This window comes from Bacterioplanoides pacificum (assembly GCF_042648445.1).
GTDB classification, from domain to species: domain Bacteria; phylum Pseudomonadota; class Gammaproteobacteria; order Pseudomonadales; family Oceanobacteraceae; genus Bacterioplanoides; species Bacterioplanoides pacificum.
In genome coordinates this window covers 1-230686 of the sequence record NZ_JBHRYB010000005.1, presented here as the reverse complement: position 1 = coordinate 230686, position 230686 = coordinate 1, and the positions used below count along the sequence as shown (strand labels likewise).

Here is a 230686-nt window from a genome sequence, read left to right as displayed (position 1 = left end):
GTCATCCCTGATCGACCTGGGTGAATTACCACAGGCACAGCAGTTTATTCATCCGACCCCACACATCAGTTTTGTCTGGGGTGAAGACAACGTTGCTTTTTTACGCCAGCGTCATCAGAAATTATCAGCTCACCATTTATTTGCCGATATGGAATACAGTGAAGACCCGGCGGTATTAGCTGAATGGATGCCACTGGTGATGGTTGGCCGGGATAAAAACGAAGCCGTGGCCGCAACCCGGGTGCCTTATGGCGCCGATGTTGATTTTGGCTCACTTACCCGACAGCTGGTTGATAACCTGCAACAACAAAGCGGCTTTGAACTGAAAACCGCCCATGAAGTGTATGCACTGCAAAAGCAAAACGATCACTGGCATGTCAGTCTGAAAAACCGCAGCACTGGCCGTCACGAAAGTATCCAGGCCGGATTCGTATTTCTCGGCGCCGGCGGTGGTGCATTACCGCTGCTGCAAAAATCCAATATTCCGGAAAGTAAAGGCTACGGTGGCTTCCCGGTATCAGGTCAATGGCTGGTTTGCCATGACGAAAGCGTGATCCGCAAACACCACGCTAAGGTATATGGCAAAGCGGCTATCGGTGCGCCACCAATGTCTGTACCGCATCTGGACACACGCATTATTAACGGCAAACCCGCATTATTATTCGGGCCGTACGCCGGCTTTACCACGCGCTTCCTGAAAGCAGGTTCATCTCTCGACCTGATCCGATCGGTGCGCGCCAATAACCTCAAGCCAATGTTGGATGTTGGCATCAACAACATGGATCTCACCCGCTATTTAATCAGTGAAGTGATGCAATCCCACAACGACCGTATCGCCACCCTGAAGCACTACCTGCCCGATGCCAGAGCCGAAGACTGGACATTAGCCCAGGCCGGACAGCGGGTGCAGATTATTAAGAAAGATGACAGTGGCCGCGGAAAGCTGGAATTTGGCACCGAGCTGGTCGCCGCCCAGGACGGTTCTCTGGCAGCATTATTGGGTGCCTCTCCCGGTGCCTCGGTAGCAACAAAAGCCATGATAGAAGTACTGGAACGCTGTTTCCCTGAGCGCATGAACAGTGGCTGGCAACAGGCGTTAAAAGAACTGGTGCCCAGCTATGGTGAATCGTTAATCGCCGATGGCCAGTTACTGCAAAAAATCCGGCAACACACATTAACCACACTCGGGCTGACGGCACAAAAAAAGTCGCGCGCCGAGGTGGTTAATTTAAATCATCAGCCAGAGACGAACAGTGACCGCCGTTCAACCGGCTGATCAGCACAACATGATGTAATCGATATTATTCACACCAGCCGCTTTACGCAGTCATTGCCCTGACTGCAAGCGGCTTTTGTTTGCCTGTCGTTTAAAAAAAAGCGACACAGAAGAGATTAAATGGCTCAGTTTTTTATCCCTGAGCAGGAACGATTCAGCGTTTAACAACTCACGAAAACAGGAGTGTTTATTATGTTAATTGGTGTACCTAAGGAAATTTATCCTGGGGAAGCCCGGGTGGCTATTATACCTTCGGGTATACAGGTGCTACTGGACAACGGTTTTGATGTTGTGGTTCAGGAAGGTGCCGGCGATGGCGCCCACTTTGGCGACGAAGAATACCGTGCCTGTGGGGCCAGTATCGCGCCATCTGCGGAGTCCTTATATCAGCAGGCAGATATCATTCTGAAAGTGCGTCAGCCACTGGATCAGGAAGTACCGTTACTGAAACCAGAAAGCACATTAATCTGCTTATTAGATGCCTGGTTTAACCTGCCCCTGATTGGCCAGTTAGCGGATAAAAAAATACGCTCCTTTGCGCTGGAATTTATTCCCCGCACCACCCGCGCACAATCAATGGACGTATTAAGCTCCATGGGAGCCATCAGTGGTTATCGTTCGGTGCTGGCCGGTGCCATGGCCTTACCACAATATTTTCCGATGTTAATGACCGCCGCCGGCACCATTCACCCGGCCAGAGTCTTTATTATTGGTGCTGGCGTGGCCGGCCTGATGGCAATCTCCACCGCCCGCCGCTTAGGTGCCGTCGTCGAAGCCTACGATACCCGCGCGGAAGTGCGCGAGCAGGTCGAATCTCTGGGCGCTAAATTTGTCGAATTCGATCTGGAAACCGAAAGTGGCAACGCCTCAGGTTACGCCAGTGAAAAATCCGAAGAGTTTTACCGCAAACAACGCGAACAGATGACAACCAAAATTTCCCAGGCGGATCTGGTTATCACCACAGCCGCGATTCCCGGTAAACCCAGCCCACGACTGATCACCAAAGACATGCTGCACTATATGAAAAAAGGCTCAGTCATTGTTGATCTGGCCGCCGAGCGTGGCGGCAATGTTGAAGGCACCGTGGCCGGAGAAAAGGTTTACCTTGATGGCGTCACACTGATTGGCTACACCGATCACCCCGGCCGGGTACCCGTGCACGCCTCACAGCTGTTAACTAAAAATATCTCAACCTTCCTGTTGAATATGGCCGCCGATGGCGAGCTGAACATCACACTGGAAGACGATATTGTCGCCGCCACTCTGGTAACGGAAAACGGCGAAATCAAACACGAAGGGTTAAAAGCCCAGGCCGATAATTCAGCAGAGAAGGAATAATCCCGATGGAAATGTTCATCATGAGCCTGACCATTTTTGTACTGGCGGTATTCGTTGGTGTTGAAGTGATCAATAAAGTACCGCCGACCTTACACACGCCATTAATGAGCGGCACCAATGCCATCTCAGGCATTGTGGTGGTGGGCGCTATTATCAGCTCCGGCGGCAGCGAGCATACCACCGTACTGTCGACCGTATTAGGTGTAGCGGCGATCGCGCTGGCAACCATTAATATTGTGGCCGGTTTTATGGTAACCGACCGCATGCTGAATATGTTTAAAAAGAAGTAAGGGGCTGTTAAGTGGATACGTTAATTAATTTAGGTTATCTGGCCGCTGCCGTCCTGTTTATTCTCGGCATCAAAGGCATGACCACGCCAAAAACTGCGGTCCGTGGTAATCAGATGTCGGCCAGCGGCATGCTGATTGCCATTATTGTTGCCCTGCTGGACAACAACGTAGTGACCTACGAATACATCGTTATTGGTGTATTAATTGGTGGCACCATCGGCGCCATTCTGGCGAAAAAAACCGCCATGACCGATATGCCGGAACTGGTTGCCGCACTGAACGGTATTGGTGGTGGCGCCTCGCTGCTGGTTGCCGCATCGAATTACCTTGAAAGCCAGAAACTGGCTGAACTCGGTCAGTTTTCTGCCAGCTATGACTGGTCAATTGCGGTCATTCTTTCCATTTTAATCGGCGCTGTTACGCTCACCGGTTCTTTTATTGCCGTGGGTAAATTAAAAGGCAAAATCGGTGACTCCAGCCAGGTACGGTTATTTAAATGGATTGTTAAATTATGCCTGCTGACACTGTTGGCCGGGGCGGCGTATTTTGCGGCGGTTGATCCGTTAAATTCCGATCTGTTAATTGCCGGACTGATCGTACTCTGCCTGATTCTGGGTATTTGTCTGGTGATGCCAATCGGTGGCGCAGACATGCCGGTTGTGGTTGCCCTGCTGAACTCCTATTCCGGCCTGGCTGGCGCAGCCGCTGGCTTTGTGCTGGAAAACAACGGCCTGATTATCACCGGCTCGTTGGTGGGTGCCTCCGGTATTATTCTCACCAGCATCATGTGTAAAGCCATGAACCGCTCGCTGACCAACGTTCTGTTTGGCGGATCCATGGCCGAAAGTGCCGGTATCAGCCGTGATGAAAACGATGCCTTCTATGAAGGTAAAGTGAAGTTTTCATCAGCCGATGAACTGGCCATGCTGCTGGACGGCGCACAAAACGTTGTATTTGTACCGGGTTATGGTCTGGCCGTTGCTCAGGCTCAACACGCCACCCGTGAACTGGCCAACATGCTGGAAGCTCAGGGTGCGAATGTTAAATACGCCATTCACCCGGTGGCCGGCCGTATGCCGGGACATATGAACGTATTACTGGCCGAGGCCGAGGTGCCTTACGACCAGCTGGTGGAAATGGATGCCATTAACCCGGAGTTTTCGCAAACCGACGTCGCTATTGTTCTGGGGGCAAACGATGTGGTGAACCCGGCAGCGGCTCAGGACCCGGCGTCACCGATTTTTGGTATGCCGATTCTGGACGTTCACAACGCTAAAACCGTGGTTGTGGTTAAACGGGGTTTGTCGCCCGGCTTCGCCGGCATTCCGAATGAATTGTTTATCCGCGACAACTCACTGATGGTCGCCGGGGATGCGAAAAAAGTTCTGCAGGATACAATTTCCGCACTGAAAGATCTGTAATCCGCCCCGCTCATCACAACCGGATTAACGCCGCTGAAATTGCCGCGGTGTTAATCCGGTTTCGCGTTTAAATGCCCGGTTAAAAGCACTTTGTTCTGAATACCCTAATAACAAGGCAATTTCAGCCAGCGTTAACTGCCCGGCCTGCAGATGTTTTTTCGCCAGTTCGGTACGGGTTTGCATCAATATTTGTTTAAACGAAAAACCGTATTGCTGCAGCCGGCGGAATAACGTCCGCTCCGATACATTCAGCTGCCGGGCGACAAAAGCCGAGTTCGCCTGGCCACTTTGCAATGCCTTAAGTAAAGCCTTACGCAAACGCTCTATCAGATCATCCTGCTGCGGCAATACCGCCAGCATCGATAACGCCTGATTTTCGCAGGCTAATACCAGATATCCCAGCACCCCGAGATGAGCAGCCTGGACGCTCAGTCCGAGCTGCACAGCCACCGGCTGCTGCGGATAACGTTGCTGTAACGTCTCAAGAATCTGCCACCAGCGCTGACAGACAGGCGTAAAGACCGGCAATAGCTGCCTTCTCCTGCCGTCACGATCGTTGAGAATTGTCAGCCTGTCTGCCAGCGGACGCGACTTATGTGCTACGCCCTGATAACATGGCCCGCGGTTTATATAGCTCGTCGCCGTTGTTTTATCGTGCCATCAGTACAGGCCACTGCCATCATGACCCGACCCTCCCCCGCTCCACCCTTCGAACAGGCCAGCGCCCTGCTGAAATACGCCGGTCGTTCAGCAAGAACAGAGAATGCCCTGGCAACCCTGCTTGGTCTGATTCAGGCCGTATTAACCATTGCCCTCGCCTGGCAGGTTGCCAGCATGCTGGCGCAGGCTGTTTATCCCGCCAGCCTGAGTACATCACAGTTACCGGATGCCCAGGCCTGGTTAACCCTGGCAGCGATCATGGTGGGCCGGGTACTGAGTGGTTATAGTCAGAAGCGGATCGCCAATCGCGCCAGTATCAAAATCCGTCAGCGCTTACGACAGCTGGCGTTAAACGCCTGTTTTGAGCTGAATATCCGCTTATTCCCTCACTTTCGGGTCGCCGAAATCAGCAATGTACTGGCCACTGAAATTGACAAACAACGCGGCTATTTTGCCGATTTTGTCAGTCAGAAAAACCTCGCCTTGTTTATGCCACTGGCCATTATTATCGCCACCGCTCAGGTCAGCTGGCTGGTGCCGCTGATTTTTTTGTTGACCGCACCACTGGTTCCCGTCTTTATGATGCTGGTTGGTTTTAAAGCCGCCGATGCCAGCCGTGCCAACCTGCAGCAGCTCAACCGCCTGGGGGATTTATTGGCTGACCGGCTGAAAAATTTAACGGCGCTGCAACTGGCACGCCGCTGCGATGCCGAAGCCGGGCAACTGTTTAACCAGTCTGAACAATACCGTCATTCCACCATGAGTGTGTTACGGCTGTCGTTTTTATCCGGTACGGTGCTGGAATTTTTCAGTGCCATCAGTGTTGCCATTGTTGCCGTGTATCTGGGGCTGTTTTTCCTGGGTAAGTACGATATCGGCAGTTATGACGGTTATGGCTTATTTGCCGGTGTGTTTATTCTGATGCTGGCGCCGGAATTTTATTTGCCGTTGCGGCGTATGGGAGCGCTGTACCACGAACGTGCCGATGCCATCAGCCTGGCCGAACAACTCATTCGCCTGCAACAACTGGCGGCACAACAACCGCTCACACAATCCGCCAGCCATTCGTCAATTCCGGCGTTGCAACAGCTGAGCGTCGGGCAACTGGTCAGTGGTGATGGTCACGGCGTTCACCAGCCGGTCAGCTTCAGTCTGCAGGCCGGTGACCGGTTATTGTTAGACGGCCCATCCGGATCAGGAAAAACCACCTTATTAGACACCCTGGCCGGGTTACGTCCGGCGACGGCCGGCAGTATTTTTATTAATCAACAGCCCTGCTCGGTGTTATTACACCCGGACTGGCTGGCACAGCTGGGTTACCTGTCGCAACAACCGGAATTATTGTTTGCCAGCATCCGCGATAATTTATGCCTCGGCCGCAATTTCAGCGACGACCAGCTGTATCAGGCGCTGGCCAGCGCCCGGGCCGAACAGCTGGTACTGCAACTGCCCGGCCAGCTGGATTACCACATCAGTGATCGCGGCGGCTATTTATCCGGTGGCCAGGCCCAGCGGATTGCCCTGGCACGGGTATTTTTGCACCGCCCGGCGCTGTTGCTGCTGGATGAACCCAGTGCCAACCTCGATCAGCAAACCGCCAGCGAGTTTATGCAACAGTTACGTCACTACAGTGATGCCGGTGGCATCATCATTATGGCCAGTCACCGTCCGGCCGAGCGCGACTTTTTTAACCACCACCTGCAACTGCAGCGTGTTACGACTGAACAGCAAGGTGCCGCATGACACAGGATTATTGGCGCCTGTTGTGGCAGCAGAAAAAAATGGCGCTGCTGGGTCTGCTGCTGGCTGTTTTTACCGCCTATTGCGGCATTGCTTTGCTGGCCGTTTCCGGCTGGTTTATCAGTGCCGCGGCACTGGCCGGATTAACCGCGACCAGCGCCATGGCGTTTAACTTTTTTACCCCGGGCGCCATGGTACGGGGGTTATCCATTGGCCGCACATTAGGCCGTTATGGCGAACGGCTGGCCAGCCACGAAGCCACGTTCCGGATTATTTCGCACCTGCGGGCGGCAATATTCCGTCAGCTGTCCGCTCAGCCCTGGCAGGAAACCCAGCTCGACCGCCATCAGTCGGGCAGTCGATTATTACAGGATATTCAACATATTGAAGCGATCTACCTGTCGGCCGTATTACCTGCAACCGTCACCCTGGCGGTCACCCTGGGGTATCTCGCCGCATTGTTGGTGATCTGGCCGCCACTGGTTTTATGGGCATTGCCCTGGGTTGCACTGGCGGTGTTGCTGATGCCCTGGCTGTACAGCCGCCAGGTACTGGAGACACAGGATCAGCTGCACCAGCAACGCGCCGGGCAATGGCGTAACACCAGTGCTTTGTTAACCAACATGCGCACGCTGACGCTGCATGGCCGGTTAGCGCACAGCAGTGAGCAACTGTTTCAGCAGGCCAGTGATGGTGACCGCCAGGAAAATCACAGCGTTAACCAGCAGCAGAGCATTATGCTGCTGGCACAACTGAGCCTGATCACCCTGACTCTGATTATTTTCTGGCAGGCATTTAACGGCTGGCAGCTTGGCCAGTTACAAGCCGCGCAGATTTTTATGGTGTTATTGCTGACACTCGGCAGTGTCGATGTATTCCTCGATGCCAGCCCAACACTGGCTGCCTGGCGTCTCGGTTTACGCGCGCTGCAGCGCCTGCACAGTCAGCCGACGGCCACTGCCGCGACAGCACTGCAGTTTGATGACCAACAAACCGACCTGATCATCCGCTCGCTGGATTACCATTACCCGAATCAGCCGGCGGCGCTGTTCTGCCGCTTCAGCCATTGCTTTACCGGGCCCGGCTGGCACTGGATCTGCGGCCCCAGTGGCAGCGGTAAAAGTACGTTAATTGCGTTATTAGCCGGACAATTACAGCCACAACAAGGATCGCTGACACTGCCCCTGTCCGCTCAGCCCCCCGGCGCTATCCCCGCCGGGGTTGGCCTGATGCCACAACGCATCGATATCCTGCGCGCCAGCCTGCGCGATAATCTGAACCTGCATCATGGTCACACGGATGAACAGCTCTGGCAGGCGCTGGCGTTAGTCGAGTTAAAACACTGGGCCGAACAACTGCCACAGGGGCTGGACACCTGGCTCGGGGACGGAGAATGGCAGGCCTCCGGCGGTGAGATCAAACGTCTGGGACTGGCACGCTTAATTCTTCAGGACCAGCCGCTGATGTTGCTGGATGAACCCGCTGCCGGCTTAGACAGCGCTCTGGCACAACGGATCTTTCAGCGTCTGAGTGAACACTGGCAAGCCAAACTGGTGATTGCGAACACCCACGACCGGCAGTTAATTCAACCCGGTCAGACGCTACTGGAACTCAACTCGGCTGAATCCACCAACACCACCACCTAACCCTTGCCAGGCGGTTACCACTGCCACTGCCACTGCCCAGAGCAATAAAAAAACCACGCCTGCAGCGAAGTGCAGGCGTGGTTTTATTGGCTTTGCAGACGCGGTTATGAGGTTAAATCAAACCGATCAGCGTTCATCACCTTGACCCAGGCTTTAACAAAGTCGCGCACGAATTTCTCTTTGTTGTCATCCTGAGCGTACACTTCGGCGTAAGCACGCAGAATGGAGTTGGAACCAAACACCAGATCCACCCGGGTGGCGGTCCACTTCACCGTACCGCTGTCACGCTCGACGATGTTGTACGAATTGCGCCCGGTAGGCTCCCAGCAGTTCGCCATATCGGTTAGGTTAACGAAGAAGTCGTTGCTTAATACCCCGACCCGATCGGTAAACACGCCGTGTACGCTATTGCTGTGATTAGTACCCAGTACCCGCATACCACCGACTAACACCGTCATTTCCGGCGCGGTTAAACCCAGCAGCTGAGCGCGGTCGAGCAGCATCTCTTCCGGCATCACAGCGTAATGCTCTTTCTGCCAGTTGCGGAAGCCATCGTGCAACGGTTCCAGCACCGCAAACGACTCAACATCGGTTTGCTCATCGCTGGCGTCACCACGCCCCGGAGCAAACGGCACCTCAATCGACACACCGGCATCGGCGGCGGCTTTTTCGATCGCAGCACTGCCAGCCAGAACAATCAGATCGGCCAGACTGACGTCTTTTGCGAAGCCACTGCGGATACCTTCCAGCACCGCCAGTACCTTCTGCAGACGCTCCGGTTCGTTACCCGCCCAGTCTTTTTGTGGCGCCAGGCGAATACGCGCACCATTGGCACCACCACGGAAGTCAGAACCGCGGAAAGTCCGGGCACTGTCCCAGGCGGTCGCCACCAGCTCTGATACCGGCAGTCCGGCATCCAGAATCTGGCGCTTCAGCGCTGCGATATCCTCTGCTGACAAATCGGCATTACCGGCGGGTACAGGGTCCTGCCAGATCAACTCTTCGCTTGGTACGTCGTCGCCTAAGTAACGTGCCACCGGGCCCATATCCCGGTGTGTTAATTTAAACCAGGCACGGGCAAATACATCCTCAAAGTAGGCCTGATCGTCACGGAAACGTTCTGCGATTTTGCGGTATTGCGGATCCACTTTTAACGCCATATCGGCATCTGTCATCATCGGCATACAGCGAATGCTGGCGTCTTCCACGTCGACCGGCTTGTCTTCCTCGGCGATGTTCACCGGCTGCCATTGATGAGCACCGGCCGGGCTTTTGGTTAATTCCCAGTCGTACTTAAACAGCAGATCAAAATAGCCGTTGTCCCATTGAGTCGGGTTGCTGGTCCAGGCGCCTTCAATACCACTGGTGACGGTGTCACGTCCGATGCCGCGGGCTTTGTGATTCATCCAGCCAAAACCCTGATCTTCGATATCTGCCGCTTCCGGTTCAGGCCCCAGGTTGGCGGCGTCACCATTACCGTGCGCTTTGCCCACGGTATGGCCACCGGCGGTTAACGCCACAGTTTCTTCATCGTTCATCGCCATACGGGCAAAGGTGGTGCGCATATCCTGCGCGGTTTTTAACGGATCCGGATTACCGTCAACCCCTTCCGGGTTCACGTAAATCAGCCCCATCATCACCGACGCCAACGGATTCTCCAGGCCGTCTTCGCTGCGGTCTTCACCGGCATAACGGCTGCCTTCACCGCCACTTTCCTGCAGCCACTCTTTTTCTGAGCCCCAGTAGGTGTCTTTTTCCGGGTGCCAGATATCTTCCCGGCCGCCGGCAAAACCAAAGGTTTTAAAGCCCATCGATTCATAGGCCATATTACCGGCGAGAATCATCAGGTCGGCCCAGGAAATGCGGTTGCCGTATTTCTTTTTTAACGGCCACAATAAGCGCCGGGCTTTATCCAGGTTGCCGTTATCCGGCCAGCTGTTAAGTGGCGCAAAACGCTGGTTACCGGTATTGGCACCACCACGACCATCGGCCACCCGGTAGGAACCGGCGGCATGCCAGGCCATGCGGATAAACAAACCACCATAATGACCCCAGTCGGCTGGCCACCAGCTCTGGCTGTCGGTCATCAGCGCTTTTAAATCGTCTTTCAGCGCCTGCAGATCCAGTTTTTTAAAGGCTTCGGCGTAGTTAAAGTCCTCACCGAGGGGATTGGTCTTGCTATCGTGCTGATGCAGGATGTCGAGGTTTAAGGCATTCGGCCACCAGGCTGTGGGGGTATCGGCACTGGACGTGTTGCCGCCATGCATAACCGGACATCCACCGTTTGGGGCTTGTGAGCTGCTGTCTGACATAAGAAATCTCCTTGAACGCCTGTTATGGCGCCGGGTTGCTGACGCACTACTGTGCGGGGTCAGATTTCATACTAGCAGTCATTATAATTAGCGATACTTAATTATAAAAATAACCATGATAGCTTTTACTTATATCAGAGCACTCCTCAATTGTGGGAGCGGACCCTGTCCGCGATACTTACTAACGCCGCACTTCGGGGACAAGGTCCCCTCCTACAGCATCAGAGCACTCCTCAATTGTGGGAGCGGACCCTGTCCGCGATACTTACTAACGCCGCACTTCGGGGACAAGGTCCCCTCCTACAGCATCAGAGTACTCCTCAATGGTCCCCTCCTACAGCATCAGAGCACTCCTCAATTGTGGAAGCGGACCCTGTCCGCGATACTTACTAACGCCGCACTTCGGGGACAAGGTCCCCTCCTACAGCATCAGAGCACTCCTCAATTGTGGGAGCGGACCCTGTCCGCGATATTTGCTAACGCCGCACTTCGGGGACAAGGTCCCCTCCTACAGCATCAGAGCACTCCTCAATGGTCCCCTCCTACAGCATCAGAGCACTCCTCAATTGTGGGAGCAGACCCTGTCCGCGACACTTACTAACGCCGCACTTCGGGGACAAGGTCCCCTCCTACAGCATCAGAGCACTCCTCAATTGTGGGAGCGGACCCTGTCCGCGACACCTGATTCGGGGAGAAAACCAAAGCTACCCATCTGATTCCAAAGCACTTTTTGCAATCAGCCGAACAAATAGGGTTGCACTGCTCTACAACCCCGGGTAATATGCGCGGCAATTCAGGACTATAGCTCAGTTGGTTAGAGCGCTACCTTGACATGGTAGAGGTCCCCAGTTCGAATCTGGGTAGTCCTACCAAATATGAAAAAGGCGTCTTCCTCACGGTTGACGCCTTTTTTGTATCTCGCTATCTGATCACAAGCAGTGATCAGCAGCAGCCCAGCATAACCCGCATTTAGCTCAGTTTCGCCGCCGAATCCGGCTGCGGCACGCGCCGTTCAATATCGTCCAGCCAGCGTTGTAACTGTTGCTCACTGGCCCCCATAACCGGCCCCAGATAACACACGGAAGTAACTTTAACGCCAACAAACTCAAGAATGGTGTGCTTCAGCTGTTTCACCAACGGATTACCCTGAAACCATTTATGCCACCACACCGGGGTGTCCATGGTAATAATCAGTTCTGCGCTGCGCCCTTTCAGCAGTTGTTTCGGCCAGCTTTTGCCCTCGGTATATTTAAACGCATAACCGGGCAGAAACACGCGATCAAACAGTCCTTTCAGTAACGCCGGCATGCCGCCCCACCATAACGGCGTCAGCAGCACCAGATGTTCGGCCCAGTGGATGTGTTGCTGCAGAGTTTCCAGATCCGGCTCCAGTGGCTGAACCTGATCGTAACCGTGCTGCAGATTAGCATCGAAGTTCAGTTCGGCAATATTCACCAGCTGGACATCATGCCCCACAGCCGCGACCTGCTGATAACGCTGTGCCAGTGCCAAACAAAAACTGCGGGGTTTTGGATTGCCATTAATAATTAAGATTCGGCTCATACTTATTCCTCATTGGTGGAATAGCAGATGCTAAACCTTGCCCTCAGGGTGAGAGTCAACAGCCGATTGATTCAGACCGCACAACGATTCAGACCACGTTCAACACAGTCGCTGATGACGTCACGATAATGGTCAATATCCTTTAACTGCTGCTCCAGCCGGCACTTCTCATTAATTACCCGCTGCCGCTTATCGATCAGCAACTGATTCAGCGCACTCCAGTCCAGGTCATTATCAGCGACCTTCAGTTGTTGCAGCTCAGCCAGGGTGACACCCAGCCCCTGCGCCCACTTGATCAGTTGTACAAATTCGATATGAGCGTGTTCATACCAGCGATATTTACCCCGCCTGGCAACCGACAACAATCCCAGAGATTCGTACAGCCGCAACGCCCGTGCAGTCACTCCGCTGCGTTTTTCCAGCTCACTGATATACATAACACGTCCGTTACCATCTCAACTGTTCTCAATCACCTGTTGCTTCATTTCATGCAGCAGATCTCGCAGCCGTGCGGCTTCTTCAAAATCGAGGTCTTTAGCCGCTTTAAACATCTGATCTTCCACTTCGGCCACGCGCTCCACCAGCTTCGCAGCAGGCAATGCTTTCCAGTCGTCGACCGCATAACCGCCAGCGGGCTCGGCCACCTTGCGACTGCGGCCTTTACCCTTGCCTTTCGAGCCCGGTGCCGGCGCCGCCTCAAGAATATCTTCCACCGACTTGGTGACCCCTCTGGGAGTGATGCCATGCTCTGCATTAAAGGCAAGCTGCTTCTCACGGCGACGGTCAGTTTCATCCATGGCGCGCTGCATCGAATCGGTGATTCGATCGGCGTATAAAATAGCCTTACCGTTGAGGTTACGTGCCGCCCGGCCAATGGTCTGAATCAATGAACGTTCCGAACGCAAAAAGCCTTCTTTATCAGCATCAAAAATTGCGACCAGCGACACTTCCGGAATATCCAGGCCTTCCCGCAGTAAGTTAATCCCCACTAACACGTCAAACTCACCCAGGCGCAGGTCGCGGATAATTTCTACCCGCTCAACCGTGTCGATATCCGAATGCAGATACCGCACCCGTACCTGTTGCTCACTCAGGAATTCGGTTAAATCTTCCGCCATACGTTTGGTGAGCACGGTAATTAATACCCGCTCGCCCCTGGCGGTACGCTGCTGCAGTTCGTGCAATACATCATCAACCTGACCGGTGGCCGGACGTACTTCCAGTTCCGGGTCGATCAGACCGGTCGGCCGCACCACCTGCTCGACCACATTATCCTGGTGATCCTGCTCATACGGCCCCGGGGTAGCAGAGACAAACACACATTGCGGCACAATGGCTTCCCATTCTTCAAAACGCATCGGCCGGTTATCCAGCGCTGATGGCAAACGGAAACCAAACTGCACCAGAGTTTCCTTACGCGAACGGTCACCACGATACATGCCGCCGATTTGCGGAATCGTGACATGGGATTCGTCAACAAACACCAGCGCATCTTTCGGGATATAGTCAAACAGTGTGGGGGGCGCATCGCCTTCGCCACGACCGGATAAATAACGCGAGTAGTTTTCGATACCGGAGCAGTACCCCAGTTCGCGCATCATTTCGACGTCGTAACGGGTACGTTGCTCCAGTCGCTGAGCCTCCACCAGCAGGTTTTCTTCGCGGTAATATTCCAGCCGTTGTTTTAATTCCTGTTCGATGCCGTCGATGGCATCAAGGATTTTTTCGCGCGGCGTCACATAGTGTGTTTTCGGATAAATAGTGACCCGCGCCAGCCGCGAGCGTACTTCGCCGGTGAGCGGATCAAATAACGAAATCTGCTCAATTTCGTCATCGAATAATTCGATCCGTACGGCATCGTCATCACTTTCCGCCGGAAAAATATCAATCACATCGCCGCGCACCCGATACGTGCCACGATGAAAATCCATATCGTTGCGGGTGTACTGCAGTTCCGCCAGGCGACGCAATAAAGTGCGCTGATTAATCTCATCACCACGCACCATATGCAACATCATTTTCAGGTAAGAATCCGGATCACCCAGACCATAAATCGCCGACACAGTCGCAACAATCACCGCATCGCGACGCTCCATCAGGGCTTTGGTCGCCGACAGACGCATCTGCTCAATGTGTTCGTTTACCGAGGCATCTTTATCAATAAAGGTATCCGACGCCGGCACATACGCTTCCGGCTGGTAATAATCGTAATAAGAGACAAAATATTCCACCGCATTATTGGGGAAGAACTCTTTAAACTCACCGTACAACTGCGCCGCCAGGGTTTTATTGTGCGCCATAATGATGGTCGGCCGCTGGCACTGGGCAATCACATTCGCCATGGTGTAGGTTTTACCGGAACCGGTTACCCCCAGCAGCGTTTGTTTCAGCAGACCGGCATTAATCCCCTGTACCAGCCCCTGAATCGCATTGGGCTGGTCACCGGCCGGTGAATATTTGGACGTGAGTTCAAATGCTTTGCTCATCAGGATTCCAGAACGTCATGGTTTGCCGTATCATTATACGGATTTTTTACGGCAGTAGAGTTTCACACACTTCAGCTGCCCCATCCATCGCGAAATTGAGGATACACATTTTGGACCTGCAATTGTCTGATCGCGTACAACAGATCAAGCCTTCTCCTACTCTGGCGGTCACCAACCGAGCTGCCGAACTGCGAGCGGCGGGCAAAGACATTATTGGCCTGGGCGCTGGCGAACCGGATTTTGACACGCCACAACATATTAAAGATGCAGCCAGCCAGGCGATTGCCAACGGCTTCACCAAATATACCGCGGTAGACGGCACCCCGGCTCTGAAGCAAGCGATTATTGCCAAGTTCAAACGTGATAATGGCCTGAGCTATGAGCCGAATCAGATTCTGGTGTCATGCGGTGGTAAACAAAGCTTCTTTAATATGGCACTGGCACTGCTGAATCCGGGCGACGAAGTGGTTATCCCGGCACCTTATTGGGTGTCTTACCCGGATATGGTTAAAATTGCCGAAGGTGTGCCGGTAATCGTGGAAACCGATCAGAGCAGCCGCTTTAAAATGACCCCGGCACAGCTGGATGCGGCCATTACCAGCAAAACCCGTCTGGTCGTGATCAACAGCCCGTCCAATCCATCTGGCGTGGCGTACAGCGAAGCCGAGCTGAAAGCCCTGGCTGAAGTGCTGAAACAATACCCTGAGGTATTAATCGCCACCGACGACATGTACGAACATATTTTATGGGCCGAAGGTGGTTTCCATAATATCGTCAGCGTTTGCCCGGAACTGTTCGACCGCACCGTGGTTATGAATGGCGTCTCCAAAGCCTACAGCATGACCGGCTGGCGTATTGGTTATGTCGGCGGACCACAAAAGCTGGTGGCGGCGATGAAAAAAATCCAGTCACAAAGCACCTCCAACCCAACCTCGATTGCTCAGGTGGCTGCCGAAGCCGCACTGAATGGCGACCAGGGCTGTGTTCAGGACATGCTGCAGGCATTTAAACAGCGTCACGACTATGTCGTTGCGGCGCTGAATGAACTGCCTGGCGTTGACTGCGTGGAAAGTGACGGTACCTTCTATGCCTTCCCAAGCTTTAAAGGCGCCATGGAAAAAGCCGGCATTGAATCGGATGTCGAATTTGCTGAAAAGCTGCTGACCGAAGCCGAAGTGGCACTGGTGCCGGGTTCTGCGTTCGGCACTCCGGGGCATATGCGCTTGTCATTTGCCACCAGCATGGAGGTGCTACAGGAAGCCATCAGCCGCCTTAAAAAAGCGCTGGCTTAGAGTAGCCCCTGGGTGGTAATAATCACGGTGGGTGGTAATAATCACGGTGGGTTGCGCTGCGCTTACCCACCCTACAATTTCATCCATATTCATCAACGTAATCGATTATCACAATCCGTGTAGGGTGGGTAAGCGAAGCGCAACCCACCAATTCAAACCACCAATTCAAACCACCAATTCAAACCACCAATTCAAACCGCCCATTCGAATCACCAGTCAAGCTCCGTCTTAATAAACGGAATGGTTAATTTTCGCTGAGCTGACAGTGACGCCTGATCAAGCCGGTCGAGCAGATCAAACAATCCCTGCATCTCCTGCGGCCCGCGCGACAAGATAAAACGTGCAACTTCTTCGCTCATATTCAGGCCGCGACGCTTGGCACGTAATAATAACGCCTGTGCTTTATCGTCATTTTCCAACGGCTCCACCTGATACACCATGCCCCAGGTTAAGCGCGATTCCAGATCAGGTAATTCAATACCCAGGGTTTTCGGGCTGCCATTAGCGGCAATCAATAAGTGTCCCTGACGATCGCGAATGCGGTTAAACAGATGAAATAAACCTTCTTCCCATTCGGCATTACCCGCCACCACCTGAATATTATCCAGCGCCACCAGCGGCAGTTGCTCCATTGAATCCAGTACCGCCGGGCTGTATTCCACCAGCTCATCCAGTGGCAGATACACGCTCTGGTGCCCCAGCCCTTCAGCATAGTGACAAGCCGCCTGCAATAAATGACTGCATCCGACTCCCGGCGCGCCCCACAAATAAAGGAAGGGTTCACCATTCAGCGTCCATTGCTTTTGCAGGTCATGCACCACCTGCTCATTCGGCCCGGCGTAATAATTAGCAAAACGGGCATCATCGCGAATGGCCACCGACAGAGTCAGCTGTTGCTGAGGCTTCAGTGGTTGATGGGTTTTTGTGCTCATGATGGGGTTCCGTACTGCTTATATAAATCGCACTTACACACCAGAGGGCAGCTCAGGGCTGCCACACCAGAATATCTGAATCCGGCTGTGCCACCAGCCGTTTGTCCAGCGCCAATAAGCGCCAGACCTGAGACCAGTCAGCCGCCAGGTCCAGCGCCAGGGTTAACTGCTGCTGATCGGCCTGCAACAACTGGACATCGTTAATCGCAACCCGCGCCCGAAGGTAAGACAATAACTGGTAATAGTCGCGAAAATCCCGCACACCACTGATCGTTAGCTGATGCCCCTCCGGGCGATACACGGAGCTGGTCTTTACCGCATAGCGGGAGGCAAAGTAGCCGGCAACCTGGTCGGCCACCATGGCCAATACAGCCGCAGCGTCATCGCCCTGCGCCTCCAGTGGTATTTCCTGCTGGTCATGCAGTAGCAAACCACGAAACAACCACTGCTGCGAGCCCGACGGCACCAGCCGCCCGGCTAATACCGCATCCGCCTGATAGCGCGCAGATGCGTTGCCAATATCTTCGCTGAACAGCCCCCACAGCTTCTGCACCGGCAACGCCAACTCGTCGTCGAGATCCAGAGCCGGCCACAGCAGAGGCAAGCCACGATCATTCATGGCTGATTCGATCATTTTTAATCGCGCAGGATCAGCATTCTGGTTAACAATCTGGCGACCATTACCCTGCTCCAGCGCCAGCCAGGTGAGAATTAACGGCCGGCTTTTACCCCAGATCGGCTGTCCGGCATCGCGCAACAGCTTATCAATCAGACCCTGAGCAAAAATCACCCGTAAGTTGACCGAGTCGTCAATTTCATCACGCAGGTAACGAAAACTCTTAACATAACTGCTGCTCGAATCACTGATTTTCTGTTGCACCAGCGGGTTCTGTAACACCCCGGTTGAGCCTGATACTTTGACCAGCACCTGCTGTAAAGCGGCCATCAGCCCCTGATCCCGGCTGGCGCTGCTCTGATCTTCCACCGGTACACTGACCTGATACAGACCACTGACCATAACGGCCGAAGAAAAACCGGACCACAAGGTCAACAATAATAAAACGAATGTGCGCACGTTCCGCCCTTAGCTCTGACGCCGTCATTTTTGCGAGGCGTTATTGTGCCACGACGTGTAAATTTAACCAGTATTCAGTTCAAACTTTGCAGTAAAAGCGCCGATTTGCAGGATGCGTTTAGCCGGACAAATCGTTAGAATACGCGCCTTTCATTAGCCAACCCTGTGACAACGGCATGAGCGAACAGCAATCTAGCGAACAACAATCCCAACACTCTACCTCCCTCAGCTACAAAGATGCGGGGGTCGATATCGATGCCGGCAACGCCTTAGTTGACCGAATCAAAGGCGTTGCCAAGCGCACCCGTCGCCCGGAAGTAATGGCCGGCCTGGGTGGCTTTGGTGCCTTGTTTGAACTGCCACAAGGGTATCAGCAACCTGTACTGGTTTCCGGTACCGACGGCGTTGGTACCAAACTGCGGCTGGCCATGGATCTGAACAAACATGACACCATTGGCATCGACCTGGTGGCGATGTGTGTCAACGATCTGGTGGTTGCCGGTGCTGAGCCGCTGTTTTTCCTCGATTATTACGCCACCGGCAAGCTCAACGTCGACGTTGCTGCCGCCGTAGTGGAAGGTATCGGTGAAGGTTGTGCGCAGGCTGGCGCCTCTCTGGTCGGTGGTGAAACTGCCGAAATGCCAGGTATGTACGAAGGCGAAGACTACGATCTGGCGGGCTTTTGTGTTGGCATCGCCGAAAAAGCCGACATCATCGACGGCAGCAAGGTACAGGCTGGCGATAAGCTGATCGCACTGGCCTCCAGTGGCCCACACTCCAATGGTTATTCGTTAATCCGCAAAATCATCGAAGTGTCAGGCGCCGATCTGAGTGGTGAGCTGGACGGTCAGCCGTTGACCGACGCATTAATGGCACCTACCCGTATTTACGTTAAATCCACCCTGAAACTGATTAACGCCTCCGATGTTCATGCGCTGTCACACATCACCGGCGGCGGTTTCCAGGAGAATATTCCCCGCGTACTGCCAGACAACTGCAAAGCTGTGATCGACAGCAACAGCTGGCAATGGCCGGAAGTATTCAACTGGCTGCAACAGCAAGGCAATGTCGAAACCGCGGAAATGTACCGTACCTTTAACTGTGGTGTCGGTATGATCATCGCGTTACCGGAAGACAAAGCCGATGCCGCTGTGGCGTTGCTGAATGCCGAAGGCGAACAAGCCTGGATTATCGGTGAGATTCAGCCACAGGCTGATGGCGAAGCTCAGGTTGAATTCAGCGGTAAACACCAGTTATGAGTGTGACCGATCTGAACGCCACAAAAGAGGAGCAAAAACCCCGCATTGTGGTGTTAATTTCAGGCAGTGGCAGCAACATGGCCGCCATTGCCGATGCCGTTAAACAAGGCGATATCGACGCCGAAATCAGTGCCGTCATCTGCAACCGCCCGGAAGCCCCGGGGCTGCAGAAAGCGAAAGACCGGGATATCGAAACCCAGGTGATCGACCATAAAGAATTCGCCAGCCGCGAAGACTTTGACGTCGCGTTGATGCGTTGTATCGACGATTACCAGCCCGATCTGGTGGTACTGGCCGGCTTTATGCGGATTCTGACGGCGGACTTCGTCATTCGTTACCATGGCAGAATGCTGAATATTCACCCGTCGTTATTGCCGAAATATCAGGGCCTTAACACCCATCAGCGGGCGCTGGATGCCGGTGATGAACAACACGGCGTGACTGTGCACTTCGTTACCGAAGAGCTGGACGGTGGCCCGAATGTGATTCAGGCGGTTATCCCGGTGTACGACGGTGACGACGCCATCAGCCTGCAACAACGGGTACACAGCCAGGAACATGTGATTTACCCGATCGCGGTTAAGTGGTTTGTGAACGGCCGCTTAACCATGAAGGGCAACGATGCCCTGCTGGATGGAAATATCCTTCCCAACAATGGGTTACAACTCGAGGCATAACAACCGTGCGTTGTAACGTCATTCATGGATATACTGTCGGCAAATGGAATTGCCGGTTGTTATCACCATGCTTAAATATTTCTCCCTGACCACCCTGCTACTGACCCTGCTACCAATCATGTCAAGCCAGGCCGAAACAGCGTCGGCCGACAACCTGAGCGTTCTGATGCCGTTTAAGGCTCGTTACACCACGGAGTGGAAAGTAGGCTGGTTCAGTATCGATGTTGATGCGACCCGGGAACTGAAGCAACTGGATCAACAACACTGGCAACTGACCTTTGAGGCCGAAACCAGCGCCGCAAAACTGCGCGAAAGTTCACGTTTCACCCTGACACCCGAGCAGCGCATCCAACCGTTACATTACACCTATCGTGCCAGCGGCCTGTTTAACGAAGATGATCGCACACTGCAGTTTCTGCCCGACACTCACTCAATCCGGGATCAGGAAAACAACAAAACCTACCCACAGGCCTGGCAGGACGAAATTCACGATAACCTGACCTATATGCTGCAGGCCGGACTCGACCTCGCCACTGGCCAGCAACAATTAAGCTATCCGGTGTTCGAAAAAAACCGCAACAAACCCTTCCGCTTTGAAGTGATTGGCGAAGAAACCCTGAATACCCGGGCCGGCAAACTGGAAACCGTTAAGGTACGCCAGATCCGCAAGAAAAAAGATCGTGAAATCATCGCCTGGTTCGCCAAAGACAAGCATTACCTGCTGGTGCGTCTGCGGGATAAAAAAGACGGTAAAAAGCGCTATGAAATCAATATCCGCGATATTCAGATGTAGCTGAAGCGCCAACTGAGGTAAAATCGGCCGCGTTTTAAACTCTTCTCTACGGCGGACACTTACATGCGACTCAGCGACGGCGATATCGAACAACGGCTTCAGGACAACAGCATTGTGATTACGCCGGAGCCGGGAGACGACGCCATTGCCGGCATCTCGGTTGATTTACGCCTCGACCACCGCTTCCGGGTGTTCAGCAACAACTCCGTCACACACCTCGACCTGTCCGGTGACCGCCACCAGCTGGAACGCGACATCGACCGCATCATGAGCAAAGAAATCGAAATTCTGGGTGACGACGCGTTATTTATCCACCCGGGAGAACTGGTACTCGGCGCCACGCTGGAAGCCGTTACGGTTCCCGATGATCTGGTTGGTTGGCTCGATGGCCGCAGCTCGCTGGCGCGATTAGGGTTAATGGTGCACGTCACCGCCGGCCGCATCGACCCCGGCTGGGATGGACAGATCGTGCTGGAGTTTTACAACAACGGCAAACTGCCACTGGCGTTACGCCCGGGCATGGTGATTTGTGCCATGTCGTTCGAAACCTTAACCAGCCCTGCCAAGCGGCCGTACAATAAGCGCGAAAACGCCAAATACCGCGACCAGAAAGGGGCAGTATTCAGCCGTATTGCCAAGGATTGATCAATAAAACGGTGGCGTGCCGGTGGGTTACGCCATGCCGGTGGGTGGCGCCATGCCGGTGGGTCGCGCCATGTCCATGTCGGTGGGTGGCGCCATGCCGGTGGGTCGCGCCATGCCGGTGGGTTGCGCTTCGCTTACCCACCCTACGGGTTGTGATGATTGGTTTTGATTATGGTGGGTTGCGCTTCGCTTACCCACCCTACGGTTGTGAGGGTTGTTTTTGATTATGGTGGGTTACGCTTCGCTTACCCACCCTACGGTTGTGAGGGTTGTTTTTGATTATGGTGGGTGGTGCTTCGCTTACCCACCCTACGGGCTGTGAGGATTGGTTTTGATTATGGTGGGTTGCGCTTCGCTTACCCACCCTACGGTTGTGAGGATTGGTTTTGATTATGGTGGGTTACGCTTCGCTTACCCACCCTACGGTTGTGATGATTGGTTTTGATTATGGTGGGTTACGCTGCGCTTACCCACCCTACGGGTTGTGATGATCGGTTTTGATTATGGTGGGTGGTACGGTGTTGGAATGGCCATGCCGGTGGGTCGCGCTGCGCTTACCCACCCTACGGGTTGTGAGGATTGGTTTATGGTATTGATGAATTTGGATGACATGTAGGGTGGGTAAGCGCAGCGCGACCCACCACGTGGATTGTGATAATTGTTTTATGTGATTGATGAATTTGGATGACATGTAGGGTGGGTAAGCGCAGCGCGACCCACCACATACACCACACCCAAATCAGCTATTTTTGCTGTTCAGCATCGCTGCCCGCACCAGGGCAATTATCACCCCAAGCATCAGGCCTAATACCGCCGCCAACACCGCATATTTCACCAGGCTCGCCACCGACACCAGCAAACCACCACGTACCACAGGTGCCGCCTGAGCAGCATACAGTTGCGCGCCACTTTGCAGGCTGACATCACGATAGGCATCAAAGAAAGTATTCACGTCTTTCTGGATGGCAGTTAACCGCTGTTCAATCATTGGCAAGGCAGATTTCAGAATCTCTGTTGGATTCAGATCACCATACACATTGGTGGTGACCCCCATCAGGATGGCCATTTCTTTTTCCAGCGTCAGCAGCTCTTCAATGGCTTCACTGCGACGTTCAAACACCTTATTGCGGTTTTCTACTGCGCCCAGCCGGGTGCCCATCTGCAGCAGCGAATCAATCACTGACTGATCCAGCTGCAACGTACCCTGCACATTATTGACGGAATTATTCTGTTCCGCGCCCTTAAAACTGGTGAGCTGTTCCAGTGCGGCATCGTAAGAAGCAATTAACTTCACCAACCGTTCCTGTTCCAGTTTTAATAAACGTTGGCGAGCAAACAAACGCACCTGAATGGCCGGATCTACCGACGCCAGGCTGGAGGAGTTGGAATAAGCAAATTCACGCAACGGGCCAACATCCGTGCCTTCCAGCACTTCAATTTCACGGCGAATATCACTCAGGCTTTTGCCGCCAACAATCAGGCTTTCTGCTCCCGGCTGCTCAGATACGCCATCGACCGCACGGGATAACGAACGGATAAAACTGGCCGCCGCATCGTAGGTATCAATCAGGTTGTTGTTTGGCTGTACCACAAACGGCGTGACCGGCCGGGCGATATCAATATTTAACAGGCCCTGCTCAATACTGACCGCGGCCCACTCATCCACCAGGGCGGTAATCAGTTGTGTGCCCTGCTCGGCACTCAGACCACTTTCTTCCAGTGACAAACTGATCGTAATAAAACGCTGGCCTTCGGCGCGCAATTGTTTTAATGCATCCGAGGCCGCTTGTTTAACATCATCCGGCGTTTTATTGCCGGTTAAGGTCGCGCTTAATTTGTCTTCTGCCTGCTGCAACAAACTGTTGGAATAAGCCACCGATAACGCTTCGGCCAGTTTTAACGCGGTGGTATCCAGCTGCTGCGAACGAATCACCCGGTTTAATACCAGTGAGGCGGTTAAATCATTGGGTGAAAAGACACTGCCGTTGGGATAAGTCAGCTCTTTACCTTTGGCGAAGGTCAGAGCAATGGGATAATCCACCCGCTCCGCCGATGCCAGAGTGCCCTTAGCAAACTGCAGCGCCACCACAGCAGCAACCAACAGAAACACCATGCCGACAATCAGACCACGCTGGCGCCATAAATTACGGAATAAGTCCGTTAAGCTGATTTCATCTTCTGCAGAAATCACCGTTTCCTGGTGGTTAACGCTTCCCGCTTGCTGGTTCATAACTTCTCCGCTGCCGGCAAATAAACAGTAAAATAGGCGGCTAGGATAAAACATCCTGCCATCCGGGTGAAGCCTGATATGCCTCCCCGGCCAGTTATCCTGTTTTTTTGTGCTTTTGTCGCAAAACCGTCATCTCTGACGGTTTAAAGGGCCGGTAAATCGCAGCTTACCCTGGTCCTTTTATGCTATTATTTGGTTTCCGTTCCCAGCGCCTTATCACGGACGAAACCCATGTTGTATCATCTGCTTAATGCCAAACGTTCCACTAAACGCCTGATCACCGTCGGTTACGATTTTATTGCCATTCCGCTGGCGATTTATCTGGCCCTGGCGTTACGTCATGGAGAAGTACTGGTCAACATCAACAACCACACTGCAGCCACCATGATAATTACCACCATTATCAGTTTGCTGGTGTTTGTTAAGCTGGGGTTTTATCGCGCCGTCATTCGTTTTATGGCCAGTAAAGCCTTTACTTCGTTAACGCTGGGCATTCTGATTTCTGCTGCAGTATTGGGCAGCAGCAGTTTTTTAACTCAGGCTAACGTACCGCGTTCCAGTCTGATTATTTATGTCTTTACCGCACTGGCCCTGCTCGCTCTGCCACGTTTATTTATCCGCAACCTGGTATCGCAGCTGGGGCAATCCGGCGCCAAGCCGGTGATTATTTACGGTGCCGGGCAACAAGGTGTGCAGTTATGCCAATCGTTATTAAGCAGCCGGGATTATAAGCCGGTGGCCTTTATCGACGACGACCGCAAAAAACAAAACACTCAGATCAACGGTCTGCCGGTGTTGGCCCAGCCCGACCTGGAGCTGTTAAGCCAACAACGAGGCTGTAAAAAAATCCTGCTGGCATTAGGCAATACCGGCTTCAGCCAGCGAAAAAAATTAATTGAACAACTGGCTCGTTACCCGCTGGAAGTATTAACTGCGCCAGCGGTGGCGGATATTGTCAGCGGCAAAGCGCGTATTGAAGAAGTCCGCGAAGTCGAAATTGACGATTTATTAGGGCGCGAAGCCGTTAGCCCGGACGCACAGCTCATCGGTCGCAATATCCGCAATAAAGTGGTACTGGTCACCGGCGCCGGTGGCTCGATCGGTTCAGAATTATGCCGCCAGGCATTACGCCAGAATCCGAAGCAACTGATTCTGCTGGAGCTGAACGAATTCAGCCTGTACGCCATCGAGCAGGAATTACAACAGCTGAAACAACAGGAAAATCTCGCCGCCGATATTATTTCCATCCTCGGCTCAGTGCAGCGCCAGAACCGGCTGGAAACCATTTTTACCACCTTTAAAGTACAAACCATCTACCACGCCGCGGCGTATAAACATGTGCCGCTGGTGGAGCATAACGTGGTGGAAGGGGTACGTAATAACGTGTTTGGTACCTGGTATTGTGCCGAAGCCGCGATTAAAGCCGGGGTTGAACGCTTTGTACTGGTCTCCACCGATAAAGCAGTACGGCCGACCAATGTGATGGGCACCTCCAAACGGCTGGCTGAGCTGGTATTACAGGCGCTGAATCAACGCCAGCAAGACACGTTGTTTTGTATGGTGCGGTTTGGCAATGTATTAGGCTCATCGGGTTCTGTGGTACCGCTGTTCCGGCGACAAATCAAACAAGGCGGCCCAATTACTGTCACCCATCCGGATATTATTCGTTATTTTATGACCATCCCGGAAGCATCACAGCTGGTGTTACAGGCTGGTGCGATGGGCAAAGGCGGCGATGTGTTTGTACTGGATATGGGTGAGCCGGTTAAAATCGTTAACCTGGCGAAAAAGATGATTCAGTTATCCGGCCTGAGCGAAAAAACCGACAACAACCCGGATGGCGATATCGAAATACAATTCACCGGCCTGCGCCCGGGTGAAAAACTGTACGAAGAGTTATTGATTGGCGATAACGTTGAAGGCAGCAGCCACCCACGTATCATGACCGCCAACGAAATTTATCTGGAGTGGCCGGAAACTCATAACCTGCTGCACCGGCTGGATAAAGCCTGCCATGAGTTCCGGGTAGAAGATGTGATTAACTTATTACTGGAAGCACCAGCCGCCTACAACAAACAAGGCGACTGTCCGGACTGGGTGATGAACGCCAGCCGCCGCTGATGCGGCGACGAAACCGCTAACGCCATCAGGCGCCTGCCAGCACCTCGGTTAACAGCGCCTGAGCACCCGCAATTAATTGCTGCAAGTGCGCCTCACTGACCACACTTTCGGCATAAATTTTATAAATCGCCTCGGTACCACTGGGGCGTGCGGCAAACCAGCCCTGCGCGGTACACACTTTAATGCCACCAATGCTGGCGCCATTCCCCGGAGCCTCGGTATAGACCGCAGTAATCGCCGATCCGGCCAGCTCTTTGGCAACAACACTGGCCGCCGATAACCCTTTAAACGCCGCTTTTTGCTCGGCCGTGGCCGGTGCATCAATACGGCGGTAATAATGTTCGCCATAGGCCTGAGTTAACTCGTGGTAATACTGCGACGGGCTTTTACCCGTCACCGCCATGATTTCTGCCGCTAATAAACACAACACAATACCGTCTTTATCGGTACTCCAGGGCTCCCCGGCCTGAGTTAATAAGCTGGCACCGGCGCTTTCTTCACCACCAAACGCCAGCCAACCTTCGCACAGCCCAGGCACAAACCATTTAAATCCCACCGGTACTTCGTACAATTGACGCTGATTACCCGCCACCACAGCATCCATCATTGAACTGGTGACCAGGGTTTTACCGATCTTTAATTGCGCCCGCCACTGCGGCCGGTGTGTTAAACAATAATCGACACACACGCATAAAAAATGATTCGGATTCATTAACCCGGTAGCATCGACAATACCGTGGCGATCGGCGTCCGGGTCGTTCGCCAGTGCCAGATCGTATTGCTCACGCACGGTTAATAAATTCGCCATCGCCTGTGGGCTGGAACAATCCATACGGATACGGCCATCGTGATCCGGCGGCATAAAGGCAAACGCTGGATCGAGTTGGTTATTCACCACCGTTAGCTGCCCTGCAGGCAGCTGTTGTGCCAGCGCTTGCCAGACGGGCAATGCGGTACCGCCCATCGGATCGGCGGCCAGCGTTAAGCCACTCTCGGCGATGGCCTGCATATCCACCACCTCAGCCAGCCCGGCAATGTATTGGCCAATATAATCGTACGCTTCGGCTTTGGCCTCGGCGACGCCCAAGGGCAAACGGGCAATATGCTGCCAGCCCTGTTGCAGATACTGGTTCGCCCGTTGTTCGATCCAGCCGGTTACTTCCGCGGCGGCCGGGCCACCATCCGGGGTGTTGTATTTAATACCGCCGTCTTCCGGTGGATTATGCGATGGCGTAATAATAATACCGTCGGCCTGATGGCTGTTTTGCTCTGTTTTGCCGTTGGTTGCATTGGCCATCAGGATCGCCCGGCTGACCAGCGGCGTGGCCGTCACGTTATTATCGTTGGCGATACGCACATCAACACCAGCCGCCGCTAACACCTGCAGGCACACCTCCCAGGCGGGTTGCGATAACGCATGGGTATCGCGCCCGAGAAACAAAGGCCCATCAATACCCTGCTGCTGGCGATAATCGGCCACGGCTTTAGCAATCACAACAATATGGGCTTCATTAAAGGTCGCGGCTAACGATGAACCGCGATGCCCCGAAGTACCAAACGCCACTCGTTGTGATGCCTGGTTAACATCCGGCTGAATGGAATAAAACGCCGCTAAACACTGATCGAGATCGAACACTACAGACTCCTGAAAACTAACATGAGTGCATAATACCGTAGGGTGGGTAAGCGCAGCGCAACCCACCGTCACCGCAACCCACCATGAATCAACGTGGAATAACCACCTCACAATCGGGCAATAACTGCAAATAACACTGCCGCAACGCCTGCTTGGCCTGTTCATCGCCGTGCACAATGCGGATATGCGACGGCTTGTGGCGCATACGCTGTACAAAATGCACCAAATCCTGCTGGTCGGCATGGGCGCTGTAACCACCGATGGTATAAACACCAGCACGAATCACCACCCGCTGACCATCGAGCATTACGTAGCCCGGCGCCTGACCCTGACTGAAACGTGGACCATAACGCTGGATATCGCGCCCTGGGGTACCCTGCGCCTGATAGCCAACAAACAGCACATCGGTGCGCTCATCGGGTAATAACGCGGTTAAATAATTCTGCATCCGGCCACCGGCACACATGCCACTGGCGGCGATCACAATCGCGGCACGACCGGTTTTTTGCAAATAAGCCACGGTATCGAGATGCTGCTGATGACTGTTAATGGTTAACAGCTGCTCAAACCCTAACGGATGACGCCCGGCGGCTACCTTGCGCCGCGCTTCGCCATCCCATAACGGCTTTAAGCGCCGGTACTGCTCAGTAAACTGTGCCGCCAGAGGTGAATCGACAATGACATCCAGATATTGCCACACACCCGCCTTGGCTGGATGTTTACTGGCCCGGGTATGCTGGCGATGTAAAATCTCCTCCAGCTCGTACAACAACTCCTGAGTACGACCAATGGAAAACGCCGGAATCAACACCGTTCCCTTGTTTGCCAGGCAACGCTCAATCACCTGCTGCAACCGCGCCCGGCGCTGCCTGCGCGACTCATGACAACGGTCTCCGTAGGTACTTTCGATCACCAGAGTATCGGCCCGGTACGGTGCCTTAGGTGCGGGCAATAAGGGCGAATAAGGCGCCCCCAGATCACCGGAAAACACCACCCGCTGGCGCTCAGGCACTGCTGCCTGTTGGATATCCAACTCAATATAGGCGGAACCCAGAATATGCCCCGCCACCTGGAATTTGGCTTTCACACCGCTAAGCCCCTCGGGCTTAAACCACTGCTTATAAGGAACCGCGACCAACTGCTGCTGCAGTTTATGCAACACCTGGCGAATTAACCGCGCATCCCGGCTGACACCTACTTTAATGGCATCCTCAATCACCAGCGGTAATAACTGCGCCGTAGCCTCGGTGGCATAAATCGGCCCGCTAAAGCCCGCCGCCAATAAATACGGAATACGACCGACATGGTCGATATGACAATGAGTGACCAACAACGCCTTAACCTGAGACAGATCAAAACCGATGGCCTTATTCGCTAACGCCGGATCATCACCGCTTTCAGCGCCCTGAAACAAACCACAATCCACCAACAATGAATCGCCGTTATCCAACCGCAACTGATGGCAAGAACCCGTAACCCCATTCACCGCTCCGTGGTGCACAATCTCCATATTCATCCCCTGAACATTAAAATCAACCGCATGCACATATCAACCGCATGCACACATCAACCGTATGCACACATCAACCGTATGCACACATCAACCGTAGGGTGGGTAAGCGAAGCGCGACCCACCGACATTTCGGTCAACCGTCATCGCAACCCACCGTAATTTCGGTCAACCGTCATCGCAACCCACCGTCACCGCAACCCACCGTTAATCACGGCATATAAATTAACCGCACATACACATTAACCGTAGGGTGGGTAAGCGAAGCGCAACCCGCCGTTAACACACACAAATAACACCACAAACGCTTCCCTATTTGGCCGCCTGCGCCATCACCTCACGCAACACATCGCAGGTTTTATCAATTTCTTCTGCGGTTAACGTTGGATGCACTAAAAACATCAAGCTGGTTTCACCTAACTCTTTCGCTACCGGCAAAGGCTGAACCGGGCGATAATCAGTATTATCAAATGCTTTTTCCAAATACACCTCTGAACAGGAACCGGAAAAACACGGCACGCCACGCTCTACAACCGCATTCATGATACGGTCACGATCCCAACCTTCATTCAGCTTCTCTGCTTCAACAAACACGTAACATTTATACGCCGCGTGGCCGATATACTCAGGTATAGCAGGCACCCGCAAACCATAACACCTGGATGCGGCTTGCCAGATTTTTTCAGCATTATGGCGGCGCTTTTCTGTCCACTCGGCCATTCGCCTTAACTGGATACGACCGATCACAGCTTGTATTTCTGTCATCCGCCAATTGGTGCCAAAACTTTCGTGCAACCAGCGAAAACCCGGTGGATGTTCGCGCTCGTACACCGCATCCCAGCTTTTTCCATGATCCTTAAACGACCACATGGCCTTCCATAAGTCACGATTATTCGTCGTGACCATACCGCCTTCACCACCGGTGGTCATAATTTTATCCTGGCAAAACGACCAGGCGGCGACATCACCAAAGCTACCAACTGGCTTACCGTTATAACTCGCGCCATGAGCCTGAGCACAGTCTTCAATGACAGATAAACCATGCTGTTGTGCCAATGCCATGATAGAACTCATATCACAGGGCCAACCGGCCAGATGCACACACACAATCGCTTTGGTTTTATCCGTGATAACTGCCTGAATGGTATCAGCGGTGATATTCTGCGAATCACGATCAATATCCGCAAATACCGGGGTCGCACCGGCCAGCACAATACTGGATACCGACGCTAAAAAGGTGCGTGATGTAACAATCACCTCATCACCTTCCCCCACACCCAACGCTTTAAACGCGACATCCAGCGCCAGAGTGCCATTTGCTAACGCAACCGCGTACTCACAACCGGCAAACGCCGCAAATTCTTTTTCGAACTGACGGCCTTCTTGGCCGGTCCAGTAGTTAACTTTATTGGATAACAGTACACGGGAAACAGCATCTGACTCTTCCTGCGTAAAGGAAGGCCAGGGAGAAAAAGGCGTATTTAACATAGAGATATCAGCTCAAAACAGGGACGATAAAGGTTGATTAGTTTTTTACCAGGAGTTTGGCAGGATTTCCGACAACAACAGCACCTGCTGGAACATCTTTTGTAACTACAGCCCCCATACCAACTATCGCCCCTTTACCAATTTTTAAAGGCCTATCAGGAGTTCCTTGTTTAATAATTGCACCGGTTCCTATATACGCAAAATCCTCGATAATAATATTACCGTTACATTTTACTGCCGGAGCGAATGTCACAAAGTCACCAATAATACAATCGTGTGCAACGTACGAATAAATATTCGCATGAAAGGATTGACCGATTTTGACATTCGAAGTAAGTGTGACAAAAGGACATAAAATACTTCCGCTGCCAATATTCACCTGATCAAGACAAACAGCATTTGGTGCAGCAACATCCAATATCTGAAGAGCATCACTAATACAGCGTGCCGTCAGTTTTTCGCGTATCGCAGAGTCAGCAATCGCGATGGTGATGGATTTTTCAGTTGCAGAGTATGTTAAAAATTCAGAGTAGGTCAGAACCGAATAGCCGTTTAGTTGGTCTGCCGGAGGATTATCATCGACAAAAACAAAGGTAGCTCCATCAGCACAACACTGCTCCTGAACAAGAGGCATAACCTCACGACCAAAACCACTTGCACCAAACACTCCAATCAACTTATTTATCATTTGTAGAGCCTCCGCTTCCCTCAAATCGTGTCATGGTAGCCTCACCCTCTGCGCTAATACCATCACGAACCAGAACTTTTTTAACCGTTAAAAATAATATTTTAATATCCAGCCAAAAGGTTTGGTGATCGACGTACCACACATCGAGTTTAAATTTATCTTCCCAGCTCAGCGCGTTGCGGCCATTGATCTGTGCCCAACCAGTAACCCCGGGCCGCACCTCATGGCGACGGTACTGCTCTTTGGAGTACAGCGGTAAATATTCCATCAGCAGTGGCCTTGGGCCCACCAAGCTCATATCACCTTTCACCACATTCCACAGTTCCGGCAACTCATCCAGGCTGGTTGAGCGCAACCAATTGCCAAATGGCGTCATACGCTGCTCATCAGGTAGCGGCTTTCCCTCTTCGTCGTTAGCATCGCGCATGGTGCGGAATTTGACCATTTCAAAGGGCTTACCCTCCTTGCCCGGACGAACCTGACGAAACAACACTGGAGAGCCGAGGTTTTTACGGATTTTCCAGGCAACGATGGCAATGACGGGGGACAGCAGGAGTAATGCCGACAAAGCAGCAATAAAATCAAAAAGACGTTTCAACATAACAACCAAATATTAATTAGCTATTGAAAATAATATTCTTCAAAGCTTGTGAAAAATACGGAACCTGCAACTTCTGTCTCATAGCATCATCAATCTGAAACGCTGTGTTTTCGCTACTCTCAAGTTCAAAGAAACATTGCACCAAGGCCTTATGATCAGGTGCGCAGACCTTACCTACCTGATGCTGCTCCACCCAACGCGCCACACTGGTATCACCGCCACAAACAGCCAACACACCAACACCCGACAGTGCATAACCCGATGACTTGCTGGGAAAGGCATAGCGGGTGACTTCATCATCAATAGGCAACAATGCCCACCGATGCTGATTCACCAACCCAGCTGCATCCGTTGGCGATAATATTCCCAAATACTTTACCTCATCATAAGCAGAAGCTAACTGTTGAATATCAGGCGCATGTACCCCCCCCCCAGCAAAGGTAAACTGTAACTTACCACCTTGCTGCAGATAGTCTCGAATCGCTGTCATCAATAAGGGGATACGCTGCAGGCGACCGGCGTTACCACAAAATACAACATCTCTCTGACGCTGATTGTAATCGAGAGGCACAACATCAAAAGCTGGATTATCTAATAAATAGATCGGGGTTTGGTTGTCACTACGCTGTTTAATTGTAGCTTTCATATCATCAGACAGAGTAACCAGTGCACTGGCACTGCGCAGACTAAAGTTGTCTAAAACCTGTAATACCCGCAAAATTACTTTATTAAGCGGCACAATAATATTTGCCGCTTCCGGGTGGATGTCCTGTAAGTGATAAACATACGATGCACCTGATAACCGGCAATATAATGCAACGATAAAAGGCACAACGACCGGTGGATTGGTAGAAACATAGACATTCTCAGGGCGGGTACGCAGCAGACGATAAAAAGTCCATAGCATGAAATAAACCGCTTCCACGATACGTTTAATCAAACCACTGGCTGAAGTGGTATAGGCCTTACAGGAATGCACTGTTACACCCTGGCCACGCCCTTCGGCCGTCAGCCGTTGTTTGATATTACTACGGGCTTGTGTCATCACATACACAGGGCCTTCTGCTGTCGCAAGCTCCGCCAATTGCAGCAAACCATCACCGATAGGGCTGTTATAATCGAAACTCCGATCAACAATTGCCAGGGCTGCTTTTTTACGAGCCATCAAACACTCCCGATCAATACTGTTTCCATACAGTACGCATCACATAATCACGATAGCTATGAATAATACGCACCACTTTGTCGGCCACATTCGGCATGCTGTAGTCAGCCACTAACCGTAAATCACGCAGCTCGCCACGGCTTTGTGTTTCCAGAATGGCCAGGCCTTGCATTACACGCTCCACTTCCAGGCCGGCCATCATAGCAGCCGCTTCTTCCATACCTTCCGGGCGCTCATGCGCTTCACGGATATTCAGGGCTGGGAAGTTAAGAATGGACGATTCTTCGTTGATCGTACCGCTATCAGACAATACCGCTTTCGCGCTTAACTGCAGCTTATTGTAGTCTTTAAAGCCCAGCGGTTTCAGCAGTTGTACGTTCGGGTGGAAGGTAACCCCCATCGCATCTACGCGCTTTTGGGTACGTGGGTGGGTAGAAACAATCACCGGCAAATTGTAATGCTCGGCAACGGTGTTCAGCACATCCACCAGTTTCAAAAAGTTTTTGTCGGAATCGACGTTTTCTTCACGGTGCGCACTCACCACAAAGAATTGGCCTTCTTTCAGATTCAGTCGTTCCAATACTTTAGAGGCTTCAATACCTTCACGGTAAAAATTCAGCACCTCAAACATCGGGCTACCGGTTTTAATGGTACGATCCGGTGGCAACCCCTCACTAATCAGGTAATCGCGGGCAATCGTGCTGTAGCTCATGTTGATGTCAGCGGTATGATCAACAATCCGGCGGTTAATTTCTTCTGGCACCCGCATGTCAAAGCAACGGTTACCTGCTTCCATATGGAAGGTCGGAATCTTTCGGCGCTTAGCCGGTAATACCGCCATACAGCTATTAGTATCACCTAACACGAGTACGGCTTCGGGTTCAACATCAGCCAGTACCTGATCAACCTTAATAATCACGTTACCTATGGTTTCAGCACCACTACTACCGGCAGCACTGAGAAAATGATCGGGTTTGCGAATTCCCAAATCGTTAAAGAAAATCTCATTCAGTTCGTAATCATAGTTCTGACCGGTGTGCACCAGAATATGCTCACAATGTTCATCCAACTTCGCCATAACTCGGGACAAGCGAATAATTTCCGGACGGGTGCCCACCACCGTCATCACTTTCAATTTTTTTGTTTCAACAGACATAACAAATCCGGTATTCAAATAACTAATAATAAGTATGAGGTCATGCGATAGGAGTTAATGGACAAGCATAAGTGTCCGGTTTATCACGGTCGAAAATTTCGTTGGCCCATAACATAACAATCATTTCTTCGTCACCGATATTGGTAATATCGTGAGTCCAGCCTGGCATCGTTTCAACAATCTCCGGCGATTCACCATCTGTGATCAACTCGTGGCTTTCACCCGTCTCCATATGGCGGAACTTAAAGCTGGCCTTGCCTTTAATCACCAAAAATTTCTCGGTTTTTGTGTGGTGGTAATGGCCACCACGGGTAATACCAGGGTGCGCTGTGAAGTAAGAAAACTGGCCGGCATCCGGTGTTTTCAGCATTTCTACGAAAACGCCACGTGGATCACCGTATTTGGGCACTTCGTAGGTAAAACGCTCTTTCGGCACATAGCTAAGGTAAGTGGAATACAAGGCACGCACCAACCCAGTACCGACGCGCTCGGTAATTAAACTTTGGCGGCTATCGCGGAAGCGATACAACTGCTCGACCAGTTCACCCACGGTTATTTGGTACACCGGCTGTACGGTTTCAAAGGCTTCGCCCGTGCGTTTAGCATCCAGCAGCGCCAGAAAATGCTCAATAACATCATCGACGTACACCAAATTAACCACCGCTGCCGGGTCGTTTATCTGAATTGGCAAATCATGAACAATATTATGGCAAAAGGTAGCCACTGCAGAGTTATAATTGGGCTTTGCCCATTTGCCAAACACATTGGGTAAACGATAAACGGAAACCGGCACACCTTGCTCACGTAATGCCAATAAGGCATCTTCAGCCTGTCTCTTTGATTGGCCGTAGGGATTATCCAGTTCAGCCTGAATCGACGAACTGTAGACAATTGGCGCTTTACAACCCGTTACCAACATTGCATCAGCCAATGCCTGACTTAATGAAGCATTCCCCTCGGTAAACTCAGCCGGGTCTTGCGGGCGATTAACACCAGCCAAATGAAAAATAAAATCCACGCCTGCCAGCATCGTGGGTAATTCATCGACAGAATTATCCCGTGTAAAGCGAACAACTTCGGTATCTGTACGCTCAGATAAATGCAGTAATAGATTTTTACCAACAAATCCCTGTGCACCGGTAACTAATACACGCATTGATTACGCCTCCGGGTCAGTATAACGGCCTTCGCACAACTCGCGGATAAACTGCAATTTAAGCAACAGTTGTTTCATACCTTCAATATCCAGGCGCTCAGTGTTATGCGAATTATAATCCTCAGCATGGGAAATCCGCTCTTCACCCTGTTCGACAAATTTGCCATAGTTCAGATCACGCAGATCGGGCGGTACACGATAATAACCACCCAAGTCTTCCGCGCACACCATCTCTTCGCGACTCAACAGCGCCTCAAACAGCTTTTCGCCGTGACGGGTTCCAATGACGTTGATGGGATGCTCGGGCTTATTCAGCATTTGTGTCAGAGCCTGAGCCAACACTTCAACCGTCGCCGCTGGTGCTTTTTGCACAAACATATCACCATTATTGCCATGTTCGAATGCGTACAGAACCAAATCAACCGCGTCTTCCAGCGTCATCATGAACCGGGTCATATTTGGGTCAGTAATGGTAAGCGCTTGGTCGGCACGAATTTGATCAACAAATAACGGGATAACCGAGCCTCGAGACGCCATAACATTACCGTAACGAGTGCCACAAATAGTGGTTTTCGCCGGGTCAACGTTACGAGACTTAGCTACCATAACTTTTTCCATCATAGCCTTGGAAATACCCATAGCGTTTATTGGGTAAACGGCTTTATCTGTACTTAAGCAAACCACTCGTTTTACTTCATTCTGAATAGCAGCTTCCAACACGTTTTCAGTACCCAGGACATTGGTTTTCACCGCTTCCATTGGATGAAATTCACAAGATGGCACTTGCTTTAACGCTGCTGCGTGGTAGATGTAATCAACACCGCGTGTAGCATTAAGAACGCTTTGATAGTCTCTGACATCACCGATATAGAACTTGAGCTTAGGATTGGCGTATTTTTTACGCATATCATCCTGTTTTTTCTCATCACGACTAAAAATACGGATTTCTTCAATATCGGTATCTAAGAAGCGGTTTAAAACCGCATTACCGAAGGATCCGGTGCCGCCAGTGATCAGAAGTATTTTTTTTGAAAACATCAAACTCTCCAACTTAAAAAAGTGTATTCTTACCGCGAAGATCATTAAACACCGTAACAGACGATGCTAATTGATTAACAATATAATCTTCGTCGAACAAAAAGTTAAAATCACTAGATTTCGTAACATGCAGCGCTGCACCTAAACTAACTAATTCACCAATCGATGGATTGTCTAAGGGGCCAAATGCAACAATGGGTTTATTGATTTGCATATATTCCATAACCTTAGTAGAAAAAGAAAGCCAGGTTGCAGATAAAAACTCCTCATCAGCACTCTCTAATAACAACAAACAATCTGCAGTATGTAATAACTCAGAGTACTGCTCACCAACCACTGGACTATTAAAAGTTATCGTATGCTCTGGCAATTCAGCTGAAAGCGTATCACCCCAAAACTGATCACAAAACACTTCGATTACCAAACGTTGATCAGCGCGTTCATTATAATCACGAACCATCGCTACAAATCGCAACAACGCTTGATCACGACCGGTATGTAAACTACCGAAATATCGAATCTTTAAAACATCGGAAACAGATTCAGAACAAGCAGAGTTTTCAAGGCGCATACTTATTTTAGAAGTAGCAACAGCGCTTGAGTTGAAACTTAGGCATCCGGTTATACCGAAGCGATCCGAGTAAACGCTTAACATTTTATTACTGATAAAATGATTACAGCTCGACAAAGAAAAAGTCTTTTTGTAAGCCAACCTTAAAAGATGCTGATAAAAACCCTGCCTGCTAGCAATCTTCCCATCTTCAGAGTATTTGAAAATATAGTCATCTGTAACAAAAACGCTCAATGGTGCGTTGAGTGCGACACTAATTTTTCTTGCCAAACGATGGAGAGACAGAAAATCACCAGCAACAAAAACTACTTTATGGGCTTCAAAACCACTTTTTTCTATAAGCTTTAAAATTCTATCCTGCTGAGTATACACCCCCAAATCCCTGACAAGCCTTAATAACAAAAAAATAAATCCATTCCGCTTAATATAACGACCCAAAAACCCTCTAAGCCTAGCAAAAAAAGAACTATCAGCATTATTACTCACCTGGCTATGAAATATGCCTTTCTTATAGATTGATCCAAACCCATTAATTAAAACATTATCTACATCACATTCAAGATCTGAAGGCAAAGGGGTTGTATATATCCAAAAGAGCTCTTCATCTGCGTATTCGGAGAAAAGATACCTGAATGTCTTACCATTATTGGCAGAATCAGACAGAAAATTATTAGCGACGACAATAACACCCAAGATCACACCACCCTTTTAAACTTTTTGCACACCAACAAAAAAAGCAACAGAAATAAAAGAATCTTATTAGCAGACGATACCACTAAAAAATTGCCAACAGGAAATGCAAACAACTGCAAAGTTAACAGATAGAAACCCAAGAATGAAACAAACGCATATCTCTTGGCACTTAAAAATCGGACCTGAAAATATGATATAAGACCTACAAGAATAAAAGCCAAAATAATACCAAAATGGTAAGTAGCAATTTCAAAATCAGGTGCCCATGTTGGCCCACAGTTCAAACCATATTGGCACAAGTGTTTCGGTTCAAAACCACTAAAAAATCCATAAAAAGGAAGCATAAGAGAAAATACTTCACCACTTTCACTAAAATGAATAAGCCATCTAGCCATGTAATCTGGCCCAAAATAAAAATATGCACTCAACTTATACATTACAGGGAAATAATCAAACAAAAAGGAATCTGAGTCATAACAAAATTCATTCAAACAATCAGGTCTATAATCATGCAAATACCTTACGCTAACCTGGTATGAATAGACAAACAATAGAGTACTTATTAATAGCACTACTTTAAAAATCGGAATTTTGAAGTTTAAATAAACACGCGACCTCAGATAAACCAAACACAAAATCATAACCAGGATTTCAAAAAACTCAAAACTTGTCCCCCTATACAAACCAAAAATAACCAGCGGAACAAGTGACAAAACCACTAAAACTATTAACTTAAACTTGTAAACGTGAAACGTAGCAATATAGCAAACATATAAACTGATAAGTTTGAGGTAGAACACTGACAATATTGGAAAAACCTTATAGATACCAAAAGTAGAAATTTCAGCTGACTTAAAATACTCTTGGTATAACGAATAATTTGAGACCCCAGCAAGAACATTACCAATCATATCAAGGGGCTCAATTCCAGTGTAAAAGTAACCCGAATAAAAAACCGCCAGATACTGAAGCGAAACAAGGAATATTAGAAACCTAAAATTTATATCAAAACCTTCAACTTTTAAACTCTCCGATCGAGTAGAAATAAAACTCGACAAAAAAAATACAAAAAAAAGCAACAACAAATAAAATACTGCGATAATCCTTAATTCGAAATCGACATCCACGGGGACCAAAAGGGCATATACAACAAGACCAATGTAGTATAAAAATACTGGATTATAAAAGTATTTACTCACGACTTAAATAACCTTATTATCTTTCGGACTTGCTGCCCCATAAACATTACAAAAATTAAAATCCTAATATTTAAGCTCGCCAGCAAAAGATAACCCTTATACTTCAGCGGAACAACATTAGAAAAGAAAATACTACCAATACTTGACTTCAATCTCGACAAGGCAGTTCGCACATATACTTTATTTTCCAAAAGATCTTTATATTTTATAGGAAGCAAAACAGACACTAAAAAATGTGACTCCGAAAAAATAACAGTTGTTCTTAAAAATGACAAATCGACTCTACAATTTAAAAAATCATAAATTTCGTCAACGATAAACAAACAGGTTAGTCTCTTTGACGAAACCCCGTGTGAATTTGTATTTTCATCATGCGATCTGTATTCATAATATGCGCCCGTAATAACAGATACCTTTTCTACATTAAGTAACGCTTGAAAGTTAAACAGAAAATCCTCAAAAAAATGAACATCTTCATCCAAGGCTAAAGGCTTAATTGTTTCTGCCTTATATAAATACGCCCATAGTGACGTTGGGAAGGTTAGTAAAAGCAATCTATTAAGCGCTTCTTTAGACGTGAGCACACCAGTTTTATCACTTATAGGAGAACCCTGTCGGACAACGTATTCTTTTAGTACGGCCATATCGGTTCTATCTTTAATAATACGTGAAAGCAATTCTTCGTACATTTTTTCATGCACAGCATCATCACTATCAACAAAACCTATATAGTCCCCTTGCGCAATTGAAATTCCTAAATTCCTGGCTGCAGAAACGCCGCTATTACTTTGGCTTAGTATTTTTATGCGCGAATCATTTTCCGAAAATTGTTCTGCAATAGACAAAGAATTATCAGTTGATCCATCATTAACTATGATTAGCTCAATGTTGGCATAGTTTTGGTTTAGAATTGATTCAATACATTCAGACAAGTATCTCTCTGAATTATAAACAGGAACAACAATACTGACCAGCGGGTTATTATCCTTCATGTCAATTAGCATTAAAACATTTAATTAAAAAATCTTTAGAGAAATCTACTATCTCATCAAGCTCGACAAACGATTGATCGCTGAATAAATTCAATTTAGGATCATCAACATTAGAAATGATTTTACGCGAGTTCAAACCAATCAAATTAAGAAGAGAGTCAAATCGACTGACACCTCTTGACTCATTAGGAATAACATAAAATGGTTTATTAAAAACAATTGAAAAAACCATACCATGAAACGAATCCGTCAGCACGTATTTAGCATTTGCAAAGCCAGCTAACCAATCTCTTGGATCAGGCATCACGAGATCAGCCAAGTTCACATCATGATTATCACTCACACTTGATTGAGCTTGGCAGCTGAATAATTTCTCACCTGTTTCTTTGGAAGCCTGCTCAGCTATTGCTAGTTTTTCTGGTGTTTTATCAAGAAAATAGGTAAATATTCCTTCATTCTTTTCCTTTAGGCGTTCTGCACCAATCAATTGCTCATATTCATTACTGTTTAGCAAAAGAGTTGGATCGAGAACATGCTGGGCATCAACTCCAAGATATTGACGACACAGCTCTACACCGCTGTCTTCGCGTACACTGATAGCATCGAATAGTTTCGCTAATTCAGCACATCGTATAGTTTGCTCTCTGTTAAACTCCCAATCGTCAACACCAAATGAACTAGCATAGGCAATGCGTTTGATTTTAATTCCTTCTAAAAAATCCAGAAAGAAGTTTTCTATATTAGGTGAATATTTAGGTCGCCAAGTTTGGTCACTACCAACAACAACCGCATCATAGCGCTCACGCTCAAAGTGTGCTTTTAGTTTTACAGTGCTGTCTATTGGTTCCGACATGACAATATTATTTGCAATAAAGCTTTTGGTGTTACTTAGTATGTATGAATAGTCTTTTTCAAGATTGAGTGGTACTTTTCGTTTACCCAACATTTTCATGGCTAATCGGTAACCGAGTCGTGCTGTACGATATAAAAAACCAAACTGATCTGGCTGACGATCAATGGTAATAACCTCATGGCCTTGTCTTTTAAGCACTTGCTGCAAAGCCCAGGCTTGCATCATTCCACCATAATTTTGACCAAGAGGTTGGGTCATTATTGCAATTTTCATAAGTTATCGCTTTATAATTTTATTAACGGTATCTATGCCTTTTTGACCAAGCAAATTTTTCAAAGCTTGCTTTGCTTTACCTTCAGCACTGACTTCAAGTCTGTGCATTATTTGTAGCGCTTCACTTTCATTTTCACTATCGGTAAAAACCTCAAAAAGCATTGGTCTATCTTTTACTTCCGGCTCTAAGAAGCATTGATAAACCGCTTCAAATTCTTCTTTATTGCTTGCAGATAAATACTCAAAACCTAAGTTTTCTGCATAATTCTTAATAAGAGTTTCGGATTTATTACCGTAATGACCTGCGGCTGCTACAAACTCATCACCATCGTTACCGAAGTGTGAAGCATGATGGTTATAAAGGCGAAATTCTGTGCCTTTGCCATTATTCACTAACAATATTCGAAGATTATTTCCTGCATGTCTGTTGCCAATGGCGTTCAGATCATAAAAGAAAGCAAGGTCACCGATTACTCCATAGTAGAGCTTATTTTCATTGCCTAACGAAGCACCTAGCAAAGATGAAACACCACCGTCAATACCAAACCCGCCTACATTAGAGTAGGCTGTTACATTTTCTGGTAAGTCGTAGAAGTTCCAGGTTCTCAGGCTATTTAAAATACCAAAATGGACTGCAGAGCCAGCTGGAATCTTAGATGCCAGTTTAGAAGCCAACCAAACATTAGAGAATGGCACTTCTGGTATCTTATCCTGGACTTTTTTCAGAAAGTCAGAGCATTTCTGAAAATACTGATGATGTGAAACACTATTTTTTGGCTCTGAGTAGTGCTCAAAAAATGAAGATTCTGACATCTCGAAAACATATTTAAGCTTACGGAAAGTATCCCTAACCTCACCATCTGGACTTATACGCCAAACTTCTTTGCCCGCCATGCTTAAGATCGGATAATCACCGGTCACTTCACCTATATGCAATGTGATATCCGGTTTTAACTCAGCTTTATTATGGAGTTCCTGCGCAGCAGCAAGTGAGAACAACAAACGGTTTTTTCCTTTATACCCGCTTGTATGATCACAAAACACTACTGCATTGAATTTATTGCAGAACCCTTCAAGGGCCAATGTTTCGGCTTCGCTCCAATTCTTATGAGAGCCTATAAATATTGAAATGCGCTTATCCTCATCCAACTTTGGTAAATCATCTACAAGGCTAAAGCGCTTAAAAACTCGACAAGCAAGCTCTTCTTTTTCAGTGAATGGTAAGCTATATGTAGTGGGCAAATTGATATGAACAGGGCCACCTCCATTGCGGCTCAATTCTAAGATAGCTGTATTTACTTTTACTTCACAGTCCCAGAAATCTTCCTCATCCTTCACAACAGGTAAAGTTACACTAAGGTTGGCCACATCATTTGAAATGACACTGCGATCAATCACTTGAGCTACATGATGCCCTATACGCCCTATCTGCTGAGTTGAGGTAATAGCCAGAACGGGCAATTTTCGATAGTAAGCTTCGGTCATGCCTGGCACATAGTTTCTTGAGGCTGTTGCACCTGTACAACTAATCACTACCGGCTCACCGGTTTCAGCGGCCAACCCACAAGCCATATAAGCTGCTGAGCGCTCATCCACTGCTGAGAAAATTTTGAAATGAGGATCTTTCTGAATACTACCTATCAGGGCAGTATTTGTATTACCGGGTGAAGCTATGATGTATCGGATACCATGTGCTTTTAGCAAGGAAATAAGTATTAGAACGTTTTTTTCAGTTGTTGAATAATATTTCATTTTGTCAGAATCCGCCCTACTTCTGGTAGGTTTTTAAAAATTTGATATTTCAATTTCTGTTTGCAATTGGGTATTTCGCACAGGCTTGTCGACTCTTTCAAAGCTCTATCTTTCAGCGCCTCTTCTTGCCAATTTGGCGATTTGAACTGCCATGGTTTCCGGTTGAGAAAACTTGTAAGGCAGTCGCTCAGACCTTCTTGCGGAGCGATGAACTTTGAATTATCAATAAAATTATTTATTTTACTATTGTCAAAAATCCGATCAAATAATCGGTCATAAATGACCTGATACCGCCCTTTTCGCCAGGTTAGAAAATCATTTAAACTTTGCTCGACAAAACCAGTGTTAAAACCTTGCTTCTTAAGCACTTCCAAATATATATTTAAAATTTCTTTCCATGTGACATTTTTGTTTCCAGTTATATGAAATGCCTCACCTAGCGCCTCTTGCTTTCCTAGAACAGAACAAATTGCATAAGCAACATCTATTCCTGCGGTAAGAGTTGTTGATTTATTTTGAATATCTTGTGCTGTGACAATACTACGTCCATTAAGTGCACGATACAGCCAATCTTCCTTTTCAAGAACACCAAGCTGTAAGCGTTCGTCATCATAGGTTATATAGGGTCGAATTATTGTCCAATTCTTGCTTTGACTAGCTAATAACAAATCTTCCTGCCGAGCTTTTGTTAAAGCATATTCATCTGTTTTTAAATAGCCATCGTCTTTTACAACATCAAGCAATCTTGGTGAGCATTCTTTTATAGGTTCTTCGGAGTTAGCATAAACACGAGCAGAGCTGATAAAAACATATTGTTTAGTAGCATTCAGGAGATATGAATATCGTTTTTGAAAAATGGGGGTGGTATAAACCATAAAGTCTACGATTGAATCCCAACTTTCGGTCAAAATCCCCATTAAAAAATTGAGATCCTGTGCGTTGCCTTGAATGTAATGAACTCCAGCCTCCATTCCAGAACGAGTACGTGATGTAACATGCACATCTTTACCTTCTTCTACCAGAAGATGTACCAAATGCTTACCCATCGCGCCAGTACCACCCAGAACTAATACTCTCATACAGCGTTCCCTGAGCCAAAAAACTTCTTAAACATAAACTGTACTATTTTAATACGCCAATACCTGTCCAAACCTAAATAATACATAGCAATTGTGGAAATACTCATTGAAAAAACAATAACATATAGTGACATCAACATACTATCCGGCAAGTTTCTTGCCATCAATACACTAAGCACTGATGAAATAATAACAATAGCCACAACAGGCAACACTACTTTTTTATAGTAAGGTATTATTGGTAGACCTGTTAGGTACTTTACTAACAACAAGCGAACTTTAAACATAATCAAATTTGCTACAATTGCAATATAGAAAACCCACTCAGCAGAGTAACCTAATTTCAAGAACCACCAAGAAATGAAGAAAATAGAGATTTGTATGATTCCTAAAAGAGTTTCGTATAATGCCATTTTCCCTGGCGCTCTTGCTGCGGTTGCAAGTGGCAGACTTAAGGCAAGAATCAATGATTCAACAATAGCTAATTGTGTAAAAAATACGGCTTTAACAGGTGGTGTTTTTAACCAAATAGTTAACACAAGTTCCATTTCGAGCAAAATAGGTAAGGCAAACACCCACATTAAGAAAAAAGTTAGCTTAGAACCATTAAAAACCAGACTCATCATTTCGTCTTTCTGCTTTGATGCATAAGTCTTTATGATGGGAGGATACAGACCTGTATTGAGGTTACTCGAAAACACTGCTACCTGACTTGCCACATTGAGAGCAATTGCCCTTGCAGCGACAGTTGCTGGTGTAAACATCTGGTTTACCAGGACAGTAACCGCCTGATTGCGAAACACTGTACTAACTTGTCCAAAAAGCGTCCACCAAGTAAATCCTAAAATTTCTTTAAGGAGCCTAGCACTCCAATAAATTTTTTTAATCTGGCATTCTGTGTACTTTTTTAAACAAATCAAAATATAAGAGAGAGTTACTAAAGCGCTGACTACTAACAAAGCCATACCGTAATATATTAGCGAATCATAACTGACATATGCCATAGATAGCGCTGCAGCCAACTTCAACACTGCATCTATTACAGATATCATTGCGTAGAGATGCATATCTTCGTGAGCAATCAAAATTGCGATAAAAGGTGCAGTAAAAACGGATAAAATAAAGGCTAACGATGTGTACCGATACAACTCTACAGCTGCATTAAAGCGTTCATCAGGCAGTTTTAAATGCACTTCTACAAACCACAAACCTACAGTAAAGAGAAGTATATAAGCAAAGACAGCAATTGCCGCATACATAATCAAATTCACACTAAAGGTTTGTTTTAACTTGGCTTGGTCATTTTCCCCCATTGCAAAGGAGAAAAATCGTTGCGTCGCACTGGCCATGCTACCTGGCAAAAAAGCCAGCAGTGTAATAAAACCAGTGATAACACTATATACACCAAAATCTTCTACACCTAATTCATTAAGCACTACTCTCATTGAATATAGGGTAATTAGAATTATAATAATTTGGCGGATGTAAAGCGCCAGTGTGTTTTTAAGTATTCGGGCGTTTGACATTTAATTAATGTTCACTGCGTTTACCTGGAAGCTGCTATTTCACAAGCAGGCCTGTTGTTCTTACAATTTATCGCGACAAAAGTGTCGCTCCTACAGTAGAGGGGGCTGTTTAATCACTACCAAACAAATCACGGGTATATACTTTGCCCGCCACATCTTCCAGCTCGGCGTAGGCTTCTTCTTTATTCAGTGTGGCGCGAAAGTTTAATGCCTTGTTTTGCAGAAACTCTTCGATTTCTGCATCGACAATCGGTGATTGCTTATTATTCAGCAAGTCTACTTTTTGCGGCACGATATCCAGCGCAACCACCTCGTTATATTGCGCTAACAACATCGCATTAGATAGCCCAACGTAACCCGTGCCTGCTATAGCAATTTTCATACTCAGGCTTCCACCTCTTTCAGCGATGATTGTTCATTAATACTGACAAGCCAATCAGAAAAGGCTTCACCTTCAGTTTCATGACGCATACTGTATTCAACAAAGGCCTTCATGTAACCTAGCTTACCGCCACAATCGTGGGATTTACCCGCCATCGCATGGGCATGAACTGGTTGTTGTTTCATTAAATCGAAAATGGCATCGGTCAGCTGAATTTCATCACCGGCACCGGGTGGGGTATGGGCCAGAATATTCCAGATGGTCGGTGGGAAAACGTAACGACCCACCACGGAGAGATTCGATGGTGCCTCTTTAATATCCGGTTTTTCCACAATATTGGTCAGAGGAGCACTGCTGCCGGCAGACAACTGGACACCGTCGATGTCAACAATACCGTATTTATTCACGTCTTGTTGCGGCACCGGTTCGACCAGAATCTGGCTTAAGCCAGACTGTTCAAACTCACGAATCATGGCTGCCATATTGTCGGTGTTAAGGTCAGCAGCGGCGTCATCAATTAATACATCCGGCAATACCACCGCAAAAGGCACATCGCCGACCAACGGTTTAGCACACAATACTGCATGACCCAGGCCTTTAGCCTGTCCCTGGCGCACATGCATGATGGTGACACCGGGAGGCGTAATAGAGCGGATTTCATCCAGTAGCTGGCGTTTCACCCGGGCTTCTAATGTGGTTTCTAACTCGAAGGAGGTATCAAAATGGTTTTCGATGGCATTTTTAGAAGAATGCGTCACCAGAATAATTTCTTTAATACCGGCAGCTGCACATTCATTGACCACGTACTGGATCAGCGGTTTATCTGCCAAGGTCAACATTTCTTTGGGGATAGCCTTGCTGGCAGGCAACATACGAGTGCCTAAACCGGCTACCGGGATCACAGCTTTGGTTACTTTTGTCATATTTTTACTATTTGGAATCGTTTCCGGAAAGCCGCCAGGCACGCTACCGCCCGAAGGTTCTTCGCGAGCTTTCCCTGTTGTCGCATCGTGAGCGACCAACCTGCGTCAGTCGCGACTGTTTTTTACGGTTCTTTTTAGTGCTGACGTACAGCGACTATTAACAACAGATGCCGGGTCTTTAAGCCGAGAGATGATTCAGCTCGACCAGCAGTTCCTGTTGTTTATTTAACAAATTAATCAGTACGATGGCGCGCTGTTCACCATCGTATTGTTTGAATAATGCCTGATAATCTTTAAACGGACCGGACGTAATTCTCACACTTTGTTGTTCACTGAACAGGGTCGTTTCATGCTGTTCTAACCGGTCGCGCAGATTGTCCACCAGAGTCGCAAAAACCACAACCGGTTCGTTACCAAAGCGCAGCAACATGCGTGCTCCCGGTGTGGAACGAACTTTATTTAACAGTGGGGATTGTGCGCGACAGCGCAAAAATAAATAACCAGGAAACATCACTTCCTGTTGCGTCAGGCGTTTGCCGTTGCGTAGTTTTTCGACGGTTAGCAGGGGTAAAAATACCTCACCGCCCTGCTCGGCTAAATGGCGCTGAGCACGATTCTCCTGACGCGGCTTGGTCAGTACCACGTACCAGTTAAGGTCGTTGTCGGCTTGTACATCCTCGCCAGCCATCATGGGAATTAACCGCGTAAAGATTCCACAATCCGCTGGCAGGCCAGTGCCGGTTCTGCCGCCTGAGTAATCGGCCGGCCAATCACCATATAACTGACGCCGGCTTGTTGCGCCTGCTCTGGTGTTAAAATGCGGCGCTGATCACCCTGTTCGGCACCCGCCGGGCGAATCCCCGGGGTGACGGTGAGGAATTCCGCTGAGCAGGTTTCACGAATCAAACCGACTTCCTGAGCGGAACAGACCACACCGTCGAGGCCGGACTGTTCGGTCAATTGTGCCAGGCGTTTTACCTGCAGCTGCGGGTCAACATTCAGACCAATGTCGGCCAGATCCTGTTGTTCCATTGAGGTTAAAACGGTCACACCAATCAGCAGAGGCTGATGGTTTTTCTTTGCAATTTCATTACGCGCGGCTTCCATCATACGACGGCCACCGGAAGCGTGAACATTGGTCATCCACACGCCCAGCTCTGCTGCTGCCCCAACGGCTTTGGCACAGGTATTGGGAATGTCATGGAATTTCAGATCGAGAAAAACGTCAAAACCCAGCTGATGTAAGGCATCAACAACCAGCGGGCCGGAGGCGGTGAATAATTCTTTACCCACTTTAACCCGACACTGTGCCGGATCCAGCTGTTGCGCCATCGCCAGCGCCTGTTCTTTATTCGGATAATCCAGCGCAACAATCACAGGGGACGGGCTTTGCAGCGGTGATTGGCCTGACGGCGATTGGGTGTTCATAAATCCAGCTTCACGGTCGGGGTGGTACTTACAAAAGGCGCAACACACGCCCAGTCTTTACAGCTTGGGCAACGCCAGTGCGGTTCTTTTGCTTTAAAGCCACAGGTTTTACAGATGAACTTGGGTTCGTTCTCAACAATGCGGCGGAGGATATCATACAGCATCAGTAACTGCGACTTGTCGAGCTGCTGCCGCTGACACACCACTAATTCAACCAAAGCAAAAAAACCGGTATTTGATGGTTGTTGTTGCAACTCAGACAACAATGCACTGATTGCTGTTTCGGCCCCCTGCTGTTTAACCAGGCAATCAATTTTTGCCACCAACGCCGGGACATAGTGTGTTTCCTGCCAATGGCGGCTCAGATGGGTTAATAAGCCGGAGGTATCCTGCAAGTGCTTAAAGGATTCAACCAGGTGGTCCAGCACACTGATTAACGCCTGAGGGTCCAGGTCGACGGCGCGTAAATAACAACGAACCGCTTCGTGATATTCATGTTGGCCATAGGCCATATCGCCCTGCACCACAAACGAGCGGGCACATAACGAATCAATTTTAATCGCCTGGCGGCACAACTTCTGAGCTTCGAGAAATTCATTACGGCCAACCGCCTGCTCTGCCAGCTCACACACGGCATGGGCAATACGCTTACTCAGGTGCTGGCTCAGCTGAAGTTTCTTTTGTTGATACAACAGCAGAATATCCTGCCACTCACCCTGCTCTTCATATAACTCAACCAGATGGCGCGACGCCAACTCGCGGATATGACCTTTGGTTTCCAGCAGTTCAAGATATAACCGCTCAGCCCGGTCCAATAACCCGGCATGGGAAAAATCGATAGCCAGTTCCAGCTCCAGCGTTTGCAGCACTGCTTTCGATAAGTCCGGCCGGGCAAACAACGACTGATGCAAATGAATGGCGCGATCGACTTCGCCTTTTTCCCGCAGAGTGCGACCCAGCTTGAGAAATAAATCGATGGAATCATCATCCAGCCGGGCAGAATCCAGCAATCGTTCGATCGGCACATCACCCGACTGCGCTAACAGGTATTCAACACTGGGAATCCACTGATCCGGCGTCGCCGGTTTGACCTGCTTGGCAAAGCGGTAACCTAAGGTCCATCCGGCTGCGACCCCCACCAGTAGCAGCACATACATCAGTGCCGAATCCATCATAATCAGGAGACTTTATCTAAACGCTGTCGGGCTTGTTTCAGTTCCTTCTGCAGCTTACGCAGCTTCAGCTGGCGCACAGTGGAAGTTAACCCACCCACCAGCCAGGCTGTTAACGCCCCGACTGAAACAAACAGGCCAATCCAGATCGCCAGCGGCAGAGTCAGGGTGGCTCCGGCGAGAAAATTAACCGTGACATCGGCACTGTTATGCGCCGCAAAAGCCAGGGTATAGGCAAGCACAACCAGTAGCAGCAGCACACTGATTGCGAGTTTAAGTGCTTTCATGAATGATTTCCGCGAACATTAAAGAAGAGGACGAAGCTCACTGGACATGCTCACCTTCCAAACTGTCATTAACCTGATCGCGCAATTCTTTACCGGGTTTAAAGTGCGGTACAAATTTGCCCTTTAAGTCGACGGTTTCACCGGTTTTGGGGTTACGTCCAACCCGAGGCGCACGATAATGCAATGAAAAGCTGCCAAAACCGCGAATTTCTATGCGCTCACCGGATGATAAGGTCTGCGACATGTGATCCAGCAAGGTCTTAACCGCCAGTTCAACATCTTTGGACGATAGCTGTGGCTGCCGGGCAACAATCTTTTCAATCAGTTCAGATTTTGTCATAAGCATTCCCTCCTTGAGAACGAATATCGCCTTGCAAAGCAATAATTCTAGCTAAATCATGCAGTTAGGTAGTTTTTTTTGCAACCCCAAAAGTGGATATTTTTTATACAAAAGCGATGAAGGACGCGGGCAGGCGGTGGGTGGTGCGGATTGGTTTTGATTATGGTGGGTTACGCTTCGCTTACCCACCCTACGGGTTGTGAGGATTGGTTTTGGTTATGGTGGGTGGCGCCATTTCGGTGGGTTGCGCTTCGCTTACCTACCCTACGGTTGTGATGATTGGTTTTGACTATGGTGGGTTACGCTTCGCTTACCCACCCTACGGGCTGTGAGGATTGGTTTTGATTATGGTGGGTTGCGCTTCGCTTACCCACCCTACGGGTTGTGATGATTGGTTTTGGTTATGATGGGTGGCGCCATTTCGGTGGGTTGCGCTGCGCTTACCCACCCTACGGGTTGTAACAATTTGTTTTGATTATGGTGGGTGGTGCCATTTCGGTGGGTTGCGCTGCGCTTACCCACCCTACGGGTTGTAATGATTGGTTTTGATTATGGTGGGTGGTGCCATTTCGGTGGGTTGCGCTTCGCTTACCCACCCTACGGGCTGTGATGATTGGTTTTGATTATGGTGGGTTGCGCTTCGCTTACCCACCCTACGGGTTGTGATGATTGGTTTTGATTATGGTCGGTTGCGCTGCGCTTACCCACCCTACGGTTGTGAGGGTTGTTTTTGATTATGGTGGGTTACGCTGCGCTTACCCACCCTACGGTTGTGAGGATTGGTTTTGATTATGATGGGTGGGGCCATTTCGGTGGGTTGCGCTGCGCTTACCCACCCTACGGGTTGTGACAATTTGTTTATGTTATTGATAAATTTGGATGGAATGTAGGGTGGGTAAGCGCAGCGCAACCCACCACAAATACAACACCACAAATACAACACCACAAATACAACACCACAAATACAACACCACAAATACAACACCACAAATACAACATCACCAATACAACATCACCAATACAACAGGCACAAAAAAACCCGCCGTAGCGGGTTTTTTTACTGATTTGTCAGAACAGCAACAATTATTTGTTCAGCTGTTCTTTAATCAGGTCACCAATGGTGGTCGGGCCAGCAACTTCAGAGTCTGCTTTAGCGCGCTGCTCTTTCAGAGCGGCGCGATCTGCTGCGTCATCTTTTGCTTTAACAGACAGCGCCAGAGTGCGGTTCTTACGATCTACAACGCTGATTACTGCTTCGATGCTGTCGCCTTCGTTCAGTACGTTACGTGCATCTTCAACACGATCACGGCTGATGTCAGACGCTTTCAGTACCGCTTCAACACCTTCAGCCAGCTCAACGGTCGCCGCTTTTGCGTCAACAGCGATCACTTTACCGGTTACCAGAGCACCTTTGTCGTTTTCTGCAACGAACTCGGAGAACGGATCGCTTTCCAGTTGCTTAACGCCCAGGGAGATACGCTCACGCTCTGGGTCGATAGACAGGATAACGGTTTCCAGCTCGTCGCCTTTCTTGTAGTTACGAACCGCGTCTTCGCCGGTGTCGTTCCAGGAAATGTCAGACAGGTGAACCAGGCCGTCGATGCCGCCGTCCAGACCAATGAAGATACCGAAGTCAGTGATTGACTTGATCTTACCGCTGATCTTGTCGCCTTTGTTGAACTTAGTACCAAACTCTTCCCATGGGTTCATGGTGCACTGCTTGATACCCAGAGAGATACGACGACGTTCTTCGTCGATATCCAGAATCATCACTTCAACTTCGTCGCCCAGCTGAACAACTTTGCTTGGGTGGATGTTCTTGTTAGTCCAGTCCATTTCAGAAACGTGAACCAGACCTTCAACACCTTCTTCCAGCTCGGCGAAACAGCCGTAGTCAGTCAGGTTAGTAACGCGCGCTTTAACACGAGCGTTTTCTGGGTAACGTTCGTTGATGTTAACCCATGGATCATCACCCAGTTGCTTCAGACCCAGCGATACGCGGTTGCGCTCACGGTCGAACTTCAGCACTTTAACGTCGATTTCGTCACCAACGGCAACAATTTCGCTTGGGTGCTTGATACGCTTCCACGCCATGTCAGTGATGTGCAGCAGGCCGTCAACACCGCCCAGATCTACGAATGCACCGTAGTCGGTCAGGTTCTTAACGATACCTTTAACAGACTGACCTTCTTGCAGGTTAGCCAGCAGCTCTTCACGCTCTTGAGAGTTAGCAGCTTCCAGAACAGCACGACGGGAAACAACCACGTTGTTACGCTTGGCGTCCAGCTTGATAACTTTGAATTCCAGCTCTTTGCCTTCCAGGTGCAGAGTGTCACGTACCGGACGTACGTCAACCAGAGAACCTGGCAGGAATGCACGGATGTTTTTCAGGTCTACAGTGAAACCACCTTTAACCTTACCATTGATGATACCGGTAACCAGTTCATCCGCTTCGAAGGCTTTTTCCAGCTCTTTCCAGCTTTCAGCACGCTTAGCTTTTTCACGAGACAGTTTGGTCTCACCGAAGCCGTCTTCTACCGCTTCCAGAGAAACCTGAGTTTCGTCGCCAACAGCAACTTCTAACTCACCTTTTTCGTTCAGGAACTGGCTGCGAGGAATAACCGCTTCCGATTTCAGGCCTGAGTTTACTGTTACCCAGTCGCTGTCGATGTCAACAACGGTACCGGTAACAATAGAACCTGGCTGCATGTCCAGTTCTTTTAAGGATTCTTCAAATAATTCAGCAAAGCTTTCGCTCATGGTCATGTATAAATACCTATCTCGTATTTGCGTGCTGGGCTCAGGTTGGCAGATCAGCCACCAGGAAACCGCAACGAACGCTGGCCGGACAGCCAGTTGTCCGGGGTTAGTTTAGTTTCAAAACACAAGGCTGTTGGTTGAAGCGCAAATGAACGCTTTGGGTAACCACTGGCCAGCAATGTGTTTCAATCTCAGATCAGTTGGGCGTTTTTCACCAGCTGCATTACCTGTTGGCAAACTTCCTCAATGGTCATTGAGGTGCTGTCAATCATAGTGGCATCGTCGGCTGGCTTCAGGGGAGCCACAGCGCGATTGCTGTCTCGCTCATCCCGGGCACGGATGTCTTCGATAAGGGCGGGCAAACTAGCATTAAAGCCCTTTTCAGTCAACTGTTTGTAGCGCCGCTGGCCACGCTCTTCGGCGCTGGCGGTAAGGAACACCTTCACCTGGGCCTGCGGAAACACCACCGTTCCCATATCCCGGCCATCGGCAATCACACCGGGCAGGGTCTGAAAGTCACGCTGACGTTGCAGCAAGGCCTCACGCACGGCGGGCAACGCCGCCACCTGAGATGCCAGGCTGCCCACCTCTTCGGTACGAATCTGGTCCGTTACATCATCACCCTCGAGAATGACTTTCACCCCCAGCGGCGTGGGTTCAAAGCGCACATCCAGATTGGCGGCCACGTCAGCAACAGCGGCTTCATCCTGCTCATTCATGCTATCGCCGAGGGCCAGCCCTTTACGCTCAGAAGCGAGGCCCGTGATGCGATACAAAGCGCCGCTATCGAGCAACTGCCAGTTTAATTCCTGAGCCAGGCGGGCACATACAGTGCCTTTACCGGCACCGGAAGGGCCATCAACGGTAATAACCGGAGCGGATTGTTGTATTGCCATTACGCTTCTTCCACCGTCAGATTCATACCAGCACCATTAGCCAGCTCAACAAAGTTCGGAAATGAGGTCGCCACATTGGCACAATCAAGAATCATGACAGGCTCATCACCACCACGCAGAGAGGCCACAGCAAAACTCATGGCAATACGGTGATCGTGATGGGTCACGATTTCACCGCCACCAAAGCTGCCTTCAGAACCAAAACCCTGAATGACCGCACCATCATCCGTACCCTTGGCATCCACGCCCAGCGTGACCAGACCATCCACCATTGCCTGAATACGGTCACTTTCTTTGACCCGCAATTCTTCTGCACCGGTCAGAATGGTTTCCCCTTCGGCACAGGCGGCGGCAATAAACAATGCCGGGAATTCATCAATCGCCAGCGGCACCTGATCTTCCGGAATATGAATGCCTTTTAATTGCGCACTGCGAATACGAATATCCGCCACCGGTTCACCGCCGACTTCGCGCTCATTCAGTACTTCCAGGTTACCACCCATGGCTTTCAGGATATTAATCACACCAATGCGGGTTGGGTTAATGCCGACGTGCTCCAGCGTGATATCGGAACCCGGCATAATACTGGCCGCCACCATAAAGAAAGCCGCCGAAGAAATATCCGCCGGTACGTCGATGCTGGTCGCGGTTAATTCGCCGCCCGACTTCAGGCTGACGGTAGCGCCATTCACCTGCACCGGATAACCAAACCCTTTCAACATACGTTCGGTATGGTCGCGGGTCGGTGCCGGCTCGGTAACTGTGGTTTCGCCGTCGGCATACAACCCGGCCAGCAGCACACAACTTTTTACCTGGGCACTGGCCATTGGCAGGTCGTAATGAATACCTTTCAGAGGCGAACCTCCCTTAATAACCAGCGGCGGGCGGCCGTTTTCAGCGGTTTCCACCACGGCACCCATAGCACGCAACGGATCGGCCACCCGGCCCATCGGGCGCTTAGACAATGACTCATCACCGCTCATTTCAACATCAAACGCCTGGCCGGCCATCAGGCCCGACAATAAACGAATGGTGGTGCCCGAGTTGCCGACGTATAGAGCATTTGGCGGCGCCTGCAAACCATGCAAGCCAACACCATGAATGGTTACCCGGCCGCGGTGCGGCCCTTCGATGACCACCCCCATATCGCGGAAGGCCTGCAGCGTGGCCAGCGCATCTTCCCCTTCCAGGAAACCAGTCACTTCAGTCGTGCCATTGGCCAGCGAGCCAAGCATAATAGAGCGATGGGAAATGGATTTATCACCCGGCACACGGAAACTGCCGGTTAACGCTTTGCCCGCCTGAGCGCGGTAGGTAATAGAAGTCGCTTTCATAGGTTCAACATAAGCCCTGCGGGCAAGTATTTTAGAGAAGTGGTCGCGCGCGGCTTTCGCCCGGGTTAACACGCCCATAACCTGAGTGGTGTCATCCTCTTCAATAGCCTGGCGCAAAAATTTGAGATCGTGCTGGAATAAATCCAGCGTTTTTAAAATCTGATCTTTATTGGCGGAAAAAATATCACGCCACATTACCGGGCTGCTGGCTGCGATACGGGTAAAGTCCCGAAAACCGCCAGCGGCATAATTAAAAATTTCTTTATTTTCGTGGCTATTGGCCAGCGTATCGACCAGTGAATAAGCCAATAAATGTGGCAGATGACTGGTAGCCGCCAATACCTCATCGTGATGTTCGACCGCCATATATTCAACATCGGCCCCCACCGCACACCAGGCGTTACGCACCAGCGCCAATGCCTGATGCGAGGTATGCCGCTGCGGCGTAATAATCACTTTATGATTAACGTACAAATCGGCATCGGCAGCCGTCACACCACTGCGCTCAGAACCGGCTATCGGATGACCTAAAACAAAACGATTAAAATCCGCACCAAAAATTTCGGCCACTGAAGCCGCTACCGACCCTTTCACCGAACCAACATCGGTTAATACCGCATGTGCCGCAATCGCCGGAGCAATGGTACGCAACACTTCGTCCACCGCCAGAATCGGTACCGACACCACCACCAGATCGGCGTCACGCACCACCTGCTGAATATCGTCGCTGTAGCTATCAATAATGCCCTGTTGCTGTGCCAGCTGCATCGAATCCAGATTGCGGTCATAACCGCTGATCTGCTTCACACAACCACGCTGGCGCAAACCTTTCACCCAGGAACAGCCGATCAGTCCCAGGCCAACAACGGCGATGCGGTTAATGCAAAAACTCAAGCGTTCACCTGCGCCGCTGTCTGCTCAGCCAATACGCTTTCCAGTGCGCGGATAAACACCTGATTTTCTTTCTCAGAGCCAATCGAGATGCGCAGATATTCGGCCATATCATAATTCGCCAACGGCCGCACAATTACGCCGGCCTGCAACAAACCACGATTCACCGCCAGCGCATCAATACCGGCCGGCATTTTCACGCTGATAAAATTACCCACCGACGGAATGTATGACAACCCGAGGCGTGTAAACTCGCCAGTCAGGTAAGCCATACCGGCATTATTCAGCGCCACACTGTTTGCCAGATAGTCGTTATCCAGCAAGGTCGCTTGTGCCGCCGCCAGAGCAAAGGCATTAACATTAAATGGCGGACGGACACGATTTAATAAATCCGCCAGTTCCGGACTGGAAATACCAAAACCAACACGTAATGACGCCAGGCCATACGCTTTGGAGAACGTCCGGGTTACCACCAGGTTCGGATATTGATTCACCAGCTCAATACCGTTGGGATAGTCTGCCTCAGCAACGTATTCAAAATACGCCTCATCCAATAACACCAGCACCTGAGTCGGAACCTGATCGAGGAAGCTCAGCAACTCCTGCTTATTCAGCCAGGTACCGGTCGGGTTATTCGGGTTGGTGATAAACACTATGCGGGTTTTATCATTAATCAATGCCAGCATGGCATCCAGGTCATGACCGAAGTCTTTCGCCGGCGCAACCAGCGCTTCGCCGCCGGCCATTTTGGCATCCAGACCATAGATGGAAAACGCATGTTGCGACACCACCACATTATCGCCGTCGTTCACAAACACCCGGGTGATAAAATCGAGAATATCGGATGAACCATTACCCAGGGTGATTTGTTCTGCACGGATATTGCAGCCTTCTTTACCCAGCACTTCACACAAGGTTGCTTTTAAGTCAAAACCAGCGCCATCCGGGTAACGGGTTAATTCAGCAAATTGTTGCTGTACCGCCGCCAGCGCTTTATCGCTGGGGCCTGTCGGGTTTTCATTACTGGCCAGCTTAACAATGTCTTTTTCATCAAGACCTAATTCACGCGCCAGTTCATCGATAGGCTTACCTGGCTGGTACGGGTGTAACCCCTGCACACCACTGACGGCCAGCTGTTTAAAATCAACGTTTTTTACATCAGTTGTCATAATTTTGACCACAACCTTTTATGGTGTTTTCTGGTGGGTCGCGCTGCGCTTACCCACCCTACAGTTTGGTGTTCTCTGGCGGGTCATGCTGCGCTTACCCACCCTACAGTTTGGTGCTCTCTGGCGGGTCGCGCTGCGCTTACCCACCCTACAGCTTGGTGTTCTCTGGTGGGTCGCGCTGCGCTTACCCACCCTACAGTTTGGTGTTCTCTGGTGGGTCGCGCTGTGCTTACCCACCCTACAGTTTGGTGTTCTCTGGTGGGTCGCGCTGCGCTTACCCACCCTACGTTTTTATCCGGGTTACAGAACGGCTTTGGGGTATGAACCCAGGCATTTAAAATCGACAGAAATTTTACGTAAATTATCCAGTACCGGGGCAATATTCGCATCGTCTGCGTGCCCTTCGAAATCGATAAAAAATACGTAATTCCAGGTGCCAGAAGCTGATGGCCGGCTTTCAATCCGGGTCATACTGATGCCCGCCTGATGAAATGGCTCCAGCACCTGGTACAAAGCACCCGGCTGATTACGGCTGGATACCAGAATCGAGGTTTTATCATCACCACTGGACAGGGTTTTTTGCGGACCAATAATTAAAAAGCGAGTGGTATTATCCGGACGATCTTCGATTTTGGCACTTTTCATAACCAGATCGTACAGCTCTGCGGCGGCTTCCGAGGCTATCGCCGCGGCACCACTTTCCAGCGCCGCACGGCGCGCCGCTTCAGCATTCGAACTTACCGCAATGCGTTCAACATTAGGGTAATTCTGATCCAGCCACAAACGGCACTGCCCTAAAGACTGAGCATGGGAGTAAATACGACGGATTTCGCTTTCCGTAGCATCCTGGCGCACCAGTAAATGGTGATGAATCCGCAAGGCCACTTCGCCACAGATATTCAGATTGGAATGCACAAACGTATCGAGCGTATGAGTGACCACCCCCTCAGTGGAGTTTTCTACCGGTACCACGCCATAATTGGCGTTACCACTTTCCACTTCGCGGAAGACATCCGCAATCGACACCTGACCAGCACATTGCACAGCATGGCCAAAATGTTTCACTGCCGCCTGTTGGGTAAAGGTCCCCTCTGGCCCCAGATAAGCCACATTCAGTGGTTCCTCCAGCGCCAGGCACTGAGACATAATTTCGCGGAACAGTCGCGCCATCGACTCATCGGCCAAGGGCCCTTCGTTACGCGCCATCACTTTACGTAACACCTGAGCTTCACGCTCCGGGCGATAAAACACCACATGTTCGCCCGGCGCCGCGTACTTCTGCTTTACCTCAGCCACTTCCTGGGCGCAGCGTGCGCGTTCATTAATCAGCTTATGGATTTCGTTATCCAGGCTGTCGATTTTATTACGTAAAACCTCAAGTTCCTGCGCTTCGCTCATGCCAAACCCATCTTAAATTCTGTAGATAATGGATTCGGATTGTTTTTCAAAGCAGCAACAGGATGTTGCGGTAGCCCGGCAGGCACATGGACGTGCCTTCGGGGCGGCGGCTGAAAAATCAATCAGGCATCCATTATGGGATGTTTTTTAACTACTTAATTACGAACTTTTAGCTGCAAACTCAGCCATAAACTGAATCAGAGCGTCCACACCCGCTTCCGGTACCGCATTATAAATACTGGCGCGCATACCACCGACGCTGCGGTGGCCAGCCAGATTCAATAAACCAGCCGCTTCACTTTCTGCCAGGAAGGTCTTATCCAGTGCAGCGTCTTTCAGCGTAAAAGGCACATTCATGATCGAGCGATTGTGTTTTGCCACCGGGTTGGCGTAGAAGTCACTGCCATCAATAAAATCGTATAACTTCTGTGCTTTACGCCGATTGATGTCAGCGATCGCCGCAACACCACCCTGCTGTTTTAACCATTCAAATACCAGGCCCGACAGATACCAGCTATAAGTAGGTGGCGTGTTGTACATAGAGCCATTGTCAGCCGCAACTTTATAACTGAACATGGTTGGCGTGCCGGCCAGCATAGCGTCAGCGTCGGCTAACAAATCCTCGCGAATAATCACCACACACAAACCGGCCGGACCGATATTTTTTTGTGCACCGGCGTAAATCATGCCGAATCGGGAGACATCAATGTCTTCCGACAGAATGGCCGAAGAATAGTCCGCTACCAGTGGCACATCCCCGGTGTCCGGGATGTAATCAAATTTGACCCCACCAATGGTTTCATTCGGGCAATAATGCACGTACGCGGCATCGGCAGATAATGTCAGCTCGTCCTGCGATGGCGCAGAGGTAAAGTTATTCGCTTCGGTCGTTGCCGCAATATTCACATCACAATAACGTTTTGCCTCAGCAATGGCTTTTTTCGACCACTGGCCGGTACAGATATAATCGGCCTTGCCTTTACCACGCAGCAGGTTCATCGGGATCATCGAAAACTGGCTGCTGGCCCCGCCCTGCATAAACAACACTTTGTAATTATCCGGAATCTGCATCAAATCACGCAGATCCTGTTCGGCTTTTTCCGCCACCGAAACAAACTCTTTGCTGCGGTGACTCATTTCCATGATCGACAGGCCTTTGCCCTGCCAGTCTGCCATTTCCTGCTGCGCACGTTCTAATACGGCCGTTGGCAGTGCCGCCGGACCGGCACAAAAATTAAACGCTCGGGTCATTTCGTTTCTATTCCCGTTAAAATCTGGACAAACAACAACAGCCGCCACGCGGATGTTGTTGCAGAAATCAGGCAATTTAAATAGTCAGCGGTGATTATTCCGCATCACCATCACTGTCTGTATTATCGGTTGCTGTTGCGTCATCCGCGGCCGGCACCTCAGCTGCCGGGGTCTCATCAGCGCCTTCCGCCAGCACGCCGTCTTCCAGCTCGCTGTCGTCTTCACAGATACGCTCAACACCCACCAGTTTTTCTTTTTCCGACACTTTAATCAGCGTCACACCCTGGGTATTACGACCCAGCTGCGACACTTCGTTAACCCGGGTACGCACCAGCGTGCCCTGATCGGATACCAGCATCACTTCGTCGTTTTCGAATACCTGCACCGCGCCGACCAGCGCACCGTTACGCTCACTGGTCACCATCGCGATCACACCCTGAGTACCACGCCCTTTGGTCGGGAATTCCGTCACTGCGGTACGTTTACCATAACCACGTTCAGAAGCGGTCAGAATGGTGCCGCCTTCCTCCGGAATAATCAGTGAAATCACCCGCTGATCGTCAGCCAGTTTGATACCCCGTACACCACGGGCGGTACGTCCCATCGGCCGAACACCACCCCTGCCTTCTTCATCTTGACCTTCACTGAAGCGTACCGCTTTACCCGCATCAGTAATTAATAAGATATCTTTGCTGCCGTCGGTAATGGCCACTCCGACCAGCCAGTCACCTTCATCCAGTTCACAGGCAATCAGGCCGGTCGAACGCGGACGAGAGAACTGATCCAGTGTGGTCTTCTTCACCGTACCCTGGGCGGTTGCCATAAAGACAAACTGCTGATCACTGTACTCATCCACCCGCAGAATGGCGGTGATGCGTTCGCCTTCTTCCGACAGATTGAGCACATTAACAATCGGCCGGCCTTTGGCGTTACGACCGGCTTGTGGAATATCGTAAACGGTTAACCAATACACTTTACCGGCATCGGTAAAACACAACACGGTATCGTGGCTGTTAACCACCAATAGATGTTCGACAAAATCTTCGTCCTTCACCGAGGTCGCCGATTTACCTTTACCGCCACGACGCTGAGCCTGATACACATCCATCGGCTGAGTTTTAGCGTAACCACCGTGCGACAAGGTCAGCACCAGATCCTCTTCCGGAATCAGGTCGGCCATGGTCAGATCGCGTTTTTGAGCAATAATTTCGGTGCGGCGGTCATCGCCATATTCTTCACGAATCGCTTCCAGCTCTTCACGAATCACCTGCATCAAACGATCAGCGCTGCCAAGGATTTCCAGATACTCAGCAATTTCTGCCAGTTTGACCTGATATTCTTCAATCAGTTTTTCGTGCTCAAGGCCGGTCAGCTTCTGCAGGCGTAAGTCCAGAATCGCCTGAGCCTGAACCGGTGATAAATAATAACGGACATCGCGGAAACCGAACTGCTCCGGCAGATCATCCGGACGACAGGCATCTTCACCGGCACGTTCCAGCATATCCAGTACATCACCCGGTTCCCAGGCGGTATTAATTAACGCTTCTTTGGCTTCGGCAGCGGTCGGTGAGCGTTTAATTAATTCAATCACCGGATCGATATTGGCCAGCGCCAGCGCCAGGCCTTCGAGAATATGACCACGCTCACGTGCTTTGCGTAATTCGTAAATGGTACGGCGGGTCACAACTTCGCGACGGTGTTTAACAAACGCATCGAGCAGTTCTTTGAGGTTCAGCGTACGCGGCTGACCATCGACCAGTGCAACGGTGTTAATACCAAAGACAGTTTGCAGCTGAGTCTGAGCAAACAGATTGTTGAGCACCACTTCCGGCATTTCACCACGACGCAGCTCAACCACAATACGCATACCGTCTTTATCCGACTCATCGCGCAGTTCGGTAATGCCTTCGATTTTTTTGTCTTTCACCAGCTCGGCGATTTTTTCAATCAGACGGGCCTTGTTCACCTGGTAAGGAATTTCGGTGAAAATAATCGAAACTTTGTCGTTCTTTTCGTTTTCTTCAAAATGGTGTTTGGCACGCATATAAATACGGCCACGGCCGGTGCGATAGGCATCAACAATACCGTCACGACCGTTAATAAAGGCACCGGTCGGGAAATCCGGACCCGGGATATATTCCATCAGGCCATCAACATCCAGATCCGGATTATCGATCAGCGCCAGCGTGCCGTTCAGCACCTCAGTAATATTGTGCGGCGGAATATTGGTGGCCATACCCACAGCAATACCTGACGAACCATTGACCAGCAGATTCGGGATACGGGTTGGTAATACTTCCGGAATTTGTTCCGTGCCATCGTAGTTCGGCACCCAGTCGACGGTTTCTTTGTCGATATCACCCAGCATACTGTGGCTGATTTTTGCCATCCGCACTTCGGTGTAACGCATCGCCGCCGCAGAGTCGCCGTCGATCGAACCAAAGTTACCCTGGCCATCCACCATCATATAGCGCATGGAGAAATCCTGAGCCATACGGACAATGGTGTCGTATACCGCGGAGTCACCATGCGGGTGGTATTTACCAATGACATCACCCACCACACGGGCGGATTTTTTATAGGGCTTGTTCCAGTCGTTGCCCAGTACATTCATGGCGTGTAACACCCGGCGGTGAACCGGCTTGAGGCCGTCGCGCACATCCGGCAGCGCCCGGCCGACAATCACACTCATGGCATAATCGAGGTACGACTGTTGCAGCTCGTCCTCGATGTTAATTGGCAGTACTTCTTTGGCTAACTCACCCATAGATATCTGACCTGTTCCTTTCTGAGAGGCTGCGACCCAAGCGGCCGCTATATTTTTCAAGGTTCGGGAGCATACCACAGTTAGCGCCTGAAAACCGAAGAAAAACAGGCAAATAGCCCTGAGAGGCCCTGTATCGCGCTGTCAGCGATTTTTGCTTTTAGACAGGTGACTAGCAGTGATTAAAAAACAGGCAGGTTTTGTTGCCCGGAACATTTATAGCCAATCTTCATGGGCATGTCGTACACGTACGATACAAACCGTTTTGTCATTACCAATCATGTAAACAACCAGATGTGACCGAACAGGATGTATCCATATGGGTTCCGCCATCATCCGGACATCCAGTTCGGGGCGCTTGCTTCCTGCATAAGGGTTGAGCGCGAGAAATTCGAATGTCTTCTCTAATACATCGTGATAAATATCAGCCTGCTGTTGGCCGAAAGCCTGATATCCATATAAGTAGATATCAAGCACATCCCGCTCTGCCGCTTCAGTTAGTAGATAGAGCATGATTACAATCGCTATTCCGATGCAGGATATTCAGCCCGACCTTCTGCAATGGCCAATGCCTGTTCACGAATATCAGACATAGAGCGCTTACCGACACCACTGGCAAAGCCTTCGTCGACCAGCTTTTGCATATGAGCAACCTTATCAAGGCGCTGCTGATCTTTGCGTATCAGGTCACGAACATAATCACTGGTATTACGATATTGTCCTTCGCGGCTGTGTTGTTCCGCCCAGGCTTTCAGGCTATCCGGCAGAGAGATGTTCATCGTCGCCATAGGTATTCCTCCAACTATCCGATCACCCATCTTGGCAAACTTTGCCAAAAAAGTGAATCATCAGGCACTCTGAGCTTACCGGGAAATCGGATATACTCTCCCACCACTTTGATTAGCAAATCCGGAACCCTGATACATGCAGGCCGATATTCAGATTAACGCACACTGGGTTGCACCATTAAGCGCCTCTCACAGCCGCACCATACTGCACAACCAGGCGGTATTTGTGAAAGACGGTAAGATTCTGGCCATTCAGGATCAACACGCCACCAGCCATGAAGCTGACCAGGTTGTTGAGTTAAATGATCATATTTTACTGCCAGGCTATGTGAACGCCCACGGCCATGCCGCAATGTCATTATTCCGCGGCCTGGCGGATGACCTGCCGTTGATGACCTGGCTGAACCAGCACATCTGGCCAGCCGAGGGCCGCTGGGTCAGTGAAGAATTTGTTCATCAGGGCACCCGCCTGGCCATCGCCGAGATGTTAAAATGTGGCACCACCAGCTATGCCGATATGTATTTTTATCCGCAGTCCGGGGTTCAGGCCGCGATTGACAGCGGCATCCGCAACGTCAGCTTTACCCCTATTCTGGATTTTCCAACCAATTTCGCGCAAAACGCCGACGACTACATCGACAAAGCCCTGGCCGCTCACAAGCAATTTCATAATCAGCCACGCATCACACTGGGGCTTGGACCACACGCACCCTACACAGTGTCAGACGAGCCACTGAAACACATCACCATGCTGGCCGACCAACTGGATATTCCGGTACAGATTCACCTGCATGAAACCGCGTTTGAAGTCGCTCAAAGCCTGGAACAAAGCGGCAAACGTCCGACTCAGCGCCTGGCCGAACTGGGCTTTTTAACCGAACGGGTCAGCTGCGTGCATATGACGCAGATTTCTGACGACGACATACAGATTCTGCAGCAAAGCGGTGCTTCGGTTGTGCATTGTCCGGAATCCAACTTAAAGCTGGCCAGTGGTTTTTGCCCAACCGCCAGACTGCTAAGCAAGGGTATTAATCTGGGCCTGGGCACCGATGGCGCAGCGAGTAACAATGATCTGAATATTCAGGGCGAAATGAAAACCGCCGCCATGCTGGCTAAAGCAGTCGCTGAGGATGCCGCCGCCTTGCCGGCCTGGCAGGCACTGGAAATGGCGACCATCGGCAGCGCCAAAGCACTGGGCATCGAAGATCAGGTGGGTTCACTGGAAGCGGGTAAACAGGCCGATTTACAAGCCGTGAATTTAGCGCAACTGGGCCAGAGCCCGTTGTACGACCCAATCTCCCAACTGGTGTACACCGACTCCAGCCGCGCCACCGAGTATGTCTGGGTGGCGGGAAAAGCGTTATTAGAGAAAGGCCAGCTCACTGAAAGTACTGGCCTGGATGAGCAACAGTTAATTGCCAATGCTGCGCAATGGCAAAAGAAAATTTCGCAACATTAAAATGAATTGAAGGGTTCAAAACAGACACTTTTTCTACCGTCTCCCAGAAGGCACGTCCATGTACCTACCGGGCGATCGCAACATCCTGTTGCTGCTCTCGAAAAAGTCTCTGCTTTAAACTCTGAAGATATGTTCCCGGCGGCTTAATTACTCCGGCGACTTATTCCTGAGAATTAGGGAAAAGATATGAGCACTGAAAAAGCGCAGAATGTAGACAGCGCAGAAATCGCAAAATTTGAAGCCCTGGCCACACGCTGGTGGGATGAAGAAAGCGAATTTAAACCACTGCACGAAATCAACCCGTTGCGTACTAATTACATCGACGGTCTGGTGCACCTGGCCGGCAAAAAAGTGTTGGACGTCGGCTGTGGCGGCGGCATTCTGGCCGAAGCCATGGCACAACGAGGCGCTGACGTCACCGGCATCGACATGGGTCAGGCTAATTTAAACACCGCCAAACTGCATGCCCTGGAAAGCGGTGTTAACGTCGATTATCAATGCATTGCGGTAGAACAGCTGGCAGAACAACAGCCTGCATCATTTGATGTGGTAACCTGCCTGGAAATGCTGGAACACGTTCCCGATCCGCTTTCTATTATTCAGGCCTGTAGCAAACTGGTTAAACCCGGAGGCCAGGTGGTTTTCTCGACCATCAACCGCAATCCTAAATCCTATGCGTTTGCCATTATTGGTGCGGAATATTTACTGCGCCTGGTTCCGACCGGTACGCACGACTACCACAAGTTTATTAAACCGAGTGAAATGACCCGCTGGTGTCGCCAAGCAGGTTTAGCGGTTACCGATATGACGGGGATGGTTTATAACCCAATCACCAAGATCTACCGCTTAAAAGATAATGATGTGGATGTGAACTATCTGATGGCGGCCCAGAAAACAGAAGGCACAGGCGAATGAAGCCTGAAGCAATTCTGTTTGATTTAGACGGCACCCTGGTCGATACCGCACCGGATTTTTTTGCCGTGGTGAATGGCCTGCGCAAAGAACAGGGCAAAGCCGAACTGGCCGATGAAACCATTCGCCAGCAGGTGTCCAATGGCGGTGCGGCCCTGACCCGCCTGACGTTCGACTACCCAGATCAGGCCGGCCGCGATCTGGCAAACGCCCCACAGGTGTTTATCGACCACCGCCAGCAGATTCTCGATCGGTACCTGGACAATATCGGCAACTTAAGTGGTTACTTCCCGGGCTTTGATGCAGTCCTACCCGAGCTGCAAAAGCACGGCATTCGTTGGGGCATTGTCACCAATAAGCCCCGGCTCTATACCGAAGTGTTACTGAATAAGCTTCACATTCACTGTGATGTCGTGGTTTGCCCGGATGACGTGGCAAAATCCAAACCAGACCCGGAGCCGCTGTTAAAAGCAGCCGACCTGTTAGGGCTTAACGCACAGCAATGCTGGTACGTGGGCGATCATATCCGCGATATACAAGCCGGCCAGGCGGCTCAGATGTTTACCCTGGCGGCCAGCTTCGGTTACATCGAAGCCGGTGACAGTGCCGAGAACTGGCAGGCGGATGCCATTATCGATACGCCTGAGGCGCTATTGCAACAGCTGACAGCAAATAAATAAAAACCGAATTCAGATAAGTAAATTACGAAGCAAACACAATGATCGATATTAGCCAATTAAAGCCTGTTGCACAGGCACAACAAGAACAGGTTTTAAAAGGCCGCGTCATTCTCGTCACGGGTGCCGGTTACGGCATTGGTCGTACAGCAGCGCTGACCTACGCACGAGCAGGTGCAACCGTTCTGCTGTTGGGCCGTACTCAGGAAGCATTAAATGACACTTATGATTTAATCGAAGCTGAAAACCTGCCTCAACCTGCGGTATTACCTTTCGACCTGGAAGAAACCGACGAAGAAAAATTCCGTGAACTGGCCAACTTAATCGAAGAAAACTTCAGCCATTTAGATGGCGTATTATTAAATGCCGGCGTGTTAGGTCAGCGCACCCCACTGGATAACTACGACTGGACCACCTGGCAAAAGGTGATGCAGATTAACGTCAACGGTCAGTTTATTTTAATGAAACATCTGTTGCCGTTATTGCGTCAGGCACCCAAAGACGCCTCGGTAATTTTCACCACCTCCAGCGTCGGTCGTCAGGGCCGTGCTTATTGGGGCGCTTATTCGGTTTCTAAATTTGCCACCGAAGGTCTGATGCAGGTGCTGGCAGAAGAACTGGAAAACACCTCAGAAGTACGTGTTAACTGCATCAACCCAGGCGGCACCCGCACCCAGATGCGCGCTGCCGCTTACCCCAGCGAACACCCGAGCCAGGTGCCCGAAGCGGACGCCATTATGCCGTTGTATATGTATCTGATGTCGCCGCAGTCGGTTGCCGTACACAAACAAAGCATTGATGCCCAACCGAAAAAATAGTCACCCCATATCAGCAGATAACTCCGCTGTGGCTGTTGCCACTGCGGAGACTGTCTTTCCCTGCCGTCACCCTTTACGGCGAGGTGCTTTTCCTATCTAATCCGTCAGGATATTACCGATTAATCAGAGCGCAAACGCGCAGGAGACACTCTGTATGGCCGGCTTACTTCCCGACCTGGACCCGGAAGGCTTACTCGAATATTCCGTGGTATTTACCGACCGCTCACTCAACCATATGTCAAAACAGTTTCAGGGCGTGATGAACGATATCTCAGCCACGCTGAAGTCGGTTTATAACGCCGATGCTGTGGTTGTGGTTCCGGGTGGTGGCACCTATGGCATGGAAGCGGTGGCCCGTCAGTTTGCGCAGGACAAAAAAACGCTGGTTATCCGTAACGGCTGGTTCAGCTACCGCTGGACCCAGATTTTCGATATGGGCAATATCCCGGCATCCAGCACGGTGATGACGGCCAAACGCACAACAGAAGGCGCACAGGCGCCATTTGCTCCGGCTCCGATCGACGACGTCGTCGCCACGATTAAAGCGGAAAAACCCGACCTGGTGTTTGCCCCTCACGTAGAAACTGCATCCGGCATGATTCTGCCGGACGACTACCTGAAAGCTGTGGCCGATGCCGTACATTCAGTCGGTGGGTTATTTGTACTCGATTGTGTTGCATCCGGCACGTTATGGGTAGACATGAAAGCCGTCGGCGTCGACGTATTAATCAGCGCACCACAGAAAGGCTGGAGCTCTTCTCCTTGCGCGGCACTGGTAATGATGAGCCAGGCGGCTGTGGACGTTATGGAAACCACCACCAGCAGCAGCTTCGCCACCAACCTGAAACAGTGGCACCTGATTATGCAGGCGTACGAGAATGGCGGCCATGCTTACCACGCCACCATGCCAACCGATGCCCTGACCAAATTCCGCGACACTATGCTGGAAACCAAACAATATGGTTTCGATAAAGTACGTGACGAACAGATCGAACTGGGTAAACGTGTACGCGCTATGCTGGAAAGCAAAGGCATTAACAGCGTTGCCGCAGAAGGCTTTAAAGCACCCGGTGTTGTCGTGAATTACACCACCGATGCCGAGATGCAAAACGGCAAAAAGTTTGCCGCCTTAGGCATGCAGGCCGCAGCCGGCGTACCGCTGATGTGTGATGAAGGTGACGATTACCAGTCATTCCGCATCGGCTTGTTTGGCCTGGACAAACTGCACGATATCGACGGTGCTGTCGAGCGCTTAGAAAAGGTTATCGATCAGATTCTGTAACCTGCTGTCGTCGGCGAGGTAATAAAAAACCGGAAATGATTCGCTCATTTCCGGTTTTTTATTACCGCCTGAAATAATCAGATCGGCAGTAATCAGAACGGTACATCGTCATCAAATGCCGGGCCTGCGGACGGGGCACTGAAGGCGCCCATATCGTAATTCTGGCCGCCCGGTTGCACACCCGCACGTTCCACTTTCCAGGCCTGTAAGCTGGTAAAACATTTTTCCGGCTTGCCCGGTGCACTCCATAACCGGCCAGACAGGTTAAAGGTCACCTGAACTTCATCACCAATCTGAAAAGCATCCATCAGCGCACACTTGTCTTTAATCAGCTCCAGCGCCACATAATTCGGGTAATCCGGATTTTCCCCATCACCACTGAGCTTGATCACAAACTCACGTTTGGTGAAACCGTTCTGACCGTATTCCCGGGTCTGATCGATCGAGTGGATGATTCCCTGAGCTTCGAAGCTTTTAGACATATTGCTACCTGATAACGATTAAATGAATGGTCGCCATCATACCATCTTCCCCGTGGTTTGTGATGGCATTACAATGGCGCCTCCCTATCAGAATCTGAGTTGTATCTGAGTTATTTATGCCCGCCCTGCTGTCCAGAATACTATTAATATTTTTAACACTGTTGTTCTTTAGCAACAGCAGTGCCGAACCACTGTCCTTCCGCCAGGCGAAAAAACAACTGAAGCAGCTGTACCAGGGCGAACATCAGAGCAGTTTTTATTGCGGCTGTGATTTTCGCTATCAGGGCAAAAAACTGCTGCCGGATTTAAACGGTTGCGGCTATCAGGTGCGTAAACAACAAAAGCGCGCCAACCGCATTGAGTGGGAGCATATTGTACCCGCCTGGGCCTTTGGCCATCAGCGCCAGTGCTGGCAGCAGGGTGGCCGCAAAGCCTGCAAAAAAGACCCGCTGTTCAGGCGCATGGAAGGTGACATGCACAATCTGGTGCCCGCTATCGGTGAGGTTAATGGCGACCGCTCCAACTACCGCTTCAGCGACTGGAACGGGCTGGCCACCCAATATGGCCAATGCAACATGCTGGTCGATTTTAAAGCGAAAAAAGTACAGCCCCCCGGTAACAGCCGTGGCGCGATTGCCCGCGCGTATCTGTACATGGCCAGGCAATACACACTGAAACTGTCGGGCGCTGAGCAGCGGCTGTATCAGGCCTGGCATAAACAACATCCTCCGGGGCGCTGGGAATGTCGTCGCAACCGGTTAATCGAACAGATCCAGGGCAACCGCAACCCTTTCATCAGCGATTGCTAACAGCGGCAAGCGGCGGCAACGGCTAACAAAATATTGCCGCCTTGCCGCTACAGCATGCCATTCCGTTCGCTACAAGCGCGTCAATCAATCAGCCTGTCAGGTTAGACAACTTGGCAGGGTAACTCAGACGCCACCAAACTGCCGTCCCGGACCATTAAAACAGTCATTTTATTGTCAGCTACAAAATAACCAAGACCGTCAAACAGCCAACATTCAGACACTCTTCTTAAATAGAATTCATAACCTATTGTTTTTAAAGGATATTTACACTTAAAAAATACTGGCACAAAAATAGCTTCTGCCGTTGTAAGAATTTTTTGCCAGGTACGAGGTAGCTCATGGTGAGTCCTTTACACAGCAACGGCCGCGCACAATTACGAGAAGATAAGGCTGTTACATCCATCGGGGAACTTGCGCCCAAGCCCGATCTGCGCCCGGAGCTGTTGCTAAAACTGTCGGGCAAATTACAGACCACGCTGGAGCTGTCACAACTGCTGGAGATTTTTTTCCGCGAAATTCAGCAGGCGGTTCTGGTAGACGGTTTAAGCTACAATCACGCAGGCAACAACATTCTGCAAAGCCAGGGAAAAACCAGCCCTCACTCGGTCAGTTACCGGTTACAAACCCAGCAGGACTACATGGGTGATCTGACCTTCCATCGTTCTACCCGATTCCGCGAACACGAGCTGGCAAACCTGGAAGGTCTGTTAACCACACTGGTGTATCCGATGCGTAATGCGCTGCGTTATCACGAAGCGTTGGCCGCAGCATTCCGCGACCCCCTGACCGGTGCCGGCAACCGCGTCGCGCTGGATAAAACCCTGAGCCGGGAGCTGGAACTGGCCAAACGCCATGGCCAGCAGCTGTCAGTATTAATGCTGGATCTGGATTATTTTAAACAAGTGAACGATCAGCACGGCCACAGCACAGGCGATAAAGTACTGAAAGACGCCGCAGACTGCATTTGCAGCTGTATTCGCCAGACAGATATGTGTTTCCGTTATGGCGGGGAAGAGTTTCTGGTGATGCTCAGCAGTGCCGATCAGTCCGGTGCCTTACGCATTGCTGAACGTATCCGCATGAGCATTGCCGCCCTGATCTTTAATGCACCCAAAGGCGAGCTGCAGATTTCTGCCAGTATTGGCTGTGCGACCTTACGCGGGGATGACGATCGCGACAGCCTGGTACAACGCGCCGACAAGGCGCTCTATCAGGCCAAACACGGCGGCCGTAACCGGGTTATCAGTGATGTCGATATGGCCTTTTCTGAGCTCGAGCAGGCGGCTGAATAGCCTCAGCTAAAGCGCATAAAAAACCGCATTTTATGATCATAAAATGCGGTTTTTTTTATCATCAAATTAAGCCTGAAATCTTAATCCAGGAAGGCAAAATGTTCTTCATCCATCTGCATTAACGACTTAGGATCGCGCACCATCATTTTGGCGTGACCTTTAGCACGCGGCAGCATGCGTTTAAAATAAAACTCCGCCATCTGAATTTTGGCTTTATAGAAGTTCGCATCACCATCGCCCTGTTCCAGCTTCTGATAAGCCGTTTCTGCCATTTGCGCCCAATAATATGACATCGCAATATAACCGGCATACATCAGGTAATCGACGGAAGCCGAGCCTACCATATCGCGGTTTTTAGAAGCCTTATAAGCGATGCGCAGATTATTCACTTTCCAGGCAAGCATATTACGCTTCAGCTTGCGCACCATTTTTTTCATTTCCGGGCGTTTTGTATGTTTGGTGAAATCAGCCACCTGATCGGCAAAACGATTAAACGACTTAAATTTACCCAGCAACATTTTACGGCCTAATAAATCCAGCGCCTGAACACCGGTGGTGCCTTCATACAGCTTGGAGATCTGGGCATCACGCACAATCTGCTCCATGCCCCACTCTTTAATAAAGCCATGGCCACCATACACCTGCACACCATGGTTAGCGGCTTCATATCCCAGCTCGGTCAGAAAGGCTTTCAGAATCGGGGTTAAAAACCCCAGTTCATCATCGTATTCTTCATAAGCCTGCTGATCACCACGGTTATGAGCGGCGGTCATCAGGTCTGCCAGCCGTGCCGCGTGATACACCATCGCCCGGCCGCCTTCGGCAATCGCTTTCTGAGTCAGCAGCATACGCCGCACATCCGGATGCACCATCAGTGTATCCGCAACTTTATCCGGGTCTTTCGTACCGCTTAACGAGCGCATAGAACGGCGGTCTTTGGCGTAGGGCAAGGCTCCCTGGAACGACAATTCAGCCGACGCCACCCCCTGAATGGAGGTACCGATACGGGCGGTATTCATAAAGGTGAACATGCACATCAGACCTTTATTTTCCGGCCCGATCAGAAAACCTTTGGCAGCATCAAAGTTCATCACACAGGTAGAAGAACCGTGAATCCCCATTTTTTCCTCAATCGAACCACAGCTGACCGGATTACGTTCGCCCAGGCTACCGTCGTCGTTAACGTTGAATTTCGGCACAATAAACAACGAAATACCTTTGGTGCCGGCCGGAGCACCGGGCAGTCGTGCCAATACGATATGAATAATATTTTCTGCCATATCGTGTTCACCGGAAGAAATAAAAATTTTCTGTCCGGTTAACGAATACGATCCATCGCCATTCGGTTCAGCTTTGGTTTTTACCTGACCCAGGTCGGTGCCGCACTGTGCTTCGGTCAGACACATGGTACCGGTCCAGCGACCTTCCGACAGCGGCACAAAAAAGGTTTGCTTCTGTTGTTCGCTGCCATGCATCCAGATGGTATTCATGGCACCCAGCGATAATCCCGGGTACATACCCCATGGCCAGTTGGCGGTGCCAATCATTTCCGACTTGGCCAGCGACAGTGAAATCGGCAGCCCCTGACCACCGTATTCCACCGGTGTCGACATCGACTGCCAGCCGTTTTCGACATACATCTGATACGCTTCTTTAAAGCCCGCCGGGGTTTGCACCTCACCCCCTTCAAAACGACAGCCTTTATCACCGCTCTGATACAGCGGTGCAATCACATCCTCAGAGAACGACGCCGCAGCCTCTAAAATCATATCGACCATTTCCGGCGTTGCTTCCTCACCACCGGGAATGGTTTTGTAGTGTTCCTGAAACCTGTACACATCGTTCATCAGGAATTTAATATCTTTAACCGGAGCCTTGTACTGAATCATGGTGCATCCTAAAAAATTATTATCATTGGAATAACCACGTTATTTTTACCGTTGTTTGCCAGCAGGCCATTGGCTAAACGGCCGTTGTGTTATGTCAGTTCGGTTAGCTGCAGCAACCTCACCCCCCATCACGGGCCATAAAAAAACGCCCGTTATCTGACAACAACGAGCGTTTCTGTTTCACCGTCAACGACTGAATAACACGGCGTTATTCAGTCTGGGGAATATCAGGCAGGTTCTGCCTGCTTCTGTTTTGCCGCTTCTTCATCTTTTAATTCACGGCGCAGGATTTTACCCACCGGCGTCATCGGCAGTTCGTCACGGAATTCCACATGACGCGGCACCTTATAGGCCGTCAGCTTTTCACGGCAGAAGTTACGAATCTCTTCAACCGTGACATTACTGTCGCTGGCGACGATGAATAACTTAACCGCTTCACCGGTTTTATCATCATCAATACCAATTGCGGCGCAATTTTCAACCGCCGGATGAGCAGCAACCACATCTTCAATTTCGTTCGGGTAAACGTTAAAGCCGGAGACCAGAATCATGTCTTTGATGCGATCAACAATTTTAACAAAACCATCTTCGTCGATCACCGCAACATCACCGGTACGTAACCACTGACCATCAGCAGTAAAGGATTCGGCGGTCGCTTCCGGACGGTTCCAGTAACCTTTCATCACCTGCGGGCCGTTAACACATAACTCGCCACGTTCACCCAGTGGTACTTCGTTACCTTCGTCATCGATACATTTCAGCGCAGTACCCGGAACCGCCTGGCCTACCGTGCCCTGACGCTCCAGGCCACCCGCCGGATTCATACACACCGCTGGCGAACATTCGGTTAACCCGTACGCTTCTGAAATGCCGCAACCGGTCATTTCTTTCCAGCGATTAGCGGTGTCGTCGACCAGTGCAGTACCACCGGATAACGTCAGGCGCAGTTTGCTGAAGTCCATGGCACGGAATTCCGGGTGTGCCATCAGCGACACAAACAAGGTGTTCAGGCCAATAATGCCGGTCAGCTGGTGCGGCTTCATCATACGCACAAACATATCGGTATCACGTGGGTTGGCAATCAGAATGCTGTGGTCGCCCAGTTCGAACAGCGCCATCAGATGCACAGTGAATGAATAAATGTGGTACAGCGGCAGCGGCGCCACAATTTTCACACCACCTTCCGGTTTAATCGGCTGACCTTTGTCATCCACCTGGCTGAGCATGGCACGCGCCTGCATCATATTGGCAATCAGGTTACGGTTGGTCAGCTCAGCACCTTTGGCAACACCCGTGGTGCCGCCGGTGTACTGCAGAATAATGGTGTCGTCAGGGTTTTTAATATAGTTCGGCTGGAAACCATTGTATTTGCCACCCTGAGCCAGCGCCTTACGGAAAGATACGGCTTGTGGCAGGCTGTAAGCCGGTACCATTTTTTTCACGTATTTGGCCGCGGCGTTAATCACGGTACGTTTCAGTAATGGCAACATATCCGCCAGCGATGTCACAATAATATGCTTCAGGCCGGTTTCATCTTTGATGTTCTCGACCGATTTGGCGAATACATCCATACACACCAATGCTTTGGCACCGGAGTCGTTAAACTGGTGTTTCATCTCCCGCTCGGTATACAGCGGGTTGGTGTTAACCACCACCATACCGGCACGCAAAGCACCGTACATCGCAATCGGGAACTGCAGCACGTTTGGCATCTGAATCGCAATACGGTCGCCTGGTTTCAGGCTGGTGTGGTTCTGCAGGTAAGCTGCAAATGCCGCGCTGTATTCGTCAATCTGGCGATACGTCAGGGTATAACCAATGCTGGTAAACGCCGGACGGTCGGCATAACGCTTAAACGAGTTTTCAATCACTTCAACGACGGCGTCGTATTCGTTCAGATTGATGGTGTCCATTACGCCCGGTGCGCGTTTACCATCCCAGAAAGATGCTTCCACTTGTGTTGTCTCCCCAATGCGGATTACAGGAAAACCAGATACCCGGCAGACGCCTGTGGTATGGAGTTGGCCATTGGCCGGGTGAAGGTCTGATTATTTTTTTAATAGGCCGCACTATGAACCAAAGTGCCATTGAGTTAAAGAGGAAATCGTGACATGATTCCGGTCATTCCACGCCACCCAAACATCCGACGCCTTCTCTATGTCCCATAGCAGTGCCGCTTCCCGACCATTTATTGCAACTGAATATTTATCGCAACTGATCGAAATGTTAGCCCTGCAGGGAATCAATGCTGCACAACTGGCTCAGGGCACCGGGCTGACCGCCCGTACCCTGATGTCGGCCAACGAATACATTTCACCGCTGCAATATCATAAGGTGGTGGAAAATGCGCTGGCGCTGAGTGGCGACCCACTACTGGGGCTGGAGCACGGCAAACGGATGAATATTTCCAGCCACGGTTTTCTCGGCTTTGCCATTATGGCATCCGATACTCTGGGCGATGCGCTGTCACTGGCGATTCGTTATGCCCGCACCCGTACGCTGCTGGCCGATATCCGGTTTATGCAGGAAGATGACAGCGCCATTATTCAGATCAATCGCCTGGCGGCGATGCCCACCACATTCTCTTTTGTGGTGCAGAATATTATGTCGACCTTTGTCACCATTGCCCGCTTTCTGACTCAGAACCGTGAAGAACTGGCGGCTATGGTGAAGTTTACCGAAGCACCAGCGCGGCCGGCGTCCTGCTACGAACAACTGTTGGGGGTGCCGGTGATGTTCCACCAGCCACACAATCAGCTGTGTATTCCGTCTTATATGCTGGAGATTCCGGTATCCACCGCCAATACCACCGCCCGCCGCATGGCTGAGGCAGAGTGTCAGAAGCTGCTGGCTGAACTGGACCGCGGTCAGGACCTGGTCACTCAGATCCGCCAGCAGCTGGAACAACTGCAGGCGTTCCCGACCTTAACTCTGATGGCTGGCCGGCTGAAGTCCAGCCCACGCACCATTAACCGTCAGCTGGCCCAGCTGAACACCACTTACCAGAAAATTATTGACGAAGCCCGGCGGGAACAGGCAATGGAGATGTTATTGCAGAGCAACCGCTCGGTAGAAGATATTGCCCAGCAACTGGGGTATAACGATCCGTCCAATTTTGGTCGTGCTTTTCGTCGCTGGCTGGGGATGTCGCCACGCGCTTTCCGCAAAAAGACCCGCGAACAAAACGAGCAGTTTGTTCCTGATAGCTGATTCCGATCCGGCACCGGGAAGCAGCCACTGGAAAAATTGAACATTCCCCCCACGGCTGCTTTCCGTTAGCATGAGCACAATAAAGCGGTAAACCAGCAAATAATAACAATGAATTCGATCCACTTTCCCAGCGGTCAGCGTGAGCTCTATCAGGGCTTATCCCAGCGTATTAACCAGTACTTTAAACAACAGCACAGCCATAAAAGCGGTAATCCGGCACTGTATCGTAAGGCCGCGGTCATCAGCCTGTTATTTATCAGCAGTTTTGCCGCTATCTTTGTCGTACCCGCCGGCTGGAACTGGCTGGCCTGGATCGGCCATGGTATTGCTACCGCGCTGGTCGGATTTAATATCATGCACGACGGTGCCCATGAATCGTTCAGCCGTTCGCGCAGCGTTAACCGCATTGCGGCACTGAGTTTTAACCTGATTGGTTCCAACCGTTTTTATTGGGCACAGAAACACAATCGTAATCACCACACTTTTACCAACGTTGATGAAATCGACGAAGACATCGATGCCTTTGGCTTATTTCGTATGAGTCCGAATCAGCCACGTTACCGCTTTCATCGCTGGCAACATATTTACGCCTGGATGTTGTACCCGCTGACCAGCCTGTTCTGGTTTTTTGTACTCGATTACAAAGCCTACTTCAGCCGCAAAATAGCGACCCGTCCTTTCAGTCAGGCCATGACACTGGCTGATCATCTGGAATTCTGGTTTTCCAAAGCCCTGTATCTTGCCCTTTACCTGCTGCTACCGGCCAGTGTATTAGGCTGGTCTTTGACCCTGAGTGGCTTTCTGCTGATGCATGCGGTGCTGGGCTTTTTATTTGCAGTGGTTTTTCAGCTTGCACATGTGGTCGATAAAGCCGAGTTCCCGCGTCCACAAAGTGATGAGCAGCAAGGAGGCCAGGCCGGCCAGATGGGACATGAGTGGGCCGAACACCAACTCAAAACCACCGTCGACTTCGCCACCCACAGCCGCTGGATAACCTGGGCACTGGGTGGCCTGAATTTCCAGGTCGAACATCACTTATTTCCGCGGGTCAGTCATATTCACTATCCGCAGCTGCACCAACTGCTACGCCAGGAATGTCAGCAACGCAACCTGACCCTGCGCAGTTATCCCAGCTTACCTGCGGCGCTGCGCGGCCACTACAATCATCTGCGGCAGCTTGGCCGCGGCTGATTCCCCGGCAACAAAATCTCCGCTGACTGCTACACTGACATAAGCCTGTTTTCAGGTGGACTTATGGCATCGGGCGGGCCCCGCCCTGACCGGAGAGATGTGATGCAGATCAGCCAACATTGCTGGCAACAGGGCCATATCACCCCCGCCCTGCCCGATAATACGCCACAACTGGTGTTGATATTTGGTAACGAAGCCGCTCAGCAGGCCTGCCGCAATGCCACCAGCCTGCGGCCTGAATTCGCCCTGCTGATCAGCTGCGTTGGCCGCCGCTCCGTGTTACAACAACTGGTTGACGAGGAACTGGAAACCTTGTCGGAAACTCTGCGGCGAGATATCCCTCATGCAGGCTTTTATTCGTACGGAGAAATAGCACCGTATATGGGTTTGGGGCCGTGTAACCTGCATAACCAGACCATGACGATCACGACTTTCGCTGAGCAGGAATAAGCATGCACCGCTTACTGAAGCGCCAACTGAAACGCCACTGTCAGCAGCCGCTGCCAGATACCATCAACGCCCTGCTGACGGCCGTCGACCGCGCCTATCAGCAAGCCGATACTGATCGTGAAATGCTCGAGCGTTCACTGCAACTGACGTCCGAAGAACTGCTGGAACGTAACCATAAACTGAGCCTGAATCTGAAAGAACAACAAGCCTCAGAACAGGCATTGCAACAATCGTTTCAGATTCTGAACGCCACCCTGAATGCCTCCCAGGAAGGCGTACTGGTGGTTAATCATCACGGTATCCCGATCGTTTATAACCAGCTCTACCTGGAGATCAATGGCCTGAATGAAGAAGGTATCAGCCATATGACCTTTGTTGAGCTGATGGCCAATTCGCAAAGTTATTTACGCCAGCCAGAGCTGTTGCAACAACAGGTCGATGACCTTAACCGCAAACCAGGGGCTGCCTGTCACCAGTTATATCAGTGTAACGATGGCCGCTGGATTGAAGCCTACGCCTGTAATGACCCGGTTGCCGGTTATATCTGGATGTTGCGGGATATCACCGAAGTTCGTGAAAAGGAACAAACCATCGCCCACCAGGCACGTCACGACGCCTTAACGGAATTACCCAACCGCATCCTGTTAATGGACCGGCTGGAGCAGGCCATCCAACGGGCACAACGTCATAAACACCGCTTTGCAGTGTGTTATCTCGACCTGGATGCCTTTAAAACGATTAATGACAGCCTCGGCCACGAGGCCGGGGATGGCTTACTGCTGCAAGTCAGTAAACGGCTGAACACCCGCATCCGCAACAGCGATACGCTGGCCCGGATTGGTGGTGATGAGTTTGTGGCGGTACTCGATGCGATAAAGTCTCAGGAAGAAGCGTTATGGCTGGCAGAGCGTATTCTGGCCACCCTGAACGAACCGATTATGCTTTCCGGACGGCGCTTTTTTATTGGCGCATCGATGGGCATTGCGCTGTACCCCAACGACGGTGAAGATGCGGGAATTCTGCTAAAAAACGCCGACATCGCCATGTACCGCGCCAAACAGAACGGTAAAAACCGCTTCCATTTTTTCACTCCATCCCTGGAGCGTATCGCCCAACACCGGCTCACTATGGAAACCAATCTGCGCCGCGCGCTGGAAAACGACGAACTGGAGTTATTTTATCAGCCCAAAGTGTATCTGCAGCAGGATGCCAGCCAGCAACAAAGCGGTAAGCTGCACAGCTTTGAAGCATTATTACGCTGGCCTCAGGCCAATGGCCGTTATATCCCGCCCGACAGCTTTATCGGCATCGCCGAAGACGCCGGCATGATTGGCCATATCGGCCAATGGGTACTGGAAGAGGCAGCACAACAAGCCAAAATCTGGCACCGCCAGGGGTTTCACGGCAATATCAGCGTGAATATTTCACCCAAACAATTCCTGCTGCCGGATTTTGAGCGCGACATCGTTGAAACCCTGACCCGCCTGCAGGTTCCTGACCAGCTGATTTCCATCGAAATTACCGAAAGTCTGTTAATGCAGGATCTGAACAGTGCCCGCAGCGTACTGGAATACTTTCGACGTCATGGCGTCTGTATTTATCTGGATGATTTTGGTACCGGATTTTCATCACTGAATTATCTGAAAAACCTGCCGGTCGATGCGATCAAAATTGACCGCACCTTCGTTAAAGATCTGGCCAGCAGCAATGCTGATAAAGCCATCGCCTCCTCCATCATTGCCCTGGCCAGAAATCTCGGCATGCTGGTGGTCGCCGAAGGCGTAGAAACATTAGAACAGGCCGAGTTTCTGGTCAGTCACGGCTGCGACCTGGCGCAGGGGTATTATTTTGGCCGGCCGGTAAATGCCCGTCAGGCAACCCAGTATTTTACTCTGGGTACCTTGTCAAAACCCGAATGACACCGTACATTCGCGCCTTTCAGTCAATCGTACAGAGGCCAGCGTGAATTACCCTCACTTTTTAGCCGTTGATGGCAGCTCCTGGGAAGACCAGGCTCACCCGGTCGCCATCGCCTGGTCGCTGGCCGACGGCAGTATTAAAACCACGCTGATTCAGCCGGAGGATGACTGGCAGGACTGGGATTATGCACTGGAGGATCTGCATGGCATCAGCCAGGACACCTTGTATCAGCGTGGAGAAACCTGCTGGTCGGTGTTACGTGAGCTGGAACACGACCTGGAGCAGCCCCACCTTGCCTGTGACGATCTGCAGCGCACCGAACAGCTGCTGGAAAAACTCTACGACGCCTGCGGCCGTGACGTCGGTGTTGAAATATCCGCTTACCAGCAGGATATCGCCGACCCGGGCATCATCAGTGAAGTGCGTGACAATCTGCAACTGTCAGAACAAACCTGTGACGACCGGGTACGGCTGATGCTGGAAGTCTGGGCCAGAGAACACGGCTGACCGGTACGCTGCAACGCCACCGCTTTCCGATCAAAGGTACGGCTTAACATCATCCATTCATAAGCCTGCACCAGGTAGTCCATCTGCAATGCCCAGCGTGATTTCAGATACTCCGATACAATATGACCAAATCCTTTTTATTCTGCGGAGCTCTTATGGCGTTGTCGGCCACTATTTATAAAACCCACCTGTCGATTTCGGATTTACGCCGTCACCATTATCAGGACTATTCACTGACACTGGCACTGCATCCGTCCGAAACGGAACAACGCATGATGATTCGGTTATTGTGCTTTTGCCTGTATGCCAGCGAGCAGCTGGAATTCAGCCGTGGCTTAAGTAACGACGACGAACCGGATTTGTGGCAAAAAAGCCTGACCGGCGACACTGAGCTCTGGATTGAACTCGGACAACCGGATGAAAAGCGGGTGCGAAAAGCCTGTGGCCGTGCCAGTCAGGTGGTGATCGCCGGCTTCCAGCAACGTCCGGCCGATATCTGGTGGCAACAACATGAGCATGCGCTGACACGGTTTAACAATTTATCAGTGATTCAGCTACAGCCGGCTGACGAAGCGATACTGGCAGCGATGGTACAGCGTAATATGAAACTGCAGGTGACGCTGGATGAGGGGCAGATGTGGCTGACCGACGAGCAACACAATCTGGAAGTCAGCTGGCAGGTCAGGCAGACGGCGGCCACCAGCTGATGTCATCAGCCTGGTCAGCCACACAGTCATCAAAATCGCTGCCACGATTTTCATTACACACCAGCGCCTGAACCACAACCTCGCCGGATTCCACATAACCACGCAGCAGCAACATATGATCATCATCCCGTGCACCGTTGATATCACTGCACCGACTGTCGCACAACATCAGCTGGCCGCCATCGTATAAGGCAATTTTATTATCACTGTCGGCTGCCGGCAGGTTGGCAGCATTCAGTACAAACAAAAAGGTATTGCTGCTGCCGGTAACGGCGGTCGGGTTTTCATCATTTTCTTTCAGCCGCGCGGATACCAGCTGCCCCCCGGCACTGAGTGTTTTTTCTACCTCAATCTGGTACTGATTACCCCACTGCGGTTCAAAATCGCGGATAGCGGACGAAGTGGTGCGCAACAGTTCCCAGTCGTCCGAGCTGTTGGTGCGGTATACCAGACACAAACGCGGGTCATTATAATTACAGTCACTCTGAAAATGGCGTACCGTCCATTGCGCCTGGCTGACTCCTTCGCATTCACTGGCAAAATCATTTTCAGCCGCTGCACACAGGACTTTATTCAGCGTCAGCTGATCATCCGCAGCGGTAAATTCCAGCTGCAGTACCTGATTGTCGGCAATTGCCTGATTAATCGCCGCTCCCTGCTCTGCACTGCTGCTGAAGGTTTTTTCGCCCCCGAGTGTCCAGCTGGTTTTATCCGAATCAGCGGCGCTGATGATGCCACTTTTGCCGTGTAACGTCAGACTGAAGGCATTGTCATTAGCAGTACTTTTCTCGAGTGAAATAAAGCGGTAACTGTCCGCTTTGCCATTTTTAGCAAAACTGGTTTCCACTTTGATAGTGTGATATTCGCCCCATTGATAAGCACTGAAACCACTGAGATTATTAAACACCGCGTAAGCGTCGCCACTGCTTTTGTCTTTCACCGAAAAACACAGGGACGCTGAATTATCACTGCAGGGCTGCTTGTAATAATTCACCTCAATGGTTTCATTTTTATCTTTGTATTCAATGCCCAGATCCGGGCAAGCGGTCAGCAAACCGGTTGTCAGCAGAATCAACGCAGGTTTCAGGTAATTCATAGCGGGTGAGCGTTCCTTTTGTCCCATAAATATCATGACTACGGTGCAACCGGGAGTAATAACGGCGCAGCATAATTTTCCAGCATCTGACGACGAATAACATCGTCATTCCCCGCCAGGCGCTGCAATAACTGCTGTCGTTTCGCAGCAATATCGCTGTTATCCGCCAGTTCCGGCCAGTCGTGTTGTGGCCACTGCTGACGCAACAGACTCAGTGCCGCCTGATGAACCGGCCAGATTTCGGCCATTTCAGCTATTTGCTGATCGATAGCGGCAGCCATCATATCAGCATCCTGCAACTGAGCCGTGGCCAGCGGCTGCCCGAAATTCACTTTTACGCGCCCTTTCTGGCCGGTCAGCCCAAGCAGAATGCTGCGCACATCTTCATCGTCAGCTTTGCTGTAATCACCACATTGCGCCACAGCGACCAGCTCAGCCGCTTTCAGCTGATCACAAGGGTCCCACTCATACTGAATCGACACCGGCACCGGATTAAGCTGCTGCATGGTTTCAGCGAACGACTCATTCCGTTCGCGGCCATGTAATGCCAGCATTTTTAATACGGCGGTATCGGTTTTATCACGGTTATCTTTCGCCCGCCCTTCACGCTGGGCAATCCAGACCGATTGTCCCTGTTCAGCAGAATGGCGGATATAACCCGACAGGCGTTGCAGTTCACGCAGTTTCTGGCGTTTATTCGCGATACTGCGTTTCACCACAAAACTTTTATTGAGCCGCATCACATCTGCGACATCCGGGTTCTGCAACAGGTTATCACCAATAGCAATACGGCTGGTGGGCCAACCGGCCTGATGCAGTGAATAATTGATCATAGTGGGGTCCATGGCGATATCGCGATGGTTGGAAATCCAGACATGGGCTTTCCCCGGGTCGAGATTTTCCAGTCCGGAAACCTCAACCACCGACGTGCTGCGTTGCAGTAACTGTTCAATCTGAGGCTCCAGCCACATCTGAAACTTCTCAACCGAGGTCAGTCGTTGCAGCTGGGCGCGCAGGCGCCAATGAAACAGCGGCCGCAATGCCAGCAATACAGCCGCTGGCCAGCCGGGAAAACGTTGCTTTAACAACGCACCAACCAGCTCTTCAGAAGCCGCCAGCCGCTCCAGCACCGCTTTGACTTCATTATCGTTAAACGGCCGGATATCGGCATAAATATCGCTCATGTGTTCTCTCGTTAAAATAATCTGACCAAAGTACCCTCAACCGGTATGGATGTTCGATGACAATTTTCCCGGTCTGCGCTTTAGTATATCCTTGCCTCTCTTTTCGAGCGAACAAGGTACACCGCAATGGTTGATGTTTGGCAACCGGCTAACACCCTGCCTGCAGGCCCCGACTTGACACTGGTAGAAAAACTGGCGGCACTTTCCGCTGAACTGGAGCAGCATGACGATCTGGATCAGTTTCTCAGTGCAGATGATCTGGCTGCAGCCCGCAGCTGGATTCAGCTCAGCGAAGCACAGTGGTTGCCTGTTATTAAACAGCTGGAAGCTGAATCACGCCTGAAACTGGCGCTTTTTTATACCCTGGCAGAAGTCAAACTGAATGGTTGGCAGGCCGGTGATAAAAATCCGGCAATCTGGATATTCCGTTTTCTGAAGCAAACTCATCAACTTCCGGAAAAAAACTTTATCAGGTTACTCAAAAGTAAAACCGATAATCGCTTTATTCCTTATGGCAGTGTGCTGTAACGGACAGAGAATACGCCTGGCTCAGAATAAGTCAGGCGGCAACATCGCTGGTCAGGTAGTTAATCAGCGCCTGCTGATCATCCGGCCAGTGATAATACAACCAATGATGCTGATATTCGGCTTCTTTATGAGCGCCGCTGTCAAAACACAGACATACGATTTCCCGCCCATCCAGATCCTTCAGCACTTTTTCGACCGATGCCCGGTCTTTGTCGGCACTGACGCCGATAGCACCCGGCTGTTGCTGTGCGATCAGAAAACCAAACTGCACCGGGTCGGCTGTCACCATCACATCCCAACCCGCCCGGCGAGCCGCCGACGCGATCTCAACCGACTGATTACTGTTTTCGGCAAATAACAACAATACCTTGCCACCCAGTGCCAGATCATCGGGAATCGGCATATTGTTGCCCTTCAGGAAAGCGACAAAACTTTCCACCGGAATACGGTTATCACCACGTCCCGGCAGTTTATAAGCTTCCAGATGGCCACGTTCGATCCAGCGAATGACGGTTCGGAAATTCACACCGCAATATTTCGCCACTTCGCCGGTTGTTAAAGCTTGTTTATCCCTCACCACGCACTCTCAACTCAACAGGATACTTATATGTCAGTATAGATAGACCTGTGTGATTGCAAGGCGAAAAACCGTGAAAACAAAAAAGCGATATAAAAACCCTGATTTCTGTAGCAATTTTGCCTGAAAGCCAGTTAAGTCACTGTCGCTACGACTTACAAACGACTACAGTAATCAGGTAACACTCCGAAATATCTCACTGGTGGGCCATTCGAGGTAGCTATGCAGAGAAACCTGTTGCTGGTCGATGACGAAGTCGGCATTTTGCAAGCCATACGCAGAATGTTGCGTTCCGGCCAGTATCGTATATTTGAGGCAGCGAATACCGCCGAAGCGCTGGACATCATCGACCAGCAAGACATTCATCTACTGGTCACCGACTTTAAGATGCCCGGCGAGGATGGCCTGGCGCTGTGCCGTCAGGTTCGCCGCCTGTCACCTGCCACCTATCGCATTCTGTTATCTGGCCAGGTCGATTACCCGGCACTGCAACAGGCCTGGCGTAATGGTGATGTGCATCGTTTTGTTGCCAAGCCATGGGACAACCTGCTGCTCACCAGCGACATCCAGGAAGGTCTGAAACAACATCAGCTGCTGCGTAAAGCACATTATCTGCGTCACAACATTCAGAGCGAACAACCTCTGTTACTGACCGATGCCAACTGGGTTATCCGGCTGGCCAACCCACCGATGTGTCAGGCGCTGGGGGTCGAAGAAAGCGACCTAGTAGGAGTTAACTTATTCGCCCAAACCCTGTCATCCATGCCTTTTGAACTGGAAGCCGAAGTGACGACCCAGGTCGAAGCCAGTAACAGCTGGCTCGGCTTTTTCAGTTTTTTCCGTAACGATCAGAGCAAAGCACCGGCGTGGATGACCATCACCTCTGTCAGTGAACATTATCGGGTTGGCCTGTGCCGCTTCTGCGGTGAAGAAATTTCCCCGCCCACAGACTTCCGTGACGAACTGAAACGTTACGCCGGTTCCCACCACCTGCAACGTCTGGAACAGGACGCCAGTGAAGCCGGGGATAATCCGGAGCTGATTGTGGTGACCTTTGACGATCAGGTGAACAATAAAGATTTGTCCTCCATTTGTTACGAACGGCTGCAGGCCGCGACTGACGAACAATTCGAAATTTATTCACCTCAGCTGAACGTATTTCTGGTACTGGTTCCCGGCCACAGCGGCCCCGCCGGTCAGCAATTGCAGCAAATTAAAGAAGACTTCAGCAACAGTGTGCGATTTCAGGGAGAACGATTGCTGCTGACCCCCGACTTGCAGATCGAAAGCAAACCGCAGCAACAGGCTGAATGGCGGGAATGGTTACGACAAAAACTCGGACTGCCGCCGGCGCAGGAGCAAGCAGCAATTGCCGACGATAGCAGCAGCCACCAGGCAGACAAAGAAGACAACCAGCAGGCAACCTACCGGGTACGGCCGCTGTTCAGCCAGCGTGGTGAAGTTGTCGCCTTATTAGCCCCGACCAGCCTGCAGGATGAACAAAGCTGGCAACACTGGATGCTGGCATTACAGCAGGCCTGGCAAGCTGATTTCAGCGGTGATTTCCCACTGATTTGTGATGCTCAGGAATGGACGGATGAGACCAATCAGGCGTTTTTGCGGGCGCTTTACCGGGTACGCGAACAGCACCCGGTTCATGTTATTCTGATTGCCAGCGAAACCCAGATTCTGGGCGACAGCGCTGCGGATCTGCAGCTGCGCTCAGCCTGGCATGAAGCCGGTTGTCAGCTGGTTATGGCTAACTTCGGCCGCAGCTTTCTCAACTCCCGGCAGATTTTATCCCTGCCGATTCAGGGAGTCATGCTGGCGCCGGAGTTTTTATCCAATATGCGCAACAGTAAATCCCTGCCTCAGAGCCGTCGTTTGCTGCAACGTATCCACGATCACGACCTGATGATTTATGCGCCGGATATCAATACCACCGAAGAGCTGGCCGCGGCTCATCAGAGCAATGTCGACTGGCTCAGCGGCGATGTATTGTCAAAAGCCCTGACGGCCGATCAGCTCACCTGGTTCGCGTTATAGCGGTCTGCCCGGCCGCTGCGAATAACACTTCCCGACACGATAACCCTTCCCATCAACTCAGGCTGCGTTATCATGAGCGACTGGCTGTCCAGCGGAAGGCCGTATGGACAGCAGTGTTTTTCAGGAGCCCGACGTGAACAAAGATCAAGCCTACCACCAGATAGCTTTAGCCTGTCTGAAAACCCTGCGCGAATCCAACAGCGCTGAATCCAAAAACCAGGCACAGGCACTGTACGATGCCATCGACCAGGCCTTCGAAGGCCAGTTAGCCTTATTACTGGCGGAACTGGAAGACAGCAAACAACGCCTCAGCCTGATCAGTCAGCTGGACCCACAACGCCATTCTCTGGCCGATGCCCAGGCAATCATTGCCGCCAACAGCACCGCCCATTAACGTATCTCAGAACAACGACTCACAGAAAACAGGAACTGACATGCTGTCACCTCGTTACTGGACTTTTTTATTCATCGTACTCGCCGCGATTGCATACTCTATGGTTAAACATCTGAATCAGCCCGAACTTATTGTCAGTCCGTCGGATCCGTTTTCGTATCGTTATCTGGAACTCGACAACGGCATGAAAGCACTGCTGTTGTCGACTCCGGATTCAGATAAGGCCGCGGCAGCGGTTTCAGTTTCGGTGGGCAGCGGCGACGACCCGCAAGACCGCGAAGGCCTGGCTCACTTCCTCGAGCATATGTTGTTTCTCGGCACTGAGCCTTACCCCGAAGCCGGTGAATATCAGGCCTATATCTCCCGTAATGGCGGTGTCCATAACGCCTTTACGGCTCACAGCCAGACGACCTATTTTTTTGAGGTGAATAACACCGCGCTGGCTGGCGCACTGGATCGTTTTGCCCCCTTCTTTATTTCACCAACCTTTGATGAACAATACGTCGAACGGGAAAAAAACGCGGTACACGCCGAATATAAATCAAAATACAAAGATGATTTCCGCCGTATTTTCTCCGCCGAAAAGCAGGCGATGAACCCTCAGCACCCGTACGCATCGTTTTCGACCGGGAATCTGGACACCCTTGCTGACCGTGACGGCAGCCATATCCGGGATGAACTGCTGACGTTTTATCAGCAACATTATTCTTCCGATCGTATGACCCTGGTGCTGGCCGGTAACTATCCGCTGGAGCAGCTGGAACAATGGGCCAAAGAACACTTCAGTGCCGTGCCGCAACAAGACAACAGCGGCGACCAGAGCAGCAACCAGCAACCACTGTTCAAACCCGGCCAGTTACCACTGGACCTGAATGTAGAACCGGTTAAAGAAATCCGCCGGCTGCAATTTACCTTCCCGGTACCCGCCTCCAAACACCTGTATCAATACAAGCCGATCCAGGTCATTACCAGTCTGATTGGTCACGAAGGTGAAGGCAGTTTATTGGCCTACCTGAAGCAAAAAGGCTGGGCAGAAGGCCTGAGTGCCGGACGATCACTGGCCACCGATAACGAAACCACCATCGTGGTACAGGTCAGTCTGACCCGTAACGGCTTATTACATACCGATCAGATAACCCAGGCGCTGATGCATTACATCAAACTGATCAAACAAGCGCCGCTGCCCGATTATCTGATTACCGAACAAGCCACCATGAGCGAGTTGTCTTTCCGCTTCCAGGAACAAAGCCGGTTATCCGACTACGTGGTACGACTGAGCAGCAACTTATTAATCTATCCGTCGCACGATGTGATTTATGGTGATTACAAATGGCTGCCAATCAGCCAGCCAACACTGAAACCCTTCCTGGACGCACTGAACGTCAACAATATGTTGCGCACTCTGATTGCTCCGAATGTGGCCAGTGAAATTCTTGACCCCTGGTATGGTACCCCGATCCGCCTGCGCCCGAGCCAGTTCCCGAACCTCAGTTTACCGGAGGAGGGCCTGGAAGCACTGCACCTGCCACGTGCCAATCCGTTTATCCCGGACAATCTGGAAGCCAGCGTCAAACAGGCCAGCAGTCAGCCGGAAGCTCTGATCAACGATCCTCAGCGTTCGCTGTGGTATTACGCCGAACAGGATTTTGAGCAACCTAAAGCTCACGTACGGGTGCTGTTACAGCAACCTGAAATCCAGCAAAGTGCACGTGCCCGGGTACTGGCGCGGTTATACACCCGTACCGTCAACGAAGCACTCAATACCTACAGCTATCCGGCACACGTTGCGGGCCTGAGTTATAACCTCAGCGTTACCGGCGAAGGTGTGTTGCTGCATATTGGTGGTTACCAGGACAAAATGCCGGCATTGCTGCAACGGGTGTTGCAGGAAATGCAGCAGATTGAACTCAGCGAAGATGCTTTTAAGCGTTATAAAAACTCGTTGCAGCGAGGCCTGGAAAATCAGCTCAAGGGCAAGCCTTACCAACGCACCATGGAAGAGCTGAAGCACTGGCTGTTTGAACCGTCGTTTTCGGCACCCGATTTATTGGCAGAACTGCAGGACGTCAGCCGTGAAGACGTGCTGACCTTTGCACAACAGTTCCGCAATCAGGTCGCCCACGAACTGTACCTGCATGGCAAATTATCCCGTCAGCAGGCCAACACCCTGGCACAGCTGGTACAGGATGTATTCCCGGCCAACCACCCGCGTCTGGCGCCCAGCCAGGTATTACAGGCCCCCGCCGGTGTGCATCAGCAGGCACTGCAGCTGGACCATCAGGATTCGGCATTCACCCTGTATATTCAGGGTGATGAAAATGACGATCAGACACGCGCAGCCTATAGCTTGTTAGGACAAATTCTGTCGGCGCCGTATTACCAGTATATGCGTACCGAACAGCAGCTTGGTTACATCGTGTTTGCCACCCCTTACCCACAAAAAACCGTGCCGGGCATCGCCTTTATTGTGCAGTCGCCACAGGCAACACCTCAGCAGATCCGTGCTCAGTCGGACATTTTTTTCCGCCAGTTCGACAGCCAGCTGGCTGCTATGCCAGCCGCAGAGTTTGACAACTTCAAGCAGGGGCTGATTAACCTGCTGCTGGAAAAACCGAAAAATATGGCAGAAAAAGCCAGCCGTTACTGGCGTGACCTCGGCAACCAGCGCTTCAGCTTTGACACTCTGGAAGCGATTGCAGCAGAAGTGGAAAAACTGACTCTGAATGATATTCAGCAGCTGTATCAGCACGCCATTATGCAGCAACAACAACCCTGGCTGATCTTCACTCAGGGTGGAGAACTGCCGGACACAGCGTTACTGCAGACGGTTGATCGCAGCCAGCAGGCGCGCTTCCAGCTGGACACTCTGACATCCGATAACCAGGCATCCGACACCCAGGGTAATGAGGATCAGAGCCACTAACAGCCCAGCAAGCAGACACCCGCTGAGTTGTTAAGACTGAAACAACCAGCGGGCGTCAGCCAGCGAACGCAACCGCAATAACAATAACAACAGAAGGAATCTCCATGTCGCGCATTGCTTTTATCACCGGAGCGGCTTCCGGCATCGGTCAGGCCACTGCCGCAGCCCTATACCAACAGGGCTGGACTCTGGCGCTGGCCGATATCAATCTGCCGGCACTGCAACAACAGACCGAACGCTGGGATCAGCAACGGGTACATTGTCTGTCGCTGGATGTACGCGATGCGCAACAATGCCAGCAGGCCCTGCAACAGGTAGCGCAACAACATCAGGAACGCCTCGACCTGTTATTTAACTCCGCCGGCATTCTGCAGATTGAACGTTTCGAAAATATCAGCAGTGAGCGCCATCAGCAGATTATCGACATCAATGTGATGGGCACGGTTAATTGTTGCCAGGCGGCGTTGCCTTATTTGCGCAACAGCCGCGGCCAGGTGATTAATATGAGTTCGGCCTCTGCGGTGTATGGCGTGCCGATGTTCGCTTCCTACTCCGCCTCCAAATTTGCCGTACGCGGCCTCACCGAAGCATTACGGATTGAATGGCAGGAATACGGTGTGGAAGTCTGTGATGTGATGCCACCGTTTGTGAATACCCATATGGTGCAGTCACAACAGTCCAGCGCACCGGTACTGGAAAAACTGGGCGTGAATATCGGCGCTGAGGACGTGGTAGCCGAAGTACTGAAACAAATCCGGCGCCCGAAAACACACCGGGCAGTCAGCCTGCCGTTTAAGCTCACTTACCTGTTAAGCGAGTGGCTGCCCGGACGGGTGACGGCTGCGATTATGGCCCGCCTGCACCGCGCCTGAGCAACCGACCGGTTAATCTTTCTGATCGGCCTGTGCCATCAGCGGGCTGACATCCAGCAGGTGATGTCCATACACCCGCTGTTGCTGCAGGTCGATCACAATCACCATGGCCAGTCCCCGCAGCTGGCTGTTGATCAGTACATGTTCGTACTGATCGCCCATACGATAGACATGGGACACCTGCCCGGCACGGCAATCGGCGTGAGCAAAATCTTCAGCCGGAATCGCCTCCACATAGGGCCAGAAGTCCAGCGGCGGTTCACCGCCATCGACACGTTTCGGCTCCAGCCGGGTAGCGGCAAACTCTTCAGCATTTAATAAACGGGTTTTCATTGACTCTTCTCATCATCGTGAACGCACATGTTACAGCCTTTCTCAGAACAGATTTTTCAGTTTGTCTTTGGCTTTATCTTTCAGCTGCTGCTGCTTTTGTTTAGCCCGTTGTTTTTGTTTATCTTCATAGTTATCGAGTTTACGACTGGCCATCTGTTGCAGCTGCTGTGATTTATCATCCAGTGACCCATCCAGTTGATTCAGCTGGGTTAATTCATCACTGTAATCGCCCAGATAGGACTGAACTTTCTCATTCAGCTGCGCCTGCAGTTTATTTTCCAGCTCGGTTTGTTTTTCCTTTAAACGTTGCTGAAACGCCGTATTTAACTGTTTATCCAGATCCGAGCCCAGTTTTACTGTTGGTGAGGTCAGCTTGCCGTTTGCGCTGGCCTGCACATCAAAACGATTAATGCCGGCCAGTGCACGGGTCATCTCTTTAGCAAACTGTGTTTTACCCTGCCCTTCAAACTGAGCATCAACCACCTGAGCGTCTGCTTGCGCCTGTAATTGTCCTGCCGCCACTACCGCCAGCCCTTGCAGCTGAACCCGGGCAGAGCTCAGCTGAGTGCCGGCGATGCCCAGATCAACCGGCTGTAACTGCCAGTCTTTAATGGCCATCGTCAGTGTGTCTTTACCCGGCTGGCGGCGATGATCCAGCACCGCTTCCAGATTCAGATCGTCGATAGCGGTCAGTTGTTGTCCCTGAATCACAACCCGTGCCGGCCGCCCTAACAGCGCCGGTTGGTGGGTAATATCAGTGGCTTCAATCTGCATAAAACCACCCAGCGCCGGGGCACTCAGCTGTGCCCGGCGAATCAGGAATTCCGGCCATGGATTATCCGAAGGGAAATGCACAAACCGTCCGCCTGCGCGCTGTGGCTGTCGCTCTTCGGTTTCCCCGGAAGCCTCATCACTGGCCAGATAAGGTTTGAGTTTGCCATACCAGTACAAGGCTTTTTCCGCCCACTCAGCGGCCTGCTCACCAAACAACAAACCACTGATATTAGCGGCACCACCCGCATCAAAACGGTATTTAGACTTAATGTGCTGCAAATCGGCCGACGGTGCATTTTTCAGTTCCGTCAGGCTGGCAGCGATATCTGTGCGCGCCTGGCGGATTGCCTGCTTTGCCGCCGCGACCGCGGCTTTATCCTGTTTAAACTGCTTTTTCAGCTGCTCAAGTTTCTGCTTACGCTGATTAAAATCCTGCAGTGACTTGATATCCCCGGACAACAGCGTTTGCAGTTGTTGCTGATACGCCGCCAGCGCCTGATCATCCGGCACCTGTGCCAGCGTCTCATCCACCTCCTGCTGATGCTGTCTGAAATGTTGCTGCAACTGATTACCGGCACTTTCAGTGCGCAGCGGCTCACGCGCCAGAATCTCTTCTGCGGATGGCAACTCGGTTAATGCCAGCGGCGATTCTTCCTGCGCCGCATTTTCCTCAATGACCGCCGCTTCCTGCTCTGGCTCTTCCGTCTGCGGCAAAGCACCGGAAACCTGGCGGGCGGTATTAAAACGCAGATCCGTCACACGCAGATCACGCACAATACCTTTCCCTAATAACAGCGGGGCCAGTTCCAGTTCCGCAACAGCCTGCTCAAACTGCAACAGGTTTTCCATCGGCTGTTCACTGTCCGCCACCTGTAACCCGGTCAGCGTGACACCTAACGGCGAAAAATTCAGAGCCACGTCATCAACCGAAACCTGCGCACCGGCCGCCTGGCTGCCAAAATGTTCAATACTGCTTTTAATCAGTGGTGCCGCGGCCAGCATAAAAAATGCAACCAATAATCCGGTTACCACTACAAAGCCGGCTAATCCCGACCAGCGAATCCATTGTTTCATCGCGGTATCTCCTTAATCGGCCAGTGAACGGTAAAGGTTGTAAAACTTACTGGCTTTCAGCACCTGGACAATTTTCAGCTTTTCGAACCAGCTGAGCAGCTTTTCGCGGTACATCACAATCAGCAGACGAGTGATAATAAACAGTGGAATAAACGCCACCAGCGCAATCACGATTCCGCCCAGAACCAGAGTGTTATTGAACGCGGTCAGGCGCCAGAAATCACTCTGATACAAAGAAGTCCAGGTCGCTTCTAACGCTGAATTGTGTAGCAGGCTTTCTCCCAGGCTGAGTGACAATGGATCGATAAAAAAAGCCAGCCCGGAAAAAAATGCCACTGCAACAAAAAAAGCAGATAAGTTAATCCGCACGATAAATGCCAGTAATAACACCAGCAGATTATGCAGGCTGAATAGTGGTGTCAGGCCAACAATCAGCGCCAGCGAAAATGCCAGTGCAACTTGTCCGGGGGCCGACTCTGAATTTAACGCTTTCAGCAGCTTGGCCAGCATGGTAAGCATGGGGGCGTCCTTGTTAATTAAAACGAAAACAAAACTATAAAAGCCAGCCTGCTATAAATCCACCGCTGACCGAATAACAACGAATGTTTTTATTGAGTTTTACGTTTATTTGCCGGTGTTGCGCTCAAAGAATTCCCGTTTTACCCGTGCCATAAACAGAAGCGCTGAGAGTAACAACGCCAGAAAAAGTTCCGTATTGTGACTCAGTCGTAAGACAATACAGGCCACTTTATTGATTTACACCCGGTTTATACCGTCCACGACGGCGTCAACCATTGCCTGCTGCCCGGCTTTCACTCTACAGTGCGCTCATTAATAACAACAAACGTCACTGCGGGACACCTATGAAAACTTTGATAACGTTTCTGCTGGTATTGATCGTTTATCCGACCCAGGCGCTGGTGATCGACGATATCACCATCGAAGAAATTATCCCGGCCACCGCCGATGCGCCGGAAATGTACCTCAAAGGTGCGTCCATGCGCCGCGCTTATGCCATCGTCGATACGTATATCGGCCTGCTCTACGTTGAAGATAAAACCTTAACCGGCAACCAGCTCATTGCCGCGGATCAAGCCCGGCGTATGGTGTTTCATGTGGTGTCGAGCCGCGTCAGTGCGCGTCGTTTCACCAACGCCATTAATGAAGGGTTATCGATTAATATTCCGCAACAACAAATGAAAGCGATCAAACCCAGGGTCGATCAACTGGTGTCGTTGTTCGATCATAAATTTGTACAGGGCACCATCGGCTATATCCAGTGGGACCCGGAAAATCAGCTCAGTCATATTGTGATTGACGGGGTAGAAAAAGGCACCGTGGCCGGTAAAGACCTGAACGATGCCATGCTGAAAATCTGGATTGGCGAACACCCGGTCAGCGAGCGCTTTAAACGTGAAGTGTTAGGCGACTTATCCGATTACCTTGACGACTGAGGACGCCCGCCTGCAGCGTTAATCAGTAACAGGCATCTTTCATCCGCCGCTTTAACCGGTCGCGGGTGGCCCGCTTCTGGCGAATAGAATTCATATCCGTTGCGCCATAGCGCCGGGCCTGAAAGCTGCGGTAACGGGAGCGTGCCTGTTTACAGCGCTGCCGTTTTCGTTCTTCGGCCCGCTCGTTACGTTCCTGCTTCAGACGATTTCGTTTCTTACGCTGATAAGCCGATTGCTCCTGCGCCCGCCAGTTTGTACTGTGGGTGGCTCTGGGTTTAACCGTGCCAATCTTTTCCAGTGGCTCCAGCTTACGTTGCTGCACTTGCTGCGCACTGTCGGACGCCGCTGGCGGACTGTCGGAAAACTGCAGACGCCCATGCTCGTCCTTCCACTGATAAATTTCTGCCTGACTCAAAACACTGACACAGATGCATAAAACCGCTGCTCCATAGCGCATAGTATTAACCTTTCCTTATTGGTTAGTTTATGTCCGCTGCCAGATGGCGGATCAGTAATTGTACGTTTTGCTGGCCGCGAAACTCGTTCACCTCCAGCTGAAATGCCGCACTGACCAGTTCGGTCTGGTGATTCGGCCAGCATGCCGGATCGATATTAAAATAAATACCATCCAGCAACAGCTCACTGGACACGGGCTGTAATACCAGCTTCAGATGACGCTCACCAACGATCCGTTGCTGCACCAGCCGGAAGCGGCCTGAAAATACCGGCTCGGGAAAAGCCTGCCCCCAGGGACCGGCCCATTTCAGTTCACGGGCCAGTGCCAGGGTAAATTCAGCCGGTTCCAGCTCACCATCGGTTTCGATCACCTGCTGCAACTGTTCATCGTTAAGCTGACGCCGACACACCTGATCAAACACCTCAGCAAATTGCTGATAACAACCGGCATTCAGTGTCAGCCCCGCTGCCATTGCGTGGCCGCCAAATTTTTTAATCAGACCTGGGGAACGTTTGTCCACTTCATCCAGAGCATCACGCATATGTAATCCGCTGATTGAGCGGGCTGAACCTTTCAGTTCACCGGCGTTTTGCTCATCGGCGGCAAACGCAATCACCGGCCGGTGGACTTTATCTTTAATCCGCGACGCCAGAATACCAATCACGCCCTGATGCCAGTCAGCCTGATACAGACACAACCCGGTCGGCAGGTTATCAGCCGCCTGGAACTGCTGTACATAGGTCATCGCCTGCTGTTGCATGCCCTGCTCGATTTCGCGCCGGCTGCGATTCAGCTCATCCAGTTCATGCGCCATCGACAAAGCCAGGCGGGAATCATCGCTCAGCAGGCATTCAATGCCCAGCGACATATCATCCAGCCGCCCGGCCGCATTGAGTCGCGGTCCCAGGGCAAAGCCAAAATCCGACGACACCACCCGCTCCGGCGCTTTACCCGCCACCCGCAATAATGCATCGATACCCGGCTGTACCTGGCCGGCGCGGATACGGCGCAGACCCTGTTCCACCAAAATACGGTTGTTGTAATCCAGCGGCACCACATCCGCAACCGTCGCAAGCGCAACTAAGTCCAGCAGCTGCGCCATATTGGCTCCCGCTGCCGGCAACAGATCCAGCTGTAACAACCGGCTGCGCAACGCCAACATGACATAAAACACCACACTGCAACCACAGGCCGCTTTAGAAGCAAACTCACAGCCGGGCTGATTCGGATTAACAATGGCATCGGCGGCGGGCAGTTCATCACCCGCCAGGTGATGATCTGTTACCAGTACTTTAATCCCTGCCTGGTGCGCCGCTGCCACTCCGGCAACGGAAGCAATGCCATTATCGACCGTCATGATCAGATCCGGCTGACGCCGGGCCGCCACAGCCACCAGCTCCGGTGACAAGCCATAGCCAAAATCAAACCGGTTGGGAACCAGATAGTCCAGCTGAGTCGCGCCCATCAGTTTCAGCGCCCGGATAGCCAGCGCGGTGCTGGTCGCACCATCGACATCAAAGTCACCCACCACCAGCAGTTTTTGCTGGTCACGTACTACAGGCAGCAACAACTCGACCGCCGCATCGATACCTTTCAGAGTTTGCCAGGGCAGCAGATGTTTCAGCTGTAATTCCAGTTGTTGTTCGCGGGTCACGCCCCGGGCAGCATAAATTCTCTGTAACCGGGGATGAAGGCTGTTCAGCTGCCAGTGTGCCGGCAGCGGGCGGGAGATAATGTGTTTCATAACGCCATTGTATCATCGCCTGCCAGCGATGCAGCCTGTTACTCGACTTCACGCAGCCGCACAAACCGGGCGAAGCGCGGCAAACCGGTGCGCGTAGTACCGCTGTAGGAATAAGTCACTTCCGCACCCAGTGGCGGGGGATTGCGACGCTGCTGATCACTCAGGCCAGAACCGAGACGAAAATGGCGGCCATTTTTTCCGCGTACCAGCAATGCCCCTACCATACCCTGATATTTTCCCTGGCCAGGTACATAATCCACCACCACGGCTTCGGCATCATACTGAGGTTTCAGCTTTAATAAATCATTGCTGCGCTTAGCCTGATAGCGTGCATTCTCATGCCGTAACATCAGTCCTTCGCCGCCGATACTGGTAATCCGCTGCAGCCAATCATTTAGCGCCTGATCCGATGCAACTTTTTTCTGATCCAAAGCTTTCACCCAGGGCGTATGGTATTGCGCCACCAGTGTTTTTAATAACCAGTAACGTTCGTGAAACGGCGCATTACTATCGGGCAGGTCATACACCATAAATTTCACCCGGCGCCAGACATCGTCATTATCTTTCCGGCTGCGGACCAGCGCGCTGATATCATCAAACCGGCCACGGCCAAGCCACAATTCGCCATCCAGAGGTTTATCCGGCAAGGCCGACACAAACCACACCGGTGCCGGTATTTTACGACCACTGCGACTGAACAACGACTGGCCATTCCAGTAAGCACGGACACCGTCGAGTTTTTCACTGACGTAATATTTTTTCACATCAATACCATCGACGTAGTGCTGCGCCAGCATCAGTGGTGGTGGAATCAATTGAGCAGAAAGACTGGCCAGAGGCCAGAGCGACACCAGCATAAAAACGGCAATAAACAGATAGACAGGCATGGCAAAGTCCTCCCTGAAAGCGCCATGCCTTAACAAAAGAAAAAACCCGCATTTTTGCAACATAAGGCGGCTCAATCAGAGTCAGAATCAGACTTTATGCCGACGGATTTTTTATTTTATTCATTTGTTTAACGCCACGGACTTTGGTACAAAAAACCCCCTTGTTCCACAGATAACGCTGATATGACTTTTTATTTGCTGGGGCTGGGCAGCAATATTCAGCCCGCCCAACACCTGAGTGCCGCCATTGACCAGCTGACCGAACTGGGTGAGGTTGTGCTGCTGTCGGAGGCCGTGGAAACCGCTCCCGTTGGGGACGACTTTGACCGGCCTTTTGTTAACCAGCTGCTGGTATTACGCACGACTCTGGTAGCCCCACAACTGAAGTTCCGCCTGCAGCAGCTGGAGATCCAGCTCGGCCGGGAGCCAAAAACACCGGCGCGTAAATTTAAAGACCGCACCATTGATATTGATATTCTGCACAAAGCCGGCGACGCCAACAGCTGCCTGCAGGCCACACTGGAAGACAGCTACAACCGCAGCATACAACAACGCTGGTTACGCCAGCTGGCCCAGCCCCACGGTTAATCTAATCACTGAAGGTCTGATCGTAACGATTAGCGACCAAACGCCCGCCATCAACCCGCAACACAGAACCACACACCGACTGACTGCCCGCCAGATAGGCGCAGGCTTCTGTTATCGCCTGGTAACCCAGTTCCTGTTTAATCAATGACTGCGACAACACCATCTCGCGGTAGGCCTGTGAGTGTTCGGGTAAAAACTGAATCGGCCCGGGCTGTACAACATTGGTGCGTACCTGCGGCGATAAGCGTTGCGCCATACTCAGTGCCCAGTTCTGTAACGCTGCTTTGGAGGCGCAATAAACGGCAAAACGTTCATTCGGCAGATCACTGTAGATATCCGTTATCACCGTCATCCAGGCCTGCTCACACCATAACCCGGTCAGCGCTTCGGTGATCATCATCGGTGCATAAACATGAACGGCAAAATGCTGCTCGGCCTGACGCGCCAGCGACACCCCCTGCTGCTGTGCCTGCGCATCGGCAACAAAACACGAAGCGTTATGAATCACTCCGTCATAAGGGCCATAAGAAGCCAGCTCATCACATAAACGGCGGACATCATTAAGTTCGGACAAATCCGCCTGCAGGGTAATCAGTCCGGGCTGAGGTGCCAGTTCATTAACGCTGTTGTAATGCGCCACCACCCGCCAGCCCTGTGCCAGCCAATATTCGGCCAGTTGTCTGCCCAGTCGTTTTCCCGCGCCGGTGATCAATACTGTTTTCATTCTTTCCTGCCTGCCAGTGGAGATACAAGGCAACCAGCAACGATATAAAAACCGCAACGTTTAACCGGCTGCGGTTTTATTATGGCAAGAACAGCGCAGAATATCAGCGCGACGATGGCCGGATATCGGTGACCTGATGATAATGCCGCTGTACTTTTTCGGCTGAATTAATCGGCAAATTGCGGTTTTTACGGCTCAGCCACAAATCAATGCCATCATCATAATGCGGTGACGCCGGATTGCCCGACTGCCCCCCTGCCACCACCAGATGCAGCGGTTCATCCTGGCTGAAATCGACGATCATACGCATCGCCGGAATATTCCAGACATTATAATCACTGCCCAGATCATGACCAGCCACGTTCAGCGTATTACGGTTACCGCCAGCTGGATACGGACCACGATCGGTGTAGTGTGCCAGTTTCTCCACCGCATACGCCTTAACACCCGACATATGTTTGCCCATTTTGGTGGTATTGGTCTGCCAGTGGTAGGTTAATAACTGTCCCCACTGCCAGGCGTCTGCATCATCACCTAAGCGCTGCTGCAGATGCTGATAGGCTTCAGCCGCCGCCCGTACGATAATTTCAGCTTCGCTTTCCTGATGCTCCGGGGTATTAACATCATCCCAGAAGGGAGCGTTATTTCGTCCGGAGACATGATCCTGATAAGCGGAATACGCACGGCCATTAAGCGACATAAAAACACGCCATAACTCACCGTCATCCGGCCCCAGTTCATCGAGAAAAATTGCCCGTGTCAGGCTGTATTCCAGCGCTCCCCAAATCGCAGCATTAGCGGAGGTTTCACGCATTTCACCGTTAAATTCCATCATCCGCTGCAGAATAAAACGGGCTTGTTGCTGCTCGTCGTCATCCAGCTGTTGCATCGCCGTTTCGATATCCGCCCAACGCTTTTCGTCACCCCAGCGTTGCTGCACTTTGGCAATAAAAATATCACGCCGGTCAGCCTGCATTGCCTGCATGGATAAAAAATTCTGCTTTTTACTGGTATTTAATAATTGTGCGATACGTTCCGCCCGCTCCGGGTAATACCAGGAGCTGGTTAAGGTGGGGCTGAAACCCGCTGCCACAGTGCGGTGATTCCCTGTGCCTAACCAACCCTGAGACGGGTTAACCTGACGCGGAGTCTGTTCGCCTCCCCAGGAGCCGTTCCAGTCATATTCGCCGCTCCAGCCCGGGCTGGGAAAATGACCACGACCTTTTTTACGTAATGGATAATTACCGGTAATTTGCCAGCCGATATTGTCTTTATCGCCATAAACCACATTTAAATGAATAAAACCAACACCGTTCAGCGCCTGTTCGACCTGTGCCATATTTCTGGCCTGGCCCAGACGAAAAAACGATTCAATGGTTTTATCCGGGTATTGTGCCGTCCAGGACAATGCCAGACCGTAGTCATAACTCATACCGGGTGGAATCATTTCGTGTTTGGAAACGCCTTGCAGGGCGCTATTCAGCAACGGGCCATGACGTGTCGACTGCACCAGTAATTCCACATCCTCATCGTCTTTCACCTTAATGACTTCACGCCGCTCGCTCACCGGATACCACTGATCCTGATACAGGTATTCGGTAACGCCGTTATTATCACGCAGCTGCTCCAGAAAAACGTCCTGAGTATCGGCCATCACCATGGTTTCCCCCCAGGCAATATCGCCATTGTAACCAGCCACCAGTGCCGGGACTCCCGCCAGAGTAATCCCCACACCGGAATATTCCGGGCTGTTAACGGCCATCAGGGTCCAGGTCGACGGATGGGTTAACAACAGGTGAGTATCATTAGCCACCAGCGAGGCCTGATTTTCGGTGCGGCTTTTATGCACCGCCCAGTTATTGGAAGCCGCAATACCCTGACCATTAATGGCCTTCAGTTGTTGCTCCACCTGGCCCAGCCGGGTGATCTGCTGGGCCAGGCTTTCCAGTGCCTGTTCGTCCAGCTGCAGCGCTGCCAGTTTTTCTGCTTCGGAAAAATCAATCGCTTCATCCGGGTACACCGGGGCTAAATAAGCGGCTTTTTGCCAGCCAAATTTTTGCGCAAACTGCAAAAATCCTAATTCTTCGTGCAGGTTAAAACCGACCCCTAAATTCAACAACACAAAAATACCTATGGTATTACTGGGCTGCCAGGCTTGCGGTTGATAATCACTGATCACCATTTCCAGCGGCAAGTTATCTCTGTGCTGTTCGATGTAAGCGTTTACTCCGGCGGAAAAATGTTGCAGATGTTGTTTCAGCTGATCATCGAGTGCAGCATAACGCTGTTCAATAATGGCGGTGACCCCAAGAGTACGCATGTATTTGTCCATATCGACCGCCACGGCTCCGGCCATCTCACTCAAACGCCCGCGCGCCAGCAAATTCATACCGGTCATTTCCGCCAGCCGGTCCTGGGCCATCGCATAACCCATACCAAACGCCAGATCACTGATATTGTCGGCCTCAATATACGGCACCCCATAATCATCACGGCGAATCTGCAGCGGCGCGCTGATACCGGTTAATGTCAGTTCTGTGCTGTTCGGATCAAGATTATTTTCCGCCAGATGATTAAATAACGAGTCGCAGCCAGCCATAGCCGCAGTGAGCGCAGCCACCGCGACCAGGCGGGTAATAATGCCCGGCAACGTCATAAGAATGTCCTGTTGTTATTGTTTATTAGCGCGCCATTATGACCACAGGCCGGAGACGGAAACAGGGAAAAAACGGACACTTTGTCCGTCAGTCTGTTTTCCCGAGATGACCAAACGCCAATAGCGGCTGCAGCCAATAATGCAGATCGCAATGGCAAAACGTCTGTTTCAGCAGTGCCAATAACTGATGCACCTGAGACTGGGGCAAATGCAGACCAATTAATGTCCGTTTTTGTTTCCCCTGAATCTGTTCCGCCAGCGACAACCCATGATGGCGATTGCCATGTCCCCAGCCCTGCCAGGAAGTAAAGCCGGGCAAATCCTGCTGTAACAACCAATCGGTAAGCGCATCGGCCTGGGCTGGCCGTATTGACAGGGTTAATAACACTTCATTGTCCATGCTGACGCTCCAGAATTAAACGACGATACAACACAGGTAACACATACAGGGTTAACAGGGTTGAACTGACCAGGCCACCAATAACTACTACCGCCAGCGGCCGCTGAATCTCGCTGCCCGGACCGCTGGCAAACAGCAACGGCAACAGCCCGACGGCACCGGTGGAGGCCGTCATCAGTACCGGCCGTAAACGCCGTACCGCCCCCTGCAACACCACATCCAGATGGCTGTAACCCAGGCTGTGTAACTGTCGGAAGTGCTCCACCAGAACCACACCGTTCATGACCGCAATCCCCAACAGCGCAATAAAACCAACCGATGCCGGTACCGATAAATATTCGCCGCTGAGCCACAATGCCAGCATGCCGCCAATCAGAGCGAAAGGGATATTGCACAAGATCAGTAAAGATTCATTTAACCGGCCAAAGGTGGAAAACAACACCAGTAACACCAGCGCGATGGCCAGCGGCACCATCAGTGCCAGGCGAGTGTTGGCACGCTGCTGATTTTCAAACTCGCCGCCCCAGCTGAGCACATACCCCGGCGGCAAGGTCAGTTGTTCGGCTACCCGCTGTTGCGCCGCAGCCACAAAATCCCCTAACGCCACGCCACTGACATTGACATTAACCACCGCAAAACGTTGCCCCTGTTCACGCCGGATTAATACCGGCCCCTGCTGCTCCTCAGCACTGACCACGGCCGACAAGGGTAGCGTTCCTGCCGGACTGCTGATGTGTAACTGATGCAACAGCTGCTCAACCTGATAACGCACCGGTGTACGGATCAGCAATGGCACCTGGCGCTCAGGAAAGATCAGCTGGCCGGCGTGAATGCCTTCCAGAGAACTGCGTAACACCTGCTGTACCGCCGCCACGCTGAGGCCAAAACGATTGATCTGCTCGTAATCGAGTGCCAGCTGCAAATAGTGCATACCACCGGCACGGGGCACCAGGACTTCAGCGGCGCCGGGCACCTCGCTAACCAGTGCCGCAATCTGATCCGCCAGCTGCTGTAACGGTTGCAGTTGTGGACCAAACACCTTAATTGCCACATCACCGCGGGAGCCGGAAATCATTTCTGACACCCGCATCGCAATCGGTTGAGTAAAGCCGTAGTTCACCCCGGGAAACTGACTCATGACGGTGCGGATCTGTGTTTTTAACGCGTCTTTATCGGCAACCTGCCACTCCTCCCTCGGGCGCAGCTGCAAAAACATATCGGTTTCATTGAGTCCCATCGGGTCCATTCCCAGATCATCCGAACCGGTACGCGCAACAATACGTTCAATATCCGGGCAAGCCGCCAGCAACGCACGCTGTACCCGTAAATCAATATCGATGGAGGCATCCAGATTAATGGTCGGGGTTTTCTCCAGCTGCACAATTAAGTCACCTTCATCCATCTCCGGCATAAAGGTTTTACCACTGTCGACAAACGCAGCCAGGGCCAGCACCAGGGCCAGCACCAGCGCCACTAATAACGGCGCCGGGCGTGCCAGAACCCGCGCCAGACTGCGCTGATAACCTTGCTGTAAAGTCAGCATCCAGGTCGGCGTGTGTACTTTATCGGCATCGATAAATAAGGTGGTTAATACCGGAATCAGAGTCAGTGACAACAACAGACTGCTGGCCATGGCAAACATAATGGTCAGTGCGACCGGGGAAAATAATTTACCTTCCAGTCCCTGCAGCGTTACCAGCGGTGAAAACACCAGCAGAATAATGGCAGTACCGGAAATAATCGGCACCAGCACTTCCCGCACCGAACGATAAATCAGGTGCAGTCGTGGTAAGTTTCGCCCACCCTGCTGCAGACCGGTGACGGTGTTTTCCACCACCACCACCGCACCGTCCACCAGCATACCAATAGCAATCGCCAGCCCTCCCAGGCTCATCAGATTGGCGCTCATGGAAAAATAATCCATGATCATAAAGGTCATCAGTGCCGCCAGCGGCAGATTCACTGCCACCACCAGTGCCGTACGGACATTGCCGATGAACAGACCCAGCAACACAATCACCAGCACCACGGCAATCCATAACGCTTCCGACACGGTCGTCAGCGCCCGCTCAATCAGATCGCTGCGGTCATAAAACACCCGTATCTGTAAATCCTGCGGTAATCCGGGACGCAACACTTCCAGCGCCTGATTCACACCGGCAATGACCCGGGCCGCATCCGCATTTTTCAACGCCACCACCAGAGCCTCCACCGTTTCACCCTGACCACTGTCAGTAACAGCGCCGTAACGCGTCAGTGACGACAGCTGCACCGTGGCCACATCCGCCAGCCGCACCGGCTTGCCCTGCTGCCAGTGCACAACCCGCTGGCGTAAATCCTCCAGATCCAGCAACCGTCCGCTGCTGGTAATAATGATGGATTCTTCACCACTGCTGATGCGCCCGGCGCCGTCATTACTGTTGTTATTACTGAGAAACTGATGTAAATCCGCCAGCGTCATGCCCAGCCGCGCCAGCGCCAGCGGATCGGGCGCCACTTCATAAGCGGCCACCTTGCCGCCCAGGGCACTGATATCCGCCACCCCGGGGACAGTGCGTAACAACGGCCGGATCTGCCAATCGAGAATGCGGCGTTTTTCCGTCAGTGACTGCGGGCCGTCCAGTGTCATCATCAATAATTCCCCCAGCGGCGTACTCATGGGAGCAATACCACCGCTGACACCGTCCGGCAGCTGCGGCCATACGGCCGCCAGCCGCTCCGATACCTGCTGCCGCGCCCAATAAATATCGGTGCTATCGGTAAAATTCACGGTGATATCGGTGATGCCGTATTTCACCACTGAACGCAGCGCCGCCTGCTGCGGAATACCCAGCAGCTCCACCTCAATTTTGCGGGTAACCCGCGCTTCCAGCTCCTGCGGCGCCAGACCCGGTGCTTTAACAATGACCTTAACCTGCACCGGTGAAATTTCCGGGTAGGCGTCAATGCGCAAGCCCTGTAATGCATTCAGCCCGGCCATCAGTAATGCCACACTGGCCACCAAAATAATGACCCGCTGACGCAATACCCCCTGTAAAAAAGCACCGAGCATTATTCGCCCTCCTGTTCCAGCCACAAAGCTTTCAGGGTGGCGCTGCCACTGCGCACCAGTTGCTGTCCGGCCAGATCAGCATCCAGCAGCAACAGACCCTGCTCACCACTGCGCAGCTGTTTCAGCTCCACCACCGCTACGCCGCTGTCGGTACGTATAAACCCCCAGTGACGACCATCACGCCGAATCCTGCTCGACGCCGGAACCAGCCAGCCTGACTGCGGCTGAGGAACAGCCACCTGCCAGCGCTGGCCCGGGCGTAATCGCGCCGTATCACTGCCGCCGGGACGCAACCAGACTTCCAGCCGATCGGCAGCATCCACGACCTGCCCCACCGAACTCAGCTGCAGTGTCAGTGGTAGCTGTCCTGCAGCCGTGGCAGTCAGAGCAGTTTGTTGCTGCAACCCCGCCAGCAATGTCCGCGGTAATGCCAGGCGCAACTGCAACGCAGCAGACGGTGCTAACTGCGCCAGGGTTTCACCAGCGGCAAAATGTTCCCCGGGCTGGCGCTCTATCCGCTGTAACCAGCCGCTTTCCGGCATCGGCAATACATAATGCCCGGCTTGTTCATCACGCTCAGGAACCTGCGCCAGGCGTTGTTGTGCCAGGGCAATTGCGTCCTGTAACTGATCACAGCTGAGCTGCTGTTGCGCCAGCTCAAAACGGGAGGTCAGCCCCTGGCGCTGGCGTTCTTTCATATCCTGCAGCCGCTGCTGACATAAACGACTGTTTTGCTGGCGCCGCTGCTGCTGGCGGACAAAGGCCGGTAACTCATGACTGGCGACCGTCACCAGCCTGGAATGAGCGGCCAGCGCAGCCCCGGAGGTCTGCTGCCATTGCACCACCCGCCCGGCAAACGGCAGGCTGAGGTGGCGCTGTTCACTGTCGGGCACCGCTGCCAGTGCGGTTAAACGCGCAGCCGTCAACGACCCGGAGTGCTGATCATCCAGTGTGATAAAACGTATGCCCAGGTTATCGATCTGCCCGGCTGATAACGTCAGCTGGGCCTGAGGCTGCAGCGTGGCAGGCAACGCTGGCTGCGCCGCCACGCTACTCAGCGCCATCACCGCACTGCCCAGCACAACCCAATTCCGGGCTGGCTGACCACGCCTTAAATGCTTGACCCATCTCATTCCAATTCCCCCTGTAACTGATTCCATAAACTGATACTGCGCTGATAACGCACCTCGGCTTCATCCGCCTGCTGCTGCAACTGCCAGATGCTGTGCTGAATCTGCAGCCACTGAAAACCGGACAAGTTGCCACGCTGATACGCCTGGTACTGGCTTTGATATTGCTCAGCTGCACGACTGGCCAGCTGCCGGGTTTGCTGTTGTTGTTGCTGTAACGCCGGCAACGCCAGCGCCAGTGACGCACGCTGGCGCTCCAGCTGCTGACGCATGTCGAGCCATTGCTGATGCTGACTGGCCAGCTGTGAAATAGCGGCCAGCCGCGGCTGATAACTGCCGGAGCCAAACTCCAGGCGAATACCAGCCAACATCTGATCGCTGGCCGGCAACGCATCCAGCGCCTGCTGATGTTTGAGTCCCAGGGTCAGGATGGGATTAAAGCGCTGATAACGCTGTTGCTGCACCTCGCTGGCTGCCAGCTGCTTTTCTGCCGCCAGCCGCTGCATTAACGGATGTTGTGGTAACGGCTGCGGCGCCACCGGCAGAAAACGCCAGTCGTCTGGCAACTGCGACAGGCCGGTCCACTGCTGCCATTGTTGCCGTAACTCCTGCTGACGTTGTTGATTGCTTTGCTGCTGGCTCAGCAGCTGTTGATTGCGCTGATCAAGTACCAGCTGATCCGCCGCCGGACGTTCGCCCTGACGAATCAGCAACGCCAGCCACTGGCGCTGCTGTTGCAGTGCCTCACGCTGTTGTTGCTGACGCTGTTGCGCCAGCCCGGCGGCGTACCAGTCCCACCACCATTGCTGCAACTGGCCGGCCAGTTGCCAGCGCTGATGCTGTTGCCGTAAATGCCATAATTGCTGGTTTAGCTGGCGTTGCTGTTGGCGGGCAGCAGCCAGACCCGGCCGGGCCAGCGGCAGCTCAACGCTCAGTAACCACTCCGCCGCTGCCGCAACACGCTGATCTCCTTGCTGATAATCCAGCGCCAGTGACGGCGCTGCCGCCAGCCAATCGGCTCCGGCCTGGCGAAGCAGCTGCTGTTGTGGCTGCTGATATTGCTGCGTAGGTAAACGTTGCCAGGCCTGCTCAAATGCCTGAGAAAAAGATGGCGCCGCCTCAGCGGCCAGTGGACAGAACCACAATATGTACAATAACCAGCCATACCAATGCCGGCTGAACTTCACAACGGCATTCATACATGCCCTCCCGGTAATATTTGCGGCAACACTAACGGGTGAAGCTGAAACGAAACTTAAACGGGCGGATAACTCTGTAAAGCAGCGCCAGAGATAAGAATGATTAGTATTCAGACAGAATGGCTAAATATCTTTTGACTATCGTAGCAATAGAAATATAACCATATAAGTATTTAGATATGGGTGTATAATAAAACTCTCTGACCACATACAGGTAAAGAAACATGGAACAGACAACTCAAGTAATTGGTTTACCACGCCTGAACGAACGCGCTCCGGCATTCAGCGCTCCGACAACCGATGGGGTTAAATCACTGGACGATTACCAGGGCAAATGGCTGGTGTTATTTTCACACCCTGCCGACTTTACCCCGGTTTGCACCACCGAATTTATTGCCTTTGCGAAGATGGCGCCCGAGTTCAACAAACGTAATTGTGAATTGTTAGGCCTTTCGATCGACAGTCATCATTCTCACATTGCCTGGATGCGCAACATCCAGGAAAAGTTTGGTGTTGAAATTCCATTTCCGATCATCGCCGATCTGAAAATGGATGTTGCTCGTGCCTATGGCATGATCCACCCCGGCGCTGCGGATACCTCGGCTGTACGGGCAACTTTCCTGATCGACCCGAATGGCATTTTACGCGCTATGGTTTATTACCCAATGAGTAACGGCCGCTCTGTTCCGGAGTTCCTGCGTATGCTGGATGCCATGCAAACCAGCGACGAACACAGTGTGGCAACGCCGGAAGGGTGGCAACCAGGAGACAAAGTCATTGTACCGCCATCAGCGACAGCAACGGGCGCAGACGAACGCATGAATTCGAATGAATTTGATTGTGTGGACTTTTATTTCTGTACCAAACAGCTGTAATACCAACAGCGTCGGCAGAATAACCAGGACCGGGCCGTCAAACGCCCGGTTTTTTTATGCGCAGCGCCATATTACAGACACAAAAAAACCAGCTCGCGGCTGGTTGATTCGGAAAATTGGTTGCGGGGGCCGGATTCGAACAGGGGCGCCCAACCCGACGACCGTCTGCTCGTCGGTAAATTACAAGCACAAAAAAACCAGCTCGCGGCTGGTTAATTCGGAAAATTGGTTGCGGGGGCCGGATTCGAACGGGGGCGCCCAGCCCGACGACCGTCTGCTCGTCGGTAAATTACAAGCACAAAAAAACCAGCTCGCGGCTGGTTGATTCGGAAAATTGGTTGCGGGGGCCGGATTCGAACGGGGGCGCCCAGCCCGACGAACGTAGGTCGACGGAAACAAAAAAGGCCCACTATATGATTAGTGAGCCTTTAGAATTCGAAAAATTGGTTGCGGGGGCCGGATTCGAACCGACGACCTTCGGGTTATGAGCCCGACGAGCTACCAGGCTGCTCCACCCCGCGTCAATTTTATAGTCGTAACAAGCAGCACAGTGGCTGATTGTGGTAGTGAGCAAACTACCCGACATTGTACTCTGAACTTGTAACCGCTGATTTTACTACTGAAATCAATTGGTTGCGGGAGCAGGATTCGAACCTACGACCTTCGGGTTATGAGCCCGACGAGCTACCAGACTGCTCCATCCCGCGTCAGAGGCTGCGCATATTACGGTTAAGCCACCCGCCTGTCAACACTAACTTTATGAAATATCTGAAGTTTTCACGTTTTCTTCATAAACAGCTGCTAACCCTTCGCTCCGTAGTAAGAAAACAGCCGTGTATATCGGAAAAATCTATAGAATTTGTAAACCCATCTCTGGTCTATTCCGACAACTGGTGGTAGCTTATTTCGACACCAAAAAATAAAAATAACGATAAAAGCATCAATTACCATGAGTCAACGTACCACCAATACTATGACAACGGCGGTTCTGCAGCCTTTGTTCCGACTATTGGAAAGTAAGGGCTTCTCCAGCACGGAATTGCTGACTTCTGCAGGCCTGGATGCCACGGCCGCTTCTGCTTCCACCCAACGTATATCGATTCACAGCTTTGATCGTCTGCTGGAACATTGCAGCCGTCTGCTGGAAGAACCTGCGATTGGTTTGTGCGCCGGGCGCCGGCTGGAACTGCCCAGCTTTTACCTGCTCGGTTTTCTGGTCAGCAGTTGCCAGACTGGTCGGGAAGCACTGGCGATTCTGCGCCGCTATTATTCCCTGATCAGCGACTCACGCTCACCGGATTTCTTTATCGGCCAGGAAACCGCCAAGGTAGTGTATTACGTTACCGACGGCAGTCCGTTCGGCAATCAGGCACGGGCGGAGTTTATCGCCACCGGTATTCATTCGGTTGGACGCGCAATCGGCGGCAACTATTACCGCCTGGAGGGCGTTGGTTTTTGCTGCGCTGCGCCACATTACCGCCAGCAACTGGACGACTATTTTGGTGTTAAGGTGGAATACAATCAGGCGCAGAACTGGATCAGTGTCTGCAGCAAACACCTCGACTCGCCACTGGCGTACGCCAATCCGGGCTTGTATAACGCGTTGCGCAACCAGGCCGACCAGGCCATTTCACGCTTCAGCCGGTTACAGGCATTCAGCCAGAAGGTGATGCACGTGTTGCATCAATGGCCGGAATCGGTGCCTATCACCAAAACGGCTGTGGCGGAATTACTCAACACCTCAAGCCGTACCCTTACCCGCCGCCTGCAGGAAGAAGACTGTCAGTTTTCTAATCTGGTCAAAGAAGTCCGGCTGGAAAAAGCCCGCCAGGCCTTACAGGGCGATTATGCCGATGTGCAACAGCTGGCGCTGGATCTGGGCTTTTCCGACCGCCGAGGATTCGAACGGGCCTTTAAACAATGGACCGGCGAAACGCCGGCAGCTTACCGGCGTAATTTCCGCGCCGGAAAATACGACAGCAACGAGATTGCCGTTGCCAGCTGAGTAACTTTCTTCTGCCTCAAGGCGACCATGGTCCACACTGTTTCACCACAATAGAGGTGTTGTGGTGCCATGGCTGCTTTATGATGTCGGCCTTTGTCGTTCATCAGTCAGCAGGAGACATGCCGTATGAGTACCTACCAGACCCGGATTGAAGTTCGCTGGTCGGACTGTGATGCCAACAATCACATGCGCCACAGTGCCTACGCCGATATGGCCGCCCACGCCCGGGTTGGTTATTTAACTCACATAGGAATTGGCCCGGAATGGTTAGACCAGCACCAGATTGGTCCGGTGTTATTTAAAGAGAGCACCGAATATTTCCGCGAAGCGCATATGAACGACGTGTTAACCATTACGGTTGAAGCCGGCGAAGCCACCGGCTCCGAAAAAACCGTTACTCTGGTCAACAATATTTATAAAAGTGATGGTGAACTGGCTGCCCGGGTCAGTGTGTTATTTGCCTGGATGGATACCCGGGCCCGCAAAGTAATCGTTGTGCCGGAGGTTGCGCGTCAGGCAGACCTGTTTCGTAACCAGGCCGAACCTGCCTGAGTGACGCACAGCCGTAAAAAAGCCAGATCGCAGGCGCACTGCGATCTGGCTTTTAGTTTTAGTTTTAGTTTTAGTTTTAGTTTTAGTTTTAGTTTTAGTTTTAGTTTTAGTTTTAGTTTTAGTTTTAGTTTTAGTTTTAGTTTTAGTTTTGGTTTTGGTTTTGGTTTTGGTTTTGGTTTTGGTTTTGGTTTTGGTTTTGGTTTTGGTTTTGGTTTTGGGATGAACCGCGACTCAGCTGTGGAACACCAGCTGGTCGTTCTCAACATCGGCTTTGATGGTTTGCCCGGCAACAAATTTACCCGACAAAATATCCTGCGCCAGCGGGTTTTCGATCCATTGCTGAATGGCCCGTTTCAGTGGCCGCGCGCCAAATACCGGGTCGTAACCCACATCCACCAGCTTACTGATGGCAGCATCGGTTAATTCCAGCGACAAATCGCGTTCACGTAACCGCTGATGCAACAGTTGCAGCTGAATTTCAGCGATACCCCGTATCTGTTGTTTCTCCAGCGGATGGAATACCACGGCCTCGTCGATACGGTTAATAAACTCCGGCCGGAAGTGACTGCCAACCACCCCCATCACGGCTTCCCGCATATCCTCATAATTCGACTCCGGCTCTGTGGCCAGGGTCTGAATTAAATCGGAGCCCAGGTTGGATGTCATCACCAGTACGGTGTTTTTAAAATCGACTTTCCGACCCTGACCATCGGTTAACTGACCATCATCCAGTACCTGCAACAGAATGTTAAACACATCCGGGTGCGCTTTTTCCACCTCATCCAGCAGAATGACGGAATACGGTTTACGGCGCACCGCTTCGGTTAAATAGCCGCCTTCTTCGTAGCCAACGTAACCCGGAGGTGCACCAATTAAACGCGCCACCGAATGTTTCTCCATATACTCCGACATATCAATGCGAACCATGGCATCTTTGCTGTCGAACAGGAAGGTGGCCAGCGCCTTACATAACTCGGTTTTCCCCACCCCGGTTGGCCCCAGAAACAGGAAAGAACCATTCGGCCGGTTCGGGTCGCTCAGCCCGGCGCGGGAACGACGAACGGCATTCGACACCGCAGTAATCGCCTGGTCCTGCCCGACCACCGAATCGTGTAATACCTGCTCCATACGCAATAATTTATCGCGTTCACCTTCCAGCATTTTATTGACCGGTACGCCGGTCCATTTGGAGACAACTTCGGCAATTTCGTCTTCCGTCACTTTATTACGCAGCAGGGTAAATTCCTGCGTACCGCTGACCTCCGCCTCATTGGCCGCCGCCAGCTGTTTTTCCAGCTCCGGAATCGTGCCGTATTGCAGCTCTGACATTTTTTGCAGATCGCCGGCACGGCGGGCCGCTTCCAGATCAATTCTGGCCTGTTCCAGTTGTTCTTTCGATTTCGATGCCCCTTCCAGTAAGGCTTTTTCTTTTTTCCACACCTCTTCCAGTTCGACATAGGCTGTGCCGGCTTTATTAATTTCTTCGTTAAGGCCGGACAGACGTTTTTTCGCGGCGTCGTCTTTTTCTTTCTTCAGTGCTTCGCGTTCAATTTTTAACTGAATTAAACGGCGTTCGAGTTTGTCCATTTCCTGAGGTTTGGAATCGATTTCCATGCGGATCACGGAAGCAGCTTCATCCACCAGGTCAATGGCTTTATCCGGTAACTGACGGTCGGTGATATAACGCTGCGACAACTTAGACGCCGCAATAATGGCGCTGTCGGTGATCTGTACCCCGTGGTGCACTTCGTAACGCTCTTTTAAGCCGCGCAAAATCGCAATGGTATCTTCTTCAGACGGCTCATCCACCAGCACTTTCTGGAAACGACGTTCCAGGGCGGCGTCTTTTTCGATGTATTCCCGGTATTCATCCAGCGTGGTGGCACCAACACAATGCAACTCCCCCCGGGCCAGGGCCGGTTTCAGCATATTACCGGCATCCATCGCACCGTCCGATTTACCGGCACCCACCATGGTGTGCAATTCGTCGATAAACAGGATGATACGACCATCGTGTTTCGACACGTCTTTTAATACCGCTTTCAGCCGTTCTTCAAACTCACCGCGGTATTTCGCCCCTGCCACCAGGGCGCCCATATCGAGCGATAAAATCCGTTTATCTTTCAGGTTTTCCGGTACTTCACCGTTAATAATACGTTGTGCCAGACCTTCAACCACTGCTGTTTTACCCACCCCGGGCTGACCAATTAACACCGGGTTGTTTTTAGTACGGCGCTGTAACACCTGCACGGTACGGCGGATTTCATCATCGCGGCCAATGACCGGATCCAGCTTGCCCTGCTCAGCGCGTTCAGTCAGATCGATACAATATTTATCCAGCGACTGACGATTATCTTCGGCATTCGCATCGTTCACCGCTTCACCGCCACGCATGTCTTTAATAGCGTTTTCCAGCGCTTCGGCTTTCAGGCCAACATCCGCCAGCACTTTACCGGCAGCGCCACGATCCTGCAGCGCCACCAATAAAAAGATTTCGCTGGAAACAAACTGATCGCCACGCTTTTGTGCGTCTTTATCAGCCAGATTTAATAACCGCCCCAGTTCCTGGGCCAGCTGGATATTGCCGTCCGGCGAACTGACCGTCGGCTGCTCCTGTAATACCGCCCGCAGTGCCCGCTCCAGTTCGGATACATTCACACCGGCGCGACGAATCACGTCTTTGATGGAACTGTTGGTTTGCTCCAGCAGCGCCAGCAACACGTGTACCGTATCAATCTGATTATGATCCTGACCCAATGCCAGACTCTGACTTTCTGCCAGGGCATTCTGTAAACTGGTGGTCAAACGATCCATACGCATAATGGTCAATCCTCAATCGTTAACTCAATGGCTGTTATTCTATCTGGGGTTGTATTAGTTTTTTTCAACACCTAGAGGCAAATATTTATTTTATCTAATAGCAGAACCACTGCCAGCCGCTCCTATCAGCTGCCCCCGACACAATTAATATGATCCCGTTGTTGCGCTTTTAAAGCCCCTGAATTCAAAATACGATCCGAAATTTGTTCAAAACCTGATATTCATCAAGAGAGCCCCTGTGACCACCTCCCCTTTAACCGCAACGGTTACGGATTCCCGTAGCGCCTTACGCCAGGCAGCCTTATTCCTGATTCTGGGTGAAGCCCTGCTGGCCATTATGGGTGCCCTGATCAAACTGGTATCCGATGAGCTCAGTACCGAACAGATTGTGTTTTTCCGCAACCTGGCCGGGCTGATCATTCTGCTGCCGATGATCCTGCGCCAGGGCCCTGCCCTGCTGCACACCCGGGTCTGGCACTGGCATCTGATGCGAGGGCTGGTAGGTGTCAGCGCGATGTATTGTTATTTCTGGGCAATTGCCAATATGCCACTGACTGAGGCATTTCTGGTAAAACTTTCCAGCCCGCTGTTTATGCCACTTATCGCCTGGTTATGGTTGTCTGAGTCCTCGGGTAAACATTCACTGCTGGCGTTGTTGGTGGGCTTTACCGGGGTCGCCTTTATTCTGCGCCCTGGTGATGACAGTGCGTTTACCCTGGCAGCACTGATTGGCCTGTTAGGCGCCCTGCTGGCGGCCCTGGCCAAAGTCACCATTCGCCGTATGTCAGCGACTCAGGAGCCCAGTCAGCGCATTGTGTTTTATTTTGCAGTGATTGCTGCCGCGATTTCATTACCCGCCGCACTGCTCAACTGGCAACCGGTACCGACCCATTATTGGTTGTTATTGTTATTGATTGGTTGTGTTGCCACGCTTGGCCAGCTGGCACTGACGCGCGCCTACAAAACCGCACCCACCGGCAGCGTCGGGGTGTATGCCTATAGCGCCGTGGTTTATGGTGCACTGATGGGCTGGATGTTCTGGGGTGAGATTCCCGCCTGGAGCACCTGGGTCGGGGCGGCACTGATCGTCACATCCGGCGTCATTAATCTGAGGAAATAACAGCTGTCGGAGCACAAACTTAGACATAAGTCGGTGTTTAACAAAAAACAACAACATTATTTCCTGAAAATCCAATATAGTAATGAAATAGATGGATTACTATTAATGAGTCAACAATCATGTCACGCATCGATTCTCTGCAAACCTTTGTCTCCGTGGTGCGCTCGCGCAACTTTACTTCGGCTGCCGATTCCCTGGGCGTTACGCCTTCAGCCGTCAGTAAACAGATCAGCGGCCTGGAAGAACGCCTGGGAGTACGTCTGCTGAACCGCACCACCCGCTCAGTCAGCCCAACGGAAGCCGGGCAAATGTTTTACCAGCACTGTGAGAACATTCTCGAATCGATTACCGAAGCGGAGAAACTGGTCACCGACTTTGATATCACCCCGCGTGGCCGGCTGCGGATTACAGCCATGTCGAACTTCGGACGGCGTGAGCTGGCACGCATCTTTAATGACTTTTCGGAAAAATACCCGGATATCAGCTTTGAACTGCATATCTCCGACCGGCCACTGGACATCGTCAAAGAAGGCTACGACTTTGCGCTGCGCATCGGCACCCTGGAAGATTCCCGTCTGATTGCCAAACCCGTGGCGGAACAAAAAATTGTGGTCTGTGCCTCACCGGAATACCTGCAACAATGGGGAACGCCGCAGGCATTTGAAGATATAAACAACCACCGCATTCTGGTGGTGGCCAATGCCGAATACGCCCGCATTAACTGGTTGCGTCAGTTTGAAAAAGACCACGGCTTTACCTTACAGAATATTGAACGCAAGTTATCCGTTAACGACATCGATCTGGTCTATGAGGCCTGCCTGAAAGGCATGGGTATTACCGCTCTGCCAACCTATATTGCCGAACGTCATCTGGAAAACGGCGAACTGATCCAGCTGTTCCCGAATGTCGAAATTCCGGTACGCACCATTAAAGTGGTATTCCCGCAAAACCGTTATGTGGCAAATAAAAGCCGGGCATTCCTCGACTTTATTACCAATTATTTCGATGACAACAGCAGCCACTGAAGCGCCTGTTATCCGGCCGGAGAAAGGCCTCAGGACAACAAAAAAGCCCGGCATTTGCCGGGCTTTTTTGTTATTCAGCAGCGCTATTAATCCGCTACCGGCATTTCCTCTGGCGCGCAACGCTCATAAAATACTTTCGGGATACGGGCAATTTTCCGCTCGTCGTAATCAAAAAATACAATCCCGGTTTTCGCCAGCGCCACCACCTTATCTTCGTCTTTATTTTCAATACGGTAAATCACATCACAGCCGTATTTATTGAAGTCAGTCAGGCCCACATGAAAGGTCAGATGTTCGCCAACAAACGATTCCGCCATAAAAGACACCACCAGATCGGTGACCATGATCCCCAACCCGGCAATATTAAACTCACCAAAATCAAACTCCCGCAATAACCGCAGGCGGGCTTCGTGCAGTAATGACACCATGCGGTCGTTACCGACATGATTGCCATAATTAATATCGGATACCCGTACGTCCAGCTCGGTGGTGAACGTAAAGTGATCCGGTAAATCCAGTGTTACTCTAGCCAAAATTAACTCCGACCGTTGAATGTTCTCTGCGGCAACGATCGGACTCCGGAATCAACCGGAACGCTGCTGCAGCAGGTCAAACCCTGATGTAATCGTTTGTAAACTGTCTTACAGTTATCCGGCGCATAGATGACAGCCACGCCGAGATACCGTAGCATCAGGGTGCGGCATCATAACCGTGCTCAGGTGTCAGTACAAACAACAAGGACAACCGGCGACAACGATGAGTTTTATTTCTGATTGCTTTTCCAAGCTCCGCTCCACTACCAAGCGGGCACAACACAGTCTGGTAGTTATTTCCCTGTCTCTGGCTTCGTCCTGGTCGCTGGCCACAATCGAGACCATTGCCCCGGGCACCCCGTTTGAACCGCTGGAGCCCAATCGTACCCATTCGGTTACCAGCCAGCAGATTCTGAACAACCTGTTACGTGGCCATTACGAACATCGCCGGCTGGACGACAAACTTTCGTCTAAGGTGCTGGATATTCTGCTGGATGATGTCGACAGTACCCGCAGCTATTTTCTCGCCAGCGATATCCGCGAATTTGAGAAATATCGCCTGCAACTTGACGATGCCCTCGCCCGTGGCGATATGGAACCCGGCTTTGTTATTTTTAACCGTTTCGAACAACGGGTGTCAGAACGGTTATCCTTTTTACTCAACGAGCTGAAAAACAACGCCGCCAAATATCAGTTTGATGGTGACGAGACACTGGAACTCGACCGTGAAGATGCTCAGTGGGCCACCACCAGCAGCGAACTGGATCAGCTGTGGCTGAAACGGCTGAAAAACTCCATGCTCAATCTGAAACTGGCCGGCAAAGAGAAAAAAGACATCATCGAGCTGCTGAGCAAACGTTATCAGAATCAGCTGAACCGCGTACATCTGTCGAAACCGGAAGATGCCTACCAGACGTTTATGAATGCGGTCACCCGTTCTTTCGATCCTCACACCCAGTACTTTTCGCCACGTAATACTGAAAACTTCAACATCAATATGAGCCTGTCATTGCAGGGCATTGGTGCGGTATTACAAACCGAAGATGAACACACCAAGGTGGTACGCCTGGTCCCGGCCGGGCCAGCGGATAAAGCCGGTAATCTGGAGCCGGCGGATAAAATCATTGGCGTCGGCCAGAATGCCGACGGTGACATGGTTGATGTGATCGGCTGGCGCCTGGACGAAGTGGTCGACCTGATCCGCGGGCCAAAAGGCACAACCGTACGGCTGGAAATTTTACCGTCCAGTGGCAGCGGCAACGAAAGTAAAACGGTCGCTATCGTTCGTGATGAAGTCAAACTGGAAGAACAGTCGGCACAAAAAGAAATCATCGAAATTAAAGACGGTGAACACAGCCGCAAAGTCGGGGTAATTGATATCCCGACCTTCTACATCGACTTTAAAGGCCGGATGGAAAACAAGCCGGACTACCGCTCCACCACCCGCGATGTGGCCCGTCTGATTCAGGAACTGAAAATGGACGGCGTCGAAGGGCTGATCATCGACCTGCGTAATAACGGTGGCGGCTCACTGGAAGAAGCGATTTCATTAACCGGCCTGTTTATTCCGACCGGTCCGGTGGTTCAGGTACGCAGTATTCGTGGTCGGGTTGAAGTATTACAGGATCAGGACCCGGGCGTGTTATACGACGGCCCGCTCACCGTACTGGTTAACCGCCTCAGCGCTTCAGCGTCAGAGATTTTTGCCGGAGCCATTCAGGACTACGGCCGCGGCTTAGTAGTGGGTGGCCAGACCTTTGGTAAAGGCACAGTGCAATCGCTGCGGCCGTTACACCATGGCCAGCTGAAAATCACGCAGGCGAAGTTTTACCGGGTTTCCGGTGACAGCACACAACATCAGGGGGTTATCCCGGACATCCTGTTCCCGTCGTTATTCGATAAAGACAAAATCGGCGAAAGTGCGCTGGACGAAGCCCTGCCCTGGGATACCATCCGCCCGGCCGAACATGAAAAAAGCGGCTCGCTGACCAAGCTGGTGCCGACCCTGCGCGATAAACATCAGCAACGTATCAGTGACAACCCGGACTTCCTGTTTATGCGTGAACAAAAAGCCCTGATCACCGAGTTACGTGACAAAACTCAGGTATCACTGAACGAAAAAGTGCGCAAAGAGGAACGTGAAGCCAACGACCAGCGTCGCCTGGCACTGGAAAACAGCCGCCGGAAAGCCAAAGGCATGCCCCTGCTCGACAGCCTCGATGATGATGGCAAAGACAACGAAACCGAAGAGCACAATCCCTCCGCCGACAGTGCACTGACACCGGAGGAAAAACACAAGCAACAGGCCAGCGGTGATGACGCAGGCGCAGAAAGCGACCCGGATAAAGAAGACGAAAAAGAAGACGATGCGGTGTTAACCGAAACCGGTCATATCCTGCTCGACTTTATCGGCCTGACACAACCCGGCACCGCCATGGCACAACGCCTGAACTGATCCCGGCGTTACCACCACCGCCCTGAAGCCTGACGCTTCAGGGCTTTTTTTTGCCCGCCCTAAACCAGCGCCTGCGAGTTAGCGTATTGCATCAGAGCAATAGAAATCACCAGCAACGCCAGACCGCTACAGCTCACCCGGTTCAGACGATGCTGAAATAGCCACCAGGTGGCCAGTGCGGTACCACTGATCGATAACGCGCCCCAAATGGCATAAGCCACAAACAAATCCATCCCTTTGACCGCAAAACCCAACAGCGCAAATGCCGCCATAATGGCCACAATCGCCAGCACACCCCAGCCTTTGCGCCGAAAACCGCGGGACAACTCCAGTGACACATTGGCGAGGATATCCAGTGCCACAGACCCCAGAACCAGCAATAATGACCAACTCATGCTGCTTTCTCCTGCAGATGGTAACCCAGATGGGTTACTGCGATGCCCACGATGGCGCTGAGTAATGCCAGCCACTGCAGCCAGCTGATGCTTTCACCAATAATAAACACCGCTCCGGCAGCAATCAGCACCATGCCACTGCCTTCCCAGAACGCATTGGCAATAGCAACAGGTATTTTGTCGGTTGCCTGACTAAGAAAACCATAAGACAGCACAATCATACTGATCGCCAGCAGAATACCGGCCTCCTCCTGACCCTGATCGACCAGCACTTTCATCATGGTTGTGCCAAAAACCTCACCCAGAATGGCCAGAGACAAATAAACCCAATGCATACTTCACCTGTTATCGCATTATTAACGCAGCCCATATTAATCCTGAGCAGACACTGGCTATAATCGCTGAGCATCAGAAAAACTGATGCTGAGATAATCAAGAGCTAACCTGTATGAACACCGAGCACCTTCGTTATTTTGTCACCATCGCTCAGACCGGTTCGATTGCTGCCGCTGCAGCCCGACTACAGCGCAACCGCAGCACCATCAGCATGGCGCTGGCCGCTCTGGAAGATCAGCTGGGCTGCCAGCTGTTCAGCCGCAGTGGTAACAGCATGACGTTATCGGATACCGGCAGCCGTCTGCTGGATGACTGCTTACGCATCGACACCCTGGTCAATCATATTCGCCGCGAAGCGCAACGTGATCAGGAACCGCTGAGCCTGTTGCGGATCGGCCGGGATGATGTATTGCCGGAATCCTTCTGGCGCCGGCTGATCCGCCGCCTGCACCAGCAACACCCGCAGTTATCAATCGAAATGCACTACCAGAGCCCGGCACTGCTGCAACACATGCTCGACCAGCAACAACTGGATATCGCCTGTTGCCTGGCTGTTCAGGAAACACCCCACAGCCTGACCCCGCGGGTGATTGGGCCCATTACCCTGCAACTGGTATGTGCCGCGGATCATCCCCTGGCGGGGCTGAGCCGGGTCAGCGACGACGACCTGGCGAAAGTCCCGATGATCCGTTTTCTCGAAGAGGTTGATGACGATACCAGCCAGCGCCTGCCCGGTGATAAACACATCGCACTGAGCAGCTTTGAACTGGTACGCGATGCCATTGCCGACGGCCTCGGCTGGGGGCTGGTTCCTCACCCTCTGCTGCGGGGCAATAAACGCCAACAACTCGCTAACCTGCGCTACGATAACAACCGCAGCTGGCACCCGTATGCGTTGTATATCGCTGATCCACAGGCACCTTACCGCCACTTTATCGATGGCATCGGCGATCTGATCGACGAGCAGTTTCGCAGCATGTTCAGCGAATAAATCTCATCTACTATTGATAAACCTGAGAACTGGTTCACCGACTATCAGCCATAAATCGTGTGTTATGGCGGCGCATTTTCTATTGAAACGGAGTTTCTATGCATACCTCAGTTAAATTTCTCAGTGCTCTTATTTTTTCTGCTTTATTGAGTGCCTGTGGCGGTAGTTCCGGTGGCGACTCAGCCAACAACGCCAATCTCCCCGGCAATGGTTCAGGCTTGCCGGACGGCGACGATGACAATGAAGAGCTGCGCTGGGTCAATTATGAAGAAGCGCGTAACTTTTGTGGCGGTGACTATGAAAGCGGAGTGGCTATAACCCAGAAAGTCGTGACGGCCGAAGAGGATGATGACCGTTACCTCTGGGACAGCTCTGCTGCCTCAGCAGCAACACTGACCAGCCATATCGGAGATCACTGTGTTGACGGTGGTTTAACTAGCCTGACAATACACAGTGATGACAGCATGGTGATTATCCGCGAGCGGGTTGCTACGGCAATCATCGAAGGAGATGACGTGTCGGTGTACTTTTACGGTGGCGTGGGGTCACTGACCATGAACGGCAACGATGCTTTGGTTTACACCACAGAAGTGGCCCACCTGGAAAGCAATGATAGTTTCAGCAGCGCCAACCTGGTGTATAAAATAAACGGCAGCCGGCACGCCCCGCAGATATACGGAGGCGTGGGCGAATACAAGGGTAACTGAAAGCCGCTTATGCCGGAGGCAACTCCGGCAACATCTGCCACTTGGTTTTTAACCGGATATCCGCCGTTGTGTTAAATTCCGCCTGCCAGGACGCCTCCAGCTGCTGACAAACCCGCTGATAAAACTGCGCCGATTTCTGCCGTTTAAACTCATTGTCAAAATAGCCGTCAGTGGTCACAGAATCCGAGATCATCAGGTATAACCCCAGCTGACTGGTGCGATAAATCTCACTGTCGAAATACTGCCGCGGAAAGGTTTCCTGCCAATAACCATCGGCGATATAAAATAACGCCGGTGGCAACGGATGACACTCATCGTATTCCAATAAAATTGTCTGGCCCCAGATATTCTGCTGGCGCAATTCATCGAGAAGCAGATCGTGCAACAGCGGCACACAGGCTTCGATATGCTGCTCAAGAAACTGATTATCCGAGCTGTACAGCACATAAGGTTTATCATCCAGAACCCCACACAAAGCCGCCAGCGAGCCGTCACTGTGATAGCTCACGTCAACATAACCCGGCTCTGTCCAGCGCACTCCCTGAATTAACCAGGCATGGCGGTTTTCTATCTGTTTAATCCGCTGAGACTCATCATACTGGTAACGGCTTTCACTGACCTGATGTGACGACAACGAGCGAAAATAACGCGGTACATGACGGTCGCGGCTGAGCTGCTCGTAATCTTCCAGCAAAATATCCCGGGCCACATGAAAGTGGTAACACTCGGCCTGATCGCCACGATCGCAAATAAAACTTTCACGAAATACCTGACCATCTCTGACACCGCGACAATAGATGGCGCGGCCATTATGCAGCTGATATTCAAACCAGTGTCCGCTTTCCGGCGGCTCAGCCCGGAGCATTTCGCTGAGCGGCAAGTGACGATGGTGTTTTTGTTCCAGCGCAAACGGTTCCAGTGTCAGCAGGTTGTCCGGATAATAACCTAGGCTGGTTTTCGCGTCCGCCAGCTGTTGTTTCAGCTGTGCGTAGTCGGCCTGTTTCTGTGCCAGCAGCTCAGTCACTTCCTGCACTAGTGGTTCACTCTGATGAGCCAGCTGTTGTTGCTGTTCGCGGCAATCAATGGCGTCTTTCATTTGCTGCCATTGCCGGGGAGGTAAAATCCGCGCCAGTAAATCCTGTTCATTACAGGCTTCGAAATCCCGCGCGCAGACAAAAAACTGCTCATCACAGCGGAGGTGTTGGCGCAATTGCGGGTTATTCATTAACGCCTGGCAAAAAGAGACATAGAACTGCTCAACCCGGTCATTCTGCTCATCGAACTCCATTTCCTCCAGGCGCGCATTTAACCGATCAAATAACGCGGAATGACCATGGTGGAAATCCACCGCATCAAAATCATCTTCACTGAAAATTTCCGCATCCGGCGCATTCAGCCAGCTGAGTGGTCCGTATTCCTCATTATCATCCACTTCATGTGGCTGAATCAGTGCCAGCGTGGGTGGAAACGGCCCCTGTAAGGTATATTCAAACAACACACAATAAATGGTTTGTGGTAACGCGGCATTTTCCAGCCCCTGTAATAATTCGCGCGTTAATACGTCGGCGGCCTGGTCCAGCAGTTCATCCAGCGACGCTTGTTGCATAGCACGCTGAAACAATACATCACCGTCATCATCCAGCGATTCAATACGGTCAACGGTATAGCTGCCGGGAACAAAAAATACCCGCTGCTGCTGACGATAACTGTGATTATGTAAAGGGTTAAAACCTTCAATACTGATATTACAGATATCGACCTCCCCCTGCTCATCGCTGAGTGTGGTGTACTGGTAATGACGGGTCTCACGAATAAACTCATTCACCTGCTGGTACAGGCTGGGCAAGCCCTGCTCATTGCGTACCAGCCGCTCCGCTTCAACCGCTTTCACCTGCCCGGCATTATGGTATGCCTGGAGGCGGATTTCGGCGTCATTGTCAGCGATAAAAAAGAAGTCGTAATGTACCTCATCGCCGAGCATCCAGCGCGCGTATTCCAGCCCCTGATCACTCAATAACAGCAGGTAGACATCATCCCCCGGTACCTCTTCCGGCTGCTGATATAACCGGGTCTGCGGCTCACTCAATTGCATCAGTTCGGCAATAAACGGCTGCAACGTAAAAAAGTCCGCAGCGGCATAAGCGATATGCCCTTTGCGGGCCAGCGCCTGATCCAGCAGTTGCGGGTAATGTTGCGGCAATGTCTGAAAACGTTCAATCAGGTCCTTCATGTTACTTCCATCAATAACGATTTAACCCCAGTGTAACCTGTCACCGTCAGAATTCAGTGAACTATTGGCCAGCAACGAACACTGCCGCTGTTTGTTCACGCCAGCCGCAGCAGATGGCAGCCGGGGTCTCAGGTCCACATTGCCCAGCGCACATTAATCAGACGATGTAACATCTCGTTTTCCAGCTGATACTGGGGCTCAGCAACACCACAATCATCGGCACCTTTATCGCGCTGGATCCACCACTGATACAAAAAGGTCAGCTCATCAAACGCTTTCGAATGTTCCGGATTAGCCTGCCAGTCGGTATTACCGTCAAGCAGATGCTCCTGTTCAACGCAGTCTTTCAGCAACTGAAAACAGGCGTGTAGCAACACGTTGTCTTTATCACGCCAGCCATCACTGAGGCTGGTAATGGTTAATTGATTGGCCGGTTCCATGACGATACTCCTTCGGGTTTAGCCGCATGATAAACACCCCGGCACCACAGCTCCAGCCGCACAGATTCAAACACCTGTTTGAATTTTTACCGCCCCTCTGCCAAGATGGCGCTATCCAAACCATCTGAAGAGATCAGTGTTATGTATCAGGATATCGAATTCAGCCAGCAAGACGGCATTGCGTTAATCACCATCAGCCGCCCACAGGTGCTGAACGCCATTCGTGTACAAACCTACAAAGACGTGATTGCAGCACTGCAGAGCTGCGAGCAGGACGACGCAGTCAAAGTGATCGTGATGACCGGCGCCGAAGGCAAGTTCACCGCCGGTAACGACCTGCGTGATTTATTACCCGACGGTGATCTGCAGGGTGTACAACAAGGCGTGGCCGGTATCTTTGATACCCTGGCGGCCATGGAAAAACCGCTGATTCTGGCTCAGGAAGGTGTCGCCGTGGGTATTGGCGCTAACCTGCTGTTGCACGCCGACCTGGCCTTTGCCGGCAACAGCATCCGTTACAGCCTGCCATTCGCCAAGATTGGTGTCGCTGCTGAAGGCGGCTCTTCGGTATTATTAAAAGAAGCCATTGGCGCTAAAAATGCCGCCGACCTGCTGTTAAGCGGCCGTTTCTTTAAAGCCGCCGAAGCGGAAAAATGGGGCCTGATTAACGCCGCCGTTGAAGACGGCAGTGCGCTGGAACATGCCATGAAAGCGGCTCAGGAATTACTGAAAAATTCCCAGGGTTCATTACGGGCAATTAAAAAGCTGGGCAAAGCGGAAGGTCATCGTGAACGCGTCAATCAGGCAGTAGAAGCCGAAATGATCGCCTTCTCCGAACTGCTGCAAACGCCGGAAACCCAGGCGCGTATTACGCACGTCTTAAAAGGCGGAAAATAATTGTTAGCCGCCACCTTCGCCGCGTTCAGCGAGAAGGTGGCGTAATGCAGTTTTGCAACGCCGGATCAGCGCTGTACGTTTAACGCCATCATCAGTTCATGATCGCTGAAGATATGCGCCCACAGTTTATCCAGTACCTCATTCACCCACTGCTGGTTATATTGCACATTGGGTGAAGCCGCCAGACGGCGACTTTCTTTAATGGTATAGGGTTTGGTAAACGTCTGGCTGTCGCTGATCACGGTCAGGTAAAACGCCATTTGCATACCACATTCATTGACCAGTGCGCCTTCATTACAGGTGTAAATAAAGTCGTTAATATCCAACTGCACTTTTAACGGTGGTAACGGACTGGAGCCACCAAATCCCAGCTGTGACATAGAGTTCTGCAGTCGCTGAGTGAGTACATCTTTCAGCTCTGCCTGAATCGACAGCGGAGAGTTCTCCGGCAAACGCCCACCACGATGGCCGATCTGTTCGGCACTGAAACGCTGACGCCGATCCACAACCCGCACCAGCGCATCACGCTGCGGATGCACCTGAGCGGCTGTCAACGGATAACTTTCGTTTAACTCAATCATCTGCGGCGCCAGGACACAGCCCGTTAAACCACTTGCCAGTGCTGCTGTTAATAACAGTGTACGAAGGGAATTAACCATTCGGGATATCCTTTTCTGCTCGTTTAAACACCCAAGTATCAGCACTGGAATCTTCTTCACAGTAACGATACCCGGCGACATCAAATTGTTTCAGTTGTTGCGGCTGATCCAGCTGCTGCCGGATCATATAAGCTGCCATCATACCGCGCGCCTTTTTAGCGTAAAAACTGACGATTTTATACTGACCGTTTTTTTCGTCCTTAAACACCGGGGTAATTAACTCACCCTGCAGTTGTTTCGGTTTCACGGCCTTAAAATATTCATTCGATGCCAGGTTGATAACGGCCCGGCTGGTGTGATGTTCAAGTTCGGCATTCAGCGCTTCAGTGATGATATCACCCCAGAAATCATACAGGTTTTTGCCGCGCGGATTTGCCAGCCTGGTGCCCATTTCCAGCCGATAAGGCTGAATTAAATCCAGCGGTCGTAATAAACCGTACAAACCACTTAAAATACGCAAGTGCGTCTGAGCAAAATCCAGCTGTTGCTGATCAAACTGTTCTGCTTCCAGCCCGGTATAAACGTCGCCTTTAAAAGCCAGCAAAGCAACTTTGGCGTTAGCGCTATTAAACGGCAGCTGCCAGTCGTGATAACGCTGCACGTTGAGTTCCGATAACGCCGGGCTGAGTTTCATCAGCGCACCAATCTCATCGGGTGAATAGGGTTTCAGCACATCCACCAGCTCTGCCGAGTGATGCAGAAAACCGGCTTCACTGAACTGTGTGGTGGTGGGTGGTGTGTCAAAATCCAGCGTTTTCGCCGGAGACAACAAAGTCAGCATAACGAGTCCTGTTTACGGATGCGGTAATTTTTTTCAATGCCGCTATCATACCAGCCCGGCCGCCCGGCCTGAATCCAAATCCGGCGCAAACATTATGAAGTGTATTAATCATTCCGATTACATCAGCCTATCTTTCGACCAGCCACGCCAGGTACTGAGTTCGGCGGTGCTGAATGGCGGCCTGGGGGAATGCCAGTCGTTACTGAACCTGCGGGTTGATCAATACGCCAAACCGCCGTTTGAGGCGCCGGCGACAACACTGGCACGTTATGCCCGGCAGCTGGGACTGCAACAGGTGTGTGGCATGATGACCGCCGCGTCGATGAAATCGCTGCGTCATTGCCGCATCAGCCGTGAGCAACAGGACGGTTCTTTCAGTGCCGATGCCTGGGTAACCTGTGGCCTGAGCAATCTGTTGCGCCCCGGTGACCCGGTGGCTTGTGTCACAGCCAGACCGGAACCCGGCACCATTAATATCTGGCTGCATTGCTCACAGCCTCTGACCGCGGCGGCCATGACCGAAGCACTGATCCTGCTGACCGAAGCCAAAACCACCGCCGTACGCGACTTTCAGTTAAAGAGCCGTGATTCCGGTCGCGATGCCAGTGGCACCGGCACCGATAGCCACGCGGTATTATGCCCACCGGCTCAGCCACAACAGACCGCACTGGAGTATTGCGGCAAACACACCCGGGCCGGAGAGGCCATTGGTCTGGCGGTCTATCAGGCCGTTTGCCAGTCCATTTCTGCCTGCCTGGAAGCCGCCAGGGCCTGACTCCACCCGCTGACCAACAAGGATGACAAAACAGGCCATTTCCTTCCGCCTCTTGTGCCAATGAGGCCACTCCCAAGCCTTGCGACACTGTAAGCTGGCCTGTTAAGCGGGCCCAGTTACCGATAGTTGAGCAAGGTTTTTCAGATGGCAAAAGATATTCAGGGAGTTGGCCTCGGTCTGGCCAGCAAATTTGCCGGCAGCCGGTTTGCCGAAAAATACAAACTGCGCAAGTCAGCCGAAAAAATGGCGTACCTCTCGACCCGCACCGGGTTTAAGGTCGCCGCCGGGGTGTTAAAACGTCGTGCCGGACGTAAACCGGTCGATAACACTAAGCTGTTAGCCGCGCCACAAAAGCAACATCAGTTATTTGATCTGAGCCTCAGTGACGAACAACAAATGATCAAAGACACGGTGCGGGCGTACGCCAGCGACGTGCTACGGGAGCTGGCATTAGCCGCGGATGAAGAAAAAACACTGCCGACTGATTTTCTGACAAACCTGGGCGATATCGGTCTGAACTATTTTTCTGTTCCGGAAGCACTGGGTGGTGCAGCACAAAGTTATAGCCCGACCACCAGCGCCATCATTGCCGAACAACTGGCCTGGGGTGATATGACTCTGGCTTATGCCGCTCTGGCCCCCACCGCCGTCGCTAATGCGATCGTCCGCTGGGGTACGGCGGAGCAAAAAAAGCAGTATCTGCCACGCTACCTGGAACAAACCCCGATAAAAGCCGCCATTGCCGTACAGGAAGCTCATCCGTTATTTGAACCACAACAGCTCAGCTGTAAAGCCAAAAAAAATAAACACGGTTATGTTCTGAATGGCAGCAAAACCCTGGTGCCATTCGCTGATGGCGCCGATTTATATCTGGTCGCTGCGCAGTTTAAAGGACAACCGGCGATCTTTATTGTGCCGGGTAACAGTGCCGGCCTGAGCGTTAAGGCCGGTGGCGCAATGGGCTTACGTGCAGCACAAACCGGCCAGCTGCAGCTGAACAATGTGCAGTTACCTGCCGATGCCCGCCTCGGTGCCGATGACTTTCACAGCAGCCGCCTGAATTATCAGGAATTTATCGACCTCGGCCAGCTGCACTGGTGCGCACTGGCACTCGGATGCTGTCAGGCAGCACTGGATTATGTCATCACTTATTGTAACGAACGTGAAGCCTTTGGTGAGCCGATCAGTCACCGTCAGTCGGTGGCCTTTATTATTGCCGATATCGGTATCGAACTGGAGTCCATGCGACTGCTGACCTGGCGTGCCGCGGCACTGGCCGAAGAAGGTAAAGCGTTCCACCGCGAAGCCTTCCTGGCACACACCTTATGTGCGGAAAAAGCGATGAAAATCGGTACCGACGCCGTGCAGTTATTAGGTGGTCATGGCTTTACCAAAGAACACCCGGCTGAGCGCTGGTATCGTGATTTACGGGTACTGGCATGTGTAAACAGTGGCTTACATTTATAACCGGCGGAGAAAATAAAAATGATTAATTTAGAAGTCCCGAAAAAATTCAGACCGCTGGTAAACCAGGCCCGTCAGGTGGCGGAAAATGTGTTCCGTCCGGTATCGCGCAAATACGATGCTAACGAACACGCCTACCCGGTTGAGCTGGACATGCTGGCCGCCATTATGGATGGCATGAACGACGCGGTGGCAGAAACCGGGGTTGGTGAAGGAGCAGGCGCCGGTAAATTAAAGCAGGACGCAAAAAAATCCGACGGCATCCAGAACGGTACCAATATGTCGACCGTGCTCGGTTTACAGGAATTATGCTGGGGCGACGTCGGTTTATCCCTGACTCTGCCACGCCAGGGTCTGGGCAATGCAGCCATTGCCGCCGTTGCCAATGACGAACAACTGGCACGCTTCGGTCATAAATGGGCTGCGATGGCCATCACCGAACCCGGGTTTGGTTCCGACTCTGCCGCGGTACGTACCACGGCGGTTAAAGACGGTGATCATTATGTATTAAACGGCGAAAAAATATTCGTCACCTCCGGTGAACGGGCTGATGCCGTGGTGGTCTGGGCCAGTGTTGACCGCACTCTGGGTCGTGCTGCCATTAAGTCCTTTGTGGTGGAAAAAGGCACCCCGGGGATGGACGTGGTACGGCTGGAGAAAAAACTGGGTATTAAAGCCTCCGACACCGCCGCCATTGTGTTCAGTGATTGCCGGGTGCCCGCCGCTAATTTGTTAGGGTCACCGGAAGTGAATGTCGAAAAAGGTTTTGCCGGTGTCATGCAAACCTTTGATAACACCCGGCCGGTAGTTGCCGCTATGGCCGTGGGGGTGGCGAAAGCCGCCATCGACCGGGCGCGCGACATTTTACAGAAAATGGGAGTGGCGGCGGATTATCAGGGCAGTTTCAAAAACGCCAGCCAGATCGAAGCTCAGCTGTATCGTTACGAAGCCGACTGGGAAGCGGCACGGCTATTAACCTTAAAAGCAGCCTGGATGGCCGATAACGGCCTGCCCAACTCAAAAGAAGCCTCCATGGCGAAAGCCAAAGCCGGCCGTGCCGCCAACGCCATCACCCTGGGCTGTGTCGAATTATTGGGTAGTCTGGGGTATGGTGAAGATGAGCTGCTGGAGAAGTGGGCACGGGATTCAAAAATCCTCGATATTTTCGAAGGCACGCAACAGATTCAACAGTTAATTGTTGCCCGCCGCCTGCTGAATAAAACCTCAGCCGAACTTAAATGAAACCCGTTCAACGATCAGAATAATAACCGGAATTCATCATGACTGCCGCGAAAACAGTTTCGTTAACTAATATTGCCACTCAGCTGCTGCGCCAGCTGCCTGACCTGCCTACCACGTTAAAAGGTGTTGCTGCATTAGTCAGCAGCAAACCGGAGAAGAAAAAATCGATTGGTTTATTACTGGAGAAACACGCCCGTAAACAGCCGGATCATATCGCTGTGCGTTATCAGTCGGTGAGTTATACCTACGCCGAATTAAATCAACAGGCCAACCAGCTGGCCCATCTGCTGGCCAGCCAGCAGGTCGGTATGGGTGATACCGTTGGTATTTTACTGGAAAACCGCCCGGAAACACTGGTTGCCGTTTTGGCCACCGTCAAACTGGGCGCCATTGCCAGCATGATGAATACCTCCCAGCGCGGCGACGTGTTATTACACAGCATAAACCTGGTAACTCCGAAGCTGATGCTGGTTGGTGAAGAAATGCTGGAAAATATGGCAACGGTAGAACAACAGCTGCCGGTCGGGCTGGCCACCCAGCTGTATTACGTCAGAGACAGCGGCCATATTCAGGCACCGGCCCATTATCAGGATCTGGAACTGTTATGCGCAGAACAGCCCAGCGATAACCCGGCCACCACCGCCGAGGTTAAAATGCATCAGCCGTGTTATTACATTTTCACCTCCGGCACCACAGGCTTACCCAAAGCGTCAGTCATGAGCCATTACCGCTGGCATAAATCCATGGCCGGTATGGGCCTGGCATCAATGAAACTGAAAAAAGACGACGTGTTATATGTGTCGTTGCCGCTGTATCACAATAATGCCTTAACCGTCTCACTGGCAGCGGTGTTAGGTGCCGGTGGCTGTATCGCTATTTCACGTAAATTCAGTGTCAGCCGTTTCTGGGATGAAGTCCGCCAGTATGGCGCCACCTCATTTTGTTATATCGGTGAATTATGCCGCTATTTATTAAACCAGCCAGCCAGCGATAAAGACCGGCAACATAACATCCGCGTCATCATCGGTAACGGTTTACGACCGGATATCTGGATGGAATTCAAACAACGCTTTGGCATTCATCATATCAACGAATTTTACGGCGCCAGCGAGTGTAACCTGGTATTTACCAATACCTTTAATCTGGATAAAACCGCAGGTTTTTGCCCACTGCCATACAACATAGTGGAATACGATATCGAAGAGGATCAGCCCAAGCGTGATGCCAAAGGTTTTATGATTCCGGTTAAAAAAGGCAGCACCGGATTGCTGATTACCGAGATTAACGACAAACAGCCATTTGAAGGTTATACCGACGAAGAAGCCAGCAATAAAAAACTGCTGCGCGATGTATTTGCCAGCGGTGACTGCTGGTTTAATACCGGCGATATGGTGCTTAATCAGGGTTATAAACACATCGCTTTCGCCGACCGCTTAGGCGACACTTTCCGCTGGAAAGGTGAAAACGTCGCCACCACCGAAGTGGAATCGGTATTAATGGAATACCCGGATGTCGAACATGCGGTGGTCTATGGTGTCGAAATTCCGTTTACCGATGGCCGTGCCGGTATGGCCGCACTGACCCTGAACCACAGTGCCGGGCAGGTTAACTGGGGCGCCCTGACCCGCCACCTGCGTGAAAAACTGCCCGCTTATGCCATTCCGCTGTTTCTGCGTATCCGTGAACAGGAAGAAGTCACCGGCACCTTTAAATACCGCAAAGTTGAGCTGAAGCAGGAGGCCTACCACCTCGATAAAATCGATGAACCGGTCTACGTGCTGGCCAGCAAAGCCCCCTGCTACGAACCCTTGCAGAATCAGGCCGAACAGCAGATCAATCAGGGCGAATTTGCACTGTAATCCTCAGCCGCGCAGGTGCCGCCCGGCGCCTTCGTCACCGGCCTGGTGACAGTACTATCTCCACGCCCCGGCCATCGCCCCGGGGCTGTTAACCCGCCCGAACAACCAGGTTCGGCCGCTCAGCAGTTTGTGGTAGACTGCGCGCCTTTCCACAGCTGTTTACACAAGGTGTCATTATGACTGCACCCGTCGGTATTATTATGGGCTCCAAGAGCGACTGGCCAACCATGCAACATGCAGCCGATATGCTCGACACTCTGGGCGTGACTTACGAAGTAAAAGTGGTATCGGCCCATCGTACGCCAGACCTGCTGTTTGACTATGCCAAAAGCGCACAGGGTCGTGGTATTAAGGTGATTATTGCCGGTGCCGGTGGTGCGGCTCACCTGCCGGGTATGGCAGCGTCACAAACCTCGCTGCCGGTATTGGGTGTACCGGTTAAAAGCCGTGCCCTGAACGGTATCGATTCATTACTGTCGATCGCCCAGATGCCGGGTGGCGTAGCAGTCGGCACCCTGGCCATCGGTGATGCCGGCGCCAAAAACGCCGGTCTGCTGGCGGCCCAGATTCTGGCCACCTCGGACAACGAGTTGCTGGCGCGTATTGATGCCTTCCGTAACCAACAGACCGAAACCGTGTTAGCTCAGCCGGACCCACGCAACGCGGACTGATCCGCCCGTCCGGCCCCATTTAGCGTTTTATCAACAGATCAGCAAACGAGACACCCGATGAAAATTGGTATCTTAGGAAACGGCCAGTTAGGCCAGATGTTAGAAACCAGCGTCAGCGACCTGCACGACCTGGAAATCTCCCTGTACGACCTGCGCGCTCACTCCGACGACAAACTGAAAGCCTTTGTGGCTGAGGTGGATATCGTTTCCTATGAGACCGAAAACATCCCGGCTGCTATTGTCGAATTGCTTGAGCCGGTTGCCAGCAAAGTATTTCCCGGCCTGGAGGCATTAAAAACCTTCCAGAACCGTTTACTGGAAAAAACCGCCCTGCGTGCCGCCGGCATCGACACCGCGGATTTCTGTGCGGTGAACTCGCTGCAGGATGTACAGCGTGCCATCGAAACCCTCGGCTTGCCGATTGTGATGAAAACCACCACCGAAGGTTACGATGGCAAAGGTCAGTTTATCTTACGCCAGGCAGAAGACGCTGAAGCCTGCTGGAACAGCATTGGTAACCGTGAGTTAATCGCCGAAGCCTTTGTACCTTTCCTGCGCGAAACGTCCGTCATTGCCTGCCGCGACCGCGACGGTAATATCAACGTCTGGCCGATGACAGAAAACGTTCATCATGAGGGTATTCTGCGGTATTCATTGTACCCGGCAGCCGGTCTGTCGGCTGAAAAAGCACAAATCGCCGAACGCTATATCCGCGATCTGGCCAACAGCCTGGATTACGTTGGCACGATTACGCTGGAATTGTTCGAAACCGAACAAGGCCTGGTGGCTAACGAAGTGGCACCACGGGTACACAACTCCGGTCACTGGTCGATCGAGGGCGCCGCAGCCAGCCAGTTCCGTAACCATATGCTGGCGATCAGTGGTAAACCGCTGGGCAACACCGAAGCCAGCTACCCGGCAGTTGCGATGTTAAATGTGATCGGTGAGGAAGACTCATCCATCAAAGCAGACAGCCTGAGCAATGCTTATCGTCACTCGTATGGCAAAGAAGCGCGGCCGGCCCGCAAACTCGGCCATATCACCGTGGTTGCAGACAGCGTGGCAGAACGTGACCTGACGATAGACGCCCTGGTCGATGTGATGCCCGCCGGTATCTGGCAAGCAAAAGCGTAAGGAGTTCATCATGGCAAAATCTCTGCAGGAACAGTTATTAGCAGCCGGTCTGGTTGATAAAAAGAAAGCCAAAAAAAGCGCCAAGGCGATGAAAAAGCAGGAACACCTGCAACGCACCGGCCAGGACAATGAGCTGGACGTCGCCAAACAAAAGGCGGAAGCCGCACGCCAGAAAAAAGCTGAACAGGATCGTGAATTGAATCTGCAGCGCGAAGCTGCTGCACAACAAAAAGCGATTCAGGCCCAGATCAAGCAGCTGATCGACACCAATGCGATCAGCAGCGAACGCGGTGACATCAAATACCAGTTTGTCGGTAGTGATAACAAAATCAAACAACTGTACGTCGATCAGGCCATCTGGGACCGGTTAAGCCGTGGCCAGCTGGCAATTATCGCTCAGGGCAAAAGCCACGCGGTTATTCCGGTGCCGGTAACGGAAAAAATCCGTCAGCGCGACGAAAAAATCTTTATCTACATCGCAGAAAACCAGAGTGCCGAACTGGAAGAAGACGATCCGTACGCAGCGTATCAGATTCCAGACGACCTGATGTGGTAACAACAGATGAGGCTTAACTGATGGAAAAAAGAATGGTCGTGGCACAACAGGAGTGCCCGGCACGCCAGGTGCCTTCCGGTGTTCCTGCGCTGATCCCGGCAGGCACGTTTGTCACCATCAACCAGGCGTTAGGTGGTAACTACACGGTCACGGTTAACGGCAATATGATGCGCGTTGATGGTACCGATGCTGCGGCACTGGGGCTGGAAGCGGAACAGATCCAGTTCGAAGACCGTGGCGATGACGCCGTGCATCAGGATCAGATAGAACAGGCACTGCGTACTATTTTCGACCCGGAGATTCCGATCAACCTGCTCGATCTGGGGTTGATTTATGGTATCGATATCAATGGCAGCAAAGTGAGCATCCGCATGACCTTAACCGCACCAACATGCGGCATGGGGCCGGTGCTGATTTCGGATGTGAAATACCGGGTCGCCAAAGTACCTAGTGTCACAGACGTCGAAGTCGAGCTGGTGTTTGATCCGCCATGGAGCAAAGACATGATGAGTGAAGAAGCCCAGCTGGAAGCCGGCTTATTCTTTTAACCGCCAATTGCCGGGTACGCTGATCCGGCTACCACATCAAAACGGCAACCTGATCGGGTTGCCGTTTTTGCTTCGCCTGTGGTCTGGCCAACGCCAGCATGGAACTATTTGTGCCAGGCCTGTGGCATAAGTACCAGTTTTCAGAAAACTTCTGGCATCCCCGCGGATCCATCCGCTACACCTGTACCTCTGGTGATCATCGATCATCGTCTTCACACGGACAAACCGTATCAGAGGTGACAGGATGTTATTTGCCCGCCTGGACATTCCGGTTTCTTCAGAGGCTCTGAAACAAGAGCTCAAAACCTTGCCCGAATCCGGCTGGATTCCACACGTCAATCGCCAGGATTATGACGGCGACTGGGATGTATTACCGCTGCGCTGTCATGCCGAGCACAAAGATGCCCATCCGATTCTGCAGGGCTTTGCCATACACAGTGGTGATGACTGGGTCGATCTGCCGCTGCTGTCACAACTGCCCAACATTGCCAGCGTACTGAAGCAACTGCAATGCCCGGTTAAATCCGCCCGCCTGATGCGGCTGCATGCCGGTGCAGCAATCAAACCACACAGCGATAACGGCTTGGCCGTCGAATTTGGCGAAGCCCGGCTGCACCTCTGTATCGAAAGCAACCAGCAACTGGAATTCCGCATTAACAATCAGCCAGTCCCCATGCAGGAAGGCGAACTCTGGTATGTGAATGTGGACCAGTCTCATCAGGTGAACAACAAAGGAAACCAGGACCGGATCAACCTGGTGGTGGACTGTGTGGCCAACCAATGGCTGCAACAGCAGCTGGAGACATCATCGTTATGCCAGCCGGAAAAGCGATAAAGCAGTACCAGACTCAAACACATCAGGAGAAAACCACATGGCAATAGCAGGACTGAAATTAACCGAGGGGCTGTCTATTCACCCGTCGACAGCAAACGATCAGCCTTTTTTAGAGCAGCTGCATCACAGCACGCGCACGGATCTGCAGCTGATCAATGGTGAACAGGAATTTATCGATTCCGTCATTGAAATGCAGTTCCGCGCCCAGTCCAGCGGTTATGGCAGCCAGTTTCCGAACGCCATGTATTTTATTGTTGAGAAACAACAGACCCGCATCGGCAAAGTCAGCGTGGATTTTGGTCCGAATGAAGTCCGGGTGATCGACATTGCGTTTATTCCACAAGCCAGAAATAAAGGTTTTGGCGAAAGTGTGTTACGCGCATTACAGCAGGCATCCACCCAGGTCGCTACTCCTCTGGTACTTACCGTTGACAGTAACAACCTGAGCGCAAAACGTCTTTATCTGCGCCTGGGGTTCGTCAGCGAAAGCATCGACCCACCCTATGAATTAATGACCTGGTATCCGACCGAGCAGCGACTGTTTATTTAAGGTCCGTTTTATAACAAACAACAATCAGCAACCCGATGAGGACAAGGCATGGATAATTTAGACAAAAATCTTTTTACCGAAATTATAAATCAGGCCGTCAGCGTAGATCTGCCGGACGGTTCAGGCGCTGCCGAGCTGGTCATAACCGAGGTTGAATCCTGTTCGCTGAACGGTGATGAATGGGAGTCATTCTGTGTCTGCTTACAAGGTGAAGACAATTGCCACCTGCCACAGGGAACGTACCAGGTCAGTCACGCTATTTTTGGCACTCAGGATATTTTTCTGTCTCCCAAAAGTCCGACCGACTACGAGATCATCATTAACCGTAAGAAAGCCTGATTTCAGAGAAGGAGACATAACATGGCAACCCCTTACATCAGTGAAATCAAAATATTTATGTTCGATTGGCCACCAAGAAGTTGGGCGTTATGTGATGGTCAGTCAATCCCCATCACTCAGAATCAGAGTTTATATTCTCTGTTAGGCACCGCCTATGGTGGTAATAACCAGACAGCTTTTAACCTGCCTGACCTGCGAGGCAGAACCCCGGTTCACCTTGGTCAAAACAACAGTTACAGCTATACCCGGGGTCAACGCGGCGGACTGGAAACCGTTACCTTATCCCCCGATCAGTTAGCCCCCCACACACATACGGTGACCGCAGCACTGGATAACGGCGAGTTTGATCCGAGCTATGACGGAGCCTATTTCTCCAGCTGCATCGATGGAAAAACCGATGAGGCGGCATCGGTATACCGCAGTGCCACCAATCTGATAAACCTGAACGACGCAACCGTATCTCATACCGGCGGTAGCCAGCCTCACAATAACCTGCAGCCCTCACTTGTGCTGTCATTCTGCATGGCGTTGCAGGGTATTTATCCCGGACGGAACTAAATAAAGGAGATTCTTATGGCAGATCCATACGTCGCTGAAATCAGACTGTTTGCCGGAAATTATGCCCCCACTCGCTGGGCCTTGTGCAACGGCCAAATATTGCCAATTACACAGAATTCGGCACTTTTTTCGTTAATAGGAACGACCTACGGCGGTGATGGCCGGAGTACCTTCGGCCTGCCGGATATGCAGGGGCGGATACCGGTACATCAGGGGACAGGCCCTGGTTTATCACGCAGACCCCTCGGTCAGAAATATGGGGCAGAAAGTATTTCATTACTGGCTTCACAAATGCCCTCTCACAGCCATCATTTTCAGGTAAGTTCTGACAGTGCTTCCGCCGCGACACCCAGCAACATGGTACTCGGCAGCGTGGAGTCACCCGATGCTTTTTATACCATGACTCCTGAGTCCGGCGCAGCGCTTACACAAATGAATAAAAACAGTACGATCAACACCGGTCACTCCCAGCCCCATAGCAATATGATGAGTTACCAGGCGATCACTTTTATCCTGTCATTAACCGGCATATACCCATCACGAAATTAAGGAGAGCAAGATGTCTGAACCATTTATTGCTGAAATCCGGATGTTCGGAAACAACTTTGCTCCGCAAAGCTGGGCTTATTGCGACGGTCAGGAAATACCGATCGCTCAGAACCCCGCGCTGTTTTCTATCGTATCCACACTGTATGGTGGCAATGGCCGCCAAACGTTTGCGGTGCCCAATCTTCAGGGACGTGCACCGATGCACCGGGGTCATGGGCCCGGTTTAACACCGCGGCCCATTGCTCAGAGTAGTGGCGAACCATACGTTGCATTAACAGAAAATGAAATTCCGTCACACAAGCACAGCATTACGGGCCTGATCCAGGTGGGAGATATCGGCACAGCTAGCGCAAACGCCTACCTGGCAATTGATGTTAATAAAGGACAGCGCTTGCGTTTTGTTAACCAGAATCCGACCAGTGAAACCAGTATGCATTCGTCCACACTATCGTCTGAGGGCAACGCCACTCCACACGAAAACCAGCAGCCTTATCTGGTGGTTGGTTTCTGTATTGCTTTAACCGGGTTATTCCCCAGCCGGAACTGATATGTGAAAACATCAGAGCTGAAATACCGCTCTGATGTTTTCTGTTATGACGGGTTATCTCTGCAGTAGTTTTTTATGATCAAAACGTTTCCTGCTATTAGCATTCTCCTGATTTTATTAACCGTTCAGGCACGGGCAGAATCTTTTCTGAACTTTGGTAAAACAATCAAACTGTCCGTGGATAAAACCACTCTTTCTTCCGCTCAACACCTTTACCGAACCACAAACGCCGTTACTCTGGCAACGGCCAACCGGATTCTGGTCAGGCTCGAAAAAAACAAAACAGCGCTGTTGTTAAATCACCTGGACAATGTGAAAAGCAGTGAAATACTGGCTGACTTCCCGGAGTTTTCCATTCACTTATTATATCTGCATAAAAATAATGCTCTCAACTTTGCCAGAGAGCTGATGAAGCACCCGGACGTTGTCTATGCACAACCGGATTTCCTGCAAGTCACCCAGGGTAAATTCAGATTCTCAGATCATCCTTCCGCTGCTCCCCACTCCTCTTCCTCCTCTGCTGATGTTTGGCAAAACTGGAAACAAGCGATTCATTTCAGCGACACAACAACACAAGGTTCGGGTGTCAAAGTCGCCGTAATTGATGATGCCTTCGACCTGAGTCATCCGGCATTTAAGAATATCCAGCTCACCTTCCGTATGAATAGCGACAGCCGTACAGAAAACGTCTCACCCAAAGCAGATCATGAAAAACACGGCACTATGGTCGCTGGCCTGTTATGGGCAAACTGGCCGGAAAAAAAACTCCACGGCCTGATTCCCGATGCCGAGATGATTGCTATCGCTAATCAATACAACTGGACTTCAGCGGTTGTCTTGTCGCTGTATCTGGCCTATATCGCCGGCGCGGATGTGATTAATTGCAGCTGGGGCATGCCCATGCTGATGCAGCCCATCGCCGATACCGTTAAAGCCATCCGTCGTCATGGACGTAACGGCAAAGGCAGTGCCATTGTGTTTGCTGCCGGTAATCAGAGAAAACCGGTTGATAGCGCAGACACATTACAATCGATGGCAGAGGTAACCTCAGTGGCCGCCATTGATCCGCAATACCGGGTTATTAGCAACTATGGAAAAACCGTCGATATTGCTGCCCCTGGTCTGCTGGCGACGACAGATCCGAGAAATCACAATAAAGTGAGTTATATAGGCGGCTCTTCTTCAGCGGCTCCGGTTATATCAGCCACCATTGCAATGATCTATTCCCTGTCACCTCAGCTAACGATCAGCCAGGTCGAGCAGTTATTACAAAAAATCAGTCACCCATCACCGCTGAAAAATCATGACTTTGGGTTAGTTAATGTCAAACTCGCAGTAAATTGTGCCGCATTGTGGAATAGTAAAAATTCACGGGAAGTGTTTCCCGGGACGTGCTTTAGTTCAAAAGGATATTGAATCGATGACAGACATAATAAACGAGCATATCAATTCGGAATCCGCCCCAGATAACCGTCACAATAACTTCGATTTCAGTGTCAGCTACGATGCTGCATTACCAGAATTATTAAGCTACCTGAACATCAGTCTGATTCTGACCTCGTACCAGGCGGATCGTTTAATCACCGTCAGAAGTCATCATAACGAACTCGACACCCACTTTATCGCCTGCCCCAGGCCCATGGGGTTAACCGTTGATCAGCAGCGCTTAACACTGGGCATCTGGGCACAGGTACTGGACTTTCGCCGCGATGACTCTATTTGCGATAAAGTCGATGACTCCGGGAAGGTCGATGCCTGTTATTTACCCCGAGCTTCTCATGTCAGTGGCATGATTAATATTCACGACATCGCCTGGGGCGACGAAGGGTTATGGGCGGTCAACTCAACCTTTTCCTGCCTTTGCACTCTGGATTCCAATTACAGTTTTGTTCCACGCTGGCAGCCCAGCTGGATTACCGAGCTACAGCCGGAAGACCGCTGCCATCTGAACGGCATGGCTATGCGGGATAATAAACCCAGATATGTCACCACTTTTAATCAGGAAAACAGCGCCAAAGCCTGGCGAAAAAACCGTGAAGGACGCGGCACCCTGATCGATATAGAAACCGATGTTGTCCTGGCTGATGGCTTAATGATGCCGCATTCACCGCGTTATTACCGCGACAAATTATATGTTTGTGAGTCCGGTTATGGGCTGATCTGGACTGTTGATCCACAAACGGGAGAAAAAACCTTATTTGCAAAACTACAGGGATTTACCCGTGGTATGGCCTTTTATGACAACCTGATGTTTGTCGGTTTGTCCCGGGTCCGTGCGTCTGAAGCCAGCCTGAGTCCGCCGTTAGCGCAGGAGTTTGCGGAAACTTACAGCGGTATATGGGTACTGGACATCAACACAGCCGAAGTGGTGACTTATCTGTGTTTTGAAGGTGATATCAAGCAGGTCTACGACATAGGTATTATCCCGGATGCCGTATTTCCTCAGGTTCTGGAGTGGCAGGACGAAAAAATCGAACACTTTTTTCATTTTCCGGATCAACCCGTAAGCAACAAACACTCCGTTACCAGAGAATCGGCCTGAGGCATTAACACCACAATCAGAAACCCGAATAACAGCGGATGTGAAATCCGGATTCAGGAGAGAGATATGGACAGCAGCAATAAAAAAATCAACTGGGCCAAAGAGATCGGCAAGTCCTTACCTGCCATTGCTGTTGCCACGATGGGCGTCCAGGCCAATGCCTCTGCTCCGGTTTCGTCACGCTCACGTTTACAAAACAAAGCCTGGATCAGTGAGCAATCTTCCAGCATGGCTGTTCATCACAACGATGTGTTTAATGGTTTCAGCAACCAACCAGAAAAACACCCGACGGACATCACAACCACACAAACAGCGAACGACAATAAAAACCCGGTCGTTCAGCATTTTCTCAAACAGCTGAAAAAAAAGCGCCAGCCGAAAGCCGCCTGGTTATCCGGCCACATAGACAATCACCAGGCCAGCAATAACCCGAACTTTATTGGTAAAACCAAAGCCAGTGGTCAATGCAATTATTTTACAGGGTTATCCACGTGGTGTAGCAGTGCCACATCCCAATCCTGTACCTCGGATGCCCAGTGTAATTTTGGCGGCAACAACGCCCCGACCAATATTGGCCTGGATAACAGTAGTATTGGAGACGCGTCCACCGGTGCTGGTGCGGTAATTGGTAATCTCAGTACAACGGATGCCGACGGTGGCGACACACATACCTATTCCCTCGTCACGAACGGTGCATCCGGCAATGGCAGTTGCGGCGCCTCAGGCGACGATGATAATGCCAGCTTCCAGATTGATAATGCCAATGATGAGCTGGAAACAGACGGCAGTGTGTCACCAGGAAGTTATAACGTTTGTGTTCAGACCCATGATGGTACGGATTCCTACCAAAAAACCTTCGCCATCACAGTCACTGATACCACAGCGCCCGGTTTTGAAAACTCCACGCCATCCGTTGGTACACTCACTTTAAACGGCGGCACAGTTTCTATCGATCTGGATGAGGAAGGCACAGCCTATTACATTGTTGTGGCAGATGGAGCCGGGGCACCAAGTGCCAGCCAGGTGAAGGCGGGCCAGGACAGTGGTGGTGGAGCACCATTGACCAGCGGCAGTTTTGCCACGTCCGGTACGACAGGAAGTGAAGCATTTGCAGGCCTGTCCTCGGCAACGGCCTATGATCTTTATGTCGTCGCTGAAGACGACGAAGGCAGCCCTAACCTTCAGGCCGCTGCGACATTGGTGAACTTCACCACAGACTCGCCCGATAGCGATGGCAACCTGACGGCTTCAGCAACGGTTACCGAGCCAATCGGGCTGGATACCACTTTGGATACCGCCGGTGAAGCCATCGATGTCTTTGATTTTACCTTGTCGGATGGTGGGACGTCTGATGGTCTTGCCATGGCGATTTCCCAAGTGGTGATCAACGTCTCGGGGACCTCCACGGACACAGAAAGGGGCAATATTACCTGGCGACTGAATGGTAATGATGCTTCGAATGTGACTGGGGTCTACAACTCAGGCTCTGATACCATCACCTTCTCCGGCCTCAGTATTTCCGTAGCTGATGGTGGCAGCGAAACCTACACAGTTAACGGTTATTACAACGACACCGGCAACATGACTCATGGCAATACGGTGATCCTGAGTGTCGACGGCGATACGGACCTGACACTGGGCAGCTCCGGTACCCAGATGGGAAGTACCTCCGCGGTAAATAATGGTACAGGCACCGTTATTAACGATGATATCGCACCAACAGTCGATTCGGTCTCGGTCCCTGCTAATGCAACCTATGTAGCAGGTAACAACCTGGATTTCACCGTCAATTTCGATGAAAACATCACCGTTAACACCGGCGGTGGCGCACCGCGTCTGGCCCTGACTGTTGGCGCAACCACTCGTTATGCCAGCTACCTATCAGGCAGTAGCAGCAGTGCTTTGGTCTTCCGTCATACCGTTGTGTCCGGAGATGAGGATACCGACGGCATCAGTCTCAGCGCCAGCCTGGAACCCAATTCAGGGACATTACAGGATGTCGCTGGCAACGATATTAATACAGTACTCAGCTCGATTGGCAGCCTGACATCCGTATTAGTGGATGCGGTGGCACCGGTCGTGGCGGAAGTAACGGCGGTTAACACACCCGCTAATGACAGCACACCAAACCTTATTGTCTCTACCGATGAGGCGGGAACTCTGGCAGTTGGAGGCAGCTGTGGCAGTAGTGATGAAGGTGCCGTGTCTGCAGGAAATAACACCATTACCCTTACCCAGCCGGATAACAGCACTCCACTATCGGTCGGCACTTACACTGACTGCACCGTCACCGTTACCGACGCTGCCAGCAACGTCAGTAATGCCGTAACCGCCACACCTTTCACGATCGACCTTAGCGCACCTTCCGGCCACTCCGTCACTTTCGATGATAACAACATTGGCGATTCAGAGGCCGGCAGTATTGCCTTTACCTTTGCCGCTGCGGAAACAGGGGCCGGATACAGCTACACCATCAGCAGTTCTGGCGGTGGTACCAATGTCACCGGATCCGGCACCACCAGTACGGCCAGTGACAATATCAACAACATTGATGTCAGTGGCCTGGGAGACGGTACCTTAACCCTGTCAGTCGTACTGACGGACTCATCCGGCAATGCTGCCACCGCGGTTACTGACACCACAACCCTGGATACCACGGCTCCCAGCGGCCATAGCGTCAGTTTTGATGACAGCACGATTAACAATACCGAAGCCAGCAGTCAAAGCTTTACCTTTGCAAACGCCGAAACCGGTGCGGCTTACAGCTACACCATCAGCAGTGCTGGCGGTGGTACCAATGTCACGGGGACTGGAACACTGGCGTCCGCCACCGATCAGATTACCGGTTTGGATCTTTCCGGCCTGGGGGATGGCAGCCTGACTCTGTCTGTTGTGCTAACCGATAGTGCTGGTAACGCCGCAGCTGCAGAAACGGATAGCGCCACACTGGATAGCAACGCTCCCACTCTCAGCAGCAGCAGCCCGGCGGACAATTCGGCAAGCACCCGCTACGACACCGATATCACCCTCACCTTCAGCGAAACCATCGTCGCCGGCAGCAGCGGTGACCTGAGCCTGGCAATTTACAAGACGGCGGATAACAGCCTGGTGGAAAGCAATAACAGCAACGGCGCTGCTGTCACCATCAGCGGCAACAGCGCCACGCTGAACCCAACCAGCAATCTCAGTCCGGCGGAGGATTATTATGTCCGCATCGGCGCCGGGGCTTTTACCGACAGTGCCGGTAATCCATATAGCGGTATTGCTGATAACACCACGTTTAACTTCAGCACCATAAACCTGCCTCCCACCACCAACATTGATAGCATCGCCACCGATGAAGACAACGCGGTTGCCATCGACGTATTGACCAATGATTCGGATGAGGACGGCGCCTTAAACCCGGCCAGCGTGATGATCGGCAGCCCTGCCAGTAATGGCAGCACCAGTATTAATACCGCTAACGGCGTCATCAGCTATACACCCGCAGCCGATTTTAATGGCAGCGATAACTTCAGTTATACGGTAGAAGACAATAACGGCCTGGCCTCATCAGCAACCACAGTGACGGTCACGGTTAATGCCGTGAACGATGCCCCCGTTGCGGTGGCGGATTTAGTCAGCACCCCGGAAGACACAGCCTTATCAATCGATGTGGCCAGTAACGATACCGATGTCGACAGTGGCGATGCTGTGGACGACACCACCATCGCCCTTGTCTCGAATCCAGGTAACGGTTCGGCCGTAGTAAACAACGGAAAAGTGGACTACACCCCGGCTGCAAATTTTAACGGCTCCGACAGTTTCAGTTACACCATTGAAGACGGCAACGGTGCTATCTCCAATAGCGCCACCGTGACCATCAATGTCAGCAGCGTCAATGACCTGCCGAGCGCCTCAAACGATACCTCAAGCGTCGATGAAGATGGCTCGGTTATCGTTAATGTACTGGCCAATGACAGTGATCCGGACGGCAGCATCGATGCCACAAGCGTCTCGATACAAGCGATTCCAGGCAACGGTGCCACCAGTGTGAACAGTAACAATGGTGAGATAACCTATACTCCGGCGCCGGATTTCAATGGCAGTGACAGCTTCAGCTACACAGTCAGAGACGATGCCGGCGGCACCTCAAACGCCGCGACGGTTAACATCACTGTGAACAGCATCAACGATGCTCCCCGGGTCAGTAACGACAGCGCCAGCCTGCTGGAAGACAACAGCCATACCATTAACGTGCTCGGCAACGACACGGATATCGATGGCAGCCTGAATGTCAGCAGCGTCGAGATCGTAACCCCCCCAGGCAACGGCAGCGCCAGTGTTAACAACAGCAACGGCACGCTTATTTATACCCCCGGTAATAGCTTTAATGGTCAGGACACGCTGAGTTACCGGGTGCAGGATGATCTCGGCCTCTGGTCTGCGGCGGCCACTGTCACCATCACGGTACAGCCGGTCAACGATCTGCCGCTGGCCAATGACGATACCTTCAGCGTTGACGAAGACAGCAGCACAACTCTGGCAGTTCTCACCAATGACAGTGACACCGATGGCACACTGAATCCAACAACCATCACACTGACCAGTGCTGCCCGCCATGGCAGCGTCAGCCTGGCAAATGACGGCAGCCTGAGTTATCAGCCGGATAACAACTTTAACGGCAGTGACAGCTTCAGTTACCGGGTTGCCGACGATGAAGGCGGACTCTCCAACACTGCCACCGTCAGTATCAGCGTCCGGGCCATCAATGATGCGCCACAAATCAGTGGTACACCGGCCACCAGCCTGCTTCAGAGCGCGACGTACCACTTCAGCCCGATGCTGACGGACATCGAAGACGATCCGCTCACCGTCAGTGCTGTGAACCTGCCCGGCTGGCTGACACTGGACAGCAGCAGCGGCACGTTAACGGGCTCCACCGATCAGGTCGGTCAGTTTGATAACATTATTCTTTCCGTCAGTGACGGCGATGCCAGCAGCTCTCTGGCGCCATTTTCAATTACCATTCAACCCGACAGCGACGGCGATGGCCTGGCTGATGAAGTCGACAGCGACGATGATAACGACGGCATGAGCGATGAGTTTGAGCTGGCCAATCACTTTAATCCGCTGGATGCCAGTGACGCCGCTGCGGATGCTGACGGCGATGGGGTCACTAACCTGGACGAACAGAACCAGAACAGCAACCCCCGCGCAGATGATTATCCACCGGTATTTGCAACCGCCGGTGTTGTTGATATCAATGCCACCGGTCTGCTAACCAAACTGCCAGAGCTGACCCCACCAGCTGCCATTGATGCCCTCGACGGAGCCGTTACCGCCACCCTGCTCGAACCTCCACAAATGCTGGAGCCCGGACGCCATATTCTCACCTGGCGCGCCAGTGACAACGCCGGTAACAGTGCCGAGCAGCAACAGATATTACGACTTTTCCCACTGATTTCGCTGAGTAAAAATCAGCAGGTGGCCGAAGGTGGCCAGGCTCAGTTCAGTATTCTGCTGAATGGACTGGCACCACACTATCCGTTTGCTGTGGCGTATCAGGTCAGCGGCAGCGCCGGTGAAGAAGATCACGATCTGAAAGCCGGTAGCGTACAGTTTGATGAAGGATCACTGGCAGAGAAGGTCAGCTTTACTACCTTCACCGATCAGCAAAACGACCCGGCCGAAACCCTTGTTATCAGCCTGAGTGGCGACGGCAATTTCGGTACTAAAAACAGCCATACCACCCACATTCACGAAGGTAATATCGCCCCCAAAGTCGCGCTTGGTCTGGAACAATCCGGCCAGCCTGCCAGCCTGCTAATCCGTAATGGTGACATCGCGGTACTCACCGCACAGGTTTCCGATTCCAACCTGGCAGACCGCCATGTGTATGACTGGCATGTGCCCGGCATCAACGCTGACCATAACAATAAACGCCAGTTTATTTTCCAGCCGAAGGAACTGGATGCCGGCACTTACAACGCCACAGTCACAGTGACCGATAACGGCAACCCGGCAAAACAAAGTTCAGCCACCCTGCTGTTCCGGATCTTACAGCAGCCGCCACAGCTGGCCGGCGACAACGACAGCGACGGCGATAGCCTGATGGACGACTACGAAGGCTTCGGAGACAGTGACGGTGATGGCCAACCGGATTATCTGGATGCGCTGCCTCAGCTTAATGTACTGAATGAACAGGTCAGCGATGGCCAGCGGTTCCTGATCGAAGCCGACCCCGGCGTGCGACTCCGTCTTGGCAGACTGGCACTGGGGGCAGGCGCCAGTGGCGCTGCCATCGATAACAGCAATCCGCCTGCCGGGGAAACCATCCCGGCCGATAATATCGATAACGTCGGCGGTTATTTTGACTTTGTCATTGCCGACTTACCACAACCCGGTGACAGCGTAAAAATTGTCATCCCGCAACGCCGTGAAATTCCGCCAACCCCGCTGTACCGCAAACTGGATGGCGGCATCTGGTTTACCTTTGTTGAAGATAGCCATAACCAGCTGGCCTCCGCGCCGGGCGACAGTGGTATTTGCCCGCCACCGGGCCACAGTCTTTATCAGCCAGGGCTGACGCCCGGCCACTGGTGTGTTGAACTCACCATTGAAGACGGAGGTCCGAATGACGCCGACCATAGCGTTAATGGCAGCGTTGCAGACCCGGGCGGTGTTGGTGTAATCAACAACCAGACAGTGACCGCCCGCCGCAGTGGCGGCAACGTACCACATGCCCTGCTGCTGACGCTGGGTCTGTTAGCACTGGCCGGTAAAAGTCGCCGGCGGCTTTGGCTGGCGCTGGCATTAAGTGTTCTGGCCGCTAACAGCCATAGTGCTGCCGGCCAGTCAGACCAAATCTGGCCACAATGGCTGCAGCACAGTTATATCGAAGCCGGTTTGTACCACGGAGATGGAACCCAGGATAGCGGCAACTTCCGCCGCGATATGGCACAAAGTGGAGCCGCGGTCGAACTGGATAACTATCAGGTCAGAAAAACGGCCTATCAGCTGTCGCTGGGTTACCACCTGACCCACTGGCTGGCGGCCGACATCGGTTATATCAACCTCGGTCAGGCGGATATCCGTATAAAAGCCACAGCTGCCGATAACCACACGCTGGAAAAAGCCCTCGAAAAACACTACCCCGTCAGTGGCCGTGGCTGGACGGTCAGCGCCCGTCTGGCGGATAAACTCACACCCCGACACTCATTATCCGCTGAGCTCGGCGTCTTTATCTGGCAGGGGGATATTGAACTTCGTGGTGCTGATATCCAGCCCGATAGCCATGGCGATAGCGAGCCGTTATTGGGCGTCGGTCTGTCTCAGCAGCTGGGTTCACATACTCAGGCGGCGCTGCGTTACCGCCGCATTTTTGCCGGGCAGCAGGCATTTAATCTGCTGGGCATCAGCGCCAGGCTGAACTTCTGACAGCATTCAGCCGACAGCCGCTCGATCAACTGTCGGCCACCTTAAGCGCTGGCGGATAACGTCATAACAGCGGGCGCTGATAATACTCGTTTATCGTCACACTGCCCCAGTGCAAACGATCGGGATCGGTCACACTCGGATACCCCAGGGTCAGTTGTGGCAAAAAGCACTGCATTAATTGATTATTGCTGTCATACAGCTCACTTTTTTTCGCCACCGCAGTAGTGATATGGGTATGTTCGAGCGGCTCTTCGTCAGCCTCGAAAAGAGTCACACCGCTACAACCCAGCTGTTCCAGCCTGAGGCTGGCCAATAACCGGTTAAGGTTGGAATAGCCGAAAACATAGCTGTAGCTGATATCCAGCTCCCTGAGTTCAGGGCCATGGATTAAGGCATGGATGTCGTGCTCATCCAGCGAGGAATTTTGCAGCGACAAGCGCTCCAGCGCCGGTAAATTTTTAACAAAATCCAGCCCCGTGTAGCTGTCGGTCACATAGTCCAGATTCAGATAGCGTAACTGTGTTAATCCGGCGCTGATCGCCAGCATGTCATCGGTTGACACATCGTCGGATGAATACACATATTCATTACGACGGATGGTTAACGAGATCAGGTTTTTCAGCTTATTGAGTGGCCGCAGATGAGAAAAATCAAACGATTTTGGCGCCGTCAAAACCAGCGTTTTCAGCTGCGATATACGCCCCAGCGCGGCATAACCCGGCTCTGTTATTTTATGACAACCACTGATATCCAGCTTTTGCAGTGATGTCGACGCCGATAATTTCTCCAGACCACTGTCATTCAGCGAGGTATGTGGCAACCCCAGCTGTGTTAACCGGGGCAAACGCGCCAGCTGCGCCAGCCAGCCATTACTGAAACCTTTCAGACGGCGGCATTCAAGCAGTTCCAGGGTTTCTATAGCGGCAATCTGTTTACGCGCTTCTGCATTCAGTTTGGTATCGTAAGTCACTTCAAGACCAACCACCACATTGTCGCGCAAATACACTCCAAGTGGCGCCCGGCCGAATGTTTGCTGATCGCTGAAACAGGCTAATCCCCAGTCGCATAAATGTGGGGCGGCTTCTTCTGCACAATAATACACGATATCGCTGACAGGCCGTTGCCGATCGGCGCTTTGATTAAGATGGAAGGTAATTTTACTCAGATCAGAGTCACAAAAAACAGCGTCCTTCCGGCCTGCCAGGCTGATGTCCATCGACACCTGCTCAAGCCGCTTCAGCCCCGCAAACGCACCCGCTTTCATCCGCGTTATTGCTGGCGGAATCGTCAGCTGAACAAAATCATTGCTGTCAAAACAACAATCGTCGAGATGGCTAACCGATGGCGGTAACCTCAGCTCCGTCAGGGCATTATGGGCAAAACAATAACTGGGAATTTTCGCTAATGGCGCCTTGATGGTCAGCTGCTGAATCTGGTTGCGGCAAAATGCTCCCTCACCCAACTGCTCAAGCGCGGCCGGGATCTCCAGCTGCAGCAAGGCGTTTTTATAAAAAGCATCCCGCCCGATGACCACTAACGACGGCGGCAAAATGATGTCACTCAGCTGATTCTCCGCCAACGCCTCCCGGCCGATGGTTTTCAGCCCGGCAGGCAGAATCACCTGAGTCAGACCTTTGCCAGCCAGCGCCTCATCGGCGAGGGCGATCACCGCCAGCCCTTCTATCTCCTCTGGAACAGCCAGTTGAGTTTCGTCGCCACGATAACCACAGATAACAATGCCGTCATCCGTGGTTTGATAATCGATTAAATCCGTATTCATCGTGTTAATCCTGTTTTTCCGCCCCTTCCTTAAACACCCGTCATTACAACTGACTGAGGATTGTCGGATCAGTGATTTTATCGTCTGCAGCTAATAAAAAGGCCTTCGATAACACGATGGATAAACCGCTATCGCCTTCAAAAGGTAAAAAGACCTGCTCCACATTTTTGTCTTTACCGCGCCCGGGCACGATGCATAAATAACGATCCTGTGGTGCAATCAGAATATTGCCGCTGCCGATATGAATTTTATAGCGGTGGCGACTGCCACACACATGCAGGAATTTACCGTCGATACTGACCTGATCACGGATTTTCAGCCGCGGTATTAAACGCTCCAGTACGGCTTTACGGGTTTTCGCCACCTCAGTCAGATCACCAAACGAATAACTCTGCCAATAATCACGATATGTCGGCCGGCCATCCGGCCCACCGTCCTGCCATTGTGGATCATTGCCGACACTGGCAACACCCACAAATAAATCCAGGTCACGCATCACTTCCGACAGCACCAGTGGTGGAATATCCACTAATGGCAGCGGCTGATCACCGGCATCACAGAATCGTAGCTGATCGGTTGCCACATAATGCCAAATCCCCACATCGTTAAAATTATCGTGATCGTCGAGGATTTCGTTAATCCAGAACTGCGCCTGCATGTTATAAGCCGGCAGTTGTTTACTGGCAATTTCCCCTTCACGGCCATCGTCGTAAGCGCCCATTAACGAATATTTCCAGCCACGTAATGCCGCCAGCGAATTAAACTGATGTTGTTTCAGGATATGTGCCGCCATCCGGTTGGAGTACACCCGGGTGTTGATTTCCGCATCGGTTAATACATAAATTTCACGATAAGCCTGTTTGATCGGCTGACGAATCTGTAACTGTTCCAGCCGTTCACGCCAGCGCAGTACTTCTTCAGCATCCGAATCCAGCGGATGCCACAGAGTAATGGTTTCAACGTGATCAAACGACAACGGCTGGCCAGCAACATCGCTCCACTGGCCGTCGTAAAACAGCGCTGCGACACCATCCAGATTCCAGATTAACTGGCGGGCAATCAGACTGACCAGACCGTGATTCAGGTAATAACGGCAGAAGTTTTCCCGCTGCCAGCTCATCTGTTCCAGATATAAGCGGTCGATGCGGTCACGTTGAGTCGTGGATGCCTGCTTAACCTGTTTGGCCAGGTCACGCATTTTCTTTAACGCAGCGCTGTGTTTCTGGCTGTCTTTAACAAATGCCGGCACCGACTTCTGCGGCTTGCCATCCGGTTTAAACCATTGTAATTCCGCTGCGCCCACACCACTGTGGCGTAATACCAGCCGGTAATCATCAAACAATGCCACCCGTTCACCCTGTTCCAGGCCGAAGTCCGGTGCCGCAATTTCTTCAACCTGAGCCGCAGTAATACCCTGCCTGGCCGCCTGTTCTTCGATGTATTTCTGAATCAGCTTCTGGGTATTATTCTGGCGAATACGTAATTTCAGGCGCGATAAATGGCTGATGCCATCCAACCCTTTTGACTGTGCCAGAGTATAAATCGCAGCATTACCAACACCCGCGGCTGCCGGGCCACGCTCCGGAATCTTCTGGAAACATTTTTCTGTTAATAACGCGATATTGCTCAGTGTCTGGCTATCGTGGAAACGACTTAAACTCCATAACAGACCTTTTAATACATCAAAGCTGTGCTCTTCGATAAACTCGTAACCCCGGTGTACGTATTCCCGGCCTTGTGGCAGATGGATCACGATGTCCTTTTCTTCAACTTTAATGGCAGCGATATCGACCAGCCACTGGTTCACCTGTTGTTTAAAAGCACTCAGGCCAATGTCATCCATTAACGGATTAACGGCTTTCAGGAATTTAGCAGACGGTTTACCACCACTGGCCGCGGCCACCTGATGAAAATAGCGATACCAGCAACTTTGTTGTTCACTATCCAGTTGTGCCAGGCTGGCTGCCAACAGGGTACCAACCGTGCCACTACCAAATTCATATGGCACCACATCATGAGTCATTAACAGCTGTTGCAGTTTTTTCGCTGCCTTGCCAATATCCGGCCCCCAGCTGCTGCTATAGCCCTCGCCGGAAAGCTGGGTCTTCAGCAATGGATGATCAAGGATCTGGCGTAAATCATCGATCAAAACGTCGTTTACACCGGCTCGTTTGGCGTGTTTTTCCAACAACATAACAAACGCAGTAAATGGCCGGCTATCCAGGCTGTTATCCTGCTGCGGATTATCCAGCTGATACAACAGCCGGAATAAGGCGTAAAAGGAAAAGTCCGCCGGGAACTCAATTTTCCCCCGCATCAGACTGTCCAGTAGTTTTTGCCGCAGAATATGTTTCTGAACCTCAGGGTGACGATTAAAATATTGTTCCGGCCGCTGGTAGCCGGCTTCCTGGGCCATCAGAAACGCCAATAAAGCGATTTTTTTGTCGGCCGGAACTTTGGCCAATAACTGGTAGGTCGGGCTTTCTTTAAACGGCGTTTTAACATGAAAACAAACCGCACCATGGCGGCTGTCTATCTCTTCTGCAATTGCAGCGACCAAGCGGCTTAAGCCATCATAGGCTGGCTCATCACAGCAATCCCCGGGAAAACCTTGTTGCCTGGCAAAATCATAAAACTGTTGGGCCGCATCAGCCATAAATAAAACATTCCTTATTTGTTAAATAATGACAATGAAATAAGAGAATAAAAAGGAGAGTTAACCACCAACAAGCGGTGTCAGTTTGACGAACGTGACACTGGGGTTACGACGGATTTCAACCATCTGATCCAGCGTTTCCACCTGCAGATCATCGACCAATATAAAAAAGCCATTATTGGCAAACGCGGTCAGTGCCACATCGATCTGTTTCTCCAGATCGACCGGCTTTAATCGGCCAGACGTTTTTTTACCATTCAGCTGTTGTTCCAGTTCCGTTGGCTGAACCAGATAATGACGTGCCTGATCAAAGCTGCGCTGCGCTGCGCGGTCGTTATAACGCAACACTTCCTGAGTCACACGCTCAGTGATGATATCTTCGACAGACACCTGAATGCGGTCAAAGCTCAGCTGCAGTTCGTTAGCAACGTCACCCAGCATGTTTTCGTCGCGTACAGTGAGAATATGAGTGGTCAACATGGCGGTTCTCTTCTCAATCGGTAAAACATCAGGTTGCCAGCCGCTTAGCCAGCAAAGCTATTGATAATAAGCCTAACAGATAACCAACACTAACCATTTCTTGTCAGGCTGTGACACTCGTCTGCTTTAGATGGCGCCACGATATTCAAACCATAAAATGTCTTGTTTTAATTCGCTGCGGACCAGTGTCATGCCAAACTGTTTAAACTGAGACTCAGACAAGGCCTGATACGCCTGCAGCGAGTCGCTGTAGAACTGCAGCTGAACGTTAACGTTGGCAGCAAAACCGTTTACCGCTGGTAAAAACATCTGTAGCGGCTGGAAATTCTGACTTGCAGATGACGTATCCAGCAACTTAATGCTGAAACCCGCCTGCTCAAAGTGCGCCTCTGCCGCAAGTGTCGTATGGCCAATCAGTGCCAGGCATACCATCAATACCATTGCCTTCATAACGATTCCTCCATCGGGTCGCTTATTATTTAACCACGTTTGCGGTTACATTCTGCTTTTCCCAGGCCAGCAGACGGCCTTTCCCCCATCCACCCGCCAGCAATACAGGCAACTCAATATCCGCCCGGATGGAATACCCTTGCTGTGCCATTTTCAGTGGTGATTCAGGGTGCAAGGCCCGCCAGTCATCAGCGCTAAGGTACACCAGAATAGGCCCGGATGAATGCTGTATCATCACAGGTTTATTCCCCAGTGTGGTTTCAAACAGCGTTCTCACAGAAGCACCCAACCGCACCATCTGATAAATCACAGCCCCCTGAATACGCTGCGGTTTTGCGTACGATAAACGAAAACGACCAATCACCAGCAGCACAGTAACAGCGGTGACAACAAACAGAATAAATGGAATACTCATGGCAGATACCACCTCCGACATCCAGAGAACTGCATCGGGCTAACTAAGTGCAGCACGTTGAATAATGGCCTGGTATTTTTCCTCGTCACTGAGCGCTGGATCCACCAGTATTGGCTCCAGCCAGAGACACTGAATATCTTCCATGAACTGGTGATAATCGTGCCGATTCAACAAGCCCGTTATATCAAACCGGCCTTCTCCACCACCGGCCCCAAATCCCTGACCGATTACACAGCCAGCAATAAACTCATACCCAGAACTATGTTCACCAACATACAGGTAATGTGCCTCTCTGGGAGCCCGATGAGGATACTGAACCGAGGAAATCAGATGTCTTTTCATCGGTCAATGCCATACCGAATACCCAGGTGTTCACCTGATATGGTCTCGCCTACTCTAATTAAAACAGATAGATCACTCACTTAATTTACACACCCAATCACTATAGCCACCTCATCACATATTCAGGCTGGCCGGTATGATCATCCAGCCGTTCGTTCAGCGCACGGAATCCTTGCAACAGATAGAACTGACAGCTGGCCTGATTTTCTTTGTACACAGTCAGTGTTAACACCCGCCGCCGGTTTTTCGCGTGATCCAGCCACTGCAGGCTTTCGTCGGACATCTTACTTCGTTCCACATAATTTACTTCCAACCCTGCCGCCATAGACTGTCGTCTTTCAGCTCGTACCAGTCAATGGCGGTTTCGTTTTTGGTCATCACCGCTTCGATGACGCAATGAATCACGTCACCCTCTTCATCGAATTCCACTTCGGTGATCATAAAGTGCTTTTCTTTGTTTTGTGGCTTAACGGCCGTCCATTTGCTGTTGAGGAGTTTTTTCGGGTTGATTTTGTTCACGGCGATCCTCTGGGGTTGTAGCAAGATTTAAAACATCAATGAGTTACTGACGGTTAATAATGGTAGCGACAGGAAATAATGGTAATCGCCGCCTCATCGACGGCATACACCAGCCGGTTGGTATCATCGATCCGTCTGGACCAAAAACCGGATAAATTTTCTTTCAGAGGTTCGGGTTTGCCGATGCCCTCAAAGGGCGAACGTTTGACCTCTGTGATGAGTTTATTGATTCGCTTCAGTGTCTTTTTGTCCTGAGTTTGCCAATAGAGATAATCGCGCCACGCTTCATCCGTCCAGCTCAACAGGCGATTACTCATCAAGCAGCTCTCGCGGCGTGGCTTTACCCGCTTTGTATTGAGCCATGGAACGATTCAGATGTTCAGCATTGGCCGGAGAACGCAGCAAATGGACGGTTTCCATCAAGCTGTTGTAGTGCTCCAGCGACATCACCACCGCATCTTCGGCGTCACGGCGGGTTATCACCGTGGTGTCAACGTCATTGACCACACCATCCAATAGCGCCTTCAGGCCATTCCGGGCTTCTGTGAACGAGACAATCTTCATAAGCGGAATCTCACATGTACAACTAATAAGACAAGTATAGGGAGATACATGGAGTTGTACAATATAGAGGACAGGTTAGACTCAGGAATCTTGAGCCTTGGCAGGCTGCCAGAGCAGGCCTTTGTAACCCTGTGTTGCGACCGTATTGCAAATGCTTTGAACTCTCGGCCAAGAAAGCGATTCAAATACAAAACACCAGAGGAGATGTACTATGGAATCTAGATACTACTGTCGCGATTCAAACTTGATACTAGGCTCATTGTTCTGCAAGTTCTTCATATGCTTCTTTAAATTCTTCTATTTCCATTAAGTCATAAAAAATATTTTTTAGTTTAATATCATTTTCTATTTCACTTAACAATGGCTGTATAGCATACAACTGTGCTTCAAACCGTATACGTGGGAATTTTTGTTTAATTTCATTCTTTATTTCTTCAGGCTCTACTCCATCCGCAGCAAACCGTATTAACAATTCTATTGCATTTCCTTGTGTCCAGTCATACTCTCCCCATGCTATTTCCCTTATAAAAGGCAAGGCATCTGGGCCAAGATTATACACAAGCTCTAAAATTGCAAATTGACAAACACTTAACCAACCACCTAAACCATGTTTTTCAGTACTAAATAGTTCTGACTCTTTTGGTGGCTCATTAAACATTCCCTTTAGTTCAGAAAGATTCTCAACCGAAATTACTTTGGATAACCCCTTTACTTTAATTCTGAATTCACCCAAATTTGACGGGCTTAATAAGTACTCTGCTAGAGTACGAACAACCACATCTAACTCTGAATCTGTTTTTCCCTGCTTCTTTTTCCAGAATTTAAACATTGTTAGTACTCACTTTAATAGCTGATCCTAACCACGCAATTCGGGGTCCGGTTGATTTCTTTGTTAGCACTAGGGCCTAGCAAACTGAAAACCTCTCTCTTTTGACCACTTGTTAATATATTTGATTGTTGCTTGCCGCACACTCTGACTTATTGCTGGTGTATGGCATGCGTCGAATATTTCCATTGCCTGTTCTCGGGTTAGCTGTATATCCACAAGCCAATTTACTGCTGAATCACACCAGTTTGGCATATATTTGTATGCTGTTAAAACAGGCACATGAAACGGAAATTGATATGCCAACCTTGGATCTTCGCCTGTAGTAATTAGTCCTTTCTGTAAAATTGAAATTTGCTTTTCGAAGTCTCCTCCGTACTCCTTTTGAAGAAGAGGAAGCAGAACAAATCCAGATTTTCCAACTCCAATTTCAATAGGTGAGTCCTTATCCACAAACCACTTTCCTCCTTCAAGAGATACGAAGGCTCCCCATCCTCCTGCGTTTTTAAATAAAGGACCAATCCATTCCATAAATCGAACTCATTGTAGTGCTAACTGTATGTTCGTGTGCGTGCCTGATATCTTGGCGAGAATCTGTCGAGCTTATACCAGCAACCAACTGATTTCATTCTGAAACCTTCCCTGGCAGACATTCCCTTCGACAGATGCGCTTAGCGCACATCCCGGCTGTCGGGATCAAACCCAGCAGCCCAATTCTTTATCTGTTACGAAAAATATCACTAAGAGCCACCTCAGACAACACTGATCAGACGCTCACCCCGGCTCGGCGGCCAACGGGAGCGGCATTACCACGCGGAGCGTGGGAACGAGATACGCGGGAGCGGCAGCGGCAGTGGCATTCCCACGCAGAGCGTGGGAACGAGATACGCGGAGCGTGGGAACGAGATACGCACAGCGTGGGAACGAGATACGCACAGCGTGGGAACGAGGTACGCTAAGCATGGAAACGAGACGGTCAGCTGATCATCCGACCCGCACATACGATTAAATTTTCGCCAGACCTCTGTATAATCGCCGCCCGTTTTCAACCACCCGTAAAACCACACACCAAGGAACCCCGTATGACTGCCAAACCCAATCGCGATGCCCTGCTGGCCACCGCCCACACTCATATGCCAATGGGCGTTGCCGACAGTTACCGCTATTGGGGTGACGAGAACACGGTGTTCGTTAAGTCCATGAAAGGTTGCACCATCACCGATGAAGATGGGCAAACCTTTGTCGATTTCCGTCTGGCTTATGGCCCCATCATCCTCGGTTACCGCGATGAGCGTATCGATAACGCGGTGATCAGCAGCATCCAGAACATCGGCACCATGACCGGTTTCTCCACCCGCATGGATTCTGAGGTGATCGAGCTGGTGAAGTCGATGTGCCCACAAATCGAGAAGATGCGTTTCGCCAACTCAGGCACCGAAGCGGTATTAGGCGCGATCCGCACCGCTCGTGGTTACACCGGCAAAAACAAGGTGGTAGTGGTGGAAGGTGGCTTCCACGGTTTGTACGATGAAATGATGTGGAAACCGGACGTCGACAGCTGGGACCCGGAATCAGGCACCATTCCGGAAATCAAATCCTTCGGTGGTGGTATCCCGGAAGCCAGCCGTGAGCATCTGGAAACCGTATCGCTGAACGATGCTGACGCTCTGGACGAGGTGTTCGCCCGCGTCGGTGACGATATTGCCGCCATCGTGATTGAGCCGATCATGGGCAACTGTGGTTCCATTGCTTCCACTCAGGAATACATGCAGAAGCTGCGTGATATCTGTGATCAGCATGGCTCGCTGTTAATCATCGATGAAGTAAAAACCGGCTTCCGCGTCGCCAAAGGTGGCGCTCAGGAGCTGTACGGTATTTACGCCGACCTCACTACCTACGCCAAAGCCATGGGTAACGGTTACCCGGTGGCGGCCTTTGGTGGTAAAGCCGCCATTATGGATAAAATCAGCTTCGGCAAAGATGGCGTCACGCACGGCGGCACTTACACCGCTAACCTGATTGCCCTGAGCGCTGCCAAAGCAACGCTGACAACCCTGCGTGATACCGATGCGCTCGACAGCATCAACGCCACCGGCAAAAAAATTCAGGGCATCCTGGCCAAAGTATTCGATAAGTTTGGCGTCGAGCACCGCTTTGCCGGCCCGGATTCGATGTTTGGCATTCACCTGGGCACCATCGTGCCGCAGAACTACCGCGACTGGAAACAAACCAACAGCGATTTATATACCGAGTTTGCGCACAACCTGATCAAACAGGGGGTGATGCTGGAGCCGGATTCGCGTGAGCCCTGGTTTATCTGTGAAGCCCACAAAAACATGGACTTCGACTGGCTGGAGCAGGTGGCCAATGACGCCATGCAGCAGGCACTGCAGAGCTGAGCAGCCAACACAGAAGCGGCTGCGGCCGTTTCTGTGGCTGATGTTTGTTTCACCGGCCAAACATCCTGGTAGGCGTGGCCGCCAAGGTGCGGAAAAAACCACCGATATTGACGGTCGTCAATTCAGTGAATTATTAATAACTTTCGGTTCTCTGAACACTTAATTAGTCATAATGGCGTGCTATATTCAGTCCTGTTGTTTAATTAGCAAGGTCAAAATATGCGCCGTGTGACCCGCGAAGAATATCCGCTCGACACCCTGCAACGCGCCGTGAACGGTGTGACTTTCTTCAAAGATCTGATCCATACCGACACCACTCAATTCGAGCTGCTGATGAGCGTCACCCAGTTTGTGACTGCCGATCCGGACGAAGTGATTATTCACAAAGGCGACAATGCCAACATTCTGTATTTTCTGCTGCGTGGCCAGCTGGCGGTGATGGCCGACGATGAACATCAGGAAACCATCGGCGAAATTAATCCCGGCGAAATGTTTGGTGTGATGGCCATGTTGCTGAATTACGAACGTTCGGCGTCGATTAAGGTGGTGGGCAAGAACGCGCTGCTGGCGGGTATCGATTACCAGCATTTTTCCGATCTGGAGGACTTCAACCTGTTCAGTCTGGGTACCAAAATCAGTTTCTTCCGCATGTTAGCCAATAACCTGCGCTGGACGCTGGAACGTAACCGCATGGAGCTGCCCGATCACCCGCTGGTTGCCCGGCTGCGTAAAACCCCGCTGATCACCGCAGAAAAAAACACCGTGGAAGAGTTACATGCGCTGCACCAGCAGACCCATATTCTGGCCGAGCTGCTGACCGAGTGGAACAGTTCAGTCAGTGAGCAGCCCGACAGCGAGTGGCTGACGCTGTAACCCGGCTTTTCTGACATTTTTCTCGATAAGGCTTGTTTTTTATCGCCGACTGGCCTTAAATCGACAAACAATCAGACTCATAAGCAGAGCGGAAACCCCGGAGGTTTCCGCTCTGTTTTTTTTTGGAATGAATAAAGGAGGTTCCGTATGAGTAGTCAACCAGAACTGATTCTATCTGCCCTGGATGTGGAGCGTCTGGAAGTTATGCTGGATTCGGTATCCGCTACCCAGTTTCCCGGCAAAGCCAGCCTGCTGGCAGAAATTGATCGCGGCGATATCCGCGAACCGGAGGAAATGCCCGGCAACGTGGTCACCATGAACTCCAGTGTGCGCCTGAGTGTGATCGACTCCGGCCAGACCTTTAACCGCACACTGGTGTATCCACGCGATGCCGGTGCGGCTGAAGAAAATATCTCCATCCTGGCGCCGGTTGGCAGCGCCATTCTGGGGTTATCCGTGGGTGACGAAATCGACTGGCCAATGGCCGGCAATAAACACACCCGGGTAAAAATTGACGACATCATTTACCAGCCGGAACGGGCCGGTGAACTGCACCGCTAAAGCCGCTGCTTACCCGCCATCAGGCGGGTAAGCAAGGTGTTATTTATTGCAGTTGCCACACCTGTTCTGTATGGCTTTCAAAGGCAAGTCAATAAAACCGCTGTGCCATTCTGAAACCGCCTGTGCAAAACCTGAAATTGTTTAATTTTCAGCAGGTTACAATTAAATGACAGGCGCTTTCAGGGGTCGCTGGCGATTATCCCGCTGCCAGCGAATCCGTTGGTTTGGATTTTTTGTCCGGTAACGAATAACGCAATACCCGTTTCACCACGGTCAGATACTGATGGCCGAAGGAGCCGGTGTTGTAGGGAATGCCGTATTGCTGACACACCTGCTGCACCTGCGGCGCCATCCAGACGTAATGACGCGCCGGTACATCGGGGAATAAATGGTGTTCAATCTGGCAGCTCAGGTGGCCGGTAAGGATATGAAACCAGCGTTTACCCTCCAGATTGGAAGAGCCCAGAATCTGGCGGTAGTACCACTGACCACGGCTTTCGTTCTGGCAATCTTTTTCATCAAAGGTATGCACCTGTTCGGTGAAATGGCCACAAAAAATAATGGTCGAGGTCCACAGGTTACGCACCAGGTTAGCAATCAGATTGCCCAGCAATACCCAGCCAGCGATCGCCAGACCGGCACCGGCCAACAAGCCAAACGGCAATGCCAGCAGCGGGAAGAACAGATAATCTTTAAATACCTGTTTATTAATTTTGCTGAAAAAATCCTTACGCAGCTGTTCACGCGGGATCGGTAAATGACTGTCTTTACGGCGCTTGCCAAAGAAAATCCGCTCGGCCGCCAGTTCGTGATACGCCACCCCCCACTGAAATAACAAACTCAGATTCAGGTAGGTAAAAAACTGATAGAGGTTTTTTGGTCGCCACGGAATATCATCACTTAAACGCAATAAGCCATAACCAAAATCGCGGTCTTTACCAATAATGTTGGTATAAGTGTGGTGCTCGTGGTTGTGATACCGCTTCCAGGAATCGCTGTCGGCGGCAATATCCCAGTTAAAGTGCCGCGAATTAATGTGTGGGTCGTTCATCCAGTCGTATTGGCCATGCATCACATTATGGCCAATTTCCATATTGTCGAGGATCTTGGCCAGCGACAATAACAACACGCCAGCCCCCCACAACAGCCACCAGACGTTGCTGAACGGCGGCACAAACCCCAGCACCAGCAACATACGGGCACTGATTTCACAGCCACGCTGAAAACGGATCATCTTGCGGATGTAATCCGCATCTTTCTGACCGCGACGGGCCAGTGCTTCATCACGAATGGCGTCCAGCTGTTGCTGAAACGCAGTTAACGTCGCCTCGTCCGGGCGATGCGCAAATGAGGTTGTCATAATAATTCCTTCAAGCCTTGCTTCGTATTACAGATCCAGTGCCACATCCGTCACCGGCACCGAGACACACAATTGAATTTCCTGCGGTCCGCTGTCTGAGGTCTGGCCGGTTTTGGTGTTGTACACCACACCGCTTTGTTTTTTACAGATGCACTGATGGCATACACCAATACGGCAACCGGATAGTGGTTTTAAGCCGGCCTGTTCAGCCAGATCCAGCAGTGATTGCGGCTGTTCGGCATTGCTGGTCAGTTGTGTGTCACTGCGTACACAGGAAATATGTTGCTGACCTTCCAGCCCTGCAACCTGATCGATCGGCGCGGCACCAAAATATTCGTAATCCACCCGCGCATCATCAACACCGGCGTCACGCAGCAACTGGCGCGCCAGCTGAATCATCGGCGTTGGCCCACAAATCATCAGCTGCCATTGTGGTTCGTTCAGATCCAGTGGTAATTGCTGCAAATGGCCGGCCTGCAATAAGCCGTGTTCAGCGTCGTTCATCAGCGTTAATGAAAACTGCGGCAACTGTTGCGTCAGACGCTCAAATTCCTGGCGGAATAGCCACTGCTGCGCATCACGGGCGTAATACAACAGGTGCACCTGTCGCTGACCCGCCAGCGCCTGCATTTCCGCCAGCATCGAGCGGAACGGTGTAATCCCACTGCCACCGGCGATCATTAATAACGGCCGGCCGTTATCCGCAGGCGACAACACAAAATCACCAAACGGCGCCGATATATTCACCAGCCCACCTTGGCTGAACTGTTGCCGCAACCAGGGAGTGATGGCGCCCTGCTGCTGCACCCGGATGGTAAGCTCGAATAATCCGGTTTGACGTAAATAATACGGCGACGACGAAATACTGAATGTCCGGTGCGCACGCACACCGTCTTTTTCACAAATCAGTTCCACGTGTTGCCCGGCACGGAATCCACGTGCGGCCCAGGATTTATCTGGCCGTAACACCAGAGTGAACACATCATCCGTTTCATGGCGCAGGGTCAGCACGTCAGCACGGCTGTAAACACTGCTCCAGTTGGGGGTCAGTAACTGCACCAAGGGCTCCAGATAATCACTGAAGCGTGGTTGCTGGGTCAGGCTTTCGGCAAACCAGCGCCAGGCTTGTTGCCAGCGACCCGGCTGTGACGGAGCGGCGGATGATAGCGGACTCGACATAAAATTCTCTGAGGGTGAACAAAACAGTCATGCAAACAAACGGTTACAAGAAGTAACCAAAGTTACAACGGCTTTGTACCGACCCGTTCGACGTAAGTCCAATAAGCACGTAGCCCGACACCGCTGGCACGATCACACCAATAAACCCTGAACAGGCAAGAATGTAAGTATTCACTTACGCCAGAATATCGACCAGGCGGGCGTTCGACTGCGCCAGGTGCGTCATTAGTAAAGGAAGTTGGCCGGCTATTATTTCCCAAAAGGAAATAATATCTTGCTGAAAAGCAAGTGAGGAACAGGCCTTCAGCCGCCCGGTGGCAAACACCACACAGGCGGCTGAAAGGCGAGGAAAACAGCAAAAAGGCGTCAGCCGATCAGTAATATTTATCGCAATCGAAGGCCGACGATGAACGGTACTGGTTACGCGGTGCGCCGATATCGGTATAACGATCGCCTGGCAGGTTTGGACCGCTGGCAACTGCCCGGGCCGCAACGGAACAGGCATCACCGTTGTCGTCGTTATCGCAGAAGCCATCGTAATAAATACCGTTCATGGCACCAACAATCACACCGTTACCTTCCTGACCACACTGCCATTCAACCCCGGCCAGGTATTCCCAGTAACTGCGATGGCCAAACAACAGACGCATCATGTCGTCTTCGTACAGACCCAGCCAGTTAAAGGTCCACATAAAGGTGGAGTTAATATGGGATTTATGTTCGATATCACCACTGATTATCAGTTTGTTCATACATTACCTCGGGCTGAACCATAAAAGGCCGCGCATACTATTGATTTTAAAGCACCTATTAAATTCCCTTAAATCAAAAATGCGACCGGAGTTAACAATTCCGGGGAAACATCACTGACGCCGGACGGCCGTTTGTTTTACACTGGCGAGCCAGTTTTCTCCGGGATTCAGCCGTGCGTTTTCAATCGTTATTTCTGCAAGCCAGCGATTACAGGCTGCATCTGATGCATATCAGCCAGCCTGGCCTGGGTACGCCAGCGGCACTGGATCGACAGTGACGACGGCTTTGATTACGGCCTGGCGGCGCAAACCACGCGATTACCGGATACCTTGTATTATGCGGCACTGCGTGATTTCAGTCTTGGCCACCGGCTTGACGTCAAACGTTTTGCCGCCGAATGCGGTCCCCATCATTTTGAGTATCGGCTACTGGCCCGTAAAAACGGGAATCAGCTGAATTACGATCACATCAATATGCTGACCGCCCCTCAGTGTGTTGATGATCACTTTCCTCAGCTGCTGCAGTGGTTACAGCAGCATCAGCATGAACGACCCTATTATTAAAAATATCATTTTTTGTAACCAAAAGTTGCACAAGGTAACACTGGCGGACAAAAGCCGACGCACTCGGGAGTTTGTTAAACATCCCTCACTTTTTACTGACAGCTTGTTCTACAATAAAACCCAGTAATTTTGTGAGGCCTGACCATGAATACAGCCCGGTCACTGGACCAGCAACACGCCTATCAGACGTTGCAGCAGATTCTTAACGATGCGGTAAAGCAGGGGAAACTGTTTGCGCCGGCACGGGATATTCAGGGCTTCAGCCATCAGCAGCACCAGCAACAAATTCATTTCAGCGTACAGACCGGCGCAGGGGCCTATTTTATAAAATGTAATGACCTCTCTCACCGGCCACAGTACCAGGCAGAACACACCAGCCTGCTGACCATCATCGCCAGTGAAACCCTGGCGACCTGCGCGCCACTGGCCGTGGGTGCCGTCGACGACCAGAGTTATCTGATTCTGCAACACCTGTCACTGGCACTACACGGAGACTGGTTCAGTGCCGGCCAGCAACTGGCACAAATGCATCAGCATCATTCCGGCATGGGTTATGGCTTTGACAACACCAGTTATTGTGGTGATACGCCGCAGGATAATCGCTGGAATGATAACTGGGCTGATTTTTTTATCGACCAGCGGCTGAAGCCGTTAATTAACCAACTGGCGGCCCGGGGAATTCATTTTTCTCAGCAGCAGGCCTGCCTGGCAAACGCGCAACAGTTATTGGCGGATCACCATCCGGCGGCCTCCTTGCTGCACGGCGATTTGTGGTCGGGCAATATCGGTTTTAATAACGACAAACAGCTGCCCTATCCGATGATTTTTGATCCGGCCAGTTATTATGGTGATGCCGAAACCGACCTGGCGATGACCGAATTATTCGGCCGCTTACCGAAAAAATTCTACGATGGTTATCAGAGTATTTCCGCCCCGCTGGATGGCTATCAGCAGCGCCGGAATATTTATCAGCTGTATCATTTGCTCAACCATGCGCTGTTATTCGGCGATCACTACATTGAGCAAAGTGAACGTATGATGCTGGATATTATTGCCGCTTAAGCCCCGGGGCCGCTGCGGCACAACTCCTTACTTCGATACCTTATTTCACCAGCCGGATTAACTCGCGGAATTCATCACCGCGGGCGCACTGCTGTAGTTCAAACAGCGCCATTTCCACCGAGGTTAATAACGCCCCCTGATTCTCCATTTTGCCAATCGCCAGCTCCCGGTTGGCAGCAGTACGCGAACTGACAGCATCCGTTACCAGGTGTACATCGTATTTTTCCGCCAGTAAGTCCATCACTGTCTGATACACACAAATATGTGCTTCAATGCCGGCCACCAGCCAATGGCTGCGTTTATGTCCCTGAATCGTACGCTTGATAACGTCGTTTTTTAACCCGGAAAAAGTTTCTTTTGCCAGGGGTTCACCATCAATCAGTTCGGCGATTTCAGTCCGGGTCGTCCCCAGTTTATCCGGCATCTGCTCCAGCCATACCACCGGTAACTGCAATAACTGAGCGCCCTGCAATAAAATTTTCAGCTGGCTGAACAAGGACATAGAGTCCTGCATCTGCTCTGCCAGTTTGCCCTGTACATCAATCAGAATCAGGCCGGTATTATTTTTATCAAGTGCCATGGATAATTCTCCTGTTAACAACGACAGCGGTCCTTGTACCCCGATGTCAGCGTCAGTGCCTATAGGGCGTTAGTATCAGCGTCAGCTTTCCTTTAAAAGCTGCAATAAATCGGCCTGTGCCGGCATAAACCAATAACTGCCACTCAGCGGTGTGGAATATTGCATCAGCCGGTCAGCCAGACCATCGTCGCCAGCGCCAACCATGCTTTCCAGCTGCAGCGAAATACGCCGCAATTCACTGGCAAAACAGATAAAAAACAAACCACGATCATCCGCGGCGCGGTAATAGGGCGTACTGCGACGATAAATTTTCAGCGCCACACCATCCACTTTCAGGTCGGTGCGGCTGACATGTGAATCGGCTGGCATATCGTCGCCCTGCAGTTCGATATTGTCATCCCGGGTACGGCCAATCACCCCTTCCTGCTGCTGCAGCGGCAGCTGCTGAAACGCCTCCAGCTTATGCCGCCACAACTGGCTGAACACATAGCTGCCTCCTGCTCCGGGCTGTCCGGCCGCAATCTGGCTGGCGATAATCCGCTGCTGCTCTTTGGGATTGGCGGTACCGTCGACAAAGCCGGTTAAATCGCGGGATTCACGGTTTTTAAAGCCACTTACGTCGCGCTGAATATCGGCATAAGGCGCCAGACACTGGTTGATATGAATCACCGCGGCCATGACTTCACCGCGATCTTCACCATGAATCCAGAACAACAAATCGGTCTGGGTTGATGGCATCCGGTATTGTCCCTGCAGTGTGGCAAAGGGCTGCAGATCCGCTGGCCGCCAGTCAGGTTGCAGACGATCCCAGGCATCAGCACCAAACGCTACTGCCACATAACAGTCCGCCACTGCCAGCAGAGCACTGGCAAGCGCCTGCCTGATGTCTGCGTTAGCGGCCGCCGGGTGCAGCTGCATCTCGCAATAATGGGCATGAATCCCTGGTTCACTGTACAAACCCGGCTGCGGGGCCGGCATCCACTGCTGTTCACTGCTCATAATACGTCTCGTTTTTACACCCGACAGATTGAGCGGCTATTTTTCAGAAAAAAGCCCGGACAGTCAAAACCATCCGGGCTTAGCTTGAGATGCCTCAATACTCTGGCGCTTCCGCAAACGACATCAGCAACAGCAACGTTTGTGTTTATCGGTTTTACCGATTCCCGGGTTAAAGCTGTTGGTCGGGTCGAGTTGCTGGTAAAAGTCTTTTAACCCCCGCTCAGCTTCATACAGGTGCCCGACATTATGTTCGGCCGGGTATTTGGCCTGACGCTCTGCCAGCAGCTGTAACATTTGCTCTTTCAGTTGTTTCGGATCAACGCCTTTTTTAACAATATAATCCTGATGAAAGACGTAACACATAAAGTGGCCGTAATAGAGCGAATGTTCTATGTGCTGACTGATTTCTTCGGGTAACTCTTCTTCCCAGTGCAGATTATTACGTGGCAGCGCAATATCCAGTGCCAGAATATCTTCCACCTTATGCTGATGAACCGCCTGATAACGAATCGCCGCACCAGCAGCGGCAAACCGATGCAGGTAGGCCTTTTTTGCCTCTTCGGCACTGCATTCAAAATAATCACCGCGCTCATCAGCGGCAAAAAAATCGTTCAGAAAGTGACGCGCTTCCTCAATACCATCATCACTCATTTTAACAATCAGATAATGCTCATAACGGCGGCGATAATCCCGCATTCGTTTGGGCAGCATATTGGGCCAGAAATAACTGGCAAACTGCATCAGCCGATCGGGTATGTCTTTCGGCAGCCAGTTGATTTTATTCAGCGTAGCGGCAATCCGCCCCTTCAGAGCAAACATTTTTGGCAACATATCGGTGCCAAAATAATTGATCACCATAAAAGTATCTTTGCCGTATTTTTCCGCAATATCATAAATATCACGATGCATGTATTCCGCCACTTCCGGCAGCTGGTTAAAGTTCTCCAACATATGGCGACGCAGTTCAGTCAGCTGGCTGGCGTCATTGGTACCGATATAAAATGTCTGCTCCCGTTCAGCCACAGCAAAGGTATCCAGCCGCACCGCAAACACAGCTATTTTCCCGGCACAACCACTGGACTCATACAAACGGGAAGTATCCGCATTGTAACGTGCCGGTGTATCGGCCTGAATATCACGAATAATATCGCCATAATCGCTGGCCGATGCTTTGGCCTCACCGTGACTAACATCGGCGTCACTGAAGGTCTGATTTTCCAGGTTATCGAGTATTTCTTCCGGACTGTCACCCAGCTCAATGCCCAGATGATTCACTAACACCAGCTCTCCTGCTGCGGTGATCTGCGCGTATAACGACAACTCGGTATAAGCCGGGCCACGTTTAATTAATGCCCCGCCGGAGTTATTAGCCACACCACCAACAATAGACGCACCAATACAGGACGATCCTATCACCGAATGAGGCACCCGCTTTAACGGTGCCAGCATTTTCTCCAGCGTAAATAATGAAGCGCCGGGAAAACTGACCACCTGCTGTCCCTGATTCAGTAAGATCAGTTTGTCCAGCCTGCGGGTATTAATAATCACCACGTCGCGATCATAGTCGTTGCCGCTCGGGGTTGAACCCTCGGTCAGGCCGGTATTGGCCGCCTGCATGATAATAATTTTATCCGCAGCCACACACAGCTGCAGTAACTGCCATTGTTGCGTTAAAGTTTCGGGGAACAATACCGCCAGAGCATCACCTTCACCGGAACGGAAGCCGGTACGATAATGCTCGGTTTCGGTATCACCGGTGAGCACATTATGACTGCCGAGCAACGACTGACAACGCTGCAGAAATTCCTGATTATTCATAATTTTCTTGCTCACATATTAAGGAGCTGGCGGCTCGTTAACGGCACCATCTGCATCACTGACCAGAAAAACACACAGCTGTTTTGGCCCATGGGCACCAAATGCCAGGGTCTGCTGAATATCGGCGGTTTTACTCGGGCCGGAAATCAGTAACATATTGCTGGGTTTTTCATCCCGGGCAAAACTTTGTTGCCAGTAGTCGCTCTGTACCAGCTGATTAAAATCTGCCAATAAATCGCTTTCATTCAGCACCACAATATTTAACCCAGGCACCAGCGATAACGTACGGGGTTCATCCGCTCCGGTTTCCAGCACCAGAGAGCCGGTTGCTGCCAGACCATAGCGGGCAAACGAAATCCCTGCGTCAATCTGCTGAAATAACTCGCTGTTCTCCAGCGCGGCGTCGTAACGCTGCAACCCACTGACCGATCGGGCCAGCGCATCAGCCGCGGCACTGCAACCAATCAGGCAATGAGCGATGTCTTTATCCTGCAACAGCTGGCGGATATCCGTCGCCAGCGCCGCGGCTGATGTCGGGATGACCTCAGCATGATTATCACTCAGGTTCTGGATAAATTCGTGCCGGTAAAGGGCCTCATCCAGATTTCCACTTACGGCCTCAAAAGCCAGTACTGAAGACTGTTGGCGTGAAGCACTCTGGCCATTTTTCAGGCGCTGTAAAATTCGGTCACGGCTGCTCATTGCGACTCTCCGGAGTTAAGTTCATTGGCAACGCCCCTGTCTCTGGCGAGTTCGTGCAGACTTCTGGCAGCCACCTGAGGCATCGAACGGCTGCGCGTCCAGGGTCCCAGTTTTTTGGGCAGCAGTTTACGGCCACGGGTAAGCAGCCGGGTCATCAGCCGGTACAGCCAGGGTTGCCGGTGGGCCAGCGACCAGCCACGCCAGATCAGGCTCTCACCCAGTGTCCGTTTGCTGCCACGGCCTAACACCGGACTAAACACCTGCCGAATAGAATCTGCGGTTAAATGATTAACATCCGGATTGACCGCCTCGGAGCGCAATTCACGAATCAGTTTCGGCAGCGGAATACGCACCGGGCAGGCATCACCACAGGCGCCGTTTAACGAACAGGCCGATAACATATCACCGTGTTTCTGCAGCCCGCCAAGTTGTGGCGTGACCACCTGACCAATAGGGCCGGGGTAAGTTGAACCATACGCGTGACCGCCGATACGGGCATACACAGGGCAATGATTCATACAGGCGCCACAACGGATGCATTGCAGCGTTGGTTTTAACGTGTCGTGATTAAAAATACGCGAGCGGCCATTATCCAGCAGCACCAGATGAACCTGCTCCGGGCCGTCTTTTTCTCCCGGCTTTTTCGGCCCGGAAATCATATTAAAATAGGTGGTTATTTTTTGCCCGGTGGCAGAGCGGGTTAACAGCGTAAGTAAATCGGGAACCTGAGAAAAATCTTCCACTACTTTTTCAATACCGGTGACCGCAATGTGTAACTTTGGTACGGTCGTGGTCATACGGCCATTACCTTCGTTTTCCACCAGGCACAAGGTGCCGCTATTGGCGACGGCCATATTAACGCCGGAGATACCGGCATCTGCGGTCATAAATTTATCACGCAGAATTGAGCGGGCATTACCAATCAGCTCATCCACATCTTCGCTGTAGGGCACCGCCTGACCATCACTGGTTTGCGCCCGGCTGTGCATCAAACGGGCAATTTGTTCCTTATTTTTATGGATAGCCGGCATAATAATATGCGACGGCGTTTCTTTAGCCAGCTGCACCAGATATTCACCCATATCCGATTCCAGGCACTCTATCCCACGTTGTTCGAGGTAATGATTGAGTTCAATTTCTTCGCTGACCATGGATTTACCTTTCACCACGGTCCGGGCGTTATTATCCTGCAGAATATTATGAATCAGACAGCAGGCTTCTTCGGCGGTTTCGGCCCAGTGCACCTGAATGCCATTTGCGGTCAGGTTGGTTTCCAGCCGCTGCAATAAATCCGGCAGATTATTTAACGTATGCTGGCGAATGGCTTCACCGCGGTCGCGTAACGCCGACAGTTCAGCGTCATCGGGAAACATGGCTTTACGTTTACCCACCAGAAAATTGCTGGCACCTAAAAAGCTGGCCCGCAACGCTTCATTTTCCAGTGCCATTTTTGCCCGGGCGTTAAAATGACGCCGTTGCATATCGGTAAAGTCGTGTTCTTCACGATCCACCAGTGCGGCCATGTCAGCGGCCGAAACCTGTGTAACCGGAATCTGTGTCATTGGCTACGCTCCCAGAGTAATGTTGCCAGATGTTTGGCCGGCAACGAGCGGCCCTGCTTATCCAGCGTGCCGCTGATATTCATCAGACAACCACAATCAGCACTGGTGATTACATCGGCGCCGGTCGCGGCCATATTATCGGCTTTGTCTTTAGCCATGGCAGCGGAGATATCCGGCTGCTTCACCGAAAACGTCCCGCCAAAACCACAACATTCTGTGGCCCGCTGCGGCTCCACCAGCTGCACACCAGACAACGACGACACCAGCGCTTTGTGTTGTTCTGCCACCTGCATCGAACGTCGTGCACTGCAGGAGGTATGTAAGGCAACGGTCAGCGGCTGCTGGCTGTTATCGGTTAATTCCACCTGCAGAACATTCACCATAAATTCAGAAAATTCATAAGTGCGTGCAGCCAGCGCCTTAGCCTGTGCCTCTTCCGGCTCTCCGGCAAACAACGATGGGTAATCCTTATGCAGCATGGCGGCACAGGAGCCCATCATCACCACCAGCGGAATATCCGCAGAAAATGCTTCAAGCTGTTGGCGGGCAACCTGGCGGGCCTCGTCATCGTAGCCGGAGTTATACGCCGGCTGGCCACAACAGGTCTGTGCCTGAGGGAAAATCACCTCAACCCCTTCCCGCTCAATCAGGGCAATCGCATCCATACCTGCCTGAGGGTAAAAGCTGTCGACCAGGCAGGTTCCCATCAGGTACACCGCCCGGGGTTTGACCGGGTAACTTCTTGCCGGCGCCGGACCGGCACTGGCTGCATCGCTTAAAGGCATAAATCACCGTAAGTGTTGTTATTAGTGGTTCGACCGGGTAGTTAAAATTGGTAATACCATTTACCCAATCAAATTTATTGTGTTAAATTATCGTGATACAGATTGGTGGGTCAAATATTCAGACAGGTTAATATCGCGATTTTATTTAGACCTTGGTCTGATAAAAGCCCGACTCACAGCCACTGACAGGCCAGAAGAAACTGAGTAATATTGGTTTTACCTTTTTACGAATAGCAAAAAACCCTGGTATTAACCATTAGGTATTTTTACCAGATCACACATTTATTGCCGTTAGCCAGCCGATACCTATGACTGAACATTCCATTCGCGCGACCAAAATTTCCGACATCATTGCCAAACGGCTGGAGTCAATGATTCTCGAGGGCAGCCTGGCTCCGGGGCAAAAAATGCCGCCGGAACGCGAGCTGGCACAACAGTTCGAGGTATCGCGCCCGTCATTACGTGAAGCGTTACAGAAATTGGAAGCCAAAGGCCTGGTGGTTCGCAAACAAGGTGGCGGCACTTTTATCTCCAACGATATTGGCCTGTCATTTGTCGACCCACTTACCCAGCTATTTCAGAGTCATGACGAATTTAATTACGACTTACTGGAATTCCGCCATGCCCTGGAAGAAGTGGCAGCCCATTACGCGGCGTTACGGGCCACCCCTTCCGACCATGAAATTATTGAACGCCGCTACCAGGAATGGCTCGACTGCCATGACGCACGCAAGGGTTATAAAGAAGAAGCGGAGATGGACTGGCGTTTTCACCTGACCATTGCCGAAGCCTCCCACAATGCCGTGTTATTACACTCCATGCGTGCTCTGTTCAGCCTGTTTAAACAAACCATCGCCAGTAACCTGGAACACTTGTACACCAAAGAAGAACGCCGGCTGGAGATAAAAAGCCAACACGCTGCAATTAAGGATGCTGTGATTGCCGGCGACCCGAAAGCCGCGCAACAGGCAGTCAGCGAACACCTGGCTTTTGTCGAAGAAACGCTGCAACAAAGCGCCCGGGTAGAGAGCCATTCGCAACGTTCATTGCGGCGTATCGGCCTGATGCGCTGACACACTTGCTAATCTACTGAAAGGCCAATAGGCTGGCGCACAAAAAGCAACAACAGGTCAGAGCCGTGGCTCATCGCTTTACCCACCCACTCTATTGGCTTCAGCCGAAACACATCTGGTCACACGTCAGTGCCATTGACAGCCAGGCAGAACAGGAACGCAGCCAGTCAGATCCGCAGACACTGAAAAACCGTGCCTGGATCGTGATTGCCGTCGCCTGTGTGTGTTTGCTGATGCTGCATTATCTGAAGTACTCCAGCAATTTACGCAGCGCAATCCCGTTACTGGAAAGCTGGTTCTCGATTCCCAAAGGGCAATGGCTGACCAGTTATTACCGCAGTGACTATCGCGAGCTCTGGGGGTACGTCTGGTGGGGCAGCTGGCATATAGTGGCATTTATTGTTATCCCGATGCTGACCGTTAAACTGCTGCTGAAACAATCATTACGCGACTATGGCTGGCAATGGGGGGAGGTTCATAAACACTGGCTGGGTTACCTGCTGCTGGCTACTCCGATTATTGGCTTCGCCATTATGGCCAGCTTCCGCAGTGACTTTGCCAATCATTACCCGTTTTACGACCTGGCCCATCTGAGCTGGTTGGATCTGCTACTGTGGGAAAGCATTTATATCTTGCAGTTTGTGGCGGTGGAGTTTTTCTTTCGCGGATTTCTGGTCAATGGCCTGCGACCTCAGCTGGGCAGCTTATCCGTCGCCGTCATGTGTCTGCCCTATCTGATGCTGCATTTCCCGAAGTTATGGCTGGAGTCAACCGGCGCCATTTTGTTTGGTTTTTTTCTCGGCGTATTAGCGCTGAAATCGCGCTCAATCTGGGGTGGTGTTGCGGTTCATATCGCCATTGCGCTGACCATGGATTTTGCCGCGATGATTCAGACCAAAGGATTGCCACAGCTCTGGCTGCGTTAATCGGGCTGCATTACATTGCAGCCGGCAGCTCAGTGATCCAGACCATAACGGCGGATGATTTCCGCATAGCGGCGACTGCGTTTAAAACTCCGCAGTGCCTCACTGAACTCGGCAACGTATTGTTCTGCTTTGGGAGTCTTGCGAGAAAAGGCAATATAGTCGTCACCGCGATCAATCGCCGGTTCTATATACTGCAGCTGATCCGCAACTCCCATACGTTCGGCGTGATATTGCAGCGCAGCACGATTCCCCACCCCAACAAACCGGCCGCCCGATAAAGTGCGGCGGATTAACTCCTGTTCATTGATGACAAGCTGCTTATCGAGAAACAAAGCCTGACGAAATGTCTCACCATGATAATAGCCACGCACACTGAGAAAACGCTGATCACGCCACTCGAGAAAACTGCCACGGTATCCGGCCGGAATACCCTGCAGCCCTTTTTTCACCACCATGAAGCTGCTTTCCTGCAGGTGCGGCTGCTGCAGATAAAGCGCTGACTCTTCGCGCTCCGGAGTGCGGAAATACAACACCACCATATCCAGATCGCCGCTGGCCAGGTGGCGCTGCACCCGCACAAACGGTAAGCGCTCATAATTCAGCTGATGACCCAGCTGCCCGGCCAATGCTTCAGCCACTTCAATCGCCGCTCCCTGCAACTCGCCTTGTTTGGTGAAATAAAACGGCGGATAGTCGAGATCACCCAGCCCGACACGCAAAACATCGGCCCGGCTGACAACAGCAGCCAACAACAAAGCCACAACACAACCTACTCTCAACACACGAATCATGAGTTACCCGACAAACGCTTTTATAAAATTGTAACCAGATATTCCGGCCATGCGCGGCCAGAAACAGAAATGACAGCTAAGTCATAAGGCTGAAGCCGTTATGATCAGAGCCCGGCTGCTTCAGCGCCAAACCATACTAAAGCATGACACAAAAGTCACACATACAAACATACCAATATAAAAATAAAACCGATGACAGCAGGCTACTCAATAACTCCTGATTATATAAAAATCCGGAAAATCGATTTTTATTAATACACAGAGGCAAATTACGAAAATATAAACAGGAAAGTAATCGCTTTTAAGAAAAGCATTAGTTCATACTTGAAAAATGTGGCCAATGAACAAGGCTGTCTGGCAAGCAGTGGCAACAACAGCGGTCAAATCGTGGTGAACTGACCACCGCACAGGCGCAACAACATGCTGTGCAACTGATACATGCTGTGCAACTGATAGAAGTATTCCGCTATCGGGATCATGAATATTTTTTATTCTGAACCGTCAGGCCGAAGTGATCGCCCATGAAAACACCGATACCTTGTCGTTCTGGCAGAGGTCAGCGCCAGTCGGACAAGGTATCGGTGTTACGCTGGAAACCCAGCGGCTGAGCCAAGATTTCAGCCGTCGAGTTATTCAACCACCTGTTGTTGTGTCACGAGGCAACTACAACACCAGACGACGAATATCGCTGATCATAGCCACCAGAGTGGTAAAAAATCGACCACAATCCGCGCCATTAATCGCACGGTGATCGTAGGAAACCGCCAGCGGCAACATATTGCGCGGTTCAAATTCTTTGCCATTCCAGACCGGCTTAATCTGAGCCTTGGAAACCCCCATGATCGCCACTTCCGGGGTATTAACGATTGGCGTAAAGCCAGTTCCACCCATCGCTCCCAGGCTGGAAATAGTGAAACAGCCACCCTGCATCTCGGCTGGTTTTAATTTGCCGGCGCGGGCTTTGGCAGCCAACTCATTACTTTCTTCGGCCAGTTGCCAGATACCTTTTTTATCCGCATCGCGTATAACCGGAACCATCAGACCGTTAGGGGTATCCACTGCCATACCAATATGCACATAGTGCTTTTGCACAATATGTTCGCCATCAGCATGCAACGACACGTTAAAGCCGGGCTCGGCCCGCAACGCCAGCGCCGCAGCTTTAATTAAAAACGGCATCGGTGTGAGTTTGACTCCGCGACGTTCTGCTTCGGCCTTCATGTCTTTGCGGAACACATCCAGATCAGAAATATCCGCGTCATCAAACTGGGTGACGTGCGGCACATTTAACCAGGCGCGCGCCATATTGGCGGCCGTGAGCTTTTTAATTTTGCTCATTGGCTGCAGTTCAATATCTCCGAACTGGGAGAAATCAATTTCCGGTACCGCCGGAATACCAGTACCCGACACCGCGATCTGACCGGTTTCCGCTTTCTGGATAATGTCTTTGACATAAGCACGGATATCGTCCTTGGTAATACGGTTACGAACACCGGACCCAGTGACTTTGGTTAAATCCACTCCCAACTGACGCGCCAAACGGCGTGACGACGGACCGGCGTAAACCCCTTTGCCGCCGACAACAGCTTTTGATTCCGGCTCCGGATTAACCGTCTGCGCTGCTACTGTTTCAGGCGCGGCTGCTGGCTGTGGCATAACGTCTGGCTGTGGCATAACGTCTGGCTGAGGCGTTGCGGCTGCGGTGCTGGCCGACGTGGTTAATACCGCATACACATCACCCTCGTTAACTTTATCGCCAACCGCGACCTTAAATGCCACCAGGGTTCCCGCTTGTGGCGCCGGCACATCCATACTGGCTTTATCGGTTTCCAGTACCAGCAATGAGTCTTCGGCTGCAACGCTGGCTCCGGGCTCAACACTGAGTTCGATAATATCGACATCGGTTGCACCGCCCAGATCCGGTACCGTTAATTCGATGGTTTCAGCCGCAGCCGGCGTGGCTGGCGGTTGTGCCACCGGCGCATCCTCCACCGCTGCATCCTCCACCGCTGCATCCTCCACCGCTGCATCCTCCACCACATCAGCAACCACTGCTGGTTCAGCGTCAGCCTGATCAGCTGGCGCTTCGCCGGCTTCCGCCGTCAGCGCCAGAATATCAGAGCCTTCCGACACCGTGTCGCCCACCTTAACCAATAATTCCCGAACCACACCGGCGTGACTGGATGGAACTTCCATGGTGGCTTTATCGGTTTCCAGAACAATTAAGTCCTGTTCAACTTCAACGCTGTCACCCACCGCCACTGAAATTTCAATAATTTCGACATTTTCTGAACCGCCCAGATCGGGCACTTTAACGATAATATCACTCATCTTCTGGCCTCCTCTCAGCTCAGTGTCGGATCGGCTTTTGCCGCGTCAATGCCCAGCTGCTGGCGAACCTTTTGCAGTTCAGCCGTGTCGAATTTTCCTTGTTTGGCCAGACTGGTTAATGCCGACAGCACAATAAATTCGCGGCTGACTTCGAAGAACTGACGCAGTTTTTTACGGGTATCCGAACGTCCGAAGCCATCGGTACCCAATACTTTAAAATCACCGGGTACGTAAGCGCGCAACTGCTCGCCATACGATTTAATATAATCCGAGGCAAAAATAAACGGCCCTTCTTCAAACTGCAGCTGCTGGGTGATATAAGGCACTTCGGCGGCGTTTTCCGGATGCAATAAGTTATTGCGTTCACAACGCTGGCCATCACGCGCCAGTTCGTTCACCGACGTCACACTCCAGACATCCGATTCAATCGCATAGTCGTCGCGCAGAATATCGGCTGCGGCTTCCACTTCCCGTAAGATGGTGCCTGACCCCATCAGCTGTACCCGAACATCGGCTTTTTTACCTTCTTTCAACCGATACATACCTTTAACAATGCCCTGCTCTGCACCTTGTGGCATTTCCGGATGAGCGTAGTTTTCGTTCATGGTGGTAATGTAATAAAAACAGTTTTCCTGATCGTCATACATACGTTTCAGGCCATCCTGAACAATGACAGCCAGCTCAAAACCATAGGTCGGATCGTACGACCGGCAGTTCGGAATGGTGTGAGCCATTAAATGGCTGTGGCCATCCTGATGCTGCAGACCTTCACCGTTCAGTGTGGTACGACCAGACGTCGCCCCGATTAAGAAACCACGCGCCTGAATATCACCGGCTGCCCAGGCCAGGTCACCAATACGCTGGAAACCAAACATGGAATAAAACACATAAAACGGAATCATCGGGCAGTTGGAGTTACTGTATGCCGTTGCATTGGCAATCCAGGCCGACATAGCACCCGCTTCGTTGATGCCTTCCTCCATAATCTGGCCTTTTTTATCTTCCTTGTAATACATAATCTGGCTGTGATCATGCGGGGTATATTTCTGCCCGGCAGAAGAATAAATCCCTAACTGACGGAACATACCTTCCATACCAAAGGTGCGCGCTTCATCCGGCACGATCGGCACAATACGTTTGCCGATTTCTTTGTCTTTCACCAGTTGCGACAACACCCGTACAAAACTCATGGTAGAAGACATCTGCCGCTCACCACTGCCCGCCAGCTGACCTTTAAAGGTTTCCAGTGCCGGGACACTGAGGCGTTCAAATTCAGTACGGCGGGACGGAACCGGACCGTGCAGTTTCTCCCGGCGTTCACGCATGTATTTCATTTCCGGGCTGTCGGGTGCCGGACGATAATAAGGAACGGTTTCTAACTCTTTGTCGGTCAGCGGAATAGCAAATTTATCGCGGAAAGCTTTCAGTGCATCAATATCCAGCTTTTTAATCGAATGGGTATCATTGGCGGCCTCACCGGCATCCCCCATACCGTAACCTTTAACCGTTTGCGCCAGAATCACCGTAGGCTGACCTTTATGAGTCATAGCTTCCGCATAGGCGGCATACACTTTAAACGGGTCGTGACCACCACGGTTTAATTTAGCAATATCTTCATCAGACAACTCTGCGGCCAGTTCAGCCAGCTCCGGATAAGCGCCAAAGAAATGCTCACGGGTATACGCCGGGCCATTGGCTTTGTAGTTCTGCAGATCACCATCACACACTTCATCCATGCGTTTCTGCAACATGCCGGACTTATCTTTTTCCAGCAGCATATCCCAGTGACGACCCCAGACCACTTTAATTACGTTCCAGCCGGCACCACGGAACACACCTTCCAGCTCCTGCATGATTTTACCGTTACCACGCACCGGACCATCGAGACGCTGTAAATTGCAGTTAACAACAAAAATCAGATTTTCCAACTGCTCACGACCCGCCAGAGAAATAGCGCCCAGAGTTTCAGGCTCATCACATTCGCCATCCCCCAGGAAAGCCCAGACTTTACGATCACCACGGGGCGACAAATCACGGGCCGACAGATAACGCATAACATGCGCCTGATAAATGGCCTGAATCGGACCCAGGCCCATCGATACCGTGGGAAACTGCCAGTAGTCCGGCATCAGCCAGGGGTGCGGGTAAGACGACAAACCATTGCCATCCACTTCGCGGCGGAAATTATCCAGTTGCTCTTCGTCAAACCGGCCTTCGAGATAAGAACGGGCGTAAATACCCGGTGCAATATGACCCTGGAAATAAATCAGATCACCCAGATGGCCGTCTTCATTACCGCGGAAGAAATAGTTAAACGCCACATCGTATAAAGTGGCAGACGATGCAAACGAAGCGATATGCCCGCCCAGACCTTCATCGTTATCGTTAGCACGCATCACCATCGCCAGCGCATTCCAGCGAATCAGCGAGCGGATACGACGCTCCATAAACAGATCGCCCGGCATGCGCTTTTCTTTTTCCGGCGCAATGGTATTGCGATAGGGAGTGGTAATCGCCTGAGGTAAAGCAACACCTTTATCCAGCGCGTTATCGAATAATTGTTTCAGCAGAAAAGCAGCCCGCTCCGGGCCCGCATGGCGAATAGTAGCGTGTAATGAATCCAGCCATTCCTGGGTTTCATATACGTCGATATCGTCGGTCATTGAGTAATCCTGTCAGTTTTCAACAAAGTCCACAGCAAGATGATTCATTCATCAAATTGGTCTTACCTATTACCCGCAATCATTAGTAATCAGTACAAAAGTTCTAAATTAACTGGGGTATTAAGCCTTGCGAATGTGACCAATACATCACATTCATGTAAGTTATTCCCGTCATTTTTAATCTTGATGAAAGTTTGAACGCTTTTAATGGCAACAACAAGCCCCTCTTGTAATTTTTTTACAAGAGCGTGTTTGATTCTCGACTAAGGTCTAAAAGATCCGATTAGTATTAAAACCCGGCTGACACCGGTAATTACGCAAACCTGGCGGGGGAACTACTGCCCGGCTGTGAACCAGGCGCACAGCAACCATGAAAGGAAAGAAAAGTGAAGACGGCAGAACAGCCAGCCCTTATCGCTGCAACACCATAAGGGCTGATACCACAGCAGCTGATACAACAGCGGCTGAAATTACAGCACCTCCAGCAGTTCGACATCAAAAATCAGCATCGAACCCGGGGGAATAACACCGGCAGCACGATCGCCATACGCCAGTGGCGCCGGAATAAACAAGCGGCTTTTTCCACCTTCCTGCATTAATTGCAGACCTTCGGTCCAGCCTGAAATAACCTGATTCAGACCAAAGCTGATTGGCTGCCCGCGTTCTACCGAACTGTCGAATACCGTACCATCCAGCAGCGTACCGTGATAATGCACTTTTACCGTATCACTGGCTGTCGGACTGGCACCATCGCCGGCCCGTAATACCAGATACTGCAAACCCGAGGCCGTTTGCTGTACACCGTCTTTAGTGCGGTTTTCGTTCCAGAAAGCTTCGGCCCGGGCGCGGTTTTCCTCAGCCAGCTTTTTACCATTCAGTGCTTTACGAATTCCCCAGACGGCCAATAACACAATCACAACGGCGGCAATTAGGTTTACCATCGGCTACTCCTTATTGTTAAACCTGATAATTAAATGATTGATACCACAAATCACAACCATAAAAAAAGCCGCTCAGGCGGCTCAGACTGCTGACAAAGTCCAGCAGCCTCTTTCATTGCAGATGAAATCCCCACTAATAACTCAAAATAAGCAGAGTTTTACCTTGATATCTCCACCCCAGAGGGGCGGAGATGTAAGTTTAGGAGCTATTTCCCCACCCTTCGGGTGGGGAAATTAGCAGGATTTAAATAATAGGGGTTTTTCATCAAGCTGAAGCCGCTCAGGCGGCTTTTTTTAACAGCAATAACCACTCAGTGATCGTGGCCTTCCGGACCATGAACATGGCCATGAGCCTTTTCTTCGTCAGATGCGTCGCGGATCGACTCCACTTTAACACTGAAAGACAGAGACTTACCCGCCAGCGGGTGGTTGGCATCTACAGTCACTTCTGTTTCGTCCACTTCGGTCACAATCAGGTTAACCGGGCCGTGTTCGGTATCTGCAGTAAATGCCATACCGGGTTCAACTTTTTCCACGCCCTCAAATGCTTCTGCCGGTACTTTCTGAACACGCTCATCGCTGTATTCGCCATACGCATCAACGGGTGCAACGGTTACTTCAAACTCATCACCTACCTGCTTACCTTCCAGTGCATTCTCCAGCCCCGGAATAATATTCTGCGCACCGTGCAAATAGGTCATAGGAGCGCCGCCTTCGGAAGAGTCGATCACGTCGCCGGAATCCACATCAACCACTTTGTAGTGAATAGTCACAACCTTGTGCTGTGCAATAGTCATAATAAATCCTGTCTGTCAGCCGTAGGTGAAAAAAAAGCAGGTAGCTGACACTACCTGCTTTACGTCCGGGCCAGTATAACGAGATCAACTTGTAATTAACAAGGATGGCCGGCGGATTAGTAATAATGAGTCCGGTACTTTCCGGCCATCAGCCACTGCTGGTACGCCTGCGCGGCACCGTCCAGTCCGGCGGGGTAATCGGCAGCAAAAAGACGCTCAGGCTGATACGGTGCACAAGGCGTTGTTGCAAAATACGCCAGCGTACGGCTAAACCATTGCTGACCTTCAACATGGCCTAATAAAAAATGCACCATCGCAGCCGCATGCTGATAATGCAGCGTCTGCTGGCTGGCATTAAAGTCCCGGTGGCTGATCGTTACCAGCTGCCGGAAATACTCTTCGCCCTGCTGCGCCAGCGGCGCAAAGGCTCCGCGGTCGGCTGCGATACTGGCTGAACTGAGTTGCCACTGCAGCCGCTCCAGGTACTGTGCCATACCTTCGCTGATCCAGATCGGGGTACTGCCTAACATGCCCAGCATCATGGCGTGCGCCATTTCATGCCGCGCCACTCTCAGAGTTGCCTGCTGCTGTGGCTGAGCAGCCAGGAATGCCTGATTCTGATTACCATCGTAATAAGCGTACCAGCCCGCATCTTTGCCTTGCCGGACCTTAAATTGCTCAAACGCCGGCTGGCTGGCAAACACCACCAGATTCAGATTAATCTGACGCCAGTATGCTTTAGGGATATAACGCGTCAGAATACGGTACAACAATTGTGATTCTTTCTGCAGCGCGGCACTCAGGCTGGTATCACCATCCCAGCCGCGATAGTCCAGCGTCAGCTTAATCCCCTGCGTCTGGCGGGCGTAACGTTTACTCAGATCATCGGCGTCAGCACGTTGGGTTTTATCACCAAAATGTACCCGGCCGTTGTCATCGGTCCAGCGATACACGGCCGCCGACTGCACAGCGGTAATGTCCTGTGTCGGCGGTTTGATACAAGGGGATGTCGCATTTAACCATTGCGGCAGCGCAGCATGAACACCCGGCAACGATCCGGCCGAATCCATCACCGCGCCCGGCATCAAAGCAGCATCCGTCAGCAAAGCAATAACCTGAGGCCACAGCCAGCGGCCGGCCGGATTAATCCGGGCTGCCAGTGAATCGCCAGGCAGCTGACTGAGCCAATCGCGGCGTTGCGCAAAGGCACTGTAAGCCCACAATAATTCGCTGACCAGCAATATCAGCAACAAGATTAAACCTGTCTGACGCACAATCTTCATGACTTATAACCTGTGTGGGTAAAACTCCTGGTGTTCCAGCCAGCGCTGAAAACCCCGTTCCAGTTTTTCGACGCCTCCCGGATAATAACGTTTCAGCGGCTCGGCAATGGCGACCTGCTGACAATTCCAGTCGGCATAATAACCTAACAGTTCACTGAACAGCCGCCGTCCATCAGCATGGTCGCGCAAAAAGAAAAAGAACGCATAGGCTTCACTGCGCCGGGATAGTTTAAAACCACTGTGATACTCATTGTGGCTGAAGTTAAGCAGCTCTGTCAGCGGCAATCGTTTCTGTCCGGCCGCTGAACGCAAGACAGAATACGGCGGTTCCACCAGGGCGGTATTCATATTACGTTCAATTCGCTCAAAATATTGTCCCGCACCTTCCGACAACCAGGTTGGCAAGGTGCCAACCTGAGCAGTCAGCAGAGCATGAACAATTTCATGACGAATACTCTTCATCGCCGGGTTTCGCGGGTCATTAACGGAAACATACGCCACAGCCTTACCGTCCTGCTGATAAGGCATAGGCTGACGCGTGCCCGGAAATTGCGTGCGGATGTGTTTTTCCATACGGCGGAAATTCCGGAATACCCGTAATTCCAGAGCCACTGGCCGACGCCATGCTGCCGGCAGCCATGATTGCAACTCACGGTATAACGCACTGGCTTCCTGCTGCAGCCGGTTAACAATCAGTTGATCCGCTTCACCATCCGCAAAGGTCAGCGTGACGGCCACCTTTTGTTTAGCAGAGGTCATACCCACCACATCAGCACTGTTGCGCTCTTGTTGCTTATCACCAAAATGCACCTTACCGTTTGCATCCACCCAACGATAAATTTCGCGGCGGTTGTTCGCCACGGGTTGTTCCGCCTGCAGCGGTTGAAAACAATGATTAACACCGTGCGCAAACAGATTAAACGGGCTTTTTGCAGCCGGACTTCTGTCGGCTTGCGGATAGTTTATCGTGACTGCTGCTGCGATTGGCTGAGGGTCGCGGATGGCGCGCCACAGTTGCGGCAGAAATAACCGGTATTGCTGGCTGTTAATATACTTTTCCAGCTTCAACTGAGTTAATACCTGATGACGCCTGTCCGGCTGAGCCACAAACCAGGCTGCTTCAGACACCACCAGCAGCAGAATTAACCAATAAACAGTCTGCTTTAGTACCGTTTTCATTAATAACATCCTTATCCATCGTAACTGAGAAAATCAGCCGCTTTTTTGCGGTCAAAGGTGCGCAGTTTATGGTCATTATCAAAGCGCACTTTAATGTAGTTTTCATCCTGCGATAAAATATAGCCGCGGCCAAATACCTCGTGCAGCACACGTTGTTTTTCCTGCGGTTCGGGGTATTTGCGTTCAATAATATAATCCTGCGGCATTTCTCTGGCCGCTACAGCAGGGGCGCTACTGAGCTCTAATACGGCGTTCACCTGCCTGCAATAGTCCGCCAGCCATGGCGGAGGTGCTGTGGTCAACTCCAGCTGAGTCTGTTGCTGATTCAGCGCTTGCGCCAGCTGCTGACATTGTGTGATGTTCAGTTCATGCTGAAAACGACTCAGCCGCTCAGCCGGGGCATGATTTTTCTGGCGCGATAAATCCGTCGCCGGTGCCAGCAGATGCAACTGTTGCTGGCTGCGGGTCATCGCGACATACAATAACCGCCGCTCACTTTCTTCACTGGCCGCGGTGGTAAACTCACCTTCCGGCGTGTACGGGTAATAATGAGCGTTTAAGCCGGGAATAATCACCACCGGCCATTCCAGCCCCTTACTTTTGTGAATGGAAGTCAGATGTACTCCGGTATTATTATCCTGCTGCAAACGCTGTTGCTTAAGCTGCAATAAATAATCATACGCCTGCGCAGAGGCCTGCTGACTGTCGCGGATAAAAGCGATAAAGGATTTGATGGTTTGTTGCCGGTCTTCTATTTGCTGGGCTGAAAAGGCGCTGTCTTCGATGCCCTGGTACAGGTCGGTTTGTTCGATATAGTCCTGCAAAATGCGATAGGCCGAGGTATTTACAAACTCAGCATTAGCCAGCACCGCGGCACGGTCTTCCAGCTGCTCACGCTGCCACTTCGACAGCTCCGGAGGAATCGCCGCCAGCAGTGCCTCGGAGAAGTCCGTTTCCGCCTGGCTCAGTTGTCGCGCTACCTGTTCCAGCATACTGCGTTTTATTTTCGGATACGGAGTGGTAAGAATATGCAGCCAGGCTTTTTCCCGCTCAGCCTGGGTGCGCTGGCCGAAACGACCGGCAGCTATTTCCAGCAGCAACCAGAAAACATGTAACTCCCAGCGATCCAGCACCGATAACGAATTATGCAACTGATACGGAATTTTTTTCTGCAATAACGTCAGTTCGACCGGCGCACATAAAGCCCACAAGCGGTTAATAACGGCAATTTGTTCCAGCGGCCGCTGAGCACTTTCCGCTTCAATTAATTTAACGATCAGTCCGGCTTCATAACGGGCACGATGTAACTTAACACGACTGACCGGTGTGTTTGAGTGTGACAAACACAACACCGCATCGCGTTGCTGATTATGGCTGATCAGTTGATTGGCCAGCAGAGAAATTTCATGGCCGTAACGAAAGGTGTGCGGCAACTGATAACGCTGCACCGGCTGATCATTAAAACGCCGGTCAAACTGTTCGATAATAAACTCCGGCCTGGAACCGCGGAATTCATAAATTGTCTGGTCCGGATCACCAATCACCATCAGCGAACCGCGGCCACCGTGCAACACCTCGAGAAAATATTGCTGAATTTCGTTAATGTCCTGGTATTCATCCACCAGAATCCACTGCATATGGCCGCCAAACTGACGCGCCAGTTGTGGATCTTGCTGAAAACACCTCACCGGATCATAAATCATATCACTGAAGCTGATCCGGCCCTGCTGTTTACGCCAGCTTTCGAACTGTTCAAACACCGTGATAAATAAACGACAGGCCGGCGGGTAGTCCAGTGTTTCAAACACCTCGGCCGCGGGTGACAATCCGGCTTTTACCAGATCGATAAACGCCATCGCCGGCTCTACCCACTTTTTTTTCTGCGACAGTATTTCCTGCCGGGTATCGTCATCCGCGGCCTGCTGCAATAACCGCCAGACCACGTTTTCCACCTCACCGTCAGATAACAGCTTCTGGCCAAACGCGGGTAACACCTGCTGCTGAATCAGACGCTGATAAATGCGTAACCCCAGTGAATGAAAGGTACGGATCTCCGGTAATGCCTGCTGTGGCAACAAACGCTGCAGCTTCGCCTCAAAATCAAGCTGTGCCGCTTTGTTATACATCAGCACCAACATGCGCCGCGGAACCACACCCTGCTGCAGCCGGGCAGCGATAAAGTGCGTCAGCGTGGTGGTTTTACCGGCGCCCGCCACAGCAATCACTTTGGCATGGCCGTGCTGGTGGTTCACCACGGCCTGCTGTTGTGCCGTCAGTTCCGCTGTCGTCTGATATTGTGTTTGTGTTGCTGATGTCGTCAAAATCGCCCCCGCCTGCTGGCGTCATTCTAACTGAAAGCACCGCATTATCTAAACCGGCTAAGCACCTGCTGACACAATAACCTGCGCCAATCAGCCAGCATAAAAAAGCCGGTTACTGCTGAGTGGCAATAACCGGCGTTGTCAGAGTCTGACGGACCGACAGTGACGCTTATTTCAGACCGGCAATACCGACAGCTTCACGCACTTTTTCCATCATAGGGACACTCAGCTGACGGGCTTTTTCTGCGCCTTTCTGCAGCTCTTCCTCAATATCCTGCGGACGGGACATCAGATCATTGTATTTTTCCCGTGCTTCACCAATTTCTTCATTAATCAGTGCAAACAACTGTTTTTTCGCATCACCCCAGCCAATACCATCAGCAAACTGCTGACGCATCTCTGCGGTTTGAGCTTCACTAGCAAACGCCTGCCAGATCTGGAATACGGTTGACGTATCCGGATCCTTGGCTTCACCGGGCTCCAGCAAATTGGTTTTGATTTTATTAATGTGTTTCTGCAATTGTTTTTCGCTCAGGAACAGCGGGATGGTATTGCCGTAACTCTTGCTCATTTTACGACCATCCAGGCCCTGCAATACCGCGACATTATCACCCACCACATGTTCTGGCAGGGTCATCAGCGGGTTCTTTTTACTGCAGAAAATATGATTAAAACGCTGCCCCATATCGCGCGCCATTTCAATGTGCTGAATCTGATCTTTGCCCACAGGTACTTTATGAGCACCAAACATCAGAATGTCTGCCGCCATTAACACTGGGTAGTTAAACAACCCCATGGTCACGGCTTTATCAGCGTCTTCGCCTTCTTCCAGATTGGCATCCACCGCGGCTTTATAAGCATGGGCGCGGTTCATCAGGCCTTTCGAGCAAACGCAGTTCAGCATCCACATCAGTTCAGGAATTTCACGAATATCCGACTGACGATAAAACGTGGTGATATCGGTATCCAGCCCCAGCGCCAGCCAGGTAGCCGCGATTTCTTTGGTTGACTGATGTACCTGGGCCGGATCATGACATTTGATCAGGGCATGGTAATCGGCCAGAAAAAAGAAAGACTCAAACTCACTGCTGCGGCTGGCTTCAATCGCCGGACGGATAGCGCCGACGTAGTTACCCAGGTGAGGAGTACCGGTGGTGGTAATACCGGTAAGAACGCGCTGCTTACTCATGGAACGGACTCTGTTAGAACTGAGAGAATTTACGAATGCGGTATGATACCCGTTTCACTGCAGTGAACAAAGCGAACCACCCGATCAATCTGACAACAGACGACGTAAGCAGCGGCGGCAACGATCAGTTAAATGCGGAGGCGTCGCCCACGCCCTGACGTAATAACAGCGGCACTTCGTCGGTCATATCAATCACAGTGGTGGCTTCAAAGCCACAATAACCACCGTCGATTACCAGATCCAGCTCATGTTCCAGCTGCTGACGAATATCGTAAGGATCCGACATCGGCATTTCATCACCCGGCATGATCAGCGAAGTGGTCATGATGGGTTCATTCATTTCCGCCGCCAGATCCATGGCGATTTTATTATCCGGCACCCGGATGCCAATGGTGCGTTTTTTCGGATGCATCAGCAGTCGCGGCACCTGGCGGGTCGCCTCCAGAATAAAGGTATAGGCTCCGGGCGTATGGGCTTTTAATAAGCGGTACTGGCTGTTATCCACTTTGGCAAAATCAGATAACTCCGATAAATCGCGACACAGCAGGGTAAAATTATGATGCTTATCGAGCTGGCGTAAACGCCGCACTTTTTCAGTGGCGCTTTTATCACCAATACGACAGGCCAGCGCATAAGCGCAATCGGTAGGAATTACCGCCAGACCACCCGCACGCAGAATTTCTGCAGCTTGTTTGATCAGCCGTGCCTGGGGGTTTTCCGGGTGAATCTGGAAAAACTGACTCATTATTTATCTCCGTAACTGCCGCTAACACAGCGACAGATTAAAAACAGCGCTGGGAACTCAGCCCCAGTCTGACCACACCGGCTCAATCTCTTGCGGAAAGCCGGGCATGACACCCAGATCCAGGCCAAACCGGTTTGGCCCATGAAAATCACTGCCGCAGGATCCTTTCAGATTAAAGTCTTTGGCCAGGCGCACCATTTCGCCCTGCTGGCCAGCGTCCATCATGCCATAAGCCACTTCAATGGCACTGCCACCGGCGTCAACAAAATCGTCCATACAGGCACGCAATTTAGTGCGCGTCATATTATACAGATGGGCATGGGCCATCACGGCGTCGCCGCCGGCGGCAACAATCCACTTCACCACCGTCTCCAGTTCTGGCCAGCTGGCTTTTACATCACCGACCTTGCCAGCCCCCAGGTATTTTTTAAACGCACTGGCCATATCCGGCACCAGCCCCTGATTTACCAGATATTGGGCAAAGTGCGGGCGACCGACCAGTTCACTGCCGTCATCGTTATCACCACCGGCCAGCGCCTGAATGTCGCGGATATCGATATCATGGTTCAGTTTTTTACTCAGACGCTCGGCAATAATCAGCGAGCGTTGCTTACGCGCCGCGGTTTGTTGCGCTTCGGCTTCCAGCATGGCCGGACTTTGCGGGTCGAAGTTCAGCCCGACAATATGAATGGTCACCCCACCCCAGACACACGACAATTCAATGCCTGGAATCAGCCGTAACTGGTTAGCCTGCGCCACCGGTAAAGCGCGGCGAAATCCTTCCACGGTATCATGGTCGGTAATCGCCAGGGTTTTTACGCCACGTTCACAGGCGCGTAATACCAGCTCAGCCGGCTCAAATTTGCCGTCGGATGCGGTGGTATGACAATGTAAATCGAATTCCGAGATCACGTGGACGCTCTACTCTGGTTGCGACATAATGCCCCATTGTAAACAAATGCGACCCAAACCATAAGGAGCCAGAGTCACATGTGGTATGCCATTATCAGTCAGGACGTTGAAAACAGCCTGGAAAAACGCCAGAGCGCCCGTCCGGCACACCTCGAACGCCTCAACGCCCTGAAAGATGAAGGCCGTCTGTTAATTGCCGGCCCCCACCCGGCCATCGACAGCAACGACCCGGGTGAAGCCGGTTTCAGCGGCAGCCTGGTGGTTGCCGAATTTGACTCACTCAGCGCCGCTCAGGCCTGGGCTGACGCCGATCCTTACGTCGCTGCCGGTGTTTACCAGCAGGTGACCGTTAAGCCATTCAAAAAAGTGCTGCCCTGAGCACCGTCTTCGTTATTGCCAAAATTAAGGACAGTATTGTGAAAAATATTCTGTTATTCATTGCCACCCTGATGTTCAGCCTGGGCGCCGCCGCCGTCGAAAAACGTTATGTCGCCGACACCCTGTGGCTGCAGTTACGCAGCGGGCCCAGCTCAGAATACCGCATCCTCAAAGCACTGCAGAGCGGCGAACATCTGATCTTTATTGAAGAAGATGAAGCAACCGGTTATACCCGGGTAAAAACCACCAAAGGCCTGGAAGGCTGGGTGTTAACCCGTTTCCTGCTGAATGAGCCGATTGCCAAAGAAAAGCTGATTCTGGCTAACCGCGAAATGGATAAACTGAAAGCCGAACTGAGCACCCTGAAAAGCCAGAAAGAAGAACTGAGCGCCCAGGTGGAAAACCTGAAGAGCGACCGCTCCGGCCTGAGCCGCAGTCAGGATAAACTGGAAAAAGAACTGAAACGGATTACCACAATATCCTCCAACGCCCTGGCTCTGGATGAAAAAAGTAAAAAACTGACCCAGCGTAACCAGGAGCTGGAAATTCAGGTTGAAGCGTTAACCGCCGAAAACGCGCAACTGCGCGACGATCGTCAGCAAACCTACCTGATTTATGGTGGCGGCCTGGTGATCATCGGCATTTTTGCCGGCCTAGTATTGCCATCACTGCGCGGCGGCAAACGCAGCGGCGGCTGGGCCTGAGCCGTCACATTGCCCGTTAACAGGCAGCCACCGGCTGCCTGTTTTGTTGTTACCATCGTTTTCCCGGCACCACTGCCAGCAAGCTCCCGCTCAGGTTTTGCCGACAAATTCCGGCCCTAAATAAGAACCTGTCTCAATTGGTCATATTTCAGCCATTTTGTTAGAATCCTGCCGCTGAGCAAAAAAGTATACCAATCTGGTATCAATTGTTTGCAAAGCCCCAAAGCCCGAGTAAAATACTCGGGTATAGAGCGACAGATCACACAGATTCACTGACCCGGGACTGGGTCATACGCTAAGCAGGAAGCCCGGCGCCAACCAAGAGACACAGCTATGAGCAGTGCAGAAATCGAGCTGAGCGGTAAAGATGCCGAAATCGGCAACCGCATCGACCGTGAATACCAGGCTGGTTTTATCACCGACATTGAGTCCGAAACCATTGCTCCGGGCCTCAATGAAGACGTAGTCCGTTGGATTTCCGCCAAAAAAGGCGAACCGGAATGGCTGACCGAATGGCGCCTGAAAGCGTTTCGCGCCTGGCAGGAAATGGCCGAGCCCGACTGGGCCCATGTGGAATACGAAAAACCCGATTTTCAGGCGTTATCGTATTATTCCGCACCCAAAAGCATGGAAGATAAACCCAAATCGCTTGACGAAGTCGACCCTGAACTGCTGCGCACCTACGAAAAACTGGGCATTCCATTGCACGAGCAAATGGCCCTGGCGGGCGTTGCCGTTGATGCCGTATTTGACTCCGTCTCCGTCGCCACCACCTTCCGCGAAAAACTGGCCGAAGCCGGTGTGATTTTTATGCCGCTGTCAGAAGCCGTACACGAACATCCGGAGCTGGTGAAAAAATACCTCGGCACTGTCGTTCCGCAACGCGACAACTTTTACGCGGCGCTGAACTCAGCGGTGTTCTCCGACGGCTCCTTTGTCTACATTCCCAAAGGTGTCCGCTGCCCGATGGAATTGTCGACCTATTTCCGCATCAACGAAGCTAAAACCGGTCAGTTTGAGCGTACTTTAATCGTTGCCGATGAAGGTTCTCACGTTTCTTACCTGGAAGGCTGTACCGCACCAATGCGTGACGAAAACCAGTTACACGCCGCAGTAGTTGAACTGGTTGCATTAGATGACGCTGAAATTAAATACTCTACCGTGCAGAACTGGTATCCCGGTGACGCTGAAGGTAAAGGCGGCATTTACAACTTCGTAACCAAACGGGCCGTGGCCCATACCAACGCCAAAGTCTCCTGGACCCAGGTAGAAACCGGCTCTGCTGTAACCTGGAAATACCCGAGCTGTATTTTAAAAGGTGATAACGCCGTTGGTGAGTTTTATTCGGTGGCGTTAACCAATAATTTCCAGCAGGCCGACACCGGCACCAAGATGATTCACCTGGGCAAAAACACCCGGTCCACCATCATCTCCAAAGGTATTTCTGCCGGCAAAAGTCAGAATGCGTACCGTGGTCTGGTGCGTATGGGCCCCAACGCTGCCGGCGCACGCAACTTTACCCAATGCGATTCACTGTTAATTGGTGATAAATGTGGCGCTCATACCTTCCCGTACATTGAGAGCAAGCACCCGTCTGCGGTGGTTGAACATGAAGCAACAACGTCAACCGTCAGCGACGACCAGCTGTTCCTGTGTCAGCAGCGTGGCATCGATACTGAAAAAGCCGTCTCTATGATTGTGAACGGTTTCTGTAAAGAGGTCTTTAAAGAGCTGCCAATGGAATTTGCGGTGGAAGCCGGCAAGTTATTAGAAGTATCGCTGGAAGGCTCGGTGGGCTGATTTACCAGAAAGCTCAGCCGCTATCAGATAAACACTGAAACGACAGACAACAAACAAAGAGGAGTCTGGCTCATTATCTTCTGCGGAACGCCATAAATACGTCCCTGTAGGCTCGTTCGCGGCATCCCTGCCGCCAAGGCCCGCCGAAGACAATAACCCAGACTCCTGCCGATAAGCCTTACAGGCGCTTATCGAAACGAATTCAAAAATTTTGGAAAACGCCATGATCAGCATCAAAAACCTGCAAGCCAAAGTTGAAGAAAAAGACATCCTCAAAGGCCTGAACCTGGAAATCAAACCCGGTGAAGTGCACGCCATCATGGGCCCGAACGGTGCTGGTAAAAGTACCCTGGGTAATGTGTTAGCCGGTCGTGAAGGGTATGAAGTCACCGGCGGCAGCGCTGAACTGAATGGCAAAGATATTCTTGAGCTGGACCCGGAAGAGCGTGCCCGCGAAGGTTTGTTCCTGGCGTTCCAGTATCCGGTAGAAATCCCGGGCGTTTCCAACCTGGAATTTTTAAAAGCCTCGGTGGATGCCGTACGGGAACAACAGGGTAAAGATGCGCTGGATTCCGTTCAGTTTTTAAAACTGGCGCGGGAAAAATGCAAAGCGGTAAACCTCGATCAGAGCTTCCTCAAACGTGGCGTTAATGAAGGTTTCTCCGGCGGCGAAAAAAAGCGTAACGAATTAATGCAGATGATGTTGCTGGAACCTCAGCTGTGTATCCTCGACGAAACCGACTCCGGTCTGGATATCGATGCCCTGCAGGTCGTAGCAGAAGGCGTAAACGCCATGCGTGATGACAACCGCAGTTTTATTGTGGTCACTCACTACCAGCGTTTGCTCGACTATATCGTTCCGGATTACGTCCATGTACTGGCCGATGGCAAAATCGTTAAGTCCGGTGGTAAAGAGCTGGCGCTGGAGCTGGAAGAAAAAGGCTATGGCTGGTTAGAAAGCGAAGCCGGACAATAAGGAGCAGGAAATGTCAGAACAATTTCAGGCTCAGCAGCTGGCACTGGCGGTTGAACAAGGTCCATTCGCGGCATTAAATAACGCCGGTCGCGATGCCTTTCAACAGGCACAAATACCGAACCGTAAAACCGAAGCGTGGAAATATACTTCTCTGCGCCATCTGACCGAAGGTGGTTATGGCGCCACCGCCAGCAGCCACAGCGCAGCCGGGCTGGATGATATCGCCACCATTCCGGCACTGGGCAGTCAGCGCCTGGTGTTTGTCAACGGTCAGTTATCGAAAGAATTATCCAGCAACGAAGCGTTAAATAACGTCACCCTGTTCAGCCAGGCCAACAGCGAACAGCAGGCACTGATCGCCGATAAGCTCGACACCATTATGGCTGGCCAGAATCGTCATTTATTTAACGAATTAAATAACGCCCAGCTAAGCGACGGTGTGTTATTGCACATTGGCAAAAATGAACAACCGCAACAGGCCGTTCAGATCAGCTGGTTAACCACCCGGCAAGACAACAACTTCACGGTTAATGCGCGTTTACTGGTGGTTATTGAACAGGGGGCAAATGCCACTCTGGTAGAGCATTACGGCTCAGCCGACAGCGAACAAAACAGCTTTACCAATGCGGTTAGCGAAATTGCGCTTGGTGCCAACGCCCGGCTGCAGCATTACCGCCTGAATATGGCCCAGCAGGATGCGTTACATATAGGCGCGACTCATGTCGATCTGGCGCGCGATGCTCAGTACCATTCGTTCCATTTAGGTCTGGGCAGCAAGCTGACGCGTAACGATGTGGTGGTGAACCACAACGCGGGTGGCTCACATGTGGAAATGAGCGGTGTTTATGTGCCGCAAAACAAACAGCTGGTCGACTTCCACACCTGCATCGAACATAAAGTGGCACACTGCACCTCCAACGAAGTGTTCCGCGGCATCATGAACGACAGCGCCAAAGCGGTATTTAACGGCCGTATTCATATTCATCCGGACGCCCAGAAAACCCTGGCCCAGATGAGCAACAAAAACCTGTTGCTGACCAACAGTGCTGAAGTGAATACCAAGCCCGAACTGGAAATTTATGCCGACGACGTCCAGTGTGCCCACGGTGCCACCGTCGCTCAACTGGAAGAAAAAGCGCTGTTTTATATGCAGAGCCGCGGCATCAGCAAAAATGAAGCCGAAGTTATGCTGAGTTTTGGTTTTATTAATGAATTGCTGGAAGCCCTGCCAGACGAAGCGATCGCCAACTACCTGCGCCCGGTACTGGCACACCGTTTTGGCCGCGACCAGTCGCTGGCTCGCCATATTGCTTAATGCGCTGATTTGATGCGCTAAAGAGAGACAGGTAAAAAGAATGACCGACCTGATTAACCAGATTCGCAACGACTTCCCGGCACTTCATCAGCAAGTAAACGGCAAGCCGCTGGTGTACCTCGACAATGGCGCCACCACGCATAAACCCAATGCCGTGCTTGATGCCATCAGCGAGTTTTACTCTTGTAACAATTCCAATGTCCACCGTGGCGCCCACACCCTGAGCGACCGCGCGACACAACAGTTTGAAGACGCGCGTAAAACCGTACAGACGTTTTTAAACGCCGCCAAAGCGGAAGAAATTGTCTGGACCCGCGGCACGACAGAAGCCATCAATATCGTCGCCGCCACCTGGGGGCGTCAGAACCTGCAGTCCGGCGATCAGATTCTGGTCACCACTATGGAACACCACGCCAACATCGTGCCGTGGCAGATGTTGTGTGAACAAACCGGCGCCGAGCTGATCCCGGTACCGGTCTCGGCAGCCGGTGAACTGGATATGGACGCCTTTGCCGAACACCTGAACGACCGGGTAAAACTGGTTGCGGTGGTGCATGTATCCAATGCCTTAGGCACCATTAACCCGGTGGCCGATATCACAGCCCAGGCCCATGCGGTGGGCGCCAGGGTACTGATTGACGGCGCTCAGTCGGTGGCACACTGGGATATCGATGTCCAGGCTCTGGATGTCGACTTCTTTGCTTTCTCCGGCCATAAACTGTTCGGCCCGACCGGCATTGGTGTGTTGTACGGTAAAGAAGAGCTACTCAATGCCATGCCCCCTCACCAGGGCGGTGGTGAGATGATTGAACACGTCAGCTTTGCCAAAACCACTTACAACGGCCTGCCGTACAAATTCGAAGCCGGCACGCCGAATATTGCCGGAGCCATTGGCCTGGCAACCGCGATCGACTACCTCAATGGCCTCGATCGTATTGCGTTAGCGGCTCATGAAGATGCCCTGCTGGCGCGCGCCGTTGAGCTGGCGGACCAACTGGGTGGCATTCGCCCGATTGGCACGGCCCGCCATAAAGCCAGTGTGTTCAGCTTCCTGCTGGACGGCGCTCACCCGGCCGATGTCGGCACCCTGCTCGACCAGCAAGGCATTGCAGTACGCACCGGCCACCACTGCGCGATGCCGATTATGGATCAGTACGCCATCCCCGGTACCGTGCGTGCCTCGTTTACTTTCTACAACACTCTGGACGAAGTAGACACATTGTTCCGCGGCTTGGAAAAAGCCAAAATGTTCTTATTGTAAGGAAGAAGGAGATATTACCGATGACAATTGAAACCTTCGATCCCAGCGCCGCCAGTAATACTATGCCAGCCCCACAGGTCAGCATGACGGAAGCGGCATTGCAGCATGTACGCAAACAACTGGCGAAAAACACCGCGATGGCCGGTATCCGCTTAGGGGTAAAGAAAAGTGGCTGCTCGGGCTTTAAATACGATATCGAATTCGTTAGCGCCGCTCAGGACGGCGATATCGCCCTGCAACTGGCTGACGACGTTACCCTGTTTATCGCCGCCGACGCCGCCAGCTTTGTAAAAGGCACCGAAATCGACTTCAGTAAAGAAGGGCTGAACTCGACCATCAAGTTCAACAACCCCAATGCCAAAGACCTGTGTGGCTGCGGTGAATCCTTCTCGGTTTAACTTATTGAAAAACATCAGAAAAAAGGTGTTGACAGAGGGAAAGATCGTGGCATAATACGCGCCACTTGAGACGGCAAGGTCATTTCCTTACAGCTCAGGTATGAAGTGGCTATGTAGCTCAGCTGGTTAGAGCACAGCATTCATAATGCTGGGGTCACTGGTTCAAGTCCAGTCATAGCTACCACTTATTACGAAAGCCCGCTCAGTATCTACTGAGCGGGCTTTTTTGTTATGTCTGACCGGTTTCTCATAACAAAGTCAGGTATGACACCTTTCCTGACTGCACAACCCGGCAAACAACAATCCCCTGCCTGCTATCACTCGCCCTCAGCGGCCAGCATCACCTGCTGCAGCCAGGCCTGCAGCGCCGCAGCACTGAGCACCCCGGTTTTTCGCGTCAGCTCCTGACCACGATAAAAGACGATCAGCGTCGGGATCGAACGCAGTCCATATGCCTGTCCCAGCGTCGGTGCCTGCTGGGTGTTAACCTTAGCGAACAGCACTTTTCCGGCCAGCTGCGCAGCTGCCTGCTGAAATTCAGCTGCCAACTGCTGACAGGGAACACACCAGTCAGCCCAGAAATCAATAACCAGTGGCAGTTGCGCGTCACGTATAAACTCACGGATACTGTTTTCGTCCAAATCCGGAATTATCCGGCTCATCTCAGCCCCCTTCGGCGGTTGCAGAAAAAACATCATTATAACCCAGCAGGAATTCTCTGCCGGCCTCTTGCATCTGTGACTTTACTCTCAACTTTCACGGCCTGATTCGCTACACTAGCGCGCTGTTTTCAGCCAGTATTACGGAGCCTGTACATGGTCAGCCCACTTCTCCCGGATTGCCCGGGCAAAGCCGCCGAACGCCGCTTCTGGGGGGAGCTCCACGGTGCCAGCCAGGCACTGGCCATCGCCAGCGCAGCCAGCCAGCAACAGGGGCTGACACTGGTGGTAACCACCGATCCGAACAGCGCCTTACGGCTGGAAGAAGAGCTGCGCTTTTTTGCCCGCCAGTTACCGGTGTTACATTTCCCCGACTGGGAAATTCTGCCCTATGACGTGTTTTCTCCGCATCAGGACATTATTTCGCAGCGTATTGCCACGCTCAGCCAGCTGGATCAGTTAAAACAAGCGGTGCTGATTCTGCCTCTGAGCACCCTGCTGCACCGTTTACCACCAGCCAGTTTTTATCAGGGGCAGAGTTTTGCGCTGGATGTCGGGATGGCTTTTAACGTTGACGCCACCCGGATAAAACTCGAAGCCGCCGGTTACCACTGTGTCGATACCGTCTATGAACACGGCGAATTTGCCGTGCGCGGAGCGATTGTCGATATTTTCCCGATGGGTCAGGAAACTCCGTTCCGGATCGAATTATTCGACGACGAAATCGAAACCCTGCGGACCTTTGAACCCGACAGTCAGCGCACCGTTGATAAAGTCGATTCCATCCGGATCCTGCCGGCACGCGAATTCCCGCTGAACAGCAACGCCATCCGCACCTTTAAAAGCCGCTGGTACGACTTTTTTGAGCAGGACGGCAAACAATGTCCGATTTATAACGACATTGCCGATGGTATTGCACCGGCCGGTATCGAATATTATCTGCCGCTGTTTTTTGATGATGAACTGGGCAGCTTTTTTGATCACCTGCCGCGAAACACTCTGGTGATTCACGACAGTGAACTGGAAGCATCCACCGAACATTTCCGCAACGACGTGGAACAACGTTATGACAGCCGGCGTTACGATATTCAGCGCCCGATCGTTGCTCCCGGCCACTTATTTCTGGCAGCCGATCAGCTCTTCAGCCGCCTTAACGAATACCCGCGTATTCAGTGGCATGATAAGAACCTGCCCGACCGCGCCGGCGCTACCGCTTACGCCAGCGCACAATTACCGGACATCTCGGTAGATTCCCGGCTTGAGCAGCCATCACAACGACTGCAGCATTGGCTGGACGAACAAAACAACCAGCAACAAAGCAATCGGTTGCGGGTGTTGTTCTGCGCCGAATCCGCCGGCCGCCGCGAAGCATTAAAAGATCTGTTACGCCGCATTGATGCACGCCCCCGGGAAATTGATCACTGGGATGAGTTCAGCAGCTCACAGGACAGCTGCGCCATTATTGTTGGCCCACTGGAACGCGGTACTCTGCTGCTGCAGGACCAGCTGGCCATCATTACCGAAAATGAGTTGTTCGGTCAGCGTATCCAGCAACGCCGGCGACGCAATAAAAAAACCTCCGATCCGGATTTAATGATCCGCGATCTGTCCGAATTACAACCCGGCTCCCCGGTGGTGCATCTGGATCATGGCGTGGGCCGGTATTTAGGCCTGGAAACACTGGAAGCTGGCGGCCAGACCAATGAATTTTTAATGCTGGAATACGCCACCGGCTCCAAACTGTATGTTCCGGTATCATCGCTGCAATTAATTTCCCGCTATGGCGGCGGTGACGAAAGCACAGCTCCGCTGAATAAACTCGGCAGCGAAAAATGGGCCGCGGCGAAACGCAAAGCGGCCGAAAAAATCCGCGACACCGCCGCTGAACTGCTGGATATTTATGCCCGCCGGGAAGCCCGCAAAGGGTTTGCCTTCGATCAGCCCGACGACGATTACCAGCGCTTTGCCGCCGGCTTCCCATTTGAGGAAACCCCGGACCAGCAAGCCGCTATTGAAGCCGTCATTGCCGATATGACCGCCAAGCAGCCGATGGACCGGCTGGTTTGTGGTGATGTGGGTTTTGGTAAAACCGAAGTGGCGATGCGCGCGGCCTTCCTGGCGGTGCAGAGCGGCAAACAGGTAGCCGTACTGGTGCCGACCACCCTGCTGGCACAACAACATTATCAGAACTTTGCCGACCGTTTTGCCGAATGGCCGGTCAAAGTCGACGTGTTATCGCGGTTTAAATCCGCTAAAGAAACCCAGGCTTCACTGGACAAAATGCTTGAAGGTAAAACCGATATTGTGGTTGGTACTCATAAACTGCTGCAAAAAGACGTTAAATTTGATCAGCTCGGGTTATTAATCATCGATGAAGAACATCGCTTCGGTGTCACCCAGAAAGAACGGATTAAATCGTTACGGGCTAACGTCGATATTCTTACCTTAACCGCCACACCAATTCCACGAACGCTGAACATGGCAATGGCCAGTATTCGTGATTTATCCATTATTGCCACACCACCGGCTAAACGGCTGAGCGTTAAAACCTTTGTCCGCCAGCACGACGACGCCACGATTAAAGAAGCCATTTTGCGCGAAATCCTGCGTGGTGGTCAGGTGTATTACCTGCACAACGAAGTGAAAAGCATTGAAAAAGTCGCACGTGAACTGACCGAGAAAATCCCGGAAGCACGGGTCGCCTTTGCCCACGGTCAGATGACTGAACGCGAACTGGAAGCCGTGATGAGCGACTTCTACCATAAACGCGCTAACGTGCTGGTATGTACCACCATCGTTGAAACCGGTATCGATATTCCATCGGCCAATACCATGATTATCGAACGGGCCGATAAATTTGGCCTGGCGCAGCTGCATCAGTTACGTGGTCGTGTTGGCCGTTCCCACCACCAGGCCTATGCCTATTTATTAACACCACCGCCGAAAACCCTGACGAAAGACGCCGAAAAACGCCTGGATGCTATTTCAGCCGCCCAGGATCTGGGGGCCGGATTTATGCTGGCGACCCACGATCTGGAAATCCGCGGGGCCGGGGAATTATTAGGCGACGAACAAAGCGGCCAGATCGAAACCATCGGTTTCACCTTATATATGGAAATGCTGGAGCAGGCCGTTAATGCGATAAAATCCGGTAAACAACCGGGTGATGATCTGATAATAAATCAGGGAACAGAGGTTAATCTCCACGTGCCGGCATTAATTCCGGCGGATTATTTGCCCGACGTGAACAGCCGCCTGACGTTATACAAACGCATTGCCAGTGCCCGTGATGAAGCCCAGTTACGCGACCTGCAGATTGAAATGATTGATCGCTTTGGTTTATTGCCGGACGCCGTCAAAAATCTGTTCCGCCAGACCGGGCTGAAACTGAAACTGACACCGCTGGGAATCGCCAAACTGGACGCCGCTGACGAAGCCGGTCGTATTGAATTTGCCGCTGAAACCTGTATCGATCCGTTTACCCTGGTGAAACTGGTGCAAACCCAGCCCGCCAGTTATAAACTCGAAGGTGGCCATACCCTGCGTTTCTTCTTTAATATGCGCAGCATAGATCAACGCTTTACGGTCATCGAACAAGTGATAACCCAACTACAAAAGGACCCCAACCAGTGAGTCTGATTTCGCGCTTGTCCACGGCACTTAGCCGCCGTGCCGTACTGCCATTCTTGTTGTTACTGAGCAGCAGCGCTGATGCCACCACCTGGTACCGGGTGGAAGTGATGTTGGTGGCCTACCAGAATGAGGAAATGATCGACCACGAGTTATGGGCCGACGCCATGACCGCCGAACCGCCACAACTGGCGTTGTATCAGGCATACAAACAACAACAGTCCAGTTACGACTGGTGGTTCAGTGGCGACAGTAACTACGAAGAGAAGATGTGGGCGGAATTTGGTTTTTCGGATCTGCCGGTAGCCAGTTTCCCACCACCGTTAACCAATCTGGAAACCCTGCAACTGACAGAAAAAGCGAAACGCATCAATTACCGTGATGATATGCAGGTAATCTGGCATCAGGCCTGGATCGAACCGATTCAGGAAGCCGATAAAGCCATTAAACACCCGATTGATGTCAGCCTGTCGGATCAGCTCGATATTCAGCTACGCGGCACCATTCAGCTGTACGTCAGCCGTTATCTGCACTTTAGCAGCGACCTGGTGATTCAGCATTACCAGCCCGAGAACGCGCTGAACAGCCTGACCTTACCGGCTTCCGGCCAACCCAAAAACGATTACCGCGCACAACTCAGCGGCACGGAAATGTCCGATGGTGAGCTGCAACGGGTGCCGCTGCGCTCCGGACAGGTCCGGCAAAGCCGGCGTATGCGCAGTAACGAGCTGCACTATATCGATCACCCGATGTTGGGTGCCATCGTCAAAGTGATTCCGATCAACAGCAAGGACGATCTCCGCCCCTGAACGATAGCGGCCTGTAACGGCGGCCGCCGTTATTGGCCCACAGCCATCTGCTGATCGATAAACGCCTGCAACAAGGCACGGATGGCCGTCGCGTCATCCAGTTCACAGGCCTGCTCAAATAACTGCTGACACTGCGCCACCGTCAGATGGCGAATCAGGTATTTAATCGCCGGAATCTTGGCAGCACTCATGGATAACTGACGAATGCCCATACCCAGTAATAACACCACCGCCTGAGGGTCGGCTGCCAGCTCACCACAAACACTCACCGGCAGCTCAGCCGCTGCCGCAATGCTGACAATCCGCTGCAGCTCCAGCAAGACTGCCGGGTGTAAAGCATCGTACCAGCGACTGACCAGCGAGTTATTACGATCAATCGCCAGCAGATACTGACTCAGGTCGTTGGTCCCCACCGAAATAAAATCGATTTTATCGCGCCACTTAGGCAACAGTGCAATCGCGCTGGGCACTTCCACCATAATGCCGACCTGTGGCCGCACCACCGTCAGACCTTCCTGACGTAATGCCTGTAACGCGTCATCCAGTAACTGCAGGCATTCGTCCAGCTGGCCACTCGAGCCGATCATAGGTAACAATAAGCGCAGCTGATCATTGCCGTCCGCCGCACGCAACATGGCACGCAGCTGAATAGTTAATAGCGCCGGGTTATCCAGCGTGTAACGTACCCCACGTAACCCCAGTGCCGGATTCTCTTCCTGTACTGCGGGTAAATACGGTAACGGTTTATCTGAACCAATATCCAGCGTCCGCATATACACAGGTTTTCCCTGATACTGGCGCAGCACCGCCGCATAAATATCAGCCTGCTCCTGTTCCGATGGCAAACTGGCACGAACCATAAACGGCACTTCGGTGCGGAATAAACCAATACCTTCTGCGCCATACCGCAACCCGGGTTCAGCATCGGCCTGCAAACCGGAGTTGGCTAACAGTGCCACGGCCTGGCCATCGAGACTGACACACGGTTGTTTGCTCTCTGCCACCAGCCGGGCATCGGTTTGCTGGCGCTCACGAATCAGACGGCGGTATTCACGCAGCAGGTTTTTCCCCACACTGGTGACAACTTCACCGTTGTCACCGTCCACCACCAGCAAATCGCCGTTATTCAGCGCTAAGCGGCCAACCCCCATAATGGCCGGAATCCCCAGCGCATTGGCAAACACCGCAATATGCGATAACGCGGCTCCTTCAAAACAGACAATTGCCGCCAGTTCCTGAGCCGCCAGATTGGCAATGTCGGACACACTGATGTGCTCCCCCACCAATACCAGAGGCTCCTGATTGTCACTGTCGGGGTGCTGCAGCGACTCGCCCTGCAATACCTGATACAGCTTCTCCCCCAGGTGGCACACGTCTTCCGCCCGGGCCTGCAGATACGGATCGGGCAGTGCACGAAACTGCTCGGAAAAAAACTCGATGGTTTTACGCAACGCCCAGGACAGCTCCGCCCCCTGACGGATTTCCTGGGTTAACATCGTCTCAAACCCCGGATCGAGCAACATCAGCTGATAGGCATCAATAACCGCAGCCAGACCTTCACCCATCTGTTCACGGATGGTGTGTTTTTCCTGTTCCAGCTCGCTCATGGTGCGCTGTTTTAACAGCTGCCAGCGCATTTCCTCCGTGTCGCTGTCCTGCTGCTCTTTGCGGCTGACATCCGCCAGCCGGGCCTGCTGTGCCAGCCGGGCTTTACCAATGGCCAGCCCCTGGGCACCACTGATGCCCTGGTGCACCACATTTTTCTGCTCCAGCGCCACGCTGGGTAATGAAAACTGGCCACTGTTAATAATCAGCGCCAGATGAATAGCCAGCGTTGATAACAACGCCTGCTGTGCGGCATCCGGCAATTCTGTATTCAGCCGTTGCACCACCAGCACCCCTTTAACCACACCACGATAGATCAGCGGCATACCGGCAAAGCTGTGGAACTGCTCTTCATCAGAATCGCTGACATGAAAAAATGCCGGATGTTGTTGCGGTTCGGTAATTAATAACGGTTGTTTATTGTTCAGCACCTGGCCGACCAGCCCCTGGCCCGGCGGAATCATCACCGGATGGAGCTGTTTCAGACCGCGGCTGGCGAGTAATAAAAAACTGTCGTCCCGCTGGCGTAAATATAAGCTGCAGACATCCATCTGCAGCGTGTCGCAGATGTTATCGACGATCTGTTGCATCTGTTCCAGGCCCGATTCGGCCTGTGCCGCTGACTGGATGATATGAATCAGAGTTGCAGCCGGGTTGGCCAGTTCACTCATGGAATCACCTTAGGCAAGTTTTTACTCCTTATAAACAACCTGATTTTTGCCGGATTTTTTGGCGCTGTACATAGCTTCGTCGGCAGCACTGAAAATATGACCACGCTCCTCGGTATCAGGCTGACCACAACTGACACCGATGCTGACGGTCACCTGGCCGACCGCCGGAAACTGATACTGCTCAATGCGGCTGCGGATTTTTTCTGCCACATAAGTAGCCTGATGGCCGGTATCCGGCAACATCACCACAAATTCTTCGCCACCCCAGCGGGCGACGCAGTCGGTACTGCGCACGCTATCCTGCAATATATCGGCGATGTGGCGTAATATTTCATCCCCCGTCTCATGGCCGTATTCATCATTGATCTGCTTAAAATTATCAACGTCGATCAGCATCAGGCTGAAGGTCTGGGCGCTGCGTTTAGTACGCAGAAATTCCGCCAGGAACTGTTCCTCAAATGCCCGCCGGTTGGCCAGTCCGGTTAACGGATCAGCCCGGACCTGGCGCGCCAGTTCCTGATTCAGTTCATCCAGTTCCAGCGTGCGCCGCGCCACCTCCTGTTCCAGCCGCTCACGGGCGCGTTCGGCGATCTGGCGGCTCTGATATTCCCGCAAATAATACGACAAAAAAAAGCCAAACAGCAGTAACACCAGCGCCACCACCACCAGCAAACTCAGGTTATTAAATAACAACGCCTGACGCATTTGCTGCAACTGTTCAGTGGAAATAAAACCGATCATTTTCCATGGGTAGGCCGCAGCGTCCAGCGGCTCAACGCCCTCAAAATGCGGGTGCTTCATTAATCCGTCGGCGCCGTAATCAAACAGAGTATCAAACACCCAGACGCCCTCAGCGGTGGTGAACACGCCCTGCTGTTGATTGCGGATTTGCTGCCAGGCCAAAGGATAACGAACCGCCATGGTGATCTCCGGCCGTTGCAGCGAATGCCCCCACAACAGTGGCTCATCAGCCCCATGCATCCAGTAACCTTCTGCATTGGTCAGCCAGAATGGGTTCTGCTGTTGCATAAAACGCTGCAACAAGTCGCTGGCATCGTAGTTCAGTATCAGCAGCCCACGATCATTACCCGCCCGATCAGCAACCCGCACACCAACACGAATCGTTGGCCGGTGTGGCAGCTCGACTTCGCCGTGTTCGACATTCAGATCCAGCGCGGAAATAAACGGTGTGCCCGGTGGCAGTCGCATCGCCTGAACAAAATAGCCACGCTCCGACTTATCCTGTAGCTCTGCATCTGCCAAACGGCGATAATGGTCACCGTTTTTATCGATGCGCAATTGCTCACGGCCAGTGGCGTCCAGCCAGCGCAGCTGAAAATACACCTCGCGGCTCTGATTGAAGGCGGTCAGCATCGATAATAATTGTTGCTCCCGGGCGCTGTCGCCATCGGGTGACATCAGGGTGTTAAACAGGCGATGAAAATAAGAGACATCGTTCAGTCGCCATTTAATCGCATTGCGGCTGCTTTTTTTGGCACTTTTCAGTTGCGATTGCAGCAACAGCACCTGCTCAGAACGACTGTGATTCAGCTCAGAATATAAATGAAACGCCAGCAGGCTCAGGCAACATAAAGCGATAACCACATACACCAGCAGCAACGGATTAGCCGGAGAACTTCTGACTTCATCTTCACTCTTCATTCGCCGATTCCGCTGCTCATTAGGAAACTTCTGCATCAGTATAACAGCTCATCAGGCAGGCGTTACGAGCGAATGACACGGCAACAGGCTACACTTAGGTCAGACATCATTTATATAGCTCCCAGCGCATAATAATATCTTTAACCAACGGATTGCCCGCGTGTCCAGATTTCCCCTGTTTAACCACCGTTATACCACCGCTCTGGGGTTACTGTTATGCCTCTGGTGCAGCGCCCAGACCAGTATCGCACAGCCCGACGACACGGCCTGGCCAGACCCCGACAACGACGCCCAACCCGGCAACAACGCCCAACCCGGTAACGACGCCTTGCTGCTGCACAGCGGTCTCAGCCAGACTGAACTGCTGCCTTATCTGAGTTATTGGCGCGATCCTCAGGGTAATCAGTCGCTGGCCAGCGTGTTGGCGCAGGCCAACTTCCGCCCGGCCAGTGAATTACCTGGCCTGAATCTGGGCTATACCCCGGGTGCGGTATGGTTACGCCTGTCATTACAGGGTCAGGCCGATATTCAGCGCTGGTTGCTGGAAATGGACTACAGCTATCTGGATGACATTCAGCTGTATGTCGTGAATGCCCAGGGCGAGCAGCAGGCTTACCGCGCCGGGCGCCATATCGCCATGCAGCACTGGCCGATTGCGGCACGTACGCCACGCTTTCCGCTGCAACTGGCCGATGGCGAACACATCACGCTTTATCTGCGCGCTCAGACCCACGCCTCTCTGGCACTGAGTTTTCATATCCGCAGCGAAAGCGAGTCACACCTGAAAAGCCGCCAGCAGTTATTTTTTCAGGCGTTATATTTTGGCATTCTGCTGGCTCTCGGGCTCTATAACCTGTTGTTATGGACCTCCATACGGCAACCCAGTTTCTTATTATATTCCTTGTTTGAATTATCCTTTGGCCTGGCAGCCAGCAGCATGAATGGCATTGCCCCGCTGTTATTGTGGCCGGAAGCCAAAGCAGCAGCCGACTTTGTGGTGCCGACGTTTTACACCTTAGCCACCATGCTGGGCGTCTTGTTTGCCCGCAGTTTTTTACAGCTGCAGCAGGTATCGTTGCGCTGGCACCTGTTCCTCAGTGGCATTGCCGTATTACTCTGTGGCGCCACCCTGGCCACCCTGTTAGTGCCCGCCCAGCTGGCGTTAAAAATCATGGGGCTGGCAGGATTAATAACCACGGTTTCGTTACTGGCGGCCGGTATTGCCGCGATGCGCTATCGTGTCCACGCTGCCGGTATTTTTGTGACCGCCTGGTGGTTATTGCTGGTCGGCACCTCCTTATTATCCATTCGTAATGCCGGTTTATTACCGTCGAATATATTGACGGTCTACAGCATGCAAATCGGCTCCGCGCTTGAGATGTTGTTATTATCTTTTGCTCTGGGTGCCCGCTTCAACCGCATGAAAATGGAAAAGGAACAGGCACAACAGGCGCTCGTCAGCACTCTGCGGCAACAGGAACGCACACTCGAACAACGGGTAATCCAGCGTACCGAAGAACTGCTGGAAGCCAAGGCGCGGCTTGAACACCTGGTCACACACGACCCGTTAACCGGGTTATTAAACCGCAGTGGTTTACGGCAACACTTCAGCCTGATGCAACAGGGTGAAAATACAAGTGGTTCTGTGGCGGCAATTTTAATCGACCTGGACGGCTTTAAACCGGTCAACGACACCCATGGTCACGAAGCCGGAGACCAGTTATTACAGCAGGTGGCAAAACAGCTGACCCACGCCGTTGCGGAGGGGGATGTCTGTGCCCGCCTGGGCGGTGATGAATTTGTCGTGTTAGCACGTCACCGCAACCACCATGAACTACTCAGTTTGTGCGAACAACTCGGCCAGCAAATTGCACAACCACACGATCTGCAATTACCGCATAGCCACGCCAGCGTCAGTGTTCAGGCCAGCATAGGCGCCTGCAATGCCAGCCTGGTCCGCTGCGATCTGAGCGATTTATTACGCCGGGCCGACGATGCCATGTATCGGGTAAAACGCAGCGGTAAAAACGGCGTGTGTATTAATGGCCCGGTCCATGATCAGGCAAGCAGCAAGGTTAATTGAGGAAACGTTTATGAATGCCAGTACAGAAAAAAATGCCAACCTCAGTGCCCGAAAATTATCGGGCCTGATTCTGATGCTACTGGCGGTATTATTGTTCTGGCATGTTCTCACCGACCGCCTGGCTCCGTCATCATCACGCGGCGCAGTGAAAGCTTATGTCACCCAGTTGTCTCCGCTGGTGGCCGGCCAGGTCACCCAGGTGCTGGTCGCCGATGGCGATATAGTACAACCCGGCCAGCCACTGTTTACCATCGACAACCGCAATTACCAGCTGGCGGTGCGTCAGGCCGGGAATCAGCTTGCCAGTGCTATTAAAAGTACCCGCGCCAGTGCCGCTTCCATCTTATCGTCCCAGGCGAGTGTCAACGAAGCGCGGATCAATCTGGAAAATACCCGGGCATCCAGCAATCGTGCGCTGGCGCTGGCAAAGCGCAATTTATTGTCCTCTGCTGAAGCCGACAATGCCCGAGCACGGCTGAAAAGTGCGCAGGCTACCTACGAAAAAGCCAAAGCCGCACTGGAAAGCTCACTTCTGGCTCTGGGGGCCAGCGATGAAACCAATCTCGAAGTTCAGGCCGCCCGGATCGCACTGGAACAAGCTCAGCTCAATCTTGAATACACCACTGCCAAAGCCCCTACACAAGGGGTGATTACCAACCTCAGCCTGGCAATCGGCCAGTATGTAGCGCCGGGTAATCCGGCACTGACCTTTATCGACTCCCGCGGCGCCTGGATTTCAATTGACCTGCGCGAAAACCAGCTCGGCAATATTGACATCGGCGACAGCGCCGCCATCAGCTTTGATGCGGTTCCCGGGAAGGTGTATCACGGCGTGGTCAAGGCCATAGCCTGGGGCATCGATCCGGGACGGGCCAGCGCCAACGGCCTGCAACAGAATCAGGCCGCTAACCAGTGGTTTGAACCGGCGCGGAAAATTCCGCTGCATATCGAACTGGACGGCGGGCTGGATAACTGGCCACAGCAGGCCAAAGCCGGAGGTAAAGTCAGCGCCCTGATTTATGCCAGCGGAGAATCCAATCCGGTGGCCTGGTTATCCGCCGTTTTGTTCTGGTTTAAATCCATGTTTTCTTACCTGTATTAACCGGCCAGCTCATGTTTATTGCTCCACGGCCAAAGGTTAATGACGATCCGTATTTTGCCATTCGTTTAGCCTGTGCCGGCAGCCTGGCGTTACTGATCGCGTTTTTAATTCAGTCATCCATGCCAATGCTGATACCGGCACTGACCATCGGTCTGATGGCTGGGATGCGCAAAGCATTTGACCTGAAAAAGGCGATTGCTGGTCCGCTGTTTCTGATCATCGCCAGCAGTTTTTTTTACTGGCTGATTTCATGGCTGTATGTCATGCCATTAATTACCACTCTGGTGGTGTTTTTTATCAGCAGCCTGGCGTATTACCTGACGCTGAAATCCGGCAATCCGGTTGGCATGCTGATCCTGATCTCAGTGGTATTAATGTCGGTGATGGGGGCCAAATCCGCTGCCGCGTTAATGATCATCCATAACGGTTTTATCGAAGGTGCAATCACCGCGATGATACTGATACCCGTGCTGTATGGTATTTTTCCCAGCCGGGCGACAACACCACTGAAAGAGGTGTATCAGCCGGACCCTTATGGCCAGCAGCTGGAGCGGGCCATGTTACGGGCGGCGGTTTTATTGTTGTTATTGTTATGGCTTTATACCGTGCTGGACAGGCAAAATATGACTCTCGCTATCGCAGCGATTTTCACCCTGGTTTTTCCCTGTAAAGAACATCAGTTTGAAGAAGCCAAAGAGCGCAGCTTTGCTACCCTGCTCGGCGGGCTTATGGCATTGCTGATTCTTGCCATTATTGGTTTTGTTGGTCATTTTTTTATTTTGCTGGGCAGCACGTTCCTGGCCATTTTATGGCTTGCCAATCACATGTACCACGGCCGTCATCCTCCTATGGTGTATCAGTACAGCATCTCGGTCATGCTGGCACTGATGGTGGGTGCATTAACCAATAACGCTCCCTTACCCGCCACCCTGCTGCGACTGGTGCTGACCCTGAGTGGTACTCTGGGCGCGGTATTTTTATACGCATTACTGGAAAGCCTGTTATTTAAAAACCATCAGTTTCCGGCCAGCCGCAGCAAAAATCCGGATTAACCAACACACCTGGGCATTAACAGGCCATCCGTGGCCCAGCAGCGTGTTATAACCCCTGATGAGGACCAAAAACTTCGTAATGAATCCGCTCAGCGGTTACCCCGGCAGCCAATAACTGCTGCCGTATAACACTCATAAACGGCACTGGCCCACAGATATAAAACTCACCCTGCTGGCGGGGTAAATCAGCAACCTCAGCGATGTCCATCAAGCCGCTGTAACAGGATCCTTCTGGCTGTTCCTGTGTTACCGGCTGCCGGTACCAATAATGCAGGCTGAGATTCATGTCTTTTTTAATATTGTGTTGCCGCGCAGCGAAACTGTGCTGCTGCGGATTTTCACAGGCATGTAAAAAATGTACCTCACGGCCAGGCTGCTGCTGACAGACATGCTCCAGTATCGCCTGCATCGGTGTTACACCTACTCCGGCTGAAATCAGCACCAGCGGTTGCTCACCGGGGTGCAGATAAAAATCACCAACCGGCGGGTACAGTACAACCCGGTCACCAACGGCTAAATCATCGTGTAAATAATTCGATACCACACCCGGCCGGCCATTCATTTCCCGCTTTACCGATATCTGATATTGCCCGGCTAACGCCGCTGACGACAAAGAATATTGCCGTATCTGGCGGAATTCACAGCCCTCGGGCTGAACCTCAATACCAATATATTGTCCGGGCTTATAAGCGGCCACTGCGCCGCGGTCCTGCGGAACAAAAACAAAACTGCTGACCAGTTCAGACTCCGGTCGTTTGGCTGTCAGAACAAACTCCCGTCCTCCGGACCAGCCCCCGGCTGACGAGGAACTGGCCAAATAAATTTCGCCTTCCCGACGGATAAAAATATCCGCCAGTTGCTGGTAGGCCAGCTCCCAGGCCTGCTGCACCTCAGCAGTAAACTGCTCTGGTAACAGCTCCTGCAGTGTGGCAATTAAATGCTGGCCAACAATCGGGTAATGTTCGCTGCGAATATTCAGACTGGTGTGTTTGTTAGCAATACGATCCACCATCTCTGCCAATACTTGCGGAGTATCCAGGTGCTTGGCATAAGCCGCGATGGCTGAAAAAAGTGCAAACTGTTGCCGTCCGGAGTGTTGATTACTCTGATTAAAGATATGTTTCAGTTCCGGGTTGTGACTGAACATCCGCCGGTAAAAATGATCGGTAACGGCCGGGCCAGCCTCCTCCAACAGTGGCACCGTGCTTTTAACAATATCTGTGTGTCGTTGGGATAACATAATAAATCCTGATTAAAACAATAAAATGTGCCCGTTCAGGCACGGCTCAACACCGGGAAATACCGGTAAAGAAACAGAGAAAAAGCCAGGCACCAGCAGACGACGGCCAGATTCCAGCCGCTTAAGGCATAGCCGGCTAACGGTAAAATCAGACGAAATGCGGCAGCACAGAAAATCAGTAAAAAAGCAGCACGAATCCAGTTACTGACCTGCAGCGGCCGGCCGGTATGACCCAGCGATACCCGGCTGATCATGGCGAGAATCATGCCCCCCAGTGTTCCCAGCGTAAGCAGGTGCAAGGCACTGCTGAATGGCAAAACATCACTGATTAAACTTACCCCCAGCATGACGAAGGAAAGTCCCAGGCAGAAATAAGACAGCTGCAGCGACCACAACAACGGCTGCGTTAAGGTTGCCAGTGGCGCCCAATACATATTGCGTAACAGATGCAGCCCACCCACCACAAACAACAGCACTGCCGTCAGCGTGTTCAGCGGCCACCAGTAACTGCATAAAAAACACACTGCAGTGGGTGGTAACAACAGCATTAACGCGCGATTAATAGCCGGGGTTTCTTCTACCCTGGCAGAGATGCCCGCCATGCGGCAGCCGTTGCGGGTAAACATCGGAATCACCCGCCCGGCAATCACGCTGATCATCACGCTGAAAAACATCAGTACACTATGGCTCAGATGCAGCGCCTGATTTAAATAATCGCCCTGAGCCAGCGCCAGAAAAACAAGATGTAATGCGGCAATCATCAGCAACATAACGATAAACTGATAATTGCGGCGACTGCCGCTACGCCACAATAACCAGCCGAAAAAACCGATCATCAGCGCCCACCAGCTCAACTGCAGCGTCATCACTAGCGTGAATAACAGCGGACTGAATCCCCACCAGGGTTGCCAGACTAAAAAACGGATAACCAGCCAGACAATAATCAGGACAAGCAACATCGCGCCGTGCATGCTGCGCTGGCCGGTCCAGGTCTGAACCGCGGTCAATAAAAAAGCGCAGGCCACGGTTAAGGCAAAACCAAACAACATCTCATGAATGTGCCAAAGCAGCGGACTTAACAAAGCGGGTTGCCAGCCGGTGATGCCGTTCAGCACAGCGGCCCAGGCCAATAACGCCATGACCGATAATGCCGCCGCCAGCAAAAAAAATGGCCGGAATGCCAGCTCTAATAACGGTTGCTGTAAGCAAGACTGAATCACCGCTCTCATAATGACTGCTCCTGGTTAAAACCAGCAAAACGATTCAGCGCAAAACAGCGCAGGATGTAGCCAAACTTGATGGCGGTGGCAAATATCAGGGTGCTGATATGCGCCACAATCTGTAACGACAGCGGTAACCACTGACTCAGACCATAGCTGAGCCAGACCGATAGCAGAGTGAACACCGCCCCCAGCAACATGCCCCAGTTGCCCAGCACCAGCAGACGATGAATCCCGTCCGCATTGCTGATCTGTGGGCGTGGACCCGCCAGGTGAAACTGAGAAATCATACGCTACCCCATCCGGTCAGTTTGATATCACTCTGCTATAGCGAAGCCCGTGCCAGATATTTTTCTTTTTATTTTTCAATAACTTAGATTTTAAAAGCCTTAAAAGATGTCAATTTGACTCACCAGAAAACATGTCCTTTTGACTCAATCGTGTTATAAATTCAAAAAACCCCGGAAGTCCGTTATGAGCCCTATCTCTGTTAATGCCCTGCTGGAGCTGGCGCTTGATCTCAGCCACAGCCTCACCAGTGACGATCGTTTCAGCCGTCTGCTGGCCCATATCCGTAAAGCGATTCGCAGTGATGCCGTGGTATTGCTCAGTGTGCAGGGCGATTATTTAAAACCACTGGCCTTACAGGGGCTGAGCAGCGACACCCTGGGACGGCGTTTCGGCATTGCCGAGCACCCGCGTTTTCAGCAGATTTGTCAGTCGCAGAGTCCGGTGCGTTTTGCCGCCTCCAGCCCGCTGCCCGACCCTTACGATGGCTTATTGCTGGCGCTGGAAGGGGATTTGCCGGTGCATTCCTGCATGGGACTGCCACTGCGTGATCAGCAACGGTTAATCGGTGTACTGACACTCGACAGTCTGACCCCGGGTCAGTTTGATGATATTCCTGAGCGTACGCTGGAGATCATCAGTGCCATGTCCGCCGCAGCGCTGAAAAATGCTCTGACACTGGAATCCCTGCAGCAACATGCCAGCCATGCCCGGGCGGTGGTGGAAGAATTAACCCAGGAAGCATTAACCAAAGACGGTGGTGAACTGATCGGCGACAGCGCGCTGATGCAACGCCTGAAACAGGAAATTCAGATTGTTGCCAGCTCCGGGTTTACCGCGTTAATTCAGGGTGAAACCGGCGTGGGTAAAGAGCTGGTGGCGCGCACCATTCATCATCAGTCTGGCCGGAGTAACGGCCCGCTGGTGTATGTTAATTGCGCCGCGTTGCCGGAAAATCTGATCGAAAGTGAACTCTTTGGCCATGTTAAAGGGGCTTTTACCGGAGCCAGTCAGAGTCGTTCCGGTAAATTTATGATGGCTGATGGTGGCAGTTTATTTCTCGATGAAATTGGCGAATTACCACTGGCGGTGCAGAGTAAATTATTGCGCGCGTTACAGAACCAGGAAATTCAGCCGGTTGGCCAGGATCAGTCACAGCAGGTGGATGTACGGATTATTGCGGCGACGAACCGCGACCTGCAACAGGAGTGTGATAACGGCAATTTCCGCAGTGATTTATACCACCGTCTCAGCGTGTATCCGCTGCATGTGCCGGCGCTGCGTCAGCGTGGCCGGGATGTGATATTACTGGCCGGTTTTTTCCTCGAATTAATGCGCCGCAAACTGGGCTTGCAGCAAATTAAATTTGCCAGCGATGTGATGCCCTGGCTGCAGCAATACGACTGGCCCGGCAATGTGCGTGAACTGGAGCATTGCATCAGCCGTGCGGCATTACGTGCCCGCAGCCGCCAACATCAGGCCATCATTGTGATTGGCCGCAGTGACATCGGCGAGTTACACAGCAGCCAGCCGACGGACCGCAGCCCCATTCAGGAGACAGATGCAACCAGCGGCAAGCTGGCGACTGCCGACACACACACCAGCCTGAAACTGGCGACCGAAGATTTTCAGCGCCGTTTAATTATTCAGACACTGCAGCAAAATAACCACAACTGGGCAGCCAGTGCCCGTCAGCTGCAAACCGACCGGGCGAATTTAACCCGGCTGGCGAAACGCCTGGGCCTTGCGGTTACCCGGCAACTGCAACAGGATCAGCCAATATAGCCGTCAAACGGTTCAATGGTCACTGACTCACCAGCAGCCACAGAACCGCGCATTTGTTCGAGAATAATGTAACAGTTGGCGCGGTTCATTGAGGTTAATACCCCGGAGCCCTGGGAACCGGTGGTCACCACCTGTAACCGGCCATCATCCGTCGTGTGATAAATACCGCGCTGAAAATCCGTCCGCCCCGGCGCTTTACGGATATCACAACCGGCGCTGGCGCTCAGGCGTAAGGGTACACGGGCGTTTTCACCCTGTATTTTACTCAGCATCGGCAGGCCCAGCTGATGCATAGTCACCAGTGCCGAGACCGGGTTGCCCGGCAGGCCTATAAAATAACTGTTGGCCAATAAACCAAAAGCGAAGGGTTTTCCGGGTTTAATCGCCAGTTTCCAGAAGGCAATTTTCCCCAGCGACTGCAGTACGGTTTTTACAAAATCCGCTTCACCAACCGATACACCACCGGAAGTAATCACCACATCGGCCTGCTGGTCAGCCTGAGTAAACACCTGCGTCAGTTGTTGCAGGTCATCAGCAACAATACCGAACTCCAGTACCTCAGCACCAAAGCGGGTTAATAACGCCGCCAGCGTGTAACCATTACTTTCGTAAAACTGTCCGGGCTGCAACACCTCGCCCGGTTTTTTTAATTCATCACCGGTCGAAATTAACGCCACACGAATGCGTTTTTTTACCCGTACATCGGCAATTCCGAGGCTGGATAACAAACCGATATCCGCCGCCCGCAAACGCCGGCCGGCTTCAAACACCAGCGCACCACGGCTAATGTCTTCTCCGGCATAACGCACATTAGAGCCCGCTTTAACCGCCTGCGTTAAACGGATGAGATCACCGTCAACGCTGACATTTTCCTGCATACACACACAGTCCGCTCCGGCGGGCAGCTGACCGCCGGTCATGATACGGACACACTCCCCCGGCTGCACCACAGCGCTATAAGGATGACCGGCGAAGGACTGCCCGACCAGCCGCAGCTCATTCCCCGCACGACCATCTTCTGCCCGTAACGCATAACCATCCATCGCCGAGTTATCGGCGGGAGGAATATTCAGCTCGCTGGTAATGGTTTGCGCCACAATACGGCCATCGGCCTGACTGATCGCCACACTTTCGCTGGCTTGCAGCGGCGTCAGCGCCGCCAGCAGTTGTTTCAGTGCATCGTCGAGGGGCATTAACCCGGCACTGGCACAAGCATCTTTCATGGTGAATTTCCCGGTAAAGTTTGGCCGATACTATATCAACCCGCTGAACATTCCAGTACCACCAACGAGGTAACGGCCGTGGCGGCAAAGCGGTTGTTATTCACCAAACCACAACTGCCGGGTTAATTGCGCAGCACTGATGGCACGGCAACCGGAACGGTTTTCACCGGCCCACAACGGCGAAAAATCATCCCGTTGCCGGGCTTCTGCGGCACTGCGCAATGGCGCCAGAGCCAGCGAGGCATAAGGGAACGGCGGCAGCGGCGACGGCATACAGCCCAGCTCCGTCATCACCCGGTTGACGATGCCACGCGCCGGACGGCCGGAAAACAACGTGGTTACCGCGGTCTGGCGCTGCTCATCCTGTAACGCCTGACGGTGCAGCTCGCTGGTATTGGCTTCATCACACAACAAATAACTGGTGCCCAGCTGCACGCCTGCAGCACCGGCGGCCAGCATGCGCCGGACGTCGGCATGACTGGCAATACCGCCAGCCGCAATAACCGGAATATCGAGTTGCCGGCTCAGTTGTGTCACCAGTTCTGCACAGCCGGGTTGTTGCTGCAACAGCGCAGGCCAATCGTCGCCCTGCAGAAATACCGCCCGGTGACCACCGGCTTCAATGCCCTGTGCAATCACAACATCAGCGCCGTGTTGCTGCAGCCATAAACCTTCTTCCAGGGTCGTGGCGGAAGACAATACCGTGGTGCCCCAGGATTTAACCCGCTGTAATAATTCAGCCGCCGGCAGACCAAAATGAAAACTGATTACCGCTGGCCGATAAGGCTCCAGCAAATCGGCAATGTCGTCATCGAATGGCCGCCGTAAGGCACCGTCAAACCCTGGCGGCTCAACCTCAAGCTGGTTGTAATAAGGTGTCATCTGCTGCTGCCAGTGCTGCAATAACGCATTATCGGCCGCCGGCATGGTATGACAGAAAAAATTGAGATTATAAGGACGTTGCGACCGGCGCCTGAACTGTTCGATGTGTTCGACGATCTGATCCGGCGCCAGCATGCCACAGGGAATGGCCCCCAAACCACCGGCTTCAGACACCGCAACGGCCAGTTGCCAGTTCTGTACCCCGGCCATTGGTGCCTGCAACAACGGGAAATCGATGGCCAAACGCTCACACAGTGTCATATGCCTTGCTCTTTATCAGCTGGAAAACAGGCGTATCACCGTAAGCCAGTGCCACACTAAAAAATAGAGGGCAATAACGAAGATAAATAATAAAAATATCAGACGGCTGACAACGTCCAGCAGCCTCTTTCATTGCAGGTTAAATCCCCACTAATAACTCAAAGTAAGCAGAGTTTTACCTTGGTATCTCCACCCCAGAGGGGCGGAAATGTAAACTTAGGAGCTATTTCTCCACCCTTCGGGTGGGGAAATTAGCAGGATTTAAATAATAGGGGTTTTTCATCAAGCTGAAGATCAGCGTATTTCCAGTCCGCTGTGATCTGTCTGACTGTCTTCAGCGACTGCCGGCTGGCCGTTTTTAATCTGTTGCTGCAGCGCCTGCCAGGCATCAATGACCGCATCTCCCTGCGGGTCTTGTCCGAGAATATATTTTGGCTTTACCACCTGGCCTTTAATCAGGCAGGCTTCTTTCACCAGGCCAATCCCCACCAGCGTATGACGGTGATAAAAATTGTGACGAAAATACAGATATTTATCATCCCAGCCCAACAGCTGAGTATCACAACGGAAACGGCTGAACGGCGACAACGGCCGCAAATAAATAAAATCCTGCGCCGCAATCATACGCACCCGGTAACTGCCATTATGTGCCAGCCCGGTGCCGTGCCAGAAGGAAAAGCGGCCCAGTTCCATAAAACTGTAAAAACGATAATTGGGTAAATGATCGCGCCAGCCCAGATCGTGGAACCAGACGCGGAAATAATCAGAAAACACCTGCTGCGCTGTTTTTTGGGTTGCCCAGCGACGGGCCAGTAAAATCAGTAATAAACGGCCAAATAAATTCATAACCACCACAGTGAGCAATTCAAAGCGGCGCACTTTACGCTACTGCTCCGGCGTCGCCATTGGCTGTTCTGACGCCAGCTCAGCCCGGATCAGCGTATAGCTGAGCCAGCCACGGCGCCAGGCCTGCTGCAGGAAAGCCCCGGTCAGCTGATATTTAAGCCAGCCCGGTGACCAGCGCCGACCAGTCTGACGACGCCGAAAGGCAGCAAACCAAACGCCAAAACGCGGCATCACCCGGTCACTGAGATCAACGACAGAAACGTTGCCCGCTGTCAGCTGTTGCAACCGGGTGCGGCTTTGCTCCACGGTTTGCAGATTGTTTAACGGTATTGATGAAGCCCGCAACATGGCCGTTAATAAGCACCTTACCAGCCAGGGAAAATCAGCCAGAGGGCGACACAGATTCAGATCGGTACAGGCGATAACGCCCTTCGGCTGATGCTGCAGAAGTGCCGTCGCCTGTTGCCAGAAGTGTAATTTATCGGGGAAGTGATAAATGCAGTCCAGTGCCAGCACGCAGTTAATACCGGCATCACTTAACTCTGAGAACAGGCGCGCATCACATGCATCCCCCTGCACACACTGTTGTGCCGCCCGGGCCAGCACCTCATCCTGCTGTTGTTGCGCCTGCTGCTGTAAGCGCTGCTGCGCCAGCCCGGTTTGTAATGACGAAAAATTAATACCAAATAATTGTGCCACCCGATAATCAGCACGCCATAACAGCAGCTGATCACCACAACCAAACCCGGCATCCAGTACCACACTACCGGGCCCCAGTCCGGCCGCCGCCGCCAGCGTGTGGGCCAGCTGCTCACAGGCGTCAGCGTATTCTCCGGCAGTACCCAGCAACGGCGCCGCCGGCCACAATCCCAGGTTACCCCAGCACCGTCCCGGCGGATTCAGGCGCTGTTCGGCCAGATCAAAAAACGTCTCCGACGGGGGCATCAGTGCCCGGCCGCCTGCCAGGGAATTTCCACCCCCAGAGCCTCGGCCACCGCCACCGAAGAATCCACCGCCGCATCCAGCAAGGGCACTTTATCGGCCAGGTAAGAACCACAGAACCACAGCCGGTTATCGCACTGTTGTTGTTGCTGTTGTCGTAATTGTTGCATCGCGGCCCGGCTTTCCAGCGTTACCAGCGGGCGGGTAAATGCCACTTTTGCCAGCAGCTGACCAGCGCCCGGTTCAAACGTTGGATGCCAGGTCTGAAACACGGTGCCCTGTTGCCGGTAGCGGGGAATGGCTTTGGTTAAATCAACGCTGACCTGTGGCCGCTGCCGGCCCTGTGGCGGCAGACAATAACTGACGGCAGAGCAACCTTTACCCTGCTGTGGCAAAAAACCACTGTCGGTGTGTACCATCATGGTCGATGTTTCAAACGGTACCTGACGCAACCAGGCTTGCTGCTGGTCAAAGCCATCCAGCATGGCCGCTGCCTGTTGTGCCTGACAGGCAATCACCACCTGATCAAAGCGCTGCTGCTGGCCATCGGCCAGGGTCAGCTGCAGCTGTTCACCACACGACCGGACACTCTGTACCGTCTGGCCGGTCTGCACCTGAATGCCCTGCGTCAGCCGCGGCACGATATCGTCAACGCCGTTGCGCGCATGAATAATACCGAATTGCCACACACCACAAGTGAGATAGGCCAGAATGACATCCGCCGGATAATTCAGAATGCTGTGATAATCACAGGTACAGGTTACCGCCAGTACCGGCAATAACAGCTGTTCAGTGAACTCACCGTCGATCTGCTGTTGTTGCAGAAATTGTTGCAGCGTTTTTTGTCGCAGCTGCTCATCCGTTAATAACGCCTGTTGCGCCAGACGGTTAAAACGCCGGAACGCCAGCATCAGACGCCAGGCACGCCAGCTAAATAGCGACTTCAGTTTCGGCAGTGAAAAGCGGTACCGGCCCAGCGCCACATTGCCATAATGCAGCACCTCCTTACCGCGGTGATCAAAAAACACCCCGGCATGATCTCCGGCTTCAATTTCAACACCAATATGACGGTACAGTGCCAGCAGATTGGGATAATAACCGTCACAAAAAACCCGCAACGGAATATCGATGCGGTTATCAACACCGGCCGACTGATAATCAACACTGAACACCCCCATACCGACCTTGTCGTGGCTTTCGATCAGGGTGACATCGTATTTTTGTTTCAGCAGCCAGGCCGCTGACAAACCGGCAATACCACTGCCAATCACGGCCAGCGACGGTTTAACGGACGCACTGCCAGCACGGCTGGCAGCATCAGAACAGGAGTGAGTAGCAGTCAAACGACCAGGCTCCGGGTTAATATGTATTCGCTGTAAACATTACGTCAGTTTGCCTTACAGTAACAGGCCAAAACGCAGATAAAACTGACGCTGCTCACCATTGGCCGGATTTAAACCCTTCGCCAGCCCCAGCGTCAGTGGTGCCAGCAGGCGATAACCGAGAATAATATCGCTGCGGACCTCCACTCCGATCCCGGTCAGCTGATCACGTTGCTGCCGGCGAAACCAGGCGCGGCCACTGTCGATAAACAGGCGGCCACTGATGTCCCCCAGCCCCAGCGGATTAAGACCCCAGTTACGTTCTATCCGTGCCAGCGGAAACCCCAGCTGCAGGGTTTGCTGATGAATAAAATGGCCACTCTGTACACCCTGATCGTAACCGCGCAGGCGATATTCATTTCGGCCAAACAAGCGCTGCTGTTCACCCTGCTCCCCTCCCAGCACAAACGCCTGGGCCTGCGGTCCTGCTTTACCCAGTGCCAGGCTGTAACTGAGGCTGCTGCGTCCGGGTAAATCAAAGTGATGGCGCCAGCGCCCCTGCCACACATCGCCACTGTAATCCGATGCCAGCACATCGTTGGTTTCAAACACCAGGTCGGCGTCACTGCCCCAGCCCACACCGGCCACATCGATAAAAAACTGCTGGTTATTAAAGCGCAACGCGGCACCCACCAGGCTCTCGTCACGACTCAGTTCGGTGGCTAACAAACGTTGATGTTCGTAACTCAGCCCGCTATGCAGACTGAGCTGATCCTGCCATTGTGGCAACAGCCAGTCACGCTGCAACAACCAGCTGTCGTCCCGTCTCAGCCAGTTACCCAGCGTGGTGTGATCGCGGCTGAACCCCAGGCTCCAGCGATTATCGTATTGCCACAAAAACTGGCCGTTAAACTGCTGCTGACGGCTGTCGTGGTTCAGCAACAGACTCCAGCGCTGACGCCCGAGGGCATCAGTACCCGCGCTGGCCAGCCCCAAACGGCGCTGTTCGCCGTCTTGCAGATAATACGGGGTCCAGCTATGAGGCTGCAGACTGCGGTAAAAAGCCGGATTGATAACGGTATAATCCTGTTCTGCCGAAACCTCCGCCGGCTGTTGTGGCTGCAGCGGATAATCATAACGGCCACTCAGGCTGTCGCGGCTCAGCTGAACATATCCCGCCGTCAGTGGCTGGCTGACCAGCTCAAAACCATCGTGTCGGTAACGGCTGTAAAACAGCTGTTGTCCCACTGACAGCGGTGTGAATGCGCCGCTGTCGCTGTGTGTCAGTTGTTCCAGTTGCGGCTGTTCAGACGGCTGCAGCCATGCCGCCGGGTCGAGGCGATAAATATTAAACCGACCGTGATAGTCAGCGCTGAACAGCAGCCGGCCGTCGGCACTGAAACGTGGCCCCTGCTCATAAGCCCGGCTGTTGGTCAGCGGCTGCCAGCGGAGCGCCGCGGTAGCGTTAATACGGCTGTGATACAGATTCCAGCCCTGCCCCGGTTGTTTGATGCTGGCCACCAGCTGCTGCTGCCAGACATCAAAGTCAGCCACCACCTGCCCGGCCGTGCCACGCCACAGTCGCTGCGATTGCTGCAGCTGTTGCTGGTCATCCAGCGTCAGTAACCACAACTCACTGATCCCGGCCAGCGACCGGCTGGCGAGAATCTGAGTGTTGCTCAGCCAGCGGGCTTTACGGAAACGCTGTTGCCGGGTCAGCGCTTGCCAGCCGCGCTGTGGTTGCCAGATAAACAGGTCGTTCCAGACCCGGCCACTGGCATACGTCAGCGTCCGGGAAGTCAGTAACACGCCGCCGGCGGAGACATCCAGATCGGTTACCCGGTTGCTGTGTACCAGCCGCTGTGGCGGCTGTTGTGGATGTTGCGGCTGCGGCCAGTGCTGAATGCTCTGTCGCTCATGACGGCTGTCAGCCAGCGTATATAACTGTTGCTGTGCAGCCGCCAGGCGTGGCATACGCGGCAACTGCTGCTGCCACACCTGCACCTCAGCAGACGTTTCGGAAGTCGTCCCCGAGCCGGCAAACTGCTGGCGCAGATCGGCCAGAAACGCCTGCCACAAGGACTCAAACGAGTGGCCAAAAACCTGACGTGCGGTACCCTGCTGGGTGAAATACAGCAACACCTCATTGCTGTAATACTGCAGATAACGGCGCACACTGTCCTCACCATAACGGCGCACCAGAAAGTCAATAAAATAGCCGCCGTACAGGTACGCCCGGTTCGCGGGCCAGCTGCGCCCGGGCGTAACCGCTTCGGATAAACTCATCAGCTCACCACTGGCCACTTCCGTGCGCATCTGCATGCGGTAATAATTACTTTGCAGCCGGCCATATCCATGCTGCTGATCGGTTTCCAGATACACCGCCAGCCCTTCCAGCAGCAGCGGTGGTGACAGGGCGTGTGGAAATGACGACAGTGGCACCAACAGCGGTAATAACGGCGTGCGGCCAAACAGGCGACGCAGCCCGGCGGCACTGCCACTGGCCATTTCGCTGTGCAGAATATGGACGTATTCGTGCAGAATCAGACCGTGCAGCCAGTCGTCCATACTGTCCAGGCCATTCACATCCTGAGGTGGGCTGGCGTACAGCCGGATCTGGGCAAACGGGAACGGAGTGGCCCAGCCATTCGACAGATCAAACTCATCCACCAGCACCATCCGGGTGCGCTCCGGCGGCAACCGTACCTGCCCGCGGGCATCGCTGAAAAACGGCAGCAAACGCTGGTGTGCCTGTTCTGCCAGCGCCAGTGAGCGTTGCGCCATAGCCGCCAGCGGCGGGCGATAAAAAATCTGAAAATGAGCCGACTGGCGGCTTTTCCAGCCCCCGGCTGTGGTATCCCAGGCCACCGGATTGGCAGACGCAGACAGCGTCCCCAGGCAACCCGTTAACAGCCACAACAGGCCCGCAACAAACCGGCCGGAATAACCCGTTAACCATGCCCGGTTTACCCGGCGGCGTAGCGGAATATGAGGTCTGCTGCGATGGAACGTCATGGGCTGTTGTCCTTAACCTGACTCTGGCGGTTGCGCTTCGGTAACACAAAGGTCGGCTATCATAACCAGCTACGAGCGCGAGAACAGCTTGCCGCGTCATATTCTCTGGCATACGCTTTTTACAGATGTGTTTATTTATATGTGAGGCCGTTATGCCCTGGTCCGATCATCACCGCCGCGCCGCCCGTTATAACCGCTGGATTAATGAATCCCTGTATCAGGTGTGTCTGGCGCTGCCAGCCCCGCAACTGAACGATGACTGCGGTTTGTTTTTTCAATCGATTAACGGCAGCTGGAATCATCTGTTAATCACCGACTTAATGTGGCTCAGCCGCATGCAACATGTGTATCCGATTCTGGAAGAATTAAAAGATATTGATTTTCCGCGCCGCCTTAATGGCCAGATCAGCGACCAGCTGCAACTGCTCTGGCCATTACGCCAGCGGGTCGATGACGTATTGATTCGCTGGTGCGATTTATTACGCCAGGACGACGCCACCGCTGTGATTGAGTACACCAGCAGCAGCGGTCAGCCCCGGGTGAAACCACTGGATCAGATCTTACAACATCTGTTTAATCATCAGACCCATCACCGTGGCCAGATCACCGCCGCCTTAAGTGCCATAGGGACAGACTATGGCGAAACGGATTTGTTATTTATGCCGCAACCGGATGATTGCTGAGCGTCAGAAATAGCGCAGCACCTCAGCCACCAGCAAGCCGGCCAGCGCCAGTATAAACCAGGGCCAGTAGCGCAACCGCCAGTCGGGCAAAGGTTGCTGATCGTGGCTGTTGGCCTGATCGTATTCCAGCGCCAGCTGACGGCCCCGGTCAAAGTCGTCATTATTCACCATCACCCGCACATAGTTATGCGTCGCCAGATCACCGACACCGCCGGTGAGGTATTCCCCTTCGATAAAAGCGGCAATTTTGTGTTGCTGTAACAAGCCAACCAGCACATGGGCTTCCAGCATATCAGCGGCGTTATAAACACACTTCATCGGCACAGTTTTTTAGTTATTTGCCTGCTTCCAGTTATAGCTGATTTGCCAGAGTCTGTTCAGCCCGACCAAGGTGGAAACGATAAATCTGGAACGGCCCGGCAGCCTCAATGGCGTCGGCCGGCTCAGCGATCACCTGATGCAACGCCGAACAGCTGACGTATAAATAACCGTCCGCCGCCAGGCTGAAACCGTCCGGCCAGCGTAAATCGGCGGAGCGTAACAGGGTCTGTAATTGCCCCTCTGGTGTGCGCCGCACAATGGCGGAATGTTCCAGATCGGTAAAATACAGATTGCCGCTGGCATCCAGCGCCATGCCATCGGTCATGGGTTTGGCGCCCAGTGCTTCAACCCGGGATTCAAGCGTGGCATACGGCAACTGACGATCATGCAGGTCGGCGGTGGCAATGCGGTAAACCTGATCGGCACTGACCGCTGCGAAATACAACCACTCGCCATTGGCGTCCAGCGCGATGCCATCCACCCCGGGATTGATGGTAAACACGCCAAACAAGGTCATTTCCCGTCCCTGAACCACCGGCTGATACGGCCCGGCCTGAACCGTTGCACTGTTATGCAACAGCCGCCAGCTGTCGTTCTGCTGCCGGTCATACACCACCAGGGCTGGTGAGCGCGCCAGAATGCTGGCGTCAGTGATATAAAAATAACGGCCGTCCGGGCTGATCCGGAAATCATTGGCATGAGCCCCCAGCGGAAAGACCTCACGCGGAAAGTGATATTCATGCAGCAACTGGCCGTCGCGGATATCAAAAGCCAGTAACCGCACCCGATTGAGCGCGTGTTTACCGGTATCCAGCAGCCATAAGGTGGTGCCGTGCAAGCGCAGTGATAATACCTGATTAAAAGCATTTTCCCGGCTGCCACCGGGTTGCCAGCTGCGATCCGGAAACGCTTGTACCTGGCCATCCCGCCATTCAGCAACATTAATCTCCGGGTCAGCCTCAGGATGAAAGGTAAAAAATAACCGGCCACCGTCACTGACCGCCAGATTCCCCGGCGGGGCGGGCAAATCAGCTACCCGTTGCAGTTCGGTGGAAGGCAATAACGGCACAGCACTGCGGTCCGGAAACTGCCCGTCCTGATGATACACACTGCGTAATGCAACCAATAACGCCACCAACATCAGCAGCAAAATAATAAACCAGCGTCTTAACATCCCGCTTCCTTGTTATTTTTAATCGCCAGCACCCTAACAAAGTTGGCCAGCGCTGTTAACTACTGACGAGCGACAGGTGCCGTACCGCACACTTTACGGTAAAGTGCGCGCCGTTATTGCCCGACACCGCCATCACCCTAGCAAACAGATACTGAGGCTTATGCAGTTACCGGTTATTTTTCAGGATGAGCATCTGATCGCCATCAACAAACCCAGCGGCCTGCTGGTGCACCGCAGCGAAATCGATCGCCATGAAACCCGCTTTGCACTGCAGCTGGTGCGTAATATGCTGGGCCATCACGTGTATCCGGTACACCGGCTGGACAAACCGACCTCCGGCGTACTGTTGTTTGCCAAAACCCCGGAAATTGCCAGCCTGGTGGTCGATCAGTGGCGTCAGCGGGCGGTGGAAAAACGCTACCTGGCGATCGTACGCGGTTACTTTCCGGAGTCAGTACACCTCGATAAAGCCATGTCGCCACCGGTCGACAAATACGCCAAACACGAAAAAGTAAAACCCCCTCAGGAAGCCATCACTGATTTTCGTTGCCTGGCTCAGGTGGAGCTGCCCATTGCCATCGACAAATACCCCCAGTCGCGCTATTCCCTGATTGAAGCCTTGCCCAAAACAGGCCGCAAACATCAGATCCGCCGCCACCTGAAACACCTGGCCCACCCGATTATTGGTGACGCACGTTACGGCAAAGGTAAACACAGCCGTTATTTTCGCGATCATTTCGACGCCCCCCGGCTGCTGTTACACGCCTGGCAACTGACGATGGAACATCCGGTCAGTGCTGAACCACTGATACTGACAGCCGATGTCGATAACGTCTTACGCCGTTTGTGCCAGCGTTTTGCCTGGCAATCACAATTACCGGCCCCGCTGCAGGATTTCAGCCAGCCTGTGCCCGCTTGTATGGACCGTTTTTTCCCATGGCGGGACGAGCCTACAGCCGTCAGCGATACCCCACCACCGGCGCCATTAAGCTGACCAGCAACGTCTTTACAAACAATCTGTGGATAATTTACTGGATAAAGTCTGAATGAAGGCCGCAAAGCCACAGCCCTGCTGGCTTTGCGCTGTGCTGGTGTTATTTCACGCCAAAAAAAAGTATAAACTTTTCAATTACTTAAACAGGTGCCTGATAAAGCATCCGGCTGCGTCAAAAAATTCTGACACCTTTTTTACACAAGCCATTGCTGTTAATAACCGTAAAATTGTCGGCTTTTGGCGCTTGACATTCACACGGGTTATTTTATCGACCGCTGGCTTCATACCCATGGCTGAGAGGGAAATTCACAGTTCAGGGTTGCCCACAGATTCTGTGGATAACAAAGTGCATAACACTTTAAAAACCCGCCCCAACGCGCATGTTTTATAGCCCCCAGACAAATTGTTCATTTTTTGGACAGTTTATTTTTTCTTTATTTTTCAAAGACTTATAAAAATCAATACTATTTTCGGAAAATAATGGGGCAAATTTTGCCAATCTCAGCAGGCTGCACAAACAATGTGCATAACAACCAGGACAGGCACTGTCATACACCTTAATGCCGCAAAAACCACACAAAAACAAAGGATTTATGCCATAACCCAACAGCAAACGGCCTCGCACGCTGAAACCTGACACTTCCGGGTTTTACACAGATTCTGTGGATATCCCTCTGGATAACCACTTTAATAATCCGCTTCAGAGCACTGACTACGCTGCTGCTGACAGATTGGCGTTATTTTGATCAGAATTATTTACAAGAAAAATCAGATACTTAGGGCTTTATCAAAACCATGGTTCAGGATCAGCCGGGTAACCCGCTGAGACGCAGACCGGCCTTCTGTAATTCCCGGGTCAGGCGTTTATCCAGCTCCTCCAGCGCCACCGGCGTTAATTCGAGCACGACATAACCTGCGCGGCTGAGTGCCTCCGCCCGCGTCAGCTTGTGCTGCAACGCGGTGGCGGTTTTATCCTGCTGACGATTCCCCCAATACAGAATAACCAGCTCAATATCCGGCAAATAAAAGTCTACTACCCCCTCCGACAGCGGCCATTGCTGAGCAAAGTGTACCCGTTGCAGATACAACCAGTTGCTGATCAGCCGCTCACCACAATCGTCTACCAGGCGGCCATCCAGTGCCCGGGGTAACCCGACCTGCTGGTCCAGTTGCGCCAGTGCCTGCTGCCAGTACTGATCCTCCTGCAGAGCGCCGGGCCAGCTGACGTAACTGGCGCCGTCTTTGGTTTCCCGCGTTTCACCACCGCGGCGCTGTCCACGCTCCGTCACCTGCCAGCCAGTGGCAACCGAACGCAACCAGCCCAGCTGCTGCAATAACAGATTAATCAGCCTGCCCGGCACGCCACTGGCTTTACCCAGCGTGGTTGCCGTCAGGCGTTTTTCTTCCAGCCCGGTGAATAAGCGGTGCTGCAACAGCTCTGGCGGCCAGACGATGTAAGTGCCGAATTTATCAGACGTCTGATATTCGCCGCCTTCAAATTCGCCCTTTGCCGTCAGCCGGTAACTGTTTTTGCCATCCTGTTGCTCACGTACAATCCATTGCCGCGCTAACAAACGCTCAAATAACAGCCGGCTGTCGATATTCGCCAGCCGCGCCAGTCGTGAGGTGGAAATTTTACTGGCGCCGCTGTTTGCCGTCGCCATCGCATCTGTCACTTCAGCCTCCACATTCTTTCTGATAAGCGTCGATGGCCGCCTGACGTTTTCCCTCGGCGGTTTTTTCATCGTCGTACACCCGCTCTCCCTGTTCATTCACATGGTAAAAATGGGTGGCCCACAGGGCTTTTTCTTTACGCTTTTTCAGCCGCGCACATACGGCCTGTTGTTTCTTTTTTGCCTGGCGTTTTTCTTCACGCTGCTGCTCCAGCGCCTGACGATCTTCCGCCATGGTTTTTAACAGCTGTTGCTGCCGCTGACGCCGCTGTTCAGCCGAAGGAGCAGGCTGATCGCCACTTATCGGCCGGGTTTTTATGTCAACTTTTTCCATCTCAGCGGCATTATTCTCGCGTGGTGGCTGATCACTGAAATGTACTTTGCCCTGCTCATCAACCCACTTATAAACCTGAGCCTGTAACTCTGCCTGCGGCAACATAAAACACACCACCAGCAACACGCTGTTAATCCTTAACATCACACTCACCCTCATAAATCCTGTTTATTACGCCGGTACGGCACACAGGGCGTTATTAACCTCGGCCTGGGATGGTAACCGGACATTAGTGATTAATTCTGGCATTAATCGCAGAGCAAAGCGATAGCACGCCATCTCCGACAACACGATCCCCAACAACACGATCCCCGATGACATCAGCCCCGGCCAGGCTTAGCCGGCGGAGAAAAACATGCCAGAAACCACTCTGCGTTAAGCGAAAAAATCTGATCGTTAAGAATAAAAAATATCACTGTACTCCGGCCGGCAAAAGCCTATCTTTGCGCCGCTCTTTTGATCACTACCACAAGGAGGTAGCGAGCCTGATGGTGACGTCACCAAGCGATTTTTACGAAGCCGACGCCTATGCCCGTCTGAAGGCATTTGCCGACAGCAAGGAAACCCCGTGCCTGGTAGTCGACCGGCAGATTTTCCGCAAACAGCTGAATGCGCTGCAGCACAATTTCCCCTACGCCAAGGTGTATTACGCCATTAAGGCTAACCCGATGGTGGAGTTGCTGGAAATTCTGCGCGATGCCGGTTGCTGTTTTGATGTGGCGTCGCGTTACGAGCTGGATAAAGTGCTGGCGCTGGGTGTCAGTGGCGACCGCATCAGTTACGGCAACACCATTAAAAAAGCGGCAGACATTCGCTACTTCCATGAGCAAGGTGTAACCCTGTTTGCCAGCGATTCGGAAGACGACCTGCGTAATATTGCCAAAGCGGCTCCGGGCGCCCGGGTGTTTATCCGCATCCTGACCGACGGTTCACACACCGCCGATTGGCCGTTATCGCGTAAGTTTGGCTGCCAAACCGACATGGCCATTGATTTGTGTTTACTGGCACGGGAGCTGGGCCTGCAGCCGTACGGTTTATCGTTTCACGTCGGCTCGCAGCAGCGTGATATCGGTGCCTGGGATGCGGCCATTGCTAAAGTGAAAGTGATTTTTGAACGCTTGCAGCAGGAAGATAACCTGACGCTGAAAATGATTAACCTCGGCGGTGGTTTCCCGGCCAATTACCTGAGCCGCACCAATGAGCTGGAAACGTACGCTGAAGAAATTAAGCGCTTTCTGAGCGAAGACTTCGGCGAAGACTTTCCGGAAATCATTCTCGAACCCGGACGTTCACTGGCGGCCAATGCCGGGTTGCTGGTCAGCGAAGTGGTACTGGTCAGCCGGAAAGACCGCAACAGCTTACACCGCTGGGTGTATACCGACATCGGTAAATTTGGTGGCTTGATCGAAACCATGGATGAAGCGATTAAATATCCGTTGTTTATTGAGAAACAAGGGGAAGTAGAAGAAGTGGTGTTGGCCGGCCCAACCTGCGACAGCGCCGATATTCTCTACGAAAACCACAAATACGAACTGCCACTGAATCTGGCCAGTGGCGACCGTCTGTACTGGTTCTCCACCGGTGCCTATACCACCACCTACAGCGCGGTGGAGTTTAACGGTTTCCCGCCGTTGGCTTCCTACTGCATCTGATCTTTCCTGCCATCACCCGCCTGCCATGATCAGTGCGCCACCCCGGCGTACTGATCAGCTTGTGCACGTCGTCTGATAAGACGTAGCAGCGAGCGGCGTTATTTATACATAAAATCTTCCAGCCCCTGACCGGTGGACTGGCGTACCTGCTTAAATAGATACCAGATCGCGATGCCCAGGACGATCATACTGGGTAACACAATCACCGGATAACTCAGTGCCGTCATGGTGCCCAGTTGCTCGTTGTATTCGGGGGTACCGGCCGGGCTGGTAACGATGTAGCGCGCCAGGCCGTAATTCAGTGCTGAGGATAAAAAGAACGACGCCGCGACAATTTTATTGGCGACATTAAGGCTGGCATCAAAGGTCTGCTGCTGGCCGCGTTCCGCCACCAGCTGTTTTAACCGGGCGACGTCGAGAATTTCTTCATTGAGAATAATCAGACGAATCAGTGAATATTTGGTGTTCAGCGTCAGTAATACACCAATACCAATCAGACCCGGGATCAGCGCTTCTTTAATGGCAATGTATTCCGGCGGTAATTTCAGCAAACTGATGCCGCCGGTTAATAACACACTGACGATCCCTAATACCGAAAACACATTGACCTTACCGGCCGCACGTAAATCCCATAAGCCAAACGCCAGTGGAAAGGCCAGCGCGCAGACGACCCCCAGCGTGGGGCCGAGCATATCGTCGCCACTGGCTTTGGTCAGAATCAGAGTGGGAATAACAATATTAAACAGCAGATTGCTGAAGAAGCTGTGGTTGGGCTTATGAGCACCAGAAGCTGTCATGGTTTTTCCTAACAGAAGATAGAATTGCCGCCAGTATAACGGGCTTATCCGGCAGACAGAACCACCCGGCAACCATGACCGAGGTCAGGTTTTGTTTTTTCCGAACTGCTAGCCTGCACAACGGATTACATGTTGTCGCCGCAGTGGAGAGGATCAGTGACGCAGATACCAACAACAGCGCCTGCGGCGTTGTACAGCGATATTGCCATTATTGGCGCCGGCCCGGCTGGCCTCAGCCTGGCGTTATGCCTGGCCGGCTCCGGACTGAACATCACCCTGATCGACCAGCAGTCACGGGCCTCGATTGCCGAACCGGCGATGGACGGACGGGATATTGCCATGAACCATGAATCGCGCGCGATCCTGCAACAGCTGGGCGTCTGGCAGCGTTTTCCCGCCGACCAGGTTCACCCGTTAAAAGACGCCCAGGTGGTGGATGGCGATTCCCCCTATGCGCTGCATTTTGAGCGCAACGACGATGCCGATGCACCGTTAGGCTACCTGGTCGCTAATCACCGTATTCGTGCGGCCCTGTATCAGCAGCTGCAACAACACGATACGATCCAACTATTAACCGAAACCCGTGTCACCGCAGTACACAGCAACGCTGCCGATGGTGTGGTTGAACTGCAAACACCCCAGGGGCCCGCCAGCCTGCGCGCCAGCCTGATTGTTGCAGCCGACAGCCGTTTCTCCGCTGCCCGGCGTATGATGGGGATCAGCGCCCGTATGAAAGATTATGGCCGGGTGATGATGGTGTGCAATATGGAACACCAGCACGACCATCAGCATACCGCGCGCGAATGTTTCTTTTACGGGCGCACCTGCGCCATTTTGCCACTCGGGCCGAAACAATCGTCCATTGTCATTACCACACCCGCCAGCCGTGCCCAGGAATTACAGAACCTTGATGCGGAGATATTTGCCCGCGAAGCAGAAGCCATGATCGGTTACCGGCTGGGTAAAATGACATTAATCAGTGAACGTTACAGCTACCCGCTGGTAGGGGTGATGTCACAACGGTTTGTGGGCCGCCGTTTTGCTCTGGTGGGTGATGCTGCGGTGGGAATGCATCCGGTGACGGCCCACGGCTATAACCTCGGCTTACGCTCCGCCGATACCCTGGCCGGGCTGATCATCAAAGCACATCAACAAGGCAAAGACATCGCTTCACGATCGTTATTACTGCAATACGAAATGCAGCATAAGCTGCTAAGCCAGCCGGTGTATGAAGGCACCAACCTGGTGGTGCGCTTGTTTACCAACGACAACCCACTGGCCAAAGTGGCCCGTAAAGCGGCGTTACGGATCGGCAACAACCTCAAGCCGTTTAAACAACAGGTTACCCGGCGGCTGATACAACAGCGTTAATGGGCTTGTTGCATTTGGGTATTGGACACCTCGTCAGTTTGGCGCTGGTGTCCGTTAAAGCGGGGGAGGTTCAGGATTGAATCACAGTCGCTTGTTAGGTTTTGCTTGCGCGATTAGCCCAATAATCGTGAACAAAGTTAAATTCATCAACCCAGCAAGATAATGTGTCAGACGTATCTCTACCTAACGACTGGGCCAATTCGAAGAAGCCTGGCCCAGGCTGCATATCCCCGGATTTATGAACTACAATCGCAGTCAACATCCCTCGACCTTCTGCATCTTCCTCAGAGCTAATCTCACCTAGCATATGGAACATTCTTGGATCGTGCGCCTCAATGGCAATTGCACTAATTTGAGCCGCCAATTCGGAGTAAGCAATACGCCCCTTTCTAAGAGCGACCCCCACTAAAACATCCTTTGCCTGCTCCTTAGCCTTATCCCAATCGGCTCCTTCGTAACCATGATCGTTTAACATAGAACTCCAATCTCTAAGAAAATATAACGCCCAAAGCAGCGGTGCGTAGCATCCGCTGCCTTTGCTTGTTAGAAGCCTTACTCGCTAAGACTTCGTTAATGTCATTTTTGCCTTAGCCAGCAGCCAATACAGTGGAAGCTCCGACCGCAATCCACAGCTTTCACAAATAAAAGCCTCATGTAAATACAGCTCCGCGGCATTAGCCTTTTTGATCTTTAGTTTGGATTCGCAATGAATGCAACTGAGAAAGTCGCCTAGCTGCTTTTGCAGCATACGGCTTATAGTTAAGCTTCTGCCATCCAAAAATAGTGATTCATAACATCCCATCATTGTAAGAATTAGATGAGATATGGTTTTTTCGTTTGTCGATTGGATACGGTTAAACGATTCTAGTGTAACTTGTGTGATATACAGAAAAATATACGGTAACTTTGACTCTAGAAATTCGTAATAGTAATCATCAAAGGCATCTTCGAATATGAAGTTTAGAGAGTAATCTTCTGTTTTAAGAAGCTCGCCCTGAGATGTTGTTAAATGCGTAGCTTTTTGCCAGGTTGAGACTGTAGATAAAACTGTGTAACTGCTTATCATCCCCTAACCATCAGGATAAGCAGTTATGAACAAGAAAGACCTTGAAGCCTTTGCACTCGAAGCCGCCAAAGGCATTAAAACTCAGGAAGATC

At 51.8% G+C, this 230686-nt stretch carries 199 protein-coding genes, 4 tRNA genes and 1 pseudogene (1 of these 204 cut by a window edge); 85 read left to right on the top strand and 119 right to left on the bottom strand.

Features of this window, described 5'->3' with window-relative positions:
- The 4 genes from mqo to ACFOMG_RS05645 form a co-directional block, all read left to right on the top strand.
- Positions 1-1276, top strand: partial view of a malate dehydrogenase (quinone) gene (mqo, locus tag ACFOMG_RS05660; protein WP_376865324.1) — the 3' portion only. It extends 293 nt beyond the left edge of the window; 1276 of the gene's 1569 nt are visible here — the last part of the coding sequence; its start codon lies beyond the left edge, outside the window; it ends in the stop codon at positions 1274-1276.
- 192 nt (positions 1277-1468) lie between these two features.
- Complete coding sequence (locus ACFOMG_RS05655; RefSeq protein ID WP_376865323.1) at positions 1469-2614, top strand: Re/Si-specific NAD(P)(+) transhydrogenase subunit alpha; 1146 nt, start codon at positions 1469-1471, stop codon at positions 2612-2614.
- A 5-nt stretch (positions 2615-2619) separates the two neighbouring features.
- Entirely contained in the window at positions 2620-2904 is a 285-nt protein-coding gene (locus ACFOMG_RS05650) for an NAD(P) transhydrogenase subunit alpha (RefSeq protein WP_376865322.1), read from the top strand.
- 11 nt (positions 2905-2915) lie between these two features.
- On the top strand, positions 2916-4325 hold the full coding sequence (locus ACFOMG_RS05645; protein WP_376865321.1) for an NAD(P)(+) transhydrogenase (Re/Si-specific) subunit beta: 1410 nt from the start codon (positions 2916-2918) through the stop codon (positions 4323-4325).
- A gap of 24 nt (positions 4326-4349) precedes the next feature.
- On the opposite strand, the gene ACFOMG_RS05640 is transcribed toward ACFOMG_RS05645, so the two are convergent.
- On the bottom strand, positions 4350-4853 hold the full coding sequence (locus ACFOMG_RS05640) for a helix-turn-helix transcriptional regulator (RefSeq protein ID WP_376865319.1): 504 nt from the start codon (positions 4851-4853) through the stop codon (positions 4350-4352).
- Between the two features lie 153 nt (positions 4854-5006).
- Between ACFOMG_RS05640 and cydD the strand changes: the two genes are divergently transcribed.
- Together cydD and ACFOMG_RS05630 are read left to right on the top strand one after the other, a co-directional pair.
- On the top strand, positions 5007-6728 hold the full coding sequence (cydD, locus tag ACFOMG_RS05635; RefSeq protein WP_376865318.1) for a thiol reductant ABC exporter subunit CydD: 1722 nt from the start codon (positions 5007-5009) through the stop codon (positions 6726-6728).
- Positions 6725-8371 carry an amino acid ABC transporter ATP-binding/permease protein gene (locus ACFOMG_RS05630; RefSeq protein WP_376865317.1) on the top strand — a complete coding sequence of 549 codons (1647 nt, stop codon included), beginning with the start codon at positions 6725-6727 and terminating at the stop codon, positions 8369-8371. The genes cydD and ACFOMG_RS05630 overlap by 4 nt, the downstream gene beginning before the upstream one ends.
- A 104-nt stretch (positions 8372-8475) precedes the next feature.
- Here the strand turns inward: ACFOMG_RS05630 and katG are convergent, their stop codons facing one another.
- Complete coding sequence (katG, locus tag ACFOMG_RS05625) at positions 8476-10683, bottom strand: catalase/peroxidase HPI (protein WP_376865315.1); 2208 nt, start codon at positions 10681-10683, stop codon at positions 8476-8478.
- Between the two features lie 795 nt (positions 10684-11478).
- On the opposite strand from katG, the gene ACFOMG_RS05620 reads away from it, so the two are divergent.
- Positions 11479-11555, top strand: a tRNA-Val gene (locus ACFOMG_RS05620).
- Positions 11556-11652: 97 nt separating this feature from the next.
- Here ACFOMG_RS05620 and ACFOMG_RS05615 read toward each other — a convergent pair.
- From ACFOMG_RS05615 to uvrB, 3 genes are all read right to left on the bottom strand, one after another.
- Positions 11653-12246 carry an NAD(P)H-dependent oxidoreductase gene (locus tag ACFOMG_RS05615; protein ID WP_376865314.1) on the bottom strand — a complete coding sequence of 198 codons (594 nt, stop codon included), beginning with the start codon at positions 12244-12246 and terminating at the stop codon, positions 11653-11655.
- A gap of 71 nt (positions 12247-12317) precedes the next feature.
- Positions 12318-12683: a MerR family transcriptional regulator gene (locus ACFOMG_RS05610; RefSeq protein ID WP_376865313.1), complete on the bottom strand. Its 366-nt coding sequence runs from the start codon at positions 12681-12683 to the stop codon at positions 12318-12320.
- 18 nt (positions 12684-12701) lie between these two features.
- Positions 12702-14732 carry an excinuclease ABC subunit UvrB gene (gene uvrB / locus ACFOMG_RS05605; RefSeq protein ID WP_376865312.1) on the bottom strand — a complete coding sequence of 677 codons (2031 nt, stop codon included), beginning with the start codon at positions 14730-14732 and terminating at the stop codon, positions 12702-12704.
- 107 nt (positions 14733-14839) lie between these two features.
- On the opposite strand from uvrB, the gene ACFOMG_RS05600 reads away from it, so the two are divergent.
- Positions 14840-16024, top strand: a complete 1185-nt coding sequence (locus ACFOMG_RS05600; RefSeq protein WP_376866204.1) for a pyridoxal phosphate-dependent aminotransferase — start codon at positions 14840-14842, stop codon at positions 16022-16024.
- A gap of 209 nt (positions 16025-16233) precedes the next feature.
- On the opposite strand, the gene hda is transcribed toward ACFOMG_RS05600, so the two are convergent.
- Together hda and ACFOMG_RS05590 are read right to left on the bottom strand one after the other, a co-directional pair.
- Positions 16234-16956 carry a DnaA regulatory inactivator Hda gene (gene hda / locus ACFOMG_RS05595; protein WP_376865310.1) on the bottom strand — a complete coding sequence of 241 codons (723 nt, stop codon included), beginning with the start codon at positions 16954-16956 and terminating at the stop codon, positions 16234-16236.
- A gap of 52 nt (positions 16957-17008) precedes the next feature.
- Positions 17009-18031, bottom strand: coding sequence for a DUF2066 domain-containing protein (locus ACFOMG_RS05590; RefSeq protein WP_376865309.1), 1023 nt, complete (start codon positions 18029-18031; stop codon positions 17009-17011).
- Positions 18032-18207: 176 nt separating this feature from the next.
- Here ACFOMG_RS05590 and purM point away from each other — a divergent pair, with 176 nt between their 5' ends.
- The 5 genes from purM to ACFOMG_RS05565 all read left to right on the top strand — a co-directional run bounded on the left by purM (position 18208) and on the right by ACFOMG_RS05565 (position 21574).
- Positions 18208-19290, top strand: a complete 1083-nt coding sequence (purM, locus tag ACFOMG_RS05585) for a phosphoribosylformylglycinamidine cyclo-ligase (RefSeq protein ID WP_376865307.1) — start codon at positions 18208-18210, stop codon at positions 19288-19290.
- Entirely contained in the window at positions 19287-19967 is a 681-nt protein-coding gene (purN, locus tag ACFOMG_RS05580) for a phosphoribosylglycinamide formyltransferase (RefSeq protein WP_376865306.1), read from the top strand. Before purM ends, purN begins: the two co-directional genes overlap by 4 nt.
- Positions 19968-20010: 43 nt before the next feature.
- On the top strand, positions 20011-20760 hold the full coding sequence (locus tag ACFOMG_RS05575) for a DUF3108 domain-containing protein (protein WP_376865305.1): 750 nt from the start codon (positions 20011-20013) through the stop codon (positions 20758-20760).
- Positions 20761-20823: 63 nt separating this feature from the next.
- Positions 20824-21405, top strand: a complete 582-nt coding sequence (gene dcd, locus ACFOMG_RS05570) for a dCTP deaminase (RefSeq protein ID WP_376865304.1) — start codon at positions 20824-20826, stop codon at positions 21403-21405.
- Between the two features lie 22 nt (positions 21406-21427).
- Positions 21428-21574 (top strand): hypothetical protein, encoded by a 147-nt coding sequence (locus ACFOMG_RS05565; RefSeq protein WP_376865302.1) that lies wholly within the window; start codon positions 21428-21430, stop codon positions 21572-21574.
- A gap of 570 nt (positions 21575-22144) precedes the next feature.
- Here ACFOMG_RS05565 and ACFOMG_RS05560 read toward each other — a convergent pair.
- Positions 22145-23635, bottom strand: coding sequence for a hypothetical protein (locus ACFOMG_RS05560; RefSeq protein WP_376865301.1), 1491 nt, complete (start codon positions 23633-23635; stop codon positions 22145-22147).
- A 231-nt stretch (positions 23636-23866) separates the two neighbouring features.
- Between ACFOMG_RS05560 and ACFOMG_RS05555 the strand changes: the two genes are divergently transcribed.
- Complete coding sequence (locus ACFOMG_RS05555) at positions 23867-25756, top strand: polysaccharide biosynthesis protein (RefSeq protein ID WP_376865300.1); 1890 nt, start codon at positions 23867-23869, stop codon at positions 25754-25756.
- Between the two features lie 25 nt (positions 25757-25781).
- Here the strand turns inward: ACFOMG_RS05555 and ACFOMG_RS05550 are convergent, their stop codons facing one another.
- The 32 genes and pseudogenes from ACFOMG_RS05550 to ACFOMG_RS05395 form a co-directional block, all read right to left on the bottom strand.
- The gene (locus tag ACFOMG_RS05550; RefSeq protein ID WP_376865298.1) at positions 25782-27392 is read right to left on the bottom strand and encodes a phosphoglucomutase, alpha-D-glucose phosphate-specific; all 1611 of its coding nucleotides are present in this window, start codon (positions 27390-27392) and stop codon (positions 25782-25784) included.
- Positions 27393-27480: 88 nt separating this feature from the next.
- On the bottom strand, positions 27481-28902 hold the full coding sequence (locus tag ACFOMG_RS05545; RefSeq protein WP_376865296.1) for an MBL fold metallo-hydrolase RNA specificity domain-containing protein: 1422 nt from the start codon (positions 28900-28902) through the stop codon (positions 27481-27483).
- Between the two features lie 312 nt (positions 28903-29214).
- Positions 29215-30390, bottom strand: a complete 1176-nt coding sequence (locus ACFOMG_RS05540) for a DegT/DnrJ/EryC1/StrS family aminotransferase (protein ID WP_376865295.1) — start codon at positions 30388-30390, stop codon at positions 29215-29217.
- Between the two features lie 37 nt (positions 30391-30427).
- On the bottom strand, positions 30428-31078 hold the full coding sequence (locus tag ACFOMG_RS05535; RefSeq protein ID WP_376865294.1) for an acetyltransferase: 651 nt from the start codon (positions 31076-31078) through the stop codon (positions 30428-30430).
- The gene (locus ACFOMG_RS05530; RefSeq protein ID WP_376865293.1) at positions 31068-31679 is read right to left on the bottom strand and encodes a sugar transferase; all 612 of its coding nucleotides are present in this window, start codon (positions 31677-31679) and stop codon (positions 31068-31070) included. Before ACFOMG_RS05530 ends, ACFOMG_RS05535 begins: the two co-directional genes overlap by 11 nt.
- A 16-nt stretch (positions 31680-31695) precedes the next feature.
- The gene (locus tag ACFOMG_RS05525; protein ID WP_376865292.1) at positions 31696-32844 is read right to left on the bottom strand and encodes a glycosyltransferase; all 1149 of its coding nucleotides are present in this window, start codon (positions 32842-32844) and stop codon (positions 31696-31698) included.
- Positions 32845-32857: 13 nt separating this feature from the next.
- Positions 32858-34000, bottom strand: a complete 1143-nt coding sequence (wecB, locus tag ACFOMG_RS05520) for a non-hydrolyzing UDP-N-acetylglucosamine 2-epimerase (protein ID WP_376865291.1) — start codon at positions 33998-34000, stop codon at positions 32858-32860.
- 40 nt (positions 34001-34040) lie between these two features.
- Positions 34041-35156, bottom strand: coding sequence for a UDP-2-acetamido-2,6-beta-L-arabino-hexul-4-ose reductase (gene wbjC / locus ACFOMG_RS05515; RefSeq protein WP_376865290.1), 1116 nt, complete (start codon positions 35154-35156; stop codon positions 34041-34043).
- A gap of 3 nt (positions 35157-35159) precedes the next feature.
- Positions 35160-36194 (bottom strand): polysaccharide biosynthesis protein, encoded by a 1035-nt coding sequence (locus ACFOMG_RS05510; protein WP_376865289.1) that lies wholly within the window; start codon positions 36192-36194, stop codon positions 35160-35162.
- A 13-nt stretch (positions 36195-36207) separates the two neighbouring features.
- Entirely contained in the window at positions 36208-37458 is a 1251-nt protein-coding gene (locus tag ACFOMG_RS05505) for a hypothetical protein (protein ID WP_376865288.1), read from the bottom strand.
- Positions 37459-37460: 2 nt separating this feature from the next.
- Complete coding sequence (locus ACFOMG_RS05500; RefSeq protein ID WP_376865287.1) at positions 37461-38657, bottom strand: hypothetical protein; 1197 nt, start codon at positions 38655-38657, stop codon at positions 37461-37463.
- Positions 38654-39649 (bottom strand): glycosyltransferase, encoded by a 996-nt coding sequence (locus ACFOMG_RS05495; protein ID WP_376865286.1) that lies wholly within the window; start codon positions 39647-39649, stop codon positions 38654-38656. Before ACFOMG_RS05495 ends, ACFOMG_RS05500 begins: the two co-directional genes overlap by 4 nt.
- Position 39650: 1 nt before the next feature.
- Positions 39651-40775, bottom strand: a complete 1125-nt coding sequence (locus ACFOMG_RS05490) for a polysaccharide pyruvyl transferase family protein (protein WP_376865285.1) — start codon at positions 40773-40775, stop codon at positions 39651-39653.
- Positions 40776-40778: 3 nt separating this feature from the next.
- Positions 40779-42527 (bottom strand): thiamine pyrophosphate-binding protein, encoded by a 1749-nt coding sequence (locus ACFOMG_RS05485; protein ID WP_376865284.1) that lies wholly within the window; start codon positions 42525-42527, stop codon positions 40779-40781.
- The gene (locus ACFOMG_RS05480; RefSeq protein ID WP_376865282.1) at positions 42524-43606 is read right to left on the bottom strand and encodes an NAD-dependent epimerase/dehydratase family protein; all 1083 of its coding nucleotides are present in this window, start codon (positions 43604-43606) and stop codon (positions 42524-42526) included. The genes ACFOMG_RS05485 and ACFOMG_RS05480 overlap by 4 nt, the downstream gene beginning before the upstream one ends.
- Positions 43603-45132, bottom strand: a complete 1530-nt coding sequence (locus ACFOMG_RS05475; protein WP_376865281.1) for an MATE family efflux transporter — start codon at positions 45130-45132, stop codon at positions 43603-43605. The genes ACFOMG_RS05480 and ACFOMG_RS05475 overlap by 4 nt, the downstream gene beginning before the upstream one ends.
- 151 nt (positions 45133-45283) lie before the next feature.
- Positions 45284-45514, bottom strand: a pseudogene (locus ACFOMG_RS05470) (UDP-glucose 6-dehydrogenase); the annotation flags it as partial.
- Between the two features lie 2 nt (positions 45515-45516).
- Positions 45517-46437 (bottom strand): UTP--glucose-1-phosphate uridylyltransferase GalU, encoded by a 921-nt coding sequence (galU, locus tag ACFOMG_RS05465; protein WP_376865279.1) that lies wholly within the window; start codon positions 46435-46437, stop codon positions 45517-45519.
- Positions 46438-46615: 178 nt separating this feature from the next.
- Positions 46616-47128, bottom strand: coding sequence for a transcription/translation regulatory transformer protein RfaH (gene rfaH / locus ACFOMG_RS05460; protein WP_376865278.1), 513 nt, complete (start codon positions 47126-47128; stop codon positions 46616-46618).
- Between the two features lie 5 nt (positions 47129-47133).
- Positions 47134-47865, bottom strand: a complete 732-nt coding sequence (gene pyrF, locus ACFOMG_RS05455; protein WP_376865277.1) for an orotidine-5'-phosphate decarboxylase — start codon at positions 47863-47865, stop codon at positions 47134-47136.
- Positions 47862-49040 carry a hypothetical protein gene (locus ACFOMG_RS05450; RefSeq protein WP_376865275.1) on the bottom strand — a complete coding sequence of 393 codons (1179 nt, stop codon included), beginning with the start codon at positions 49038-49040 and terminating at the stop codon, positions 47862-47864. The genes pyrF and ACFOMG_RS05450 overlap by 4 nt, the downstream gene beginning before the upstream one ends.
- Before the next feature lie 2 nt (positions 49041-49042).
- On the bottom strand, positions 49043-49324 hold the full coding sequence (locus ACFOMG_RS05445; RefSeq protein WP_376865274.1) for a LapA family protein: 282 nt from the start codon (positions 49322-49324) through the stop codon (positions 49043-49045).
- A gap of 37 nt (positions 49325-49361) precedes the next feature.
- Positions 49362-49664, bottom strand: coding sequence for an integration host factor subunit beta (gene ihfB, locus ACFOMG_RS05440; RefSeq protein WP_376865272.1), 303 nt, complete (start codon positions 49662-49664; stop codon positions 49362-49364).
- Between the two features lie 1083 nt (positions 49665-50747).
- Positions 50748-52424 carry a 30S ribosomal protein S1 gene (gene rpsA / locus ACFOMG_RS05435; RefSeq protein WP_376866203.1) on the bottom strand — a complete coding sequence of 559 codons (1677 nt, stop codon included), beginning with the start codon at positions 52422-52424 and terminating at the stop codon, positions 50748-50750.
- 191 nt (positions 52425-52615) lie between these two features.
- Positions 52616-53320: a (d)CMP kinase gene (cmk, locus tag ACFOMG_RS05430; protein WP_376865271.1), complete on the bottom strand. Its 705-nt coding sequence runs from the start codon at positions 53318-53320 to the stop codon at positions 52616-52618.
- Positions 53320-55548: a bifunctional prephenate dehydrogenase/3-phosphoshikimate 1-carboxyvinyltransferase gene (locus ACFOMG_RS05425; protein ID WP_376865269.1), complete on the bottom strand. Its 2229-nt coding sequence runs from the start codon at positions 55546-55548 to the stop codon at positions 53320-53322. The genes cmk and ACFOMG_RS05425 overlap by 1 nt, the downstream gene beginning before the upstream one ends.
- Positions 55545-56714, bottom strand: coding sequence for a histidinol-phosphate transaminase (hisC, locus tag ACFOMG_RS05420; RefSeq protein ID WP_376865267.1), 1170 nt, complete (start codon positions 56712-56714; stop codon positions 55545-55547). The genes ACFOMG_RS05425 and hisC overlap by 4 nt, the downstream gene beginning before the upstream one ends.
- 300 nt (positions 56715-57014) lie before the next feature.
- Entirely contained in the window at positions 57015-58112 is a 1098-nt protein-coding gene (gene pheA, locus ACFOMG_RS05415; RefSeq protein ID WP_376865266.1) for a prephenate dehydratase, read from the bottom strand.
- A 159-nt stretch (positions 58113-58271) separates the two neighbouring features.
- Positions 58272-59363, bottom strand: a complete 1092-nt coding sequence (gene serC, locus ACFOMG_RS05410) for a 3-phosphoserine/phosphohydroxythreonine transaminase (protein WP_376865265.1) — start codon at positions 59361-59363, stop codon at positions 58272-58274.
- 94 nt (positions 59364-59457) lie between these two features.
- On the bottom strand, positions 59458-62130 hold the full coding sequence (gene gyrA / locus ACFOMG_RS05405) for a DNA gyrase subunit A (RefSeq protein ID WP_376865264.1): 2673 nt from the start codon (positions 62128-62130) through the stop codon (positions 59458-59460).
- A gap of 213 nt (positions 62131-62343) precedes the next feature.
- On the bottom strand, positions 62344-62640 hold the full coding sequence (locus ACFOMG_RS05400; protein WP_376865263.1) for a type II toxin-antitoxin system RelE/ParE family toxin: 297 nt from the start codon (positions 62638-62640) through the stop codon (positions 62344-62346).
- 11 nt (positions 62641-62651) lie between these two features.
- Positions 62652-62915: a type II toxin-antitoxin system ParD family antitoxin gene (locus ACFOMG_RS05395; protein ID WP_376865261.1), complete on the bottom strand. Its 264-nt coding sequence runs from the start codon at positions 62913-62915 to the stop codon at positions 62652-62654.
- 136 nt (positions 62916-63051) lie between these two features.
- Between ACFOMG_RS05395 and ACFOMG_RS05390 the strand changes: the two genes are divergently transcribed.
- The 5 genes from ACFOMG_RS05390 (at position 63052) to ACFOMG_RS05370 (ending at position 68063) form a co-directional block, all read left to right on the top strand.
- Positions 63052-64374 (top strand): TRZ/ATZ family hydrolase, encoded by a 1323-nt coding sequence (locus ACFOMG_RS05390; protein ID WP_376865260.1) that lies wholly within the window; start codon positions 63052-63054, stop codon positions 64372-64374.
- Between the two features lie 186 nt (positions 64375-64560).
- Positions 64561-65289: a bifunctional 2-polyprenyl-6-hydroxyphenol methylase/3-demethylubiquinol 3-O-methyltransferase UbiG gene (ubiG, locus tag ACFOMG_RS05385; protein ID WP_376865259.1), complete on the top strand. Its 729-nt coding sequence runs from the start codon at positions 64561-64563 to the stop codon at positions 65287-65289.
- Entirely contained in the window at positions 65286-65966 is a 681-nt protein-coding gene (locus ACFOMG_RS05380; RefSeq protein WP_376865257.1) for an HAD-IA family hydrolase, read from the top strand. The genes ubiG and ACFOMG_RS05380 overlap by 4 nt, the downstream gene beginning before the upstream one ends.
- Positions 65967-66004: 38 nt before the next feature.
- Positions 66005-66781, top strand: a complete 777-nt coding sequence (locus ACFOMG_RS05375; RefSeq protein ID WP_376865256.1) for a YciK family oxidoreductase — start codon at positions 66005-66007, stop codon at positions 66779-66781.
- 154 nt (positions 66782-66935) lie between these two features.
- Positions 66936-68063 carry an aminotransferase class V-fold PLP-dependent enzyme gene (locus tag ACFOMG_RS05370; protein ID WP_376865255.1) on the top strand — a complete coding sequence of 376 codons (1128 nt, stop codon included), beginning with the start codon at positions 66936-66938 and terminating at the stop codon, positions 68061-68063.
- 92 nt (positions 68064-68155) lie between these two features.
- Here ACFOMG_RS05370 and ACFOMG_RS05365 read toward each other — a convergent pair whose 3' ends face one another.
- Positions 68156-68545, bottom strand: a complete 390-nt coding sequence (locus ACFOMG_RS05365; protein ID WP_376865253.1) for a DUF3127 domain-containing protein — start codon at positions 68543-68545, stop codon at positions 68156-68158.
- Between the two features lie 116 nt (positions 68546-68661).
- On the opposite strand from ACFOMG_RS05365, the gene ACFOMG_RS05360 reads away from it, so the two are divergent.
- Complete coding sequence (locus ACFOMG_RS05360; protein ID WP_376865251.1) at positions 68662-69354, top strand: endonuclease; 693 nt, start codon at positions 68662-68664, stop codon at positions 69352-69354.
- Positions 69355-69692: 338 nt separating this feature from the next.
- Positions 69693-70646, top strand: coding sequence for a GGDEF domain-containing protein (locus ACFOMG_RS05355; RefSeq protein ID WP_376865250.1), 954 nt, complete (start codon positions 69693-69695; stop codon positions 70644-70646).
- 80 nt (positions 70647-70726) lie between these two features.
- On the opposite strand, the gene ACFOMG_RS05350 is transcribed toward ACFOMG_RS05355, so the two are convergent.
- Together ACFOMG_RS05350 and ACFOMG_RS05345 are read right to left on the bottom strand one after the other, a co-directional pair.
- Positions 70727-72535, bottom strand: a complete 1809-nt coding sequence (locus ACFOMG_RS05350; protein ID WP_376865248.1) for an acyl-CoA dehydrogenase C-terminal domain-containing protein — start codon at positions 72533-72535, stop codon at positions 70727-70729.
- Positions 72536-72762: 227 nt separating this feature from the next.
- Positions 72763-74490, bottom strand: a complete 1728-nt coding sequence (locus ACFOMG_RS05345) for an AMP-binding protein (RefSeq protein ID WP_376865246.1) — start codon at positions 74488-74490, stop codon at positions 72763-72765.
- Positions 74491-74692: 202 nt separating this feature from the next.
- Here ACFOMG_RS05345 and ACFOMG_RS05340 point away from each other — a divergent pair, with 202 nt between their 5' ends.
- The 6 genes from ACFOMG_RS05340 (at position 74693) to ACFOMG_RS05315 (ending at position 80520) form a co-directional block, all read left to right on the top strand.
- Entirely contained in the window at positions 74693-75745 is a 1053-nt protein-coding gene (locus tag ACFOMG_RS05340; RefSeq protein ID WP_376865245.1) for an AraC family transcriptional regulator, read from the top strand.
- A 108-nt stretch (positions 75746-75853) separates the two neighbouring features.
- Positions 75854-76936 (top strand): fatty acid desaturase family protein, encoded by a 1083-nt coding sequence (locus ACFOMG_RS05335; RefSeq protein ID WP_376865244.1) that lies wholly within the window; start codon positions 75854-75856, stop codon positions 76934-76936.
- A 102-nt stretch (positions 76937-77038) separates the two neighbouring features.
- Entirely contained in the window at positions 77039-77386 is a 348-nt protein-coding gene (locus ACFOMG_RS05330; RefSeq protein ID WP_376866202.1) for an FIST C-terminal domain-containing protein, read from the top strand.
- 2 nt (positions 77387-77388) lie between these two features.
- A complete protein-coding gene (locus ACFOMG_RS05325) occupies positions 77389-79305 on the top strand; it encodes a putative bifunctional diguanylate cyclase/phosphodiesterase (protein WP_376865243.1) in 1917 nt (638 codons plus the stop codon).
- A 43-nt stretch (positions 79306-79348) separates the two neighbouring features.
- Positions 79349-79813: a hypothetical protein gene (locus tag ACFOMG_RS05320; RefSeq protein ID WP_376865242.1), complete on the top strand. Its 465-nt coding sequence runs from the start codon at positions 79349-79351 to the stop codon at positions 79811-79813.
- 155 nt (positions 79814-79968) lie between these two features.
- Entirely contained in the window at positions 79969-80520 is a 552-nt protein-coding gene (locus tag ACFOMG_RS05315) for a YaeQ family protein (protein ID WP_376865241.1), read from the top strand.
- Here ACFOMG_RS05315 and ACFOMG_RS05310 read toward each other — a convergent pair.
- On the bottom strand, positions 80495-81616 hold the full coding sequence (locus ACFOMG_RS05310; protein ID WP_376865240.1) for a DUF4377 domain-containing protein: 1122 nt from the start codon (positions 81614-81616) through the stop codon (positions 80495-80497). The genes ACFOMG_RS05315 and ACFOMG_RS05310 overlap by 26 nt on opposite strands.
- A gap of 38 nt (positions 81617-81654) precedes the next feature.
- Complete coding sequence (locus ACFOMG_RS05305; RefSeq protein WP_376865239.1) at positions 81655-82800, bottom strand: 1-acyl-sn-glycerol-3-phosphate acyltransferase; 1146 nt, start codon at positions 82798-82800, stop codon at positions 81655-81657.
- Between the two features lie 126 nt (positions 82801-82926).
- On the opposite strand from ACFOMG_RS05305, the gene ACFOMG_RS05300 reads away from it, so the two are divergent.
- Positions 82927-83328 (top strand): hypothetical protein, encoded by a 402-nt coding sequence (locus ACFOMG_RS05300; RefSeq protein WP_376865238.1) that lies wholly within the window; start codon positions 82927-82929, stop codon positions 83326-83328.
- Positions 83329-83359: 31 nt separating this feature from the next.
- Here ACFOMG_RS05300 and ACFOMG_RS05295 read toward each other — a convergent pair whose 3' ends face one another.
- Positions 83360-83854, bottom strand: a complete 495-nt coding sequence (locus tag ACFOMG_RS05295) for a hypothetical protein (RefSeq protein WP_376865237.1) — start codon at positions 83852-83854, stop codon at positions 83360-83362.
- 273 nt (positions 83855-84127) lie between these two features.
- Here ACFOMG_RS05295 and ACFOMG_RS05290 point away from each other — a divergent pair, with 273 nt between their 5' ends.
- The 4 genes from ACFOMG_RS05290 (at position 84128) to ACFOMG_RS05275 (ending at position 90140) form a co-directional block, all read left to right on the top strand.
- Entirely contained in the window at positions 84128-85951 is a 1824-nt protein-coding gene (locus ACFOMG_RS05290; RefSeq protein WP_376865236.1) for a response regulator, read from the top strand.
- Between the two features lie 133 nt (positions 85952-86084).
- Positions 86085-86345 carry a hypothetical protein gene (locus tag ACFOMG_RS05285; RefSeq protein ID WP_376865234.1) on the top strand — a complete coding sequence of 87 codons (261 nt, stop codon included), beginning with the start codon at positions 86085-86087 and terminating at the stop codon, positions 86343-86345.
- Positions 86346-86385: 40 nt separating this feature from the next.
- Positions 86386-89268: an insulinase family protein gene (locus ACFOMG_RS05280; RefSeq protein WP_376865233.1), complete on the top strand. Its 2883-nt coding sequence runs from the start codon at positions 86386-86388 to the stop codon at positions 89266-89268.
- 104 nt (positions 89269-89372) lie between these two features.
- The gene (locus tag ACFOMG_RS05275) at positions 89373-90140 is read left to right on the top strand and encodes an SDR family oxidoreductase (protein WP_376865232.1); all 768 of its coding nucleotides are present in this window, start codon (positions 89373-89375) and stop codon (positions 90138-90140) included.
- A gap of 12 nt (positions 90141-90152) precedes the next feature.
- Here the strand turns inward: ACFOMG_RS05275 and ACFOMG_RS05270 are convergent, their stop codons facing one another.
- From ACFOMG_RS05270 to ACFOMG_RS05260, 3 genes are read right to left on the bottom strand one after another with little or no spacing between them, the layout of a single operon-like run.
- Positions 90153-90473: a hypothetical protein gene (locus ACFOMG_RS05270; protein ID WP_376865231.1), complete on the bottom strand. Its 321-nt coding sequence runs from the start codon at positions 90471-90473 to the stop codon at positions 90153-90155.
- 42 nt (positions 90474-90515) lie between these two features.
- Positions 90516-92321, bottom strand: coding sequence for a TIGR03545 family protein (locus ACFOMG_RS05265; RefSeq protein WP_376865230.1), 1806 nt, complete (start codon positions 92319-92321; stop codon positions 90516-90518).
- Positions 92322-92333: 12 nt separating this feature from the next.
- The gene (locus ACFOMG_RS05260) at positions 92334-92840 is read right to left on the bottom strand and encodes a TIGR03546 family protein (protein ID WP_376865229.1); all 507 of its coding nucleotides are present in this window, start codon (positions 92838-92840) and stop codon (positions 92334-92336) included.
- A 344-nt stretch (positions 92841-93184) separates the two neighbouring features.
- Between ACFOMG_RS05260 and ACFOMG_RS05255 the strand changes: the two genes are divergently transcribed.
- Positions 93185-93775 (top strand): chalcone isomerase family protein, encoded by a 591-nt coding sequence (locus ACFOMG_RS05255; RefSeq protein ID WP_376865228.1) that lies wholly within the window; start codon positions 93185-93187, stop codon positions 93773-93775.
- Positions 93776-93797: 22 nt separating this feature from the next.
- Here the strand turns inward: ACFOMG_RS05255 and ACFOMG_RS05250 are convergent, their stop codons facing one another.
- Genes ACFOMG_RS05250 through ACFOMG_RS05240 form a run of 3 tightly spaced genes read right to left on the bottom strand, consistent with a single transcriptional unit; the run spans position 93798 to position 96863 of the window.
- Positions 93798-94232, bottom strand: a complete 435-nt coding sequence (locus ACFOMG_RS05250) for a DUF4124 domain-containing protein (protein ID WP_376865227.1) — start codon at positions 94230-94232, stop codon at positions 93798-93800.
- A gap of 22 nt (positions 94233-94254) precedes the next feature.
- The gene (gene recJ, locus ACFOMG_RS05245; protein ID WP_376865226.1) at positions 94255-95976 is read right to left on the bottom strand and encodes a single-stranded-DNA-specific exonuclease RecJ; all 1722 of its coding nucleotides are present in this window, start codon (positions 95974-95976) and stop codon (positions 94255-94257) included.
- A gap of 38 nt (positions 95977-96014) precedes the next feature.
- Positions 96015-96863: a DNA ligase gene (locus ACFOMG_RS05240; protein WP_376865225.1), complete on the bottom strand. Its 849-nt coding sequence runs from the start codon at positions 96861-96863 to the stop codon at positions 96015-96017.
- A 183-nt stretch (positions 96864-97046) separates the two neighbouring features.
- Here ACFOMG_RS05240 and folK point away from each other — a divergent pair, with 183 nt between their 5' ends.
- Positions 97047-97451, top strand: coding sequence for a 2-amino-4-hydroxy-6-hydroxymethyldihydropteridine diphosphokinase (gene folK, locus ACFOMG_RS05235; RefSeq protein WP_376865223.1), 405 nt, complete (start codon positions 97047-97049; stop codon positions 97449-97451).
- 1 nt (position 97452) lies between these two features.
- On the opposite strand, the gene ACFOMG_RS05230 is transcribed toward folK, so the two are convergent.
- From ACFOMG_RS05230 to ACFOMG_RS05205, 6 genes are all read right to left on the bottom strand, one after another.
- Positions 97453-98175, bottom strand: coding sequence for an SDR family oxidoreductase (locus ACFOMG_RS05230; protein WP_376865222.1), 723 nt, complete (start codon positions 98173-98175; stop codon positions 97453-97455).
- Between the two features lie 103 nt (positions 98176-98278).
- On the bottom strand, positions 98279-100831 hold the full coding sequence (locus ACFOMG_RS05225; protein WP_376865221.1) for a penicillin acylase family protein: 2553 nt from the start codon (positions 100829-100831) through the stop codon (positions 98279-98281).
- An 88-nt stretch (positions 100832-100919) separates the two neighbouring features.
- On the bottom strand, positions 100920-101231 hold the full coding sequence (locus ACFOMG_RS05220; RefSeq protein WP_376865220.1) for a DUF3240 family protein: 312 nt from the start codon (positions 101229-101231) through the stop codon (positions 100920-100922).
- Positions 101221-104283 (bottom strand): efflux RND transporter permease subunit, encoded by a 3063-nt coding sequence (locus ACFOMG_RS05215; protein WP_376865219.1) that lies wholly within the window; start codon positions 104281-104283, stop codon positions 101221-101223. The genes ACFOMG_RS05220 and ACFOMG_RS05215 overlap by 11 nt, the downstream gene beginning before the upstream one ends.
- Positions 104283-105365, bottom strand: coding sequence for an HlyD family efflux transporter periplasmic adaptor subunit (locus ACFOMG_RS05210; protein WP_376865218.1), 1083 nt, complete (start codon positions 105363-105365; stop codon positions 104283-104285). Before ACFOMG_RS05210 ends, ACFOMG_RS05215 begins: the two co-directional genes overlap by 1 nt.
- 47 nt (positions 105366-105412) lie before the next feature.
- Positions 105413-106612: a hypothetical protein gene (locus tag ACFOMG_RS05205; RefSeq protein WP_376865217.1), complete on the bottom strand. Its 1200-nt coding sequence runs from the start codon at positions 106610-106612 to the stop codon at positions 105413-105415.
- A 224-nt stretch (positions 106613-106836) separates the two neighbouring features.
- Here ACFOMG_RS05205 and ACFOMG_RS05200 point away from each other — a divergent pair, with 224 nt between their 5' ends.
- Positions 106837-107487 carry a peroxiredoxin gene (locus ACFOMG_RS05200; protein ID WP_376865216.1) on the top strand — a complete coding sequence of 217 codons (651 nt, stop codon included), beginning with the start codon at positions 106837-106839 and terminating at the stop codon, positions 107485-107487.
- 444 nt (positions 107488-107931) lie between these two features.
- Here ACFOMG_RS05200 and ACFOMG_RS05195 read toward each other — a convergent pair.
- Positions 107932-108008: transfer RNA gene (locus tag ACFOMG_RS05195), tRNA-Met, on the bottom strand.
- 109 nt (positions 108009-108117) lie between these two features.
- Positions 108118-108194 (bottom strand) — tRNA-Met (locus ACFOMG_RS05190).
- A 242-nt stretch (positions 108195-108436) separates the two neighbouring features.
- On the opposite strand from ACFOMG_RS05190, the gene ACFOMG_RS05185 reads away from it, so the two are divergent.
- A complete protein-coding gene (locus tag ACFOMG_RS05185) occupies positions 108437-109492 on the top strand; it encodes an AraC family transcriptional regulator (protein ID WP_376865214.1) in 1056 nt (351 codons plus the stop codon).
- Between the two features lie 126 nt (positions 109493-109618).
- Complete coding sequence (locus ACFOMG_RS05180) at positions 109619-110044, top strand: acyl-CoA thioesterase (protein ID WP_376865213.1); 426 nt, start codon at positions 109619-109621, stop codon at positions 110042-110044.
- A gap of 231 nt (positions 110045-110275) precedes the next feature.
- Here ACFOMG_RS05180 and clpB read toward each other — a convergent pair whose 3' ends face one another.
- Positions 110276-112864 (bottom strand): ATP-dependent chaperone ClpB, encoded by a 2589-nt coding sequence (gene clpB, locus ACFOMG_RS05175; RefSeq protein WP_376865212.1) that lies wholly within the window; start codon positions 112862-112864, stop codon positions 110276-110278.
- 238 nt (positions 112865-113102) lie between these two features.
- Here clpB and ACFOMG_RS05170 point away from each other — a divergent pair, with 238 nt between their 5' ends.
- Both ACFOMG_RS05170 and ACFOMG_RS05165 read left to right on the top strand, forming a co-directional pair.
- Positions 113103-113984: a DMT family transporter gene (locus ACFOMG_RS05170; RefSeq protein WP_376865210.1), complete on the top strand. Its 882-nt coding sequence runs from the start codon at positions 113103-113105 to the stop codon at positions 113982-113984.
- Positions 113985-114103: 119 nt separating this feature from the next.
- Positions 114104-115009 (top strand): LysR family transcriptional regulator, encoded by a 906-nt coding sequence (locus ACFOMG_RS05165; protein ID WP_376865209.1) that lies wholly within the window; start codon positions 114104-114106, stop codon positions 115007-115009.
- An 86-nt stretch (positions 115010-115095) separates the two neighbouring features.
- On the opposite strand, the gene ACFOMG_RS05160 is transcribed toward ACFOMG_RS05165, so the two are convergent.
- Positions 115096-115542 carry an acyl-CoA thioesterase gene (locus ACFOMG_RS05160; RefSeq protein ID WP_376865207.1) on the bottom strand — a complete coding sequence of 149 codons (447 nt, stop codon included), beginning with the start codon at positions 115540-115542 and terminating at the stop codon, positions 115096-115098.
- 223 nt (positions 115543-115765) lie between these two features.
- Between ACFOMG_RS05160 and ACFOMG_RS05155 the strand changes: the two genes are divergently transcribed.
- Positions 115766-117997, top strand: a complete 2232-nt coding sequence (locus tag ACFOMG_RS05155; protein ID WP_376865206.1) for a carboxy terminal-processing peptidase — start codon at positions 115766-115768, stop codon at positions 117995-117997.
- 59 nt (positions 117998-118056) lie between these two features.
- Here ACFOMG_RS05155 and ACFOMG_RS05150 read toward each other — a convergent pair whose 3' ends face one another.
- Positions 118057-118392, bottom strand: a complete 336-nt coding sequence (locus ACFOMG_RS05150) for an SMR family transporter (RefSeq protein ID WP_376865205.1) — start codon at positions 118390-118392, stop codon at positions 118057-118059.
- Positions 118389-118727, bottom strand: a complete 339-nt coding sequence (locus tag ACFOMG_RS05145) for a DMT family transporter (protein ID WP_376865204.1) — start codon at positions 118725-118727, stop codon at positions 118389-118391. The genes ACFOMG_RS05150 and ACFOMG_RS05145 overlap by 4 nt, the downstream gene beginning before the upstream one ends.
- A 113-nt stretch (positions 118728-118840) precedes the next feature.
- Here ACFOMG_RS05145 and ACFOMG_RS05140 point away from each other — a divergent pair, with 113 nt between their 5' ends.
- Both ACFOMG_RS05140 and ACFOMG_RS05135 read left to right on the top strand, forming a co-directional pair.
- Positions 118841-119719, top strand: coding sequence for a LysR family transcriptional regulator (locus ACFOMG_RS05140; protein ID WP_376865202.1), 879 nt, complete (start codon positions 118841-118843; stop codon positions 119717-119719).
- A 98-nt stretch (positions 119720-119817) separates the two neighbouring features.
- Entirely contained in the window at positions 119818-120426 is a 609-nt protein-coding gene (locus ACFOMG_RS05135) for a hypothetical protein (protein WP_376865201.1), read from the top strand.
- 7 nt (positions 120427-120433) lie between these two features.
- Here the strand turns inward: ACFOMG_RS05135 and ACFOMG_RS05130 are convergent, their stop codons facing one another.
- Together ACFOMG_RS05130 and ACFOMG_RS05125 are read right to left on the bottom strand one after the other, a co-directional pair.
- Entirely contained in the window at positions 120434-122656 is a 2223-nt protein-coding gene (locus ACFOMG_RS05130; RefSeq protein WP_376865199.1) for a hypothetical protein, read from the bottom strand.
- A 128-nt stretch (positions 122657-122784) separates the two neighbouring features.
- A complete protein-coding gene (locus tag ACFOMG_RS05125; RefSeq protein WP_376865198.1) occupies positions 122785-123096 on the bottom strand; it encodes a hypothetical protein in 312 nt (103 codons plus the stop codon).
- A gap of 141 nt (positions 123097-123237) precedes the next feature.
- On the opposite strand from ACFOMG_RS05125, the gene ACFOMG_RS05120 reads away from it, so the two are divergent.
- Positions 123238-123993, top strand: a complete 756-nt coding sequence (locus ACFOMG_RS05120; protein ID WP_376865196.1) for an enoyl-CoA hydratase/isomerase family protein — start codon at positions 123238-123240, stop codon at positions 123991-123993.
- Positions 123994-124058: 65 nt separating this feature from the next.
- Here the strand turns inward: ACFOMG_RS05120 and ACFOMG_RS05115 are convergent, their stop codons facing one another.
- Positions 124059-124652: a YajG family lipoprotein gene (locus tag ACFOMG_RS05115; protein ID WP_376865195.1), complete on the bottom strand. Its 594-nt coding sequence runs from the start codon at positions 124650-124652 to the stop codon at positions 124059-124061.
- On the bottom strand, positions 124645-125433 hold the full coding sequence (gene yaaA, locus ACFOMG_RS05110; protein ID WP_376865194.1) for a peroxide stress protein YaaA: 789 nt from the start codon (positions 125431-125433) through the stop codon (positions 124645-124647). Before yaaA ends, ACFOMG_RS05115 begins: the two co-directional genes overlap by 8 nt.
- Positions 125434-125527: 94 nt before the next feature.
- Here yaaA and ACFOMG_RS05105 point away from each other — a divergent pair, with 94 nt between their 5' ends.
- The 17 genes from ACFOMG_RS05105 (at position 125528) to ACFOMG_RS05025 (ending at position 147021) form a co-directional block, all read left to right on the top strand.
- Entirely contained in the window at positions 125528-126208 is a 681-nt protein-coding gene (locus tag ACFOMG_RS05105; RefSeq protein WP_376865193.1) for an adenosylcobinamide amidohydrolase, read from the top strand.
- A gap of 144 nt (positions 126209-126352) precedes the next feature.
- Complete coding sequence (locus ACFOMG_RS05100) at positions 126353-127675, top strand: acyl-CoA dehydrogenase family protein (protein ID WP_376865191.1); 1323 nt, start codon at positions 126353-126355, stop codon at positions 127673-127675.
- A gap of 18 nt (positions 127676-127693) precedes the next feature.
- A complete protein-coding gene (locus ACFOMG_RS05095; RefSeq protein ID WP_376865190.1) occupies positions 127694-128914 on the top strand; it encodes an acyl-CoA dehydrogenase family protein in 1221 nt (406 codons plus the stop codon).
- 38 nt (positions 128915-128952) lie between these two features.
- Positions 128953-130773, top strand: a complete 1821-nt coding sequence (locus ACFOMG_RS05090; RefSeq protein ID WP_376865189.1) for a long-chain-acyl-CoA synthetase — start codon at positions 128953-128955, stop codon at positions 130771-130773.
- 176 nt (positions 130774-130949) lie between these two features.
- On the top strand, positions 130950-131444 hold the full coding sequence (gene purE / locus ACFOMG_RS05085; protein ID WP_376865188.1) for a 5-(carboxyamino)imidazole ribonucleotide mutase: 495 nt from the start codon (positions 130950-130952) through the stop codon (positions 131442-131444).
- Positions 131445-131501: 57 nt separating this feature from the next.
- Entirely contained in the window at positions 131502-132578 is a 1077-nt protein-coding gene (locus tag ACFOMG_RS05080; protein ID WP_376865187.1) for a 5-(carboxyamino)imidazole ribonucleotide synthase, read from the top strand.
- Positions 132579-132588: 10 nt separating this feature from the next.
- Complete coding sequence (locus ACFOMG_RS05075) at positions 132589-133134, top strand: DUF2058 domain-containing protein (RefSeq protein ID WP_376865185.1); 546 nt, start codon at positions 132589-132591, stop codon at positions 133132-133134.
- A gap of 20 nt (positions 133135-133154) precedes the next feature.
- The gene (sufT, locus tag ACFOMG_RS05070; protein WP_376865184.1) at positions 133155-133682 is read left to right on the top strand and encodes a putative Fe-S cluster assembly protein SufT; all 528 of its coding nucleotides are present in this window, start codon (positions 133155-133157) and stop codon (positions 133680-133682) included.
- Between the two features lie 244 nt (positions 133683-133926).
- The gene (locus ACFOMG_RS05065; RefSeq protein WP_376865183.1) at positions 133927-134517 is read left to right on the top strand and encodes an aspartyl/asparaginyl beta-hydroxylase domain-containing protein; all 591 of its coding nucleotides are present in this window, start codon (positions 133927-133929) and stop codon (positions 134515-134517) included.
- Between the two features lie 37 nt (positions 134518-134554).
- Positions 134555-135067 carry a GNAT family N-acetyltransferase gene (locus ACFOMG_RS05060; protein ID WP_376865182.1) on the top strand — a complete coding sequence of 171 codons (513 nt, stop codon included), beginning with the start codon at positions 134555-134557 and terminating at the stop codon, positions 135065-135067.
- A 48-nt stretch (positions 135068-135115) separates the two neighbouring features.
- The gene (locus ACFOMG_RS05055) at positions 135116-135406 is read left to right on the top strand and encodes a DUF6916 family protein (RefSeq protein ID WP_376865181.1); all 291 of its coding nucleotides are present in this window, start codon (positions 135116-135118) and stop codon (positions 135404-135406) included.
- Between the two features lie 21 nt (positions 135407-135427).
- Positions 135428-135964, top strand: coding sequence for a phage tail protein (locus ACFOMG_RS05050; protein ID WP_376865180.1), 537 nt, complete (start codon positions 135428-135430; stop codon positions 135962-135964).
- A 15-nt stretch (positions 135965-135979) separates the two neighbouring features.
- Positions 135980-136513 (top strand): phage tail protein, encoded by a 534-nt coding sequence (locus ACFOMG_RS05045; RefSeq protein WP_376865179.1) that lies wholly within the window; start codon positions 135980-135982, stop codon positions 136511-136513.
- 10 nt (positions 136514-136523) lie between these two features.
- Positions 136524-137060, top strand: coding sequence for a phage tail protein (locus ACFOMG_RS05040; protein WP_376865178.1), 537 nt, complete (start codon positions 136524-136526; stop codon positions 137058-137060).
- Between the two features lie 75 nt (positions 137061-137135).
- Positions 137136-138476 (top strand): S8 family peptidase, encoded by a 1341-nt coding sequence (locus tag ACFOMG_RS05035; RefSeq protein WP_376865176.1) that lies wholly within the window; start codon positions 137136-137138, stop codon positions 138474-138476.
- A 4-nt stretch (positions 138477-138480) separates the two neighbouring features.
- Positions 138481-139602 (top strand): TIGR03032 family protein, encoded by a 1122-nt coding sequence (locus ACFOMG_RS05030; protein ID WP_376865175.1) that lies wholly within the window; start codon positions 138481-138483, stop codon positions 139600-139602.
- Between the two features lie 66 nt (positions 139603-139668).
- Complete coding sequence (locus tag ACFOMG_RS05025) at positions 139669-147021, top strand: beta strand repeat-containing protein (protein WP_376865174.1); 7353 nt, start codon at positions 139669-139671, stop codon at positions 147019-147021.
- Between the two features lie 61 nt (positions 147022-147082).
- On the opposite strand, the gene ACFOMG_RS05020 is transcribed toward ACFOMG_RS05025, so the two are convergent.
- The 12 genes from ACFOMG_RS05020 to ACFOMG_RS04965 form a co-directional block, all read right to left on the bottom strand.
- Complete coding sequence (locus tag ACFOMG_RS05020) at positions 147083-148801, bottom strand: leucine-rich repeat protein (protein ID WP_376865173.1); 1719 nt, start codon at positions 148799-148801, stop codon at positions 147083-147085.
- 43 nt (positions 148802-148844) lie between these two features.
- Positions 148845-151457, bottom strand: coding sequence for a DUF4132 domain-containing protein (locus tag ACFOMG_RS05015; RefSeq protein WP_376865172.1), 2613 nt, complete (start codon positions 151455-151457; stop codon positions 148845-148847).
- Positions 151458-151517: 60 nt separating this feature from the next.
- Positions 151518-151937 carry a hypothetical protein gene (locus ACFOMG_RS05010; protein WP_376865171.1) on the bottom strand — a complete coding sequence of 140 codons (420 nt, stop codon included), beginning with the start codon at positions 151935-151937 and terminating at the stop codon, positions 151518-151520.
- A 126-nt stretch (positions 151938-152063) separates the two neighbouring features.
- A complete protein-coding gene (locus ACFOMG_RS05005) occupies positions 152064-152387 on the bottom strand; it encodes a hypothetical protein (protein WP_376865169.1) in 324 nt (107 codons plus the stop codon).
- 25 nt (positions 152388-152412) lie between these two features.
- Positions 152413-152802 carry a hypothetical protein gene (locus tag ACFOMG_RS05000; protein ID WP_376865168.1) on the bottom strand — a complete coding sequence of 130 codons (390 nt, stop codon included), beginning with the start codon at positions 152800-152802 and terminating at the stop codon, positions 152413-152415.
- 39 nt (positions 152803-152841) lie between these two features.
- Positions 152842-153144, bottom strand: a complete 303-nt coding sequence (locus ACFOMG_RS04995; protein WP_376865167.1) for a hypothetical protein — start codon at positions 153142-153144, stop codon at positions 152842-152844.
- A 100-nt stretch (positions 153145-153244) separates the two neighbouring features.
- Positions 153245-153427 carry a hypothetical protein gene (locus tag ACFOMG_RS04990; protein ID WP_376865166.1) on the bottom strand — a complete coding sequence of 61 codons (183 nt, stop codon included), beginning with the start codon at positions 153425-153427 and terminating at the stop codon, positions 153245-153247.
- Between the two features lie 20 nt (positions 153428-153447).
- Positions 153448-153663 (bottom strand): TIGR02450 family Trp-rich protein, encoded by a 216-nt coding sequence (locus tag ACFOMG_RS04985; protein WP_376865165.1) that lies wholly within the window; start codon positions 153661-153663, stop codon positions 153448-153450.
- A 53-nt stretch (positions 153664-153716) separates the two neighbouring features.
- On the bottom strand, positions 153717-153980 hold the full coding sequence (locus tag ACFOMG_RS04980; protein WP_376865163.1) for a Txe/YoeB family addiction module toxin: 264 nt from the start codon (positions 153978-153980) through the stop codon (positions 153717-153719).
- Positions 153973-154227, bottom strand: coding sequence for a type II toxin-antitoxin system Phd/YefM family antitoxin (locus ACFOMG_RS04975; protein WP_376865162.1), 255 nt, complete (start codon positions 154225-154227; stop codon positions 153973-153975). The genes ACFOMG_RS04980 and ACFOMG_RS04975 overlap by 8 nt, the downstream gene beginning before the upstream one ends.
- A gap of 256 nt (positions 154228-154483) precedes the next feature.
- A complete protein-coding gene (locus tag ACFOMG_RS04970) occupies positions 154484-155056 on the bottom strand; it encodes a hypothetical protein (RefSeq protein WP_376865161.1) in 573 nt (190 codons plus the stop codon).
- A gap of 69 nt (positions 155057-155125) precedes the next feature.
- Positions 155126-155584 (bottom strand): hypothetical protein, encoded by a 459-nt coding sequence (locus tag ACFOMG_RS04965; protein ID WP_376865160.1) that lies wholly within the window; start codon positions 155582-155584, stop codon positions 155126-155128.
- Positions 155585-156135: 551 nt separating this feature from the next.
- Between ACFOMG_RS04965 and ACFOMG_RS04960 the strand changes: the two genes are divergently transcribed.
- The 3 genes from ACFOMG_RS04960 (at position 156136) to rnk (ending at position 158886) form a co-directional block, all read left to right on the top strand.
- Positions 156136-157452, top strand: a complete 1317-nt coding sequence (locus ACFOMG_RS04960) for an aspartate aminotransferase family protein (protein ID WP_376865159.1) — start codon at positions 156136-156138, stop codon at positions 157450-157452.
- A 219-nt stretch (positions 157453-157671) separates the two neighbouring features.
- Positions 157672-158325 (top strand): cyclic nucleotide-binding domain-containing protein, encoded by a 654-nt coding sequence (locus ACFOMG_RS04955; protein WP_376865158.1) that lies wholly within the window; start codon positions 157672-157674, stop codon positions 158323-158325.
- A gap of 147 nt (positions 158326-158472) precedes the next feature.
- On the top strand, positions 158473-158886 hold the full coding sequence (rnk, locus tag ACFOMG_RS04950) for a nucleoside diphosphate kinase regulator (RefSeq protein ID WP_376865157.1): 414 nt from the start codon (positions 158473-158475) through the stop codon (positions 158884-158886).
- 196 nt (positions 158887-159082) lie between these two features.
- Here rnk and ACFOMG_RS04945 read toward each other — a convergent pair whose 3' ends face one another.
- The 3 genes from ACFOMG_RS04945 to ACFOMG_RS04935 all read right to left on the bottom strand — a co-directional run bounded on the left by ACFOMG_RS04945 (position 159083) and on the right by ACFOMG_RS04935 (position 162177).
- Positions 159083-160246, bottom strand: coding sequence for a fatty acid desaturase family protein (locus tag ACFOMG_RS04945; RefSeq protein WP_376865156.1), 1164 nt, complete (start codon positions 160244-160246; stop codon positions 159083-159085).
- Between the two features lie 27 nt (positions 160247-160273).
- A complete protein-coding gene (locus ACFOMG_RS04940; protein WP_376865155.1) occupies positions 160274-161425 on the bottom strand; it encodes a flavin reductase family protein in 1152 nt (383 codons plus the stop codon).
- 374 nt (positions 161426-161799) lie between these two features.
- Entirely contained in the window at positions 161800-162177 is a 378-nt protein-coding gene (locus ACFOMG_RS04935; RefSeq protein WP_376865153.1) for a hypothetical protein, read from the bottom strand.
- A 330-nt stretch (positions 162178-162507) separates the two neighbouring features.
- Here ACFOMG_RS04935 and ACFOMG_RS04930 point away from each other — a divergent pair, with 330 nt between their 5' ends.
- Complete coding sequence (locus ACFOMG_RS04930) at positions 162508-162741, top strand: hypothetical protein (protein WP_376865152.1); 234 nt, start codon at positions 162508-162510, stop codon at positions 162739-162741.
- A 144-nt stretch (positions 162742-162885) separates the two neighbouring features.
- Positions 162886-163803: a fructosamine kinase family protein gene (locus ACFOMG_RS04925; protein ID WP_376865151.1), complete on the top strand. Its 918-nt coding sequence runs from the start codon at positions 162886-162888 to the stop codon at positions 163801-163803.
- A 40-nt stretch (positions 163804-163843) separates the two neighbouring features.
- On the opposite strand, the gene ACFOMG_RS04920 is transcribed toward ACFOMG_RS04925, so the two are convergent.
- The 6 genes from ACFOMG_RS04920 to ACFOMG_RS04895 all read right to left on the bottom strand — a co-directional run bounded on the left by ACFOMG_RS04920 (position 163844) and on the right by ACFOMG_RS04895 (position 170249).
- Positions 163844-164383: an isochorismatase family protein gene (locus tag ACFOMG_RS04920; RefSeq protein ID WP_376865150.1), complete on the bottom strand. Its 540-nt coding sequence runs from the start codon at positions 164381-164383 to the stop codon at positions 163844-163846.
- An 81-nt stretch (positions 164384-164464) separates the two neighbouring features.
- On the bottom strand, positions 164465-165382 hold the full coding sequence (locus ACFOMG_RS04915; protein ID WP_376865149.1) for a Dyp-type peroxidase: 918 nt from the start codon (positions 165380-165382) through the stop codon (positions 164465-164467).
- Positions 165383-165505: 123 nt separating this feature from the next.
- Positions 165506-167200, bottom strand: a complete 1695-nt coding sequence (gene dld / locus ACFOMG_RS04910; protein ID WP_376865148.1) for a D-lactate dehydrogenase — start codon at positions 167198-167200, stop codon at positions 165506-165508.
- Between the two features lie 18 nt (positions 167201-167218).
- A complete protein-coding gene (locus ACFOMG_RS04905; protein ID WP_376865147.1) occupies positions 167219-167902 on the bottom strand; it encodes a LutC/YkgG family protein in 684 nt (227 codons plus the stop codon).
- Positions 167899-169464, bottom strand: coding sequence for a LutB/LldF family L-lactate oxidation iron-sulfur protein (locus tag ACFOMG_RS04900; RefSeq protein WP_376865145.1), 1566 nt, complete (start codon positions 169462-169464; stop codon positions 167899-167901). Before ACFOMG_RS04900 ends, ACFOMG_RS04905 begins: the two co-directional genes overlap by 4 nt.
- Positions 169461-170249 carry a (Fe-S)-binding protein gene (locus ACFOMG_RS04895; RefSeq protein ID WP_376865144.1) on the bottom strand — a complete coding sequence of 263 codons (789 nt, stop codon included), beginning with the start codon at positions 170247-170249 and terminating at the stop codon, positions 169461-169463. Before ACFOMG_RS04895 ends, ACFOMG_RS04900 begins: the two co-directional genes overlap by 4 nt.
- A gap of 308 nt (positions 170250-170557) precedes the next feature.
- Here ACFOMG_RS04895 and ACFOMG_RS04890 point away from each other — a divergent pair, with 308 nt between their 5' ends.
- Both ACFOMG_RS04890 and ACFOMG_RS04885 read left to right on the top strand, forming a co-directional pair.
- A complete protein-coding gene (locus tag ACFOMG_RS04890; RefSeq protein ID WP_376865143.1) occupies positions 170558-171322 on the top strand; it encodes a GntR family transcriptional regulator in 765 nt (254 codons plus the stop codon).
- Positions 171323-171387: 65 nt separating this feature from the next.
- Entirely contained in the window at positions 171388-172248 is an 861-nt protein-coding gene (locus ACFOMG_RS04885; protein WP_376865142.1) for a CPBP family intramembrane glutamic endopeptidase, read from the top strand.
- Positions 172249-172277: 29 nt separating this feature from the next.
- Here the strand turns inward: ACFOMG_RS04885 and ACFOMG_RS04880 are convergent, their stop codons facing one another.
- The 11 genes from ACFOMG_RS04880 to ACFOMG_RS04830 form a co-directional block, all read right to left on the bottom strand.
- Positions 172278-173009, bottom strand: coding sequence for a substrate-binding periplasmic protein (locus ACFOMG_RS04880; protein ID WP_376865141.1), 732 nt, complete (start codon positions 173007-173009; stop codon positions 172278-172280).
- Between the two features lie 693 nt (positions 173010-173702).
- Positions 173703-175370 (bottom strand): dihydrolipoyllysine-residue acetyltransferase, encoded by a 1668-nt coding sequence (gene aceF / locus ACFOMG_RS04875; RefSeq protein ID WP_376865140.1) that lies wholly within the window; start codon positions 175368-175370, stop codon positions 173703-173705.
- Between the two features lie 14 nt (positions 175371-175384).
- Complete coding sequence (gene aceE / locus ACFOMG_RS04870) at positions 175385-178033, bottom strand: pyruvate dehydrogenase (acetyl-transferring), homodimeric type (protein WP_376865139.1); 2649 nt, start codon at positions 178031-178033, stop codon at positions 175385-175387.
- Between the two features lie 470 nt (positions 178034-178503).
- Positions 178504-178974, bottom strand: a complete 471-nt coding sequence (locus ACFOMG_RS04865; protein WP_376865138.1) for an FKBP-type peptidyl-prolyl cis-trans isomerase — start codon at positions 178972-178974, stop codon at positions 178504-178506.
- A gap of 311 nt (positions 178975-179285) precedes the next feature.
- Entirely contained in the window at positions 179286-179771 is a 486-nt protein-coding gene (locus ACFOMG_RS04860) for an FKBP-type peptidyl-prolyl cis-trans isomerase (RefSeq protein ID WP_376865137.1), read from the bottom strand.
- A gap of 116 nt (positions 179772-179887) precedes the next feature.
- Entirely contained in the window at positions 179888-181054 is a 1167-nt protein-coding gene (locus ACFOMG_RS04855) for a DUF4124 domain-containing protein (RefSeq protein ID WP_376865136.1), read from the bottom strand.
- 3 nt (positions 181055-181057) lie between these two features.
- Positions 181058-182233, bottom strand: a complete 1176-nt coding sequence (locus ACFOMG_RS04850) for a DUF4124 domain-containing protein (protein ID WP_376865134.1) — start codon at positions 182231-182233, stop codon at positions 181058-181060.
- Positions 182234-182244: 11 nt separating this feature from the next.
- Positions 182245-184554, bottom strand: a complete 2310-nt coding sequence (locus ACFOMG_RS04845) for an ATP-dependent helicase (RefSeq protein WP_376865132.1) — start codon at positions 184552-184554, stop codon at positions 182245-182247.
- Positions 184555-184723: 169 nt separating this feature from the next.
- Positions 184724-185743 (bottom strand): tryptophan--tRNA ligase, encoded by a 1020-nt coding sequence (trpS, locus tag ACFOMG_RS04840; RefSeq protein ID WP_376865131.1) that lies wholly within the window; start codon positions 185741-185743, stop codon positions 184724-184726.
- A 124-nt stretch (positions 185744-185867) separates the two neighbouring features.
- Complete coding sequence (locus ACFOMG_RS04835) at positions 185868-186488, bottom strand: L-threonylcarbamoyladenylate synthase (protein ID WP_376865129.1); 621 nt, start codon at positions 186486-186488, stop codon at positions 185868-185870.
- A gap of 57 nt (positions 186489-186545) precedes the next feature.
- Complete coding sequence (locus ACFOMG_RS04830; protein WP_376865128.1) at positions 186546-187400, bottom strand: PHP domain-containing protein; 855 nt, start codon at positions 187398-187400, stop codon at positions 186546-186548.
- 78 nt (positions 187401-187478) lie between these two features.
- On the opposite strand from ACFOMG_RS04830, the gene ACFOMG_RS04825 reads away from it, so the two are divergent.
- The 8 genes from ACFOMG_RS04825 to ACFOMG_RS04790 all read left to right on the top strand — a co-directional run bounded on the left by ACFOMG_RS04825 (position 187479) and on the right by ACFOMG_RS04790 (position 194416).
- The gene (locus ACFOMG_RS04825) at positions 187479-187778 is read left to right on the top strand and encodes a YciI family protein (protein WP_376865127.1); all 300 of its coding nucleotides are present in this window, start codon (positions 187479-187481) and stop codon (positions 187776-187778) included.
- Positions 187779-187816: 38 nt separating this feature from the next.
- Positions 187817-188482: a TIGR04211 family SH3 domain-containing protein gene (locus ACFOMG_RS04820; protein ID WP_376865126.1), complete on the top strand. Its 666-nt coding sequence runs from the start codon at positions 187817-187819 to the stop codon at positions 188480-188482.
- 333 nt (positions 188483-188815) lie between these two features.
- On the top strand, positions 188816-190282 hold the full coding sequence (sufB, locus tag ACFOMG_RS04815; RefSeq protein WP_376865125.1) for a Fe-S cluster assembly protein SufB: 1467 nt from the start codon (positions 188816-188818) through the stop codon (positions 190280-190282).
- A 223-nt stretch (positions 190283-190505) separates the two neighbouring features.
- Positions 190506-191258, top strand: coding sequence for a Fe-S cluster assembly ATPase SufC (gene sufC, locus ACFOMG_RS04810; RefSeq protein WP_376865124.1), 753 nt, complete (start codon positions 190506-190508; stop codon positions 191256-191258).
- Positions 191259-191268: 10 nt separating this feature from the next.
- Positions 191269-192573 (top strand): Fe-S cluster assembly protein SufD, encoded by a 1305-nt coding sequence (sufD, locus tag ACFOMG_RS04805; RefSeq protein ID WP_376865123.1) that lies wholly within the window; start codon positions 191269-191271, stop codon positions 192571-192573.
- 40 nt (positions 192574-192613) lie between these two features.
- Entirely contained in the window at positions 192614-193834 is a 1221-nt protein-coding gene (locus ACFOMG_RS04800; RefSeq protein WP_376865122.1) for a SufS family cysteine desulfurase, read from the top strand.
- Between the two features lie 20 nt (positions 193835-193854).
- Positions 193855-194232, top strand: a complete 378-nt coding sequence (locus tag ACFOMG_RS04795) for a HesB/IscA family protein (RefSeq protein WP_376865120.1) — start codon at positions 193855-193857, stop codon at positions 194230-194232.
- A gap of 107 nt (positions 194233-194339) precedes the next feature.
- Positions 194340-194416, top strand: a tRNA-Met gene (locus ACFOMG_RS04790).
- 133 nt (positions 194417-194549) lie between these two features.
- On the opposite strand, the gene ACFOMG_RS04785 is transcribed toward ACFOMG_RS04790, so the two are convergent.
- Complete coding sequence (locus tag ACFOMG_RS04785; RefSeq protein WP_376865118.1) at positions 194550-194894, bottom strand: thioredoxin family protein; 345 nt, start codon at positions 194892-194894, stop codon at positions 194550-194552.
- 153 nt (positions 194895-195047) lie between these two features.
- Here ACFOMG_RS04785 and mfd point away from each other — a divergent pair, with 153 nt between their 5' ends.
- Positions 195048-198524, top strand: coding sequence for a transcription-repair coupling factor (gene mfd, locus ACFOMG_RS04780; protein ID WP_376865117.1), 3477 nt, complete (start codon positions 195048-195050; stop codon positions 198522-198524).
- A complete protein-coding gene (locus ACFOMG_RS04775; RefSeq protein ID WP_376865116.1) occupies positions 198521-199330 on the top strand; it encodes a CsiV family protein in 810 nt (269 codons plus the stop codon). The genes mfd and ACFOMG_RS04775 overlap by 4 nt, the downstream gene beginning before the upstream one ends.
- Positions 199331-199359: 29 nt before the next feature.
- Here the strand turns inward: ACFOMG_RS04775 and ptsP are convergent, their stop codons facing one another.
- Positions 199360-201606, bottom strand: a complete 2247-nt coding sequence (ptsP, locus tag ACFOMG_RS04770) for a phosphoenolpyruvate--protein phosphotransferase (protein WP_376865115.1) — start codon at positions 201604-201606, stop codon at positions 199360-199362.
- Positions 201607-201627: 21 nt separating this feature from the next.
- Positions 201628-203268 (bottom strand): GGDEF domain-containing protein, encoded by a 1641-nt coding sequence (locus ACFOMG_RS04765; protein ID WP_376865114.1) that lies wholly within the window; start codon positions 203266-203268, stop codon positions 201628-201630.
- A 160-nt stretch (positions 203269-203428) separates the two neighbouring features.
- Between ACFOMG_RS04765 and ACFOMG_RS04760 the strand changes: the two genes are divergently transcribed.
- The 3 genes from ACFOMG_RS04760 to ACFOMG_RS04750 are packed head-to-tail and all read left to right on the top strand — an operon-like array spanning position 203429 to position 207505.
- Positions 203429-205351: a sensor domain-containing diguanylate cyclase gene (locus ACFOMG_RS04760; RefSeq protein ID WP_376865113.1), complete on the top strand. Its 1923-nt coding sequence runs from the start codon at positions 203429-203431 to the stop codon at positions 205349-205351.
- A 10-nt stretch (positions 205352-205361) separates the two neighbouring features.
- Entirely contained in the window at positions 205362-206453 is a 1092-nt protein-coding gene (locus tag ACFOMG_RS04755) for an HlyD family secretion protein (protein WP_376865112.1), read from the top strand.
- An 11-nt stretch (positions 206454-206464) separates the two neighbouring features.
- The gene (locus tag ACFOMG_RS04750) at positions 206465-207505 is read left to right on the top strand and encodes an FUSC family protein (RefSeq protein ID WP_376865111.1); all 1041 of its coding nucleotides are present in this window, start codon (positions 206465-206467) and stop codon (positions 207503-207505) included.
- 46 nt (positions 207506-207551) lie between these two features.
- On the opposite strand, the gene hmpA is transcribed toward ACFOMG_RS04750, so the two are convergent.
- Genes hmpA through ACFOMG_RS04735 form a run of 3 tightly spaced genes read right to left on the bottom strand, consistent with a single transcriptional unit; the run spans position 207552 to position 210255 of the window.
- Positions 207552-208745, bottom strand: a complete 1194-nt coding sequence (gene hmpA, locus ACFOMG_RS04745) for an NO-inducible flavohemoprotein (protein WP_376865110.1) — start codon at positions 208743-208745, stop codon at positions 207552-207554.
- A gap of 35 nt (positions 208746-208780) precedes the next feature.
- Positions 208781-209974, bottom strand: a complete 1194-nt coding sequence (locus tag ACFOMG_RS04740) for an NnrS family protein (RefSeq protein ID WP_376865109.1) — start codon at positions 209972-209974, stop codon at positions 208781-208783.
- Positions 209971-210255 carry a hypothetical protein gene (locus ACFOMG_RS04735; RefSeq protein WP_376865108.1) on the bottom strand — a complete coding sequence of 95 codons (285 nt, stop codon included), beginning with the start codon at positions 210253-210255 and terminating at the stop codon, positions 209971-209973. The genes ACFOMG_RS04740 and ACFOMG_RS04735 overlap by 4 nt, the downstream gene beginning before the upstream one ends.
- Before the next feature lie 184 nt (positions 210256-210439).
- Between ACFOMG_RS04735 and norR the strand changes: the two genes are divergently transcribed.
- Positions 210440-212038: a nitric oxide reductase transcriptional regulator NorR gene (norR, locus tag ACFOMG_RS04730; protein ID WP_376865106.1), complete on the top strand. Its 1599-nt coding sequence runs from the start codon at positions 210440-210442 to the stop codon at positions 212036-212038.
- Here the strand turns inward: norR and moeA are convergent.
- From moeA to ACFOMG_RS04700, 6 genes are all read right to left on the bottom strand, one after another.
- Positions 212026-213261, bottom strand: coding sequence for a molybdopterin molybdotransferase MoeA (gene moeA / locus ACFOMG_RS04725; protein WP_376865105.1), 1236 nt, complete (start codon positions 213259-213261; stop codon positions 212026-212028). The two genes, norR and moeA, sit on opposite strands and share 13 nt — an antisense overlap.
- Before the next feature lie 96 nt (positions 213262-213357).
- Positions 213358-214404 carry an NAD(P)H-dependent flavin oxidoreductase gene (locus ACFOMG_RS04720; RefSeq protein ID WP_376865103.1) on the bottom strand — a complete coding sequence of 349 codons (1047 nt, stop codon included), beginning with the start codon at positions 214402-214404 and terminating at the stop codon, positions 213358-213360.
- 294 nt (positions 214405-214698) lie between these two features.
- Complete coding sequence (locus ACFOMG_RS04715) at positions 214699-215283, bottom strand: thioesterase family protein (protein WP_376865102.1); 585 nt, start codon at positions 215281-215283, stop codon at positions 214699-214701.
- A gap of 6 nt (positions 215284-215289) precedes the next feature.
- A complete protein-coding gene (locus tag ACFOMG_RS04710; RefSeq protein WP_376865101.1) occupies positions 215290-216195 on the bottom strand; it encodes a class I SAM-dependent methyltransferase in 906 nt (301 codons plus the stop codon).
- The gene (locus ACFOMG_RS04705) at positions 216195-217535 is read right to left on the bottom strand and encodes an FAD-dependent oxidoreductase (RefSeq protein WP_376865100.1); all 1341 of its coding nucleotides are present in this window, start codon (positions 217533-217535) and stop codon (positions 216195-216197) included. Before ACFOMG_RS04705 ends, ACFOMG_RS04710 begins: the two co-directional genes overlap by 1 nt.
- 54 nt (positions 217536-217589) lie before the next feature.
- Positions 217590-220529, bottom strand: coding sequence for a hypothetical protein (locus ACFOMG_RS04700; protein ID WP_376865099.1), 2940 nt, complete (start codon positions 220527-220529; stop codon positions 217590-217592).
- Positions 220530-220681: 152 nt separating this feature from the next.
- Between ACFOMG_RS04700 and ACFOMG_RS04695 the strand changes: the two genes are divergently transcribed.
- Positions 220682-221212 carry a DinB family protein gene (locus ACFOMG_RS04695; protein ID WP_376865098.1) on the top strand — a complete coding sequence of 177 codons (531 nt, stop codon included), beginning with the start codon at positions 220682-220684 and terminating at the stop codon, positions 221210-221212.
- 3 nt (positions 221213-221215) lie between these two features.
- On the opposite strand, the gene ACFOMG_RS04690 is transcribed toward ACFOMG_RS04695, so the two are convergent.
- Both ACFOMG_RS04690 and ACFOMG_RS04685 read right to left on the bottom strand, forming a co-directional pair.
- The gene (locus tag ACFOMG_RS04690; protein WP_376865097.1) at positions 221216-221530 is read right to left on the bottom strand and encodes a putative signal transducing protein; all 315 of its coding nucleotides are present in this window, start codon (positions 221528-221530) and stop codon (positions 221216-221218) included.
- Positions 221531-221564: 34 nt separating this feature from the next.
- Complete coding sequence (locus ACFOMG_RS04685) at positions 221565-222707, bottom strand: SMP-30/gluconolactonase/LRE family protein (protein WP_376865096.1); 1143 nt, start codon at positions 222705-222707, stop codon at positions 221565-221567.
- A 160-nt stretch (positions 222708-222867) separates the two neighbouring features.
- Between ACFOMG_RS04685 and ACFOMG_RS04680 the strand changes: the two genes are divergently transcribed.
- A complete protein-coding gene (locus tag ACFOMG_RS04680) occupies positions 222868-223701 on the top strand; it encodes a pseudouridine synthase (protein WP_376865095.1) in 834 nt (277 codons plus the stop codon).
- 806 nt (positions 223702-224507) lie between these two features.
- Here the strand turns inward: ACFOMG_RS04680 and ACFOMG_RS04675 are convergent.
- Genes ACFOMG_RS04675 through ACFOMG_RS04665 form a run of 3 tightly spaced genes read right to left on the bottom strand, consistent with a single transcriptional unit; the run spans position 224508 to position 226029 of the window.
- Entirely contained in the window at positions 224508-225377 is an 870-nt protein-coding gene (locus ACFOMG_RS04675; RefSeq protein ID WP_376865094.1) for a hypothetical protein, read from the bottom strand.
- Between the two features lies 1 nt (position 225378).
- The gene (locus tag ACFOMG_RS04670) at positions 225379-225852 is read right to left on the bottom strand and encodes a DUF4124 domain-containing protein (RefSeq protein ID WP_376865093.1); all 474 of its coding nucleotides are present in this window, start codon (positions 225850-225852) and stop codon (positions 225379-225381) included.
- A gap of 27 nt (positions 225853-225879) precedes the next feature.
- A complete protein-coding gene (locus ACFOMG_RS04665; protein WP_376865092.1) occupies positions 225880-226029 on the bottom strand; it encodes a hypothetical protein in 150 nt (49 codons plus the stop codon).
- Positions 226030-226196: 167 nt separating this feature from the next.
- Here ACFOMG_RS04665 and ACFOMG_RS04660 point away from each other — a divergent pair, with 167 nt between their 5' ends.
- Positions 226197-227360: a type III PLP-dependent enzyme gene (locus ACFOMG_RS04660; RefSeq protein ID WP_376865091.1), complete on the top strand. Its 1164-nt coding sequence runs from the start codon at positions 226197-226199 to the stop codon at positions 227358-227360.
- A gap of 98 nt (positions 227361-227458) precedes the next feature.
- On the opposite strand, the gene ACFOMG_RS04655 is transcribed toward ACFOMG_RS04660, so the two are convergent.
- Positions 227459-228157 (bottom strand): VC0807 family protein, encoded by a 699-nt coding sequence (locus ACFOMG_RS04655; RefSeq protein WP_376865089.1) that lies wholly within the window; start codon positions 228155-228157, stop codon positions 227459-227461.
- Positions 228158-228313: 156 nt separating this feature from the next.
- Between ACFOMG_RS04655 and ubiM the strand changes: the two genes are divergently transcribed.
- Positions 228314-229528, top strand: a complete 1215-nt coding sequence (gene ubiM / locus ACFOMG_RS04650) for a 5-demethoxyubiquinol-8 5-hydroxylase UbiM (protein ID WP_376865088.1) — start codon at positions 228314-228316, stop codon at positions 229526-229528.
- A 94-nt stretch (positions 229529-229622) separates the two neighbouring features.
- On the opposite strand, the gene ACFOMG_RS04645 is transcribed toward ubiM, so the two are convergent.
- Positions 229623-230003: a hypothetical protein gene (locus tag ACFOMG_RS04645; RefSeq protein WP_376865087.1), complete on the bottom strand. Its 381-nt coding sequence runs from the start codon at positions 230001-230003 to the stop codon at positions 229623-229625.
- Positions 230004-230686: the final 683 nt, after the last annotated feature.

Coding starts and splice junctions, on each gene's coding strand:
- ACFOMG_RS04865 (WP_376865138.1), bottom strand. CDS start 178,974: ATGGTAAACCTAATTGCCGCCGTTGTGATTGTGTTATTGGCCGTCTGG.
- ACFOMG_RS05055 (WP_376865181.1), top strand. CDS start 135,116: ATGGATAATTTAGACAAAAATCTTTTTACCGAAATTATAAATCAGGCC.
- ACFOMG_RS05540 (WP_376865295.1), bottom strand. CDS start 30,390: ATGTTAAATACGCCTTTTTCTCCCTGGCCTTCCTTTACGCAGGAAGAG.
- purM (WP_376865307.1), top strand. CDS start 18,208: ATGAGCGAACAGCAATCTAGCGAACAACAATCCCAACACTCTACCTCC.
- rnk (WP_376865157.1), top strand. CDS start 158,473: ATGAGTAGTCAACCAGAACTGATTCTATCTGCCCTGGATGTGGAGCGT.
- ACFOMG_RS05615 (WP_376865314.1), bottom strand. CDS start 12,246: ATGAGCCGAATCTTAATTATTAATGGCAATCCAAAACCCCGCAGTTTT.
- ACFOMG_RS05305 (WP_376865239.1), bottom strand. CDS start 82,800: ATGAGCGATATTTATGCCGATATCCGGCCGTTTAACGATAATGAAGTC.
- ACFOMG_RS05380 (WP_376865257.1), top strand. CDS start 65,286: ATGAAGCCTGAAGCAATTCTGTTTGATTTAGACGGCACCCTGGTCGAT.
- ACFOMG_RS04740 (WP_376865109.1), bottom strand. CDS start 209,974: ATGAGAGCGGTGATTCAGTCTTGCTTACAGCAACCGTTATTAGAGCTG.
- ACFOMG_RS05480 (WP_376865282.1), bottom strand. CDS start 43,606: ATGAGAGTATTAGTTCTGGGTGGTACTGGCGCGATGGGTAAGCATTTG.
- ACFOMG_RS04945 (WP_376865156.1), bottom strand. CDS start 160,246: ATGACAACCTCATTTGCGCATCGCCCGGACGAGGCGACGTTAACTGCG.
- ACFOMG_RS04900 (WP_376865145.1), bottom strand. CDS start 169,464: ATGACACAGATTCCGGTTACACAGGTTTCGGCCGCTGACATGGCCGCA.
- ACFOMG_RS05120 (WP_376865196.1), top strand. CDS start 123,238: ATGTATCAGGATATCGAATTCAGCCAGCAAGACGGCATTGCGTTAATC.
- ACFOMG_RS04755 (WP_376865112.1), top strand. CDS start 205,362: ATGAATGCCAGTACAGAAAAAAATGCCAACCTCAGTGCCCGAAAATTA.
- trpS (WP_376865131.1), bottom strand. CDS start 185,743: ATGAGTAAGCAGCGCGTTCTTACCGGTATTACCACCACCGGTACTCCT.
- ACFOMG_RS04700 (WP_376865099.1), bottom strand. CDS start 220,529: ATGACGTTCCATCGCAGCAGACCTCATATTCCGCTACGCCGCCGGGTA.
- purE (WP_376865188.1), top strand. CDS start 130,950: ATGACTGCACCCGTCGGTATTATTATGGGCTCCAAGAGCGACTGGCCA.
- ACFOMG_RS05450 (WP_376865275.1), bottom strand. CDS start 49,040: ATGATGGATTCGGCACTGATGTATGTGCTGCTACTGGTGGGGGTCGCA.
- ACFOMG_RS05155 (WP_376865206.1), top strand. CDS start 115,766: ATGAGTTTTATTTCTGATTGCTTTTCCAAGCTCCGCTCCACTACCAAG.
- ACFOMG_RS04765 (WP_376865114.1), bottom strand. CDS start 203,268: ATGAAGAGTGAAGATGAAGTCAGAAGTTCTCCGGCTAATCCGTTGCTG.
- ACFOMG_RS05655 (WP_376865323.1), top strand. CDS start 1,469: ATGTTAATTGGTGTACCTAAGGAAATTTATCCTGGGGAAGCCCGGGTG.
- cydD (WP_376865318.1), top strand. CDS start 5,007: ATGACCCGACCCTCCCCCGCTCCACCCTTCGAACAGGCCAGCGCCCTG.
- ACFOMG_RS05130 (WP_376865199.1), bottom strand. CDS start 122,656: ATGAAGGACCTGATTGAACGTTTTCAGACATTGCCGCAACATTACCCG.
- ACFOMG_RS05300 (WP_376865238.1), top strand. CDS start 82,927: ATGGTTGATGTTTGGCAACCGGCTAACACCCTGCCTGCAGGCCCCGAC.
- ACFOMG_RS04685 (WP_376865096.1), bottom strand. CDS start 222,707: ATGTTAAGACGCTGGTTTATTATTTTGCTGCTGATGTTGGTGGCGTTA.
- ACFOMG_RS04905 (WP_376865147.1), bottom strand. CDS start 167,902: ATGAGCAGCCGTGACCGAATTTTACAGCGCCTGAAAAATGGCCAGAGT.
- sufC (WP_376865124.1), top strand. CDS start 190,506: ATGATCAGCATCAAAAACCTGCAAGCCAAAGTTGAAGAAAAAGACATC.
- ACFOMG_RS05365 (WP_376865253.1), bottom strand. CDS start 68,545: ATGTCTAAAAGCTTCGAAGCTCAGGGAATCATCCACTCGATCGATCAG.
- ACFOMG_RS05125 (WP_376865198.1), bottom strand. CDS start 123,096: ATGGAACCGGCCAATCAATTAACCATTACCAGCCTCAGTGATGGCTGG.
- ACFOMG_RS05240 (WP_376865225.1), bottom strand. CDS start 96,863: ATGCCTGTCTATCTGTTTATTGCCGTTTTTATGCTGGTGTCGCTCTGG.
- ubiG (WP_376865259.1), top strand. CDS start 64,561: ATGAGCACTGAAAAAGCGCAGAATGTAGACAGCGCAGAAATCGCAAAA.
- ACFOMG_RS05250 (WP_376865227.1), bottom strand. CDS start 94,232: ATGCGCTATGGAGCAGCGGTTTTATGCATCTGTGTCAGTGTTTTGAGT.
- ACFOMG_RS05355 (WP_376865250.1), top strand. CDS start 69,693: ATGGTGAGTCCTTTACACAGCAACGGCCGCGCACAATTACGAGAAGAT.
- gyrA (WP_376865264.1), bottom strand. CDS start 62,130: ATGGGTGAGTTAGCCAAAGAAGTACTGCCAATTAACATCGAGGACGAG.
- ACFOMG_RS05495 (WP_376865286.1), bottom strand. CDS start 39,649: ATGAAGGATAATAACCCGCTGGTCAGTATTGTTGTTCCTGTTTATAAT.
- ACFOMG_RS05180 (WP_376865213.1), top strand. CDS start 109,619: ATGAGTACCTACCAGACCCGGATTGAAGTTCGCTGGTCGGACTGTGAT.
- ACFOMG_RS05280 (WP_376865233.1), top strand. CDS start 86,386: ATGCTGTCACCTCGTTACTGGACTTTTTTATTCATCGTACTCGCCGCG.
- ACFOMG_RS04835 (WP_376865129.1), bottom strand. CDS start 186,488: ATGAGTCAGTTTTTCCAGATTCACCCGGAAAACCCCCAGGCACGGCTG.
- ACFOMG_RS04695 (WP_376865098.1), top strand. CDS start 220,682: ATGCCCTGGTCCGATCATCACCGCCGCGCCGCCCGTTATAACCGCTGG.
- katG (WP_376865315.1), bottom strand. CDS start 10,683: ATGTCAGACAGCAGCTCACAAGCCCCAAACGGTGGATGTCCGGTTATG.
- ACFOMG_RS04800 (WP_376865122.1), top strand. CDS start 192,614: ATGACCGACCTGATTAACCAGATTCGCAACGACTTCCCGGCACTTCAT.
- ACFOMG_RS05035 (WP_376865176.1), top strand. CDS start 137,136: ATGATCAAAACGTTTCCTGCTATTAGCATTCTCCTGATTTTATTAACC.
- ACFOMG_RS04795 (WP_376865120.1), top strand. CDS start 193,855: ATGACAATTGAAACCTTCGATCCCAGCGCCGCCAGTAATACTATGCCA.
- ACFOMG_RS04890 (WP_376865143.1), top strand. CDS start 170,558: ATGACTGAACATTCCATTCGCGCGACCAAAATTTCCGACATCATTGCC.
- ACFOMG_RS05200 (WP_376865216.1), top strand. CDS start 106,837: ATGGAACAGACAACTCAAGTAATTGGTTTACCACGCCTGAACGAACGC.
- recJ (WP_376865226.1), bottom strand. CDS start 95,976: ATGAAACACATTATCTCCCGCCCGCTGCCGGCACACTGGCAGCTGAAC.
- ACFOMG_RS04925 (WP_376865151.1), top strand. CDS start 162,886: ATGAATACAGCCCGGTCACTGGACCAGCAACACGCCTATCAGACGTTG.
- ACFOMG_RS04935 (WP_376865153.1), bottom strand. CDS start 162,177: ATGAACAAACTGATAATCAGTGGTGATATCGAACATAAATCCCATATT.
- ACFOMG_RS05115 (WP_376865195.1), bottom strand. CDS start 124,652: ATGGTTAATTCCCTTCGTACACTGTTATTAACAGCAGCACTGGCAAGT.
- ACFOMG_RS04990 (WP_376865166.1), bottom strand. CDS start 153,427: ATGTCCGACGAAAGCCTGCAGTGGCTGGATCACGCGAAAAACCGGCGG.
- ACFOMG_RS05040 (WP_376865178.1), top strand. CDS start 136,524: ATGTCTGAACCATTTATTGCTGAAATCCGGATGTTCGGAAACAACTTT.
- ACFOMG_RS05065 (WP_376865183.1), top strand. CDS start 133,927: ATGTTATTTGCCCGCCTGGACATTCCGGTTTCTTCAGAGGCTCTGAAA.
- ACFOMG_RS04735 (WP_376865108.1), bottom strand. CDS start 210,255: ATGATTTCTCAGTTTCACCTGGCGGGTCCACGCCCACAGATCAGCAAT.
- ACFOMG_RS04895 (WP_376865144.1), bottom strand. CDS start 170,249: ATGCCTTTAAGCGATGCAGCCAGTGCCGGTCCGGCGCCGGCAAGAAGT.
- ACFOMG_RS04645 (WP_376865087.1), bottom strand. CDS start 230,003: ATGTTAAACGATCATGGTTACGAAGGAGCCGATTGGGATAAGGCTAAG.
- ACFOMG_RS05330 (WP_376866202.1), top strand. CDS start 77,039: ATGCAGATCAGCCAACATTGCTGGCAACAGGGCCATATCACCCCCGCC.
- ACFOMG_RS05020 (WP_376865173.1), bottom strand. CDS start 148,801: ATGAATACGGATTTAATCGATTATCAAACCACGGATGACGGCATTGTT.
- ACFOMG_RS04720 (WP_376865103.1), bottom strand. CDS start 214,404: ATGACACTGTGTGAGCGTTTGGCCATCGATTTCCCGTTGTTGCAGGCA.
- ACFOMG_RS05225 (WP_376865221.1), bottom strand. CDS start 100,831: ATGACGTTGCCGGGCATTATTACCCGCCTGGTCGCGGTGGCTGCGCTC.
- ACFOMG_RS05370 (WP_376865255.1), top strand. CDS start 66,936: ATGGCCGGCTTACTTCCCGACCTGGACCCGGAAGGCTTACTCGAATAT.
- ACFOMG_RS04860 (WP_376865137.1), bottom strand. CDS start 179,771: ATGACTATTGCACAGCACAAGGTTGTGACTATTCACTACAAAGTGGTT.
- serC (WP_376865265.1), bottom strand. CDS start 59,363: ATGACCCGAGCGTTTAATTTTTGTGCCGGTCCGGCGGCACTGCCAACG.
- ACFOMG_RS04825 (WP_376865127.1), top strand. CDS start 187,479: ATGTGGTATGCCATTATCAGTCAGGACGTTGAAAACAGCCTGGAAAAA.
- ACFOMG_RS04750 (WP_376865111.1), top strand. CDS start 206,465: ATGTTTATTGCTCCACGGCCAAAGGTTAATGACGATCCGTATTTTGCC.
- ACFOMG_RS05525 (WP_376865292.1), bottom strand. CDS start 32,844: ATGGCTCGTAAAAAAGCAGCCCTGGCAATTGTTGATCGGAGTTTCGAT.
- ACFOMG_RS04960 (WP_376865159.1), top strand. CDS start 156,136: ATGACTGCCAAACCCAATCGCGATGCCCTGCTGGCCACCGCCCACACT.
- ACFOMG_RS04980 (WP_376865163.1), bottom strand. CDS start 153,980: ATGAGTAATCGCCTGTTGAGCTGGACGGATGAAGCGTGGCGCGATTAT.
- ACFOMG_RS05390 (WP_376865260.1), top strand. CDS start 63,052: ATGCAGGCCGATATTCAGATTAACGCACACTGGGTTGCACCATTAAGC.
- ACFOMG_RS04920 (WP_376865150.1), bottom strand. CDS start 164,383: ATGGCACTTGATAAAAATAATACCGGCCTGATTCTGATTGATGTACAG.
- norR (WP_376865106.1), top strand. CDS start 210,440: ATGAGCCCTATCTCTGTTAATGCCCTGCTGGAGCTGGCGCTTGATCTC.
- ACFOMG_RS04995 (WP_376865167.1), bottom strand. CDS start 153,144: ATGAAAAGACATCTGATTTCCTCGGTTCAGTATCCTCATCGGGCTCCC.
- wecB (WP_376865291.1), bottom strand. CDS start 34,000: ATGTCTGTTGAAACAAAAAAATTGAAAGTGATGACGGTGGTGGGCACC.
- ACFOMG_RS04850 (WP_376865134.1), bottom strand. CDS start 182,233: ATGAAAACGGTACTAAAGCAGACTGTTTATTGGTTAATTCTGCTGCTG.
- ACFOMG_RS04680 (WP_376865095.1), top strand. CDS start 222,868: ATGCAGTTACCGGTTATTTTTCAGGATGAGCATCTGATCGCCATCAAC.
- ihfB (WP_376865272.1), bottom strand. CDS start 49,664: ATGACAAAATCTGAACTGATTGAAAAGATTGTTGCCCGGCAGCCACAG.
- ACFOMG_RS05275 (WP_376865232.1), top strand. CDS start 89,373: ATGTCGCGCATTGCTTTTATCACCGGAGCGGCTTCCGGCATCGGTCAG.
- yaaA (WP_376865194.1), bottom strand. CDS start 125,433: ATGCTGACTTTGTTGTCTCCGGCGAAAACGCTGGATTTTGACACACCA.
- ACFOMG_RS05090 (WP_376865189.1), top strand. CDS start 128,953: ATGACTGCCGCGAAAACAGTTTCGTTAACTAATATTGCCACTCAGCTG.
- ACFOMG_RS05140 (WP_376865202.1), top strand. CDS start 118,841: ATGAACACCGAGCACCTTCGTTATTTTGTCACCATCGCTCAGACCGGT.
- ACFOMG_RS05265 (WP_376865230.1), bottom strand. CDS start 92,321: ATGAAACAATGGATTCGCTGGTCGGGATTAGCCGGCTTTGTAGTGGTA.
- moeA (WP_376865105.1), bottom strand. CDS start 213,261: ATGAAAGATGCTTGTGCCAGTGCCGGGTTAATGCCCCTCGACGATGCA.
- ACFOMG_RS05650 (WP_376865322.1), top strand. CDS start 2,620: ATGGAAATGTTCATCATGAGCCTGACCATTTTTGTACTGGCGGTATTC.
- ACFOMG_RS05075 (WP_376865185.1), top strand. CDS start 132,589: ATGGCAAAATCTCTGCAGGAACAGTTATTAGCAGCCGGTCTGGTTGAT.
- ACFOMG_RS05545 (WP_376865296.1), bottom strand. CDS start 28,902: ATGGAGATTGTGCACCACGGAGCGGTGAATGGGGTTACGGGTTCTTGC.
- clpB (WP_376865212.1), bottom strand. CDS start 112,864: ATGCGTATGGATCGTTTGACCACCAGTTTACAGAATGCCCTGGCAGAA.
- ACFOMG_RS05165 (WP_376865209.1), top strand. CDS start 114,104: ATGTCACGCATCGATTCTCTGCAAACCTTTGTCTCCGTGGTGCGCTCG.
- ACFOMG_RS05030 (WP_376865175.1), top strand. CDS start 138,481: ATGACAGACATAATAAACGAGCATATCAATTCGGAATCCGCCCCAGAT.
- sufT (WP_376865184.1), top strand. CDS start 133,155: ATGGAAAAAAGAATGGTCGTGGCACAACAGGAGTGCCCGGCACGCCAG.
- ACFOMG_RS05315 (WP_376865241.1), top strand. CDS start 79,969: ATGGCGTTGTCGGCCACTATTTATAAAACCCACCTGTCGATTTCGGAT.
- ptsP (WP_376865115.1), bottom strand. CDS start 201,606: ATGAGTGAACTGGCCAACCCGGCTGCAACTCTGATTCATATCATCCAG.
- ACFOMG_RS05015 (WP_376865172.1), bottom strand. CDS start 151,457: ATGGCTGATGCGGCCCAACAGTTTTATGATTTTGCCAGGCAACAAGGT.
- ACFOMG_RS05490 (WP_376865285.1), bottom strand. CDS start 40,775: ATGAAAATTGCAATAATGACCCAACCTCTTGGTCAAAATTATGGTGGA.
- rfaH (WP_376865278.1), bottom strand. CDS start 47,128: ATGATGGCTGGCGAGGATGTACAAGCCGACAACGACCTTAACTGGTAC.
- ACFOMG_RS05010 (WP_376865171.1), bottom strand. CDS start 151,937: ATGTTGACCACTCATATTCTCACTGTACGCGACGAAAACATGCTGGGT.
- hmpA (WP_376865110.1), bottom strand. CDS start 208,745: ATGTTATCCCAACGACACACAGATATTGTTAAAAGCACGGTGCCACTG.
- ACFOMG_RS05105 (WP_376865193.1), top strand. CDS start 125,528: ATGAAGTGTATTAATCATTCCGATTACATCAGCCTATCTTTCGACCAG.
- ACFOMG_RS05485 (WP_376865284.1), bottom strand. CDS start 42,527: ATGAAATATTATTCAACAACTGAAAAAAACGTTCTAATACTTATTTCC.
- sufB (WP_376865125.1), top strand. CDS start 188,816: ATGAGCAGTGCAGAAATCGAGCTGAGCGGTAAAGATGCCGAAATCGGC.
- ACFOMG_RS05535 (WP_376865294.1), bottom strand. CDS start 31,078: ATGATAAATAAGTTGATTGGAGTGTTTGGTGCAAGTGGTTTTGGTCGT.
- ACFOMG_RS04975 (WP_376865162.1), bottom strand. CDS start 154,227: ATGAAGATTGTCTCGTTCACAGAAGCCCGGAATGGCCTGAAGGCGCTA.
- ACFOMG_RS05050 (WP_376865180.1), top strand. CDS start 135,428: ATGGCAACCCCTTACATCAGTGAAATCAAAATATTTATGTTCGATTGG.
- ACFOMG_RS05610 (WP_376865313.1), bottom strand. CDS start 12,683: ATGTATATCAGTGAGCTGGAAAAACGCAGCGGAGTGACTGCACGGGCG.
- ACFOMG_RS05290 (WP_376865236.1), top strand. CDS start 84,128: ATGCAGAGAAACCTGTTGCTGGTCGATGACGAAGTCGGCATTTTGCAA.
- ACFOMG_RS04970 (WP_376865161.1), bottom strand. CDS start 155,056: ATGTTTAAATTCTGGAAAAAGAAGCAGGGAAAAACAGATTCAGAGTTA.
- mfd (WP_376865117.1), top strand. CDS start 195,048: ATGGTCAGCCCACTTCTCCCGGATTGCCCGGGCAAAGCCGCCGAACGC.
- ACFOMG_RS04665 (WP_376865092.1), bottom strand. CDS start 226,029: ATGTCATCGGGGATCGTGTTGTTGGGGATCGTGTTGTCGGAGATGGCG.
- ACFOMG_RS05215 (WP_376865219.1), bottom strand. CDS start 104,283: ATGCTCGGTGCTTTTTTACAGGGGGTATTGCGTCAGCGGGTCATTATT.
- ACFOMG_RS04955 (WP_376865158.1), top strand. CDS start 157,672: ATGCGCCGTGTGACCCGCGAAGAATATCCGCTCGACACCCTGCAACGC.
- pheA (WP_376865266.1), bottom strand. CDS start 58,112: ATGAGCGAAGCGCAGGAACTTGAGGTTTTACGTAATAAAATCGACAGC.
- ACFOMG_RS05555 (WP_376865300.1), top strand. CDS start 23,867: ATGTTGTATCATCTGCTTAATGCCAAACGTTCCACTAAACGCCTGATC.
- ACFOMG_RS05350 (WP_376865248.1), bottom strand. CDS start 72,535: ATGATTCAGTACAAGGCTCCGGTTAAAGATATTAAATTCCTGATGAAC.
- folK (WP_376865223.1), top strand. CDS start 97,047: ATGACTTTTTATTTGCTGGGGCTGGGCAGCAATATTCAGCCCGCCCAA.
- ACFOMG_RS04965 (WP_376865160.1), bottom strand. CDS start 155,584: ATGGAATGGATTGGTCCTTTATTTAAAAACGCAGGAGGATGGGGAGCC.
- ACFOMG_RS05185 (WP_376865214.1), top strand. CDS start 108,437: ATGAGTCAACGTACCACCAATACTATGACAACGGCGGTTCTGCAGCCT.
- aceE (WP_376865139.1), bottom strand. CDS start 178,033: ATGACCGACGATATCGACGTATATGAAACCCAGGAATGGCTGGATTCA.
- ACFOMG_RS04940 (WP_376865155.1), bottom strand. CDS start 161,425: ATGTCGAGTCCGCTATCATCCGCCGCTCCGTCACAGCCGGGTCGCTGG.
- ACFOMG_RS04655 (WP_376865089.1), bottom strand. CDS start 228,157: ATGACAGCTTCTGGTGCTCATAAGCCCAACCACAGCTTCTTCAGCAAT.
- aceF (WP_376865140.1), bottom strand. CDS start 175,370: ATGAGTGATATTATCGTTAAAGTGCCCGATCTGGGCGGTTCAGAAAAT.
- ACFOMG_RS05560 (WP_376865301.1), bottom strand. CDS start 23,635: ATGAACCAGCAAGCGGGAAGCGTTAACCACCAGGAAACGGTGATTTCT.
- ACFOMG_RS05510 (WP_376865289.1), bottom strand. CDS start 36,194: ATGTTTTCAAAAAAAATACTTCTGATCACTGGCGGCACCGGATCCTTC.
- pyrF (WP_376865277.1), bottom strand. CDS start 47,865: ATGAACACCCAATCGCCGTCAGGCCAATCACCGCTGCAAAGCCCGTCC.
- sufD (WP_376865123.1), top strand. CDS start 191,269: ATGTCAGAACAATTTCAGGCTCAGCAGCTGGCACTGGCGGTTGAACAA.
- cmk (WP_376865271.1), bottom strand. CDS start 53,320: ATGGCAATACAACAATCCGCTCCGGTTATTACCGTTGATGGCCCTTCC.
- ACFOMG_RS05230 (WP_376865222.1), bottom strand. CDS start 98,175: ATGAAAACAGTATTGATCACCGGCGCGGGAAAACGACTGGGCAGACAA.
- ACFOMG_RS05445 (WP_376865274.1), bottom strand. CDS start 49,324: ATGAAAGCACTTAAACTCGCAATCAGTGTGCTGCTGCTACTGGTTGTG.
- ACFOMG_RS05575 (WP_376865305.1), top strand. CDS start 20,011: ATGGAATTGCCGGTTGTTATCACCATGCTTAAATATTTCTCCCTGACC.
- ACFOMG_RS05045 (WP_376865179.1), top strand. CDS start 135,980: ATGGCAGATCCATACGTCGCTGAAATCAGACTGTTTGCCGGAAATTAT.
- ACFOMG_RS05325 (WP_376865243.1), top strand. CDS start 77,389: ATGCACCGCTTACTGAAGCGCCAACTGAAACGCCACTGTCAGCAGCCG.
- ACFOMG_RS05400 (WP_376865263.1), bottom strand. CDS start 62,640: ATGCTCTATCTACTAACTGAAGCGGCAGAGCGGGATGTGCTTGATATC.
- ACFOMG_RS05360 (WP_376865251.1), top strand. CDS start 68,662: ATGCCCGCCCTGCTGTCCAGAATACTATTAATATTTTTAACACTGTTG.
- hisC (WP_376865267.1), bottom strand. CDS start 56,714: ATGACAACTGATGTAAAAAACGTTGATTTTAAACAGCTGGCCGTCAGT.
- dld (WP_376865148.1), bottom strand. CDS start 167,200: ATGAATAATCAGGAATTTCTGCAGCGTTGTCAGTCGTTGCTCGGCAGT.
- ACFOMG_RS04660 (WP_376865091.1), top strand. CDS start 226,197: ATGGTGACGTCACCAAGCGATTTTTACGAAGCCGACGCCTATGCCCGT.
- ACFOMG_RS05060 (WP_376865182.1), top strand. CDS start 134,555: ATGGCAATAGCAGGACTGAAATTAACCGAGGGGCTGTCTATTCACCCG.
- ACFOMG_RS04915 (WP_376865149.1), bottom strand. CDS start 165,382: ATGAGCAGTGAACAGCAGTGGATGCCGGCCCCGCAGCCGGGTTTGTAC.
- ACFOMG_RS05000 (WP_376865168.1), bottom strand. CDS start 152,802: ATGAGTATTCCATTTATTCTGTTTGTTGTCACCGCTGTTACTGTGCTG.
- ACFOMG_RS05260 (WP_376865229.1), bottom strand. CDS start 92,840: ATGCTTACCATGCTGGCCAAGCTGCTGAAAGCGTTAAATTCAGAGTCG.
- ACFOMG_RS05310 (WP_376865240.1), bottom strand. CDS start 81,616: ATGAATTACCTGAAACCTGCGTTGATTCTGCTGACAACCGGTTTGCTG.
- ACFOMG_RS04670 (WP_376865093.1), bottom strand. CDS start 225,852: ATGTTAAGGATTAACAGCGTGTTGCTGGTGGTGTGTTTTATGTTGCCG.
- ACFOMG_RS05135 (WP_376865201.1), top strand. CDS start 119,818: ATGCATACCTCAGTTAAATTTCTCAGTGCTCTTATTTTTTCTGCTTTA.
- ACFOMG_RS04710 (WP_376865101.1), bottom strand. CDS start 216,195: ATGCCCCCGTCGGAGACGTTTTTTGATCTGGCCGAACAGCGCCTGAAT.
- ACFOMG_RS05255 (WP_376865228.1), top strand. CDS start 93,185: ATGAAAACTTTGATAACGTTTCTGCTGGTATTGATCGTTTATCCGACC.
- ACFOMG_RS05005 (WP_376865169.1), bottom strand. CDS start 152,387: ATGAAGGCAATGGTATTGATGGTATGCCTGGCACTGATTGGCCATACG.
- ACFOMG_RS05270 (WP_376865231.1), bottom strand. CDS start 90,473: ATGAAAACCCGTTTATTAAATGCTGAAGAGTTTGCCGCTACCCGGCTG.
- hda (WP_376865310.1), bottom strand. CDS start 16,956: ATGAGCACAAAAACCCATCAACCACTGAAGCCTCAGCAACAGCTGACT.
- ACFOMG_RS05630 (WP_376865317.1), top strand. CDS start 6,725: ATGACACAGGATTATTGGCGCCTGTTGTGGCAGCAGAAAAAAATGGCG.
- ACFOMG_RS05340 (WP_376865245.1), top strand. CDS start 74,693: ATGTCCCATAGCAGTGCCGCTTCCCGACCATTTATTGCAACTGAATAT.
- ACFOMG_RS05395 (WP_376865261.1), bottom strand. CDS start 62,915: ATGGCGACGATGAACATCTCTCTGCCGGATAGCCTGAAAGCCTGGGCG.
- ACFOMG_RS05145 (WP_376865204.1), bottom strand. CDS start 118,727: ATGCATTGGGTTTATTTGTCTCTGGCCATTCTGGGTGAGGTTTTTGGC.
- ACFOMG_RS05025 (WP_376865174.1), top strand. CDS start 139,669: ATGGACAGCAGCAATAAAAAAATCAACTGGGCCAAAGAGATCGGCAAG.
- ACFOMG_RS05220 (WP_376865220.1), bottom strand. CDS start 101,231: ATGGACAATGAAGTGTTATTAACCCTGTCAATACGGCCAGCCCAGGCC.
- ACFOMG_RS05205 (WP_376865217.1), bottom strand. CDS start 106,612: ATGAATGCCGTTGTGAAGTTCAGCCGGCATTGGTATGGCTGGTTATTG.
- uvrB (WP_376865312.1), bottom strand. CDS start 14,732: ATGAGCAAAGCATTTGAACTCACGTCCAAATATTCACCGGCCGGTGAC.
- rpsA (WP_376866203.1), bottom strand. CDS start 52,424: ATGAGCGAAAGCTTTGCTGAATTATTTGAAGAATCCTTAAAAGAACTG.
- ACFOMG_RS05095 (WP_376865190.1), top strand. CDS start 127,694: ATGATTAATTTAGAAGTCCCGAAAAAATTCAGACCGCTGGTAAACCAG.
- ACFOMG_RS04690 (WP_376865097.1), bottom strand. CDS start 221,530: ATGAAGTGTGTTTATAACGCCGCTGATATGCTGGAAGCCCATGTGCTG.
- ACFOMG_RS05150 (WP_376865205.1), bottom strand. CDS start 118,392: ATGAGTTGGTCATTATTGCTGGTTCTGGGGTCTGTGGCACTGGATATC.
- ACFOMG_RS04785 (WP_376865118.1), bottom strand. CDS start 194,894: ATGAGCCGGATAATTCCGGATTTGGACGAAAACAGTATCCGTGAGTTT.
- galU (WP_376865279.1), bottom strand. CDS start 46,437: ATGACAAAAGTAACCAAAGCTGTGATCCCGGTAGCCGGTTTAGGCACT.
- ACFOMG_RS05375 (WP_376865256.1), top strand. CDS start 66,005: ATGATCGATATTAGCCAATTAAAGCCTGTTGCACAGGCACAACAAGAA.
- ACFOMG_RS05475 (WP_376865281.1), bottom strand. CDS start 45,132: ATGTCAAACGCCCGAATACTTAAAAACACACTGGCGCTTTACATCCGC.
- ACFOMG_RS05530 (WP_376865293.1), bottom strand. CDS start 31,679: ATGTTGAAACGTCTTTTTGATTTTATTGCTGCTTTGTCGGCATTACTC.
- ACFOMG_RS05100 (WP_376865191.1), top strand. CDS start 126,353: ATGGCAAAAGATATTCAGGGAGTTGGCCTCGGTCTGGCCAGCAAATTT.
- ACFOMG_RS04855 (WP_376865136.1), bottom strand. CDS start 181,054: ATGAAGATTGTGCGTCAGACAGGTTTAATCTTGTTGCTGATATTGCTG.
- purN (WP_376865306.1), top strand. CDS start 19,287: ATGAGTGTGACCGATCTGAACGCCACAAAAGAGGAGCAAAAACCCCGC.
- dcd (WP_376865304.1), top strand. CDS start 20,824: ATGCGACTCAGCGACGGCGATATCGAACAACGGCTTCAGGACAACAGC.
- wbjC (WP_376865290.1), bottom strand. CDS start 35,156: ATGCGTGTATTAGTTACCGGTGCACAGGGATTTGTTGGTAAAAATCTA.
- ACFOMG_RS05335 (WP_376865244.1), top strand. CDS start 75,854: ATGAATTCGATCCACTTTCCCAGCGGTCAGCGTGAGCTCTATCAGGGC.
- ACFOMG_RS05080 (WP_376865187.1), top strand. CDS start 131,502: ATGAAAATTGGTATCTTAGGAAACGGCCAGTTAGGCCAGATGTTAGAA.